Source organism: Paenibacillus sonchi, from assembly GCF_016772475.1.
Classification (GTDB): domain Bacteria; phylum Bacillota; class Bacilli; order Paenibacillales; family Paenibacillaceae; genus Paenibacillus_AQ; species Paenibacillus_AQ sonchi.
In genome coordinates this window covers 1,209,501-1,440,186 of record NZ_CP068595.1, presented here as the reverse complement: position 1 = coordinate 1,440,186, position 230,686 = coordinate 1,209,501, and the positions used below count along the sequence as shown (strand labels likewise).

The 230,686-nt window shown below is 49.2% G+C and carries 180 protein-coding genes, 18 pseudogenes and 2 riboswitches (2 of these 200 only partly in view); of the genes and pseudogenes, 172 read left to right on the top strand and 26 right to left on the bottom strand.

Annotated elements, in window-relative coordinates; translation table 11 throughout:
- From JI735_RS06640 to JI735_RS06610, 7 genes and pseudogenes are all read left to right on the top strand, one after another.
- Positions 1 to 1,251, top strand: partial view of a formate--tetrahydrofolate ligase gene (locus JI735_RS06640; protein WP_039838449.1) — the 3' portion only. The gene continues 390 nt to the left of window position 1, outside the view; only the last 1,251 of its 1,641 coding nucleotides appear in the window; its start codon lies beyond the left edge, outside the window; its stop codon occupies positions 1,249 to 1,251.
- A gap of 325 nt (positions 1,252 to 1,576) precedes the next feature.
- The gene (locus JI735_RS06635) at positions 1,577 to 2,941 is read left to right on the top strand and encodes an FAD-dependent oxidoreductase (RefSeq protein ID WP_039838450.1); all 1,365 of its coding nucleotides are present in this window, start codon (positions 1,577 to 1,579) and stop codon (positions 2,939 to 2,941) included.
- A 265-nt stretch (positions 2,942 to 3,206) separates the two neighbouring features.
- On the top strand, positions 3,207 to 4,034 hold the full coding sequence (locus JI735_RS06630) for a formate/nitrite transporter family protein (RefSeq protein WP_039838451.1): 828 nt from the start codon (positions 3,207 to 3,209) through the stop codon (positions 4,032 to 4,034).
- Between the two features lie 278 nt (positions 4,035 to 4,312).
- Positions 4,313 to 6,418, top strand: coding sequence for a molybdopterin-containing oxidoreductase family protein (locus tag JI735_RS06625; protein ID WP_083886912.1), 2,106 nt, complete (start codon positions 4,313 to 4,315; stop codon positions 6,416 to 6,418).
- 118 nt (positions 6,419 to 6,536) lie between these two features.
- A pseudogene (locus JI735_RS06620) lies at positions 6,537 to 7,747 on the top strand (MFS transporter).
- 77 nt (positions 7,748 to 7,824) lie between these two features.
- On the top strand, positions 7,825 to 8,355 hold the full coding sequence (locus JI735_RS06615) for a GNAT family N-acetyltransferase (RefSeq protein ID WP_039838453.1): 531 nt from the start codon (positions 7,825 to 7,827) through the stop codon (positions 8,353 to 8,355).
- Positions 8,336 to 8,980 (top strand): MOSC domain-containing protein, encoded by a 645-nt coding sequence (locus JI735_RS06610; protein WP_039838454.1) that lies wholly within the window; start codon positions 8,336 to 8,338, stop codon positions 8,978 to 8,980. The genes JI735_RS06615 and JI735_RS06610 overlap by 20 nt, the downstream gene beginning before the upstream one ends.
- Before the next feature lie 981 nt (positions 8,981 to 9,961).
- Here the strand turns inward: JI735_RS06610 and JI735_RS06605 are convergent.
- Together JI735_RS06605 and JI735_RS06600 are read right to left on the bottom strand one after the other, a co-directional pair.
- Positions 9,962 to 10,510, bottom strand: coding sequence for a GNAT family N-acetyltransferase (locus tag JI735_RS06605; RefSeq protein ID WP_039838456.1), 549 nt, complete (start codon positions 10,508 to 10,510; stop codon positions 9,962 to 9,964).
- A gap of 28 nt (positions 10,511 to 10,538) precedes the next feature.
- A complete protein-coding gene (locus tag JI735_RS06600) occupies positions 10,539 to 10,784 on the bottom strand; it encodes a DUF2164 domain-containing protein (RefSeq protein ID WP_039838457.1) in 246 nt (81 codons plus the stop codon).
- Between the two features lie 229 nt (positions 10,785 to 11,013).
- Between JI735_RS06600 and JI735_RS06595 the strand changes: the two are divergent.
- A pseudogene (locus JI735_RS06595) lies at positions 11,014 to 12,713 on the top strand (glutamine--tRNA ligase/YqeY domain fusion protein).
- Positions 12,714 to 12,975: 262 nt separating this feature from the next.
- On the opposite strand, the gene JI735_RS06590 reads toward JI735_RS06595, so the two are convergent.
- On the bottom strand, positions 12,976 to 14,208 hold the full coding sequence (locus JI735_RS06590; protein WP_039838459.1) for an MFS transporter: 1,233 nt from the start codon (positions 14,206 to 14,208) through the stop codon (positions 12,976 to 12,978).
- A gap of 995 nt (positions 14,209 to 15,203) precedes the next feature.
- Here JI735_RS06590 and mobA point away from each other — a divergent pair.
- The 4 genes from mobA to JI735_RS06570 all read left to right on the top strand — a co-directional run bounded on the left by mobA (position 15,204) and on the right by JI735_RS06570 (position 19,496).
- Positions 15,204 to 15,869: a molybdenum cofactor guanylyltransferase gene (gene mobA, locus JI735_RS06585; RefSeq protein ID WP_039838460.1), complete on the top strand. Its 666-nt coding sequence runs from the start codon at positions 15,204 to 15,206 to the stop codon at positions 15,867 to 15,869.
- Positions 15,870 to 15,961: 92 nt separating this feature from the next.
- A complete protein-coding gene (locus JI735_RS06580; protein ID WP_039838461.1) occupies positions 15,962 to 17,827 on the top strand; it encodes an ABC transporter ATP-binding protein in 1,866 nt (621 codons plus the stop codon).
- The gene (locus tag JI735_RS06575; protein ID WP_039838462.1) at positions 17,757 to 18,434 is read left to right on the top strand and encodes a response regulator transcription factor; all 678 of its coding nucleotides are present in this window, start codon (positions 17,757 to 17,759) and stop codon (positions 18,432 to 18,434) included. Before JI735_RS06580 ends, JI735_RS06575 begins: the two co-directional genes overlap by 71 nt.
- Complete coding sequence (locus JI735_RS06570) at positions 18,435 to 19,496, top strand: sensor histidine kinase (protein WP_039838463.1); 1,062 nt, start codon at positions 18,435 to 18,437, stop codon at positions 19,494 to 19,496.
- Here JI735_RS06570 and JI735_RS06565 read toward each other — a convergent pair.
- The 3 genes from JI735_RS06565 to JI735_RS06555 form a co-directional block, all read right to left on the bottom strand.
- Positions 19,493 to 20,236 carry an SDR family oxidoreductase gene (locus JI735_RS06565; RefSeq protein ID WP_039838464.1) on the bottom strand — a complete coding sequence of 248 codons (744 nt, stop codon included), beginning with the start codon at positions 20,234 to 20,236 and terminating at the stop codon, positions 19,493 to 19,495. The two genes, JI735_RS06570 and JI735_RS06565, sit on opposite strands and share 4 nt — an antisense overlap.
- 33 nt (positions 20,237 to 20,269) lie before the next feature.
- A complete protein-coding gene (locus JI735_RS06560; RefSeq protein ID WP_039838465.1) occupies positions 20,270 to 20,875 on the bottom strand; it encodes a TetR/AcrR family transcriptional regulator in 606 nt (201 codons plus the stop codon).
- 209 nt (positions 20,876 to 21,084) lie between these two features.
- Positions 21,085 to 22,725: an aminotransferase-like domain-containing protein gene (locus JI735_RS06555; RefSeq protein ID WP_233476280.1), complete on the bottom strand. Its 1,641-nt coding sequence runs from the start codon at positions 22,723 to 22,725 to the stop codon at positions 21,085 to 21,087.
- 249 nt (positions 22,726 to 22,974) lie between these two features.
- Between JI735_RS06555 and JI735_RS06550 the strand changes: the two genes are divergently transcribed.
- The 4 genes and pseudogenes from JI735_RS06550 to JI735_RS06535 all read left to right on the top strand — a co-directional run bounded on the left by JI735_RS06550 (position 22,975) and on the right by JI735_RS06535 (position 27,017).
- The gene (locus JI735_RS06550) at positions 22,975 to 23,592 is read left to right on the top strand and encodes a LysE/ArgO family amino acid transporter (RefSeq protein ID WP_039838469.1); all 618 of its coding nucleotides are present in this window, start codon (positions 22,975 to 22,977) and stop codon (positions 23,590 to 23,592) included.
- A 175-nt stretch (positions 23,593 to 23,767) separates the two neighbouring features.
- Positions 23,768 to 25,162, top strand: coding sequence for a helix-turn-helix domain-containing protein (locus JI735_RS06545; protein WP_233476279.1), 1,395 nt, complete (start codon positions 23,768 to 23,770; stop codon positions 25,160 to 25,162).
- Positions 25,163 to 25,566: 404 nt separating this feature from the next.
- Positions 25,567 to 25,632, top strand: a pseudogene (locus JI735_RS06540) (hypothetical protein); the annotation flags it as partial.
- Positions 25,633 to 25,718: 86 nt separating this feature from the next.
- Positions 25,719 to 27,017: a helix-turn-helix domain-containing protein gene (locus JI735_RS06535; RefSeq protein ID WP_051052218.1), complete on the top strand. Its 1,299-nt coding sequence runs from the start codon at positions 25,719 to 25,721 to the stop codon at positions 27,015 to 27,017.
- Between the two features lie 323 nt (positions 27,018 to 27,340).
- Here the strand turns inward: JI735_RS06535 and moaA are convergent, their stop codons facing one another.
- On the bottom strand, positions 27,341 to 28,342 hold the full coding sequence (moaA, locus tag JI735_RS06530) for a GTP 3',8-cyclase MoaA (protein ID WP_039838472.1): 1,002 nt from the start codon (positions 28,340 to 28,342) through the stop codon (positions 27,341 to 27,343).
- A 390-nt stretch (positions 28,343 to 28,732) separates the two neighbouring features.
- Here moaA and JI735_RS06525 point away from each other — a divergent pair, with 390 nt between their 5' ends.
- The gene (locus JI735_RS06525; protein ID WP_039838475.1) at positions 28,733 to 29,428 is read left to right on the top strand and encodes a TorD/DmsD family molecular chaperone; all 696 of its coding nucleotides are present in this window, start codon (positions 28,733 to 28,735) and stop codon (positions 29,426 to 29,428) included.
- A gap of 194 nt (positions 29,429 to 29,622) precedes the next feature.
- On the opposite strand, the gene JI735_RS35385 is transcribed toward JI735_RS06525, so the two are convergent.
- The 4 genes from JI735_RS35385 to JI735_RS06510 all read right to left on the bottom strand — a co-directional run bounded on the left by JI735_RS35385 (position 29,623) and on the right by JI735_RS06510 (position 34,103).
- Complete coding sequence (locus JI735_RS35385; RefSeq protein ID WP_233476278.1) at positions 29,623 to 29,745, bottom strand: putative holin-like toxin; 123 nt, start codon at positions 29,743 to 29,745, stop codon at positions 29,623 to 29,625.
- A 135-nt stretch (positions 29,746 to 29,880) separates the two neighbouring features.
- Positions 29,881 to 33,078 carry an efflux RND transporter permease subunit gene (locus JI735_RS06520; protein WP_039838477.1) on the bottom strand — a complete coding sequence of 1,066 codons (3,198 nt, stop codon included), beginning with the start codon at positions 33,076 to 33,078 and terminating at the stop codon, positions 29,881 to 29,883.
- 96 nt (positions 33,079 to 33,174) lie between these two features.
- The gene (locus JI735_RS06515) at positions 33,175 to 33,468 is read right to left on the bottom strand and encodes a hypothetical protein (protein ID WP_202677206.1); all 294 of its coding nucleotides are present in this window, start codon (positions 33,466 to 33,468) and stop codon (positions 33,175 to 33,177) included.
- 14 nt (positions 33,469 to 33,482) lie between these two features.
- Entirely contained in the window at positions 33,483 to 34,103 is a 621-nt protein-coding gene (locus JI735_RS06510) for a TetR/AcrR family transcriptional regulator (RefSeq protein ID WP_202677205.1), read from the bottom strand.
- A 236-nt stretch (positions 34,104 to 34,339) separates the two neighbouring features.
- Here JI735_RS06510 and cls point away from each other — a divergent pair.
- The 94 genes and pseudogenes from cls to JI735_RS06050 all read left to right on the top strand — a co-directional run bounded on the left by cls (position 34,340) and on the right by JI735_RS06050 (position 136,958).
- Positions 34,340 to 35,847, top strand: a pseudogene (gene cls / locus JI735_RS06505) (cardiolipin synthase).
- 284 nt (positions 35,848 to 36,131) lie between these two features.
- The gene (locus tag JI735_RS06500) at positions 36,132 to 37,853 is read left to right on the top strand and encodes a sensor histidine kinase (protein ID WP_039838479.1); all 1,722 of its coding nucleotides are present in this window, start codon (positions 36,132 to 36,134) and stop codon (positions 37,851 to 37,853) included.
- A complete protein-coding gene (locus tag JI735_RS06495; RefSeq protein WP_202677204.1) occupies positions 37,834 to 39,126 on the top strand; it encodes a response regulator in 1,293 nt (430 codons plus the stop codon). Before JI735_RS06500 ends, JI735_RS06495 begins: the two co-directional genes overlap by 20 nt.
- The gene (locus JI735_RS06490; RefSeq protein ID WP_202677203.1) at positions 39,093 to 39,377 is read left to right on the top strand and encodes a helix-turn-helix domain-containing protein; all 285 of its coding nucleotides are present in this window, start codon (positions 39,093 to 39,095) and stop codon (positions 39,375 to 39,377) included. Before JI735_RS06495 ends, JI735_RS06490 begins: the two co-directional genes overlap by 34 nt.
- Before the next feature lie 103 nt (positions 39,378 to 39,480).
- Positions 39,481 to 40,749, top strand: coding sequence for an ABC transporter substrate-binding protein (locus tag JI735_RS06485; RefSeq protein ID WP_202677202.1), 1,269 nt, complete (start codon positions 39,481 to 39,483; stop codon positions 40,747 to 40,749).
- Between the two features lie 99 nt (positions 40,750 to 40,848).
- A complete protein-coding gene (locus tag JI735_RS06480; RefSeq protein ID WP_051052225.1) occupies positions 40,849 to 41,778 on the top strand; it encodes a carbohydrate ABC transporter permease in 930 nt (309 codons plus the stop codon).
- Complete coding sequence (locus JI735_RS06475) at positions 41,778 to 42,608, top strand: carbohydrate ABC transporter permease (RefSeq protein WP_039838485.1); 831 nt, start codon at positions 41,778 to 41,780, stop codon at positions 42,606 to 42,608. Before JI735_RS06480 ends, JI735_RS06475 begins: the two co-directional genes overlap by 1 nt.
- A gap of 31 nt (positions 42,609 to 42,639) precedes the next feature.
- Positions 42,640 to 44,342, top strand: a pseudogene (locus JI735_RS06470) (glycoside hydrolase family 13 protein).
- A 324-nt stretch (positions 44,343 to 44,666) separates the two neighbouring features.
- Positions 44,667 to 45,794, top strand: a complete 1,128-nt coding sequence (gene fni / locus JI735_RS06465) for a type 2 isopentenyl-diphosphate Delta-isomerase (protein ID WP_202677201.1) — start codon at positions 44,667 to 44,669, stop codon at positions 45,792 to 45,794.
- 42 nt (positions 45,795 to 45,836) lie between these two features.
- Positions 45,837 to 46,307: a GNAT family N-acetyltransferase gene (locus JI735_RS06460; RefSeq protein WP_233476277.1), complete on the top strand. Its 471-nt coding sequence runs from the start codon at positions 45,837 to 45,839 to the stop codon at positions 46,305 to 46,307.
- Between the two features lie 249 nt (positions 46,308 to 46,556).
- Complete coding sequence (gene ychF / locus JI735_RS06455) at positions 46,557 to 47,657, top strand: redox-regulated ATPase YchF (RefSeq protein WP_020426792.1); 1,101 nt, start codon at positions 46,557 to 46,559, stop codon at positions 47,655 to 47,657.
- 863 nt (positions 47,658 to 48,520) lie between these two features.
- Positions 48,521 to 49,588, top strand: coding sequence for a peptide chain release factor 1 (prfA, locus tag JI735_RS06450; RefSeq protein ID WP_020426793.1), 1,068 nt, complete (start codon positions 48,521 to 48,523; stop codon positions 49,586 to 49,588).
- Positions 49,589 to 49,613: 25 nt separating this feature from the next.
- Positions 49,614 to 50,506 (top strand): annotated as a pseudogene (gene prmC, locus JI735_RS06445) (peptide chain release factor N(5)-glutamine methyltransferase).
- A gap of 101 nt (positions 50,507 to 50,607) precedes the next feature.
- Entirely contained in the window at positions 50,608 to 50,808 is a 201-nt protein-coding gene (locus tag JI735_RS06440) for a hypothetical protein (protein WP_157771415.1), read from the top strand.
- Between the two features lie 460 nt (positions 50,809 to 51,268).
- On the top strand, positions 51,269 to 52,453 hold the full coding sequence (locus JI735_RS06435) for an FtsW/RodA/SpoVE family cell cycle protein (protein WP_039836390.1): 1,185 nt from the start codon (positions 51,269 to 51,271) through the stop codon (positions 52,451 to 52,453).
- 231 nt (positions 52,454 to 52,684) lie between these two features.
- Positions 52,685 to 53,850: pseudogene (locus JI735_RS06430) on the top strand (FtsW/RodA/SpoVE family cell cycle protein).
- Positions 53,851 to 53,942: 92 nt separating this feature from the next.
- Entirely contained in the window at positions 53,943 to 54,698 is a 756-nt protein-coding gene (gene spoIIR / locus JI735_RS06425; RefSeq protein WP_202677200.1) for a stage II sporulation protein R, read from the top strand.
- A gap of 149 nt (positions 54,699 to 54,847) precedes the next feature.
- Positions 54,848 to 56,064: pseudogene (locus JI735_RS06420) on the top strand (L-threonylcarbamoyladenylate synthase).
- A gap of 80 nt (positions 56,065 to 56,144) precedes the next feature.
- Positions 56,145 to 56,710 (top strand): annotated as a pseudogene (locus JI735_RS06415) (manganese efflux pump MntP).
- Between the two features lie 56 nt (positions 56,711 to 56,766).
- Positions 56,767 to 57,354, top strand: coding sequence for a low molecular weight protein arginine phosphatase (locus tag JI735_RS06410; RefSeq protein ID WP_039834225.1), 588 nt, complete (start codon positions 56,767 to 56,769; stop codon positions 57,352 to 57,354).
- A 51-nt stretch (positions 57,355 to 57,405) separates the two neighbouring features.
- Positions 57,406 to 57,488: riboswitch (ZMP/ZTP riboswitch) on the top strand.
- A gap of 191 nt (positions 57,489 to 57,679) precedes the next feature.
- Positions 57,680 to 58,333: a TIGR01440 family protein gene (locus tag JI735_RS06405; protein WP_202677199.1), complete on the top strand. Its 654-nt coding sequence runs from the start codon at positions 57,680 to 57,682 to the stop codon at positions 58,331 to 58,333.
- Between the two features lie 89 nt (positions 58,334 to 58,422).
- Positions 58,423 to 59,673 (top strand): serine hydroxymethyltransferase, encoded by a 1,251-nt coding sequence (locus JI735_RS06400; RefSeq protein WP_039785575.1) that lies wholly within the window; start codon positions 58,423 to 58,425, stop codon positions 59,671 to 59,673.
- A gap of 745 nt (positions 59,674 to 60,418) precedes the next feature.
- The gene (upp, locus tag JI735_RS06395) at positions 60,419 to 61,048 is read left to right on the top strand and encodes a uracil phosphoribosyltransferase (RefSeq protein ID WP_020426095.1); all 630 of its coding nucleotides are present in this window, start codon (positions 60,419 to 60,421) and stop codon (positions 61,046 to 61,048) included.
- 81 nt (positions 61,049 to 61,129) lie between these two features.
- Positions 61,130 to 62,284: a non-hydrolyzing UDP-N-acetylglucosamine 2-epimerase gene (gene wecB, locus JI735_RS06390; RefSeq protein WP_039832272.1), complete on the top strand. Its 1,155-nt coding sequence runs from the start codon at positions 61,130 to 61,132 to the stop codon at positions 62,282 to 62,284.
- A gap of 194 nt (positions 62,285 to 62,478) precedes the next feature.
- On the top strand, positions 62,479 to 62,733 hold the full coding sequence (locus JI735_RS06385) for an AtpZ/AtpI family protein (protein WP_039832270.1): 255 nt from the start codon (positions 62,479 to 62,481) through the stop codon (positions 62,731 to 62,733).
- The gene (locus JI735_RS06380; RefSeq protein ID WP_039832269.1) at positions 62,726 to 63,103 is read left to right on the top strand and encodes an ATP synthase subunit I; all 378 of its coding nucleotides are present in this window, start codon (positions 62,726 to 62,728) and stop codon (positions 63,101 to 63,103) included. The genes JI735_RS06385 and JI735_RS06380 overlap by 8 nt, the downstream gene beginning before the upstream one ends.
- 30 nt (positions 63,104 to 63,133) lie before the next feature.
- On the top strand, positions 63,134 to 63,970 hold the full coding sequence (gene atpB, locus JI735_RS06375) for a F0F1 ATP synthase subunit A (protein ID WP_039832268.1): 837 nt from the start codon (positions 63,134 to 63,136) through the stop codon (positions 63,968 to 63,970).
- Between the two features lie 102 nt (positions 63,971 to 64,072).
- A complete protein-coding gene (gene atpE / locus JI735_RS06370; RefSeq protein WP_025709067.1) occupies positions 64,073 to 64,297 on the top strand; it encodes a F0F1 ATP synthase subunit C in 225 nt (74 codons plus the stop codon).
- 99 nt (positions 64,298 to 64,396) lie between these two features.
- Positions 64,397 to 64,885, top strand: coding sequence for a F0F1 ATP synthase subunit B (atpF, locus tag JI735_RS06365; protein WP_020426089.1), 489 nt, complete (start codon positions 64,397 to 64,399; stop codon positions 64,883 to 64,885).
- Entirely contained in the window at positions 64,882 to 65,433 is a 552-nt protein-coding gene (locus tag JI735_RS06360) for a F0F1 ATP synthase subunit delta (RefSeq protein WP_039832267.1), read from the top strand. The genes atpF and JI735_RS06360 overlap by 4 nt, the downstream gene beginning before the upstream one ends.
- An 11-nt stretch (positions 65,434 to 65,444) precedes the next feature.
- Positions 65,445 to 66,956, top strand: coding sequence for a F0F1 ATP synthase subunit alpha (gene atpA, locus JI735_RS06355; RefSeq protein WP_039832266.1), 1,512 nt, complete (start codon positions 65,445 to 65,447; stop codon positions 66,954 to 66,956).
- Positions 66,957 to 67,150: 194 nt separating this feature from the next.
- Positions 67,151 to 68,026 (top strand): ATP synthase F1 subunit gamma, encoded by an 876-nt coding sequence (gene atpG / locus JI735_RS06350; RefSeq protein ID WP_039832265.1) that lies wholly within the window; start codon positions 67,151 to 67,153, stop codon positions 68,024 to 68,026.
- 62 nt (positions 68,027 to 68,088) lie between these two features.
- Positions 68,089 to 69,486 (top strand): F0F1 ATP synthase subunit beta, encoded by a 1,398-nt coding sequence (atpD, locus tag JI735_RS06345; RefSeq protein WP_020426085.1) that lies wholly within the window; start codon positions 68,089 to 68,091, stop codon positions 69,484 to 69,486.
- A gap of 65 nt (positions 69,487 to 69,551) precedes the next feature.
- Entirely contained in the window at positions 69,552 to 69,968 is a 417-nt protein-coding gene (locus tag JI735_RS06340; RefSeq protein ID WP_020426084.1) for a F0F1 ATP synthase subunit epsilon, read from the top strand.
- Between the two features lie 223 nt (positions 69,969 to 70,191).
- Positions 70,192 to 70,449, top strand: a complete 258-nt coding sequence (locus tag JI735_RS06335; RefSeq protein ID WP_020426083.1) for a DUF1146 family protein — start codon at positions 70,192 to 70,194, stop codon at positions 70,447 to 70,449.
- A gap of 203 nt (positions 70,450 to 70,652) precedes the next feature.
- Positions 70,653 to 72,035 carry a UDP-N-acetylglucosamine 1-carboxyvinyltransferase gene (gene murA / locus JI735_RS06330; protein ID WP_039832264.1) on the top strand — a complete coding sequence of 461 codons (1,383 nt, stop codon included), beginning with the start codon at positions 70,653 to 70,655 and terminating at the stop codon, positions 72,033 to 72,035.
- A 251-nt stretch (positions 72,036 to 72,286) separates the two neighbouring features.
- Entirely contained in the window at positions 72,287 to 73,468 is a 1,182-nt protein-coding gene (gene spoIID, locus JI735_RS06325) for a stage II sporulation protein D (protein WP_202677198.1), read from the top strand.
- A gap of 61 nt (positions 73,469 to 73,529) precedes the next feature.
- Positions 73,530 to 74,273 carry a M23 family metallopeptidase gene (locus tag JI735_RS06320; RefSeq protein WP_039832711.1) on the top strand — a complete coding sequence of 248 codons (744 nt, stop codon included), beginning with the start codon at positions 73,530 to 73,532 and terminating at the stop codon, positions 74,271 to 74,273.
- 188 nt (positions 74,274 to 74,461) lie between these two features.
- Positions 74,462 to 74,748, top strand: a pseudogene (spoIIID, locus tag JI735_RS06315) (sporulation transcriptional regulator SpoIIID).
- A gap of 266 nt (positions 74,749 to 75,014) precedes the next feature.
- Positions 75,015 to 76,012 (top strand): annotated as a pseudogene (mreB, locus tag JI735_RS06310) (rod shape-determining protein MreB).
- Positions 76,013 to 76,062: 50 nt separating this feature from the next.
- Positions 76,063 to 76,938 (top strand): flagellar hook-basal body protein, encoded by an 876-nt coding sequence (locus JI735_RS06305; protein WP_039832710.1) that lies wholly within the window; start codon positions 76,063 to 76,065, stop codon positions 76,936 to 76,938.
- Positions 76,939 to 76,955: 17 nt separating this feature from the next.
- Complete coding sequence (locus JI735_RS06300; RefSeq protein ID WP_039832709.1) at positions 76,956 to 77,771, top strand: flagellar hook-basal body protein; 816 nt, start codon at positions 76,956 to 76,958, stop codon at positions 77,769 to 77,771.
- An 8-nt stretch (positions 77,772 to 77,779) separates the two neighbouring features.
- Positions 77,780 to 78,022, top strand: coding sequence for a DNA-directed RNA polymerase subunit beta (locus JI735_RS06295; RefSeq protein WP_020428476.1), 243 nt, complete (start codon positions 77,780 to 77,782; stop codon positions 78,020 to 78,022).
- A gap of 289 nt (positions 78,023 to 78,311) precedes the next feature.
- The gene (gene fabZ, locus JI735_RS06290; protein WP_039788279.1) at positions 78,312 to 78,734 is read left to right on the top strand and encodes a 3-hydroxyacyl-ACP dehydratase FabZ; all 423 of its coding nucleotides are present in this window, start codon (positions 78,312 to 78,314) and stop codon (positions 78,732 to 78,734) included.
- A gap of 48 nt (positions 78,735 to 78,782) precedes the next feature.
- Entirely contained in the window at positions 78,783 to 80,501 is a 1,719-nt protein-coding gene (locus JI735_RS06285) for a phospho-sugar mutase (protein WP_039832708.1), read from the top strand.
- A gap of 116 nt (positions 80,502 to 80,617) precedes the next feature.
- A complete protein-coding gene (locus JI735_RS06280) occupies positions 80,618 to 82,654 on the top strand; it encodes a DUF5693 family protein (RefSeq protein ID WP_039832707.1) in 2,037 nt (678 codons plus the stop codon).
- Positions 82,630 to 83,796, top strand: coding sequence for a polysaccharide pyruvyl transferase CsaB (gene csaB, locus JI735_RS06275; RefSeq protein ID WP_039832706.1), 1,167 nt, complete (start codon positions 82,630 to 82,632; stop codon positions 83,794 to 83,796). Before JI735_RS06280 ends, csaB begins: the two co-directional genes overlap by 25 nt.
- A 7-nt stretch (positions 83,797 to 83,803) precedes the next feature.
- Positions 83,804 to 84,559 (top strand): WecB/TagA/CpsF family glycosyltransferase, encoded by a 756-nt coding sequence (locus JI735_RS06270; RefSeq protein ID WP_039832714.1) that lies wholly within the window; start codon positions 83,804 to 83,806, stop codon positions 84,557 to 84,559.
- Between the two features lie 116 nt (positions 84,560 to 84,675).
- The gene (locus JI735_RS06265; RefSeq protein ID WP_039832705.1) at positions 84,676 to 85,803 is read left to right on the top strand and encodes a glycosyltransferase family 4 protein; all 1,128 of its coding nucleotides are present in this window, start codon (positions 84,676 to 84,678) and stop codon (positions 85,801 to 85,803) included.
- A 162-nt stretch (positions 85,804 to 85,965) separates the two neighbouring features.
- Positions 85,966 to 89,877, top strand: a complete 3,912-nt coding sequence (locus JI735_RS06260) for an S-layer homology domain-containing protein (RefSeq protein WP_039832704.1) — start codon at positions 85,966 to 85,968, stop codon at positions 89,875 to 89,877.
- Between the two features lie 153 nt (positions 89,878 to 90,030).
- Positions 90,031 to 90,372, top strand: coding sequence for a hypothetical protein (locus JI735_RS06255; RefSeq protein WP_020428484.1), 342 nt, complete (start codon positions 90,031 to 90,033; stop codon positions 90,370 to 90,372).
- 511 nt (positions 90,373 to 90,883) lie between these two features.
- Entirely contained in the window at positions 90,884 to 93,643 is a 2,760-nt protein-coding gene (locus JI735_RS06250; protein ID WP_051051420.1) for an S-layer homology domain-containing protein, read from the top strand.
- Between the two features lie 91 nt (positions 93,644 to 93,734).
- Positions 93,735 to 94,289: a hypothetical protein gene (locus tag JI735_RS06245; RefSeq protein WP_039832703.1), complete on the top strand. Its 555-nt coding sequence runs from the start codon at positions 93,735 to 93,737 to the stop codon at positions 94,287 to 94,289.
- A 176-nt stretch (positions 94,290 to 94,465) separates the two neighbouring features.
- A complete protein-coding gene (locus tag JI735_RS06240; RefSeq protein WP_039832702.1) occupies positions 94,466 to 94,732 on the top strand; it encodes an alpha/beta-type small acid-soluble spore protein in 267 nt (88 codons plus the stop codon).
- 262 nt (positions 94,733 to 94,994) lie between these two features.
- The gene (gene metK / locus JI735_RS06235; protein WP_025704049.1) at positions 94,995 to 96,197 is read left to right on the top strand and encodes a methionine adenosyltransferase; all 1,203 of its coding nucleotides are present in this window, start codon (positions 94,995 to 94,997) and stop codon (positions 96,195 to 96,197) included.
- 222 nt (positions 96,198 to 96,419) lie between these two features.
- The gene (locus tag JI735_RS06230; RefSeq protein WP_202677197.1) at positions 96,420 to 97,001 is read left to right on the top strand and encodes an Ig-like domain-containing domain; all 582 of its coding nucleotides are present in this window, start codon (positions 96,420 to 96,422) and stop codon (positions 96,999 to 97,001) included.
- Positions 97,002 to 97,050: 49 nt separating this feature from the next.
- The gene (locus JI735_RS06225) at positions 97,051 to 97,326 is read left to right on the top strand and encodes a hypothetical protein (RefSeq protein ID WP_233476276.1); all 276 of its coding nucleotides are present in this window, start codon (positions 97,051 to 97,053) and stop codon (positions 97,324 to 97,326) included.
- Positions 97,323 to 100,445, top strand: coding sequence for a SwmB domain-containing protein (locus JI735_RS06220; RefSeq protein ID WP_202677195.1), 3,123 nt, complete (start codon positions 97,323 to 97,325; stop codon positions 100,443 to 100,445). Before JI735_RS06225 ends, JI735_RS06220 begins: the two co-directional genes overlap by 4 nt.
- Positions 100,446 to 100,659: 214 nt before the next feature.
- On the top strand, positions 100,660 to 103,389 hold the full coding sequence (locus tag JI735_RS06215) for a stalk domain-containing protein (RefSeq protein ID WP_202677194.1): 2,730 nt from the start codon (positions 100,660 to 100,662) through the stop codon (positions 103,387 to 103,389).
- 58 nt (positions 103,390 to 103,447) lie between these two features.
- The gene (locus JI735_RS06210) at positions 103,448 to 104,605 is read left to right on the top strand and encodes a sensor histidine kinase (RefSeq protein ID WP_025703624.1); all 1,158 of its coding nucleotides are present in this window, start codon (positions 103,448 to 103,450) and stop codon (positions 104,603 to 104,605) included.
- Between the two features lie 4 nt (positions 104,606 to 104,609).
- Entirely contained in the window at positions 104,610 to 105,332 is a 723-nt protein-coding gene (locus JI735_RS06205; RefSeq protein ID WP_020428493.1) for a response regulator, read from the top strand.
- A 228-nt stretch (positions 105,333 to 105,560) separates the two neighbouring features.
- A complete protein-coding gene (locus JI735_RS06200) occupies positions 105,561 to 105,992 on the top strand; it encodes a glycosyltransferase family A protein (protein WP_051051500.1) in 432 nt (143 codons plus the stop codon).
- 548 nt (positions 105,993 to 106,540) lie between these two features.
- A pseudogene (locus tag JI735_RS37720) lies at positions 106,541 to 108,561 on the top strand (DEAD/DEAH box helicase).
- Between the two features lie 20 nt (positions 108,562 to 108,581).
- Positions 108,582 to 109,436 (top strand): ComFC family protein, encoded by an 855-nt coding sequence (locus JI735_RS06190; protein ID WP_157771231.1) that lies wholly within the window; start codon positions 108,582 to 108,584, stop codon positions 109,434 to 109,436.
- 169 nt (positions 109,437 to 109,605) lie between these two features.
- Positions 109,606 to 110,013, top strand: coding sequence for a TIGR03826 family flagellar region protein (locus tag JI735_RS06185; RefSeq protein ID WP_039832692.1), 408 nt, complete (start codon positions 109,606 to 109,608; stop codon positions 110,011 to 110,013).
- A 106-nt stretch (positions 110,014 to 110,119) separates the two neighbouring features.
- Positions 110,120 to 110,407: a flagellar biosynthesis anti-sigma factor FlgM gene (flgM, locus tag JI735_RS06180; protein WP_020432287.1), complete on the top strand. Its 288-nt coding sequence runs from the start codon at positions 110,120 to 110,122 to the stop codon at positions 110,405 to 110,407.
- A gap of 12 nt (positions 110,408 to 110,419) precedes the next feature.
- A complete protein-coding gene (locus tag JI735_RS06175; protein WP_020432289.1) occupies positions 110,420 to 110,920 on the top strand; it encodes a flagellar protein FlgN in 501 nt (166 codons plus the stop codon).
- 17 nt (positions 110,921 to 110,937) lie between these two features.
- A complete protein-coding gene (gene flgK / locus JI735_RS06170) occupies positions 110,938 to 112,518 on the top strand; it encodes a flagellar hook-associated protein FlgK (protein ID WP_039832688.1) in 1,581 nt (526 codons plus the stop codon).
- A 21-nt stretch (positions 112,519 to 112,539) separates the two neighbouring features.
- Positions 112,540 to 113,447, top strand: a pseudogene (gene flgL, locus JI735_RS06165) (flagellar hook-associated protein FlgL).
- 86 nt (positions 113,448 to 113,533) lie between these two features.
- Positions 113,534 to 113,983 (top strand): flagellar assembly protein FliW, encoded by a 450-nt coding sequence (locus JI735_RS06160; protein ID WP_051051414.1) that lies wholly within the window; start codon positions 113,534 to 113,536, stop codon positions 113,981 to 113,983.
- Entirely contained in the window at positions 113,983 to 114,225 is a 243-nt protein-coding gene (gene csrA / locus JI735_RS06155; protein WP_039832686.1) for a carbon storage regulator CsrA, read from the top strand. The genes JI735_RS06160 and csrA overlap by 1 nt, the downstream gene beginning before the upstream one ends.
- A 197-nt stretch (positions 114,226 to 114,422) precedes the next feature.
- Positions 114,423 to 115,193 carry a flagellin N-terminal helical domain-containing protein gene (locus JI735_RS06150; protein ID WP_039832685.1) on the top strand — a complete coding sequence of 257 codons (771 nt, stop codon included), beginning with the start codon at positions 114,423 to 114,425 and terminating at the stop codon, positions 115,191 to 115,193.
- A 156-nt stretch (positions 115,194 to 115,349) separates the two neighbouring features.
- Positions 115,350 to 115,709, top strand: a complete 360-nt coding sequence (locus tag JI735_RS06145; protein WP_267919181.1) for a flagellar protein FlaG — start codon at positions 115,350 to 115,352, stop codon at positions 115,707 to 115,709.
- Positions 115,710 to 115,724: 15 nt separating this feature from the next.
- Positions 115,725 to 117,173: a flagellar filament capping protein FliD gene (fliD, locus tag JI735_RS06140; RefSeq protein WP_039832684.1), complete on the top strand. Its 1,449-nt coding sequence runs from the start codon at positions 115,725 to 115,727 to the stop codon at positions 117,171 to 117,173.
- Positions 117,174 to 117,193: 20 nt separating this feature from the next.
- Positions 117,194 to 117,583: a flagellar export chaperone FliS gene (gene fliS, locus JI735_RS06135; RefSeq protein WP_039832683.1), complete on the top strand. Its 390-nt coding sequence runs from the start codon at positions 117,194 to 117,196 to the stop codon at positions 117,581 to 117,583.
- A complete protein-coding gene (locus JI735_RS06130) occupies positions 117,580 to 117,918 on the top strand; it encodes a hypothetical protein (protein WP_039832682.1) in 339 nt (112 codons plus the stop codon). Before fliS ends, JI735_RS06130 begins: the two co-directional genes overlap by 4 nt.
- A gap of 42 nt (positions 117,919 to 117,960) precedes the next feature.
- Positions 117,961 to 118,320, top strand: a complete 360-nt coding sequence (locus tag JI735_RS35380) for a glycosyltransferase family 2 protein (RefSeq protein WP_233476275.1) — start codon at positions 117,961 to 117,963, stop codon at positions 118,318 to 118,320.
- Complete coding sequence (locus JI735_RS06125; RefSeq protein ID WP_233476274.1) at positions 118,317 to 119,909, top strand: tetratricopeptide repeat-containing glycosyltransferase; 1,593 nt, start codon at positions 118,317 to 118,319, stop codon at positions 119,907 to 119,909. The genes JI735_RS35380 and JI735_RS06125 overlap by 4 nt, the downstream gene beginning before the upstream one ends.
- Before the next feature lie 305 nt (positions 119,910 to 120,214).
- Positions 120,215 to 121,168 carry a hypothetical protein gene (locus JI735_RS35375; protein ID WP_233476273.1) on the top strand — a complete coding sequence of 318 codons (954 nt, stop codon included), beginning with the start codon at positions 120,215 to 120,217 and terminating at the stop codon, positions 121,166 to 121,168.
- A gap of 639 nt (positions 121,169 to 121,807) precedes the next feature.
- A complete protein-coding gene (locus JI735_RS06115; protein WP_202677187.1) occupies positions 121,808 to 122,647 on the top strand; it encodes a LicD family protein in 840 nt (279 codons plus the stop codon).
- 22 nt (positions 122,648 to 122,669) lie between these two features.
- Positions 122,670 to 123,044: pseudogene (locus JI735_RS37715) on the top strand (adenylyltransferase/cytidyltransferase family protein); the annotation flags it as partial.
- Positions 123,033 to 124,022 (top strand): Gfo/Idh/MocA family protein, encoded by a 990-nt coding sequence (locus JI735_RS06110; protein ID WP_411830113.1) that lies wholly within the window; start codon positions 123,033 to 123,035, stop codon positions 124,020 to 124,022. The pseudogene JI735_RS37715 and the gene JI735_RS06110, both read left to right, overlap by 12 nt.
- Before the next feature lie 48 nt (positions 124,023 to 124,070).
- Positions 124,071 to 125,075, top strand: coding sequence for a polysaccharide biosynthesis protein (locus JI735_RS06105; RefSeq protein WP_039832472.1), 1,005 nt, complete (start codon positions 124,071 to 124,073; stop codon positions 125,073 to 125,075).
- Entirely contained in the window at positions 125,072 to 125,923 is an 852-nt protein-coding gene (locus tag JI735_RS06100) for an SDR family oxidoreductase (protein ID WP_039832473.1), read from the top strand. The genes JI735_RS06105 and JI735_RS06100 overlap by 4 nt, the downstream gene beginning before the upstream one ends.
- Positions 125,924 to 125,937: 14 nt before the next feature.
- Positions 125,938 to 127,062, top strand: coding sequence for a non-hydrolyzing UDP-N-acetylglucosamine 2-epimerase (gene wecB, locus JI735_RS06095; RefSeq protein ID WP_039832474.1), 1,125 nt, complete (start codon positions 125,938 to 125,940; stop codon positions 127,060 to 127,062).
- Positions 127,063 to 127,110: 48 nt separating this feature from the next.
- Complete coding sequence (locus JI735_RS06090) at positions 127,111 to 128,289, top strand: glycosyltransferase (protein WP_202677186.1); 1,179 nt, start codon at positions 127,111 to 127,113, stop codon at positions 128,287 to 128,289.
- 67 nt (positions 128,290 to 128,356) lie between these two features.
- On the top strand, positions 128,357 to 129,580 hold the full coding sequence (locus JI735_RS06085) for a glycosyltransferase (RefSeq protein WP_202677184.1): 1,224 nt from the start codon (positions 128,357 to 128,359) through the stop codon (positions 129,578 to 129,580).
- A 22-nt stretch (positions 129,581 to 129,602) separates the two neighbouring features.
- Positions 129,603 to 130,946 (top strand): glycosyltransferase, encoded by a 1,344-nt coding sequence (locus tag JI735_RS06080; protein WP_202677182.1) that lies wholly within the window; start codon positions 129,603 to 129,605, stop codon positions 130,944 to 130,946.
- A 49-nt stretch (positions 130,947 to 130,995) separates the two neighbouring features.
- Complete coding sequence (locus tag JI735_RS06075) at positions 130,996 to 132,561, top strand: glycosyltransferase family 2 protein (protein WP_202677181.1); 1,566 nt, start codon at positions 130,996 to 130,998, stop codon at positions 132,559 to 132,561.
- Positions 132,562 to 132,775: 214 nt separating this feature from the next.
- Positions 132,776 to 133,141, top strand: a complete 366-nt coding sequence (locus tag JI735_RS06070) for a hypothetical protein (protein WP_202677180.1) — start codon at positions 132,776 to 132,778, stop codon at positions 133,139 to 133,141.
- Positions 133,078 to 133,875: an FkbM family methyltransferase gene (locus JI735_RS06065; RefSeq protein WP_202677178.1), complete on the top strand. Its 798-nt coding sequence runs from the start codon at positions 133,078 to 133,080 to the stop codon at positions 133,873 to 133,875. The genes JI735_RS06070 and JI735_RS06065 overlap by 64 nt, the downstream gene beginning before the upstream one ends.
- Positions 133,850 to 135,370, top strand: coding sequence for a hypothetical protein (locus JI735_RS06060; RefSeq protein ID WP_233476272.1), 1,521 nt, complete (start codon positions 133,850 to 133,852; stop codon positions 135,368 to 135,370). Before JI735_RS06065 ends, JI735_RS06060 begins: the two co-directional genes overlap by 26 nt.
- A gap of 77 nt (positions 135,371 to 135,447) precedes the next feature.
- Entirely contained in the window at positions 135,448 to 136,509 is a 1,062-nt protein-coding gene (locus tag JI735_RS06055) for a tetratricopeptide repeat-containing glycosyltransferase family 2 protein (RefSeq protein ID WP_051051503.1), read from the top strand.
- Positions 136,510 to 136,760: 251 nt separating this feature from the next.
- Complete coding sequence (locus JI735_RS06050; RefSeq protein WP_019915069.1) at positions 136,761 to 136,958, top strand: cold shock domain-containing protein; 198 nt, start codon at positions 136,761 to 136,763, stop codon at positions 136,956 to 136,958.
- Positions 136,959 to 137,269: 311 nt separating this feature from the next.
- Here JI735_RS06050 and JI735_RS06045 read toward each other — a convergent pair whose 3' ends face one another.
- Both JI735_RS06045 and JI735_RS06040 read right to left on the bottom strand, forming a co-directional pair.
- Positions 137,270 to 137,407: a hypothetical protein gene (locus JI735_RS06045; RefSeq protein WP_202677176.1), complete on the bottom strand. Its 138-nt coding sequence runs from the start codon at positions 137,405 to 137,407 to the stop codon at positions 137,270 to 137,272.
- 87 nt (positions 137,408 to 137,494) lie between these two features.
- Positions 137,495 to 138,367 (bottom strand): hypothetical protein, encoded by an 873-nt coding sequence (locus tag JI735_RS06040; RefSeq protein ID WP_039833023.1) that lies wholly within the window; start codon positions 138,365 to 138,367, stop codon positions 137,495 to 137,497.
- Between the two features lie 278 nt (positions 138,368 to 138,645).
- Here JI735_RS06040 and JI735_RS06035 point away from each other — a divergent pair, with 278 nt between their 5' ends.
- From JI735_RS06035 to argH, 12 genes and pseudogenes are all read left to right on the top strand, one after another.
- Complete coding sequence (locus JI735_RS06035) at positions 138,646 to 140,085, top strand: S-layer homology domain-containing protein (RefSeq protein ID WP_202677175.1); 1,440 nt, start codon at positions 138,646 to 138,648, stop codon at positions 140,083 to 140,085.
- A 353-nt stretch (positions 140,086 to 140,438) separates the two neighbouring features.
- Positions 140,439 to 140,990 (top strand): ribosome hibernation-promoting factor, HPF/YfiA family, encoded by a 552-nt coding sequence (hpf, locus tag JI735_RS06030; RefSeq protein WP_020431975.1) that lies wholly within the window; start codon positions 140,439 to 140,441, stop codon positions 140,988 to 140,990.
- A gap of 319 nt (positions 140,991 to 141,309) precedes the next feature.
- Positions 141,310 to 143,817 carry a preprotein translocase subunit SecA gene (gene secA / locus JI735_RS06025; protein WP_039832700.1) on the top strand — a complete coding sequence of 836 codons (2,508 nt, stop codon included), beginning with the start codon at positions 141,310 to 141,312 and terminating at the stop codon, positions 143,815 to 143,817.
- Positions 143,818 to 144,274: 457 nt separating this feature from the next.
- A protein-coding gene (gene prfB, locus JI735_RS06020; protein WP_099091760.1) for a peptide chain release factor 2 occupies positions 144,275 to 145,388 on the top strand; the annotation gives its coding sequence in 2 pieces (ribosomal slippage) (positions 144,275 to 144,346 and positions 144,348 to 145,388; 1,113 coding nt in all).
- A 104-nt stretch (positions 145,389 to 145,492) separates the two neighbouring features.
- The gene (locus tag JI735_RS06015) at positions 145,493 to 146,386 is read left to right on the top strand and encodes a YitT family protein (protein ID WP_039834813.1); all 894 of its coding nucleotides are present in this window, start codon (positions 145,493 to 145,495) and stop codon (positions 146,384 to 146,386) included.
- 149 nt (positions 146,387 to 146,535) lie between these two features.
- Entirely contained in the window at positions 146,536 to 147,591 is a 1,056-nt protein-coding gene (gene argC, locus JI735_RS06010) for an N-acetyl-gamma-glutamyl-phosphate reductase (RefSeq protein WP_039834814.1), read from the top strand.
- A gap of 21 nt (positions 147,592 to 147,612) precedes the next feature.
- Positions 147,613 to 148,845: a bifunctional glutamate N-acetyltransferase/amino-acid acetyltransferase ArgJ gene (gene argJ / locus JI735_RS06005; RefSeq protein WP_039834815.1), complete on the top strand. Its 1,233-nt coding sequence runs from the start codon at positions 147,613 to 147,615 to the stop codon at positions 148,843 to 148,845.
- 41 nt (positions 148,846 to 148,886) lie between these two features.
- A pseudogene (argB, locus tag JI735_RS06000) lies at positions 148,887 to 149,704 on the top strand (acetylglutamate kinase).
- A 267-nt stretch (positions 149,705 to 149,971) separates the two neighbouring features.
- Positions 149,972 to 151,258 (top strand): aspartate aminotransferase family protein, encoded by a 1,287-nt coding sequence (locus JI735_RS05995; protein WP_233476271.1) that lies wholly within the window; start codon positions 149,972 to 149,974, stop codon positions 151,256 to 151,258.
- Positions 151,255 to 152,223 carry an ornithine carbamoyltransferase gene (gene argF, locus JI735_RS05990; protein WP_039834821.1) on the top strand — a complete coding sequence of 323 codons (969 nt, stop codon included), beginning with the start codon at positions 151,255 to 151,257 and terminating at the stop codon, positions 152,221 to 152,223. Before JI735_RS05995 ends, argF begins: the two co-directional genes overlap by 4 nt.
- A 353-nt stretch (positions 152,224 to 152,576) precedes the next feature.
- On the top strand, positions 152,577 to 153,812 hold the full coding sequence (locus tag JI735_RS05985; protein WP_039834822.1) for an argininosuccinate synthase: 1,236 nt from the start codon (positions 152,577 to 152,579) through the stop codon (positions 153,810 to 153,812).
- Positions 153,813 to 153,892: 80 nt separating this feature from the next.
- Positions 153,893 to 155,308 (top strand): argininosuccinate lyase, encoded by a 1,416-nt coding sequence (gene argH / locus JI735_RS05980; protein WP_039834823.1) that lies wholly within the window; start codon positions 153,893 to 153,895, stop codon positions 155,306 to 155,308.
- A gap of 646 nt (positions 155,309 to 155,954) precedes the next feature.
- Here the strand turns inward: argH and JI735_RS05970 are convergent.
- The gene (locus JI735_RS05970; protein WP_039834824.1) at positions 155,955 to 156,740 is read right to left on the bottom strand and encodes an alpha/beta hydrolase; all 786 of its coding nucleotides are present in this window, start codon (positions 156,738 to 156,740) and stop codon (positions 155,955 to 155,957) included.
- 532 nt (positions 156,741 to 157,272) lie between these two features.
- On the opposite strand from JI735_RS05970, the gene JI735_RS05965 reads away from it, so the two are divergent.
- Positions 157,273 to 157,866: a DL-endopeptidase inhibitor IseA family protein gene (locus JI735_RS05965; RefSeq protein ID WP_039834825.1), complete on the top strand. Its 594-nt coding sequence runs from the start codon at positions 157,273 to 157,275 to the stop codon at positions 157,864 to 157,866.
- A gap of 149 nt (positions 157,867 to 158,015) precedes the next feature.
- Here JI735_RS05965 and JI735_RS05960 read toward each other — a convergent pair whose 3' ends face one another.
- Both JI735_RS05960 and JI735_RS05955 read right to left on the bottom strand, forming a co-directional pair.
- Entirely contained in the window at positions 158,016 to 158,423 is a 408-nt protein-coding gene (locus JI735_RS05960) for a CBS domain-containing protein (RefSeq protein ID WP_157771342.1), read from the bottom strand.
- 120 nt (positions 158,424 to 158,543) lie between these two features.
- Positions 158,544 to 160,070, bottom strand: coding sequence for a VanW family protein (locus JI735_RS05955; RefSeq protein WP_202677170.1), 1,527 nt, complete (start codon positions 160,068 to 160,070; stop codon positions 158,544 to 158,546).
- A gap of 330 nt (positions 160,071 to 160,400) precedes the next feature.
- On the opposite strand from JI735_RS05955, the gene ftsE reads away from it, so the two are divergent.
- The 5 genes from ftsE (at position 160,401) to JI735_RS05930 (ending at position 166,527) form a co-directional block, all read left to right on the top strand.
- Positions 160,401 to 161,087, top strand: coding sequence for a cell division ATP-binding protein FtsE (ftsE, locus tag JI735_RS05950; RefSeq protein ID WP_039834830.1), 687 nt, complete (start codon positions 160,401 to 160,403; stop codon positions 161,085 to 161,087).
- Positions 161,077 to 161,991, top strand: a complete 915-nt coding sequence (gene ftsX, locus JI735_RS05945) for a permease-like cell division protein FtsX (protein ID WP_039834828.1) — start codon at positions 161,077 to 161,079, stop codon at positions 161,989 to 161,991. The genes ftsE and ftsX overlap by 11 nt, the downstream gene beginning before the upstream one ends.
- Before the next feature lie 56 nt (positions 161,992 to 162,047).
- On the top strand, positions 162,048 to 163,367 hold the full coding sequence (locus tag JI735_RS05940) for a murein hydrolase activator EnvC family protein (RefSeq protein WP_202677162.1): 1,320 nt from the start codon (positions 162,048 to 162,050) through the stop codon (positions 163,365 to 163,367).
- A gap of 209 nt (positions 163,368 to 163,576) precedes the next feature.
- Positions 163,577 to 165,046, top strand: coding sequence for a S41 family peptidase (locus JI735_RS05935; RefSeq protein ID WP_020426068.1), 1,470 nt, complete (start codon positions 163,577 to 163,579; stop codon positions 165,044 to 165,046).
- A gap of 161 nt (positions 165,047 to 165,207) precedes the next feature.
- Positions 165,208 to 166,527 carry a PDZ domain-containing protein gene (locus tag JI735_RS05930; RefSeq protein WP_411830112.1) on the top strand — a complete coding sequence of 440 codons (1,320 nt, stop codon included), beginning with the start codon at positions 165,208 to 165,210 and terminating at the stop codon, positions 166,525 to 166,527.
- A 954-nt stretch (positions 166,528 to 167,481) separates the two neighbouring features.
- Here the strand turns inward: JI735_RS05930 and JI735_RS05925 are convergent.
- Both JI735_RS05925 and JI735_RS05920 read right to left on the bottom strand, forming a co-directional pair.
- The gene (locus JI735_RS05925) at positions 167,482 to 168,144 is read right to left on the bottom strand and encodes a response regulator transcription factor (protein ID WP_039834754.1); all 663 of its coding nucleotides are present in this window, start codon (positions 168,142 to 168,144) and stop codon (positions 167,482 to 167,484) included.
- Positions 168,145 to 168,305: 161 nt separating this feature from the next.
- On the bottom strand, positions 168,306 to 169,469 hold the full coding sequence (locus JI735_RS05920; RefSeq protein WP_051051697.1) for a sensor histidine kinase: 1,164 nt from the start codon (positions 169,467 to 169,469) through the stop codon (positions 168,306 to 168,308).
- Between the two features lie 168 nt (positions 169,470 to 169,637).
- Here JI735_RS05920 and JI735_RS05915 point away from each other — a divergent pair, with 168 nt between their 5' ends.
- The 6 genes from JI735_RS05915 to JI735_RS05895 all read left to right on the top strand — a co-directional run bounded on the left by JI735_RS05915 (position 169,638) and on the right by JI735_RS05895 (position 177,425).
- Positions 169,638 to 170,573, top strand: coding sequence for an ABC transporter ATP-binding protein (locus tag JI735_RS05915; protein WP_039834753.1), 936 nt, complete (start codon positions 169,638 to 169,640; stop codon positions 170,571 to 170,573).
- 15 nt (positions 170,574 to 170,588) lie between these two features.
- Positions 170,589 to 171,752, top strand: a complete 1,164-nt coding sequence (locus JI735_RS05910) for an ABC transporter permease (protein ID WP_202677160.1) — start codon at positions 170,589 to 170,591, stop codon at positions 171,750 to 171,752.
- Positions 171,745 to 172,329, top strand: coding sequence for a hypothetical protein (locus tag JI735_RS35370; protein ID WP_233476270.1), 585 nt, complete (start codon positions 171,745 to 171,747; stop codon positions 172,327 to 172,329). The genes JI735_RS05910 and JI735_RS35370 overlap by 8 nt, the downstream gene beginning before the upstream one ends.
- Positions 172,330 to 172,343: 14 nt before the next feature.
- Complete coding sequence (locus JI735_RS35365; RefSeq protein WP_233476269.1) at positions 172,344 to 172,904, top strand: ABC transporter permease; 561 nt, start codon at positions 172,344 to 172,346, stop codon at positions 172,902 to 172,904.
- 430 nt (positions 172,905 to 173,334) lie between these two features.
- Entirely contained in the window at positions 173,335 to 176,337 is a 3,003-nt protein-coding gene (locus tag JI735_RS05900; RefSeq protein ID WP_039834749.1) for an efflux RND transporter permease subunit, read from the top strand.
- Between the two features lie 461 nt (positions 176,338 to 176,798).
- Positions 176,799 to 177,425, top strand: a complete 627-nt coding sequence (locus JI735_RS05895; protein ID WP_157771335.1) for a helix-turn-helix domain-containing protein — start codon at positions 176,799 to 176,801, stop codon at positions 177,423 to 177,425.
- 126 nt (positions 177,426 to 177,551) lie between these two features.
- Here the strand turns inward: JI735_RS05895 and gcvPB are convergent, their stop codons facing one another.
- From gcvPB to gcvT, 3 genes are read right to left on the bottom strand one after another with little or no spacing between them, the layout of a single operon-like run.
- A complete protein-coding gene (gene gcvPB / locus JI735_RS05890) occupies positions 177,552 to 179,012 on the bottom strand; it encodes an aminomethyl-transferring glycine dehydrogenase subunit GcvPB (RefSeq protein WP_039834747.1) in 1,461 nt (486 codons plus the stop codon).
- Positions 179,009 to 180,361 carry an aminomethyl-transferring glycine dehydrogenase subunit GcvPA gene (gcvPA, locus tag JI735_RS05885; protein ID WP_202677158.1) on the bottom strand — a complete coding sequence of 451 codons (1,353 nt, stop codon included), beginning with the start codon at positions 180,359 to 180,361 and terminating at the stop codon, positions 179,009 to 179,011. The genes gcvPB and gcvPA overlap by 4 nt, the downstream gene beginning before the upstream one ends.
- Positions 180,358 to 181,482 carry a glycine cleavage system aminomethyltransferase GcvT gene (gene gcvT, locus JI735_RS05880; RefSeq protein WP_039834744.1) on the bottom strand — a complete coding sequence of 375 codons (1,125 nt, stop codon included), beginning with the start codon at positions 181,480 to 181,482 and terminating at the stop codon, positions 180,358 to 180,360. The genes gcvPA and gcvT overlap by 4 nt, the downstream gene beginning before the upstream one ends.
- Before the next feature lie 184 nt (positions 181,483 to 181,666).
- Positions 181,667 to 181,763: riboswitch (glycine riboswitch) on the bottom strand.
- A gap of 185 nt (positions 181,764 to 181,948) precedes the next feature.
- On the opposite strand from gcvT, the gene gcvH reads away from it, so the two are divergent.
- Positions 181,949 to 182,341, top strand: a complete 393-nt coding sequence (gcvH, locus tag JI735_RS05875) for a glycine cleavage system protein GcvH (RefSeq protein WP_020426454.1) — start codon at positions 181,949 to 181,951, stop codon at positions 182,339 to 182,341.
- A 154-nt stretch (positions 182,342 to 182,495) separates the two neighbouring features.
- On the opposite strand, the pseudogene JI735_RS35360 reads toward gcvH, so the two are convergent.
- Positions 182,496 to 183,364 (bottom strand): annotated as a pseudogene (locus JI735_RS35360) (flagellar motor protein MotB).
- Positions 183,361 to 184,146 (bottom strand): flagellar motor protein, encoded by a 786-nt coding sequence (locus JI735_RS05860; protein WP_039834742.1) that lies wholly within the window; start codon positions 184,144 to 184,146, stop codon positions 183,361 to 183,363. Before JI735_RS05860 ends, JI735_RS35360 begins: the two are co-directional and overlap by 4 nt.
- Before the next feature lie 180 nt (positions 184,147 to 184,326).
- Here JI735_RS05860 and uvrB point away from each other — a divergent pair, with 180 nt between their 5' ends.
- Together uvrB and uvrA are read left to right on the top strand one after the other, a co-directional pair.
- A complete protein-coding gene (gene uvrB, locus JI735_RS05855; RefSeq protein ID WP_202677154.1) occupies positions 184,327 to 186,318 on the top strand; it encodes an excinuclease ABC subunit UvrB in 1,992 nt (663 codons plus the stop codon).
- Between the two features lie 407 nt (positions 186,319 to 186,725).
- A pseudogene (gene uvrA / locus JI735_RS05850) lies at positions 186,726 to 189,598 on the top strand (excinuclease ABC subunit UvrA).
- Positions 189,599 to 189,700: 102 nt separating this feature from the next.
- Here the strand turns inward: uvrA and JI735_RS05845 are convergent.
- Both JI735_RS05845 and JI735_RS05840 read right to left on the bottom strand, forming a co-directional pair.
- On the bottom strand, positions 189,701 to 189,937 hold the full coding sequence (locus JI735_RS05845; protein ID WP_039834738.1) for a DUF3977 family protein: 237 nt from the start codon (positions 189,935 to 189,937) through the stop codon (positions 189,701 to 189,703).
- 31 nt (positions 189,938 to 189,968) lie between these two features.
- Positions 189,969 to 191,597 (bottom strand): nitrite/sulfite reductase, encoded by a 1,629-nt coding sequence (locus JI735_RS05840; protein ID WP_202677153.1) that lies wholly within the window; start codon positions 191,595 to 191,597, stop codon positions 189,969 to 189,971.
- A gap of 404 nt (positions 191,598 to 192,001) precedes the next feature.
- Between JI735_RS05840 and JI735_RS05835 the strand changes: the two genes are divergently transcribed.
- From JI735_RS05835 to galU, 6 genes and pseudogenes are all read left to right on the top strand, one after another.
- A complete protein-coding gene (locus JI735_RS05835; protein WP_020426461.1) occupies positions 192,002 to 192,211 on the top strand; it encodes a hypothetical protein in 210 nt (69 codons plus the stop codon).
- A gap of 193 nt (positions 192,212 to 192,404) precedes the next feature.
- Entirely contained in the window at positions 192,405 to 193,568 is a 1,164-nt protein-coding gene (locus JI735_RS05830; protein ID WP_233476268.1) for a S1C family serine protease, read from the top strand.
- 52 nt (positions 193,569 to 193,620) lie between these two features.
- Positions 193,621 to 195,507 carry a stalk domain-containing protein gene (locus JI735_RS05825; RefSeq protein WP_202677151.1) on the top strand — a complete coding sequence of 629 codons (1,887 nt, stop codon included), beginning with the start codon at positions 193,621 to 193,623 and terminating at the stop codon, positions 195,505 to 195,507.
- Between the two features lie 368 nt (positions 195,508 to 195,875).
- Complete coding sequence (locus JI735_RS05820) at positions 195,876 to 196,547, top strand: PDDEXK family nuclease (protein ID WP_233476267.1); 672 nt, start codon at positions 195,876 to 195,878, stop codon at positions 196,545 to 196,547.
- Between the two features lie 370 nt (positions 196,548 to 196,917).
- A pseudogene (locus tag JI735_RS05815) lies at positions 196,918 to 199,472 on the top strand (DUF3656 domain-containing U32 family peptidase).
- Positions 199,473 to 199,945: 473 nt separating this feature from the next.
- Entirely contained in the window at positions 199,946 to 200,833 is an 888-nt protein-coding gene (gene galU / locus JI735_RS05810) for a UTP--glucose-1-phosphate uridylyltransferase GalU (RefSeq protein ID WP_039833595.1), read from the top strand.
- Between the two features lie 215 nt (positions 200,834 to 201,048).
- Here the strand turns inward: galU and JI735_RS05805 are convergent, their stop codons facing one another.
- Positions 201,049 to 203,796: an O-antigen ligase family protein gene (locus tag JI735_RS05805; RefSeq protein ID WP_039833596.1), complete on the bottom strand. Its 2,748-nt coding sequence runs from the start codon at positions 203,794 to 203,796 to the stop codon at positions 201,049 to 201,051.
- A 173-nt stretch (positions 203,797 to 203,969) separates the two neighbouring features.
- On the opposite strand from JI735_RS05805, the gene JI735_RS05800 reads away from it, so the two are divergent.
- The 28 genes from JI735_RS05800 to pcrA all read left to right on the top strand — a co-directional run.
- A complete protein-coding gene (locus JI735_RS05800) occupies positions 203,970 to 205,265 on the top strand; it encodes a glycosyltransferase (protein WP_039833614.1) in 1,296 nt (431 codons plus the stop codon).
- Complete coding sequence (locus JI735_RS05795; protein ID WP_039833597.1) at positions 205,262 to 206,338, top strand: mannose-1-phosphate guanylyltransferase; 1,077 nt, start codon at positions 205,262 to 205,264, stop codon at positions 206,336 to 206,338. Before JI735_RS05800 ends, JI735_RS05795 begins: the two co-directional genes overlap by 4 nt.
- Before the next feature lie 43 nt (positions 206,339 to 206,381).
- On the top strand, positions 206,382 to 207,359 hold the full coding sequence (gene gmd / locus JI735_RS05790) for a GDP-mannose 4,6-dehydratase (protein WP_039833598.1): 978 nt from the start codon (positions 206,382 to 206,384) through the stop codon (positions 207,357 to 207,359).
- Entirely contained in the window at positions 207,349 to 207,483 is a 135-nt protein-coding gene (locus JI735_RS37710) for an NAD-dependent epimerase/dehydratase family protein (RefSeq protein ID WP_411830056.1), read from the top strand. The genes gmd and JI735_RS37710 overlap by 11 nt, the downstream gene beginning before the upstream one ends.
- On the top strand, positions 207,477 to 208,280 hold the full coding sequence (locus JI735_RS05780; protein WP_267919272.1) for a GDP-mannose 4,6-dehydratase: 804 nt from the start codon (positions 207,477 to 207,479) through the stop codon (positions 208,278 to 208,280). The genes JI735_RS37710 and JI735_RS05780 overlap by 7 nt, the downstream gene beginning before the upstream one ends.
- A gap of 69 nt (positions 208,281 to 208,349) precedes the next feature.
- Positions 208,350 to 209,093 (top strand): ABC transporter permease, encoded by a 744-nt coding sequence (locus tag JI735_RS05775; RefSeq protein WP_051051565.1) that lies wholly within the window; start codon positions 208,350 to 208,352, stop codon positions 209,091 to 209,093.
- On the top strand, positions 209,093 to 210,310 hold the full coding sequence (locus JI735_RS05770; protein ID WP_039833600.1) for an ABC transporter ATP-binding protein: 1,218 nt from the start codon (positions 209,093 to 209,095) through the stop codon (positions 210,308 to 210,310). Before JI735_RS05775 ends, JI735_RS05770 begins: the two co-directional genes overlap by 1 nt.
- A 5-nt stretch (positions 210,311 to 210,315) precedes the next feature.
- Positions 210,316 to 210,528, top strand: coding sequence for a hypothetical protein (locus JI735_RS05765; RefSeq protein WP_202677145.1), 213 nt, complete (start codon positions 210,316 to 210,318; stop codon positions 210,526 to 210,528).
- A 106-nt stretch (positions 210,529 to 210,634) separates the two neighbouring features.
- Positions 210,635 to 211,768 (top strand): methyltransferase domain-containing protein, encoded by a 1,134-nt coding sequence (locus JI735_RS05760; RefSeq protein WP_202677144.1) that lies wholly within the window; start codon positions 210,635 to 210,637, stop codon positions 211,766 to 211,768.
- The gene (locus JI735_RS05755; protein ID WP_233476266.1) at positions 211,759 to 212,043 is read left to right on the top strand and encodes a hypothetical protein; all 285 of its coding nucleotides are present in this window, start codon (positions 211,759 to 211,761) and stop codon (positions 212,041 to 212,043) included. The genes JI735_RS05760 and JI735_RS05755 overlap by 10 nt, the downstream gene beginning before the upstream one ends.
- 26 nt (positions 212,044 to 212,069) lie before the next feature.
- Entirely contained in the window at positions 212,070 to 212,915 is an 846-nt protein-coding gene (locus tag JI735_RS05750) for a glycosyltransferase family 4 protein (protein WP_202677142.1), read from the top strand.
- A complete protein-coding gene (locus JI735_RS05745; protein ID WP_039833602.1) occupies positions 212,912 to 213,955 on the top strand; it encodes a glycosyltransferase family 4 protein in 1,044 nt (347 codons plus the stop codon). The genes JI735_RS05750 and JI735_RS05745 overlap by 4 nt, the downstream gene beginning before the upstream one ends.
- A complete protein-coding gene (locus tag JI735_RS05740) occupies positions 213,952 to 215,277 on the top strand; it encodes a glycosyltransferase family 4 protein (protein WP_039833604.1) in 1,326 nt (441 codons plus the stop codon). Before JI735_RS05745 ends, JI735_RS05740 begins: the two co-directional genes overlap by 4 nt.
- 56 nt (positions 215,278 to 215,333) lie before the next feature.
- The gene (locus JI735_RS05735; RefSeq protein ID WP_039833617.1) at positions 215,334 to 216,227 is read left to right on the top strand and encodes a decaprenyl-phosphate phosphoribosyltransferase; all 894 of its coding nucleotides are present in this window, start codon (positions 215,334 to 215,336) and stop codon (positions 216,225 to 216,227) included.
- A gap of 15 nt (positions 216,228 to 216,242) precedes the next feature.
- Entirely contained in the window at positions 216,243 to 218,078 is a 1,836-nt protein-coding gene (locus JI735_RS05730) for a hypothetical protein (RefSeq protein WP_039833606.1), read from the top strand.
- A gap of 38 nt (positions 218,079 to 218,116) precedes the next feature.
- On the top strand, positions 218,117 to 218,536 hold the full coding sequence (locus JI735_RS05725) for a divergent PAP2 family protein (protein WP_039833607.1): 420 nt from the start codon (positions 218,117 to 218,119) through the stop codon (positions 218,534 to 218,536).
- A 21-nt stretch (positions 218,537 to 218,557) separates the two neighbouring features.
- Positions 218,558 to 218,908 (top strand): EamA family transporter, encoded by a 351-nt coding sequence (locus JI735_RS05720; protein WP_233476265.1) that lies wholly within the window; start codon positions 218,558 to 218,560, stop codon positions 218,906 to 218,908.
- Positions 218,901 to 219,227 carry an EamA family transporter gene (locus tag JI735_RS05715; protein WP_325175613.1) on the top strand — a complete coding sequence of 109 codons (327 nt, stop codon included), beginning with the start codon at positions 218,901 to 218,903 and terminating at the stop codon, positions 219,225 to 219,227. The genes JI735_RS05720 and JI735_RS05715 overlap by 8 nt, the downstream gene beginning before the upstream one ends.
- Positions 219,228 to 219,268: 41 nt before the next feature.
- Positions 219,269 to 220,012, top strand: coding sequence for a sugar phosphate nucleotidyltransferase (locus tag JI735_RS05710; RefSeq protein ID WP_039833608.1), 744 nt, complete (start codon positions 219,269 to 219,271; stop codon positions 220,010 to 220,012).
- A 20-nt stretch (positions 220,013 to 220,032) separates the two neighbouring features.
- Positions 220,033 to 220,581 carry a dTDP-4-dehydrorhamnose 3,5-epimerase gene (gene rfbC / locus JI735_RS05705; protein WP_039833610.1) on the top strand — a complete coding sequence of 183 codons (549 nt, stop codon included), beginning with the start codon at positions 220,033 to 220,035 and terminating at the stop codon, positions 220,579 to 220,581.
- 179 nt (positions 220,582 to 220,760) lie between these two features.
- Positions 220,761 to 221,783: a dTDP-glucose 4,6-dehydratase gene (rfbB, locus tag JI735_RS05700; RefSeq protein ID WP_039833611.1), complete on the top strand. Its 1,023-nt coding sequence runs from the start codon at positions 220,761 to 220,763 to the stop codon at positions 221,781 to 221,783.
- Positions 221,784 to 221,791: 8 nt separating this feature from the next.
- Entirely contained in the window at positions 221,792 to 222,652 is an 861-nt protein-coding gene (rfbD, locus tag JI735_RS05695; protein WP_039833621.1) for a dTDP-4-dehydrorhamnose reductase, read from the top strand.
- 280 nt (positions 222,653 to 222,932) lie between these two features.
- Entirely contained in the window at positions 222,933 to 224,012 is a 1,080-nt protein-coding gene (locus JI735_RS05690) for a glycosyltransferase family 2 protein (protein WP_202677140.1), read from the top strand.
- 228 nt (positions 224,013 to 224,240) lie between these two features.
- Entirely contained in the window at positions 224,241 to 225,140 is a 900-nt protein-coding gene (locus tag JI735_RS05685) for a glycosyltransferase family 2 protein (protein ID WP_051051570.1), read from the top strand.
- Positions 225,137 to 226,537: an undecaprenyl-phosphate glucose phosphotransferase gene (locus tag JI735_RS05680; RefSeq protein WP_039833654.1), complete on the top strand. Its 1,401-nt coding sequence runs from the start codon at positions 225,137 to 225,139 to the stop codon at positions 226,535 to 226,537. The genes JI735_RS05685 and JI735_RS05680 overlap by 4 nt, the downstream gene beginning before the upstream one ends.
- A gap of 118 nt (positions 226,538 to 226,655) precedes the next feature.
- Positions 226,656 to 227,522 carry a phosphatidylinositol-specific phospholipase C/glycerophosphodiester phosphodiesterase family protein gene (locus tag JI735_RS05675; RefSeq protein WP_039833655.1) on the top strand — a complete coding sequence of 289 codons (867 nt, stop codon included), beginning with the start codon at positions 226,656 to 226,658 and terminating at the stop codon, positions 227,520 to 227,522.
- Positions 227,523 to 227,712: 190 nt separating this feature from the next.
- On the top strand, positions 227,713 to 228,420 hold the full coding sequence (gene pcrB / locus JI735_RS05670; RefSeq protein ID WP_039833657.1) for a heptaprenylglyceryl phosphate synthase: 708 nt from the start codon (positions 227,713 to 227,715) through the stop codon (positions 228,418 to 228,420).
- Between the two features lie 31 nt (positions 228,421 to 228,451).
- Positions 228,452 to 230,686, top strand: the 5' portion of a protein-coding gene (pcrA, locus tag JI735_RS05665) for a DNA helicase PcrA (RefSeq protein WP_202677139.1). Its footprint extends 111 nt past the window's final position; only the first 2,235 of its 2,346 coding nucleotides appear in the window; the start codon lies at positions 228,452 to 228,454; its stop codon lies off the right edge, out of view.

Below are 230,686 nucleotides of genomic sequence, written 5' to 3'. Positions count from 1 at the left end.
ATGATCGACAATCATCTTTTTCAGGGCAACCTTCTCGGACTGGACCCTCAGCGCATTGTCTGGAAACGCGTAATGGATATGAATGACCGCAGCCTGCGCAGTATTGTGACGGGTCTAGGCGATGGCAACGGTACGGTGCGGGAGAGCGGTTTCCAGATTACAACCGCCTCCGAGATTATGGCTGTGCTATGCCTGTGCGACGGTCTTGCCGATCTCAAAAAACGCCTAAGCCGCATGCTGGTCGGATATGACCAGTCGGGCCAGCCGGTCACGGCAAAGGATATCGGGGCAGTGGAAGCCATGACTGCGCTGCTGAAGGAAGCTGTGAAGCCCAATCTGGTGCAGACACTGGAGGGGACACCGGTAATTGTGCATGGCGGGCCTTTTGCTAATATCGCCCATGGCTGCAGCAGTGTAATCGGTACCCGTTATGCGCTGAAGCTGGGTGATGTGGTGGTGACGGAAGCAGGCTTCGGGGCGGATCTCGGCGCAGAGAAGTTCATGGATATCAAATGCCGTCAAGCCGGGCTTACTCCCGCCGCTGCCGTGCTGGTGGTGACGGTGAAATCGCTGAAATACAACGGCGGTGTGCGTAAAGATGAGCTGCATCAGACGAACCAGGCCGCCCTGCTCTCCGGCATTTCCAACATGGAGCGCCATATTGAGAATTTGGCCAAATTCGGCGTTCCGGTACTGGTGGCGCTTAATCACTTCGAAGGAGATGCCCCCTCGGAGATTAACGATGTCCTGGAGGCCTGCCGCCGTCTCGGCGTACCCGCAGCCGTTTCCAAGGTATGGGCGGAAGGTGGCGCCGGAGGGTTAGAGCTTGCCATGGAGCTGAAGAAGCTCTTGGAGCAGGGAGAAGGCCAACCCGCGGCATTTGCTCCCTTGTATGAGGACAATCTGGACATCCCGGCCAAAATCAAAAAAATCGTTACCGAAATTTACCGTGGTGCTGAGGTGGCCTTCTCGCCGGCAGCGAAGCGCAGCCTGGGCATGATTGAGAAGCTTGGCCTCCACCAGCTTCAGGTCTGCATGGCTAAGACTCCATACTCCTTCTCAGACCAGCCAAGACTGCTGGGAGCCCCCGAGGGCTTCACTATGGGTGTCCGCGATATTACGCTGTCGCTGGGCGCAGGCTTCGCTGTAGTCATCACCGGCAATATCGTTACAATGCCTGGACTCCCGGCCCAACCAGCGGCAGAAGGTATTCAGGTGGACCTGGACGGTGTCATTAACGGTTTAGAGTAACTAGGGTTATATAAATTCACAGGCTTAAGCCCCCGTATTTCTGCGACTGATGCAGAGGTAAGGGGGCTTTGCTGCGTCTGCGTTGAAGGTTCCCTGCTCCTTCCTGCTGTACAGCAGACATAATGTACCCGTTCCGGGGAAAACTAATACAGCTGCAGGATGGACCTGGAGGACTAAAATCCGCAAAAGTTGTGAACGTTGTGAGAAAAATCACAAAAAGGCTTGTAATGTGAGAAAAATCACAATATAATCAACTCATAAAGTGAAATAAATCACAACTATAGAGAAAATAAATGAATGCCCAAATTTGGAGGAGGAAGAAGCCATGAAAGTAGCAGTCATTGGATGTACCCATGCCGGAACCGCCGCAATTGTTAACACCGCCCAGCTCTATCCTGAAGCCGAGATTACAGTATATGAACGCAATGATAATATTTCTTTCCTGTCGTGCGGGATTGCGCTTTATGTAGGGGGAGTAATCAAGGACCCGCAGGGTCTGTTCTATTCCTCGCCGGAAAAGCTGGCTGAACTCGGCGTCAAGACGAACATGCGCCATGAAGTTATCCGGATCGATACGGACCGCAAAACCCTGCGTGCCCGCAATCTGGCGACAGGCCAGGAATTCGATGACTCCTATGACAAGCTGATCATGACCACCGGCTCATGGCCAATTGTTCCGAAGCTGGAAGGCATGGAGCTTGACGGTATCCTCCTGTCGAAGAATTACAGCCATTCCAACACCATCATCGAAAGAGCACAGCAGGTGGACAGAATCACTGTTGTCGGCGCCGGATATATCGGAGTCGAGCTGGTAGAAGCTTTTCAAATGAACGGCAAGCAGGTTACGCTGATCGATGGCGAGGATCGTATCCTGAGCAAATACCTGGATGAAGAATTTACTGCACCTATTCAAAAATCACTGGAGGATCACGGAATCACTCTGGCGCTTGGCGAGAAGGTCAGCTCGTTTGCAGGAGAGAACGGCAAAGTGACCAAGGTCATTACCAGCAAAGGCGAGCATGAGACAGACCTGGTTATCCTCTGCATCGGATTCCGTCCGAATACCGAGCTGTTAAAAGGCAAAGTGGATATGCTTCCTAACGGTGCAATTATTGTCAACGACTACATGCAGACCAGCCTTCCGGACATCTATGCTGCGGGTGACAGCTGCGCAATTCACTATAATCCGACCGGCAAAAATGCTTACATCCCCCTGGCAACCAACGCAGTGCGCATGGGTACGCTGGTAGCCCGGAATCTGGTGTCGCCGACCATTGCCTACATGGGCACACAGGGCACTTCGGGGATCAAAATTTATGAAGACAATATCGCCGGAACCGGGCTGACGGAAGATGCGGCCAAAGCGGAAGGCATGGATATTGAAAGTGTCCTGCTGACCGACAACTACCGTCCTGAATTTATGCCAACCTTTGAGCAGGTGCAGTTAAAGGTGGTATATGACCGCCCGACCCGCCGCATCCTCGGCGCTCAGATTATGTCCAAAATGGATCTGACGCAGTCGATCAATACCGTGTCGGTATGCATACAGAATAAAATGACAGTAGACCAGCTGGCATTTATCGATTTCTTCTTCCAGCCGCATTACAACAAACCATGGAATTTCCTGAATACCGCAGGTCTTCAGGCCTTGCCCGCAACAGTTCCCCATAAAGAAACTGTATCGGTCTAACCCTGCAGCCATCCCCATAACCGGAGCCGAATGAAGGCTCCGGTTTTTTGGTGCGCCCCGGCACAAATGTATTTTTTTGGCGGACTGGCCGCTTCCACTTGAATAAAAACATTCCGCATTGGATACTTTTGTGGTAAATTTGACATGTCAGTGAAAAGTTTCACTTAGTTTTTACATAAGTGATTTTTATCACGTAATTGTCTTAGTTGACACGCTACAATGGCATAAAGGAACAAATTTTAAGTATTAAAAGGGGATAGGAATCATGGCTTATAACAAACCGCAGGGGATTGCCGAAGTCACGGTGGAGAACGGAATTAAGAAGGCACACAATCCGCTCAGCACTGTACTTATTCTTGGCTTCTTGGGGGGAGCGTTTATCGCGCTCGGATTTTTGCTGGACATTCGCGTTATTGCAGGCGCACCGAAGGAATGGGGCTCCATTGCGAATTTTATCGGGGCTTCCGTGTTCCCGGTAGGTCTGATCATGGTGCTGCTGGCCGGAGGGGAACTGCTGACAGGCAATATGATGGCGGTGCCGCTGGCATTTATGTCCAAGAAGATTTCATTCTGGGAAATGCTTAAGAATCTGGTGCTGATTACCATCAGTAACTTCGCAGGCGCCTTGTTCGTCGCATATTTCTTCGGCCACATTGTCGGCCTCACCGCAGACGGCGTGTATCTGGACAAACTGGTGGATATGGCCGGACACAAGATCGATGCCACCTTTTTGCAGGCGTTTGTATCCGGTATCGGTTGTAACTGGCTCGTTGCTCTGGCCGTATGGCTCTCTTACGGAGCGGATAACTTCAGCGGTAAAATCCTCGGAATCTGGTTTCCGACCATGGCCTTTGTGGCCATCGGCTTCCAGCACGTTGTAGCCAACATGTTCCTTATCCCTGCTGCCATATTTGAAGGACATTTCACCTGGTCCCAGTACTTCAGCAATTTTGTCCCGGTTTGGCTCGGGAACCTCACAGGCGGTGCAATCTTCGTCGCATTCGCTTACTGGATGGCGTACCTGCGCAAAGCGCCGGCGGCTGTTCAACCGGTGGAAGGCATTTCTGCTGCCGGTGTAAAAAAACACGCATAACCTGCTGGCCTGCCCAGGTCTGGCGGCCCATCAGCACTCTCTGGAAATCTCCGGGGGGTGTTTTTATTTGTTGTTCCGGTCTACAACAAAATTCGCCGTGCATATCCGACTCGGGGGAACGAAATCGGGCTCACGGCGAATTCATAGGGAGTGTTTCATATGCTCTATTACCCAGGCATACTTGGAACGAATCAGTTTGTTCCCGCCTATTTTCTTTACGTGGAGCAAATGCGGTTATAGAATATACATATTCAAGCAACAAAGGAGGACTGCAGCCCATGAGTTACAGCGGAGATGGGGTTTTTCCGGCGGTATGCCCGCTGGATTGCCCCGACACATGCGGACTTCTAGTGCATAAGCAGAATGGCAAAATCATTAAGGTGGAGGGCAACCCCGAGCATCCGGTGACCAAAGGGGCGATCTGCAACAAGGTGCGGCATATGGCCGAACGGGTGCATCATCCCGAGCGGCTGCTGCAGCCCCTTCGCCGTACAGGGCCGAAGGGAAGCGGTTCTTTCACGCCGATCAGTTGGGAAGAGGCCATAGGCGAAATTGTCGGGCGTTTTAAGGAGCTGTCGGCGGATTACGGGCCGGAGAGCATCCTTCCCTACAGCTTCTACGGAAATATGGGGGTGCTCAGCGTTGACGGGATGGACCGGCGGTTTTTTAATGCGCTTGGTGCAAGCCGTTTGGAGCAGAGCATCTGCAACGCTGCCGGCAGCGCAGGCTGGAAATATACAATGGGCTTCAACGGCGGGACCAGCCCTGAGGATACGGTGAACGCCGACCTGATCATCGTCTGGGGCGGCAATATTGTCAGCACGAGCATGCATCAGGTTGTCTATGCCGAGCAGGCCCGCAAACGGGGGGCGAAGGTGGTTGTAATCGATGTGCACCGCAACCGCACGGCCCAGTGGGCGGACTGGTTCCTGCCGCTCTACCCCGGCACGGATACAGCGCTCGCGCTCGGGCTGATGCATATTCTGTTCCGTGACGGAATGACGGATGACGCTTTTCTTGAACGTTATACAACCGGCCATGAGGCATTACGCGGCCATGTGCTCGCCTACCCGCCCGAGCGGGTCGCGGAGATCACAGGCATTGCGGCAGCGGATATCGAGAAGCTGGCCAAGCTGTATGGGGAGGCCAAGGTTTCGCATATCCACATCGGCAACGGCCTCCAGCATCACGATAACGGCGGCATGAATGTGCGCACGATCGCCTGTCTTCCGGCACTTACCGGTGCATGGCTGAAGACCGGCGGCGGGGCGATCAAGGGGAACGGCGGCTATAGCTCCACGAATGACCGGGCGCTGACCCGTCCTGACCTGCGCCCGAACCGCCGGACACGCACGATCAATATGAACCGGATCGGTGAAGCGCTGGAGCTGAAGGAGCAGCCGGTGATGGGGATGTTCGTCTACTGCAGCAATCCTGTGGTGGTAGCGCCCGATGCGGAGCGGGTACGCAAGGGATTTGCCCGTGAGGATTTGTTCACGGTTGTGCATGATCTGTTCATGACCGACACGGCTCTCTATGCCGACATCGTGCTGCCGGCAACATCCACGTTTGAGAATGTGGATCTGTATACTTCCTACTGGCATCACTATATTCAGCTTCAGGAGCCTGTGCTGGATGCGCCCGGGGAATGCAAGAGCAATGTGGAGGTCTTCTCGCTGCTTGGCCAGGCGATGGGCTTTGATGCGGAGGCGTTCAGCGAGTCCCCATATGATATGATCCGTCAGGCGCTGGATTATCCGCGCAACCCTTATCTGAACGGGGTAACGCTGGAGCGGCTGACAGCCGAGCGGTTCGTGAAGCTCGATATGTCGCCGCAAGCGGATTATCTGGACAACCTGCCGACGCCCTCCGGCAAAATCGAGCTGTATTCAAAGGCTATGGAGCTGGCAGGACTGCCGCCACTGCCAACATACACTCCGCTGAAGGAAGGCTATGACGGTCAGCAGCGGCCGCAGCCGGGAACGGCGTACCCGCTGATGTTCGTTTCACCGCCGAACCATAATTTCCTGAATTCCACCTTCTCCAATGTGGAGAAGCACCAGCGGATGGAGAAGCGGCCGACACTGCAGATTCATCCCGAAGATGCTGCGGTGAGGGGAATCGGGGAAGGCGACGGGCTTACCGTATATAACGGCAGAGGCAGTATCGAGTTGTGGGCGATGGTAACGGACAAGATGCTGCCTGGCACTGTCATCAGTCAAGGTCTGTGGTGGGAAGGCAAAGGACATAAACAGAGAGTCAATGTGCTGACGCCGGACCGGCTGGCCGATATGGGAAACGGGGCGACTTTTTTCTCAACTACTGTAGAAGTGAAGCGTAGGGGAGAAGCACAGTCCAACGGAGAATCTGTTGGGTTTAAATGATGTGTTTTATTTGAGTGACGCGATAAAGCGTCAATTCATATGCTTGCCCTTGACCCTGTTTTAGGCTGATACTGGATGAATTAATGACTCATAGTTTACAGGGGATGAAAGACAAGATATGAAGTTTTTGCAAGCCTATCCTAAGGAAATCAAAGTATTTCTGATTGCCAGCTTGATTAACGCAACCGGCAGCGCGCTGATGTGGCCGCTCGTGACCATGTACGTATTCGATGAGCTGGGACGGAGTATGAAGGATGCCGGCCTCGTCCTGTTAATTCAGGCTCTGGGGGGATTGCCGGCCAGCTGCTGGGCGGTTCACTGTATCACAAGGTCGGTGTCAACCGGCTGATTGTAGGGGCCTTGGCCCTAACGGCCTTGTCCTTGTTCTCCATTCCGGCGGCAAGCAGCAACTGGCATTTATTTATCGTTTTAATGGGATTGTTTGGATTGTTCAATTCGCTGTCGCTGCCGGCGATCCAGGCATTTGTCGGATTCCGGTTTGCCGAGCAGCGTGCGGAGCTGTTTAACATCATCTATGTTTGCAATAATATAGGGGTAGCACTGGGAACTTCGCTGAGCGGATTTTTGGGCAATTATATGCTGAGCTTTGTGCTGAACGGTGTGACTTCGGCTGTGTTTGCCGTCTTTTTCTTTTTTTATCTGCGCAAAGTAGGGACAGCCTCACCTCACGAACAGACCCGGAAAAAGCAGCCGCAGCCCGCACAATCCGGCTGGAGGCTTATGGGCCAGATAAGGATCTATCTATTCATGTCTGTTGGTTCCATGTTTCTGCTGATCGGCAATTCTATCTGGAATACCGGCGTGTCGCCGTTTATTATCTCCGAAGGCTGGCCTAAGCAGACTTACGGGTTTCTGTGGACGCTGAACGGGATTCTGATCTTTGCCGCGCAGCCGCTGGTCAGTCTGATCAAACGCTGGTTTGCAGCAACCTCAACGGCGCAAATGACGGCCAGTGCCATGTTTTATTTGAGCGGTTATGCGGTGATTCTGCTCATGCCAAGCTATGCCGGCCTGTTTCTGGCGATGCTGCTGGCGACGCTGGGGGAGATGCTGATCTCCCCGGCAATGCCGTCATTTATTTCGGACCATGCAGACCGCAATGCGCCGTTCTATCTGGGGCTGAGCGGCGGCATCGGCGCAGTCGGCAGAGTGGTCGGGCCTTATCTGATGGGTGTCCAATTCGACAATGGAGGTCTTGCGCCGACGGGGTGGCTGGCTTGCGGGATGGCTGTGCTGTCGGTGGGGTTCTTTGGATTACATGCATACATGAACCGCACCGCCCGTACACTGGGACGAAATGCGGCATAAAATTGCAGCGGGAGGCATGCTGTTAAGGCAGCTGCGGTCTTCCGCGTGATTTGAGTAAGGCAAGGAGTGTAGAAGCAATGCCACAACTGAACTGGGATGCCTTAACGATCCGGCCCTCGGAAATCAGGGATGCCCGGGAGCTGATCGTACTTGATAATATGATCTGGACTGAGGATACATCACCCGGTCCGTTAATGTGGCGCTCACGGGAAGATTATCTAATGCATGCCCCTCCCGGTTCTCAGCTGGTCGCTCTGAAGGATGGTGAACTGTGCGGGTATGTCGGCTTTGGCTGTCCCAGCGGGATGGAGAGCAACCGTCATGTGTGTGAGGTCAACATCGCGGTTCACCCGAAGTTTCAGCGAATGGGCATCGGCGGACAGCTGATCGAAGCGATCAAAAGCCATGCGGCGGAGAACCGTATCCGCAAACTGCGGCTGCGTGTGCTGTCCTGCAACGGACCTGCGCTTGCATTCTACCGCAAATGCGGCTTTGTGGAAGAGGGCCGTCTGCGTGAGGAGTTTTTTCTTGGCGGGCGCTACGTAGATGAGGTATTTATGAGCTGCATGCTGACAGGAGGGAAAGAGGATGGAAGTCATCTCGCTTAATGTAGGCAAACCCAAGACCGTCGATTACCGGGGCAAGCCGCTGGAGACAGGCATCTACAAAATGCCGGCACCCGGTAAGGTGCAGCTTCATCTGGAAGGGTTCGACGGGGACGGTCAAGCGGACCTTGTGAACCACGGTGGCGCCGACAAGGCAGTGTGTGTATATCCCATTGAGCATTATCCCTTTTGGGAGCAATGGCTGGGCAAAAAACTGGAGTATTCAGCCTTCGGCGAGAATATCACAGCCAGCGGCCTGCTGGAGACGGAAGTGTGCATCGGAGATGTGTACGAGGTCGGCACAACACTGCTGCAGGTCAGCCAGCCGCGTTTTCCATGCTATAAGCTGGCGCAAAAACACGGCCCCGCCGATATGCCGGCCCAGGTGCTGAAAACCGGGTACAGCGGTTTCTATTTCCGTGTACTGCGCGAGGGTCAGATTGCCGCTGGCGACCCAATCATCAAGCAGGAAAGCGGCAAGGGAAGCTTTCCCATCAAGCAGGTGCTCTATCTGATGGAGCACGGACGCAAGGACCAGACGGGCTTGGCGGAGCTGGCCGCGCTTGAGACCTTGTCTGCCGACACCCGGGTGAAGTTTCAGGGTTGGCTGGATACGGCGGGGAGATAAGGGGTTCGGAGGGCTCGGACCTCCTGAGAGAATGGGTACCATTAGAAAGGGGCTCCCGGAAGAGTCGGGACCTCCCGGGTTAGCAAGGACTTCCCGAGTTAGCAAGGACCCCTGGGCTAGCAAGGACTTCCTGAGTTAGCAAGGACCTCCTGGGCTAGCAAGGGCCTCCCGAAACTTACAGGTAGGTATATCATACCTTTTTATAAGCGGCTATTGATGCCGAAAATGAACCGGAGCAGTGTTGGTGGTTCGTGGAATCATAGTAAATTGAATGCTGTGTGCAGTGAGAGTGCTGTTTGAGTGCAGGGGTAGTTTGGAATGCTATATGAGTGCTGTGTGAAGTGTGAGTGCTGCTGTGAGATACTGTCTGCCGCCGCTGAAGTTGCTTGCGCCAGGTCCCTTAAGATGGTAAGTGGATTTTCTACCACTAATTTGCCGATATTCGTGCCACAACAGAGATTTAGTGGGAATTTCTCCACTTAATTTCGGCAAATCCAGTGCTGGAAGGCCGATGGGTTCAGATTAGTGGTACTTTTTCCACTTAATGCTGGTGGAAGAGCTTAGAAACTTGGATTAGTGGTACTTTTTCCACTTAGTGTCTGGATTCATCTCGGCACACGGCCCCGTTCAAGGTAATTTCAAGTCTCCGTGGGGTACCTGCTGTTAAATAGTGCCAACTGCTGCTGGAGCTGCACGACGCGCAGAAGGATTCCATCTATATGTTAATTTGTGGTTAGGTAAGCAAAGCCCCGGAGGAATCATTCCTCCGGGGTTTTGACCGCTACAATTGGTTTCGGCAAGTGTGCTGCCTTGCATCTCAATGAGCTTGTACATACTGAAAGTGCGCTGCCTTCCGCCTTAACGGGCTTGCACTTTCTATAATGAAATCCGTTATGCTGCCGCGGCAAGCCCGCAGCCTGTACCTTCTCTGTATCAGTCTCCAGGCAGCAGCCTATTCTGCCCTCAGCGCCTATTAGCCAATTAGCCCAGGAGCTTCCACTCACTGCGCAGCAGCCCGTAGACAGCGTGATTCACGTAGCCGGACGGGAGCTTTTCTGCCTGACGGATCACACCTTCGAACACGAAGCCCAGGCGTTCAGGTATCGCCCGGCTCGTCCGGTTGCCGGTAGCGCAGCGGATCTCAACACGGTTCAGATCCATTTCAAGCAGTGCGTAGTCCACGAAGACCCGGCAGGCGCTGGTCATGTAGCCTTTACCCTCATAGCCTTCACCGAGCCAGTAACCTATGCCTACTGAGCGGTTGTGCCAGTCAATCTCGTGGTATCCGATGATGCCGGCCAGTTCTTCCCGGACCCATAGTCCGGCAGAGAAGCCGCCGTTTTCGCTGCCTTGTTTGACCGAATTTTTGATAAAAGTCTCCAAATGAGCCTGCTCCGTAACACCGTCCACCCAAGGCAGCCACTGTCTGAGCCGGGCGCGCGAGCGCTCCACCAGCGCAAACATAGGGCGTGCGTGCTCAGGCATTAACAGCTTCAGCTTAAGCTCTTCGTCAATGACATAATGAAACATGAGGCTGCCCCCCTCTGCGGTTCAAGGATTAACGTTTCTTCCATTCCAATGCGTAAATGTCGTCCTCCAGTGATTGCATCCGTTGGCCTACCAGCGTGCGGCAGTCGCCCAGCGCTCCGTTATAAATCACCGGTCCGAGCTCCTGCAGGAAAAATTCCAGCAGGTTGTCCGCCGCCAGATGGCCGATGCTCTCTCCCCGTTCGGCTTCGAAGTAGGCCCGGATATTCTCAGTAATAATCTCCCGCTGCTCTTTGGGCAGCTTGATTGGCTTCATGAATAAGTCCCCCCGTATAGCAATTATACAGATACATACACTATAATCCCCATGCTACTCCATAGCCGGGAAATAAGTCAAAACACCATGAACGAACCGGCCTGTGAACCTGGATTTTCGCGCCGTTTCTCTTGACTTTTATTGAACATTCCCCGCTTAACGGGTATATTAGTAGGAAACATGTTCATACAAGGAAGTAGTAATATTACAGAATGAAAGGTTGATAACTGTGGAGAACCGTGGAACACCCTCCAATTTCATCAAGAATGTCATTACCGAAGATCTGAGCTCGGGAAAAGTAAAGGAAGTGGTTACCCGCTTTCCACCGGAGCCTAACGGTTATTTACATATCGGTCATGCCAAAGCGATCTGGATTAACTTCACCCTGGCAGATGAATTCGGCGGCAAGACACACCTCAGATTCGACGATACCAATCCGCTCAAAGAGGATACGGAATATGTAAACTCTATACAGGAGGATGTAAAGTGGCTCGGCTATGAATGGGATGAGCTGCGGTTTGCTTCGGATTATTTTGGGGAAATGTACGAACGGGCAGAGCTGCTGATTCAAAAAGGAAAAGCGTACGTCGATGACCTGACGGCTGACCAAATCCGTGAACATCGCGGTACGCTGACCGAGCCGGGGTGAACAGCCCGTACCGGGAGCGCACCATCGAAGAGAATCTGGATCTGTTCCGCCGGATGCGTGCAGGAGAATTCAAGGATGGCGAAAAGGTGCTGCGCGCCAAAATCGACATGTCCTCCCCGAACATCAACCTGCGTGATCCGGTCATTTACCGGATTTCCCATTCCCATCATCATAATACGGGCGATGCTTGGTGCATCTATCCGATGTATGCTTTTGCTCATCCGCTTGAGGATGCCATTGAACACGTGACGCACTCGCTCTGTTCCCTGGAGTTCGAGGATCAGCGTCCGTTCTACGACTGGGTGGTAGCCGAATGTGAAATGCCGGCTTCGCCGCATCAATATGAATTCGGGCGCCTCAATCTCGCCCAGACGGTCACCAGCAAACGCAAGCTGAAGCTGCTCGTGGATGAAGGCCATGTCGATGGCTGGGATGATCCGCGCATGCCGACGATCTCCGGGCTTCGCCGCCGTGGATATACACCGGAAGCGATTCGCAGCTTCGTGCATGAGACGGGCATTTCCAAAAGCCAGGGGCTGGTGGACCTGCAGATGCTGGAGCATTTTATCCGTGAGGACCTTAAGCTGACGGTTCCCCGGACAATGTCGGTGCTGCGGCCGCTGAAGGTGGTCATCACCAACTATCCGGAAGGCCAGACTGAATGGTTCGAAATTGAGAATAATGTGGAGAATGAAGCGATGGGCACCCGCCAGATTCCATTTTCCCGGGAAATCTATATTGAACGCGACGACTTCATGGAGAACCCGCCGAACAAATATTTCCGTCTGTTCCCCGGCAATGAGGTGCGTCTGAAGAATGCCTATTTCATCAAGTGTACGGATTTCATCAAGGACGAGAACGGCGAGGTTGTGGAGCTTCATTGCACCTATGATCCGGAGACCAAAAGCGGCAGCGGCTTCACCGGCCGCAAGGTTAAGGGGACACTGCACTGGGTGGATGCCGGGCAGGCCGTACCGGCGGAATTCCGTCTCTATGAGCCGCTGATTTCCGCTGAGGAAGCTGACCAGGAGGCTGAGGTCGAAGGCATGGAGCCTGCCGCCGATAAGCCCGAGCCTAGCTTTCTGGACCAGTTGAATCCGAAATCAATCGAGATTCTGCATGGTTTTGTGGAACCGGGACTGAAGGACAGCGTGCCGCAGGACAAGTTCCAGTTCTTCCGCCATGGATACTTCAACGTGGACAGCAGATACTCCACACCGGGGCATCCGGTGTTCAATCTCATTGTTTCGCTAAAAAGCTCATTCCAGCCTGCCAAATAAGGCTGAAGCTTCTGAATGCAACCAGGGGCTGTCCGAAGTCATCGTATGACGGGGCAGCCTCTTTGCGCGGGACGAACCTCAAAGGTAAAAATACCTTTGAATGGGCTGCCGAGGCCGCCGGGCCTCTTTTATCAGCGGCACCAGCCGCAGATGTATCTGCCGGTGCACGCGGCATTGGACCCGAAGCAGCGATTCTCCACTCATGGGAGAATCGCTGCTTTGCACTTTACTATAGGCTTTTCTTTATAGGGTGCTTCGAGCATCAACGGTTCAGCTCAATTTCATTCCAGTCTTCTTCCAGATGCCCGTCCTGAGGGTGATAGCCGCCACGGTTGGCCAGCAGCCGCATGGCGGCGAACCCCAGAGTTCCGATCAGCGATAGAAAGACACCGGACTGGTACATGTTCTGCGCGCCGAGATACTGGTACAGCCAGCCGCCGAGAACGCCGCCCATAATCCCTGAAATCCCGCTCCAGGTCAGGGTATACAGCGCTTGTCCCGAGGAACGGTAAGGCTTTGGAACCAGCAGCATAGTCAGCCGGGTGCCGACATAGAAGAACCCGCCGAACGTAACGCAATGCAGAATTTGAATAAAAGCCACCTGCAGCGGAGTTGTCGCATCGGCCATCAGCCACCAGCGCAAGACAAATAGCGCGCTGACCAGTGCGAGCCAGCCGAGCAGCACCGGAATGCTGCGTTTCAGGTAACGGTCGCACAGGATAAGAACAGCCACCTCCAGAATCGAGGAGAGAAACACCGCCAGACCGATCATGGTCTTGCTGCCCCCAAGCTCTGTAATGTACAGGGAGACGAAGGTATTGTTCATTGTATTGGGAATCGAAACCAGAATCCCGAAAAAAATAAAGCTCAGAAAAAACGGATGATAAAAGATCTGGCGGAAGCCCTTGAATGGCAGCGGCGCAATGCCGATGGAATGGTCAAGCCTGGGCAGGGCAATCAGCGAGATCATGGCTGCGCAGAGCAGCGCGGCAAAAAGATAGGAAAGCACCGATACACCGGCCCACTCAATCACAGGTCCGGCCAGGATGGCGGTAAAAGCCCAGCCCAGCGATCCCCACAGCCGGAAAGAGCTGAAGCGGTGCCTGGTACCGTCAATGTAGCTCAGGATCATGGTGTTGCTCTCGGCAAACAGCGGACCCTGAAAGAAATAAAAAAACAATATGGAGACATAGATCATTTCATATGTATTTGCCTGGAATACGACCTGGGATAATACCAGCGTGCCTGTGAGCATCAGCAGGACAATCCGCCGGATATTCTGATACCGGTCGGTCCAGATGCCCCAGAAGGGATTGGCAATAATGGACACAAGCGCCCCAACCGACATTAAGCTTCCGATCTCCAGCTTGTTCATTCCCACTTCCTGCAGATAAAGGGGAAAGAAGCTGGAGAAGAGAACGACTGTTCCATACAAGAAGAAGTTGAACCACTTCAATGAGGTGAAGGAAAACTGCTTATCAAGGTTCTCCCGCAAAATTGGGCACTCCTTTCCTGCTATGTGCCTTGCATGTATTCATGGCAGCATTAAAGCGGCTGCTTCTATCACTGTAACACTTGTTGAAAAGGGATACAAACCAACTTTTGATTACATTTCCAGCTGCCCAATGATTTCTGCTGCGGGCATGGCGTTTTCCTGCCTGAATGGGGTCTGTCCGGTAAGCGGGTTATATCCGAAGAAGCTGCCCTTACCTTGCTACACAATCAGCGCTAAAAGCTAAAAGACAGCAGCGCAGGGATTCCCCTCCATGGGAGAATCGCTGCGCTGCTGCTTATGACGGGCTGCGGATTAATTCATTATTCCGTTATCTTGCCCAAAACCTCCAATTTGAATTTCCATTATGAAATCGTAAATCTCTCAAAGTCCGCATAGCCTTGATCTTCATCCGGCGTCAGGGACAGGGCAAATAAGCCAACCTTGGCTTCAACCCATTGTCTGTTTTGTTACATAGGAAATTACGATGACCGCCTTTTGTGGATAAAATAGGCATGAGGTTGGGGAGCAGCAGGTGCGAATACAGCGAATTCACTCAAACGGGTGGAAACCAGCCGGATTCGATAGCTTTTATCCAACGAACGCTTGCGAAGAAGCAGGTGAGCAGTTCTAGTTGGAAAAAGGGAGCTTATTTCTCCCAAAAATCAACAATTGCGAGGTTTAGGTGGAAAAAGGAAACTTAATTGGGCCATATTACTTAGTCAGGGGTGAAATGAGCTGAATTAGTTAACCTTTTTCCACTTAACCTGCGGACAACAGGGTGTCTGGGCAAATTAGTTAACCTTTTTCCACTTGGATTTGTCCAAGGATTCAAAAAAGGCTTCTTCAGGCAACGCTAAACTGAAATCTATCCAGTCAAGGAGGGCATAGCCGGTTAGTTCTTGTTCTGCTGCAAAGGTCCGCGGTTGTTCTCCCGCTGTGAAGTCTGATACGATAACTTCAGAATGCTGTAAATATGAGAGCCTGGAGGGGAGAAGATGCCTCAGTTTTCGGGGATTTTGCTGTCGGGGGGATATTCCAGACGTATGGGGCGCGATAAGGCGCTGCTCGATCTCGGCGGCAGACCGGTCATTGCCCGCCTGGCGGATGAGCTGTCCAAGGTGGCTGCAGGCCCGGTCATAGCCTGCGGGGAGCAGGAGCGGGAGGAATACCGGTTTTTGGGGCTGACCCAGGTGCCGGACCTTTATCCGGGCTGCGGCCCGCTGGCCGGGCTTCATGCGGCGCTGCTCCAATCGCCCACGGAATGGAGCGTAGTGGCTGCCTGTGATCTGCCGTTTGCTTCGGCGGAATTTATGCGGTATATGATGAGTTCGGCTGCGGAGCCCGGCCGGGATCTGGTGCGCAATTATAGCGGGGGCAGCCTGCAGATAGACGCTGCGGTTCCAGAGTCCATCACCGGCCGTGTCCAGCCCCTGCTGGGGCTCTACCATAAACGGGTGCTGCCGGTTCTGGAAGAAGCGCTGCACGGGCGGCGGTTCAGAGTCATGGAATGCCTGGACGCTCTGGAGGTGCTCTATATTCCGGAAGCAGGCTTCACGGCCAGTCCGTCAGAGCCGTCACCTTTATACAACATGAACACACCGGCGGATTATGCAGCGGCCCTGAAGCTGGTTTCCACACCGGCGGATGATTCCTCTGTTTAATTCCAGTTTACATTGCCGGGTTACAGTAGATTTAAGGCGGAAGGGGACCACAGACGTCCTTGAAATTGATCCGCTGGAAAAGGGGAACATCCATGAATAATAAACAATCTGACAAGAAGCAGGGGGCGTCCTTGAAGTCTTTTTTGAAGCTCCTGCACAGTACCAAGCCTTCCTATGGGCTATTGGCGTTTGCTGTTGCGCTTAGTATGATATCGACCCTGGTGGGTCTTGTGATTCCCATGTTCACCAAGAATCTGGTCGACGGCTTCTCCCTGGCTTCGGTCAGCAAGCTGCAGATTGCCGGGATTGCCGGTGCTTTTATTGCCCAGACGATTGCCGGAGGAATCTCGATCTACCTGCTGAATTATGTCGGACAGAAGACTGTAGCGGGACTGCGGGACCGGTTGTGGCGTAAATTTCTCGTACTGCCGGTAGCTTACTACAACGACAACCGCACCGGAGAGAGTGTCAGCCGGATGACGAACGACACAGGGATTATCAAAACCCTGATTTCAGAACATTTAGCCAGCCTGTTCACCGGGGTGATCTCCATCGTCGGCTCGATTGCCGTGCTGCTCTATCTGAACTGGCAAATGACGCTGGTGCTGTTCACCGTACTCCCGTTGTCCGCGCTGATTCTGGTGCCGCTGGGCCGGCAGATGTACAAAATCTCCAAGGGTACGCAGGACGAAACCGCATCCTTCACCGCTACGCTCAGCGGCGTCTTGTCCGAGATCCGGCTGGTGAAATCCTCCGGCGCAGAACAGAAGGAATATGAAGCCGGACGCACCGGAATCATGAACCTGTTATCCTTCGGCATCCGTGAGGGCAAAATCAGCGCCATGATCAGTCCGCTGGTCTCCTTCGTATTCATGATGCTGCTGGTGGTCGTCATCGGCTACGGCGGAATGCAGGTGTCTTCCGGCGCGCTGACGGCTGGGGAACTGGTCGCGTTCATCCTGTATTTGATTCAGATCGTGATGCCGCTGACCCAGCTGACCCAGTTCTTCACCCAGATTCAAAAGGCCAAAGGCGCTTCCGAACGGATCATAGAGACCCTTGCGGCCGATGAGGAAATCTACGAGGGAGTGGAGGAAGCCAAGGGTGCGGAAGAGCCTATTGTGATCGATGATTTAAGCTTTGGCTACACAACAGGCGACCCGGTGCTCAGCAGAGTAAGCTTCTCCATGCTGCCGGGACAGGTAACGGCGATTGTCGGACCGAGCGGCGGCGGCAAAACGACGCTTTTCTCGCTGCTGGAACGGTTCTATGAACCACAGAGCGGGGTGATTAAGCTGGGAGCGAAGCCGGTATCTACCTTCTCTCTGCGTTCCTGGCGCAAGCTGATCGGCTATGTTTCCCAGGAAAGCCCGCTGCTCTCCGGCACGATTGCCGACAATCTCGCTTATGGCCTGAACCGGGAGGTTGGCGTGGAGGAACTGCGCCGTGCTGCGGCGATGGCTTATGCCGACGGCTTCATCAGCGAGCTTCCGCACGGCTATGATACCGATGTCGGTGAACGCGGAGTGAAGCTGTCCGGCGGACAGCGCCAGCGGATCGCCATTGCCCGGGCGCTGCTGCGTGATCCGAAGATTCTAATGCTCGACGAAGCGACCGCAAGCCTTGACAGCCAGTCGGAGGCAGTGGTGCAGAAAGCCCTGTCCAACCTGATGAAGGGACGGACGACGATTGTCATTGCGCACCGGCTGGCGACAGTTGTAAATGCGGATCAGATTATCTTTATGGAGAAGGGCCGGATTACCGGCAGGGGAACACATGAAGAACTGCTGCGGGAGCATGAGCTGTACCGGGAGTTTGCCGAACAGCAGCTGCAATTGAATTCACCGGTGCTTTCCGGCGGAGGTGAAGAGAAGGGGGAGGCGAAGAATGGCCAGAATCCTGGTAGTGGACGACGATCCGCACATCCGCGAATTGGTGGAAGTCTTTTTGAGAGCTGAAGGCATGGAGGAAGTATTTGGTGCTTCGGATGGCATCGAGGCGCTGCGGCTGCTTGAGGATAATGGAGTCGACCTTGCAGTCATTGATGTCATGATGCCGAATATGGATGGCTGGGAGCTGTGCAAGGAACTGCGCCGGAGCTATGATATTCCGATTCTGATGCTGACGGCCAAAGGCGAAACCTCGCAGATCGTCAAAGGCTTCGAGCTGGGCACCGACGATTATCTGGTCAAGCCGTTCGAGCCTCCGGTGCTGATCGCCAGGGTCAAAGCCCTGCTGAAGCGGTACCAGATTTCTGCTGCACAGAGCGTCAATGTCGGCGGTTTGCGCATGAACCGCAAAACCTATGAGGTGACCGCAGACCAGGGAAGCATTACGCTGCCGCTGAAGGAGTTCGAGCTGCTGTTCAAGCTGGCCAGCTATCCGGGGCAAACGCTGACCCGCGACCGGCTGATTGAAGAGGTCTGGGGATATGATTTTGAAGGAAATGAACGTACGCTGGATGTGCATGTGGGACGTTTGCGTGACCGTTTTCCCCAGGAGGACTATGGTTTTGCCATCCGTACGGTCCGGGGTCTGGGCTACCGCCTGGAGGTGGGTAAATAGATGGGCAGAAGCAGAGCCGGAGAGATTGTGAAAAGGGTCATGGGGATAACCATAGTCATTGCAGGCTTCTATCTTTCCTGGAACGGCGGGTATTTCGGGCTAAAGCTGCTCGAGAAACATTTTAACTGGTCCCTTACGCCCTATAAGTCCCAATTGCTGACGATGATGCTGCAGTTTCTCATTCTGTTCCTGCTGGCCGGGATCGCGGGGCTGATCGGACATATGAGAGGAGGTGAACGGGCCTTCTATATCCCCATCATTACAGCGATGCGGCAAATCTCCAAGGGGAACTTCAAGGTCGAGCTGGAGAACGACCGGCGCTACGGGCAATTTGGCAGTATCGTCGAAGGCATCAACGAAATGGCCAGCGAGCTGAGCCGGATGGAAACGATGCGCCAGGACTTTATCTCCAACGTCTCGCATGAGATTCAGTCCCCGCTCACCTCGATTCGCGGCTTCGCCCGCGCCCTGAGGGATGAAGGGCTGAGTGCGGAGAGCAGGGCTCATTATCTCGATATTATTGAGGCAGAGGGCAGCCGCCTCTCCGGCCTCAGCGACAATCTGCTGAAGCTGTCGGCGCTGGAGGCGGAGAGCTTTCCGTTCGAGCGCACAGCCTACCGGCTGGATAAGCAGCTCCAGGAGATGATTCTGGCCTGTGAGCCGCAGTGGCTGGGCAAGAATATCGACGTCGAGGCTGAACTGGAGGAGGTAACTGTCCAAGCGGTAAAAGACCTGCTGAGTCAGGTATGGACCAACCTGCTGCATAACAGCATCAAATTCACTCCCCAGGGCGGGATGATTACGGTCCGTCTGCGGACCCTGGATAACCGGGTGGAAGCCGAAATCAAGGATAACGGCATCGGGATTGCCGAGGACGACCTGCCCCGCATCTTCGAGCGTTTCTATAAGGTGGACAAAGCCAGAAGTACCAGCGGAGGCGGCAGCGGGCTTGGCTTGTCGCTGGTCAAAAAAATCGTGGACATCCATGAAGGCAGCATAACCATCACAAGCCGCCCCGGGGAAGGGACGGCTTGTGTAGTGGTTTTGCCTATGCAGCCTTAGATAAATCCGCCATTCACGCGCAGTGTCTGGCCGGTGATCCATCCCGATTGTTCTGCAGCGAGGAAGCTGACCACTCCGGCAATATCCTCCGGCTGGCCCAGGCGCCCGAAGGCATTGGTCTTCTTCAGCCCCTCAAGCTGAGCTTCGGACTTGCCCTCCAGGAACAGGTCGGTAGCAACAGGACCGGGAGCAACCGCGTTGATGGTGATGCCTTTGCAGCCGAACTCCTTGGCGAGCTGGCGGGTGAACTGCTCCACGGCACCTTTGGTACCGGCATAAATACTGTAAGCCGGGAACATCTGCCCATTGACCGAAGTAGAGAAGTTAATGATGCGCCCACCCTGTTCCAGGTGAAAGAAGGCCTGCTGGCAGGAGAAGTAGGTTCCTTTGACGTTAATCGCAACCTGCTTGTCGAACTGTTCTTCGGTGGCTTCTCCAATCAGGCTGTTGACCATAATTCCCGCGTTGTTGACTACAATATCGATTTTTCCGAACAATGCCTTGGTATCCTTGTACAGCTGCTCAATCTGTGCAGGCTTGCTGATGTCGGCCTGAAGCGCAGCAGCGCTTCCTCCTTGGGATCGAATGCCCTGGACCACCTCTTCCGCCTGTTTCGGGCTGCTTGAATAGTTAATGACTACCGAAGCTCCCTCTTGCGCTAATCTCTCCGCGACACTCCGACCAATACCCCTCGATGACCCGGTAACTATGGCAACCTTACCTTGCAGGGATTGACTCATTTGATATACCTCCTGAAATGTTATGGATTTTTACTATTGATTTGAAGCGGCAAGCCCCTGTTCCAGAAGCAGCCAGAGCTGATCGAACTCCTGCTGGATGCTGGCGCTCTGCCATTCGTGGGCATGAGCCGGATGATGAAATCTTGAGGTCGCATGAAAAAGCGAACGGGCAAGCGACCTGGTCTCTGCACTCTGTGCAATCCGCTTCTGTTGAATTCCTCTGTCAATCAGAATGCCCATCTGCTCCATAATCCGCTGGATATGCACCTCAATCAACTCAGCAGCTTCCATGGTAACGTCCGTGTACATCTTGAACATTTCACGATCCTGTTCGGCATAGTGACGCTTCAGCTCAATCAGCCGGGCAATATATACCTTTAGCTGCGCCAGAGCGTTGTCTGCCGGGGCCTTCACAATCTGTTCCAGCGGGACAACGATCTGCTCTTCCAGCCAGCGCTCCGTTACCGCCTCCCTCAGAGCGGCTTTGCTGGGAAAATGGCGGTAAAGCGTGCCATGGCTGACACCCAGGAGCTTGGCCACATCGGTTACCGAGGTCTTGTCAGGCCCGAATCGGCGCAGTGTCTGCTCGGCGGCATCCATAATTTCTGTTTTACTCAAAAAGGAGCTTGATTTGCTCACGGGTTCGACCTCCTCTGTGTACACAGCATATCACTAGAACAACCAAATGACAAATATTATTTTTTGTCATTTGATTATGAGGAGATTACATAATGCTCAAGAACGATGACCAGAAATCCCTGAAGGATATTCTGTTGGATAGCTGGGGAAAAGGAAACTTAATTGGGGGATATAATAACACATATAGTGAATTTAGTCGGCAGCCCGGTTCAGGAACCGGGCCGCTGGAGCTTGCGGATCAGTCCGGCCAATATGGGGAGGCCGGTTTCCAGTTCGGCAGGCGAGGCGTAGACGTAGGACAGCCGCAGATGGCGGCTGTCGCCCCGGTCGTACAGATCGCCTGTGTTCAGCAGCAGCCCGGCCTTATGGGCCGCGCGGAATAGCGTCCGCAGCGGCACCGGCTTGTCCAGGGCCAGCCAGATGTAGAAGCCGCCTGCCGGAACGTTCCATGCAGCCAGTCCGGCAAAATGGCGCTGCAGCAGCGCAAGCGCAGCATCCCGCCGCTGCCGCAGTCTGGCCCGCAGGCGCTGCAGATGCTCTTCATGATACCCGCCCTCCAGCCAACGGGCGGCTGCAAGCTGCGAGAGCGAGCTTGCCCCGTAGTCGGTCTGCATCTTAATGTCGGCCAGCCGCCGCACGACAGGCTCCGGGCCAACGATCCAGCCGATACGCAGCCCCGGACTGGCGGATTTCGACAGTGTGCCGAGATGCAGCACTCTGCCTTCGCGGTCGAGCGCCTTCAGCGGGAGGGGAGGCGGCGTGTCGAGCCAGAGCTCCTGATAGGCTCCATCCTCCAGGATGGGCAGGCCAAGCTCACCGGTCACATCCATAAGCTTTTGCCGCCGCTGGGCGTCCATCAGAATTCCCGTCGGATTATGGAACGACGGGATGCTGTACAGCATAGCCGCCTTGGTCCGGCGGGCTTCCCGGGCCAGCCGGTCCGTCAGCAGCCCATGCTCATCCATGGGCAGGCCGCTGAACTTCACTCCGGCGGATTGGAAGGCATGAATGGAATAGAGATAGGAGGGCTTTTCCAGCAGAATGGTAGAGCCGCGCGGCAAAAGGCCAACCGCTATCAGCTGCAGGCCCTGGAGCGCTCCAGAGGTAATCAGAATGGAGTCCGGATCAGCCTGTACGCCGTTCTTCGCCAGCTCGGAGCTTACTGCTCTCCGCAGTCCCGGGCTGCCGAGGGGCTCTTCATAGGAGAGCGGTGGCAGCGTCTGCCTGGAGAGCTCGGCCAGCACACGGGTCATGGCCTCACCGGGCAGCAGCCCGGGCGACGGCTCTCCTGTCCCTAGACGGATCAGCCCCTGCTCATATTCCAGGCGGTTGATGTCCTGCACCGTAGGCAGGTTGGGATAGTGGACGCCCTCTTCGACATAAGAATTCCAGCTTCCGGCAGGCTGGACCGGCAATATATCCATCCCTGCGCCGTTACCGGATGTATCCACCCGGTCACCATACGAACCCGCTCGGCCACCGGACGTAGCCGTTTCGTCACCGTATGAGGCCGCTCGGCTATCGGACGCAGCCGTCCCGTCTCGGTACGAAACCGTCCCGCCTGCTGCGGCGGCCCGTAAATCGGCCACCCGGGTCCCGCCGCCCCGCCTGCCCTCGATGAGCCCCATCGCCGACAGTTCTCCCAGCGCAGTTACCACTGTGCTGCGGTTCACACCCAGCTGGCGGCACAGCTGGCGCTGAGGGGCTAGCCGCATTCCCGGCGGCCAAGCGCCACTTCTGATTTTGTCCATAAAATAATTGGAAATTTGCCTGTGCAGCGGCAGCGCTGATGCCGGGTCCGGTGTCCATGATCTGCCCGGTACCTGTTCCTTTTGATGTCGGTTGGTCAAAATGCCAACTCCTTTATGAAGGTCTTTTGTTAAGAACAGCGAGGCCGGATCTGGCAGGAGTTCTTTTATCTGGAGTATACCACCTTTGGCCTGTGCTCATTAGTTTGGTTGGGTGGCAATTGGAGAATTTGGCTGGTTACGAGCTCTGCCGTTGCGGTGTAAGATCAGTCATGCGGCGATAGCGTTCAAATCTGGTCCCGCTGTTCACCAAATTCAATCGTCCGCAAGCATACTGAGAGGAGCAGACGAATGCTGGAAGCTATTGTGCATGGAATCTTATTGGCCTTTGGGCTTATTTTGCCGCTGGGCGTACAGAATATATTTGTTTTTAACCAAGGGGCGCTTCAGCCCCGGTTCCGCAGAGTGGTGCCTGTAGTTCTTACGGCGGCTGTATGTGATACGCTGCTGATTGCTGCGGCTGTCGGTGGAATTTCGCTCGTGCTGCTCTCCGTGGAATGGGTAACGCCCATCGTGTACGGTGCGGGAATCCTATTTCTGTGCATCATGGGCTGGAAAATATGGAACGCAGCACCGGGAGAGGGGGACGGGGAGGCGCGGGTACTCTCGCTAAAAGGCCAGGTAGGCTATGCCCTTTCTGTGTCTCTGCTGAACCCGCATGCGCTGCTGGATACAGTGGGTGTCATCGGCACTAATTCTCTGCAGTATACCGGTGATGAACGCTGGGCGTTTGCGGCTGCGGCGGCGGGGATCTCCTGGATGTGGTTTTTGAGCCTTGCGGCAGCCGGCCGGGTGCTGGGCAGATTGGATTCCTCCGGCAGGGTGATCCGGCTGCTGAACACAGTTTCAGCGCTGCTGATTTGGGGCATTGCGTTGTACATGGGAGTACAGCTCTGGCGGTCATTTTGACGTGTATCTCCTTGTTTCATAAGGAAATGGCAACCCTATTGCCTAAATTTTAAAATAATTTGCCGTGTTCACTTTTTAGACTAATCTAGTATATTGACCATTGGAATATTATCACATAGGATTACAGTTATACAGGCAACAACCTATTTTCTGGGATTCAAAAGGAGGTGATTCCTTGGAGTCTACAGCCACGATTCGAGATCAGCTAGCGGATTATTTATCTGAACAGGGCATGTCCATTAATCAGTTCGCAGACAGATGCGGCATTAATTCCGGGACACTCAGCCGGATTGTGAAAGGCAATCAGCCGATAGCCATGAGTCACCTGGAGTTATTGACCAAGGGTATGGGGAAGGGGGAAGATCACTTTTTCAGCTTGTATGTAGATGAGTGCTTCTATTATTCGGCACCCACCTGGCGGCGGCTGCGGCCGTTTATGATCCGCTGTGCCGAGCTTGGGCGCATGGATTGTATCGAACGCATGGTGCAAATTCTGCTTGATAATCTGAACAATGTGCCTACGCTGTTTGAGGTGGCTGAAGGATTATTCAAGCAAGGGCAGTGGCAGGCGGCAGCATTGTTATACGAGAATGTGAGCGCCAGCGAGAAATACCAGTATTCCGAACGTCTAGCCATGTGTCAGTACCGCTTGTTCCGCATTGCGCTTGGTGACGACCAGAGCGAGAACCTGCGGGCGGCGACGCTGTTCGAACCTTATGTGCCCCGGTTGGATGAGGCGGATCAGTTGGATGCTTTGAGGCACCTACTGCATGTCTACTGTTCACTGCATCAGTGGTGCGAGGTCGCTAAACTGGCCCAGGAGATGCTTCAACTTGCTTCGATTCTCTACGAAATGAAGGATAATTTTAATCGCACAAACAGTAATGATAAAACACCAGAAAAGCCCATTTATTTCTATATTCTATACGCGCATCTGCTTCGCTCAAGCGCATATGTAGAACTGGGAGACTACAAGAAGGCCTTGGACCTTATTCCGCTTTATACAAATGGAAATTGGATACGAGAAGATAACGAAGAAGTGCAGCGAATCTTAGCTCAATTCCAGGACTGGGGAAAAGCAAATACTTATCTGTACCGCCTATTGGATGGACAGATTGAAGTATTGGATGATTATGTTGAATACATCTCAATACATAAAGGTGAGATTTTCACTGCTATATATTATATTATTAAATCGGCGAACAAATATAATTGGAATATCGACCAGATTCTTGTCCGTTTTTCTGATTACATTCCTTATCGAATCCACCATTCCGAGTTTGGCGAATACAACCAACAAATTATGACTGATCAATATGCCAGATTTCTCGCCGAATTGGCGGCCTATTACTTACATAATAAACGAAGAGAAGGCATTCGTTTTATACTACATAGTTTGGAGTGTTCCTCCAAAATTAACAACGATGATATTGTAATTAATTGTGTCGATTTATTCGAACAATATCGATATTTGGCATCACTAGAAGAAAAGGAACGATACAAAACTAAGATTAGAGAGGTGCGTGTTGAGAATGAGAAAAAAGCTCATAATATGGTTAGCCTCATTTAGTTTTGCTTTTTTAATAGCTATACCCGTATTAAGTATTGAACATAACACACTCCAGACAATGCAATTGATTCAACCCATGGTACATGGAGTAGGTGGAGGCTGATTATTTATAGCTTCTTTAGACGTATAGTATGGACTAATCTATAGAGCCACAAGGCGTTCCTGTAAAACAGGCACGTCTTTTTTATTTCATTCCTTTACTACGGTAAATTATTAGGGCGCTGTAACCATGATAACACTTCACAATTTTACATAATTATCTAAAATATTGCATGAGGAGACGAAAACTGATATGAATATGCTGTATTCATTAGAATTCGTATTGATTGGGCAAGACGTAAACTTCATCAGATGCAAATGCAGTATGGTGGTTTCAGCCACCCAAGGTACTCAGACAATCGGTAGAACTGGACAAGTTGCTGAACAATTACAGTAATATTCATATGAATCAGAGACGCGCACCCGCTTAAGTGGAATTTTTCACTATGTAAAAAATAGGCTTTCAAATAAAGGATATAGTGTCCTGATTATAAGTACGAATAAAGGTGGTATGGACTTGGAGCATACAGTCACAATTCGCGATGAACTATGGGCGTACTTAGCACAAGAGGATCTGTCAATTAACAGATTTGCTGCTCTCAGCGGTATTCATTCCGGAACACTGAGCCGGATCATGAAAGGCCGGCAGGCGATGGCTATGAGCCACTTGGAACGAATCACCCAGACTATGGGACTGGCAGAGGACTTTTTTTACAGTAAATATGTAAATGAATGTCTGTATGATTCAGCACCAACTTGGCGGCGGCTACGGCCTTTTATTCTGCGTTCTGCACAGCTTGAACGTCTGGATTGCATTGAGCAACTGATCCATGGTCTGCTGGACAATCTGGTCTATGCGCCACTGTTGTTTGATCTGGCGGAAGAACTCTTCCAGCAGGATAAGCATCAGGCTGCTGCAATTATATATGAGAATGTGGCTGCCAGTGAAAAGTATCAGCATTCGGAGCGGCTGGCGCTTTGCCAATATCGTTTGTTTGTCATGGCTTTGGGGGATGACCCTCAGCAGAACTTGATAGAGGCTACTCTATTTGAAAACTATGTGAATCGACTCGACGAGGCCCATCAGTTGGATGCATTAAAACAATTACTGCATGTATACTATTCTTTGCATCATTGGGAGAAGGCAGAGGAACTGGCCCAAGAATTATATCGTCTAGCCACTATTCAATACCAATTTCGCAGTCGGTCAGATCACAGAGATACGAGTCACGAAGTTTTAAAGAGACCGGTATATTATTATATTTTATACGCACAACTTATGCGCTCATGCACTTATGAGGAACGAGGAGATCACAAGACTGCTTTGAAGTTAGTTCCACTTTACACAGATGGGAGTTGGATACAGGAGAAAGGAGAGGAAGTTAACCAAATTGTAGCCCAATTTAAAGAGTGGGGGACGGCTAATACTTATTTAAATCGCTTGATGGATGGACAACAGGAAGCATTGGAGGAGTATGTGGAATTTGTTTCGACAAGAGAGAAAGAGATTTTTGCAGCTTTGTTCAGAATCGTGCAGACGGCCAACCGCTATCATTGGGATGTTGACCACATTCTGCAACGTTTTTCTGCATACATACCTTACCGGAGGCACTTCATACGGGATAAGCAGATCAATGATGATCACCACGCCCGGTTCCGCAGCGAACTGGCTACCTATTATTTAGCCCGCAGGCGCTTTGGGGCCAAAGAAATCGCCATGCGCAGCGTGGATCTTTCTGCTGAAGTCGATCATGACCGCAACGTGATTAAAGGTACGATATCGGTGGATTTTGAGATCAATATAGCAAGCACCTAGGGGACTGGACTTAATGCCAAGTAAGCTGAAGGCAGCTTAATGCGGACAGGAGAAGCGTTATTTTGCAAAAACAGGTCACTTTTATGGCTATGCGGACTCAGAATCCGTTAATTGGTTTATCGTGGGTGGTTTTGGGCTGTATTTCTTGAAATAAGGTTTTCTGAGTCCGGAATGTGCGGGGGCAAGCAATCTATGGTGTTAGGTACGCACAAGTGAGCAACCCGGATAATCGTGTTACATCAAAATAAACGGCAGCGCGATCCGATAAGGATGGCCCTGCCGTTTATTTAAAAATATAAGGATTTATAGGTTTTCGTGACCGCCTAACCCCCGATTTGCGACATGCGCCGCACGGTCGGGGTATGACTCTGCGCTTTACGCTCCAGGGCGAGCGCCATTTCGTGGTTATGCGGCTTGTTGCCCAAGGCTTGGCGGAATAAGGCCTGCACGGCTGCGGGATCGCTGGTCAGAGGACGTACATTGTATTCATCCGCCCAGTAGAGGCAGGCCTTGATGTGCCCGTCTGCCGTTAGGCGCAGCCGGTTGCAATTGTCGCAGAAATGCTCGCTTACGGGATGGATCAGCCCGAAGGTTCCGCGCGCACCGACCACCCGCCGGTTCTGAGAAGGGCCGTTGCCGGATGGCATGTCCGCTTCTTCCGTGGCCCAGCCTGCTTCATGGCAGGCTTCAACTACGGTTTCGAGCGGCAGATACGTCTGGCGCCAGGCATCGCTTGCGCTGCCAATGGGCATATATTCAATGAACCGCACATTCAGCGGGCTGTTCAGGGTCAGCGAGATGAAGTCCTTGATCTCATCATCGTTGATGCCCTTCATGAGCACAACATTGAGCTTGATCGGGGAGAGGCCCGCCGCCTCAGCGGCTTCAATTCCCTTCAGCACTTTGGCGACTTCCCCGCCGCGGGTGATCATGGCAAAACGGTCCTGGCGCAGGGAATCGAGGCTGATGTTCACCCGTGACAGGCCCGCCTGCTTGAGCAGGGCGGCTTTGGCGGGAAGCATCAGGCCGTTGGTGGTAAGGGAGATGTCCTCAATACCCGGGATGGCGGCAATCATGGAGACAAGCTTGTCCAAATCCTTGCGTACCAGGGGCTCTCCTCCGGTCAGACGGATTTTGCTCAGCCCCAGAGGGGCGAGCGCCTCCACAACAGCGGTAATTTCTTCATAGCTCATAATCTCGTCCTGGGGCTGGAATTGCATTCCTTCCGCAGGCATACAATAAATGCAGCGCAGGTTGCAGCGGTCTGTAACCGATATGCGCATGTAATCATGCAGTCGTCCAAAAGGGTCCGTCAAGGGTTCCATGTTGTGCTCCCTTCAGCATGTATTTATTTTAAATTTTAAAGATTGTTGACAGCCGCGTCAATGCGATAGTTGTGGCAGTGTGCACGTAACGAGATGGAAAGGGGGTGAACACAGGCTGTAAAGGATAGAAACAAGACAACCTAAATAATATGTGATGAAACCGAAATGGCAAAGGCCAATTTTGACAGAAGTGCGACAATTTCGGGGAATGGTCATAGAATGCTCACCGAAAGCGCTTCACATTTCCGATATAATCTAGGTGCGGAAGTATTATCAGTTTATATTCCACTCACTTTTGCGAAGAGCACAGCTTTGATTAGACCGGATAACGCCCGCCTTGCAAGAGACAAGCGATAAGCGCCCGGCAAACCAATAGGGAGGATTTGCAAAATGACTATACCTACTGTTCCATCGCTCGTCGTGCCGGAGGCATTCAGCCGTTGGTTGGATAGCCGGGGATTAATATATCAATTATTAGTGGATTTTTATGGGCGCAAGCCTAGTCTGTCGCTGGTCGCCCAGTGGATTCGCAACCGCCAGCTTGGTGTCGCAGCGGAGATGACGGAAGGCGGACGTGAGCTGAAACGGTACCTTTGCAGCCAGGAGCCTTCAGCGCTCCCGCAGATCTGCGAGCGGGAGAACCGTGAATACATGCGCCTGATGAATGAGCGTGCAGCCAGCACTATTGTGGCACGTGAAGCAGCCGAGCTGGGCCGTGAGGAAGAATTCTGCAACGTGCTCTCCGATGTGTATGCTTCGGCGGGAATTGTCTTCAAGAAATGCGGCGGTGAAGCCGATGATCATATTTCCATAGAGCTGGAATTCATGGCAGTAATGCATGAGCGGATGCTGTACAACAGCTTCTCCATCCGCAGTGCGATGGAACTGCTGGAGATTCAGGAGCGTTTCCTGGAAGAGCATCTGCTGAAATGGACACCGCAGTTCTGCGAGCGGCTGAATGCCGCAACGGATAGTCCGCTCTATCTTGGACTCAGCCATATGCTGGAGGAATTCCTGCCGCAGGATCTGCAGATGCTGCGCGCCTGGAAGACTTCGCTGGAGAGCAGCGCGGCTACAATGGCCTAAAGGGAGCTGGGCTGGGAATTATCTAGCGTGAGCGATTGAAATACAGGATCAGCATGTTATAATAGAGCCAGAACAAGCGTAAAATAAAGAGAACCGTGCGCTAACACGGTTCTCCGGTGCAATAGCCGCTTTTAAGGGCGGTGGCTTTCGGAAAAATAGTCAAGAGATAGACCGTTTCCTTTGGACAGGGCGGTCTATTTCTTTTTGAGGTAGTTAAGCAGTGCTATGATGAACATGCCGAACATGAACATCAGGGACAACGCCTGATAGACCTCCATGGCCTCACCTCCCTTCAGGGAGCTTAGCCGACCGCCCATATAAGCCTTTCCATTGCTTGTGTGATTATACCATGAATATTCATAGGTAGGATATAACATTTCTCCAAAAACAAGGCACCCTTCCACATAAGGAAGAGCACCTTGTTTTTTATTATTTCAATTGGTCATCAAGCCTTATTCATACACTTTTTTGCTGCGGAATTTCATCAGGAACTCATACACTACCGGCACAACAACCAGGGTCAGCAGGGTGGAACTGACCAGACCGCCGATTACTGTTACACCGAGGCCCTTGGAGATGATGCCGGCGCTGTTTTCGAGGCCGGATACGAGCGGCAGCAATGCGCCGATGGTCGCCAGTGCGGTCATCAGGATCGGACGCAAGCGGGTGGCTCCGGCTTCAAGCAAGGCTTGGCGTGTAGACATCCCTTCTTTTTCCTTGTGGATTACACGGTCGATCAAGACAATGGCATTGGTGACGACGATCCCGATCAGCATCAGTGCGCCCATGAGCGCCGAGACGTTGAGGGTTTCTCCGGCCAGCAGCAGGGCAACCAGTGCACCGATAACGGTGAACGGCAGGGAGAACAGGATCGCGAACGGGGCCAGACCGCCGCCGAAGGTAACTACAAGCACGAAGTACACGATGGCAATGGCAGCCGCCATGGCAATTCCAAGCTGTCCGAACGTATCGTTAATCTGCTCGGTTACACCGCCGAAGGTGACGGTTACGCCATCCGGCAGATCGAGCGCGTCGATTTTTTCCTTGACGCTGTTCGAAGCACTGTTCACGTCACTCGAGATAATCTCAGCGGTGACATCAACCTTCATTTTACCATCTTCGCGGGTAATGGAGTCCGGCGAAGTCCCGTTCTCAATCTTGGCTACCTCGCCAATCGGCACCGTAATGCCCAGCGGGGAGGTCAGCGTAGCCTTTTCCATTTCCTGAATGCTGTTGTACGTGTCCTTGTCAGTTTCAATGTAGACATTATAGTTTTTACCGTCCATCGCCACCTCAGTCAGCACTGGACGGGTACCGGCAGGACTAAGCTTCATGGCAATTTGTCCGGCGGTAAGGCCGAGGGAACTAAGCTTCGCCTGATCGGCAACGATGGTGTATTGATCGTAGGCTTCGGAGAGGCTGGTCTTTCCATCCTTGAAGTTGCCGGTGTCCGCCTGCACAATGCCGGCAATTTCGTCGGCTACCGGCTTAAGCTGATCCAGACTGTCGCCAAAAATGTTCACGGTCAGCGTATTGCCGCCAAGACCTCCGCCTGACATGCCGGACATATCGCCCCAGACCCCATCCGGTACCTCTTTGGTCAGACCTTCAATCAGGTTTTCTTTGACGGTATCAAAATCCGGAGTATCACTGTCATAGGTCACATAGAACAGCCCGGAATTGCCGGAGCCCATACCGAACGGACCGCTGCCGCCGATGGAATACTGCATGTTATCCAAATGCTTTTGAGCCAGAATGTATTTCTCGGCTTTCAGGCCTTGCTCCTTCACATCTTCCAGCGTTTGTCCGGCTTTTGGAGAGAAGGTGAGCATTACGTTTTTCTCTTCCTGGGAAGGCATGAAGCTCACACCGATCGGTTTGATCAGGAACAAGCTGCCCACCAGCAGAAGCACGGCTACCCCGAAGGTAATCAGCTTATGGGAGAGGGACCAGTCCAGAATTTTCTGATAGCCGGCAGCCATTCTGCCAGGCTTTTCGCTGTGGCTGTTCTTGCCTTTCTTCAGGCCGTTGCGGAACAGCGTGTGAGCGAGTGCGGGCACCAGGGTAATAGCTACTATCAGTGAAGCCAGCAGAGCGAATACCATCGTGAGGGCAAAAGGCAGGAACAGCTCGCCCACCATACCGCTGACAAAAGCGAGCGGCAGGAACACAGCGATGGTAACGATTGTGGAGGACATGATCGGCACGAACATTTCACGTGTTGCCGCGCTGATCAGCTCCCGGCCCCGCAGCTTCTCACCGGATAGACTCAGGCGCCGGTAGATGTTCTCAATGACGACAATCGAGTCATCGACGACACGCCCAATGGCGACGGTCATTGCTCCCAGGGTCATCATATTCAGGGTAATGTCCATCTGGCGCAGGCAGAGAACTGCAATCAGCAGCGACAATGGAATAGAGATGATGGAAATAATCGTAGAGCGGATATTCCGCAGGAAGAGCAGAATGATCAGCACGGCGAACAGGGCGCCAAAGGCAGCCTTGGACAGCATGGTGTTTACGGAATCTTCAATCGGCTTTCCTTGGTCCAGCAGAACCGTAAGGTCCATCGATTTGTATTGCTTCTTCAGTTCATCCGTCTTGTCCTTGACGCCGTTAACCACATCTACTGTGTTGGCATCATTGGCTTTTACGATCTGAATCCCGATGGATTCCTTGCCGTTGGTGCGGGAAATGGACTCCGATTTCCCTGTAACCTCGATATTGGCCAGCTCTCCCAGCTTGACGGTCGGCAGTCCGGTCATAGCTGCTCCGCCGGCTGCATTGCCAGCGGCATTACCGGTTGCGTCCGTTGCTCCGGCTCCGCCGGCTGCACCTGTACCTGCAGGTGTGCCTGCACTTGCCGGGGCTCCGCCAGCTGCACCCGCACCTGCTGCGCCGGAGGGCACAACAGGGATGCTGAGGTTTTTCAGATCATCAACGGTCGTGACATTGCCATCCACTACAACGGCTTTCTGCGACTCCTCCATTGTGAAGAGTCCAAGCGGCACGCGCAGGGAAGAGCCTTGGACGATTCCTTTAATGGTATCCTCGGTCAGCCCGTACTGTTTCAGCTTATCCTGGTTGAACTTCAGCGTGACTTCTTTGACATATTGTCCGGCAATCTGCACGGAGGCTACACCTTCGATATCTTCCAGAGCCGGACGGATATCATTCTCGGCGATGCGGGTCAGGCTCTCCAGATCGGAGGAACTGTTGTCGGACAAACTGAGTGAAATCACCGGCAGGGAGCTCAGGCTGAACCGTGAAATCTGCGGTTTCTGCACATTATCCGGCAGAGCAACTTCATTCAGCGCCTCGCGCACGGCTGCCGTAGCATTATCCAGATTTGTGCCATAATCAAATTCAATGGTGATGCTTGAGGCGTTTTCGAGCGAGTTCGAGGTCAATGTCTTCACGCCGTCCACATTGCGGAGCTTCTGCTCCAGCGGCTTGCTGACATCGTTCACCACGCCCTCAGGTGCAGCCCCCGGGTAAATGGTTGTGATACTGAGATAAGGGATGCTGATATTAGGCAGTGTTTCCTGCTTCATGGTCAGGCCGCTGTACAGACCGGCGAACACAATAATAATGGTCAGAAGCCAAATCGCGAATTTGTTTCTGAGCGAAAAGTTAATGAGGCTTTTCATAAGTTACGTTTCTGCTCCTCTCGGGCCTTCCGTAGGGAACGCCTCCAGTATAAAATCTGCATGTACTGCCTATCCGTCTTTCTCTCTCTGCTGCCGCTATATGCCGGGTTCATGAAAACCGCATACACCCTGCATGTGAAACGAACATAGTTTCTTCAGATCCTCCAGCTGCGGATGAACCGCAGGATAGCTCTGGAGGTTGCCAATCATCCCCAGGATAATCGCCTTGCGCGGATGAGGCATGAGAATTTCGCTTTCCAGAATGGCTATCGATTCCAGGGCATCCTCTGTACTGTGCGGGTCTGCCCCGGAGCCGGCATGCAACCGTTCCTTCATTTCTTTGAGGAGCTGCAAAGGATTACGGTGGCTGCCGGCTTCATAATTCTCCATCCAGCTCTCCAGGGCTATGGAGGAGAACAGGGGGCCGGCCGGCCGGCGTGCAGACCTGCTACCACGATGTCCAATACATCCACCAGATGGTTGGCAAGACGCGGAATGGAAACGAAAGACTCGTGGTTGAACAGCAAAAAAATATAGGAATGAATCATTCCATGCCCGAGCAGGAACAATTCTCCTGTATAAGGCAGGACCTCCTTTCCATATAGGGTTTCCAGCTTATTCTGGCTCCACTTCAGCAATGGACCATTAATCTTGCGCAGCCAATCGGGCGCATCTGTCATTCCTTTTCCGGCCAGCTCCTGAAATTGCCGCTGGAAAAACTCGCGCAGCTCGTACACATGGTGAAGCAGAATCTCAATCTGGTTGCGCAGCTTCTCGCGCGGCGTTCTTGAGCTGTTCTGTTCTTCCTGCTGCAAGGGATCGCGGATCATGCGAAAGCAATATATATAAATGCTGCGCTCCAGCTCCTCCTTGGATTTGAATACCAGATAGAGACTGCCCTTGGATATCCCGCATAACTCGGCAATCTCCTGCATGGAAGTGGAGGACGAGCCTTTCACAGCGAATAGCTGCATGGCTGTTTTGATAATTTGCTCCTTTTTATTCGTAGTTTTATCAGCTGCCAAAGAAAGCGACTCCTCTCTGACCCGGGAGTTCTGTAATTGACTCCTTAGTCGAACCGATTATAGTATAGAACGGGAGCCATTTCAAATGTAGCTACGTTGAAGGCGGCCAAGAGGTTACATTATTGTTGAAATTACTGTTTTGCAGCGGATACTGGCTAGGAAGAAATAGATTCTTCATGTAATATATAAATGTGTCATTTTCGTGATGAAAGGCAGAAAGAGAAGGTAGGTTATCTATGAGAAGAGGATTGCAAGCTATAGTCATTATTGCAGCTTTATTGGCATTTTATTACTTTGGCTTCGGCTTGTTGGGCAGCACCGTCGGGACCATTGTCAGTGTTTTCTCTACATTGACTGTCATTTCCATTGGCCTCGGTATTTTTATGGAGAACCGTAATCCCTCCACTACGATGTCATGGATTCTGCTGCTGGCCTTGATTCCGGTGGTGGGACTCATTCTTTATTTCCTGTTCGGACAAAATGTGTTCAAACGGCGCAAATATGATAAAAAAGCTCAACGTGACCAGATGGCCTATGAGCGGATTGAGAATGATGCCTTGCGCATGCATCAGGACTGGTCGATCTTTGACACCACCCGGCAGAAGCTGCTGGGCTTGTCGCAGAGGCTGGCACGAACCCCGATTTCATTCAATTCCGAGACGCGCATCCTGACCAATGGTGAGGAAACGTTCGGCACACTGCTGCTGGAGCTGCGTCAGGCGCAGCACCATATCCATATGGAATATTATATTTTTCGGGCCGATCATATCGGGACCCGCATTCAGCAGATTCTGATTGAAAAAGCCCGTGCGGGCGTTGCCGTCAGATTTATGTATGACGCGGTAGGAAGCATTCAGCTGTCCCGCGCCTTTCTGAAGGAATTAAGCGATGCCGGAGTTCAGGTGGCGGCCTACGGCAATTCCACTTCTTTTTCTCCAGCCGGGTCAACTACCGCAACCACCGCAAAATCGTCGTGATTGACGGAGATGTCGGCTTCATGGGCGGGCTGAATGTTGGTGATGAATATCTCAGCCGCAGCAAGACCTACGGATTCTGGCGCGATACCCATATGCTGCTCCGGGGTGAAGCGGTGCGGACGATGCAGATTATTTTCCTGCAGGACTGGATGCACACGACAGGCGAAAAAATTCTCGAGCAGGACTATCTCTCCCCGCAGCTGCGGTTCACGAATGGCGACGGGGCAGTACAGATTATCGCCAGCGGGCCGGATAACGAGCGCCGTGCGCTGAAAAATATTTTCTTCTCAATGATCACCTCGGCGGAAAAGTCGGTATGGATCGCCACTCCATACTTTATCCCGGATGAAGATATCTTAACGGCGCTGCGGGTAGCCGCGATGTCCGGGCTGGATGTGCGGCTGCTGTTCCCGGCCAAACCGGATAAATGGCTTCCTTTTCTGGCCTCACACTCCTATTTCCCGGCGCTGCTGGAATCCGGTGTGAAGATCTATGAGTATGAGAAGGGCTTCATTCACTCCAAGCTGCTGATCACCGATGGTGAAATTGCAACCATAGGCACAGCGAACATGGACATGCGCAGCTTCCATTTGAACTTTGAGGTCAATGCGCTGCTGCTGCAGACGGAAAGTGTCTCCCGGATTGTGGCCGACTTTGAGCGCGACCTGCTGTCAACCCGCCAGATTGTGCATGAGACGTTTATGAACAAACGGCTGCTGGAGCGGGTGCTGGAATCGGCGGCAAGGCTGATGTCTCCACTGCTGTAGTAAGACCTGAGCTGTGAGGGGCATACGGCTGCCAATCGTGCATCTCCAGATGCGCGCCCGCTATTAGAAAAGACCGTCAGACCCTGCTGGGTGCAGGTGTCTAGCGGTCTTTTGCATTGGTGAGGAAGATATGGCTTGTGTTGAAATCATTACCTCTTGGATCAAATTTCTTGTAACCGATTCGATCTTTTAGGATGTATACTCTAAAGAAAATTTAATCTGTCCTGAAAAGCGAGGCGAAGCCCATTTATAAGAAAAGCCTGTTTGTTAAGCTGCTGGTCTGGATGCTGCTTGTTACGACGATTCCCTTTATTTTGTCTAATATTATTTCCTACAGGTCGAGCTACCAGTCTCTTCAGAATCAAGCCATTGATTTAAACCGCGGTACGCTGCTGATCGGTATGGAGAATATGAAAAAGTATCTGCAGGAGTTAAATCTGTTATCGGTGTCATGGTATTCCGAAGAGGGCATGGATGCCTTCAGCAGGAAAAATACGGATGTTTACGAGCGCTTTACCTTTATCCAGAGAAATCTGTCCGAATTATACAGCCGGCGCCATGAAATCAAAATCGTCAACTTCTACGGGGCAGATGCCGAGCAGCAATACGAGACGGATGATTCCATTTCATATGATGCTCTGGGCACCGTTCTCCCGTCCGCAGATACGCGCCAGTGGGACAGGTTGCCCGGCTATGAAGTCCGGCAGCTTGGGGGCGAGCGGCTTCTGGCTGTCCATAAAAAGCTGATTGATTATCCCAAACCCGCTTTGCTGGGACTGCTGTCCATTTATGTTTCTTTGGATGAAATTGAAAGTTTAAACCAGCTGCTGTTCGATCCTTCTCTCGAAACCATGTTTATGTATATCAATACAGACAACCAGCTGCTGTATACCTCATCGGCTTCACTGCCTAGTCAAACGTTGACCGGCGAGAACATTGCCGCGGATAACAATACAGCCAAGCAGGGCTATTGGTTCGGAGAATGGGAAGGAAAACAAGGTGTATATGTATATGCAAGCGATCATTATCTGAATCTTCCCCTGACGATCATCAAATTTATTCCATCAACCGCCATGAACGAGTCGGCCAGACAGACGTTGAGCCGGCCGATTGCGATTCAGCTGGTCGCCCTGGCCTGCATCGTGATATTAGCCTTTGTTCTTTCCTATTCCACCATCGTGCCGATAAAGCGTCTTGTGCGGAGTATTTCCTATGTGGAGCTCGGGATTTTTGATATTGCCCCCACCGGCACCCGCCAGGATGAGCTTGGCATTTTGGAGCGCCGGTTTGAACTGATGGTTCATAATTTGAAACGGTTAATTATCAACGAGTATCATCAGAAGCTGGAAGTTTCGACGGCGAGGATTAAAATGCTTCAGGCGCAAATCAATCCCCATTTTCTATATAATGCGCTGCAGTCCATTTCAACAGAGGCGATGCGGCATCAAGCGGAGGAGGTCAGCGACCGGATTACCGAGCTTGGGTTTATTTTGAGGTACAGCATGGATATGACCAAAGAGACCGTCCCGCTTGAGCAGGAGCTGAACCATATCGGGCATTATCTCTCCCTTCAGGAGAACCGGTTCAGAAAAAAGCTCACTTACCAGATTTCCTGCGACCCGGCCGCTCTTTCCGCCATTGTACCGAAAATGATTCTTCAGCCGATTGTAGAAAACAGCATTATTCATGGAATTGAAGACGGCACGGGCAAGGGGAGAATTGAAGTTGACATTACAAGGGACCCCAGGCTGGTGATAAGCATCAGTGATAATGGAAAAGGAATGAAGCCTGAGGAAATCGAATCGATGAAAGCGCGTTACGCCAAGCATAAGGTGCTGGAGCAGGATGAAGGCGGCATCGGCTTGATGAATGTTTTGCAGCGGCTGTGGCTTCAATTCGGCGAAGATTTCCAGTGGGATCTAACAAGCCTCCCGTACGAGAAAACGCAAATTCGGCTCATGATTCACTTAAAGGAGGAAGAAGGGCATGAAAGTATTGATTGTTGACGACGAGGAACATGTGAGAGAAGGGATCGAGTTTTCCATTACATGGGAAAAATTCGGCGTTAAAGAAAGGCTTTTGGCGGACAATGGGGTCGAGGCTCTTGATCTGATCAGGCTTCATCACCCGGCGGTTGTCTTCTGCGATATGAAAATGCCCGTAATGAACGGAATTGAGCTGCTTGAGAAAATTAGGGAAGAAAAATTTAATACTCAGGTCATTGTGATAAGTGGATACAGTGATTTCGAATTTACCCGGGCTGCGATCAAGGCCAATGGAATCGATTATATTCTCAAGCCCATTCGAAGAAAAGAATTGGAGGAAGCGATGCAAAGGGCAGTTGATGCCTGGAATAAACTGGAGGACGGGAAACAGGCGGAAGCCCGGCTTGGGGCTATTGCCCGGAAAGCGGATGCTTTGCTTGAAGAGGAAAAGCTTGTGATGTTGGCAAAAGGCGACCGTTCCTCTATAAACGTTGTCAAAAAAATGTTCGGAAGAATCGGGCTGCCGGAATCTTCCTTGAACATCGTGATGATTTTGCCAAAAAACAGGCTGGATATCGTAAGCAATCGTTTTATGATGGACGATCAACTGTTTTTCTTCGCCATAAACAATATTGTTTTGGATGCGATGGGTAAAGACAGGCCGTACTATCTGTGCAGATTGGACGAGTACCAGTGGATGCTTGTTACAGCAGTCCAAGGGAAGGATTTGGCTTTTTACCTGAACCGGGTGAGACGGGCATGGAAAGACACTCTCGGTCTGGAGGTACTGGCCGGTGAATGCAAACAGCTTTATGCGCTGGAGAATATCTCCGAGGGTGTGGGAGAGGCCAGAAAAGAACTGCTAAACAGCAATGTGTTCTCCGGCAGACCGGAGGCTCCGGATGATGCAGGAGCAGAAGAGGCCGGAATGAAGAACTATTTGCTTTTGCTGAAGAATGCCATTGAAACGGGGAACAAGCATCTGGTCTCCGAGATCGTGAGCTCATATGCGGACAGTTTATGCGCGGCGGGAGTGCTGCCATTGAAAGAACTGCAGCTGTGCTCGATGGAGGCGAATTTAATGCTTGGACGATTGATCGCCAAACAGAAGGAAACGCTCCCGATTCTCTATTTGCCTTTGTGGATCAGCGATCTCAATGAATGGAAAAAGATGCTCGTTCAGCAATTATGGATTTTGATGGAAAGCATGAGCAAACAGCCTTCCCCGGTTATGGAGGAATTGAAGAAATCCGCGACTATTTGCATGCGCATTTTGAGGAAGAGATTTCGTTAACCGTACTATCGGAGAAGTTTCATTTCAGCCCCCAATATATATCTAAGAAGTTCAAGGAGACCTGTCATTCCACCATTATTACCTATGTGACGGAGCTTCGGATCGGGAAAGCCAAAACGCTGCTCCGCAATACCCAGCTAAGCGTTTCGGAGATCGCCAGTCAGGTTGGCTATGCGGACGAAAATTATTTCAGCAAAGCTTTTAAAAAGCAGGTGGGCCTTTCTCCGCTTCTGTACCGGAAGAGCGATTAAAATATTACCTGCAGAGGCGAAGATTTTCCCTCCAAGCCGGAATTGAAAGCGGTTAATATTAAGCTGTTCAAACAAACCATTACTGCTTAAGGGGGAATACAGAATGAAAAAATGGTTATCAAGCCTCGCAATTATAACTCTAACCGGCACGCTGCTGGTTGGATGCGGCAATAATGCCTCGGAGAGCACCTCCACCGGGGAAGGCGAAAAAAACGACAAGATCACCTTGAAGCTGCTGCAGAACAAGCCGGAAATTGCGGATAAGCTGAAGCAGATGCTGGCCGATTACAACAAGTTGAATCCGAACGTTACCATTGAGCCTGAGGTTACTGCCGATGTGCCTACGCGGCTTAAAACCATGTTTGCTTCGGGCGATGAGCCCGACATCTTTACAATGAAGGGCTATGCGGACATGAAGAACTGGCAGGAAAAACTAGCCGATCTATCGGGCGAGCCGTGGATAGAGGATGTCCTGCCGGCTGCTCAGCCGGGCATGACCATTGACGGTAAAAAATACGGCTTCCCGCTCGCTATTGAAGGCTATGGATTTGTCTATAACAAGGAGCTGTTCGCGAAAGCGGGAATCGACAAGGTACCAACCACACTGACCGGGCTTAAAGAAGTGAACGAGAAGCTGAAGGCTGCAGGCATTACTTCGTATGCCGAGGCCTACCGGGAGAACTGGCCGCTCGGGCAGCACTTGCTCAGTCTTCCTTTCTCCTATGAACCCGACCCGGAAGGTTTTGCCAAGAAGCTGAACGAGGGAACGGCCCAAGTCAAAGACAGTCCATTTATGAAAGGATTCTTTGATGTTCTCGACATGACTGTTAACTACGGAAAAGGCCAGGATTCGCTTGGAATCAGCTATGATGCCGAGGTGGCGAGCTTTGCATCCGGCAAATCGGCCATGATGCAGCAGGGCGTATGGGTTCTCCAGCCGGTGATGAAGATCAATCCGAACATCCAGATGGGTATGTTCGCTATCCCGCTTACGGATAACCCGGAGGAAACCAAATTGCCTGTAAGCGTACCGAACTACTATGTCGTGAACAAAAACTCCAAGCACCTGGATGAAGTCAAGAAGTTTCTGGCATGGGTGCACGATAACGGACAAAAATATCTGGTGGAATCATTCCAGTTCACTCCGGCCTTCACCAGCATGAAAGCTAGTGCAGACCTGGGGCCTCTGGCTGAGGATATGGGCAAGTATGTAACAGAGAACAAGACGCTGCCTTGGGCGTTCGCCCTGTGGCCTAACGGGGGCATCCGGGAGCAATTTGTGAAGCCGCTGCAGCAGTATATCGCAGGTCAAATGACCAAAGAAGAGGCGCTTGAGGATTTGCAGAAATCCTGGACCGCTGCAGTAGATTAATAACGGCGTTTTTATACAGGAGGACAGCCACTGCGCGGAAACTGTTGTTATGGTTGCAGTGGCTTTCTTTTTCAAATCCATCACGAAAGAAGGGCGAACATGAAGCAAGTTCTTACCGGCAAGCTGCCGGGAGTCGCAGTGCGGCCAGCGATGAAGCAAACGAGTCTCCGCAAGCATTTGATCTACTTTGCATTTGTGTCCCCGGCGCTTTTGCTGTTCACACTCATCATTGTGTTTCCTTTTTTCAGAGCGATTCTTTTCTCGTTTCAGGATTGGGACGGGATCAGCAGCAATATCGAATGGGCCGGATGGGATAATTACATCACCCTTTTCCATGATAAAGCTTTCCTGAAATCGTTTCTCTTTACGCTGAAGTATGTAGCGGTCGGTACGATATTAGTTAATATTGCGGGTTTTTTCCTCGCCTTTGCCCTGAATTTCGCTCTGAAAAGCAAAAATATACTAAGAACGGTCTATTTCATGCCCCATGTCATCGGACCGCTGATTATCGGATTTATCTGGCAGTTTATCTTCACCCAGGTATTCCCGAATCTGGCCGATCTGACAGGCTGGGGAATATTCGAGAAGAGCTGGCTGGCCATGCCGAACTACGCCTTCTGGGCGCTGATTATCGTTAACGTATGGTACACCGCCGGATATTTGATGGTCATTTACATTGCGGCTCTCCAAGGGGTTTCACCCGATCTGCTGGAAGCGGCCGAGATTGACGGAGCCAACTCCTGGCAGAGACTCTGGTTCATGGTTCTTCCGCTGGTCCGGCCCGCGATCACGATTTGCCTGTTCCTGGCGATCACCAACGGCTTTAAGGTATTCGATCTGAACTTTGCACTCACGAAGGGCGGACCGTTTGGATCGACGGAGTCGCTTGCGCTGCAAATTTATCAGGATGCCTTCTCCAACAATCAATACACACTGGCTTCGACCAAAGCGATCGTATTTTTCGTCGTACTCGCTTCCATCACGCTTATCCAGGTATTTGTGATGAAACGCAAGGAGGTTGAAATGTAATGAAAGAGCGCTATAATGCCGGAAAATTTCTGCTTGAAATCGCCATGGCCGTTTTGGCCTTACTCTTTCTCGCCCCTCTGTATCTTGTGTTCATCAATGCGTTTAAGCGGTATGACGAGGTGTTAAGCTCCACGGCGTCCCTTCCCGAGTCTTTCGGGCTGAGCAATTTCATAACCGTATGGCAGCAGATTCATTTTCCAACCGCTTTTCTGAACTCCCTTATGATAACGGTCATCAGCGTGCTCGGCATTTTGCTGGTCAGCTCGGCTGCCGCCTATCAAATCGTCCGCCGTCCGGGCAAGCTCAGCAATATTATTTTTCTGACGATTCTGGCATCCATGGTCATCCCTTTTCAAACGATGATGATCCCTTTGCTGCAGGTCGCCAAAGATTTTCATTTAATCAACTCCTTGTACGGAATCATTATCATGTATCTCGGCTTCGGTATCCCGCTGGCGCTGTTCCTTTATCACGGCTTTATCAAGGGGATTCCCATTGAACTGGAAGAAGCGGCTACCATTGACGGCTGCAATACCTTCGGTGTATATTTCCGCATTCTCCTTCCTCTGCTTGCGCCGATTACGACCACGATTGCCATCCTGCACTCGTTGTGGATTTGGAACGATTTTCTCCTGCCGTATATTGTGCTGGGCCAGAAATCCAATCAGACGATTCCGCTCGCTTCCTATGTTTATTTCGGGGAGTATATGAACGAATGGCATTTGGCGCTGGCCGCATTGACTATGGCGGTCATTCCCGTCATCGCGTTCTTTTTACTGATGCAGAGATATATTATTCAAGGTATAACCGCAGGGGCTGTTAAAGGCTAGGCTGCGAATATTTAAAAGGGGTGTAGCCTGTATGAAGCACAGCTGGTGGAAGGAAGCCGTTATCTATCAGATTTATCCGCGAAGCTTTATGGACAGCGACGGGGACGGGGTCGGCGACCTGCAAGGCATTATCATGAAGCTTGATTATTTAAAAGAGCTGGGCATTGACGTGATCTGGCTGAGCCCGGTTTACCAATCTCCAAATGATGATAACGGTTATGATATTAGCAATTACCGGGAGATCATGAACGAATTCGGTACGATGGAAACGTTTGACCGCCTGCTCCTTGAAGCTCACAAGCGGAAAATCAAGATCATGATGGATCTGGTCGTCAATCATTCTTCGGATGAGCATCCATGGTTTGTAGAGGCCCGGTCCTCCAAAGACAGTCCGTACCGCAATTACTACATTTGGCGTCCGGCCAGGGAGGACGGTCATCTGCCGAACAACTGGGGCTCCCATTTTGGCGGCTCTGTATGGGAATATGAAGAAACAACCGGTGAGTATTTCCTGCACCTTTATTCGAAGAAACAACCGGATTTCAACTGGGAGAATCCCAGCCTTCGAAGGGAAGTATACGACATTATGACCTTCTGGCTGGATAAGGGTGTTGACGGCTTCCGGATGGATGTCATCAATATGATTTCGAAAGCAGAAGGTCTTCCGGACGGAGAAGTCTATGAAGGGTATGCATTCGGGGACGGTAATCCTTATTACAGCAACGGTCCGAAAATCCATGAGTACCTGCAGGAAATGAACCGGGAGGTTCTGTCAAAATACGATCTGATCACGGTTGGGGAGATGCCGAAAGTAGGCGTGGAGCAGGCCAAGCTGTATACAGGCTCGGACCGCGGTGAGTTAAACATGATTTTTCATTTCGAGCATGTTACTGTAGGCAACGGACAGTTCGGACGCTGGTCACCTGTGGAATGGAAGCTGACGGAACTAAAGAGGATCTTTAGCCGGTGGCAGTACGGCCTGAAGGAAGACGGCTGGAACAGCCTATACTGGAGTAATCACGACCAACCTCGCGCTGTTTCAAGGTTTGGCGACGATAGCAGCGAATACCGTGTGCTTTCCGCCAAAATGCTGGCCACCTGCTTGCATATGCTTCAGGGCACCCCTTATATATACCAGGGGAAGAGCTAGGGATGACCAATGTGGGATTCGCATCTGTATCCGATTACCGGGATATTCAGACAGTGAACGCTTACCGGGATTATGTGGAAGCAGGAACGCTGACGCATGAACAGATGATGGACGCCATCCATCAGCGCAGCCGGGATAACGGACGAACGCCCATGCAATGGTCGGATGCCGGGAATGCCGGATTCACAAGCGGAGTCCCGTGGATCGCCGTGAATCCGAACTATAAGGACATCAACGCAGAGCGTGCCATGAGCGATCCGGATTCCGTCTTTCACTACTACAAGAAGCTGATCCGGCTTCGCAAGGAGCATAAGATTATCGTCTATGGAGTCTTCGATATTCTCTTAGAGGAAGACGAACACATTTTTGCTTTTACGAGATCGCTCGGAACGGAAAGGCTGCTGGTGCTCTGCAATTTCTCGCGTGAGACCCTGCCAGTCAAGCTTCCTGAAGAATTTCAGGGTTCTGATAAGGATCTGCTTATCGGCAATTATCAGGTCCATTCCGCGACTGACCGTCCGGAGGATAGCGGCAGCCTGCAGCTTTTGCCTTATGAGGCCCGTGTTTACCGGGTTACCGTTTAACAAGAAATAGGACGTGAACCGAATCTTGGCCGCTGTGAGCGATCCTCCGTTTAGGCTAATGAATACAGCTGCTATTCTAATCCAATTTCGCCTGTTTCACAAAAGAGATCCGGTCCCCCGGAGAACCGCGCCCGGCGGAAATCGCCGCTTACGCGGTTCTATTTTTGTCTGCGCAAATATGCCGTGATAAGCAGCCGTAATGACATAACCGGGATGCGGATATGCTATAATGAAGCGTGCCGGCAGGCAATCAATACAATTTCAACTTAGCAGACTAGATAAGGTATCGGTATACATAGATCATTAGGAACGGGGGATGACAGCATGGGCCAGATACCGCAGGATGAGTCACCGCATAAAATATCAAAAACAACGGGCATCGCACCGCAAACGGCAAAACCTGCCGGGCATCAGTCCCTGCTGCCTTCATCCACGACGGGAGAACGCAAGATTGAGCATGTGAGGCTGTGCTTGAACGAGGAGGTCGGGGCCAGCGGCATTACAGCTGGCTTTGAGCATTACCGCTTCCGCCATAATGCGCTCCCCGAGCTGAATTACGATGACATTTCCCTGCGGACAGTCTTCCTGGGGCGTGAGCTGCGCACACCGCTGCTGATTAGCTCCATGACCGGCGGCAGTGCTGCTACCGGTGCTATTAATGCCAGGCTGGCGGAGGCCGCCGAGCGCCGGGGCTGGGCGCTCGGGGTAGGCTCTATCCGGGCGGCAGTCGAGCGGTCCGAGCTGGCGGCGACTTTCCGGGTCCGCGATAAGGCCCCGGGCATTCCTGTCATTGCCAATATCGGAGCGGTCCAGTTGTCTTACGGCTTTGGCGTGGAAGAATGCCGCCGGGCTGTAGAGATCGCGGGTGCGGATTGGCTGGTTCTGCATTTGAACGGGATTCAGGAGGTGTTTCAGCCCGAAGGAAATACCGGGTTTGCTGACTTGTTAACCCGGATCGAGCGCGTGTGCAGAGAGCTGGAAATTCCCGTCGGCGTCAAAGAGGTCGGCTGGGGCATTGATGGAGAAACGGCAATAAGGCTGTACGGTGCCGGGGTCGCCTTTGTCGATGTGGCGGGCGCTGGCGGCACCTCCTGGAGCCAAGTCGAGAAATTCCGCAGCGGCGATCCGGTCCGGCGGGCTGCGGCCGAGGCCTTCGCGGATTGGGGAATTCCCACCGCGGAGTGCATTGCAGAGGTGCGGGCGGCCTCGAAGCACGGTGCGCTGATCGGCAGCGGCGGGCTGCGGCACGGTGTGGATGCTGCGAAGGCACTGGCGCTCGGCGCGGATCTGGCCGGCTTCGGCCGGAATCTGCTGGGTCCGGCTGTAGCATCCGAGGACGCGCTGGATCAGGCGCTGGCCCAGGTGGAGCTGGAGCTGCGGACCGCGATGTTCGGCATCGGCGCCCCGGATCTGGCGGCACTCCGCGGGACTCACCGCCTGATTAGATGTTGACATGATTAGAGAATAATAAGGAATAAGGAAGGGCACAAAACCATGATTAGACTGGTCCAGATGGACGAAACCACATTTCAATTTTTTTTAAGCCAGTCCACCCGTGATTATGCGGAGGACAAAATCAAAGCCGGTTCCTGGGATGTCGAGACGGCTATGCAGCTGTCCCAAGATGAGATGACCCGATTTTTGCCTGAGGGGCTCAACACGGAAGGGGCTTATCTCTATTCTATAGTAGAGACGGAGTCCGATACTCAAGCCGGATATATCTGGTTCAACGTAAGCGAGGGACGCAACGGGCGTGAAGCTTTTATTTATGATTTTTATGTTTTTGAAGCGTTCCAGGGAAAAGGGTACGGCAAACAGACGCTGCTTGCGCTGGATGAGGAAGCCCGTAAGCTGAAGATAACCAGAATCGGCCTGCATGTATTCGGCCAGAACAACCGTGCTTTTGAGCTTTACAAAAAAGCGGGTTTTGCCGTCACCGATATCACCATGTCGAAGGATCTATAACCTGGAGAAAAGCGTAGAATTGAACGCTATCAAGTCTCCTTCTATTCTCGCTGAGAGAGAAGACGCCCCTTTGCAGGGGACGGCGGAGCCGCTGCAGGCTGCATCACGGGGCGGACTACAGCCCTTTATCTGACACATCCGCCGGACATCCGCTGTTGCTGGCGGTTTTGTTCTAATATATAATGGTTGAGATCAAGCCTGGAAATTATGCGGTGATCAATCCAACCGAAAATAGGAGTTGTCATATAAATGGCTTTGAAAGCAGGTATCGTAGGACTTCCCAACGTGGGGAAATCCACATTATTCAATGCAATTACGCAGGCGGGAGCAGAATCCGCCAACTATCCTTTTTGCACAATTGACCCGAACGTGGGTGTCGTGGAAGTACCGGATGAGCGCTTGGATAAGCTGACAGAGCTGGTGCAGCCGAACAAGACGGTTCCGACTGCCTTTGAATTCGTGGATATTGCCGGTCTGGTACGCGGGGCGAGCAAGGGTGAAGGCCTGGGCAACAAGTTCCTGGCGCATATCCGTGAAGTGGATGCGATTGTTCATGTGGTGCGCTGCTTCGTGGATGAGAACGTGACCCATGTCGATGGCAAAGTAAACCCGGTCAGTGACATTCAGACGATTAACCTGGAGCTGATTCTGGCCGATCTGGAGAGCCTGGAGAAGCGCATCGAACGCTCCCGCAAAAACATCAAGGGCGGCGACAAGAAATACGTCCAGGAAGTAGAAGTGCTTGAGCGCATCAAGGAAGCTCTGTACGAAGACAAACCTGCGCGCAGTGTAGAATTGACCGATGATGAACGTCTGATTGTGCGCGATCTTCATCTGCTGACCCTGAAGCCGGTGCTGTATGCGGCTAACGTAGGAGAAGATGAAGTGGCTGCTGCCGACGAGAACCCTTACGTTCAGCAGGTCCGTGAATTTGCTATTGCCGAGAATGCCGAAGTGGTGCCGATCAGCGCCAAGGTGGAAGCGGAGATTGCCGAACTGGAAGGCGAAGACAAAGCGATGTTCCTGGAAGAGCTGGGCCTGCAGGAATCCGGTCTGAACCGCCTGATCAAGGCCGCTTATAAGCTGCTGGGTCTCTACACTTACTTCACTGCAGGTGTGCAGGAGGTTCGCGCCTGGACCATCCGCAAGGGAACCAAAGCACCAGGTGCGGCCGGTGTCATTCATACGGACTTCGAACGCGGCTTCATTCGCGCGGAGGTCGTAGCTTATGACGATCTGCTGGCAGCCGGATCAATGAACGGTGCCAAGGAACGCGGACAGCTGCGTCTGGAAGGTAAGGAATATCTGGTGCAGGACGGCGATGTCATGCATTTCCGTTTCAACGTATAGGCCGTAACTGTCTAATCAAGGAATAACAGAAGTCATCTGCTTGTAGAAAACCTCTGCAACCGGATGACTTTTTTATCGTTTCGGAAATTATGATTACATTCCATTATGGATAAGATATTTATAAAATTGGGGATACGGATTTTTTGTTCAACTCGTCTCAAGAACGAATGTGGATTGAAACAACGGCAGAAATGCCGTTGTTCAGGAGCAGGAGGGTTGGTTGTGCGGAAATAACGGCAGAAATGCCGTTGTTCAGGAGCAGGAGGGTTGGTTGTGTGGAAATAACGGCAGAAATGCTGTTGTTGAGTAGGAGAAGGGTGAGTTGTGCGGAAATAACGGCAGAAATGCTGTTGTTGAAGTAACAAATGGTGGTTTGTTGAAACTATATAATGTGAAAAATAGCGGATGATGAAAACCGGATGATAAGTAAACAAAGAGGCTCGCTGCAGGTTGAAATGAGAGGTAAAAGTACCTTTGAATTGTGCGGAAGCAGGTGAAATGGGTTGAGAGGCGGTATAACTAACTAAGTCCGTTAGGCCTAACTTTAATGAGCAGCCTTATCACCCGCCAGGGTGATTTTGTCCTAATTATAACAAATAAAACTTTTGCTCCCGACTTCCATATTTATTTCCGGTCGAACTCCCGTGTTATGAATAACTTTTCTGCCGGATCACATCATAAGGAGTGGAGTTTCACCGGCACTAAAAATATACAGAGCTGTGCACAGGGTACTGTAGCCAATCGGCGGTTTCGGTGGTATAATATAAAGTCGTATATCTATTTTTATTGTACCAACAATTTAAAGTATTAATTTACAGTTTCCCATATTGAATCTGAAATTGAATCAGGAGAGGTGAATTCCCTTGTTGGACCGATTGCAATCCCTGGCGGACCGCTATGAGAAACTCAGTGAACTGCTTTGTGACCCGGATGTTGCAAGCGACAGTAAGAAACTGAGGGACTATTCCAAAGAACAATCCGATTTGCAGCCCGCCTTCGAGGCGTATGCCGAATATAAAAATGTAATGGAAGAGCTTGAAGCCGCTAAAATGATGCAGGGCGAAAAGCTTGATGATGAAATGAAAGAAATGGTCAAGATGGAGATTGAAGACCTGTCCTCGCGCCAGACTGCGCTGGAGGAGAAAATCCGTCTCCTGCTGCTGCCGAAGGACCCTAATGACGACAAAAACGTGATCGTGGAAATCCGCGGTGCAGCCGGTGGGGATGAGGCGGCATTGTTCGCATCAGATCTGTACCGGATGTACACCCGCTATGCGGATGCCCAGGGCTGGCGAGTAGAGCTGATGGATGTCAATACGAATGACCTCGGCGGCTTCAAAGAGGTTATCTTCATGATCAACGGACGTGGCGCGTACAGCAAAATGAAATTCGAAAGCGGCGCACACCGCGTGCAGCGTATCCCGACCACAGAATCCGGAGGGCGTATTCACACCTCAACTTCTACCGTATCAGTCATGCCGGAAGCGGAAGAGTTCGAAATTGAAATTCTTGATAAAGATATCCGCGTAGATACCTTCTGCTCCAGCGGAGCGGGCGGACAGTCGGTTAATACGACCAAATCCGCAGTTCGCGTGACTCACGTGCCTACCGGCATCGTGGCTACGTGTCAGGACGGTAAGTCTCAGAACTCTAACAAAGAGAAAGCCCTGCAGGTGCTCCGTGCCCGGATCTCGGATATGAAGCGCCAGGAAGAAGAAGCGAAATATGCCGGAGAACGCAAGAGCAAGGTCGGCACGGGTGACCGCAGTGAGCGTATCCGCACCTATAACTTCCCGCAGAGCCGTGTGACGGACCATCGTATCGGCCTTACGCTGCACCGTCTTGATCAGGTCATGAACGGTGATATTACGGAAATTATTTCGGCCTTGTCGATTGCAGAGCAGGCGGAATTGATGGAAAAAGGAGAATAATGCTTTGAATCACGACTCTTATGTCATGCCTGACGTGCAAAGCATCCGGGAAGCCTTTGCGGAGGCTTCTTCTTTTTTGGACAAATCCGGGTGCAATGAGCCGCAGCGCAGCAGCCAGCTTCTGCTGGAGCATGTGCTGGGTTTGTCCGGGGCGGCCTATTATATGGCGTTGGCTGATCCTTTTCCGCCAGAAGCGCGGCCGGCTTGGGAGGCCGGGGTTACCCGCCGGGCAGCCGGTGAGCCGGTGCAGTATATCATCGGCGAGCAGGAATTCTACGGGCGGGTGTTTGAGGTAACGCCCGATGTACTGATTCCCCGGCCCGAGACGGAGCTGCTCGTCGAGGCGATTCTGAAGTACGGCGCGGAGCTGTGGCCGGACGTTTTGGTTGCTGCGCCGGGTGGAGCGGCGCGTCCGCTGACCGCCGTCGACATCGGCGCCGGCAGCGGAGCGATCTCCGTCACGCTGGCGGCGGAAGCGCCGGCGTGGCGGGTCTGCGCCGGCGACATCTCGCCCGGCGCGCTGGCCGTGGCCGGGCGCAATGCGCAGCGGCACGGCACGGCAGTGGACCTGCGGCTCGGCGACCTGCTCGAGCCGTTTGCGGGGATGGAGACGGATATTCTCGTCTCCAACCCGCCGTATATTCCCGGCGGGGATATCGCCGGGCTGCAGCGCGAAGTGCGCGACCATGAGCCGCGCACCGCGCTGGATGGCGGCGATGACGGGCTGGACCCGTACCGCCGCATGATGGAGCAGCTGCCGCTGCTTCCGGCCCCCCGCGGCTGGTCGGCTTCGAACTCGGCCAAGGTCAGGCCGGGCAGGTAGCCGAGCTGCTGGGGGCAGCAGGCCATTGGAGCGAGATCGTCACCATTGACGATCTCGCGGGGATTCCCCGCCATGTGTTGGGCATAGCCCGCTAGGGAGGCGGCCAAGTGCTGTTAATTGCTGGCGGTGATTGCCCGTTAAGCGCGGTCAGTTAGCGCCGACAGAGACTGCCCGGACATAGTCGTGCAAGCTGGGTATGCCAGACAAACCGGGTACACCAGACAAGCCGGGTACGCCGGGTAAGCCAGGTAGGGACAAGCCGGGTACGCCGCACAAGCTGGGTACACCAGACAAACTGGGTACACCGGGCAATCATGGTACGTCGGACAAGCCAGGCAACCCAGGCAAGCCGGACAACAAGGTGAACCGGACAAAGCGGCTGGCATTTCTTGTCTGAACGAAATTCGGGCATGAGCTGCTGTTCGGGGCACGAACTTCTGAAGCTGGAGTGGAATATCTCCACCTATCCTGCAGGAGTCCGGCCCAAATTGATAGTTAATGGGAATTTCTCCACTTATTTCGAAAGAAATCAAGGCTAGTTACTCAAAACAGCCGGATTAGTTCTACTTTTTCCCACTAATGGCGATGTGAAGCCCTGTAACCGCTGATTTAGTTCTACTTTTTCCACTTATAACTATGAAATACGCATAAGTAAGGGATGCGAGTTACCTGCTACCTGCTGGATAAGCTGCGTGCTATTATGAAAATAGCGGCATGAGTAGGCATCCGCGTGTAGGAGCAGAACTGTTTTCGTATGAAATTGTATTTTTGCTGCCCCTTCCTTTACAATGGAATCGACGGGACTTCAGCGTAGACAAGAAATTCGGAAGACCCAGTACAGAGTAAGGAGACAGAATATGCTTCAGAAGATTAAAAAGATCGACGGCGTCATCGTAATCATTTTACTGCTGCTGATGGTCGTCAGTATTTTTTCCATATACAGCGTCACGCATGGCCGGGATAAGCTGGATGGGGCGCATCTGCGGATGATCAAGTTCTATGTGCTGGGCATCATCGCTTTTTTCGGATTGACCTTTGTGGATTACCGGCTGCTCGTGAAGTACGCGCTGTACATTTATGTTACGGGAATTGGAATTCTGGTGCTGGTGAGCTTTATCGGCAAGGAGCAGAACGGAGCCCAGGGCTGGATTAAATTCGGAGGTTTCAGTCTGCAGCCGGCGGAGCTGTTCAAGCTGATCCTGATCCTGTTCCTGGCGGCCGTACTGGTGCGCAAGCACAAAAACAAGCTGCAGTTCTGGCAGGACGTAGTTCCTTTGGGGCTGCTTACCCTGCTGCCGTTCCTGATTGTCATCAGCCAAAATGACCTGGGTAACGCCCTTTCTTATATTGTAATCCTGGTCGGATTGCTGTGGATCGGCAATATCAAATTTACCCATGCGCTGATTGGACTGCTGGTCATAGGCGGTGTTGCAGCAGGGGGGATTATCAGCTACATCCACTACCACGATGAAATCAAAGGTTTCCTTACGGACATCGGCCGTTCACACTGGGTGGAGCGGTTTGATCCATGGCTGGTCCCTGACGAAGCGACGGCGAAGGCGAGCTACCATACCAAAAATGCCAAGCTGGCTATCGCTTCGGGTGGGATGAGCGGTGAAGGATACATGGAAGGCAGCTCCGTGCAGACGGACCGGGTGCCTTACACCTATTCGGATTCCATCTTTGTACAGATCGCTGAGGAGTTTGGGTTTGTAGGCTCGGCGCTGGTACTGCTGCTCTACTTTATACTGATTCACCGGATGATTCTGATTGCATTGGAGAGCAAGGATAGGGGAGGGCCTTTCCTGATCGTCGGAATTGTCGCCATGATGCTCTATCAGATATTTGAAAATATCGGCGCATTCATCGGCCTGATGCCGCTTACCGGGATTACGCTGCCGTTCATCAGCTATGGGGGAACCTCGCTTATGATTAATATGGCCAGTATCGGCCTGGTTATGAGTGTGCGCCTGCACGGACAGGAAGTGGAAGAGGAACTGCCGAGTCCATCAGTCTACACCTCCCCGGCCAAGCAGGGATAGCCTGAATACAGTTAACCCGAAACCGCTGCAGCTCATCTAATGATGGGCCGGCGGTTTTTTTGTTGTGCAGCAGGTATCTTTAGCCCAGGGATTTTGTGGACAGATGTAAAAAAATTGTATTTACCCTGCGCCTTGCTTTAAAATGGAAATCAACGGCTTCGCTCTAAATATTCGCTTTAAATGTATGGTAGCGGGCAAGCCTAAATCCGGACATAGTTAGGGGTCTGTTCCATGCTGCAAAGGTTCAAAAAGATAGATGGTGTCATCGTTGTTGTGCTGCTTATGTTGATGGTCATCAGTATTTTATCGATATACAGCGTGACGCACGGGCGGAAAGACGATGGATTACACATCCAGATGATTAAGTGGTACGGGTGGGCTTCGTTGCCTTTTTTGGACTATCCCTGTTTGATTACCGGCTTCTGGTCAAATATGCACATTATATTTATATAATGGGTGTGGGGATACTGGTGGTGGTCAGCTTTGTGGGCAAAGTGAAAAACGGGGCAAAGGGATGGCTCGAAGTCGGAGGGTTAAGCCTGCAGCCGGCGGAGCTGTTTAAGCTGATCCTGATTCTTGCACTCGCTGCACTGCTGGTCCGCAAAAACAAGGATGAGCTTCTGTTCTGGCGTGATGTCGTGCCGCTCAGTCTGGTGGCGCTGCTGCCGTTTGCGGTCGTCATTATCCAGAACGATCTGGGCAACGCGCTGAGCTACATGGTCATTCTGGTCGGGCTGCTGTGGATTGGCCGGATGAAATGGTCCCATGCCCTGATCGGTCTGATTATTTTTGGCGGTTCGATATTCGGTTTTATTTACAGCTATATCCACTATCATGAGCAGATGACCAGCTTTCTCAGCGAGACCATCGGCCGCAAGCATTTTGTGGCCCGTTTTGACCCCTGGCTGGTCCCGGAGCTGGCCAGCAGCGACGACAGCTATCAGACGCGGAATGCCAAAATAGCCATTGCCTCGGGCGGGCTCAGCGGAGAAGGATATATGCAGGGCGGCTCGGTCCAGTCCGGTAAAATACCGGTGCTGTATACGGATGCGATATTTGCACAAATTGCCGAAGAGTTCGGCTTCGTAGGGGCGGCATTGCTCCTGTTGCTGTTTTTTATTCTGATTCACCGGATGATTATGATCGCTCTGGAATGCCGGGAACGTGCAGGACCTTTTCTGATTATTGGAATTGTGGCGATGCTGCTGTACCAGATCTTTGAGAATATCGGGGCGTATATCGGCCTGATGCCTCTGACAGGAATTACGCTTCCCTTCATTAGCTATGGCGGGACTTCTATTGTGATTAATATGGCCAGTATGGGAATTGCTATGAGTGTGCTGCTGTATGGACAGGATGTGGAGGAAGATTTGCCTGCGCCGGCAGTATATTTTTGAAGGCAATAAATTAATAGATTAATAGGTTTGCAGTCTCTCCTCCCTGGGCATACTAGGGGCATAAGAGTTTTGCGGGAGAGGGGCTGCTGAAAATGGAATGGAGCAAGACAGGAAGACAGGATTCCTTACGGGTAACTTTTAAGTATACTGCCATATTAATTTGTTTTTTTATGATCCTCATGATGGCCTGGGAAGGGCAAAAAACCGATGCCGCCGTAGCGGAGGCGACGATTCCGCAGGATTCGATACGGCTGCGCATTCTGGCAAACTCGGATGCGGCTGGTGATCAGCGGGTCAAACGCCAGATCCGCGACAGTATAGTCGAACAGATGAACCAATGGGTGGCTTTGCTGGAAGATCCGCAGAGTCTGGAGCAAGCCCGGACGCTAATCCGGGGCCATTTGCCGGAGCTGAATGCACTGGTGGCCCGGGAGCTTGAGGAGCGGGGTATCGACTACGGTTATAAAGTAGAGCTGGGCGTTGTTCCGTTCCCGACCAAAATGTACGGGGGCACCGTCTATCCGGCTGGAGAATATGAAGCGGTGCGGGTCACGCTGGGCGCAGGCCGGGGGCAGAACTGGTGGTGTGTGCTCTTCCCGCCGCTCTGCTTCATTGATGCAGGCTCGGGAGATGCGGCGGCGCCTGCCGCGGCTAAGGCCAAGACCGTCTCGGCTGCTGCAGCCGGAGAAGGGGCCAAAGTGAAGGCGGCGGGGGATGGAGCGGTTACAGCTCCCGATACTGGCGCGGCCGATGCGGCAGGCGGGGAACCGGAAGGGCCGAAAGTACGCTTTTTCTTCTGGGAGCTGCTGGAGAACATCTGGAGCTGGATCAGCGGATTATTCAGCTGAGCTTCTATGAATCTATAACGGCCTATGTTACGATATAATGTGAATTGAAGCGGATTTCCTGCGGCGCCACCTGGTGGGGCCGCTTTTGCTGAGAATATAACGTTTCAACTTGTATATATAACACCTTATTTAGAAAGCTTGTGATGATAATGAAAGAACCCCAAGATTCCTCATTCGCGGTCCAGCGCCGCAGCGGCCAAATCGGTTCCACCCGGTACTGGAAGCTGTCAGCGGCAGGAGAACCTGGCGTGGACCCTGCACTCTATCCGCAGAGCGAAGGTGACCGGCAAGCCATTGCAGAGGCAGCGGCTCTATTGCGGGAAGGAAGCACTGTCGCGTTCCCGACGGAGACGGTGTACGGGCTGGGGGCGGATGCCCGCAGCACGGCTGCGGTAGAGGCGGTTTTTGCCGCCAAGGGCCGGCCTTCGGACAATCCGCTGATTGTGCATATTGCCCGGCGGAGTGATCTGGACAGGCTGGTGACGGAGGTGCATCCTTCTGCGGCGGTGTTGATCGGCGCTTTTTGGCCGGGCCCGTTAACCGTAGTGCTGCCCGTCCGTCCCGGCGTATTATCGCCGCTGGTAACGGCGGGGCTGGACACGGTTGGCGTGCGGATGCCGGACCATCAGCTCGCGCTGGCGCTGATCCGCGCGGCAGACTGCCCGGTGGCCGCGCCCAGCGCCAACCGCTCCGGGCGGCCCAGTCCTACGCTGGCCGCCCATGTGCTGGAAGACCTCGCCGGATATATCGGCGGGGTGCTTGACGGCGGCGCGGCCGGGGTCGGTCTGGAGTCGACCGTCGTGCAGGTGCAGCCTGACGGGACGGCCGCGGTGCTCCGCCCCGGCGGCATCACCGCCGAGCAGCTCGCGGCGGTGCTCGGTCCCGGAGCCGTCGCTGCGGCTCCGGCTGCTGCGGAAGCGCCTGCGGCGGCTTCCGCCCAGTCCCCCGGCGCGGCGCAGGCCGCCGGGACAGCAGCCCGGCGCCGCGCGCGCCGGGCATGAAGTACACGCACTACGCCCCGCGCGGAGCGCTTGGCGTAGTGCGCGGGGCTTCCGCGCGGCGCGTGGCGGAAGCCGCCGCGGGCCTGCTGCAGGCGGCGCAGCGCGCCGGCGAGATCACGGGCCTGCTCCTCTTCGAGGAGCATCAGGCCCTGTATCCCGCCGGGGCGGCCGCCTGCGTCGTTTCCCTCGGCTCGCTGGCCTCGCCGGAGGAAGGGGCGCGCTCCCTGTATGCCGCGCTGCGGCGCTTCGATGAAGCGGGAGCGACCTATATTCTGGCCGAGGCCTGCCCGGATACCGGCCTCGGCGCCGCAATTATGAACCGGCTGATGAAAGCCGCCGGGGGCACCGTCATCGACGCAGGCTGACCCGCCCAGTCATGAATCCCTTCTTGTCCGCATATGGTTGTGGTACAAGACTTTCGGACTCTGGGGGTATGGGCATGGACATGGGGGGAGTATATGCTGGCTGGGGCCAGATTGTAACGATTGCCATTATGGCAATCGCACTGGGGATGGATGCTTTTTCACTCGGTGTGGGCATCGGGATGAAGGGCATCCGTCTTTTGCATGTGCTGCAGCTCAGTCTTCTCATTGCTTTTTTTCATGTGCTGATGCCGCTGCTTGGCTTGTTTACAGGGAGCTATGTCGGGCATTTGCTCGGACAAGTTACTACTTTTGCCGCCGGAGGACTGCTTGTGCTGCTGGGTGGACATATGGTGTTCAACTCCTTCCGGACGGATCATTCCCGCCGTGAACCCGTCAATCACCGCACATTCTGGGGATGCTCCTGATTTCGCTCAGTGTGAGTGTAGATTCATTTTCCGTAGGGGTTTCCTTGGGGATGTTTGTGAATAGCATAACACTAACCGTGCTTGCTTTTGGAGCCTGCGGGGGTCTGATGTCCATCTCGGGCCTGCTGCTGGGCCGGAGGGTCAGCCGTGGATTAGGAGATTACGGTGAGGCACTGGGCGGAGGGATTCTGCTTGCGTTTGGCTTAATGTTCATCTTCTGATACAATAACATGCACAACAAAAAAATTTGGTTTATTTTTTCATGGAGGTGGAAAGTATGCTGCATATTTTATTCGTCTGCACAGGGAATACATGCCGTAGTCCTATGGCTGAGGGGCTTCTCCGGAAACTTGCGAAGGAGCGGGGAATTGACGTGGAAGTGCGGTCTGCAGGCGTTTCCGCCATTTCCGGTACTTCCATGTCCAGACATGCCGCGGCGATTCTGCGGGACGAAGGAATTCATGATCAAATCCTGTCCACGCAGCTAAATGCAGAGACCGTAGCCTGGGCGGATCTGGTGCTGACCCTCACAGGGGGGCACAAACGCCACTTGCTGCAATATTTTCCTGATGCCGTTGCGAAGACTTATACCCTAAAAGAATATGTCTACGATGAAGAAACCGTGAACGCAGATATCCGTGAGCTGGATAGCCTTTATGCCGATGCCGAGCTTAGCCTTGCACTAGGTGGAGAGCCGAAATCGGCTGATCTGCAGCGGATCATAGAAATCCGTCAACGGATTCCAAGCTTTGATATCTCCGATCCCTTCGGAGGCCCGAGGGAAGATTATGAGCTGGCCGCTGCCGAGATACGAACAGCACTGCACAGTCTTCTGGATAAGCTGGAGTCCTTGCGCCGGTTATAAAGTATGGTTGATTTTTCGCGGCCATTCCTTTAAGATGAAATAAATATTACCCGGTTCCGGTGTAACTGGCGACAAGTGTGGATCAAACCACGATGGAGCACTGGAATAAACGGCCGGTCGCCTGGGCAAAAGAGCACATCCGCAGCCACCTGCGGACTGCTCTTTTTTGTTTAAAATACAGCATACTGGTAGGCTTAGTTTTTTAATGTAATATAAGGATGTATATGTTTCGCTTTATGAATCATCCTTATATTTCTCGCTGAAACGGTACGCCCCTAAAAGGGACAGCAAAGCCGTTTCTACTTGCTTGAGGGAGGCTTAAGTGATGGATCAAGTCATGAAGCAGGACTCACGGGTGAATCCGGCAGCCAGCAATGCAGCCGGGGATGCCGGTCAACCGGCAGGGGCGGAGCTGTCTTTAACGGCTGCAACCGCTGCTGTGGTAAGGGAGCTGTCAGACGCCGGGAAGCTGGGGCCCGGCAAGATTCTTGTTGTGGGCGCAAGCACAAGTGAAGTGGCCGGGGTCCGTATTGGTACCGGCGGCGCGCTTGAGGTGGCGCAGCAGCTCTTGGAGGGTGTTGTTCAGGTTGCTGCGGAGAAGGGTTTTCATCCGGTATACCAGTGCTGCGAGCATTTGAACCGTTCGCTGGTGATGGAACGCTCACTGCTGGGGAAGCTAGGACTGAGGGAAGTGTCGGCGGTGCCGATTCCGGGAGCCGGTGGTTCAATGGCTGCCGCTGCGTACCGCTCGATGGCTGATCCTGTGCTGGCGGAAACCGTGGAGGCCGATGCCGGTATCGATATCGGCGAGACGCTGATCGGCATGCATTTGCGCCGGGTAGCCGTCCCTTTTCGGCCAAGCCTGCGCTACATTGGTTCGGCCCGGGTGAATGCAGCCTGGAGCAGACCTCCGCTCATCGGCGGGGAACGCGCGGTATACCGTAATCCGGAGACCAGCGGATCACGCAGCTGCGATTAAGGACACAAAGTTGGTTGACGGAATGCTGTGATTATAGTTTATCTTCACACAGGCAACATAAACTAAAGAGCACTAGGGAGGAAATAAGAATCATGGAACAATTGCGTAAGAGTGACCCGGCAGTACTGGAAGCGATGGGACTGGAGCTGAGCCGTCAGCGTGCCAATATTGAGCTTATTGCCTCGGAGAATATCGTCAGCGAAGCTGTAATGGAAGCGATGGGTTCAGTGCTCACGAACAAGTATGCCGAAGGGTATCCCGGCAAACGGTATTATGGCGGTTGTGAAGATGTGGATATTGTGGAGAATCTGGCCCGTGACCGCGCCAAGCAGCTCTTCGGTGCCGATCATGCCAATGTGCAGCCGCACTCCGGTGCCCAGGCCAATATGGCGGTTTATCTTGCCGCGCTGAATCCTGGCGACACTGTCCTCGGAATGAACCTGGCGCATGGCGGCCATCTGACGCACGGCAGCCCGGTGAATGCTTCCGGATTGCTGTATAATTTTGTGGCTTATGGCGTGCAGGAGGATACGTTCCTGATTGATTATGATGAAGTGCGCAAGGCAGCCTTCAAACACCGTCCTAAGCTGATCGTAGCCGGAGCAAGCGCGTATCCGCGAACAATTGATTTTGAAGCCCTCGGTTCGATTGCGAACGATGTAGGCGCGTTGTTCATGGTGGATATGGCCCATATCGCCGGACTGGTCGCTGCAGGCCTTCATCCGAGCCCTGTGCCGCATGCCCATTTTGTTACTACAACCACACACAAGACGCTGCGCGGCCCCCGCGGAGGTATGATTCTCTGCAGACAGCCATGGGCGGCGGCGATTGACAAGGCCGTATTCCCCGGCTCGCAGGGCGGACCGCTGATGCACGTGATTGCGTCCAAAGCCGTTTCCTTTGGTGAAGCTCTTCAGCCTTCATTCAGAACCTATGCCGAAAATGTAGTGAAGAACGCCAAGGTGCTGGCAGAAACACTGATCGGTGAAGGAGTCAACATTGTATCCGGCGGTACAGACAACCATTTGATGCTGCTTGATACCCGTAATTTGAATATTACAGGCAAGGATGCGGAGAAGGTTCTTGATTCAATCGGCATTACGGTGAACAAGAATGCTATTCCGTTTGATCCAACGAGCCCGTTTGTAACGAGCGGTATCCGCATCGGTACACCTGCAGTCACTTCGCGTGGAATGAACGAGCAGGCGATGGTAACCATCGGCCGCATTATCGCCAGTGTATTGAAGAACCCTAAAGATGAAGGCAAACTCGCCGAGGCTGCCCGTGAAGTAGCCGCACTTACTGAGCAGTATCCGATCTATCCGGGCCTGCAATACTAAACTGGCGCAGCTAGGGCCAGCATTCGCAGCCTGTTGTTACACAAGCCTCCGCAAACACCGGAACCCCGGCGCTGCGGAGGCTTTTTGCTGTCTGTATAAGTTGAACTTTAGTTTTACAATGCGGGGTACTTGCGGATAAACGGACTAGATCTCTAACTCGCGCTTACGGCTATTTTAGTTAACCTTTCTCCACTAAATCTGCACCTTTTTTTCACTTGGAGTTGCCGTGGGGTCCATAGAGGGGGAGTTTGGGGTTGCTGTGTGAGCAATTCACCTGAAAGAGGGAGCCGGATTAAGTGTGCTTTTCCCGCTATCGGTTGAGGCACTGGCAGGAATGTATGTTCCTTTTTTTCATGTAGCTTGCCGCTTGACTCAAGGAGGAATGAGTTACGGGGGACTTGTTGCATAATGTTCACATTTAAAACCATAAATTTGTCGAAAATTCTCGTGAAATATTTATGAAAGTTCATGAAAATTTCAACAATAATAGTGAAAGAAATGTGAAAAGTATTAAATGAGCAAAATGGCACAAACTAAGCCGCGTTAATCATTGAATTAAGGGATAAAGATCTGGACCCTTCGCAGATTCAACCTGGGCAGCAGATGGATTTGCGTCTGCAGAACCAGTCCTTCGTAGGTGAAATACACCCCGGGTGATGATATAATAGACAGGATTTAGCCATGGGAGAAGCAAAAGCGCTTTCTGCGGCTATAAATAAGACTTACAATTACCGGAGGGACAAGAATGGGAAAATTGGTGATTTGCGATCATCCTTTGATTCAGCACAAATTAACATTTATTCGCGACGTGCGGACGAATACGAAAGAGTTCAGAGAGCATGTTGATGAAGTCGCTACACTTATGGCATATGAGATTACGCGGGATATCCCGCTGGAGACTATCACCGTGCAGACACCGGTAGCAGAGACACAGAGCAAAGTGATTTCCGGAAGAATGCTGGGTCTGATTCCGATTCTGCGTGCGGGACTGGGGATGCTTGAAGGCGTGCTGAAGCTGCTTCCTGCAGCCAAGGTAGGGCATGTCGGATTGTTCCGTGATCCGGAAACCCTTCAGCCGGTCGAATATTATATCAAGCTCCCTACGGATGTCCAGGAACGCGAATTGATTGTGATTGACCCGATGCTGGCTACAGGCGGCTCTGCCATTGCTGCGATCACCTCGCTGAAGAACCGCGGGTGCACCCAGATCAAGATGATGAACCTGATTGCCGCTCCGGAAGGCGTTGCCGCTGTACAAGCTGCCCACCCGGATGTAGATATCTATGTTGCCGCGCTGGATGATCATCTGAATGAGCACGGATATATTGTGCCCGGGCTTGGAGATGCCGGTGACCGGTTGTATGGAACCAAATGAACTTCAATCAAGTAGTAGTACTATAGAACAAACAAAACAGACCAAACAATAATGAGGATTTGTGAAGAGAGGGTAGGGGTTATGTCCAAAATTAAAGTGATGACGATTTTTGGTGTGCGCCCCGAGGCGATCAAAATGGCGCCTTTGGTCCTGGAGCTTGCCAAGCATCCCGAGCATATTGAATCCGTTGTTTGCGTAACAGCGCAGCACCGTGAACTGCTGGATCAGGTGCTTGAGGTATTCAAGATTACTCCTGATTATGATCTGGATGTAATGAAAGACCGCCAGACGCTGAATGAAATTACGATCCGGGTGCTGGAAGGACTGGAGCCGGTGCTTCGGGAAGCGAAGCCGAACCTGGTGCTTGTGCATGGGGATACACTTACCACTTTCCTCGCCAGCTACGCTTCTTTCCTGCAGCAAATTCAAGTAGGCCATGTAGAAGCAGGACTCAGGACCTGGAACAAGCTGTCTCCGTACCCCGAGGAAATGAACCGTCAATTGACGGGGGTTCTTGCCGATCTGCATTTTTCTCCGACTGACTGGTCAGCGGGTAATTTGAGACACGAGAACAAAAAAGAATCAAGTATTTATATCACAGGCAACACCGTAACCGATGTGTTTCAATATACCGTACAGCCGGACTACCGGCATCCTGTACTGGATTTTGCTTCAGGAAAACGACTTATTTTAATGACGGCGCACCGCAGGGAATCTCAAGGCGAACCGCACCGTCATATTTTCCGTGCTGTCAAAAGAATCGCTGATGAATTTGAAGATGTAGCTATAGTCTATCCTGTGCATCCGAGTCCGGCAGTTAAGGAACCGGCGCATGAGATACTTGGCGGACACCCGAGAATCAAGCTGATTGATCCGCTGGATGTCGTTGACCTGCATAATTTTTATCCGCATACCCACCTGATATTGACCGATTCCGGCGGCCTGCAGGAGGAAGCTCCCTCCTTTGGAGTTCCCGTGCTTGTGCTGCGTGATACAACCGAGCGCCCGGAAGGGATCGAAGCCGGAACGCTGGAGCTTGTGGGCACGGACGAGGAGAAGGTGTATCAACGGACACATGCTTTATTGACTGATCAAGAGCTGTATCAGTCCATGAGCCGGGCCGCCAACCCGTATGGAGACGGCAAAGCCTCCGAAAGAATTGTCAATGCGATTTTGCACCATTTCGGTGTAATTCAAGACCGTCCGGAAGAGTTTCACAGAATGTTCACAAAATGAACAAAGTAGCTTGAAATCGATATTCTGAATGCACCAAAATCAACATACAGTAAAACTGTACGGTTTATATGGTTTTGGAATCTTATGCTGTGATTATTTTCATACTTTCATCCGAAAAAGCCATGATTTGCGCTGGATTGACAAACTCTTGTAACATTCAGTAAAATGAATGGGACTTCTAAGGATGTGTTGAAATGAAGGGGCCTAATAAGCCTGCAGAACCGCATAAACAGACGGGTCACGCGCTCAAAGCCGTGAGTCTTGTCAGCGCTGTCGGGGTTAATTTGGCCGCCTTTACATTAGGCGGTTATTTCTTGGGAGCATGGCTGGATGATCAATGGAACAGCTCCGGACTCGGGGTGGCACTCGGTGTCATCATAGGTGTGTTGTGCGGGATCGCAGGTGTCATCTTCATTATTAAAGCTGTCATGGAGGAAAGTGATGGATGATCTGTCTCGATACCGCAAGGTATTGGCATTGGCAACACTTTGCTTCGTGGTTCTATGCGTTCTGGCTGCGGTCGTATTCCCGGATTTCCGGAGTATAGCCTTTGGCATGGCGCTTGGCGGAGCTATTGGATGCATTAATGTGACCTACCTGGGCTACAAAGTCCGGCAAGTGGCAGATACCATGGCGGGTGAAGGCAAGAGGCGTGTAAGCCTGGGGTATCTGACTCGTGCTGCGCTTAGTCTCTTGGGAGTAATGGTAGCCTTTAAAACACCGCAGGTTTTTAATATGATTGCGGTGGCTGGCAGTTTGCTCTTGGCTCCAATTCTTCTTATTATAATAGGAATTGGGTTTTCGCGTAGAGAAAGTTAAAGGCTACAATGGAGAAAGGGGTGAGAAAAAATGCATAAATCACCAATTATTATGCTGGGCGGTTTACATATCGACCTTTCAATCGTGCTGATGCTATTAGTGACCTGTACCATTGTTTTTGTGCTCGCGCTTTTGGCAACGCGTAACTTATCGGTCGAGAATCCCGGCAAACTGCAAAACTTCCTGGAATGGGCAATTGAATTCGTTCAAGGCCTGATTTCAAGTACCATGGATCTCAAAAAAGGCAAACCGTTCCTTTCTCTCGGTATGGCGCTGATCATGTTTTTGTTTGTCGGCAACCTCCTCGGGCTTCCGTTAGGGATTGTCACGGATTATCACGATGCAGAGCATGCCAAGGTGTTCGGGAAGGAAATCGTTTCGGTAACCAAAGAACTGGACAAACTGCATGCTGAAGCGGGAACGGTAAATACCGGCTCTCACGAAGAGGCTGAGGTAGGAGTAGCGTGGTGGAAATCTCCAACAGCAGACCCTGCGGTAGCAATGGGACTTGCAGTTATGATTTTCCTGATGACCCATTTCGTGGGTATGACGCGCAACACCAAAAACTATTTCAAACACTATTTTGAACCTTACCCATTCTTCTTCCCGATCAATTTGATTGAGCAGGTATCTAAGCTGCTGACACACGGGATGCGTCTTTTCGGTAATATCTTTGCCGGCGAGGTGCTGATATCCGTTATCCTCAAATTGGCTGCGCTTGGTGTAGGGGGCTGGATCGCTTCTGTACTTGGTCTGATTGTATGGCAAGGATTCAGTATATTCATCGGTACCATCCAGGCTTTTATCTTCGTTATGCTGACCATGGTGTATTTCTCACAAATGCTTGAAACCCATGACGAGCACTAAACGCTGGAAATGTAAGAAACAAGATTTATGCCAAGGCGGAAATACATTTCGAGTCTGGCTGATAATACACACTAAAACATATCTTTGAGGAGGATTTACACAATGGGAGTTATGGCTTATTTGGCAGCTGCAATTGCAGTAGGTTTGGGAGCGCTTGGCGCCGGTATTGGTAACGGTCTGATTGTAAGTAAAACAGTTGAAGGTATCGCACGCCAGCCGGAAGCTAAATCCACACTGCAAACTACAATGTTCATCGGGGTCGCTCTGGTAGAAGCCCTGCCGATCATCGGTGTAGTACTTGCGTTCATGTTCTATGTTGGAGCCTAATTAATTACACATGTTTGGCGGGGAAGGCCACAGCCCTCCGCGCCTTCTTTTTAGAAAAGACCTAAGATATGAACGTGCAACAGAAAGGAGTGTCTAACATTGTCTTTTGTATGGGAATCTTCCGTGCTGGCAATTATTGCCTTCGGGATTTTATACTTTTTGCTGAACAAGTACGCTTTCGGACCGTTGTTCTCTGTTATGGAGAAACGCCGCGAACTCGTACTGCAGCAGATGAATGAAGCTGCTCAGACCCGCGAACAGGCAGTTTCTTATGTTGAAGAGCAGAAACAGGCGCTTCAAACTGCCCGCAAAGAAGCCCTTGAGATTATTGAACAGTCCAGACAAACCAGCAGCAAGCAAACCGAACAGCTGATTGATCAGGCTAAGGTCGAGGCTTCACGCATTAAAGAAGAGGCAGTCCGCGATATCCAGAACGAGAAGAACAAAGCGGTTGAAGAACTGCGCGGCGAGCTTGGAGCGGCATCGGTCAAGATTGCGTCCAAATTGCTGCAGAAGGAAGTCAGCTCCGATCCTGAGCAGGAAGCGCTTGTTGACCAGTACCTCAAAGAGGTTGGAGGCCGGTCATGAGTCAGGATACGATAGTCGCCAAAAGATATGCGAAGGCATTGTTCGAGGTTGCTTTTGAAGAACGGCAGATCATGGAAGTTGAAGAGGATCTGAAAAGCCTGGTTGCTGCGCTGAATTCGGATGCAGAGCTGCAGAGATTTATCAGCTCTCCGCGGATTACCGGTGAAAACAAGCTTGCCGTACTGAAAAAAGCGTTGGAAGGCAAGCTGTCGGGGGCGGTTATCAACACTCTGGAAATCCTGATGAAGCGCGGCAGAATGGATATTCTTCCGGATCTGCTGGACAGCTATATCAAGATTGAAGGGGATAGTCTTGGTCTGGCAGATGCGACCGTCTATTCAACCTATTCGCTCAGCAGCAGCGAGCAAACGCAGGTTGCCGAAGAATTCGGCCGTTTGTCAGGCCGGAATATCCGTATCACAAATGTGGTTGATAAGAGCCTGCTTGGCGGACTTAAGGTCATAATTGGCGATACGCTCTATGACGGCAGCCTGTCCGGCAAACTTACGCGTCTTGAGAAATCTTTTAATGATAAGCATAGAAGATAGGGGTGAGGATATTGAGCATTAGACCTGAAGAGATCAGCAGTTTGATCAAAAGTCAAATTGAGCAATATAAAGCCGATATCGAAGTGGCCGAAATCGGCACCGTCATTCAAGTCGGCGACGGTATCGCCCGTGTCTACGGTCTGGAAAACGCGATGGCAGGGGAACTGCTGGAGTTCTCCAACGGAGTAGTGGGCATGGCGCTCAACCTGGAAGAAAGCAACGTCGGTGTTGTTATCCTGGGTGAGTACACGGAGATTCGTGAAGGCGATCAAGTAAAACGTACAGGACAGATTATGCAGGTTCCCGTGGGTGAAGCTATGCTCGGCCGCGTAGTGAACGCGCTGGGTCAGCCGCTGGACGGCAAAGGCCCGATTGCAACAACTGAATTCCGTCCGGTAGAAAATAATGCACCGGGTGTTATCGACCGTAAATCGGTGCATGAACCGATGCAGACAGGTCTTAAAGCCATCGACGCGATGGTGCCAATCGGCCGCGGACAACGCGAGCTGATCATCGGTGACCGTCAAACCGGTAAAACAGCTATCGCGATTGATGCGATTATCAACCAAAAAGGCAATGGCATGAAGTGTATCTATGTTGCCATCGGCCAAAAGCAGTCCACAGTAGCACAGGTTGTTGAAACCCTTCGCCGCCATGGCGCGCTGGAATATACAATCGTTGTAACCGCTTCGGCCTCCGAGCCGTCCCCGCTGCTGTATATTGCTCCATACGCAGGCTGCGCAATGGGCGAATACTTCATGTACAAAGGCGAACACGTCCTTGTCATCTACGATGACCTTTCGAAGCAGGCTTCCGCTTACCGCGAATTGTCCCTGCTGCTCCGCCGTCCACCGGGCCGTGAAGCATTCCCTGGTGACGTATTCTATCTGCACTCCCGTCTGCTGGAACGTGCAGCTAAGCTTAGCGATGCGCTTGGTGGTGGTTCATTAACCGCGCTGCCGTTCATCGAAACACAGGCTTCTGACGTATCGGCTTACATTCCTACGAACGTAATCTCGATTACGGACGGTCAAATCTTCCTGGAATCCGACCTGTTCAACTCCGGTCAACGTCCGGCGATCAACGTGGGTATCTCTGTATCCCGTGTCGGCGGTTCGGCGCAGATCAAAGCGATGAAGAAGGTTGCCGGCTCACTCCGTCTGGATTTGGCCCAATACCGCGAGCTTCAGGCATTCTCCCAGTTCGGTTCCGATCTGGATAAGTCTACACAAGCCCGTCTGAACCGTGGTGCGCGTATGATGGAGATCCTGAAACAGGGCGTGAACCAGCCGCTATCGGTTGAGCATCAGGTAATCAGCTTGTATACAGCTGTCAAAGGCCACTTGGACGATATTCCTGTCAAAGACGTAAAACGGTTTGAGAAGGAATTCCTGGCTTATATGGACAGCAATGCTGCAGCAGTTGCCAAGTCTATCACCGATACCAAGGATTTGACTGCTGATAACGAAGCTGCTCTTAAGGAAGCTATTGAGAAGTTCAAAAGAGGCTTCGCAACTAGCTAAGCCCTGCGGCAACTCTACTACTGCTTTAAAGCGAGCTTTGGCCTAGCCAAAGCTCTGGAATATGCTTACGAAGTTAGCTTTATCATCGTCAAAGCTCAGATTATGCTTACGAAGTTAGCTTTATTATTGTCAAAGCTCAGATTATGCTTACGAAGTTAGCTTTGACTTCGTCAAAGCTCTAAGGTGGTGAAATCATGGCAAGAAGCATGCGTGATATTAAACGTCAAATCAAGAGCGTTCAGAACACCAGACAGATCACTAAAGCCATGGAGATGGTTGCCGCCTCCAAGCTGCGCAAAGCCCAGGAGAAGGCAGAAGCGGCCCGTCCGTATTCAGAGAAGCTGAAAGAGGTCGTAGCCAGCATTGCTGCCGGTTCTCAGGATGCTACGCATCCGATGCTGGTCAGCCGTCCCGTGAAGAAAACCGCATATCTGATTGTAACCTCCGACAGAGGTCTCGCAGGCGGATACAACGCTAATATTCTCCGTAAAGTGACAATGCTGCTCGCTGAGCGCCATAAGTCCAAGGACGAATATGCGCTGTTCGTTATCGGCCGCAAAGGCCGTGACTTTCTGCGCCGCCGTGAATATCCGATTGTGGAGGAAGTTACTGAGCTCTCCGATACACCGAAGTTTGCAGACATCAAGTCGATTGCCTACTCGGCGGTACAGCAGTTCGAAACAGGCGTCTACGACGAACTGTATCTCTGCTATAACCGTTTCGTGAATGCAATCAGCCAAGTGCCTACGGTAGACCGCTTGCTGCCTATGGAACCTATGGAGAATCAGGAGAAAAAGGCAGAAGGCTTGCATGCAACGTACGAATATGAGCCTTCAGCAGAAGGTGTACTTGAAGTGCTGCTTCCCAAGTACGCAGAAACACTGATTTACAGCGCTATTCTGGATGGCAAGGCCAGTGAGCTGGGTGCGAAAATGACAGCGATGGGCAGTGCAACGAAGAACGCGTCCAAAATGATCGGGAACCTTACCCTTACGTATAACCGTGCCCGTCAGGCGGCCATTACGCAGGAAATTACCGAGATCGTGGCCGGAGCGAACGCGCAGTCTTAGGATATAAGCGAAGCCATGTCTTCGGCTTTAATGCAACAGCTTTCGAGGAGGGAAATATTAAGATGAACAAAGGACGCGTTGTAAGCATTATGGGTCCGGTTGTCGATATTGAATTTGAACGCGGCCAGTTGCCCGAGATTTTCAACGCTATCAAGATTGTAACCAGCCTGGCAAACGGCAGCACCAGTGAGCTTACCCTGGAGGTTTCCAATCACCTGGGTGACAATCTGGTGCGTTGTATCGCCATGTCTTCCACAGACGGTCTGGTTCGCGGCTTGGAAGCACTTGACCAGGGCGGGCCGATCTCGGTTCCGGTTGGCGATGCAACTCTTGGACGTGTATTCAACGTGCTGGGCAATCCGATTGATAACGGTGCTGAAGTTGTTGCGGACAGAAACCCGATTCACCGCCTGGCTCCGACATTTGATGAATTGTCGACACAAGCGGAGATTCTGGAAACCGGGATCAAGGTTATCGACCTTCTCGCCCCATACGCCAAAGGCGGTAAAATCGGCCTTTTCGGCGGCGCCGGTGTAGGTAAAACCGTAACGATTCAGGAACTGATCAACAACATCGCACAGGAACATGGCGGGATCTCCGTATTCGCAGGCGTTGGCGAACGGACCCGTGAAGGTAATGACCTCTATCATGAAATGACCGATTCCGGCGTTATCAAGAAAACGGCCATGGTATTTGGACAAATGAATGAGCCGCCGGGCGCACGCCTTCGTGTAGCCCTGACCGGACTGACCATGGCGGAGTATTTCCGCGATGTGGAAGGCCGCGACACGCTGCTCTTTATCGATAACATATTCCGCTTTACCCAAGCGGGTTCCGAAGTATCCGCACTGCTTGGCCGCATGCCTTCTGCCGTAGGTTACCAGCCTACACTGGCAACCGAAATGGGCCAGCTGCAAGAGCGTATCACTTCCACCAAAAAAGGTTCGGTTACCTCGATCCAGGCTATTTACGTGCCGGCGGATGACTACACTGACCCTGCTCCGGCAACGGCATTTGCCCACTTGGATGCAACTACCAACCTGGAGCGTAAAATCTCCGAAAAAGGTATCTTCCCTGCCGTTGACCCGCTGGCTTCCAGCTCACGTATCCTCGCTCCGGAAATTGTCGGTGAAGAGCACTACAACGTGGCACAGGGCGTTAAGCAGCTGCTGCAGCGTTATACCGAGCTTCAGGACATTATTGCCATCCTGGGTATGGATGAGCTCAGTGAAGAAGATAAGGTCATTGTAGCCCGTGCCCGTAAGGTTGAACGTTTCCTGTCGCAGCCTTTCCACGTGGCCGAACAATTCACCGGCTTCAAGGGCAAATACGTGCCAATCAAAGAAACCGTGCGCAGCTTCAAAGAGATTCTGGAAGGCAAGCATGATGATCTTCCGGAAGCAGCGTTCCTGTTTGTCGGAACGATCGAAGAAGCGGTTGAAAAAGCAAAATCGATGTAACCCTGAACTATGGATAATGCTTTCGATGCGAGCTTTATTTCGTAAAGCTCTGAGGAGGAATGAAAGTGAATACCTTTCTGTTGGAAATTGTCACGCCGGAGCATCTCGTTTACTCCAAGCAGGTTAACAGCCTGACGGTAAAGGGAGCCGATGGCGATCTGGGTATTTTGCCGGGACACATTCCGCTTGTGACTCCACTTCAGGTTGCTCCGATGTTCATTAAAGCGGATGGTGCTACAGTCACTATCGCTGTTCATGGCGGGTTCGTGGAAGTGCATAAAGACAAGGTGACAGTCTTGGCCGAAAGTGCCGAGCTGCCTACGGAAATCGATGTTGAACGCGCCGAAGCGGCGAAGGAACGGGCACAGCGCCGCCTTCAGTCCCGCAGCAAACAGGATGAAATTGACCACCGCCGAGCGGAGCTGGCGCTTCAGCGCGCCGTTACACGGATCAAAGTGTCCACCGGAAAAGGACAACAATAATAGCTGTACGGTCAAGCCTGGGGCTTGGCCGTTTTTTTCAGATATAAGGATAAAGGAAGGAACAGGGGTTCCATTTCTGCTTGAAAAAGTAAATAATACGCTAACATCCATCCTCACATGGTCTGAAATGTTTAAAAGTTTGTAAAAGTACTGGATTCTTTTCCCCTGCGCAAGTATGATATAAGAGTCGATTTCCGAGTAACTTAATACACGGGGGGCTAACATGGATTCAAGATTCTATGATGAGTTGTCAAGCTCGATCGGCACCAGCGGTTTAGTTTCAATGATCGTCTCTTTATTTTGTGTTGCAATATCTTGGTGGGCACTTCAGAACCTTAAGCTCGATCTGGTCATAAGATATCCCAAGAGCCCTCAGGGAAGACTGCTGCATCTGTTGCTGGCGATTGTACTAGGCCACTTCGTGGCGGGGTTCCTGCTGGATTATCTGGGCTGGAGCGGGCAGATCCGCAACATGTTTTAAGAAAGTCCGCTTTGGTTATATCAGTCTTAGGCCCTAAGCGGTAAAAAACGTGTCGAATAATACGGTTTTATTATGTCAACACTGATGTTTAAGGAGCGTGCCCGCACCTCGGGCGCAGGTCAGGCAATGTTAGAAATGCATTATACCCTGAGCATTAATATCAGAAATAATTTCAGAAATAATGGACGCGGAGGGAAACCGTAATGAGCAAATTTATCGTCCGCGGTGGCAACAGATTGACCGGGAGCGTGAAAGTTAGCGGCGCAAAAAATTCCGTACTACCGATCATAGCCGCCTCTCTATTGGCAGAAGAAGGAGTCAGCGTCATTGTGGACGCACCTCCGCTAGACGATGTAATGACCATCAGCAAAGTGCTGGAATCTCTGGGTGCGGGTGTTACATACCAGAACGATGTGATTGAGGTTGATGCCAGAAACATTACTTCCTATGAGGCACCATATGAATGGGTGCGTAAAATGCGGGCTTCTTTTTTGGTGATGGGCCCTCTTCTGTCCCGACTGGGTCATACGCGCATTTCTTTACCTGGCGGCTGCGCCATCGGAACAAGACCGATTGACCAGCATCTGAAGGGGTTTGAAGCGCTTGGCGCCGAAATTAGCCTGGGTCAGGGATACATTGAAGCGAAATCAAACGGACGGCTGCGTGGAGCCAAGGTATATCTGGATGTGGCCAGCGTAGGCGCGACCGAAAACATAATGATGGCGGCAGCACTCGCCGAAGGCGTAACAGTCATTGAGAATGCGGCAAAAGAACCGGAAATTGTCGACCTGGCCAATTACCTGAATGGTATGGGCGGGGTCGTGCGCGGCGCAGGGACCGGAGTGATACGCATTGAAGGCGTGGAACGCCTGCATGGCGTGAAGCACCATGTCATCCCGGACCGGATTGAAGCAGGCACCTATATGGCGGCTGCGGCGATAACAGGCGGGGATGTCTATGTGGAAGGCGCGATTGCGGACCACCTCGGCCCGGTTATCGCCAAGATGGAAGAAATGGGTGTTACGATTATTCCGGATGAGAATGGTGTCCGTGTAATAAGCGACAAACCGCTCAAGGCGGTGGATTTGAAGACATTGCCTTATCCGGGCTTCCCTACAGACATGCAATCCCAGATGATGGCGTTATTGCTTCGTTCTGAAGGAACCAGCGTAGTAACGGAGACGGTATTTGAGAACCGTTTCATGCATGTGGATGAATTCCACAATATGAATGCGGAGATCAAGATTGAAGGCCGTTCCGCTATCGTAACCGGCAATGCTGCACTGGTTGGCGCCAAAGTATGCGCAACAGATCTGCGTGCAGGCGCAGCGCTGATTTTGGCAGGCCTTGTTGCTGAAGGCACGACAGAAGTCAGCGGGACCCATCATATTGACCGCGGATACGTGAACTTGGCGGAGAAGCTGTCGGGACTTGGTGCGGACATATGGCGGATTTCCATGGAAGAATCCGGTGCAGCTGCTCCGGCAGTGAAGGAAGAGGTTCTGAAACCGGAAACCGCCCGCAGCGAATCTTTCAAAAGCGAAGAGGTTAAGCCCCGCTTTCAGGTTCAGCCCACCTGGGTCTAACAACAAAACACTAGGAACGGTCTTGCCGCTGCTGCGGTAAGGCCTTTTTAGCTTGTTCAGGTCATTTCGAACGGTGCTCTGAGCACCCCGGCGAATTCAGGTGGAACGCGGCTGCGTATTCCGATTCAATAAAACTCCTGTCGGCCGGATAAATAAAAGCGGACTCTCTTTCTCTCAGATTGGCGTTCTAGCAGTTGCCCGAAATTCATATCTATAAGAATCAACGGTGACTGAGGGAAGGAGACATAGAGATGAAAGATTTCCGCTACCTGCTGCGGCACAGAATAAAACAGCTGCGGCGCAGAATAGAACGGCCGCGCCGCTTCTCGTCCGTGCGGCGCGCGAAGCCCCGGATCAGGCGGCTCGCCCCCGCCGCCTGGCTTGCAGCGCCCCTGCTGGCGGGGCTGCTGCTGCCGCTGGCGGTTGTCCCGCTGCGCGGGGGACAACCGGCGCCACCGGCCGTGCCGCAGGCCACGGCCTCCCCGGCGCCGCCGGCACCGGCTGCGAAGGAAGCCCCGCAGCCGAAGGTCTCCGTCTATTTGTCGCACAGCGGACAAATTGAGACATTGCCGCTGGAGGAATACGTCAGCGGGGTGGTTGCGGCCGAGATGCCGCCGGGCTTTGAGCTGGAAGCGCTCAAAGCGCAAGCCGTCGCGGCGCGCACCTTCATTGTGCGCCGCCTGCAGGCCGGCGACCACAGCGGCGTGCCCGTTCCGGGCGCGGATGTGACGGATACGGTAAGCCATCAGGCTTACGTCTCCAAGGCTGCGCTGGAACGGAAGTGGACGCGCGGCGGCAGGAGCGCCGAGCTGGCCAAGATCCGCCGCGCGGTCCTGGAGACGCGCGGGGTGGTTATGACTTACCAGGGACAGCCGATCACGGCATCCTTCTTCGCCTCCAGCGGAGGCTATACCGAAAATTCGGAGGATTACTGGAATGCGGCTGTACCTTACCTGCGCAGTGTGGCAAGTCCATGGGATCAGGACATTACGCCGAATCTCGCAGTGACATATACATTCTCAAATGCTGAGCTGATACAGAAGCTGGGGATTGCTGCCGCAGCACTTCCGGCTTCCAGAGATCTTGCAGCTTCTGGACCAGCGAAGCCCGTTTCCTCATCATCGGCCTCTGGGCTGCCTGCAGAAGTATTGTCCCTGACAGCCGGACACCGGGTGCAGAAAATATCGATCGGCGGTACGGTGTTCACCGGAAGGGAGGTGCGCGAGAAGCTGGGGCTGCGTTCCAGCCAGTTCACCTGGAAGCGGAAGGAGAACAAGGTTCTGATTACAACCTATGGAAACGGCCATGGGGTCGGCATGAGCCAGTGGGGGGCGAACGGCATGGCCAGGCAGGGGAGCACTGCTACGCAAATTCTCAAACACTATTACAGCGGCATCTCTTTTAACCAAGTCTCAACTCTCCTGAAAAAATAACTTGCAAGATACGTATAAAAGCGAAGCGCCCGGTAACACTGGTTACTGAGGTGATAAACATATGAATGAACAAGACAAAAACAAGACAAACCATGATGAATCTCTCAAAAACAAGCAGGGAGATTCAGGCGCCAAGCCTTCTTCATGGAACAGAATGTTATCAAAACGCTGGGTATTCCCGGCAGTCTACACGGCGGCAGCGGCAATTATACTAACCTTGGTGTGGGTCTATCAGGACGCAGGCCAGAAGCCGCTGAAATCGGACACCGCAGCTGTCGTTTCCCAGGAAGCCGCAGGTACAGGGACTGAAGCAGGATCAGCCAAAGATGACCCGGCAGCACTCGAAGTGGTTGCTTCGGCCGAAAGCATGGTCTGGCCGGTAGCCAGTCCGGCTGATGTAGAAGTGGTTAAGCCATTCTACGACGAGAATGGAACTGAAGAGAATCATGTGGCCGCCATGGTGCAGTATAATGACACCTTCGTGCCTAACGCAGGTATCGACATTGCCCGTGAAGACAATCAGCCTTTTGATGTCAAAGCAGCACTCAGTGGTGAAGTTACGCGGGTTGAAGATGTTCCGGTATTCGGTAAGGTTGTCGAGATCACAAGCGCAGGCAATGTGAAGACCGTCTATCAAAGCCTCGGTGACACCAAGGTGAAGCAGGGCGATGAAGTGAAGCAAGGGGACATGCTGGCAACCGCTGGCCGCAGTGAAATCGAGAAGAATCTTGGCAACCATGTGCACTTCGAAGTGTACGAGGATGGCAAGCTGGTCAACCCTTCCGATTTGCTGCCTCAGCGGTAAGCCGGGGAATGGAGCAGGAGGCTGCCGAGCCTCCTGCTTTTCGCTCATTCCATCGTCCGTATGGGCATTTTTAGGTTGTCCAGGAAATAAAATGAGCCTTCAGAAGCTTGTCACGTCCTGAAAGCGCGAATATATAGGCCCGCCTCTCATATAATGTACCAAACTATCCACAGTTGGGAGGCGGGAGCGTGCACGATTACATCAAGGAACGGACGATTAAAATCGGACGCTGCATCGTGGAAACCAGGCATACGGTCCGGACCATAGCCAAGGAATTTGGCGTTTCGAAGAGCACGGTGCATAAAGATTTAACGGAGCGGTTGCCCGAGATCAACCCTGATCTGGCCGATCAGGTGAAGCACATTCTCGAATATCACAAATCCATTCGTCATCTTCGGGGGGAGAAGCCACAAAAATTAAATATAAAAAAACAACAGGAAAAAAACGCGAGGTTGCCGTAGCCTCAAAGCCATAAGATTGTCGGAATTTAAGCAATAATTCAGGTTTATTTTATTGTATCAATCCCCTAAAGTATGGTATTTTTAAATTTGGGACTAACTAACTATTACGCTCATTTATGAGGTAACGGCTGCGCCGTCATCAAAGAAGTATATGCTTCCGATGCAGCGCTACTACGTACCGCTTTCAGGTATCCGTTCCAGTGAGAAAATAGAAGGTTAAAGTATATGTGAACTTATACTTTCTTTTATTTTAAAATAACACTTTGGGGGCTCTTTCATTATGCTTAGCAAGGATATCGGAATCGATCTCGGCACGGCCAATGTGCTCATACATGTCAAGGGAAGGGGAGTCGTTCTGGATGAACCCTCCGTGGTCACGCTCGAAAGTGATACGAAGAAGGTCCTTGCTGTAGGCGAACAGGCACGCCGGATGGTAGGCCGCACACCGGGAAATATTATGACGATCCGTCCTCTTAGGGATGGTGTCATTGCTGATTTTGCGATTACGGAAATGATGCTGAAATCTTTTATTGACCGCGTAGGCGGCCGTTCCTGGTACGCAAGGCCCCGTATTTTGATCTGCGCCCCCACAAATATTACTTCAGTTGAGCAGAAATCAATTCGGGAAGCAGCCGAACGCAGCGGGGCCAAGGAAGTTTTTATGGAAGAAGAGCCCAAAGCGGCAGCGATAGGCGCGGGTATGGACATTTATCAGCCAAGTGGAAATATGGTCGTCGATATTGGCGGCGGAACGACGGATGTAGCCGTGCTGTCCATGGGCGACGTCGTTACCGCCTCCTCGATCAAAATTGCGGGGACAAGTTCGACGAGGCCATTTTAAAATATATTAAACAGAAGTACAAGCTATTGATCGGCGAGCGTACGGCTGAGGATATTAAGTTGAACATCGGATCGGTTCGTCCGGGCGGCATGAAGTCCGAAATGGATATCCGCGGCCGCGATATGGTAAGTGGGCTTCCCCAGACGCTGACTATTTCTTCGGGTGAGGTAAAAGAAGCGCTGTGGGACCCGGTTTCCTCCATTGTGGCTGCGGCCAAATCGGTGCTGGAGCGCACACCGCCGGAGCTGTCTGCGGACATTATCGACCGGGGTGTTGTATTGACCGGCGGAGGGGCACTGCTTAACGGATTGGACGAGCTGCTCTCTGAGGAGCTGCACGTTCCGGTGTGGGTAGCCGAGGATCCGATGCATTGTGTGGTTAAAGGAACCGGAATAATGCTTGATCATTTGGATAAGAACGTTAAGAAAAAATTCTAGGCTGCCGATAATATAAGTTAACAGCTCAATCAGGAAGGGGATTAACCCTCATGCTTAGAGGATTATATACGGCGGCTGCCGGAATGGTGACGCAGCAGCGCAGACATGATACAGCAACGCAGAACATTGCCAATCTGAATACAACGGGGTATAAGCAGGTGGACAGTGTCAGCCATGCTTTTCCCGAGGTGCTCATTTCTGCAATGAGCGGCGGCACAATAAAGCCTGTAGGCCGAATGAATACAGGGGTATTTGCCGAACAGTCCGTTTCCCAATATCTGCAGGGAGATCTCATTGAAAGCGGCAAGCCGGCGGATTTTGCATTATCCACCGATCTGCAGGTAGCGGACCCGGCGACGGGTGCCAATATTAATTTTGACGGCTCAGGCAAGTATATTACTCCTGATGGCGAGGTCATCTACCGGCCGCAGGCTTTTTTTACGGTTCAGGATAATGACGGTAATCAATTGTATACCCGCAACGGCAGCTTCACAGTAAACGCGGCGGGAGAAGTGCTCAGCGCAGGCGGATTCAAGGTGGTTGACAGCAACGGCAACCCGCTTATCTTGACAGGTTCGCAGGACAATCTTAAAGTAGACGGACAGGGTAACCTGTTGAATCCTGCAACAGGACTTCCTTCAGGAACCCGATTAGGCATCAGTGTGGTCACAAGACCCCAGGAGCTGGTTCGTGACGGTAACGGTGTCTTCCACGCCGACGATGTGGAGAACGCGGATATCCGTTTTGCCAATGGGACGGACAATCTGCAGGTGCGGCAGGGCTATCTGGAAAATTCCAATGTTGATGCAACCAAGGTGACCGTGGATATGAATGCGGCTTACCGGGCGTATGAAGCGAATCAGAAGGTTGTCCAGTTTTATGACAGCAGCTTGCAGAAGGCTGTAAACGAAGTCGGCAGAATCTAGGACAGGAGGAGTAACGTATGAACAACTCAACGATAGGCGCAGCCGTCTCTATGTCCAGTCTCCAGCAGCGTCTGGATATTATAGCCGACAATGTTGCCAATATGAATACCGATGGCTACAAGAGCAAGCAAGGCTCCTTTGAGGATGTGCTGACCCGTGTTCAGCAGCAGTCCAAGGATTATGATCAGCCGGGCCGCAGCACACCGCTCGGTTTTAATATCGGCTTTGGGGTCCGTGTTCCTACGGTGACAACCAACTGGGAGGAAGGCCCCCTCAAGGAGACGGGAAATCCGACAGACTTGGCCATTCAAGGCAACGGGTTGTTTGGCGTCCAGGTGAACGGGGCTACTGCGTATACACGCCAAGGGGATTTTCACTTTGTTCCCGATAGTGCGAACCCGGATAGAATGATGCTGGTGGACAACACAGGGAATCCTGTGCTGAACACGCAAGGCAACCCTTTGACCGTTCCCGCAGACGTAAGTGCCGCCATTGATGAGAACGGACAGGTATGGACGAAAACGGCTGAGAATGCGCCTGCCCGGGTAGCTGGCACCATCATGATCGTGGAGCCCCTCAGCAAGAGTGCGCTGCAGGCGGTGGACGGGAATTTCTTTGTGCTTGCTGACGGAGTCACGGCTCAGCAGGCGTTCAAGGGAGCAGGGGAGCCTTCCACTATAGGCGTCCGGGCCGGATACCTGGAACAATCGAATGTGGATTTAAGCAAGGAAATCGCAGAAATGATGCAAATTCAACGCACTTATCAGCTTGCCGCCCGGGCACTCACCTCAAGTGATCAGATGCTCGGCCTGGCTAATAACATGCGCGGGTAGGTGAAGGAATGGCTCGTCAGAACAACAGTAAGCCGGAAGCAACACATGAAGCGGAACAGCATCAGCCCGTACGGCGGCGCGGAATTTCCAAATGGACGATCGTTCAGTGGTTTCTAATTCCTGTGCTGCTGGTGGCAGCACTGTGCGGTGGCATGGTTGCCGGGTATGTCGTTCTGGGCAAAAAAGAATTCAGCGATGTGCTTCAGTGGAGCACATGGAAGCATGTGTATGATCTGGTGTTTGCGCCATAACTGTTCATATTAGAACTCCCTTGTTGTACAAGGGAGTTTTCTTTTTTATACTGGAAAATGTATAATGATGGAGGCCCCTGAGAGCAAAAAGGGCCCTCTCCGCCATGTTGCCTTATTCGGTGGAGAAAGCCCCTTATCTCAACCTCCACTGCTGCAGGTGGTGAAGGATATTATAGTTTTTGCCGAAGCTGTCCATATTTATGCAGGCAGGCCGGAAATAAAACTAAAACGCTGCAGCGGCAGACAGATTACCAGGGTGCGGTTAATATGCGAAGGGAGCTTTGTATCCATGTTGAATATCAATGAAATCCAAGAAATAATCCCCCATCGGCCTCCATTTCTGCTGGTGGACAAAATTACCGAAATAGAAATGGGCAAGCGGGCCGTCGGCATCAAGAATGTAACGGTGAATGAACCGTTTTTTGTCGGCCATTTTCCGGGATTTCCGGTAATGCCGGGTGTTCTCATCACCGAGGCGCTGGCTCAGGTTGGCGCTGTTGCCATACTGGGAGTTGAAGCCAACAAGGGGAAGATCGGTTTTTTGGCAGGCTTAGACGGCTTCCGTTTCCGTGGCCAGGTGGTTCCGGGGGACACGCTTGTGCTTGAAGTGGAAATTACCCGCCTAAAGGGCAGCATTGGCAAAGGGCAGGCTACCGCGAAGGTGGAGGGCAAAGTGGTCGCTTCCGGGGAAATTATGTTCGCACTCAGCTAGAACCTGTTATAAAATCATATATTATAGATGGAGAAGGAGAGATTTGATATGACTCAATTAAGCCCAAAAGCCGCAGAAACACTGTCACGCTGGCTGCAGGACCCATCGGTTGACGAGAACACGAAGGCAGAACTGAATCTGCTTGCGAATGAGCCGCAGGAACTGGAAGAACGTTTCTACAGAGATCTGGAGTTCGGCACAGGCGGCTTGCGCGGGGTTATAGGAGCAGGCAGTAACCGGATTAACCGGTATACAGTGGGCAGAGCGACTCAAGGCTTTGCGAATTATATCCTTGAACAGCATACTGGTGAAGGCAGACCTTCCGTTGTCATTGCGCATGACTCCCGCCGCTTTTCTCCGGAGTTCACCCTTGAGGCTGCACTGGTATTGGCCGGAAACGGGATTGAGGCTCATCTGTTCCCTTCCTTGCGCTCCACGCCGCAGCTGTCTTTTACAGTCCGTCATCTGAAGGCTACCGGGGGTGTAGTCATTACTGCAAGCCATAATCCTCCGGAGTACAACGGCTACAAGGTGTACAATGCTGAAGGCGGACAGCTTGTTCCGCATGAGGCTGAAAAAGTCATCTCCTACATCTTGGAGGTGGATTCCTTTAATGGCGTAAAACGCATGTCTCAGGAAGAGGCAGAAGCTGGAGGGCTCCTGCATTGGCTGGGAGAGCCGGAAGATGAAGCTTTCACGGATACAGTAGCGGCTGTCAGCGTTGCCCGTGATGAAATTACATCTACACTGGGACGTGATTTCAAAATTGTTTATACACCGCTACACGGGACAGGCAATCTTCCCGTCCGCAGCGTTTTGAGCAAAATCGGCTTTACTCAGGTGCATGTGGTTCCGGAGCAAGAGTTGCCTGATTCGGAGTTTTCTACCGTAAAATCGCCAAATCCTGAAGAGCGGGAAGCCTTCACCCTGGCAATCAAGCTGGGAGAGGAGCTGGGCGCCGATCTGCTGATCGGTACGGACCCGGATGCAGACCGTATGGGTGCTGTAGTGCGCGACAATGAAGGCAAGTTCGTTGTTCTCTCCGGCAATCAGTCCGGAGCACTGATGATTCATTACTACTTGAGCCGCCTGCAGGAGCAAGGCAAGCTGCCAAGCAATGGTGCTGTCGTAAAAACCATTGTCACCAGTGAAATGGGTGCAGCTGTCGCTGAGCATTATGGTGCTACCGTATTCAACACGCTTACAGGATTCAAATATATCGGTGAAAAAATGACCCAGTTCCAGCAGTCTGGTGAATACACCTACCTGTTCGGCTACGAAGAGAGCTACGGCTACCTCGCCGGGAATTATGCCCGTGACAAGGATGCCGTGCTGGCCTCCATGCTGATTGCTGAAGCTGGAGCCTATTACAAAGCCCAAGGGAAAACGCTGTACGACGTGCTTCAGGAGCTGTATGAGCAGTTCGGCTATTTCCTGGAAAGCCTGGAATCACGCACATTGAAGGGCAAGGACGGTGTGGCGCAGATTCAGGGGATTATGAATGACTGGCGGAGCAATCCTCCACAGGAGATTGCCGGTGCAGCAGTAAGCGAGGTTCTGGATTATTCGCTGGGGCTGAACGGACTTCCTAAGGAAAACGTGCTGAAATATTTGCTGTCTGACGGTTCCTGGTTCTGCTTGCGCCCGTCGGGCACCGAGCCGAAGATCAAGGTGTATTTTGCAGTGCGCGGAGAATCGCTGCAGAACGCCAAGGACAAGGTTGCCGCGCTCACGCAGCAGGTTATGTCACGCGTTGACGGGAAATAAATAATAGAAGATACAGAATTTAAGCGAAACGGATACTGCTCCTCTATGGACGCGCATCCGTTTCTGCTTGAAATTAGCCTTGAGAAGGCTTTACGTGAAAGAGGAGGTACTTTGGAGTGCAGCAGAAATGGCAACGTTGGAACATCGCTTCAAGGAAGTGGTTATGGATAGTTGTGGTGATTGGTGTGCTTGCCGCATTGCCAGTCGTCTATGACCGTCTGCAGACGGAGAAATCTTCCAAAACGGTTGAATTTGTTTTTGATTACCGTGACCTGGTGGAAGCGGCCAGCTACCGGGCGAATCCGCAGGATTATATTTCAGAGCAGCTTGACCTCTTAAAATCTGCCGGCGTAGGCAGCATGGCTATTTATGAAAACACGCTGGAGGATTACCGCAAGGCCCGCCGGCTGATGATATGGGGAGCGGCTGATATTGCCAACCTGACGGATACCGTGATTCCGGAGAATGAGAACTATACATATGTCCTCTTTACCAGTCCGGAGAATAGTGAAGCCCTCGCGCCGATTATCCGTGATACTTTCAGCAGCCTGGATATAGCGACCGAAAACTGGAGTTTCCGCGGGCAACAGGGGCTTATTGTCAAAACTCCGCTGGAGGATGCCACACTGAAGCCGATGCAGCCGGACCCGTTCACCCTGGAAATGCTGCATAGCAAAGGGTTTAACATTGTACCCCGTCTTGTAGATTCCCTGCCTTACAATGAGGCCGCCGTTACCAAGCTGCTGGACCGCTATCAGGAGCTTGGAGTCAAACGTCTGCTTTTTGAAGGCGAGTCGGTTAAAGGATTTAATGATGATGCTGATTTGAACAGCATTACAGCTTTTGCCGGTCTTCTTAAGGAACGCGGAATCGGGATTGCCGCCATTGAGAATATCAAAGCACAGCAGAAAGGATTCAATAAATTAGCTTATCTGCTGGATTACAACGTGACCCGGCTGTACTCGCTCAGTGAAGGTGATTCCGCCCTTCCTCCGGAAACGATAGCGGACCGCTTTGCACTGGCAACGAAAGACCGCAACATCCGCATGATCTATCTCAACACGATTCCGTCGCGGGACACTTCAAAGGCGCAGATTAAGGATACTCTGGAAAATCTGATCACCAGCCTTAGCGAGCCTGGGGGTGCGGTAGAGAAAATCGAGAGCAACGGCTTTACCTTGGGGCAAGCGACCGCGTTTGATGTTGTGGACTCTTCATTCCAGCGTTATTTTAAATTAATTGCAGTCATCGGTGCTGTAGCCATGGTGGCCCTTCTGGTTTCCTACTTCATTCCATGGCTTACGCTGCCTGCCTGGGTGCTTGGTCTGGTAGGAAGCGCCGGACTGATGCTGATTAAGCCGCAGCTGTTCGAGCAGGCCCTGGCACTTGCAGTAGCCATCAGCGCACCGGCAGTGGCAATGATACTGGCGGTACGCAAAATAAATGAGAAGGGTCCTCCGCTCCGGGCGAACTCCTTGACCTATGCGGTTATGACTCCGCAGCGCCGCCTGGCTCACAGTCTCGTGCTTTACGTCAAAACAGCGCTGATTTCGCTGAGTGCGGTGCCGTTTGTGATTGCACTCCTGAACAATATCACCTACAGTCTGGTCCTTAACCAGTTCCGTGGTGTCAGTCTGCTGCACTTGGCGCCTATTGCACTGATTGCTGTATACGTACTGCTCTATCGTGGTGAGTTTGTCCTTAACAAAACAGGCAAGCTTCTACGGACACCCATTACGCTGGCTTGGGTCATTGCAGCCGGTGTTCTGGGGATTGTCGGGATGTATTATTTGAGCCGGACGGGCAACAGCGGCAGTGTGAGTGCACCGGAAAAAATTCTTCGCACCTTTTTGGAAGATACAGCGGGGGTCCGGCCGCGCAACAAAGAATTCCTGCTGGCTCATCCGCTATTTATACTGGGGGCCTTTATGGCCTATAAATACCGGAATGCCGCATTTATTATGATCATCGCTGTGATCGGGCAGCTTTCCATGGTTGATACCTTCGCCCATATTCACTCTCCGGTTCTGATCTCGCTGGTCCGTGGTCTGCTGGGACTGGGTCTTGGTCTGATTATCGGGCTGATTGCGGTAGGAATATGGCAGCTTGCAGAGGGGTGTTGGAGACGATGGTCGCCGCTTCTCAAAAAATAATCATCTCCGGCTATTACGGTTTCCGGAACAGCGGAGATGAGGCGGTGCTGCAGTCCATTCTAAATGCGCTGCAGAAGCATTCGCTGGCAACGGGAACAGTCATTGAGCCTGTTGTGCTGTCAATAGATCCGGAATGGACGACAGCGACCTATGGAGTGAAGGCTGTACACCGTATGAAACTTAGCGAAGTGCGCAGCGCAATTTCGGAAAGTGCCGGTTTGATCAGCGGGGGCGGCAGTCTGCTGCAGGATGTGACCGGGAGCAAATCCATCCCATATTACCTGGGCATCATCAAGCTGGCTCAATGGATGGGCAAGCCTACCTTTATCTATGCCCAAGGTATTGGTCCGGTTAACCGCAAGCTTTTTCATCCCTTAATTAAAGCGGTTTTCCGCAAATGCAGCTATATCTCTGTAAGAGATGAGCAGTCGCGCGACCTGCTGCAATCCATGGGGCTGGGCGGGAACAAGATTGATGTCGTTCCCGACCCGGTCATGGGATTAAGCCTTCCCGAGGATGGACAGGGAAGCAGCACAGAAGCAGGCGGCGAATCATCTCCTCAGAAGACTCCGTTATCCCGGCCTGTTCTTCCGGTTGTAGGGGTTTCGGTCCGCTTTTGGGAGCAATCCCGGGAGGAACTGGATGCTGTCGCCGATGGTCTGCTGCAAGCAAGCGCCCGAACTCCGCTTCATGTGCGTTTTCTGCCTTTTCACCATCCTTCTGACCATGAACCTTCACGTTATATCATGGAGAAGCTGGAAAAGGGGATGTCGCAGAACGGTGGAATAATCAGCATATGTGAGGATGCTGAGCATCCGCAGCAGATGCTGCGGGAGGTAGGAAGATGTGACGTCTTGATCGGAATGCGGCTGCACAGCCTGATTTATGCCGCAGGAAGACGGGTGCCGCTTATCGGTATCTCCTATGATCCGAAGATTGATCATTTTCTGGAGCGGGTGGGCTGCCGGCCTATCGGGGATACGACCTCTCTGGACGGCGGCAAGCTTGCTGCCGGAGTGCTTCAGCTTTTGGAGTCAGGGGATGAATGGAAGCGTGAGCGTGAGCCGTTAATTGCTTCTTTAGTCCAGGAGGCCGAAGCGCCAGCCCGGCAAATTATTGAATATTTCCGCCGTAAAGGGTGATAGATACGTGAAAGCAGAAAGTGTGATCCCCACGGTGCCGATTTTCGGCATCCGGGTATCCAGAGTCGATATGAAAGCTACGGTTTCCTATTTGACCGAAGCCGTCCAAAGGCGTGAACCGCATCAGGTCATTACAGCCAATCCGATCATGGTGATGACCGCCCTGGATAATCCGGCTTATATGGAGATTATGAAATCGGCCGAACTGGTGGTTCCTGACGGAACAGGGGTTGTATGGGCTGCCGAGTATTGCCAACAGCCAGTTGCTGAACGTGTTGCTGGTTTTGATTTGTTACATGAATTGCTTCGCCAGGGCGAAAGCTATAATTGGAGGGTATATTTGCTGGGGTCTACACCTGAGGTGATTCGCGAGACCGCCTCCCGGTTACAATCTCAGTATGCCGGTATCATTATAGCGGGATATCATGACGGCTTTTTCGGGCCGGAAGCGGACGAGGAAATTGTGAGTGAAATTATCGAAGCTCAGCCTGACCTCCTTTTTGTCGCCAGAGGAGCCGATAGTCAGGAGCCTTGGATCGCCAAATACAAATCCCGGCTGAACATACCGGTAATGATGGGTGTCGGCGGGAGCTTTGATGTCATCTCGGGCAAGAGCCGCAGGGCCCCAAAAGCCTTCCAGAAACTCCGCGCAGAGTGGTTATACCGCCTTCTAAAGGAGCCTACCCGCTACAAAAGAATGCTTGCGTTGCCGAAATTCGCAGTAAAAGTGCTGCGTGAGAAAGATAAAGTGACAAAAGGATAGCAAAACGACGATATTTACCGTAAAAATCCGTGCAACAGCCTAAAAACGGAATTGGAATTTGTTTTACGTTCAGCGTATAATTCAATGCGGTAGAGAAATGGGGGTTGACTGATCAAATGTTAATCATATACATCGCCGGATTCGTCGTGTGCATGGGACTTGCACTGCTTTTGACACCGCTCGTGAAGAAATTCGCGGTTAAGATTGGTGCCACAGATGTGCCGAATGCCCGTAAAGTGCATACTAAGATTATGCCCCGCCTTGGCGGATTAGGTATTTTTCTGGCGTTTGTGTTGGGCCTGCTTGCCGTATTGCCGATCATTCCTTATGATTTTACTCCGCGGGAGGTAAGTTTCATCAAAGCGCTGCTCTCTGGCGGCGGACTGATCGTTCTTATCGGTGCACTGGATGACCGGTTTGAACTTTCGGCGAAGGTGAAGCTGCTGGGCCAGATTGCCGCAGCGTGCATCGTTGTTTTCGGATTCGGGATTACCGTTGATTTTGTAAACATTCCATTTAATGATACGTATTCCTCATTAGAAAGCTGGATTGCCATTCCGCTGACGATCTTCTGGATTGTCGGGGTTACGAACGCCGTTAACCTGATTGACGGGTTGGACGGGCTTGCTGCCGGAGTATCCGGCATTGCGATTGCTACGATTGCTGTCATGGCATTTTTGATGGGCAATACCATGGTTGCCTTGCTTTGCCTGCTCCTGCTTGGCAGTATCCTGGGTTTCCTGTTCTTCAACTTCCATCCCGCCAAAATTTTCATGGGTGATACAGGTTCGCTGTTCTTGGGCTTCTGCCTTGCGCTGCTTGCGCTGCTCGGCTTTAAGCAGATTGCGGTAGTCTCCTTTATCACACCACTCTTAATTATCGGGGTTCCGCTGTCGGATACGTTTTTTGCCATCGTCCGCCGGAAGCTGCAGAAGAAACCAATCTTTGCTCCGGACAAAGGTCATCTGCATCACTGCTTGCGCGAGCTTGGCTTTAGTCACCGCCAGACGGTATTAATTATATACGGTATTGCCGGTTTCTTTGGAATCTTGGCTGTAATTCAGACGTCAGCTTCTCTCTATGAAGCCAACTGGGTGACCTTCGTCGTCATTTGCGTCATGCTCTTCTTCCTGCAGATCGGCGCAGAGATTACCGGTGTCATCAGCAAGACCAAACGTCCGTTGATTGATTTCCTGCTTAGAATGCGGGTGAAGGCTAATCCGGAACGCGGCTCCAAATCATAAAGTGCATCTATTTGCGTCATGCAATTATCTTCCTTATCTGACAAAGCTCACCCTACAAAAGGGTGAGCTTTTTTGTGATATTTCTAAAAAATCCCGCCGCATTGACCGATAAAGAACAAAGTGAGGGATAACGAGAACATAACTCAAAGGAGAGATATACACATGTTACGCTTTAAGAGACCATTCGTTTGGCTGCTGCTGGCGGCTCTAATCGTTTCCATGTTCCCAGGCAAATACACGCCGCAGGCCGCGGCGGCAACCGCGTCTACGACCTATTTCAGTCCGGATGATCTCACGCTGCGGAATACGGCGGCACTTCAAATGGATGTCAAGGATTCTATTACAAGAAGTACCGTGTATAAGACAAGTGCCCCCAACTTTTCCATTTCAGGTACTTACGCACAGGTAACAGCCTCCACAATGAAGGTTACTGTACAACAGATGACGCAGAGTGGGGACAAATGGGTGACAGATGATACACATTCCACTACGGGTGCAGTAACTACCGACACTACTAACCCGGATAACCGGTTTGTTGCAAGCGGACTCACCTTGTTCACAGGATTTAATAAAATCACCTTCTCAGGGATGCAGGGGACATTGCAGCGCTCTGAATCGTTTTATGTTCTGTATGATAAGGTTCCTTATGTCACTTCGCTGCAAGTGCTTGGAGGAGGCCCTGCTGCCATTAACTTAAATGAAGGTACAAAGGTTGTTGTACCGAATCAGCAGATTACGCTCCAGGGTAAAGTGACGAATGCTACTAAAGTCAGCGTATCGCTCAACGGTGGTTCCGCGATGCAAACCTCTCTCCTTGAGGACGGCACCTTTTTTACGCCGGCATTAACATTGAAGTCCGGAGAGAACACGCTGGACATCGTTGTGCAGAATGCAGCGGACTCTATATCAATCAAACGCTCGGTTTATTATTTTGACACCAACAAGCCTTTTACCGATCTGAAAATTGTTCACGGTAATAAAGCGTACAATATACTTGATAATGTCCCTACGCTTACGGCAACAGACACCACTGCTACTATTATGGGGCAAGTGCTTTTGCCATATAATGCTAGTACCAAGTCCTTCAATGATGACCATGAAGTGAAGATTAACGATACAGTGGTTTCAGTGAATGTGCTTCAGTCTTATGATGTTGCAGCTGATGGTACCGTCTCTGAGGTTCCGGGTACTACACCACAGAATGAGACTGTAATTCCGGCTCCGGATGGCGTAACCCCTCAATACCGGCTGATTGCCTTCAAGACAACGGCACCATTCACCCTCACAGCGGGATCATCCAGCGTAACCGTCGGAATTAAATACGGAACGTACAGTACGTCTGTAAAAGAAAACTACAAATTTTTATCAGGTGAAAATGTTATAACCGAAATGTACTATTTGTCTGGATATAATGGTGAAGCTATTGCCAGTACCGGACTTTCCAAGCTGGCTTTGAACGGTGCTCAGGTTGAGAAATCAGATTTCTACATTCTGGTTAAGTCGAGTGCTATACCAACCAAAGACTTACTGGCTTCATATCTGCCATTAGGCGCTTCACTTAAACTGGAAAAACAGACTAATGTATCAGGGCTGGCGGGGAATGAGGTTGTATATAAAATATTTGGATTCTCCAATGGACAACAGAAAGTGAAATTTCAATATTTAGATTCGCAATCCTTCTATAATGCGGACATTTCCTATGTTTCGAAGAATTATATCTATGTTGCCAACTTAAATGATGGACAAACCTATACGTTTAGCTCGGCTAATAGTTCTAATATTTTGAAAGTCTCAGGTGAATATATCGGATTTGAGAAACTCAGTAATGCTCAATTTTTTGTGAACGGAATTTCAAACGATAAACTGAAGTCGACAGAGGTTAGCAATCTTGATTTTAATCCGATGAATAAATCGATTTTCTCCTTTGATTTGACCATATCAGCTTCCGGGCCACTGGTATACGGAGAAAACAAACTTGTCTTCACCGGAACCTCCATGGACAATGCAAGCAACAAAAGAGAAATACGCAAAGAACTGAAATTCTATATTGTAGATACCAATGTATCCAACCTGTCGCAATTCCATCCCAAGCTGTCCAAAGGCAGAGCAGCGTTCTCTCACACAGACATTAAGGATTACACCGACAAAGAGCTTAATGATATCCTTGGATTAACTGCGGAATTCACGTTCAAGGACGACAAGTTTGTTACAAGCCAGACCAGCTATGACTTGGTTCTTAGAGGCGGAGCTGCAAACAAGCTTAATCTATATCAGGGATCAGAGCTGTTTCTTTCATTAGATAACGCAGTACTGGGTGATACTTCAATCCAAAAGGCAACACAAAAATTTGACTATAAAGGAAAGACTTACTACTATGATTTTGTAGGCAGCAGCAAAGATTTTATCCTGCGGATTTTGGATATTCCGGCTGAAACTGCAGGCAGTATTGTTTATAATCTGGAGCTTATCAATGAAACTGGCGCACGCACGAATCAGCGCATGGAAGTAGTACGTGAAGTTTCTCCATACCGGATATTATCTCCAGTTGCCACTGTAGGGAAACAAATCGTTGTTAATAAGAATTTTGTCCGTTTCGATATTGAGGCTGAAGGTGCCACTAAAGTAGTAATCGACAAATTTGATGCTGTGAAACGCACTGACTTGCCGAACCGGTTCACGTTGGATTATGTAGGACTAAAACCGGATAAAGCTACTTCAATCAAAATTAAAATTGTGCGGGCTAATTCAACCTTAAATGATACTGTCACTGTTTATTATGCAAGTGCTGTTCAGATAGACACGCAATTTATGGCAGAGAAAGTTGCTGCTAAATATACTGTGTTTAACAAAGGGCTTGAGCTCACGTTCCCGAAAGGGACATTGATGAAGGGCTTTACTACCTCTGGTGCAGCGAAGTACTATCCTGACACCAAGCTGCTGTTCGGTATTGCCGATCCTGTAGATGGGGTCGTCGAACGTAAAAATGATTATGGCAATACAATTAATGTGGATGCTGATGCCCGTACACCTGGCGGCCTCGGTACACTGCTGATTCCTTCAGATTTAGTGTTGCGGTTTAACTCGACAGTAGAAACCAATAATTTCTCCCGCGTTTCGGATATTTATTGGCTTAGCGGCGGACTTGGTGAAAAAGGACCCCAAGGCAGTGCTCTTTATAAACCAGCCACTAATGGTATTGCTCCTTACTCAATAGAAGGAAACTTTACGCAAATTGAAGCCGAACGAAAAATTGTTCCTTCCCAGCGGGGAAAACTCACATTGACTTTTAATTCAAGCATTGTGGATGAAGTGGGGTCGACAATCACAGTGTTCCGTTATACCGATTCGGGACAGTGGGAGAACATTGGCGGTGAGGTGGATACGAAGAAACATACGATCTCAGTACCTTTTGATCAGTTTGGGTATTATACAGTAATGAAGCTGCGTCGTGGATACACGGATATCACTAACCACCCATGGGCAAGAAACATTCTTAACGGCCTGTACTCCAAAGGTATTATGGAAAATCTGAGATTTGACCAATTTGGAGCGGATGATACAACGACACGCGGTGAATTTGCCACTTTGCTGGTGAAAGGGCTGAATATTCCTTTGAACTATAATAATAATCAGCAGACCTTCTTTGATATCGTGCCTGAGGCGGTGTCTACAACTTGGGATTTCAAACATATCGAGACTGCGGCTAGAGCAGGGATTGTCACCGGCTTAAGTGACGGGTTCTTCGGTCCGGACCAGCCGCTCACAAGAGAGCAGGGTGCTGTCATGATTGCCAGAGCCTTGAAGCTGAAAATGGCTACTAATGATGCCAAACTGCAGGCTACCCTCGCCAAATCATTTGTGGATACGGGAAGCATGGATTTCTATTCGAAACCAGCGATTGACGCGGTGTCCAAAGCCAAAATCATGGAGGGCAGCGCAGTAACCATTACAGGTCAAACCAAACCGGTATATAATTTTAATCCAAAGGGTAAAATGACTAGAGCGGAAGCCGGAAAGATTGCTGTAGCACTTTTAAAGAAGAGTACAAGCATCTTCCCAAAAACCTTTAATTAAGCTAATCAAAAGAACAACAGGTCCGCGAAAGCTGTACGCGGGCCTGTTGTTTGTAATTAATTTACAAAGTCTTCGACATAAACTTTGTAATCTGCACCATTTTACGTTACAATAACTTAGAAAATAATATTTTCTGAAAGGTGAAAGCCATCGATGAAACCGATTTTATCAAAAGCACAGCTGGATTACATGAAAGCAAAGAATTCGTTTGAGAATAGAGCAAAGGTAATGGAGAAGGAGATTGCTGCAAAACGGGCACTTCAGGAGATCACGCAGGAGGTTATGGAAGAGCTTGTACAGGTTACCGGGTTCCATGATGCATACAATGATCTTGTAACTGCAGAGAATGCTTTAATTGAATGGTCGCATACCACGATCAAACATGAGAAGACCTACCGGGAGAACCGCGGTGCAATAGACGCCATGTACGAGAATGTAAATTCAAGTCCTGAGAAACGCCAGGAGCTGATTCAACTATCCATGAAGATACGTTAGACTTTAGATAAAGGCGCCGGAAACGGCGCCTTTTGTTTTGTCCTGAAGAACTATTAGGTAAGATGGTTTGAAAATGGATGATTATGTTTATTTACTTAACAAATATTGCTTAATGACGTTTGGAAAGTCTGTATGCTATACTGTTTCCCGTAGCCACCCATCATTAACAATAGTTAGTAGAACATACATATTGTCTCTTCTAATTGGGACGGGGTTCAGTCGCAACATAATTTTAAATTTTTTTTTGAACAAAGCGCAACTTTCTAGAAACTCCTGCGTTTAAGATGTAGAGTCACTTGCATAAGGCATTGTTAATCATCATGATATTGAATTACAACGCCAAATGGAAAAATTAGCTTTACGTGACTTGAGGCACATTGTATAATACTTAGGTAGAATTAGGAATCTAGTATTGCTATGCCTTGAAGCTGCTTACAAGTTTCTGTGATACCCGTCACAGACATTATTTATACTTAATATGCTCAACTCGGGAAAGGGGGTGCATCGGCTAATGAGTGACATGAGCTACCCAACTAAAGAAGAATCTCAGTTCATGAACGTCCAAGGAGGAGAAAAAAAGGTTATGAAGAAAATTTTATCCGTAGCATTATCTACAGCAATGGCATTCTCGATGTTTGCCTCTGTAGCGTTTGGTGAAACTGCAACAACTCCACAAGCAAAATTTGATGCTTTGGCAGCAAAAGGTATCCTTAACGGCTACCCAGATGGTCAAGCACATCTTGAAAAAGATCTGACTCGCGCTGAATTCGCTAAGATCGTTACTAAATTGTTCGGTCTTACTGAAGTAACCGGCAAATTGTCTTACAAAGACAAAGGTTATACTGCCAAGAACTGGGCAGTGCCTTACATCGAAGCTGTAACTGCAGCTGGTTATATGCAAGGTCAAGATACTGTTAGAGGTATCTTCAACTACAACGGTAAAGTAACAGTTCAAGAAGTAGCGGCTGTATTGTTCCGCGCTCTGAAACTGGAACAACCTGCTACAACTGATAACTCCGCATCCGCATGGGCTAAAGGCTATGCTCAAGCAGTTATCAACGCTGGTCTGGTTGCTCAAACAACCAACTTCAAAGGTAACGCTACTCGCTCTTTGGTAGTTGAAACAGCTTATGCAGTTGATCAAAAGACTGTAGCTCCTACTCTGACTGTAGCTTCTGCTGAAGCAGTAAGCCCAACCAAAGTAGTTGTAACATTCTCTGATAAAACAACTGCAAACGTTGATCTGACAACTGCTCTGGTAGCAGGCGTTGAAACTCCAGTAACTTTCAAACACCTGGAAAAAGAGTACACTGTGAAAGTAACACTGCAAGCGCCTAAGGTTGTTAGTGTTACAGCTCCAAACTCCAAACAGGTAGTTGTGAAGTTCAACCGTGCTATCGACAAAGATACTTTGGTTGAGACTAATACTCTGATCGAAGGTGTAGTTAAATTAACTGAAGTTGGCAAAACAGTTGATGTAGCTAAAGATGCTAAGGTTGTTATCAGCGATGATGCAACTCAAGCTACAATTTCCCTGGATGGAAATACTTTCCTTAAAGGTAACTATACTGTAGTAATCAACGACACAATTAAAACAACTGCTGGTGAAGCGATTCCTGCTTACACTAATTTGTTGCCTGTAGCTGATGTCGTTGCACCAACAGTGGTTTCCGTATCTGCTGTTGCAAAAACAACTACGAATAAAGTATATGTTAAACTGAGCGAGCCAGTTAAAACTGCTGGATTGATTGCTTATGTTAACGGTGCGTCTGCAAGTGTTTCCCGTGATACTTACCAGCCACTGGATGAAGTAACACTGACTACTGGCACGTTGAACAGCGGAACTTCGTATGATGTGTCCCTGACTAACCTTTCGGATTACGCTGGCAACCTGGCTACACCTAACCCAGTTAAAACAACTGTTACGGTAACTTCTGATGTTCAAGCACCTGTAGTTCAAAAAGTGACTGCAATTGGTGACAAAACAGTTGAAGTAGTATTCAACAAAGCAGTGGATTACAACTCTTTGGTAGGTAATGTTCGTCTGTTGGATGCAAACGGTGAAAGCAAAGGCGTATTCACAATTAACACTACGAGCGACACCAAAACTTTCAAACTGACTAGCCCTCTTGGCTCATTGCCATCCACTGGTACATTCTCCGGTAGCATCGTATTCGGTGCAACTGTTCGTGATACCATTGGCAATAACCTGGGTACAGCAGTAACTCAACCTATTACCTTCAATAAAGACACTGTAGCTCCAACAGTAACTGGCGTTACTTACAAGAGCGGAAGCGGTCTGGTAGTTAAGTTCTCTGAAGAAGTGAAAGCTGTAGCTGGCGTGACTGGCCTTACACTGATTAAAGATTCTACTGGTGTTGGTGTTACTCTGAATTCTACTCCAGTTGCAACTTCTAAAGATGGTAAATCTTTGACATTTGCAACCCCTGCTGGTGTTGTGGGTGCACATACACTGCGTCTGCCAGAAGGCTTGGTAATTGATGCGAGCTTTGCTAAAAATAAACTTGCTGCTACATCGGTTGCGGTAACAGGAAGCAGTACTTCTTCCGATTCCGACAGACCAAAAGTAACCAGCATTGTTTATGGAACGCCTACTACTAATGATTACATCGTTGAAGTAACTGTAAGTGACAATTCAGGGGTTTCTGTTGCATCTTTGATGGATGTCAACAGCTACACAATGGATAGCAAGGCACTTCCTACAGGAACTTACATCACCTTGAATACTGCTGCCGATAATGCAACTACTAGAATCGCGTATCTGCATATTCCAAAATCATCAATCAGTGAAACTAAGGACTATAAGTTCTTGGCTAACGGTGTAGCTGATACTGCTGGTAACGGTGCTGAAGCTCACAATGAAGTAGCAATCAAACTGTATGATACTGTAGCTCCTAAGCTGTCTTCTGCTGCTGTATCGTCTACAGATTCTGCTGTCCTGATCGTAACCTTCTCCGAGAATGTTAAAGACATTCAAAAAGATGATCTGCAATTCCGTATCAATGATAAGCTGGTATCTCCTCTTACCTTTGATAAGGTTGGTAACAGTACTGATAAATGGTACGTTACATTCAATAAAAAGGATATTGATGCTTCCGCATCTGTTGGTGCTCAAGACCTTAACGCTAACAACATCAACACAATTACTGTTAAGGTTAAAGAAAATGATCCTTCCACTGGATACGTACAAAGCATCACTGACAACGAAGGAAACAAAGTTACTACTGGAACTGAAGTATCCGGTAAATAATACTGTTCCTCGTGTATTACCGAAGCAAAGAATAGCCTCTTCGGAGGCTATTCTTTTTTTAATCATTTTCCATCCCTGAAGGAGGAAAGCAATGAAACCAGCAATGAAAGTATCGATGGCGGTTGTCTTGTTGGGTGGAGCCGTATGGGCAGGATCAGTGATGAATCTTACCGCAGAAGGCGCAAGTGTAGGGAATCAGCCGGGTACCGCCGATGATCCGGTTGTCACCAAGAGCTATGTGGATCAACAGATTCAGAAAGCATTAGGAGGCGGAACAACTGCAACGAACCCTCCTGCAGCCACTGCCACAGCATCTCCGGCACCAACGGCCACTTCATCATCAAGTCCACAGACTTCTGCACCTGCCAACAGCAACGAAGCTGTGATTGTAGATGTCAAACCAGGACAGACTTTATTTGGATCTGCCGGTGCTGAATTTATTGTACGTGCAGGCAAAGCCGTGATTTTTTCGGAAGCGGCCAATGGTGTAGCTGATTTGACCGATGGCAAGGATCTGGCCAATGGACAAGCTGCTCCCATGAATCATCTATTATCTTTTCCTCGCGATGGGCGGGGGATCAAAGTGCAAGATGGCCAGACCTTAGGACTTGTCGTAATGGTTCGTGGTGGATATACATTAAAATAATTTTTCATCTTATGATTCGACATGACCTGCTTCTATAATAATGTTGCCTGTTTAAGCAAAAATCATACCTGAGCGGCACTCATTACCACTGCTAACAAAGATTGATACGACTGAATGCAGCAATGCCGGCACACAATACTCCTGTATTCTTAAAATCTTCAGGAGGTGCAATAGACATGGCACGTAATAATCGCACTGTGGTACCGGAAAGCCGGGCAATGCTGAAACAAATGCAGTATGAGATTGCTTCTGAGTTTGGTTTATATGGTGCTTCTTATGGCGGAGGGGCTGATACTGAATTTGCTTCTGAGCTTGGGGTGACAGGCAGCTCGATAGGGTATGGTACTCCATATCTGGGACATCTCACTTCCCGGGACAATGGATCTGTTGGGGGAGAAATTACCAAGAGGCTTGTGAAGCAGGCAGAACAGTCTCTTTTTTAATAAGAATGGGTTGAATTGACACCATCCGGTAAATAAGATAATATGACTTTTGTGGAAAGCCATAAACCTTTTCCAATCGGAAAAGGTTCATTTTTTGAACTTATCTGACAATATCAACTATGATTATTGAGTCTGGGGAATAGATAAATTCAAGTTGGAAGCGGATCTGCCGGTTCTATATATTACACAATTCATCTGATCCGGCAGCCGTTGAAGCATCCCCTTATACAGTGTCAGACTAACAATATGGGAGGTTGTTGTATTGTCTATTAAAGGACGTCATTTGTTTACTTCAGAGTCCGTAACGGAAGGGCATCCCGATAAAATCTGCGATCAGATATCCGATGCAGTCCTTGATGCATTTTTGGCTAATGATCCCAATGCCCGTGTAGCCTGCGAAGTAGCTGTTGCCACCGGTCTGGTGTTGGTTATTGGGGAAATCAGCACCAAGTCGGAGTATGTAGATATCCCGGCAATTGTGCGCAATACCCTCAAGGAGATTGGTTACACCCGCGCAAAATATGGTTTTGACTACAATACCTGTGCAGTGTTGACCTCGCTGAATGAGCAATCGGCGGATATCGCACAAGGTGTAAACGCTGCATTGGAAAATCGTGACCCTGCCCAAGTTGCCGAGGAAACGGCGAATATCGGTGCGGGTGACCAAGGGCTGATGTTTGGTTTTGCGACAAATGAAACGCCTGAATTAATGCCGCTGCCGATTGCCTTGTCTCACCGTATTGCCCGCCGCCTCTCTGAGGTGCGCAAGGATGGAACGCTCAATTATCTTCGTCCGGACGGCAAAACCCAGGTCACAATTGAATATGATAATGAAAGACCGGTGCGCGTGGATACGATAGTTGTCTCTACCCAGCATGCCGAAGAAATCTCGCTTGAACAAATTCAGGCGGATATTAAGGAATATGTTATTTTGCCGGTGGTCCCGTCGGAACTGCTTGACGAGAACACTAAATATTTCATTAACCCTACTGGCCGTTTCGTCATTGGCGGTCCGCAAGGAGACGCCGGTCTAACCGGGCGCAAAATAATTGTCGATACCTATGGCGGGTATGCCCGTCACGGAGGCGGGGCTTTTTCAGGGAAAGATCCGACCAAAGTCGACCGTTCCGCAGCTTATGCAGCCCGTTATGTGGCTAAGAATCTGGTAGCTGCAGGGCTTGCTGACAAATGCGAGATTCAATTGGCGTATGCGATTGGTGTAGCTAACCCTGTCTCGATTAATGTAGATACATACGGAACAGGCAAAATCAGTGAAGAAAAGCTGGCTGAGCTGATCAGCAGCAATTTTGATCTGCGGCCAGCCGGTATTATCTCAATGCTGGATCTGCGCAAACCACTCTATAGACAAACCGCCGCTTATGGTCATTTTGGACGGACGGATGTTGATCTTCCTTGGGAGCGCGTGGATAAAGCAGAAATGCTGAGGGGTCAGGCTGGATTATAAGCTATTGTAGGTTTTTATATTCCTTATTATATGCAAGCCCGCAGGACAGCGCTTCGATCATTGGAGCCAGCTGCTGCGGGTTTTTTTGCGTACCTGAAAATTCACTGATTTCTATTTGCCTTGTTTCACCTGGGACGTCTTCTAAACTTTGGAAGCCTTTTAACCGAAATAAAAGAATATATGTAAAAACGAAAGTTTGGCTTGAGAGGAGTCTATCACCACATGAAAAGGAAAATTACCATATGGGCAGCACTCATTCTGGCAGGGGATTTGCTCTTGGGGACTGTCTCCCCATCACTTGGACTTGGGACACCGGCAGTTTATGCTGCGGGCGAATTTGGAATGTCGGCAACTTCGCCGGCTGCAGGAGAAAAAAATATCAGCTTAGGTTCCTCGATCAAATTGAGTTTTGACCGTGTGGTAAACCCGCAGAGCGGGGAGATCACAATAACTCAGGCAGGGAACCCCTTTGTCACTGTATCTGTTGGCACTCTGGGTTTGGTCGGCAGCTCTAATTACTATGAAATCAGATGGGGGGCTGACAAGCCGTTAGAGCCTAACAAGAGCTATACCGTATCGATCCCTAAGGGATTGTTCAAAGACGGGTCTGGAGCTGAGTCATCAGCGGCTTCATGGGAGTTTACCACTTCTCCGGAAACAAGCCAGGGAGTATCGATAACGGAGTTCTCGCCGGTGAACAACTCGCGGCCGGATTCTGCGGCCCTGAAATCAGTTAAGCTTCAAGCTGGGCAAAAAATTGCAAAAAGGTGGAGGGTCCGCCAAACTTATCTCTTCAGCAGATAACACGCTTGTTCAGGAGTTCAAATTCAGGGACGGAGAACCTAATGTTAATGTGCAGACCGATGGGACTACCACTACTGTAAGTATGACATTGGCCAGTAAGCTGAACCCAGGGAGTACATATTATGTATTAATTGATAACTATGCGTTAAAAGATGATGAGAATCGGACATTTTCCGGGGTTTCCAGCGGCAGCATGTGGAGCTTCACAGCCAAAAGCACCGGAGCAGTCGCCAACGTTTCTCCTACCGGGGGTTCTACTGGAGTAAATCCTGCTAGTGATCTTCAGCTAGGTTTTGACCGTCCGATGATGCCGAATGCGGGGTGATCTCGCTGACACCGGTTAACGCTACGGGGGGAGCCAGATATTTTAACGTCAATTCTACAGCGGTTACCGGAGGCGGTACGCCGACAATTACAGTAGATGCGGCCTCAGAAGCGAATACCCTGCTGGAAAAAACTATGTATACCGTTACTGTGCCGCAGGGAGCCTTTCATGACCAGGATGGAAATTTGTTCCCGGCGTCAGGTCCGCTTACATGGAGTTATACAACAAGTGAAGTCAAGGGGTTTGGCATCGAGACCCTTTCTCCGGCAGACCGCAGCGAATCAGTAAGTCTAAATCCGCCGATCAAAATTACCTTTAACCGGAATGTTGTTCTTAATAATGCGGTGGCCGGTCCGGTAATCCTGTATAAAGGCGATGGAACGAAGCTGGAATCAACCCTCTCAGTGGGTTCCTCAGCCAAAGAGTTCATCGTAACTCCCGCTGCAGCGTTAGATAATAATACGACGTACTACTTGGATATTGCGAATGGCGCCTTTGTGGATGCCAATAACAGCCAAGTGATCTACAGTGGACTAAGCGGCAAAAATGCCTGGAGCTTCCAGACCTATTCTCTGGACAAGACTGCTCCCGTGCTCAAGTCGGCCCTGGTGGATAATAACCGCACGATCCGTCTGAATTATGACGAGGCGCTGAAAACGGAGGCAGCGCTGCTGCCCTCCAGCTTTGCAGTTACTGTTAATGATGAGAAGCGCGCTATTGACAGTATTTCTATTCAGGGAGCCAGTATTTATATCAAATTGAGTACAGGGGTTACTGTTGGCCAGATTATCAAAGTCAGCTATTCAGGCGGACTGCGCCCCATTCAGGATTTGAGCGGGAATAATGCCAGTACCTTCTCGCAGTATCAGGTAACGAATGGAGTCCAGTCCGCACTGACTACTATAAAGGACGGGACGCTTACCGGGAAAACCGTATTGCTGAATTTTAATGATACCCTGCAAGCGGTCAATCCTAATGCCTACAGCCAGTTCAGCGTCTATGCGGATGGTTATTCTCTTGGGGTCAACGCTATATCGTCGAGTGGCGCAAAGCTGAATTTAAGTTTAGATAACGCTGCAACGAACACCCAGGTAATCCGTGTAGCCTACTCTGCGGGCTCTTATCCCGTAGTGGATACGAATGGGCAGAGTGTAGCAAATTTTAGCGATTTTTATATCCGCAACAGTGCTGATAATGTGCCACCGGTGTTTCAGAGTGCGGCCGGTTCCGGCAACAAAATTGTACTGACGTATAACGAGGGAATATCCTCAGGCAGTCTTCCAATGAACAGCCAATTCTCCGTTCTGGTTGGCAGTAAACCTAACTACGTTACGGCAGTAGCCGCAGGCGGCACTCAAGTCACCTTGACGCTCCAGAGTGCGCTGGCGGTTAATCAGCCGACTACAGTTTCATATGTACCGGGGACTTCGGGGATCGCCGATCTTAACGGTAACCGCGCTCCCTATTTGAATCAGCAGTCCGTGAACATTTCGGGAACCACAGTTTCAGATATCAGTTCAGCAACAATAACGGGCGACGAACTGCTGGTGACATTCAGCAAAACCATGCAAGCTTCTTCAGGGCTGAACGCCAATCAATTTGGAGTCAGATTTGACGGCAGCACGGTTGGTATACAATCCTACTACATCTCGGGCAGTACGCTTAAATTGATGTTATCCAGTGTTGTGAAGAGCGGTCAAACGGTTGATTTATCCTACATGTCAGGTTCAGGGACGATCTCGGATCAAAACGGGAATCTCTTAACTCCCTTCACCGCGCTGTCGGTGCAGAATATGACGGGGGTGGCAGGGAATTCCTCAACAGCTGGCCGTCCATCATATCTGGGAACGCTGGCAGCGAGTGAGTTCGGAAAAGAATATCCTCTGCTCAAAACGGATTCCGCTACAGCAGCAGATGACCGTTCAGTATACAGCCAATCCGTAAAAAGATATAACCTGACCGCTGAACGCCTGGCTGCCGGTTATGATTATGTATACAAACAAGGTACCTCTGCATTAGCATTTGAGGTGCCTTCAACCGATCTGTCAGCTTATGTGAGTGTGCCGCTCAAGCCGCTGCTGGATGCAGTCAACCGTGACAGTAAAGCTGCTTTTCTTCTGCGACATGGCGACCATTTATACCGTCTTGCGCTGAATGATGTGAATATGAACAGCCTTGCCGCGACTTTGATTGCGGACAGCAATAACATTTCGCTTGTGCTGCGGCTGGAAAAAGTCCCTGCGGGAACCTTTACACCGTTCGAGCAGAAGCTTCAGTCACAGGGGCTTCAGACCGTCACTGGACTCATGGATATCCGCTTGAGCGCTGCGGTGAGCAGCAATTATGCCAACACTACCGCACTGAGCGTACCAGCAGAATATGCGGTCCGTACGACAGCTACGCTGAATAGTGATCAGGCTTCGGCGGCCCGGCTGGATCTTGCCTACTATGATGCCGCTTATCTCCCTAGCAAGCTGAGTTCGGCTGGCAGTTATACAGTGATTACAGCCAGTACTGTAGGCAACCAGGTCGTGGGCACATTTCTCTCGACCCGGAGCTTTACAGATATGAATAGCCATTGGAGCAAATCTATTGTATCCCAGCTTGCCGCCAAGAATATAATCGACAGCAGCTATGGCAGTACCTTCAAGCCCGAGCAAAAGATTACCCGTGCAGAGTTTGCGGTCATGCTGAGCCGTGGGCTGGGGCTGCTTGGCAGCCGTGAGACGGCCCAGCGGTTTAGAGATGTGCAGCCTTCCACACAAACCGGTGATTATATTGGTGCAGCTGCCAAAGCGGGGATCATTACCGGAAACACGGATGCGACATTCCGTCCCAATGATAATATCACCCGCGAGCAGCTGGCGATTATGATTATCCGGGCTATGGAGTACACCGGACACCCAATAACCCTAAATGGAACTTCTGCTACCGCATTGGCTGCATTTAAGGACCGCTCCAAGATTCAGAACCAGGCTGCCGAATTTGTGGCGAAGGCTGTGCAGCAAGGGATTATTCTGGGGATGACAACCACTGAATTCCAGCCCCAGGGGAATGCCACACGTGCCCAAGCTGCAGTTATGCTGCAGCGGATGCTTACCATGGCCGGATATTTATAAAAAATCATGTTGTACTGAGGCTCCGTGGATACGGGGCCTTTTTGCATGCCGGGAACTGTTTCAGTCAGCTGCCAAATTGAACCCAGTCTAGCAATATTCGCAACTTTTCCTCTCAAAATCAGTCTATTAAAGGTATAGCAGGAAACTAGGAACACGTTTCCAGCCTTTGAAAGACGCATATATTTGAAAATAGAGATGGGAGAGTTACGTTGAAATGAATGAAGTTTTCATGGGGAAGAAAAACAAAGAGCAGTTACGGGGAATGAAAAAGCTGCCGGCTAAAAAGTGGGTTGCTGCCTCATTAGCCGGCGTGTTGTGGATCATGCCTGTCCTGGGCAGTGAGGGGCTGCCGCAATGGGCTTCGGGACCGGCCTCTGTTGCCCAAGCAGCCTCCTCCCTGAACGTAACCAAGCTGGGTGAAGAGGTTATTACCTCAGGGGCTATTATGATGAAGTATAAATTCACTACGGTCCGTTCCGGAAAAACGGCGACCGGTCTGGCAGATGTGATCCGCGTAGATCTAAATAATCCTTACGTATCCCTAGATGTAATGACCGGCAAAGGCGGCAAATTAACTACACGGCAAAGCACCGGCGGCATGGCTGCGGAGACCGGAGCGGTAGCTGCGGTAAACGGCGACTATTTCAATACAGGCGGTGAAGGCGCCCCAATCGGGGGACAGGTATCCGGCGGGGTTGTAGTATCTACACCTTCGCAGCTTAACGGAATGTATGCCTTTGCTGTGACCAAGGACCGCAAGCCCGTAATCGACCAGTATTCGTTCGAGGGGCTGCTTACTGCTGAGGACGGAGCGCAGTTTCCGCTGGCAGGCATCAATAAGGGTGCATACAGCCCCGAGGACGGCAGCTCAACGTATAGTCATGCCAATGCGGCTTACATCTATACAGATGCCTGGACCGCGCTGGAGCGTCCTAAGAACAGCTCTACTACCCCTACAGAAGTGCTTGTAGAGAATGATATCATTACCCAGATTTCAGCAGATAAGGCCTTGTCCATGGCTGTTCCCAAAGGAGCCTACATCTTGCGGACACACGGGCTTGGGGCACAGTTTGTGAAAAATCACCTCGCTGTAGGGCAAAAGCTCAGCAGTGCCTACACCCTGAAGTCCAAATCCACGCAGCAGGAGCTTGATCCGGCCAGCCTGCAGATGATGATCGGAGGGCATACCATTCTGGTGAACGATGGAAAGGCGACATCTTTTTCCCGTTCGACTTCCAGTATCGGCGGCTTCCGTGCCCGTACAGCACTGGGTTATTCGCAGAGTGGACAGTATGTGTACGTGGTCGCAGTGGAGGATAATGCCAACAGCGCCGGCATGTCGCTGACTGAGCTGCAAAACTTCATGGCGAACATCGGTGTCTGGAAAGGAATGAATCTGGACGGAGGAGGCTCTACAACGATGGTAGACCGCCCGCTTGCTGAAACCTCTGCCACACTTACCTTCAATACTGAATACGGCACAGAACAGCGCAGTATCGTCAATGGCCTGGGTGTCTATACCTCGGCTCCCAAGGGGGAAGTGAAAGGAATCAAGATTAGCGGCAGCACAGTACTGCTGATCGGGCAAAAGGCAACGTACTCTTTAAAAGGTTATGACACTTACTACAATCCAATTGATGTAGCAGCAGGCAACCCTTCCTGGACTGCAAGCAACGGCAGCGTAACTGTAAATGGCGGGGAAGCCACTGCAGTCAAAGCCGGTACAGCGACCATAAAGGCTGCCAGCGGCGCAGCCAGTGCCTCGACCGAGGTAACGGTACTGGGTGGTGAGAATTTATCCAGCCTGACGGTGGGGACAGCTACAGCGCCGCTCACCCCCGGAGCATCAGTATCAGTGCCGGTGACAGCCTTGGCAGAAAATGGAGCCTCGCTTACCGTTCCGCCGGCATCCTTGAAATGGGAGCTTGTTGGCTTTAAGGGCAGTGTGCAGGACGGCAAATTGACGGTTGATTCGGTAGACCCTGGAGTGACGACAGGTTATGCTATCGCCCGTTATGACGGATTCAGCACTGCAGTTGTACTATCAGCAGCAGCGTCCACCCCATGGGAGAATTTCGAAAACGTAAGCTATCCTATTGCATTTACATCCAATGTTAACGGTGTGACCGGAACAGCTGGAGTGGTGGCCGGCAGCGCAGAGAAGGCTGGCTCCAAAGTGCTGTCACTCAGCTATGATATGACAGCCGGCAGCGGTAAGATGTACGCTTATGCCCAACTTAATGGAACCAGCGGCAAAAACATTCCTGCTGCGGCAACCTCCATGTCGCTTGATGTGATGGGGGATATGAGTCTTAACTGGCTTCGGGCTGAGGTGGTAGATGGAAGCGGAAAAATATCCTATATCGATCTGGCCAAAGTAATCGATTGGAACGGCTGGAAGAGCCTCAGTATTGATCTGTCAGGCTCCGGCATCAAATTCCCGGCAGCGCTGAAGCGCCTGTATGTGGTCAATGTGGAAGAAGGCCAGGATGAGCGGGCCAAGACAGGTACGGTTGCTTTTGACAATATATCGTTCGTAATGCCTTCGCTCTCCAGTGAAGCCGGACTTCCGAAGGGAACCGCTGCAATGAGCATCGGCTCCAAGTCCATAACGGTCAACGGTGCAAAGAAGGCGATCGATGTGGCTCCAATTGTCAAAGATGCAAGCACTTATGTGCCGATTAAAGTCGTTTTGGATGCCTTTGGCGGCAGTGCGGCATGGGATAAAAACACCAAGAAAATTATGGTGCTCCGTGGCGCCAAGGCGCTTGACCTGACGGTTAACAAAAAGGAATTTGTACTGAATGGTAAACGCCAAACTGCTGAAGTAGCGCCTTTAATCCTACAGGGCAGGACTTTAGTACCGCTAAGATTAGTTTCGGAACAGCTGGGATTAACCGTAAAATGGGAACAGAAAACGAAGACCGTAACTATCGAATCGTGATATGGTAATATTGAAGGAAAGCCTTTAATACGATCCGATAGAAATGGGGCAAGCATCCGTGGAATTTCAAGCCGATGCGATAGATCGCGTCATTAAGAATACCATCGACGTGATGGAGAGCAGCAAGTATCAGATATTTGAAATATTGCAGGTTGCACGGGATGAGCTTGTTGCACTCACCAAAGAACTGCAGCGGGTTATGGAAGAAACGGATGAAACATTGCAAAAGGTAGATAAGCTGGAGCTTCAGTACCACCGCTCCCGGATCCGGCTGACGGAGGTCAGCCGGGATTTTGTCCGCTACTCCGAGAAGGATATCCGGGTCGCTTATGAGAAAGCAACAGAACTTCAGCTTGAGCTCATGATGACTAGGGAGCGGGAGGTCTATCTTCGGAGCAGGCGCGATGAACTGCAGATGCGTGTCCGCAGTGTCGAAAATTCGGTAGAGCGTGCTGAATCCATCGGTTCGCAAATGAGCGTTGTTTTGGAATATCTGTCCGGAGAACTAGGACAAGTGACTAGAATTGTCGAATCTGCGAAAAACAGACAGATGATCGGACTAAAAATAATCCTGGCTCAGGAAGAGGAACGGAAGAGAATTGCCCGGGAAATTCATGACGGTCCTGCTCAAATGCTGGCGAATCTAGTCCTAAGGACGGAAATTGTAGAAAGAATGCTGGTAAAGCAGGAATTTGGGTTGGTACAGGACGAAGTACTAGACTTGAAAGGGCAGGTAAGGTACAGCCTGGAGGAAATGCGGAAGGTGATCTTTAATCTGCGCCCGATGGCGCTCGACGATTTAGGACTAATTCCGACACTTCGAAAATACGTGCATGATTACGAGGAAAAGACGAAAATCCGAACCTCTTTTGAAACAAGGGGTAAGGAGCACAGGCTGTCATCCGCCATGGAGGCAGCGGTATACCGTCTGGTGCAGGAGGCGTTGTCGAATGCGGCCAAGCATGCTTTTCCAAGTTACGTATTGGTGGAAATCACCTATCAGGCACAGCTGATCAAGATTGTTGTGAAGGATAACGGGTTAGGTTTCAATGTGAAAAAAACCAGTGAACAGGCAAACCGCGAAAGCTTTGGGCTGGTCGGCATGCGGGAACGCGTGGAACTGCTCGAAGGAAGAATGGAGATCCTGTCAGCCGAGAATCAAGGCACAACAATCGTAATTCACATTCCGACGAATGTGGAAAAAGGAAAGGAGTAATGTGATGGAAAACCAGAGTATTGGCAAGTCGCCCATCAAAGTTCTTTTGGCCGACGATCATCAGTTGTTTCGTGAAGGGCTTAAGCGGATTTTAAATATGGAGGAAGATATTGAGGTTATTGGGGAATGCGGTGACGGGATCCAGGTGCTTGAATTCTGCAATGAGAACAAACCGGATATCGTACTGATGGACATCAACATGCCGATTGAAAATGGTGTGGAAGCCACGCAAAAGCTGCGGGAAATGTTCCCTGATGTCAAAGTGATCATTTTATCGATTCATGATGATGAGAGCTATGTGTTTGAAACACTGCGCAAGGGGGCCAATGGATACCTGCTGAAGGATATGGAGGCAGAATCGCTGATCAATGCTATCCGTTCTGTCTGTGAAGGACATGCCTTCATTCATCCGAAGGTCACCGGGAAGCTGATTAACCAGCTGCGCCGCATGACGTACCTCAATGAGACAGGAGCTATTGCAGAAACTGCAGTTAAAGAGGCTGGTGTCAAATTTGTCGCTGGCGACAACAATCCCCTGACCCGGCGTGAAGCGGAAGTACTGCGGCTGATGGCGGAGGGCAAGAGCAATAAGATGATTGGGGAATACCTCTTTATCAGCGAAAAAACCGTCAAAAACCATGTTAGCAGCATCCTGCAAAAAATGGAGGTTGACGATCGTACGCAGGCTGTCATTAATTCGATTAAATATGGGTGGGTCACCCTCTAATCCGCCGCTGGTTTTTGAATATTACATATAATGATTGCAGCTGCCCTGCTGCAGTCAGAGTATTGTTGTTGTACCTGTAAGGATGAAAGGCAGCCCCCTGTATACGTACAGGCTGAATGGATGAAACCGTATATTGTGAGGCAGGAAGGCAGGCGCGGGTCTGCTCTGGGCAGTCACCGACCTTTTATCATCGGCATATAGTGTCGGTATAAGAGGAGGTGTATCTCCATGGTAGCCCAGTTAATATGGATTGCGGCCATCTATGCTATTGCGGTATTACTGGTTCATATTCTGCACAAAGGGGAGCGGGGCCAGTCTGGCAAACGGCTTCATTACATTCTGATCACCCGTAATCATGAATATGTGGTGGAGTGGTATATCCGGGCGCTGACCTTCCATGCTTTGCTGAGCGGAAAGAGGCTTCGGGTAACCTTAATGGATGACGGGTCAAGTGATGCGACGATGGATGTAGCCTTACGGCTTGCCCTGGGCGGTTCGGCACTGGAATTTGCCCCGGCTGTTCCTATCGGCTTTTTGGAATCAGACCGCAAGCTTCAGCCAGGCATCATAGTGGATTTAAGAGAGCCGGGGCAAGCTGTTCCTCTGCCTTTTCTGCAAAAGCCGTGGAGCAAGGGATGCAGATCAAAGCGAGGCGAATAATCATATCATATGCAAGCAATGCAAGAAACGGGTGAAGCACACTCTCCAAATTTGGGGGAGTGTGCTTTTTTGTTATTTTGGGGAAATGTACATTTCAAAAAAAAGTAAGAAGCTAAGAAATCTAGCACAAATAAGCCTGGGTTCTCCTGGCTGCCGTTAATCATCAAAAATCTTGCATGGTATACAACAATGTATGTCTTAAGCAGTCCAAAATGGCGAAGATCTTGTACGTTATACAACACTCTGTGTCCTGAGTGCGCCAAATTAACAAAAAATCCTGCAGATTGTACAACAATATGTTGCCTAAGCACACCAAATTGACACAGATCTTGCATATTGTACAACATATGCGGGCGTGTAGGCATAATCCCTTATCTACCCATTAGTGTGATTGTATTCTTATTTATGGTTCAGCAGGAAGTTCAAGAGCTGAGTTGTGGAGCGGAATCTTCAGGAAGATGATGCAACTTAAGTTTGGTATTCGATGCTGGTTTCGCCCAAGCTGATTCAAAGAAATTAGGATAGCAAAATTTTAGGAGGCGGAGCGATTGCAGGCAGCAGTATACGCAGTAGAGCTTAACGGGGACTGGGAGATTCGGGTTTCACTCGAAATGGATGTAGACAGATTATGGTGGAGCGGGACGGGAGAAGAACGGGAGGGCTGGAATACCAGGACCGCGGACAAACTGGTAATTCTCTCTTCCGCGCTTCCCCTGGGTTGGGCCGTGAAGCTGAGAGAGAGCTGGAGTTCAACCCGAGCCGGGCGGCAATGGCAGGTAGAAGACTGGGGAAAATATATGACAGAGGTTCTTAAGGGAGAGATTGCCGGGGAACGGGCTGCAGGCGGAGGCTGGTGCGAGGAGAGATTATATCAAGAAGTTACTGTCTGTACATTGGTTAATACAGCGAAGGTTATCGCTGTACAACATGGGAAGGCGTATATGGAAGCAGAAAAGTACAGACCGGCGATAGACGCTGAAGTTGGCGGAAGACACCTGGATCTTGGAGCTGCGGCAGAACTATTGGTGAAAGTGCTGGAGGGCCGCTCCCTGCTGGAGCCTGAAGTGGAAGCACTCCTTGCGGAACGGCTTCCCGGACTGGCTGGACAGTGGCGTGCAGCAGCTCAGCTTGCCCAGCTGCAGGGGCGGCTGAGATTGGAGGCCGCTGTGGGTAAAGCGCCTGCGCTTCGCAGCGCAGGCGGTGGCCGGCTTCCTGCCCTCGCCGGCCGCTTCTTGCACGCTGCGGCGCTCCGCCTGCCGCAGCTGCGCCTGCCCCGGCGCGGCGCTGCCGCCCGCCGCGCGGAGCTGCGCTGCCTGCGCTGCGGCAGCGCTGCCACGGGCCGCACGGCCTGCGCCGCGTGCGGCCTTGCGGGCTGCGCCTATTGCGAGGCCTGCCTCGCACTCGGGCGCAGCCGGGCTTGCGCGCTGCTGCTGCGCAGCGCGGCCTCCCCGGCCGTGCGGTGCACGGCCGGGGGTTCCCCACCGTGGCGGCACGCCGGTGGGGGCTAAGCGCGGCGCAGGCGGGAGCCGCCGGCGCTGCGCTGGGGTTCCTGGCGGAGCCGCGGCAGCGCTCCGCCGCATTCAGCCCAGAGCGGTTCCTGCTCTGGGCCGTCACGGGAGCGGGGAAAACGGAGATCACGTTCCCGCTCCTGGAGGCGGTGCTCGCCGCCGGAGGCCGCGCACTCGTCGCAACGCCGCGGCGCGACGTCGTGCTGGAGCTGGCGCCGCGGCTCGCAGGGGCATTCCCGGCGGAGACACTCGCCGTCCTGTATGGCGGCAGCGCAGACCGCTGGACCCCTGGCCAGCTGACCCTGGCCACCACTCATCAGCTGCTGCGCTTCCACCAGAGCTTTGACCTTGTCATCATCGACGAGCTTGACGCCTATCCTTATCATAACGACCCCATGCTGGCATTTGCGGCGGAGCATGCCTGCAAACCGGGCGGATCATTCATCTACCTGTCGGCTACACCGCCGGAAGAGCTGCAGCGTTTGGCCCGTTCCGGCAAGCTGCCGCATGCCAGGGTGCCTGTCCGCTTCCACGGGCATCCATTGCCGGTGCCGCAGCATTTGGAAGTGCCTCCGCTCCAGATATCTTTGAAGCGCGGGGCATTGCCCGCAAAGCTGCTGCAGGCACTTCGCAAATCCTTCGCCCGTGAGGCACAAATCTTTCTCTTTGTGTCGCGGATAGCCCACATTGAAAGATTGCTGGCCCTTCTCCACCAGAGCTTTCCCGGAGCGGCCATGGAGGGCACCTCCTCACAGGACCCGGCAAGAACGGAGAAGGTTGCGGCTTTCCGCAGCCGCTCAATCTCGCTTCTCGTCACCACCACCATACTTGAAAGGGGAGTTACCGTCCCCCGCAGTGATGTGTTGATTATGGATGCGGACAGCAGCCTCTTTGACGAAGCTTCACTGGTGCAGATGGCCGGAAGGGCTGGACGCTCCAAAGAAGATCCGGCCGGAACCGTTATTTTTCTTTCTCCGCAATGGACGAAATCACAACGGGGCGCGGTTGCGCAGATCCGGACTATGAATACGATTGCCCGAAGACAGGGGTACTTAGAATAGGAAGGAAGAAGATGAACTTAATGAGTAGATGGTTGAAGATAACCCACTCTTTGCTGGCTTCGTCCGTTTCGGACTGCCTCATCTGCGGTAAAAAAAGTGGAATTTCCTCAGAGCTTCCGGGAGTCTGCAAGAGCTGTCAAACTTCAATCCCCTGGATTCGCCATCCGCGATGCCCCAAATGCGGCCGCCATGTAGGCTGTCCCGATTGCAGCCGCAGCAGCGACCCGGTTCCGATTGTCTGCAACCGCAGTGCTGTGGCCTACACCAGCGGGATGCGTGAAGTGCTGGGACAGTATAAATATCGCGGGAATGAACGTCTGGCGCCCGTATTGGGATTGATGCTGGATCAGGCCTATTCCATCCTTCAATCAGAACGGGGGCAGATGCCGCGTGATGGAGGTTCTAAGCAACTACATCCATTAATTCCTGCGTTCAAAAGCAAACGCAACCGCTTATGGCAAGCCGATCTGCTGGTTCCGGTTCCCGTCAGTGATTCCCGGTTTGCTGAACGAGGATTCAATCAGGCGGAGCGGCTTGCGGACTTTTTGTCCCGGTGCAGAGGGGTTCCGCAGCTGCCGCTGCTGGTCCGCACCCATCATACCGGCAAACAGAGCTTTAAAAGCCGGGCCGAACGGCTGGCGGATATGAAGCATGCTTTTGCAGTCAATCCGGACCCGGCAGTTGGCTCACAGTTTGCCCATTGGCTTGAATCATCCGGACAAGGGAGAGGGGCACTGCCTTTGCAGATCATTATTGTTGATGATATCTATACAACAGGAAGCACGATCCGTGCCTGTGCGGAAACCATAACATTATTGGCCGCCAGCTTAGGCTGTACTGCGGAAATCTACAGCTTGACCTGGGCCCGATCTTAAATCAAGAATATTCTCCATAGGTATTTAGTATATTTTTGTAAAACTGATATAAACATAACGTATATATAACCGATACTAATCATAGACGAAGCCTCAGCAATCATGTAATCTAGGAGCATAAGATATTTATACGCAGCACAAAATGTATGGAAGGGAGCCGCTGCTGAAAATGAATCTGGATAATTGCCCGCGGTGCGGCCGGTTATACGTCAAAAACATCATGGAGCTGTGCCAGCCTTGTGTTAAGGATTTGGAGCATCAATATGAAATCTGTGTAAATTATTTGCGTGAAAACAGAGGCACCAATATTCAGGAACTGTCCGATGCAACGGAGATTCCGATTAAGGAAATCACCCGTTTTATCCGTGAAGGCCGGATTTCTATAGCGAATGCGCCGAATATGATGTACCCTTGTGAAGTCTGCGGAACCTTGATCCGGGAAGGTCACATGTGCGACAGCTGCCGCAGCCGGTTGCGTAAAGATCTTTCGAATGCAGCCAAAGAAATTGCTCCAGCAGAGGCCGAGAAAAAGCCTGGAGAAGGCGCATACCGGGCCGTTGACAAGCTCCGCGAATAATTAAATCTGTAAAAAAACGCTTGCAGCTATAAAAAATGTTTCAAAGATGGCCGATAAACTTAGTAAAGATTATCGGCTTTTTTATACCAGAAGGAAGGTGGAAGTTATGAAAATTAACGAGACCGGACGTATTAATGCGATTAACCCGTATCAACGCAACGCAGAAACGCAAAGACAGGAACAACTGAAGAAAAGCACACGCAAGGATGAGGTTTCGATCTCTGATGAAGCGATAAAGCTGCTGCAGGCACAGAAGAGCGGGGAAGTTGACGCTGAACGCGCCAGCAGAATAGAAAGCTTGAAACAACAAGTTTCCGCAGGTACCTACCAAGTTGACGCAGCCAAGCTCGCAGCCTCACTCGCCCCCTACTTTAAGCAATCCTCCGAGAATTAGGTGAATCCATCCATGACATTGACAACCTTGCTGGAAGTACTCGAGCGGCTGGACGAAGCACATTTGCAAATGCTGGATCTGGCCGCTGTTAAGAAAGACGCTATTAAGACAAATCAAGTAGATTATCTTATTCAACTTCTTAATAAAGAGTCTAAGCACATGAAGCTGATCGAGCAGTTGGAGGAAGAACGTATGCAAGCGGCATATGCTTTTTTGCAGGGAGTGGGGATACGTTCCAACCTGAATTTGAACCTGACTGAATTGTCCAGGCTTGTATTTGACCCTGAAGAGAAACAGCAGTTATTCCATATGCAGCGTAAGCTGTCCGGCACATTGCAGCGGCTGAAGGAAGCTAATACGCTGAATCAACAGCTTCTTGAACAGGCGCTCTCCTATATAGACTTTTCTATTGAAAGCATGTCTTATTATTCTGAGACAGAAGCTACTTATCATCACCCGGCGGGAAAAACAGCTGGAGTGCAACGCTCCGGACTTTTTGATTCTCGGGCCTAATTTTGGAGGAGTAAAAAATGACCTCAACATTCCATAGTATAGAAACCGCCAAGCGAAGCCTGAACACCCAGACGGCTGCACTAAACACGGCAGGACATAACATTGCTAATGTCAATACAGAAGGATATTCAAGACAAGTCGTGAAGATGCAAGCCTCTCTTCCTATGGAAGCCTATGGTTTCTTGCGCTCTACAGCAGCCGGACAAATGGGCACTGGGGTCGATTTCACGTCGATTGAACGGGTGAGACAGAGTTTTCTGGATGACCAATACCGCAATGAAAGCTCAAATTCAGGAAGCTGGGATGTCAGATTCGACACCTTGAAGAAGCTCGAATCTATTGTGAATGAACCCTCAGATACCGGTATCCGCAAGGTTCTGGATAATTTCTGGAATGCCTGGTCTGACCTGAGTCAGGATCCCGAGAATATTACCAACCGCAAAATCGTCAAAGAAACAACAAAGGCGCTTACAGATGCTATGAATCAAGTCAGCACGCAATTGGATGCTTTGACCACTGACCTGACCAGCAATATTTCTCTAAAAACTACAGAGATCAACTCGCTATTACAGACAGTAGCAGATCTTAATAACAACATTACTAAGCTGGAAGGCCTGGGGGATAATCCTAACGATCTCCGGGACCAACGTGACTTGGCCATCGACAAGCTCTCCAAGCTGGCCAATGTTCAGGTTACCCAGCTCAGTGACGGTTACCAAGTGACTTTGAGCGGTCAATTGGTTGTGACTGGTGATCAGGTAACCGCAGTAACGGCGGATGGACTAAAGGCGGCATACGACGGAGGGACACTTACCGGCGGAGAAGTCTATGGTATGTTTATGTCCCGGGATAAATACGTAACCGATTATAAGAATCAGATGAACCAACTTGCCAATACACTTGCTAATGGCGACATCGAAATTACTTTGCCTGCCGGAACAGTTTTACCGGAAGGAACTGTCCTGAATACCGGAGCCAATGGCACACCTGTTACATATTCGAATGCGAATAATAACCGGACCATAACAGCGGACACCAAAGTAACCGTCAAAGGAATTAATGGATTGCTGCAATTGGGTTACACTGTTAGCGGCGCAACACCGGAGAAAGGGCTAGCACTCTTCACTACCAAGGATAGCGGAGCAATTACAGCGGGCAATATTACGCTCAATCCGTTAATTGCAGCTGACCCTAACAAAATCTCCACTTCTATGCGTGTCACCGGAGTTGGCACCACTAACGAGAAGGTTGTTATCGGAAATAACGATATGGCCCTGATTATGGCAGGGCTAAAGACAGCCAAATTTGATTTTGGATCTGCCTTGTCCACGCCAGGAACCATGGATGATTATTTCGCCTCTATAGTAGGACAACTAGGTGTTCAGACGCAGGAAGCGGAACGCCAGGCGAAAAATGCAGAACAGCTGACAGAGCAAGTGGAATTGAACAGAGCTTCGGTTAGTGGTGTATCACTGGATGAGGAAATGACTGATCTGATTAAATTTCAGCATGCTTACAGTGCAGCTTCCAGATTTATGACCACATTTGACGAGCTTCTAAATAAACTAATTAACGGAACAGGCCGGGTAGGTCTCTAATCTGAGGAAGGAGGGGAATTCATGTCTATTCGCGTAACCCAAGGGATGATGAGCATGCAGACGCTCAGCAACCTGAACAGAAATAACAGTGTTAGAAGTGACTTGGCCGATCAGGCCTCCACCGGACGTAAGATCAATAAACCCTCTGATAACCCGGTGGGTGTGACCTATTCACTGCGTTATAGAGCAGAACTAGCTTCAAATGAGCAGTTTCAGACAAATGCTGATGCTGCTGTTAGCTGGCTAGATTTCACCGACAGCACAATGCAGCAGGCCACAGATGTAATGAAACGTCTAAAGGAACTGACTGTTCAGGCTTCAAGTTCAACCGTCCCGAAGTCCGGGTTGGATGCAATCAAACTGGAAGTGGAACAACTTAAAGATCAATTAGGCAATATTGGAAATGCCCAAATTAGAGGGAAATATATTTTTAACGGACAAAATTTTGACAAACCTCCATATGAGTTATCAGGCACGGTTACCAACTTCGCTCAGATTGATACGGATTCTGGCGCAGTGAAATACGCGATTGGAGATCAGTCGACATTTCAGGTGAACACACCGGGCAGCGAATTTTTTGGGCATCTACAGACAGTGATAATATTTATAAGGTAATGGACGATCTGATTTCAGCACTAGGTAGTGAAAACTACACAGGTATTGCAGCGCAAGCTGGCAAAATTGAATCCAGGTCTACTAAAATGCAAGCAGCACTATCTGAAGTAGGAGCCCGTACTAACCGTGTTGAACTGGTGCAGGGCCGTTTGAATGAACGGGAATTGAATCTGACGACGCTGCAGGCTAAGATTGAGGATGCGGATATTGCTGAAGTAATGATTAAATCTACAACAGCACAGACTATTTATGAAGCTGCTCTAAAGTCCTCTGCTTCGATATTACAGCCCTCGTTGATGGATTTTATGAGATAAGCCTTGATTCTTTGAAATCGAAATGAGAAGCTATGGACACGAAGTCCATAGCTTCTTTTGCTAGTATTCCTAGGAGGATGAGACAAATGACCCAAGATCGTGTACCTCAAGAGATCACTTTAGAAACCAATACACCGGCATATTTCTTTTCTAAAGGCTTGCCCGGCTTCGAACAGTTAAAAGAATTTTCACTGAAGGAACACAACGATATATTTAGTTTGCTGAGTGCAGCAGACCAACCGGAGGTAACCTTCATTACAGTTAATCCATTTGATTTTGTTCCGGATTATGAATTTATTCTGCCGGAGGATACCATTTACGAGCTAGGAGTGAAGGATGAGAAACAAGTTTCTGTACGCTGTATAGTCACCTGGCACAGTGATCGTTCGAAGGTATCGGTCAATCTGCTGGCTCCACTCATTTTTAACACAGTAGACCGTAAAGGCAAACAAATTGTGCTTCAGAACACTACGTACACAACCAAACATCCCTTATGGACAGATTCCCCAAAGACTGATGAAGGCGGTGATTCCTGATGCTGGTACTAAGCCGGAAAAAAGGTGAATCCATTGTGATTCAGAATGATATTGTGGTTACCGTCCTTGCTGTTGAGGGAGATGTCGTAAAGATTGGAATTTCAGCACCAAAGGATATTGATATCTATCGTAAAGAGATATTTGATTCCATTCAGCAGAATAATCAGAGTGCCGTAATGGATCTGGAGTCTGTACAGAAGGCGATAATGAGTATAAGTTACGGGGATAACAAAAAAGGGTGAGCCTTATGACCCAAATATTTGGGCGTAGTTTCAAAGAAAAATACCGAATTCAAGAAAAAATATGAAGTCTACTATTAACAATATCAAGTAGAAGGTCGATATATAATTTAGAGCGGTAATTCTTCAGGGCGGCCGACCTGTGAAGACGCTAACCACATGGATGTGGGAACAATATAATTTCAGGGAGGAAATATCAAATGATTATCAACCACAATATTCCGGCTTTAAACACACACCGCAACATGGGTCTGAACACTAATGCAACTAGCAAAAACATGGAGAAATTGTCTTCCGGTCTGCGCATCAACCGTGCAGCTGACGATGCAGCTGGTTTGTCCATCTCCGAATCGATGCGCGGTCAAATCCGTGGTTTGGAACAGGCACAACGCAATGCTCAAGATGGTATCTCGTTCGTACAAACTGCTGAAGGTGCAATGAACGAAGTATCCTCCATGCTGACTCGTATGAAGGAACTGAATGTTCAAAAAGCAAGCGGAACCTACAGCACAAGTGATAAAGCCAACATTGACAAAGAGTTGGATCAACTGGGTGATCAAATCGACGAAATCATGACGAAAACTACCTTTAACGGTATCAGCATCACAGCTGGCGCAGATATTACTGTTAATGATAAAGCAACTAGTACAATTTCGATTGGTTCAATCACAGTTACTGGGATTACTGGTTTGAGTTCAACTACATCTCTTGCTAATGTAGAAGTAGCAATCAAGAACGTTTCTTCCGAGCGTGCTAAACTGGGGGCAGTTCAAAACCGCTTGGAATATACGTCGAATAACATTGGTACTACTGTAGAGAACTTGTCTGCTGCAGAATCCCGTATTCGTGATACGGATATGGCTAAGGAAATGGTTGCTCTGTCCAAGAACAACATCTTGCTGCAAGCTTCGCAATCTATGTTGGCACAAGCAAACTCCGCTCCACAAGGTATCCTGTCTGTACTTCGTTAATCTTCATAGTTTTTTGGGAAGAGGCCTTGAATTTCAAGGCCTCTTTTCTTTTTCTTATACTCTCCGACTACATATTCACTTCTTATAATCCGATATATAAAGTAACGAACTTGAATTACTAGATGGATGCTCAATACATGTGGGGAGGTATATTCTTTGAGCAACAAAATCGTACCCAGCAATACTCCTGCTGCAGTACAGGGAGTTGTGTTTCCAACGAAGGGCAGCAGTGAAAATGATACCTCATTAAAAAGCAGTGAACTGGCTTTAGAGACAGCAAGTTTGCCTGTTGAAAGAGATCAACTGATTCAACAGTTAGAGAAGGCAATTCGAGCGGTGCAAGGACCGGAGAAAACATTTAAAATATCTATTCATGAACAGACACATGCCATAATGGTTAAGGTGTTTGATAAGCAAACAGGTGATTTAATACGGGAAATCCCACCAGAGAAGTTACTAGATGTAGCTGCAAATATGATGGAGTTAAGCGGACTAATTGTGGACGAAAAGGCATAAAATCAGGAGGTTAATATGAGAATTGGCGGACTGGCATCAGGTATGGATATTGATTCAATGGTAAAAAAATTAATGACGGCAGCCAGAGTTCCTTTGGATAAGCTGAATCAGCAAAAACAACAGTTGGAGTGGAAAAGAGAAGGTTACCGTACAATAAGTACGACCTTGGTTGGTTTTAACGACAAGCTCACTACCTTTGGTAGAACCGATTCTATTAACTCTAAAAAAGCTACTGTTACAGGAGCTTCCAACGTAACTGCTACAGCTACCGGAGCGGCAGCCAACTCAGTTTTGAATATTAAGGTTTCCAATCTGGCAACGGCTTCTTCCGTTGTATCCACAAACGGGGTAGCTAATGCAACGAAAATATCCGAGGTTTACTCTAATGGAGCGGGTAGTATTACCATTGGTACAGCAACAATTAATTTTTCGGCTGATGAAACCATTGATTCACTTGTCAAGAAAATCAATAACGATAAAAATACGGGAGTTACTGCGGTGTATGACACTGCCTCTGGTAAAATGTCTTTTACCAATAGGGAGACAGGGGAAAAGAATATAACATTATCAGGTGATTTGCTAACTAGTCTTGGAATGACTACGGTCAACAAAGGGATGGACGCTGTTGTTGAGATTAATGGGTTAACCACAAAGCAGTCATCCAATAACTTCACGATCAATGGTGTGAACATTTCCTTGAAGGGCGCTACACCTGCTGGAGAAACATCTCAGATCCAAGTGTCCCAGGACGTAGATAAGATGGTCGAAACGGTTAAATCCTTTGTGGAATCGTATAACGCGACAATAGCCACTCTGAACCAAAAAACATCTGAGGAACGTTTCAGGAAATTTTTGCCGTTAAGCGCGGAACAAAAGGGAGATATGAAAGAGGATGAGATCAAACTCTGGGAGACCAAAGCAAAAAGTGGTATGCTCAGAAATGACTCGATTATTGACAAATCACTCAGTGATATGAGATCGGCTATGATAACGGATGTTGTACTTCCAGATGGGTCCAAAATTAATATGACACAAATAGGTATTACAACAGGGAAATACAGTGAAAATGGAAAACTAGTTCTGGACGAAACAAAGTTACGTGCTGCTCTGGATGCTGATCCTGAGAAAGTCTCTGCTCTATTTGGACAAACCGACTATTCAACTAAAACAGATTTTACTCCTAAAGATGGTCTGTTTAACCGTCTGAAAAAAATCGATAATGTTGCTCTAGCGTCTATGTATGAAAAAGCAGGGACTTCGCAGGTGAGTAGTGATTTAACCACTGCTTTTATGGTATCCAGTCAAATGGGCGATCAATTAAGGGATTTTGAAACGAAAATTGCAGATTTAAATAAAAGGCTTACTATGAAGGAAACTCAGTATTATAAACAGTTTACTGCCATGGAAACCGCTATGAACAAGTATAACAGCACTTCCTCAAGTTTGACGAGTATGTTATCTTAATCCAACAAGGAGGAGTTTCTTTGATTACTTCACCCTATCAAAAATATCAACAGACTCAATTACAGACAGCATCTCCGGCGCAACTTCTGTTGATGCTTTATGATGGTGCCATTCGATTTATTCGCATGGGAACCTCCGGTATTGACGAGAAAAATTACGAAAAAGCTAATACGAATTTATGTAAAGCCCAGGCAGTAATTAATGAGCTAATAGCAGCGCTAAACCATGATTATCCCGTTTCCAAAAGTTTGTATCAAGTCTATGAATATATGATTTTTCAATTAATTCAGTCAAATCTCAAGAAAGATAAGAAACCCGCCACTGAGGTGCTTGAGTATCTGATGGAATTACGTGAAGCATGGTATGAAGCCAGTAAATCAATGAATTCAACTGCGGAACAAGCTCAATGAGTACGCTGGAGAAGTATATCAATGAGTTGGAATTGCTGACTGCAGAGATCGTTCGCTCAATAGATCAAATAGGGTATGAACAACTTGCTGCCTTCTCTGAACAAAGAGAGCAGCTTGTTTTTTCAATTGAATCTCAAAAGGGGTTGCTTACAACTGAATATAAGCTCCGGTTGCGGAAATTAAGTGAATTTGATAAGATAATTCTTTCCAAGATGGAGTACTATAGACAGAATGCCAGCGACTGGTTGGAAAAACAAGGGGCCATTAAAGTTCAAAAAAATGCATATACCTCACAGTACGCAGCAAATAGTTTGTTTTTTGACCAAAAGAATTAACTTAAAGGGCTGATTATTTTTATGACGCAACTTAGTGTTTGTATGATCGTGAAGGATGAAGAAGCTCTTTTGTCACGCTGTTTGGAAAGTGTGAAAGGAATTGCTGACGAGATTATTATCGTTGATACCGGATCAACTGATAGAACCAAACAGATTGCGGAAAACTACGGTGCAAAGATCTATGATTACGTATGGTCCAATGATTTTGCTGCTGCCCGAAATGAATCGCTTCGTCATGCTGCTGGAAAGTGGATTTTAGTACTTGATGCGGATGAATATTTGGGTTCAAATGATCATTCGAAATGGATCGAATTTCTCCAGAAGGAGAAGCCGCAGGCCCATCTTGCCTATACACTGCCAGTCATTAATTTTACCGGGAAAAAGATTATCAGGAGGAAATGACGACAGCTCCAGTAACACGTCTGTTTCCAAACTTTAAAGGAATACACTTTGAACGTCCTATTCACGAACAATTAACAAGGGGCGGTAAAGAGAAGTTATTGCATAAAAAAATTTCTCTTGAGATTTATCATACAGGGTATCAGCTTCAACGCGTAACAGAAAAGAGCAAGCATGAACGGAACATGTCGATCTTTAATGAAATGAAGAAGGCTAACAAACTGAGCGCCTACGATTGGTTTACACTTGGTAACCAATATCGCTTTGGAAAGGAGGATGAGGAGGCGCTTCAATGTTATGAACGCGCAGCAAAAGGTGCAACGGCTAAAGAGGCATGGTACTCGCATTGTTTGATGGGACTTATAAGCTTGTACTTTAAGAATGGTCGTTTGGACTCCTCATGGCGCTGGACTGAAAAAGAATTATATAAATATAAGGATTTTTCAGAATATCATACCATTAAGGGAATTCATTTTGAGACCTTGGGTTTTTTTGACGATGCAATAGCATCTTACTTACAGGCAATTAACACCGCAGAACAAAGAGCAAAAAGAAATCAAGAGATTTGGCTTGTTGATCCGATGTACAGTTTCGAGACACCGGTGCAGCAGCTCGTAGATATTTATTTTCGTTTAAATGATAATCAGCAGGCTATATATTGGTTGTCCAAGCTCTTGAATAAAAATAACAGAAATCCAAAAGTGTTATTAAAATTGGTGGAATGGCTGTGTCAGAATGAAGAACCTGCTGCAATAATAGGATTTCTAGATAAAATATATGATGTGAGAAATGAAGCAGAATGTAATCTTTTATTTAAAATATCGCTGGTATTAGGTCAGGCTGAGTTGGTTAATTATTACGAAAAATACCTGACTAAGTTGGATAATATTAATATTCTGGATCAGTTTCGCTACGCAATTTTAACAGATAAACAAGAAGAATGGATGTCCCTTTCAATTCCTGAAGTGAATAATGACGTGGATTGGAAACTTCAGATTTGGGTTCAGATGGTTGTGGGTGCTCTTAAGTGGAATTCCCTTCAAAGACTTCATGAAATCACGCGAATCTTGGATCATGATGATATCACTCAGTTGACTTCAATTGTGGAGAAGCTGTTTTTTGAAAATTCATCTGTGGAAGAAGGATTATTAAAACATTATTCCAGTTCATTGTTTTTAGTTAGCAAACAGCTATTCCTAATAAAAGAGTTTGAGAAATTTGATCAATTTATTCAGCTTTGCAAATTACCTGGTATAATCAACCAACTGGCGAATTATTTTTACACCTTAAACCTAACCGACATGGCCATGAATTACTATAGTATATTATTGTCCCAGAAGGAGCTGGATTTTAATAGTCTAGTAAATCTTGGGTTATATCATGCAAATCAAGGCTACTACTCTGATGCCGTTGAGTTCCTTAATGAAGCGATAGATAAGCAGCCTAAAGCCAAACATCTATATTACTCATTAATACAGCATGCAACTAGGGAACAAAAGCAATACTTTATAGATAAGTTTAACTTGCAATTCCCCGAGTATGGTGGTATTTCATTTGTTCATAACTTTTTAAATAATGCAAAAAAAGCTTAATATAATATTGCTCTAAGACGTATCCAGTGGATGCGTCTTTTTTGATAGGATAACAAACATAAATGGGATCTGCTAGGAGCCATGGAAGGAGGAAGAGCTAGAAATGGCACCTTGGTGAGAAAAAAGAGCTAGCGGACAAAAGACTGCTGTTAGCCAGTAGTATGGAGTTCGAAACCCTTGGATTTCAATCCACATATTTCCTCAACAACCCTTAAGTGTATTGTAAATTTCTGTCGAGAAACAGACTGTTTGTTCGCCTTTATTTAGTGTAAGCTTGATGCATGTATATTAAAGGAGTGGACGAATTGAAGAAGAAGATAGCAGGGTTCTTGGTTTTATGTACGCTTTTGTTTGTGCTTATACCAGGAGCAACAAAAGCAGCAGAACAACCTGTAGGGTTATTGGATGGAGTAACGATGTTAACTGGTTCTAGCATTTCTAATATACTTGGAAACACCACAAAAGTGACCGATAATGACAATACAACTGTGTTTGACATGGTCACTCAAAGATCAGATTCAAGTGTTGTAGACGTACTTGCCTACGTATTTCAAAATGCTCTAACGGTAAGAGGTTATAAAGTTCATGTAACTAATTATGATGCGGGGCCAGTATATATTAAATTTTATAACAGTTCCGGTTCATTGATTTCTCAAATTAATTTGAGCCCTAATGTAGGTGATGATCAAATTCATTACCTACCTAGTCCAATTGAAGGCGTTAAAAAATTTGAGTTATTCCAGCAGGGGAGTACTACATATCATGTTGCTGAGGTGAATTTATACAGTGCGATTCCAGAGCCATCACCAACCGTAACACCGGATGTTACACCAACAATAGAACCAACAGCAACTGCAACGGTAGAACCTACTGCTACACCAGAACCAACTATTGAGCCAACAGCGACACCAACACCAACACCAACACCAACACCAACACCAACACCAACACCAACACCAACACCAACACCAACACCAACACCAACTGTAACCCCGTCTCCGACTCCAGAGCAGCCAACAGGTGACCGAGCGATCTTGGTCGTAACGATGAACACCGGCCTTGAAAAAGAATTTGACCTGAGCATGGATGAAGTGAATTCCTTTATCAACTGGTATGAGAATAAGCAAGCCGGTACAGGGAAGGCATCGTATGCCATTGATAAGCACGACAATAACAAAGGACCATTTACCAGCAGAAAAGACTATGTGATTTTTGATAAGATCCTTACCTTCAGCGTAGACGAATATTCTGCGAAATAGTATTTACACGTTGTTCCAGTAACGAGCACTATACCCTACCAGCAATGGTGGGGTTTTTAATTTTGAGGAGTGAATTATTTGAGTATTATATACAAAGTCCTGGGGAGTGATACAGTGTTCCTCGTCGTAGTCCTGTTACAGTCTAAGGGATGCGTCTGGTTCCGACTGAAGGACGACCCAGAAGGGCGTATAATGGATTAAGGTAGCATAGTAGGATATCCCCAGACTCTATTCAAGATAGCAGGAGTCCAGTTCATCCGGGAGGGATTTGAGTTTAGAGCATATATAAAATAACCCGCCAGGCATGTGCCTGACTTGGTTATTTTTTTCTATTCTACTGTGTGTACTCATTTACTTCAGAGGAGTAGACTCAATTCCAAGTAAGCAACCTTATTCACCTGTTAGGGTGATTTTGTTACTTGGGTAAATGGAAGCAATTACTACATTACTAAATATGCATGGTCTTAATGTTCAACACAAAAAGACCGATAATATAGATAAGAAAATTAAAAAAAATGTAGCGATTAATCATAAATATGAGGGTTTTGTATTTTTATGTCGAATTTATATAATGAAACGATAATCGAAAATAAGGTCTGGATGATAATATGATGTCTAAATAGAAGGGGAGGTAAAACTATGGTGATGGAGTATAGAGCAATGCCTCCTGAAGATCTAAGGCAGATGCAACTGATACAGCTTGAAATGCTTCTGGAAGTCGATCGCATCTGTAAGAAGCGTGACATACGATATTGTATCATAGCGGGCACCACACTAGGAGCAGTGCGTCATAAAGGGTATATTCCTTGGGATGATGATGCTGATGTAGCTATGCTCCGTCCTGAGTATGAAAAGTTTTGTAAAGCTTGTGAGGAGGAATTGGACCAGACACGCTTTTACTTGCAAACTCATGCCAACACACCCGGGTATCGCTGGGGTTACGGCAAGATCCGACGTGTTGGAACAGAGTTTGTAAGAAAAGGACAAGAACATATGCCTTATAGAACGGGAGTTTTTATTGATATATTTCCATTAGATAATGTGCCAGATAATCTTATTGTTCGTCGAATTCATAATCTTGCATGTACTGTAATTCGAAAAATGCTGTGGTCTGAAGTTGGAGCGAAATCGGACTCAAAGCTAATGATGCGTGGTATATACCGAGGCCTTTCACTTTTCTCGAGAGACTTCGTATTTTCGCTGTATGATAAATTAATGCGGCAGAGTAATAAGAAACCTACGCAGCTTGTCCGAATCTTAACCTTTCCTACTCCGAATAATGGATACTATGGTTATTACAAAAAATGGTATGTTGAATTAGCGGATATAGAATTTGAAGGTCATTACTTTCCGGCTGCAAAGGATTACGATGGCTATTTGACTTTTAAGTTTGGGAAATATCTTGAATTTCCTCCATTGGAACAGCGTCAAGGACATGCTTCTACACATTATCGGCTTCTGCAGCCTGATGATGAGTAATTCAGAGATTGGAGTGTGACGAATGAAGAAAGTAATTACCTATGGATCTTTTGATTTGTTTCATGAGGGTCACTATAGATTATTGCAACGTGCCAAAGAGCTTGGGGACTATCTTATTGTTGGAGTAACAACTCAGCAATATGACGAATATCGGGGGAAGATGAATGTTATAAATTCTCTTATGGAGAGAATTGAAAATATCAAACAAACAGGCTTTGCTGATGAGATTGTAATAGAGGATCATGAAGGGCAAAAGGTTGAGGATATTCAAAAATATGGAGTGGATATTTTCACTGTCGGTTCGGATTGGTATGGAAAATTTGATTTCTTGCAGCAATATTGTGAAGTTGTTTATTTAGAGCGCACCAAGGGGATCTCCAGCACCATGATTAGACAGCAGAATTATAGTATTATCAGGCTCGGTGTCATTGGGAGTGGAAGGATTGCTGTGCGTTTTGCACCAGAAGTTAAATATGTAAGTGGAACCAATCTTGAAGGGGTTTACAATCCTCGAATAGAGAGTGCTAGAAAGTATGCAGAACAGTTCGAGTTGAAATTTTATACGGATGATCTTGATACATTTTTCGATAAGGTTGATGCTGTATATATTGCTTCTCCGCACAACACACATTATGAGTATATTCGAAAAGCACTGGAACAGGGAAAGCATGTCTTATGTGAGAAACCGATGGTCCTGCAGACTGCCCAGGCTGAAGAGCTCTATCATTTGGCTAAAGATAAAGATCTTGTCTTGTTAGAAGCAATTAAAACGGCTTACGCTCCAGGCTTTCTCAAGCTTTTGGCTATTGCAAAAAGCGGCAGGATTGGCCGCATCCGGGATGTGGAGGCTAGCTTTACCAAGCTGGTATCCGGAGATCTCCGGGAATTAAGTAGAGAAGAAAATGGCGGCAGTGTTACTGAACTTGCAAGCTATCCCCTCATGGCTATAGTGAAGCTATTAGGCACTGATTATAAGAATGTAAGATTTGAAACCTTTGTTGATGGTAACAACGTTGATTTGTACACAAAGATTTACCTGAATTATGAGAATGCAGTTTCTACCGCCAAGATAGGGTTAGGGGTTAAATCAGAGGGGCAATTGCTGATTTCTGGGACCCAGGGCTATATATACGTGGAAGCACCTTGGTGGAAAACACAGTATTTCGAAGTGAGGCATGAACAACCTGAACATAATGAAAAGTTCTTCTCGAAGTTTGCGGCTGAAGGATTACGATATGAATTAAGTGATTTTATTTCGATGATTTATGGCAATGAGAAGAAAGGGTTTAAATTGACCCCTAAAGAGTCTATTGTGATCACAGGGATTATTGAGTCGTTTTTGAATAATGAAAAAACACTTACTATGAAATATTAATTTATGAATGAAATTGAAAAGTGATTTTTGAAGAAGGAGCGTGTGCATTTGTTTAAAGATAAGACTTTAATGATTACTGGTGGAACAGGGTCTTTTGGCAATGCAGTATTGAAACGTTTTTTAGATACAGGCATTAAAGAAATTCGTATTTTCTCCAGAGATGAGAAGAAACAGGATGATATGAGACGTAAATATAAAAGCAATAAACTTAAATTTTATATTGGAGATGTTCGTGATTTGCACAGTGTTCAAAATGCGATGTATGGCGTTGACTACGTATTTAACGCAGCAGCTCTAAAACAAGTGCCATCATGCGAATTTTTTCCAATGGAGGCTGTCAAAACTAACGTGATTGGCGCAGAAAATGTCCTTACAGCAGCAATAGCAGAAGGGGTTAAAAAAGTAATTTGCTTGTCTACGGATAAAGCCGCGTATCCAATAAACGCTATGGGAATAAGTAAATCTATGATGGAGCGAGTATTTGTTGCTAAATCACGCACTACTGATAGAACAGTGATAAGTGGAACAAGATACGGAAACGTTATGGGTTCAAGAGGTTCAGTCATTCCTTTATTTATAGAGCAGATTAAACAGAATAAGCCGCTTACTATCACTGATCCTAATATGACACGATTCATCATGAGTTTAGAAGAAGCAGTAGAACTGGTTTTGTTTGCTTTTGAGAATGCACAACCGGGGGATATAATGGTGCAAAAAGCCCCGGCCTCAACAATTGGTGTTCTAGCACAAGCTTTAAAGGAAATCTTCAACTCCAATGCTGAAATTCAATATATTGGGATTAGGCATGGAGAAAAGACATATGAAACCTTGCTTACACAAGAGGAATGTCTGCATGCAAGAGACTTGGGGAATTACTATCAAGTTCCTGCAGATAATCGTGATTTAAATTATGCTCAATATTTTGAAGTTGGAAAGACGGAGAAATCGCCTCTTACAGAGTTTAATTCTAATAATACCACCGTTTTAAATGTAGCGCAGGTAAAAGAGAAGTTATTACAACTCGATTACGTTCAAAGTGAGCTGAGAATATGAGGATTTTAGTGCTTGGTGCCGGTGGGATGGCAGGTCATATTGCTACCATATCTTTACTTGAAAAAGGGCATGAAGTTATAGGGTTTGCCAAAAATAACCTTTCCTACTGTGATACTCTTTTAGGTGATGCTTTAAATAAGGAAACTTTGAAGGCTGTGATTAGCAGCGATTTATTTGATGCGGTGATTAACTGTATAGGTGTATTGAATAAAGAGGTCGATGAGCATCTTTCTAATGGCATTTTTCTGAACAGCTATCTTCCGCATTTTGTAGCAGATATCTTGAAAGAAACAAAAACAAAGTTTGTTCATTTAAGCACAGACTGTGTATTCTCCGGCAGAATTGGAGGGTACCTTGAGGATAGCTTCAAGGATTCGGATTCGTTCTATGGTAGATCTAAATCCTTAGGAGAAATCAACGATTCTAAAAACCTTACAATTAGAACATCTATCATTGGACCGGATATCAAAGAGAATGGCACTGGGCTGTTAAATTGGTTTCTAAAACAAAAAGATCCTGTGAATGGATTTGCTTCAGCTATTTGGACAGGGGTTTCAACTATAACTTTAGCACAAGCTATTGAACATGCATTGGTGCATAATTTGAGTGGGCTTTATCATCTTGTTAACAATGAGACTATTAGTAAGTATAAGCTATTGCAGCTTTTTAACCGATATTTAAAGAAGGAACAGATTGATATTATTGAAAGTGATTCACTACAAGTTGATAAGTCTTTAATAAATACTAGAACGGATTTCAATTTCAGGGTACCATCATATGAACAAATGATCAAAGGAACAAAGGAGTGGATTGATGCTCATAAAGAGCTCTATCCACATTATTTTTAAGTGGGGGATATTGATTGAATAAATTAAAACTAATGACGATTGTAGGGACACGACCAGAAATGATACGTTTGTCTGAAATCATCAAAAAAGCTGATCAATATTTCGAACATGTATTTGTGCATACGGGTCAAAATTATGATTATCATTTGAATGAAATATTCTATACTGACCTGAAACTTCGTACTCCCGATTACTACCTCAATGTGGTAGGTGAGCATTTAGGGCAGACTATGGGAAGTATCATTTCCAAGTCATATGAGTTAATGAGAGATATTAAACCTGATGCCTTATTAATCCTTGGTGATACTAATTCTGCGCTTTCGGCAATTTCTGCGAAAAGGCTGAAAGTCCCAATCTTCCATATGGAAGCAGGCAATCGCTGCTTTGACGAGAACCTCCCGGAAGAAACTAACCGTCGTATTGTGGATCATATTGCAGATATCAGTCTTCCATATACTGAGCATGCTAGACGTTATTTGTTGGCAGAAGGAGTACGCAAAGAACATATTTATGTTACAGGTTCACCACTGGCTGAAGTGATTTTTGCTCACAGAGCTGAGATAGAAAGTAGTAGGATTTTAGAAAAACTATCGCTTGAGAAGGGCAAGTATATCTTACTCTCTGCTCATCGGGAAGAGAACGTGGATATCGAAGAGAATTTTTTTAGCTTAATGAACGCTGTAAATGCCTTAGCAGAGAAGTACCAGATGACAGTGATTTACTCCATGCATCCGCGCAGTGCACGGTTAATAGAACAACGAGAGTTTCAATTTCATCCTCTTGTTCAGAAGCTTGCTCCATTTTCCTTTACGGATTATAGTTCACTACAACAAAATGCATTTTGTGTTGTTTCTGATAGTGGAACTTTGCCTGAGGAAAGTGCTATGTGCAATTTTCCCGCAGTTAGTATTAGAACCTCTACAGAACGACCTGAAGCACTCGATAAAGGTTGCTTTGTTATTGGAGGGATTACGAAGGAGCAATTGCTGCAATCTGTAGAGATTGCTGTTGGGATGGGGGAAGATGATGATTTTGGCTCGATAGTTCCCGACTATTCTGAAATGAAAGTTTCCTCAACTGTAATTCGTATTATACAGAGTTATACCAGAATTATTGATAAGAAGGTTTGGGGGAAGTAGGTAAATTTTGGGATTCCGGATGTTGTTTCCTTTAGTTGGAGGAATTTTATGAATATACTTCAAATTAATAATTGTGATCTAGTAGGGCGAAGATTCAATGGCCATGATTTGCAAGTATCACTGAACGAACAAGGTCATAATGCATATCAAATAGTTCTGGAAAAATCAGGGAAAGAGTCGACGACTATACCATTACTAAGTAATAGTGAATTGTTTGTTAGGAGTCGTTTGAAAAATCTTGAATATCTGTTAAGTATGAATAGTTTGATTTATCCATTCGGAAAACTGTTAAGTGAGCATTCTATATTTCAAAAGGCAGACATTGCTCACTACCATTTAATTCACAATCATTTTTTATCAATTCTTGATTTTCCTCAACTTACTAGCAATAAACCATCGGTTTGGACCGTTCATGATCCATGGATAATTACTGGACACTGCATTCATCCGTGTGAATGTTCAGGGTGGATGAATGGTTGTCATAATTGCCCCAAGGTTGAGGATCCCACTTTTCCTATGCAGGTTGATAAAGCCTCACAAATGTGGAATATAAAAAAAGATGTCTATCAAAACCTTAAAGTTGATATTGTAGTTGCTTCTGATTTTATGGAGAAATATATAACTGAGAGTCCGTTAACATCTCATTTTAATAGAGTACACAAAATTCCATTTGGTATTAAAGTAGAACAATTTCAGTTATCGGATAAATGGGAAGTCAGAAGCAGTTGGAGCATCCCTGAGAGTAACTTTGTAATATCGTTTCGGGCGGAGCCAAATGAAGTTAAAGGACTTAAGTTTATAATTGAAATGTTGGACGAACTGGATGGGAGTTTACCAGTGACAATACTGACTCTTGGGCATGAACCTTTACCTGCTTATTTGATTGGAAAGTTTCAAGTTATTGAACTGGGCTGGGAGAATGATCAAGAGCTGTTATGTGATTTTTATGCTGCTTCTGATGTTTTCCTTATGCCCTCACTTGCTGAATCCTTTGGATTAATGGCTGTTGAAGCTATGGCAGCAGGATGTCCAGTGATTGTATTTGATAATACAGTGTTAGTGGAGATAACCCATGCACCTGAATGTGGGATTGCGGTTCCTTATAAAAATGCTGATGCGTTAAAATTCGAGGTGTGCCGTCTTATGCACAGCCCTGATGAATGTAAATGGCGGGGGAAAAAGGGAAGGAACTTGCGAACAAGTTGTATCGATATGAGGATTACTTGAATAGACATGTCTCTCTCTATGAAGAAATTTTAAATCGATAAAGTGATTAACCAAATGGAGGATTTTTATGAGTGAACCATTGGTTTCAATTATTATCCCTGTATATAACGGGGGAAATTATCTAAGAGAAGCAATTGATAGTGCTCTTGCACAAACGTACCCAAACATAGAGATAATAGTAGTGAATGATGGTTCGTGTGATAATGGAGTAACTGAGGAAATTGCTTTATCATATGGTGAGAAAATTCGTTATTATGTTAAAGAAAATGGTGGGGTTGCCACTGCACTTAATGTGGCCATTCAAAAGATGAAGGGGATGTACTTTTCTTGGCTATCCCACGATGATATGTATTATCCAAATAAGATTAAAAGGCAAATGCAGGCGTTGCAGGAACATGGTGATCTAACGGCCATTGTCCACAGTGATTATGATTTACTAAATGCTAACAACCAGGAGATTACACATGTTTTTCAAAGTAAAATGTACCCAATGGAGCAAATGGAGAATTCGGTTTTTCCTGTGCTACAAGGGGTAATTCATGGCTGTAGTCTTCTTATACACAAAAGTCATTTTGAACGAGTTGGGATTTTTGAGGAAAGTTTAAAAACTACACAGGATTATGATCTTTGGTTTCGAATGATGCGATATCAGAGAACACTTTATATTAATGAACCATTACTAATAGCCAGAATTCACAATACACAGGGAAGTAAAACAGTGATTTCCCATCAATTTGAACAATGTCAACTGCATATTAGATTCTTAGATTCATTAACCGAAGATGAAATGGAGTCTATGTATGGTAGTGCAAATAACTTTTTTTATAGAATGAGTAAATTTTTCGGAAAACAATTGATGGAAGAAGCGTATCTTTACGCAATGAATAAATATAATGATTCTACTATTCCTCACGATATTGAGGAGAGTGTAACAAATTTTAAAAATTATATATCTAATATTTCTCATGGGAAAGCTACTAAAACGTGCATTTTCTGTGTGGGTGAATATGGAATTGAGTTATACCAAGAGTTAAAGAATAAGCGTATTCAAATAGATTGGTTTTCGGACAATAACTCTCAGAGATGGGCGGAAGGCTATGGTGGAGTTCCTTGTATACCTCCCGAACAACTCAAAGGGGAGAAAGATAATACCTTAGTAATCGTGGCAAATCGAGCTCCTGAAATAATTGTTGAACAATTAAAAAAACTCGATTTTCCTTACCTAACTACTAAACAAGAGATTGATAGGGGGCTTTTCTACCTGCCACCTTTAAGTAAGATTTTTAAATGAAGTGATGGGAAGGAGGATTTTTATGAGTGAACCATTGGTTTCAATTATTATCCCTGTATATAACGGGGGAAATTATCTAAGAGAAGCAATTGATAGTGCTCTTGCACAAACGTACCCAAACATAGAGATAATAGTAGTGAATGATGGCTCGTGTGATAATGGAGTAACTGAGGAAATTGCTTTATCATATGGTGAGAAAATTCGTTATTATGTTAAAGAAAATGGTGGGGTTGCCACTGCACTTAATGTGGCCATTCAAAAGATGAAGGGGATGTACTTTTCTTGGCTATCCCACGATGATATGTATTATCCAAATAAGATTAAAAGGCAAATGCAGGCGTTGCAGGAACATGGTGATCTAACGGCCATTGTCCACAGTGATTATGATTTACTAAATGCTAACAACCAGGAGATTACACATGTTTTTCAAAGTGAAATGTACCCAATGGAGCAAATGGAGAATTCGGTTTTTCCTGTGCTACAAGGGGTAATTCATGGCTGTAGTCTTCTTATACACAAAAGTCATTTTGAACGAGTTGGGATTTTTGAGGAAAGTTTAAAAACTACACAGGATTATGATCTTTGGTTTCGAATGATGCGATATCAGAGAACACTTTATATTAATGAACCGCTTATATTAATCCGACTGCACAAAGAACAGGGGACACATACTTCAAGTAATTTGGATTATTATAAATCTGAGCAGAGTCAGTTGCGGGTTGGATTTATAAATGCACTAACAGAAGAAGAATTAGTATCTATGTACGGAAGTGCATATAATTTTTATCATAAGATGTTTTGTTTTTTTAAAGGAGGCAATATGACCAAAGCCTATCAATTTGCTAATCACAAATTTCAAAGTTCTAGTATTCCTGATGATCTTACGGAAAAACTTTTGTATCTGAAGGGGTTCATAAAGGAGCTCACCAATGGGCAGACGAGGAAAATAAGCATTTTTTGTGCGGGGGAATACGGAATTCGACTCTACGAAGAGCTACGAAGTAAGCTCATTACAGTAGATTCATTTTCTGATAATAACCCTGGGAAGTGGGGATATCTCTTTGATAATATAACCTGTATCTCTCCTGAAGAACTTGAAAAAGAGAAAGATAACACACTTATAATTGTAGCAACCCGAATTCCAACGGAAATTGTGAAACAATTGAAATCTGCGGGGTTTCCTTATGTTACTACTAAGCAGGAGATTGACAAAGTTTTATTTAATGTACCCCCAGTTAAATGGGTGAACTCTTTAAATGATATAGAGGGTATAGATTATTCATCTAATGATGTTATGTTACTGATAAATAAATTCAACCAAACTGTTTTTGATATTTGTAACTATTATGAAGGTAGAAGCTCTTAAAGTTATTTATTATATTTTTTTGTGAAAATATTTTTTTAAGGGGGCAGTGATGAAGGAGGGATCTTTATATTATGGAGAAAAACCTTTGGTTACTATCGTTGTGCCAGTATATAACTCTGAAAAATATTTGAGAATATGTTTAGATTCGCTTGTAAGTCAGTCGTTAGACAACATTGAAATCATAGCTGTTGATGATGGATCTGTTGATGAATCGTTAGCTATTTTAGAAGATTATAAGAAAAAATTCCCTGGGAAGGTTATTATTTACACAATTCCGCATGTACATGGTGCTGGCGCACCAAGAAACTTTGCAATCGAGAAAGCACGGGCTGATTATATTGGATTTTGTGACGCTGACGATGTAATGGATGTCCATTCTATGGAATTGCTTTATTGTAAAGCTAAGGAAAAAGATTATGACATTGTTTGCGCTCCTGCGTTTCACGTGAATGGGGATAAAAGGGTTTTATACGGACAATTAAAAGAACCAATTTCAACCGAGACACTTATTTTGAATGGTCAAGTGTACTTATGGAATAAAATAATTCACAAGAGATTACTAAATAAAGTCGGAAGAATGCCGGAAAATGTCAGTTTAGAAGATTTGGGATATTCACTTGTCTTACATTCTTATGCTAGAAAAATTGGATACATTGAATATCCTGTTTACTATTATATGAAAAGATTTGGTTCTGATAGTAACAATGTATTTACATTGCGAAATTTAGATACAATTCAAGCAAGACAATATGCACTTGATAAGTGTAATCCAGAGTACAAAGAATATGTTGCTGCTTACGTTGCTCGTCATATTAACAGCGATTTTAGAAAAAGATGGATTTTTACCGATAGATTCATTGAGCAATTAAAAGATATATGGGTAGAACTAAAAGATAACAAAATTCTGAAAAGTGATGAGTATCTTTATAGAAGATTAGAGAAGTTTGCCGAAATCTCCAATGTGCCAATACCCCGTAATATTTTTATAGGAGGTATCGGAGTGGAATTATCTGACGGATTTATTAGGAGTTGTAAGGAGAATGCATTTTATGATAGTTGTACTATAACTATTTTAAATGAAAAAAATTGTGATATAAACGAACTGGAGATTTTGAAAGAAGCTTATGAGAATAATGATTTTGATTTTTTGAATGGATATTTTGCTTTGAAGTTTATTTTGAAAGAAGGAGGTATCTATTTAGATAGACGAATTATTATTGATAGACCCTTTAATTATGTTCGTTACTGCAGGGCCTTCTTCGCCCTATTGGACGAAGAAACCTACTCTGATTGGGTATTTGGTGGTATTTCCGAAAATGAGGCTATGAGTGAAATCTTAGAAACATACAAAAATGCAGATCGATTTAAGTATTCTTTGGATTTTCTGAGGAATAAGATTAAAGACACTGTAGAGAGATATGAAGTCCCGAAAAGTGAAGTGAACAATCTTATTGATTATCCCATTACTGTTTTTTCCCCAGATGTTATGGTTTGTGATATAACGACCCCAACATCTTTGAAACCGGAGCCGCATGTATGTACTCACGATTTTACAAGTGAACTGGGGGAGAGGGGTATTCGGTTATCAAGAAAACAACTCTGTCATCTTTATTAAATATTTCAGGGGCTAATGATGAATTGAACGAAGTGAAGAAAGAAAATGCAATGTTACGTATCAGACTTAGAGAACTAGAGTATTCCAAAGAGAAATAAAAAAGACCTAAAACAATCTCTAAGATTTCCTATCCAATGTGTGATAGCTAAAGATCACTAGTAGAATAATCGTAGATGTCAGTAATATAAAGTGACGATAGGTGGTTGAGATTCTAATGATAAATGAAAACGTATTGAAAATGGTCTTTCCAAATGCTAATAAAATTTATGAAAGTCTAATGGACAAAGAATCTAAAAAACTGTTTGCATTAAGATTGCTCTTTAATCTAACATCAGATTGGAAGTATATTAAGGAACTTATATCAATAATTCCTGATTTTTCATCTTTAAATATTCATCCACATATCGAATTGGCAACTAAATGCCAGGAGCATGTCTTCAAACAGAAAAACCTTATCATTTATGGAGCAGGAGGATGGGGCAAATATCTGCACTCCATTTTATCAATTGGCATTAAATGGAGTTTTTTTGTGATAAAAACCCAATCAAACAAAAGGAGAACTATTGTGGTCTCCCCGTAATATCTCCAGAGCAATTAATAACAAATCATAAAGATGACATTGTTGTAATTGCTACTTTACAATACAACAATGAAATATATAGTGAACTAATCGAATTAGGCTTCAGTAAAGAAAATATTCTCTTTTTCAATAGTGATCCGTACTCCTTGACACATTTTTTAAATGAAAAGCAGTATTTTGAAGAATCTATAGTAGCACCAAATGAAAATGAGGTTTTTGTAGATGCCGGATGTTTTGATTTCGGCAACTCGCTCGTATTTAAAAAATGGTCTAATAATAGCTATGAAAAAATTTATGCATTTGAACCTGATCCATTAAACTACAAAAAATGTAAAGAAGTTATTCTTGAAAAAGGCGTTAAAAACGTTGAGATGATTAATGCCGGTTTATGGAGTGAAAACACAACTCTTCACTTTAATGCTGATGGAAGTGGTGGTTCGTCTATCGAAATGGATGGAACCAGTAATGTTAATGTGGTTAGTTTGGATAGTGTTTTAAATGGTCAAAGGGCTTCATTTATAAAAATGGATATTGAAGGTGCTGAACTTGAAGCTTTAAAAGGAGCAAAAGATACTATTTTAAAATATCGCCCGAGGTTGGCGATTTGTATCTATCATAAACCAGAGGATATTATAGAAATTCCTCTTTATCTGCAAAGCTTGATTCCTGATTATAAATTTTATATCAGGCATTATAGTAACTATACGATTGAAACTGTTTTGTATGCTATATAGCAAAAAACATTTAAGGTGGGATCATTTTGTTTTTGAACAGAAAAAAAGAATTTCAAAGTTAATTGATACCATTTCACAGATGCAGGAGCTATTGGCCAAATTAAGTAATCCTTCTAATGCAGTCTCTGATTGTCTGGCAGCAACAGAAGCTATTTTATTTCAAGTATCTCAAGAGAATCCTACTCCTAAAAAAACTATAGATCTGCTTCAGAGTATTCATTCCTCTTTTACAGCTCTTAAAGGTTTAGCATATATAGAAAAAAGCTCAATTATCCCCATAGACAAACAGCTATCGGCTCTTAAAATATCTTTTGAAGAAGAAATTCAAGTCAAGCTGAATGTTGTGTTTTTCCCCTATAAAGCTTCTATGTGGGATAGTTTGGAGACTATTTATAAAACTGCTGCAAAAGATGAGGATTGTGTGGCTCATGTTGTTCCTATTCCATATTATAAGTTGTCAAAAGACGAGGCTATACCTACTTATGAAGGTGAACTCTTTCCCACGGATATCCCAATAACACATTACAATGACTATATTTTGGAGGAAGAACAACCGGATATCGTGTTTTTACACAATATTTATGATGAGTATAATACTCTTACACGTGTGCATGAGCAGTTCTTCACTTCGAATCTAAGGAATTATACAGAGATGCTTGTTTATGTTCCTTATCATATTTCGTCATTTGTTGCACCAAAAGCAGATACGCATAGCTTGGCTTATGACATTCCGACGGTGGAAAATGTAGACAAGATTGTATTGGTTGGGGACTATCTAAAAAAGGCAGCTATTCATGATGGAATTCCATCTGAGAAGCTCCTTGTTCTTGGTTCACCAAAGTTGGATGCTATAGTTAATGCTATGGGGAAGGACATTCCATTGCCTAATGGGTGGGCCGAAAGGGTAGAAGGCAAAACAGTATACCTAATCAATACTGGTTGTATGTTTTTCGCAGGTATACCTTTTGAGGCGTTGGAAAGATTGGTAGACTTTTTAAGTATTCCTAAGATTGACGATCAAAGTGTTGTTATTTGGCGTCCTCATCCACTCACAAAAATTTCTATAATGAAATATGCCCCCTATCTTTTGGATTATTATGTGAATTTAACTGAAAAATATATAAAGGGAAAAGATAAACTTTACAGCGGGGTTATTCTGGATGAAGCTGAAGATTATATACCTGCTCTAAAGGTAGCCGACGTATTGATATCTTCTGATGGCTCATTGCTTCGCTCATACTTACTAACAGGGAAAAAAGTGTTGTTTTGGGATGAGAAGGAGCCAAAAGGCTCACTCCTTCCTCCTGATGTTTTCTATTATGCTTTCGATCGATCTGAACCGTGGTATGAACTGGTAAAAAAATTCCCTACCGGGTATGACCCTTTGGCTAAGAATCGTATTAATATTGCGGCTAATGTATATGCAAATGCCGACGGAACGTCAGGTGAAAAAGTTTTCGCCTCTATTAAAGAGTGTTTGTTTCAAAGAGAATAAATCATTTGAATCATTAGTCATATGGTAGAAATTATAGTGCCTACTCGTAACTTAATAATATCTCTTGAGGAGGATAAATGAATATATCCCTAGTCATGATCGTAAAAAACGAAGAACAAACCTTAAGACGCTGTCTGGACAGCGTCTTTACTCTTGTGGACGAAATTATTATTGTAGATACGGGATCCACAGACAATACCAAACAAATAGCTTCTGACTATCATGCCAAGATATTCGAATACGAGTGGACCAACGACTTCGCGGCTGCCCGCAATTTTGCTTTGGAGCAGACGACCAGCGAGTGGAGCCTGGTACTGGACGCTGATGAATACATTTCTAACGACTGTGCAGATGAAATTTATAGCTTTATTACTCATTCTCCTGCCATAGGCCAAATAAAAAGAATAGATAAATTTATGTCGAAAGATGGAGTGAGCTTTGAGCAAAGCTACATCTCACGTCTTTTCCCATCCAGTTGCCGATATTCCGGGAAAATTCATGAACAGATAGTATCTGACCTGCCCAGAGTGAGAGTGGATGTAGAGATTCAGCATGATGGTTACTTTGAAAAAAAGAAGTCAGACAGAAATATTCCAATACTCTTACAGGTAATTGAGGAGAATCCTCAAGACCCATATTACTACTATCAAATTGCCAAGGAATATCGTGGAATAGACGAACATGATAAAACGTATGCTTCATTGAAACAGGCATATAGTAAAATCACCCATAAAGAAGGATATGCTCCGAGTCTTATCGTTAATTTTTTGTATGCGATCATTGCTTCAGGTCATTTGGATGAGGGACTGGCCATAGTTGAAGCGGAGCAGGATTTTCTCAGTGAGTCTGCGGATTTTTATTTTGTCTCTGCTCTTTTTCTTCTGGAGCTCATCCTTAGCGATCCTGATCAATATAGTGATCTGATTCCGTATATCGAACGTTTTTACTTAAGGGCGCTTGAGATTGGTGAAACGGAACAAGAGGGAAGTGTCATAGGGACAGGTAGCTTCGCTGCCCACCATAATTTAGGTGTATATTACGAGGTGATTGGTGATACAGATAAAGCAAAGCAGCAATATTTATATGCAAAAGGCTTCGATTACGCTCCTTCTATTGAAAGATTAAAATTATTTGATTGAAATTCTATGGATTAATATTTTTATGTTTCATAAGCAATCCTTCTGGTTAAACACTCTTAAACGACAACCCACACGGTCTTTTGATAAGGTCTTTTGTAGAATAATGTTGAAAAAAATAAGTTAATATTTAGGTGGTAATTTATTGAAAGTAAACATTTTCTTTTCCAATTGACAATGGAGAAGCAGCGGTGGTATAGTCGAGTTGTGAGCAAGACTCACGTTCATCTGATGACGAAGGGAATGTTTAATCAATGGAAGGTAAAGTAAAATGGTTTAACGCAGAAAAAGGTTATGGTTTCATCGAAACTGCCGACGGTGGCGACGTATTCGTACACTTCTCCGCGATTCAAACTGATGGTTTCAAAACATTGGATGAAGGCCAATCCGTAGAGTTCGACATCGTTGAAGGTGCACGCGGACCACAAGCAGCTAACGTCATCAAATTATAATCATCCGGCGCAGCCGACCTACATATATGGTAGATGGTTAGCAATTGAGACAACGCTAGCATAGATCCTGGAGATTTTCTCCAGGGTCTTTTTTATGGCTTTTTTACAAAAAGTCAACTCAAATGTGGCCAATTTAAACTAAAATTAGTCATTGTGTAAAATTATTTTACGGGAAAACGTTAAAAAGTCCTAATATTTGGGTAATGAAACGTTGGGCGTTCTATTTTGCCTCGGCGTACTTTCTTTTTGCTTAGTCGTATGGCTTTTGAAGGGGATAGGTGCTCTGGAGTGATGCAGCATGCCTATGCCCATCAAACACTCAGGAAGAATAAGAACAGAATGACAAAGAAATAGCGTGGAATAATGACAGGAATACTGGAGGCGAGCATGCTGTTCGGGTCTGTGGACAGTGTCTCTGCACCCCGGTGCCCAAGGATATTCAGGGACACTGGGCGCAGAGACAACAGTTGCAGGGGTGGCTGAATAAGACTTTTGGCAAGGATGTATTTAATTTTCCGCTTGTCGTTTCTCCCATCTCATGATTTAACGATGCCGAGGGTTTTATAGAATCCATGCATATTTTGAAGATAAGCATCATCCTTCAGAGATGAATCAGCCAAAATACTTTGCATGCTCTCCAAAAATGCCGCAGCAGAGCTGGTGTCTGCAGTGTCGAACCGGTTCTGAATATGTGTATTGTTTAGTAGTTGATCATTCTGCGCAGTTTGTTCCTTGAATGTATCTGTCCACTCCGGATGCTGGGGAACCTTTTTCACGAAATCAAGAAGTATATCCAGTCCATTGCCTCCGAGGGAAATGTCGTTCTTAAATCGGCTGTACGTTTCCGGGTCAGTTTGTTTCATTAATTCGGAAGGATTTATATAATCCTCGGGAGCACCTACCGGACGGCTTGACGGCAATTTATAACTGATGTCACCTGTTACCGGATCGGTAGACCGGGTAGAAGCGACAGCTGCAATTGTATTCATTGTCTTTAGGAACTTGTCCGCCTGCTCACCTTCCATATAATTTTTTGCAATATATTTGGACTGTGAAAGTCCCATTTCGAGCAGTGCTTTCCGTTTCTCCTCGTCATTTACGTTTCCATCTACGATAAAGTTGGATTCTATAATGCCGTATACAGCATCAACAACTTCTGCCGGCTCTCCTTCCAGGGCGTGGGTCAGAGCTTCGTTGATTTCTGCTGTTCCATAATATTTTGCTGGATGTGACTGAATGGCATCAGCTGCCAGCTGCCGGCCTGTTTCACTGATTTCGACCTGGTCATAGGTAATGACACCGGACGAATCGGCTTTGTGCCACTGAGCACCGGATTTTTGGGCTGCTGTATCAAGCCGCGGAGTACTGTTAGTAAGGGTCTGGTACGGGATTTGAGGCGTAATTCTCATAAGGTTATACCTCCTGAATATTTTTGGACGAATAAGAAGAGAGTACAGATTCTGTAACCCTATAGATATATATCGGCAATGGAACAAACTGGATTAAGAGGTATATGTTTTATGGGAATTGTCTGATCTTTAGGAAGATTCATTGTTTATTTTTTGTATTTTTATAATTTTTTTCATGAATCGCAACTTTTTCACATTATCCGGGTAAAAGAATACGTTGAGCTTTTTGTCTTGCCTCGACGCACAATACACTTTACTCTAGGAGGATGAACAGCAAAATGAAAAAGAAGTGGCGTGGTCTTGTGACCGGACTGCTGGGGATCAGCATGCTGTTAGGTTCACTCGGCAGTGTATCAGCCGCGCCGGTACCCAAGGATATTCAAGGGCACTGGGCACAAAAGCAATTGCAGGACTGGCTGAATAAAGGTTATCTGGGAGGGTACCAGGACGGTACGGTCAAACCCAATAAAGCCATTACACGTGCAGAGTATGTGGCTTTGGTTAACCGCCTGTTCGGTTATACCGATACGGCAACAATCAGCTTCAAGGACCTCAAGAAATCGAACTGGTATTACAGTGAAGTTGCCAAAGCGGTAAAAGCCGGATACATCGGCGGGTATGAGAACAATACCTTCCGTCCCAACGCTTCGCTTACACGGCAAGAGGCTGCTGTTATTGCGGCCAAGATTTTGAAGCTGAACACTAAGGCGTCTACAGCCAAGTTTAAGGACAGCAGCCAGTTTGCGGCCTGGAGCCGTGGGGCTATTGCGGCAGCCGCCGACAAGAAAGTCATCAAAGGTTATCCGGATGGGACTTTCGGTCCCAAGAGGGCATTAACGCGGGCAGAGGCCGTTGGCATTATCAGTAATTCGGTGGCTCAAAAGCCTGCGACTCCTGGGGTAACCCCAGCTCCAACTCCTACTCCTAAGCCAACAACTTCACCGGCTCCGACAACTAGCCCAACACCGGCACCAACCAAGGCTCCGGGTGGAGGATCTGGTGGCGGTTCCGGCGGCGGCGGCGGTGGCGGTGTCACTACACCGACAGTAACCAACGCTGCGTATGGACATGTTGGCTCTGTGACTGCAGACGTCTACTTGACGCCTAATGTAACGGGTGCTGTGTATTACGTAGTTGCGCCATATGCCATCAACGTAAATGCTCCGAGTGCGCAGCAGGTGAAGAATGGACAAATTGCTGCCGGAACGGCAGGCATTCATCATGGAACCAAAGCGACTACAGCAGGCACTACCGTGTCCTTCACGGTGTATGGACTAAAGGCTGATACGGAATACGCTACTTATGTCACGGTTGCAGACAGCTACGGCAACTGGTCTTCTGTAGCCACTGTCCGGTTGAAAACCGCACCGGCTGGTGCGAATGCCATTGTTGTGGCACAGCCAGGGAATATCGGTACTGTGACGGCTGATGTGTATGTCAAATACGGCACAGCAGGCGGAACAGCTCAAGAGGTCAGATATGTTGTGCTGAAGGATAATGCGGCAGCCCCTACAGCCACTCAAGTGGCAGAAGGCAAGGATAGTGCCGGGACACTGCTGTCCTCTGCATTAAAAGGCACCATTTCCGCGAAGCCTGGTGTAGGTCACACTCATACACTAAGCGGCCTTACAGCGGCTACCGGCTACAAGGTTTACTTGGTTAGCGGACATGGCACTACATGGTCCTCTGTTGAAGTCATACGGATTCATACGAAATAATTTTCTAATTATGCTTGGAGAGAAGACTTGAAGCCCAACACTTTTTGGCAGTAAAGTTAAATAGCTTGAACTTATGTCCGGAAGGGGCTGCTTGCAGCTCTTTCCGGATTTTTTTAAATATAAGAATTTATATGTTTCACGCTATAAATTATCCTTCTATTTCTCGCTGAAACGGGTACCGTCCTAATAAGGACGGCGTAGCCGTTTCTACTTGCGGGCAGAAACATCCGTTTCTTCTGCTCCGGTATACAGTTACACCTTTTGTTAGGTGAATGTAAAGGCTGTCATGATTTGTTTTTTACTTAGCCCTGACAATTTGGTATAATGGCTATGTAAACAAAGGAGGAGTGCCCATGCAATTCAGCATTCGAGGTCAACAAATTGAAGTGACCGACGCTTTGAGAGATTATGTTGATAAGAAGCTCAGCAGACTTGAGAAGTATTTCGATGCACCCCCTACCTCAGAAGGATATGTGACGCTTGGCGTCGTTCGCGGCCTTCATACGGTGGAAGTAACAATCCCGCTGGCAGGTGTAACGCTTCGTGCGGAAGACCGCAGCGACGATATGTACGCATCCATCGATGCCGTGGTGGACAAGCTGGAACGCCAAATCCGCAAGCACAAGACCAAGCTTAATCGTAAATTCCGCCAGGAAGGAAGCCTGAAAACACTCTTTGTGGAAGGCGCACCAAGCAGCGTTGCTGTGGAGGAACAGGATTACGATGATTTGGAGGTTGTGCGGAACAAGCGCTTCACCTTGAAGCCGATGGACGTAGAAGAAGCGATCCTGCAAATGAACATGGTTGGACATAATTTCTTCGTGTTTTCCAACATCGACACTTCTGAAGTCAGCGTTGTTTACAAACGCAATGACGGCAAATATGGTCTGATTGAACAAGACTAGGTCTGGTGCATGAAGCCCGGCCGGGACTTGGGATAGGCGGTTTGCTTCAAACTCACGCAGAAAATTAACCGAGCCCCTATTCGCCTTAAGCGAATAGGGCTCTTGTTCGTATATATATGATGTGAGTATGACAATTTAGCGGCACTTTGGCTGAAGAGGGCTCACTTGAAAAATAAGGTTGGAGCTGCTTGTATTGCGGCTTGTCTTACAAACTGTTACAATTTATGAAGCAGCGGAATCGAAATCTTATATGGCCCTTTCAATATTTAGTGAGGATGGGCTCGGTTCCACCATCTGTGTTGCATGAAAGGGGTTAACCATGCTAGGACTTGTAAAAAAAATATTCGGCGACACCAACGAACGTGATGTCAAACGTCTGATGAAGACGGTCGATGTAATTAATGGGTTGGAGCCCGATTTTGTATCGCTTTCCGATGAAGAATTGAGAGCCAAGACTGCTGAATTCCGTGCCCGGATTGAGAAGGGCGAAACCTTGGAAGAACTTCTTCCCGAGGCATTTGCAACCGTACGCGAAGCTTCCAAACGGACGCTGGGCATGCGGCATTTTGACGTTCAATTGGTTGGAGGCATGGCGCTGCATGAAGGCCGGATCTCCGAGATGAAGACAGGTGAAGGCAAGACGCTGGTAGGTACTCTGCCAGTCTACCTGAACGCATTGCTTGGCAAAGGTGTGCATGTCGTAACGGTCAATGACTATCTGGCTCAGCGCGACAGCGCGCAGATGGGACAAATCTATAACTTCCTGGGCATGACGGTTGGGGTGAACCTGAACGGCATGGACCATGCTGATAAACAAGAAGCTTATGCCTGCGATATTACGTATGGCACTAATAATGAATTCGGTTTTGACTACCTGCGCGACAACATGGTGCTCTATAAGGAGCAAATGGTTCAGCGTCCGCTCTATTTCTGTATTATTGATGAAGTTGACTCTATTCTGATTGATGAAGCGCGGACTCCTCTTATTATCTCCGGGCAAGCCGAGAAATCCACGGAGCTGTACTATGCAGCAGACCGTTTCGTGAAGAGACTTACTGCTGAAGAAGATTATACGGTTGATATTAAGGTGAAATCCGTAGCTTTGACTGAAAAGGGTGTGGCTACGGCAGAACGCGCTTTTGGCGTTGAAAATCTGTACGATCACAGCAATGTAACCCTGAATCATCACATTGTTCAAGCGCTCAAGGCGAACGTCATTATGCGCCGCGACGTTGACTATGTAGTGAATGAGGACGAGGTTGTTATTGTCGATGAATTTACCGGACGGTTGATGGCTGGGCGCCGCTACAGTGATGGATTGCACCAGGCGATCGAAGCCAAGGAAGAAATTCAGGTGCAGAATGAGAGCATGACCCTGGCCACGATTACATTCCAGAACTACTTCCGGATGTACCGCAAGCTGGGCGGCATGACGGGTACCGCGAAGACCGAAGAAGAAGAGTTCAAGAAGATCTATGGTCTGGAAGTCCTGCAGGTGCCAACCAATAAGCCGAACCAGCGTGTGGATATGCCGGACGTTGTGTACAAAAGCGAAAACGGCAAGTTTAACGCGGTTGTAGAGGAAATTGTGGAGCGCCACAAAAAGAATCAGCCTGTACTGGTAGGTACGGTATCCATTGAAAATTCGGAACGTGTATCCGAGATGCTGAAACGCAAAGGTGTCAGACACCAGGTGCTGAATGCGAAGCATCATGCGGCGGAAGCGGAGATTATCTCGCATGCCGGCCAGCCGGGAACAGTAACCATTGCTACGAATATGGCGGGACGCGGTACGGATATCGTATTGGGTGAAGGTGTGACGGATCTGGGCGGTCTGCATATTATTGGTACAGAACGCCATGAATCGCGCCGGATTGATAACCAGCTGCGCGGACGCGCGGGACGTCAAGGCGACCCGGGTTCCACCCAGTTCTACCTGTCGCTCGGCGACGAACTGATGAAGCGTTTTGGTGCAGATAACGTGCTGAACATGATGGACCGTCTTGGTTTTGAAGAGGATCAGCCCATTGAGAGCCGCATGATTACGCGCGCTGTAGAATCCGCCCAAAAACGTGTCGAAGGCAACAACTTCGACATCCGTAAAGTCGTCCTTCAATATGATGACGTCATGAATCAGCAGCGTGAGATTATCTACAAGCAGCGCCGCGAGATTCTGGAGTCTGACAATATTAAAGATATTGTGGTTGAAATGATCAAGCCGGTTATTGACCGTATCGTTAATGCCCATTGCAGTGACGATATTCCGGAGAACTGGGAGCTGCAGGAGGTTGCTGATTATGTGAACAGCAAGCTTTTGGAGGAAGGCCAGTTGACCCGCGACGATCTGTGGGGCAAGGAAGTTGAGGAGCTCATCGAATACATCTTTAACCTTGTGCTGGAGAAATACGCAGCCCGTGAAGAACGCCTTGGCTCTGAGCTGGTGCGTGAATTCGAGAAGGTTATCGTGCTCCGCTCCGTAGACAGCAAATGGATGGATCATATTGATGCGATGGATCAGCTTCGTCAAGGGATTCACCTGCGTGCGTATGGCGGTACTGACCCGCTTCGCGAATATCAATTTGAAGGCTTTGAAATGTTCAATGCCATGACTGCCACCATTCAGGAAGAAGTTGCGACCTATATTATGAAGGCGCACATTGAAACCAACCAGGAACGTCAATCCGTAGTGGAAGAGAACAAAATCACCACGAATGGCGAGCCTGCCGAGAAGCAGCCGGTACATGTTCAGGCTGCGATTGGCCGCAACGATCCTTGCCCTTGCGGCAGCGGCAAGAAGTACAAGAACTGCCACGGCCAGAACGCTTGAGCGCAGCAGGCCGGTTGAGTTTAGGGATTTTGCACTTTGGGACTTGTTCCAGAGTCCGAAGGTTATAATGACAATAAAAAGCGGCTGGGCCCGGGGACTCCCGTTTGCGGCCCGGCCGCTTTTTTGGGCTTTGGGAGTTATATTGATTCCTGAGCGAAGCGGAAGATGTAGTTCTTGAAACCTGGATTCAGGTGGAAGTAACGGAGGGGAAGTTTGGAACTGGAGGAGCGAACGCGTCCGCCTTTATGGTTGAATTTCTACCGCGGCCAGCGGCTTAGATCAGGAAATTCAATCATAACAGCGGCCGGAAGTCCAAACATTCCCCGCAGTTACGGCCATCACCGAAAACGAGTGTTGGAAGAACATCCTCGTGCAGGCGTACCAATCAATATATGTTCAATGTCCAATAAGCCGCCCCGGCGCAATCATTTTATTTTGAAAGGTGAAGTGACTCCACATGATCGATGCTAATGTTAAGCAGGACCTGCGTGAAATAGGCAAGAAACTAACTGACCTTAGGGGGTCTCTTTGACTTAGATCTCAAGCAGGAAATGATCGCGAACTTCGAAGAAAAGATGGCAGCACCCGGGTTCTGGGATGATCCCGAAAAAGCGCAAGGTGTAATTGCCGAGATGAATGCGGTGAAATCATCCGTGGATCAGTACGAGAAGCTGCAGCAGGAATATGACGATGCAGCGATGATGGTGGAGCTGGCGGATGAGGAAGGCGATGCGGAGCTGGCGGCAGAGGTTGCCGAGACCATCCGCAGCGTAGGCGGCAAGGTCGATGAATTCGAGCTGCAGCTGCTGCTCAACCAGCCGTATGACAAGCTCAATGCGATTCTGGAGCTGCATCCCGGGGCTGGCGGAACGGAGTCCCAGGACTGGGGGCAAATGCTGCTCCGCATGTACACCCGCTGGGCGGAAAAACGCGGCTTCAAGGTAGAAGTCCTGGATTATTTACCGGGGGACGAAGCCGGGATCAAGAGTGTTACTCTGCTGATCAAAGGCTACAATGTCTATGGCTATCTGAAGGCGGAAAAAGGAGTGCACCGGCTGGTGCGTATCTCCCCGTTTGATGCATCAGGCCGACGGCATACTTCCTTCGTATCCTGCGATGTGGTGCCTGAGATTACGGATGATGTCGAGGTGGAAATCCGTACGGAGGACCTGAAGATTGATACGTACCGTGCCAGCGGCGCGGGCGGTCAGCATATTAATACAACGGACTCTGCGGTGCGTATCACTCACCTGCCTACCGGCGTGGTGGTCACCTGCCAGAATGAGCGGTCGCAAATCAAGAACCGGGAACAGGCGATGAAGATGCTGCGTTCCAAGCTGTATGAGCGCAAGCTGCAGGAGCAGCAGCAGCAGCTTGATGAAATCCGAGGAGAGCAATCGGATATTGCCTGGGGCAGCCAGATCCGCTCCTATGTATTCCATCCCTATAGTATGGTAAAGGATCACCGTACTTCCGTGGAAACCGGAAATGTCGGGGCAGTGATGGACGGCGATCTGGACGCTTTTATCGATGGATATTTGCGCAGCCAGATTAAGACGGAAGCTGAATAAGGGCATCATGATAATTCCTACGCGTCTTCGGAGGTGTAGGAATTTTTTTGAGAAGATTAGGAAGTCTATGCTTCAAGTATAATGTTAAGGAGAAAACAACCGGCATGCAAAAAATGAATTCACGCAATAAACCCCCGTTAATTCCACTCAATGGGCCCTTGCGCCATACGGTGGATATTCTGCTGATTCTGCTGGGCTCGCTGATTACGGCTCTGGCTTTCAATCTGTTTTTCCTGCCGAGCAGAATCGCTTCCGGAGGGGTGTCCGGCTTGTCCGTACTCGCGGAGGCCTGGCTGGGGGCTGAACCGGCGTTCACCCAGTGGGCGCTGAATATTCCGCTCTTTATCCTGGGGGTGATATTCCTCGGCAAGCAATATGGCCTCCGTTCGCTGCTGGGCAGCTTTGTGCTGCCGCTGTTTATCTTTCTGACGAAGGATGGGCCGGTTCCAACCACGAATCCGCTGCTTGCCTCCATTTACGGAGGGATTGGTGTGGGGCTTGGGCTTGGACTGGTATTCCGCGGGCGCGGGTCTACGGGGGGACTATCCATTTTGGCGCAGATCATTCAGAAGATTACGGGGTTCAGCTTCTCGCTGTCTGTGGTGCTGCTGGATGGTACGGTGATTACGCTGGCTGCTTTTGTACTGGGCATGGAACAAGCGATGTATGCCTTGATCGGCTTGTTTGTAACAGGCAAGGTGATCAACGCGCTGGAGGTGGGCTTCAGCACAACCAAGGTGGCGTATATTATTTCCGACCAGACGGAAGAGATTTCACAGGCAATCTTGAACGATTTGGACCGTGGGTTGACCAAGCTGAATGCGCAAGGCGGGTATACCGGCGATAGCCGTACGGTGCTTATGGTGGTAGTAGGGCAAAATGAGATCACCCGGCTGAAAGCATTAGTGCGTTCTGTGGATCCGGGGGCGTTTGTGATTATCACGGAGGCGCATGAGGTGCTGGGTGAAGGGTTCAAAAGAGAGGTGCAGTCTCCTTAGGGGGCTGCTTCTTTTTTTGGGCGAAATGCTTCGGGGATCTGTGCAGAATAAACTTGACGTTACATGTTGTATTTATATTAATTCAGTCGTATAATAATACATATTTCCAAGAGCGGTATTCATTAATTTATGAAAAGCAGGAAGCGGGGATGACTGTGACTGATAAGCTGAGAGCGGCAATTGTGGGATCAACGGGATATGGGGGCGTGGAGCTGATCAGGCTGCTGCAGGGCCACCCTGATATAGAGATTACTTCAGTGATTTCTTCTTCAAGCGCCGGTGCGCCTATTGAGGAGGGTTTTCCGCATTTAACGGGGATTGTGCAGCGCAATCTGGATGGAGTGGACGCGGCGGAGATCGCCGGGAGGGCAGATGTGGTGTTCACTGCAACGCCTTCGGGGGTAAGTGCCAAGCTGGTGCCGCAGCTGCTGGAGGCAGGACTGAAGGTGGTTGATCTGTCCGGTGACTTTCGGCTGAAGGACGGCGCGGAGTATGAGCAGTGGTATAAGCATCCGGCTCCGCCTGAAGCGTATCTGCAGCAGGCTGTATACGGATTATGCGAGGTGTTCGGGGAGCGTGCGGCTGGAGTGGATTTTGTCTCGAATCCGGGCTGTTATCCGACAGCTACGCTGCTGGGCCTGGTTCCGGCGCTGCAGGCTGGCTGGATTAAACCTGACAGCATTATAATTGATGCCAAATCGGGTGTATCCGGCGCAGGGAGGGGAACTAGTCTAACGGTCCATTTTGCCGAGATCAACGAGAATTTCAAAGCCTACAAGGTCAACAAGCATCAGCACATTCCCGAGATTGAGCAGACCCTGACGAAGATCGCCGGAGAAAAGGTGACGGTGACGTTCACTACGCATCTGGTGCCGATGACCCGGGGAATTATGAGCACGATGTATGCCGGGATGAGCGGCGGGTACAGCGAGCAGGATTTTGTGGACTTATACCGTAAGTATTATGCAGGACGCCCTTATGTGCGGGTTCGTGATGCGGGTGTGCTTCCAGCCACCAAAGAGGTCAGCGGCTCCAATTATTGTGATATCGGTTTTGCCGCGGATGCCCGTACAGGACGGGTAACGGTTGTATCCGTCATTGACAATATTGTTAAAGGCGCAGCCGGGCAAGCGATTCAGAACCTGAATTTGATGATGGGATGGGAGGAAACCCGCGGTCTTGGTTACACACCTGTGTATCCTTAAGCTTCAGCGGTCAACAATATCATGAGTGAGAAACAGGTTTTTACCGTCGTTGAGGGCGGAAGTGTCACAACCCCTAGGGGGTTTACGGCTGGCGGACTGCACTGCGGACTCAAAAAAACAGAGCGCAACGACCTGGCGGCAATTCTCTGTGAGGTGCCTGCGATAGCGGCTGCGGTCTATACAACGAATGTATTCCAGGCTGCGCCGCTGAAGGTGACGCGGGAGAGTCTGGCGAACGGGACGCTGCAGGCGGTCATCGTGAACAGCGGGAATGCCAATGCCTGTACCGGCGAACAGGGCGAAGCCGATGCTTATGAAATGCGTGCTGCCGCTGCCCGCGGGCTTGGGGTGAATGAATTGGACGTCGCGGTTGCTTCTACCGGTGTAATCGGCGAACTGCTGAAGATGGACCGTGTGCGCAGCGGCATTGCCGGACTGCCGGAGAAGCTGGATGGAGGAGCCGCCGGGGCGGAAGAGTTCTGCCAGGCTATTTTAACAACAGATCTGGTCAAAAAAGAATGCTGCGTCACAGTAAAGGTCGGTGAAGCGGAAGTTACCATCGCCGGAGCTGCCAAAGGTTCGGGGATGATTCATCCCAATATGGCGACTATGCTGGGCTTCATGACCACGGATGCTGTGATTGACGGCGAGGATCTGCTCAGTCTGCTGCGTACTGCGACCAACACTACTTTTAATATGATTACGGTAGACGGAGATACAAGCACCAATGACATGCTGGTGACGATGGCTAGCGGGCTGGCCGGGAATGAAAAGCTGACGCGGCTGCATGCGGACTGGGATGCTTTTGCCGCTGCGTTCACACATGTCTGCAAGAGTCTGGCTATGGCGATTGCCCGTGACGGCGAAGGAGCGACGAAGCTGATTGAAGTGCAGATTGACGGTGCAGTGCATGATGAGGCTGCGGCGGCGATTGCCAAGACAGTGGTCGGCTCCAGTCTTGTGAAATCTGCGATTTTTGGTGCGGATGCCAACTGGGGCAGAATTATTGCGGCGGTAGGGCGCGCAGGAGTGCCGGTATCCCCGGAACGGGTAGATATCTCACTTGGCGGAATCGAGGTGCTGAGGCAGTCGCGTCCGGTAGCTTTTGATGAGGAGCAGGCTCTGCATTATTTGCAAAAAAGCGATACCGTGCGGATTACCGTAGCTTTAGCTGACGGAGAAGGCAAGGCTACCGCCTGGGGCTGCGATCTGACGTATGATTATGTGCGCATTAATGCCGCATACCGTACCTGATTCACGGCTGGGGCTGAGCTTACTGGGAGGGTACCGATACTATGACTTTTGAACCTGTTGAGAATCATAAGGCTGGCGGACTGTTCGTTATGAAATGTGGCGGCAGTACGCTGGCGGCGCTTCCGGATTCATTTTTTGACGATTTGCGGGAGCTGCAGCTGAGCGGTGCCCGGCCTGTTATTGTGCATGGCGGCGGACCGGCGATTTCCGGCAATCTGGAGAAGCTTGGCATTGAGAGCAGCTTTGTGAACGGCTTGCGGGTGACGACCGAGGAAGTGCTGGATGTGGTGGAAATGACGCTGGCGGGGAGCATCAACAAGGCGATTGTCCGAAGGATTCAAGGCAGTGGAGGGCAGGCGCTCGGCTTATCCGGTGTGGATGGGCGGCTGATTACGGCCCGGCTGGTTGCCAATAGCGGTGAGGTGGGGCTGGTCGGTGAAGTGACTGAGGTCAATGCAGAAATTGTGGCGGGTGTTCTGGCGATGGGCTATATCCCTGTGATTGCGCCGATCGGCATAGATGCCGGGGGCCAGCGCTACAATATTAATGCGGATACGGCGGCGGGTGCGGTGGCTTCTTTTATCGGGTCGCCCCAAATGATTGTGGTCACGGATGTGCCGGGCATTATGCGCACCCTGGACGGACGCAAAACCGTGCTTCCGTCTGTGACGGTAGGGCAGATCGAAGACTTAATCAAAAATGGCGAAATTTACGGCGGGATGATTCCAAAAGTACGTGCCGCGATCGATTGTATCCAGGGCAGTGTGTCCGAAGTCGTCATTGTTGACGGCAAGGAGCCCCGGGTGCTTAGCCGGGTGCTGCAGGGGAAAAACTGGGAACACGGATTATTGGTTCGTAACTAATAAGATGAACTAAAAAATTCATAAGAGGGTAGAAGTGCGGAGGGGAAGTTTGGAACTGGAAGAGCGAATGCGTCCGCCTTTGTCACCGGATTTCAACCGTGGCAGGCGGTTCAATCAAGAAATCTGGGGACAACAGCGGCTGGAAGTCCAAACATTCCCCGTAGTTACGACCATACGCCACAATGTAAAACTAAAGTTCAACTTATAAAATAACAAGCGCTGACGGGAATACCGGAAGCAGCATGGTGGGAGAGTGACTAAGAATGAGTGAGCTTACGCAAGCGGACAAAGATTCTTTGACAGGGGCACCGCAGGACCGTTCAGTAGAAACAGGGGTTCAGGAGGCTGCTCCTGCCAAGCTGAGTGCGGTATTCCCGTCCTACGCCAGATACGACATCAGTCTGGTTAAGGGCAAGGGCAGCTGGGTGTGGGATGATCAGGGCAACAAGTACCTGGACTTTATGTGCGGCCTGGCCGTAACGAGTCTGGGACACGCACCGGAGAAGGTTGGCGCGAAGCTGAAGGCGCAGATTGATACGCTGTGGCATGTCTCGAACCTGTTCCACATTCCTGGACAGGACCGGGTGGCTGCGCTGCTTACAGCGAACAGCTGTGCAGATCAGGTGTTCTTTTGCAATAGCGGGGCGGAAGCGAATGAAGCGGCGATCAAGCTGGCGCGCCGTTATCACCAGAAGGTGAAGGGAACGGGCCGCTATGAAGTGATTACGTTCGAGCAGTCCTTCCATGGACGTACTCTGGCCACACTGACGGCTACCGGACAGCAAAAGGTAAAAGAAGGCTTCCTGCCGCTTCCGGCAGGCTTCAAGACTGTGCCGCTGCACGATCTCCCGGCGCTGAAGGCTGCAATCTCCGGGAACACCGCAGCAATTATGCTGGAGATGGTCCTCGCCGAAGGCGGCGTGCTGGAGGTGCGGCAGGAATTCCTGGCTGCGGTGGTTGAGCTGTGCAAAGAGCACGGGCTGCTGCTGATCGTGGATGAAGTGCAGACCGGCATGGGACGTACGGGCAAGCTGTTTGCGCATCAGCATTACGGCATTGAGCCGGATATTTTCACCTTGGCCAAGGGGGTGGCCAGCGGCTTCCCGGCAGGCGTTATGCTGGGCAAGGGATACCTGCGTGAGGCGTTCAGTCCAGGCAGCCATGCGTCCACCTTCGGCGGAACGCCGCTGGCCGCAGCCGTAATGGAAGCGACGATCGAAACGATGCTGGAAGATAATCTGGCGCAGCGTGCTGCCGACATGGGAGGATACCTGAAGGGACTGCTCGGAGACAAGCTGGCGGATACGCCGTTTGTGAAGGAGATCCGCGGCAAAGGCCTGCTCATTGGCATCGAGTGCGCGGCACCGGTAGGAGATATTGTATTGGCCGGACAAAAGCGCGGGCTGCTGTTCGTGCAGGCCGGACCCAACGTCATTCGGCTGCTGCCTAACCTGTATGTAAGCGCCGATGAGATCCACCAGGCGGTGGACATCCTTTCGGAACTCATTCATACTTATGCTAACAATGAAAAGTGGGAGGCAGGTTCATGAGCCAGGAAGTGAAAAGCGGTGCACAACAAATCGCGCAGCAGCTCAAAGGCCGTGATTTGCTGGAGCTGAACGACTACAGCCCGGAGGAAATCACGTATTTGATTGATTTGGCGATTGAGCTGAAGCGGAAGCAAAAGAGCGGGGAGGTCTATCAGCCGCTGAAGGGCAAGACGATTGGGCTTATTTTTGAAAAATCCTCGACCCGCACACGCGTGTCGTTTGAAGTGGGCATGTACCAGCTCGGCGGGCATGCGCTGTTCCTGAGCAAAAATGACATTCAGCTCGGACGCGGCGAAACCGTCGGCGATACGGCGCAGGTCATGTCCCGTTATCTGGACGGCATTATGATCCGCACCTTCGGCCATGACAAAGTAGAGGATCTGGCCCGTTATGCTTCGGTGCCCGTCATCAACGGACTGAGTGATCTGGCCCATCCGTGCCAGGTGCTGGCTGATTACCAGACCGTCTACGAGCATAAAGGCAAGCTGAAGGGCCTGAAGCTGGCCTACATCGGCGATGGCAACAACATGGCGCATTCCCTGCTGATCGGCGGTGCCAAGCTGGGTGTGCATGTCTCGGTTGCCGGACCGGAGGGCTATGAGCCCGATGCGGCTGTCGTTGCGGAGGCGCGTGAGATTGCCAAGGAAACCGGAGCGGTAATCGTGGTTACCCGCAGCCCGCAGGAAGCCGTACAGGACGCTGATGTAATCTACACAGATGTCTGGGCGAGCATGGGCTTTGAAGCCGAGCAGCTCGCGCGTGAGGCCGCGTTCAAGGATTATCAGGTCAACGAAGAGCTGGTCAAAGGCGCAAAGAGCGACTACCTGTTCCTGCACTGCCTGCCGGCTCACCGTGAGGAAGAGGTCAGCACCGGCGTGATCGACGGCCCGAATTCGGTCATCTTCGACCAGGCCGAGAACCGCCTGCATGCGCAGAAAGCGCTGATGGCGGCATTGATGGGCTAAGGACCGTATTCACGGGCTAAGCTATAGCTAAGAGTATTCAGCGATCTGGAGTAAATCAGGATTGGTCATGCAAATCAGGCAAGGCTCTTGCTTGGTCTTATATTATATAAAACATTATATAAGATGAACTGTAATAAATAATGGGGCAAGAAGGAACGAAGGAGAAGTTTGGAACTGTAGGAGCGACAGCGTCCGCCTTTGTCTCCGGATGTTATCCGCAAAGCGGTATAATCAGAAACATCTGGAGACAACAGCGGCCGGAAGTCCAAACATTCTCTGTAGTGACGTCCAAAGGCCGATTATAGGTTAGCAGTTGATCTTATACCCCCCACATGAAAGGAAGTCGCACCCCCATGCCAAAAGAAAAAATCGTACTCGCCTACTCCGGCGGGCTAGATACCTCGGTCATCCTGAAATGGCTGAAAGAAACCTATGATGCGGAGATTATTGCTTTTACAGCTGATATCGGCCAGAAGGAAGAGCTGGACGGTCTGGAGGAAAAAGCCCTCGCAACCGGCGCATCGAAGGTCTACATCGATGACCTCCGCGACGAATTCGCGAGCGACTTCATCTACCCGATGTTCCAGTCGGGCGCTTTGTATGAAGGCCAATACCTGCTCGGCACAAGCATCGCCCGTCCGCTGATTGCAAAGCGTATGGTGGACATCGCCATCGCGGAAGGCGCGACGGCTATTGCCCACGGGGCAACCGGCAAAGGGAATGACCAGGTGCGCTTCGAACTGAATGCGGCGGCCTTGTCGCCAAGCATCAAGGTGATTGCGCCTTGGCGGCTCGAAGAGTTCCGCAGCCAGTTCCCCGGCCGGGCGGAAATGATCGCCTATGCGGAAGCGAACGGCATTCCGGTTCAGGCCTCGGCGGCCAAACCGTATTCCATGGACCGCAACCTGCTGCACATCAGCTACGAGAGCGGCGTGCTGGAAGATCCGTGGTTCGATCCAAGCGCACCGGAGAACAAGGGAATGTTCCTTCTCAGCAACGCGCCGGAGGATGCCCCGGATCAGCCGGAATACCTGGAGCTGGAATTCCTTAAGGGAGATTGTGTCGCACTGAATGGCGAGCCGCTATCTCCACTGCAGGTCATGGAGAAGCTGAACGAGCTGGGCGGCAAGCATGGCATTGGACGCGTGGATATGGTGGAGAACCGTTTTGTCGGCATGAAGAGCCGCGGCGTGTACGAAACGCCAGGCGGAACCATCCTGTTCACCGCCCACCGCAAAATGGAGTCCATCACGATGGACCGCGAAGTGATGAACCTGCGCGACAGCCTGATTACCCGCTACAGCACACTTGTGTACAACGGCTTCTGGTTCGCGCCTGAACGCCTTGCGCTGCAGGCGCTGGTGAAGGAAAGCCAGAAGAACGTTACCGGTACCGTGCGCGTCAAGCTGTACAAAGGCAACATTATCGGAGCCGGCGTAAAGTCTCCGGTCAGCCTGTACAATCCGGAAATTGCTACTATGGAAGCAGATCCGACCCAGGCCTATGATCAAGGGGATGCTACAGGCTTTATCCGCCTGAATGCCCTGCGTCTGAAGGTTTCGGCGGGCGTAGCAGAATCGAACAAATAACATAACCAGACCGCTGAAGGCCGTTCCTCCCGTCAGGACAGGGGCGGCCCTTCTAGCGTCAATAAAGGAGGATACAACAGGTGAGCAAGCTGTGGGGCGGACGTTTTACCAAAGGAACGAACAAACTCGTGGAGGAATATACGGCTTCCATCGGATTCGATAAAGTACTTGCTGAAGAGGATGTGCAGGGCAGTTTGGCTCATGTCACCATGCTGGGCAAATGCGGCATCCTGCCGCAGGAAGATGTAGAGACGATCAAGAATGGACTGAACAAGGTGCTCGGCAAGGTCCGTGCGGGGGAGATTGTTTTTTCCGTGGCAGATGAAGATATTCATATGAATATCGAAAAGAATCTGATCGAGGAGATTGGCCCGGTCGGCGGCAAGCTGCACACCGGGCGCAGCCGCAACGACCAGGTGGCTACGGACATGCACCTGTACTTGCGCAATCGGGTGGTCGAACTGGTAGCTCTGCTGCAAGAGCTGCAGGAAGCGCTGATCGGCCAAGCCAAAGACAACGTGGATACGATCGTTCCGGGCTACACGCATCTGCAGCGTGCCCAGCCGATCCTGTTCGCTCATCACCTGCTGGCTTACGTGTCCATGTTCCGCCGCGATGCGGAGCGTCTGACGGACAGCTACAAGCGGATCAATGTGCTGCCGCTGGGAGCAGGGGCGCTTGCGGGGACCACCTTCCCGATTGACCGTCATTTCGTAGCGGAACAGCTCGGGTTCGACGGTGTCTATGAGAATAGTCTGGATGCAGTCAGCGACCGGGATTTCATCGTCGAATTTCTGGCCAACGCGGCACTGGTGATGACCCACCTCTCCCGGCTGAGTGAAGAACTGGTGCTGTGGAGCAGCACGGAGTTCAGCTTCGTGGAGCTGGACGATGCCTTCTGCACAGGCAGCAGCATTATGCCGCAGAAGAAGAACCCGGATGTGCCGGAGCTGGTGCGGGGCAAAACGGGCCGTGTCTACGGCAACCTGATCGGCCTGCTGACGGTGCTCAAGTCCCTGCCGCTGGCATACAACAAAGACATGCAGGAAGACAAGGAAGGCATGTTCGACACCGTAGCCACCCTTACAGGGGCACTCCAGCTGTTCGCGCCAATGATCTCTACGATGAAGGTGAACAAGAGCCGGATGCGTGAGGCTGTCAATACGGACTTCTCCAATGCGACAGATATCGCTGACTTCCTGGTAGGCAAAGGTCTGCCTTTCCGCCAGGCGCATGAGGTCATCGGCAAGACGGTGCTGTACTGCATTAACGAAGGCAAATTCCTGCTGGATCTGACGCTGGAGGAGTTCAAGCAGTTCTCCCCGCTGTTTGACGAGCAGATCTACGCTGTGCTGCAGCCGGAGGCTGTGGTGAACGCCCGCAACGTCTATGGCGGTACGGCTACGGTGCAAGTGAAGGCAGCGATTGAGCGGGCAGAGGCAGCCTTGAACGAGGCCAGTGAGTGGATTGCGCAGCACGTAAATACTATCCGGTAAAATAGGCCGATTGGCTATAATAGACTGCTGATCAGATTGCTGGATAGATTCTGAATAGATTGCTGGATATACGGCTGGATAGATTGCCGAAATGAACAAAAAACTGTCTTTCACCGCATCACCGGATGTGGGAGGACAGTTTTTTTATGATATAGAAAGTCTGTCCGGAGACTACGGCGGAACTGCCGTTGTCGGAAACCCGGGAGTGGAAAAAGGAAACTTAAAATCCTCAGAAATCAACATTTCCGAGGAATAAGTGGAATAAGGGAACTTCATTCTGCAATATTCCCATATCCGGAGCGAAATATGCTGAAATAGTGATACTTTTTCCACTTAACCAGTCGAGTTGCTTGATGCTCAAGCCAATTAATGATACTTTTTCCATCTAACCAGCTAACGAAGCGCCAAGAAGACAGGTACTCTCCTTACATAAACTGCTTGGCACCAAAGGTACCTTTGAATTCTGCGTAGGCGGGCAATTTGAGGAAATGAGAGGTTCCACAACAAGCTAAGTTCTACAGGACTTAGCTTGTCGTGCGCCACCTTAGCTAGCTGCGCGTCCACCTTAACTTGTTGTGCATTCACCTTAGCTAGCTGCGCGTCCACCTTAGACTTGCGGTGCGTACACCTCAGGCTAAACCTGCCCTTATTTTTCTAGCGGCAGCCAGGCCAGCACATCACGTATTTTGGTATCCCAATAACCCCATTCATGTTCGCCCGGACCTTCCTCGTAGGTTAAGGACAGCGATGTCTTGGCACAGGCCTTGCGGAAGGTTTGGTTGTCCTCATAGAGGAAATCTTCCGTTCCGCAGCACTGGTAGAGCAGCGGTTTAGGCCCCTTGGCCCGGTCGGCCTCTTTTAGCAGCCACAGCAGATCATCCGGAGTGTCTTTTATGCTATGTTTGCCAAAAATCCGTTCGTACTCAGGACTCTTCTTAGTTGGGTCCTCCCAGTTCAAGGAATGGTGTACCATATCGAGCGCTCCCGACAGACTTGCCGCCGCCGCAAAAGTGTCAGGCTTGCGCAGTCCCAGCTTGAACGCCCCATAGCCGCCCATCGACAGCCCGGCCACAAAGGTATCCTCGCGTTTGGGGGACAGGGGGAAGAATGAACGGGCCAGCGCAGGCAGCTCTTCACTGATAAAGGTCCAATACCGGCCTCCCTCGGCCATATCCGTATAAAAGCCCCGGTGCACCTGCGGCATCACCACCGCAATCCCCATTTGTGCGACATAGCGCTCAATAGAAGTGCGGCGGAGCCAGATCGAGTCGTCATCCGACAGGCCATGCAGCAAATAGAGTGTCGGGTGCAGTTCTCCTTTAGTAACATTGCTCATGCCAATCTGGGTGGTGGTCTGCTGCGGCAGAATTACCGTCATGGAGGTGCTCAGTCCCAGTACATCCGAATAAAATTTGCATTCGATCAAAGCCATTTTATTCTCTCCTTTCTATTCAGCCCAATAATAGCACAGCACAAAATAGATATATATTGTAGAAGTCTCTCGAATTACCTCGAAAGGATTCTACAGTCTGGTATCAAAGAATTTTAGTGTAACTAAATCCACTACATTACGGAAGGATATTGCAAGAAAAGCAAACAATAGAGCGCGATCTAAGCTAAGCGTAATGTCAACAAACAATGAAATGATCATCACGGTTGCAAGCAGAAGCATTAAAAAGTCATTGTATCGTGAAGATATCTGATGTGTTTTATTTTGGATGCTTTGCCAACGCTCATCATTCTTATATTCTACTTGTTTTTTTGCTTTGTAGACATATAAATATAATGTAGCAGCCCCCACAGAATGTCCGTCATATTTTTTTCGCGATTTGTGGGGAGGCGGAGCTTTATTATTTTTTTCTGCCGTAATCCTGTTTTGACCCTGTAGAGAATTGGGTATTTTAGCTTAAAAGCTGCAGTAAGGTATAGAGTACTTATCGCACAATTATAAGGAGGAAATGATAATGAACAAAAAAATGCTGCTCAGCTCACTCGCTCTTTCACTGGGTCTGGTATCGGCGGGGAGCGGAGCGTTCGCGGCTTCGCCAGCTTTTGGAGTTGAAGGTGTAAAGGCGGTAGCGGTATCCGCACCGGGCAAGGAAGGTCCGGCAACGATTAACAATCTAACGGTGAAAAGTGTGATCCCGCTCCTGGTTCACGCCAAGAAGCTGTATACATATACCAGTCGCGGCGGCGTGACGTTCCAACCGGAAACGTTTCAATATAAAGGGACGGAGTACCGTTATCTCTCCAGTGATATTGGGAGCAGGCAGCAGCTGATGAATTACGTCAAACGCGCCTACACGCACAATGCCGCTGCGTTTTATGTGCAGACACAGTTTTTGGAGCAGAACGGAAGAATGGCGCAAGTGAACACCGATATAGGCAACTCAATGCAGTATGATAAGGCGACAGCACGTATGGTTTCGAAGACTGCAACCGCTGCTGTTTTTGAGTTAAGTGTGCCGGATCAAGGGACGAACCAAAGCGTAGTGGTGAAGCTGAAGAAAGTGAGCGGATATTGGAGAATTGACATGTCTCCGGATACGTTATTCTAATAGCGGGGCTGAGGCTGGCAGGAGGAATGGAGAAGCGGAAGAGCAGCAGCCGGGTCCGGGCAGACTGAGTGGATGGAAGGGCAAAGGGGAGACGGTGAGGAAGGCAAAAGGGGGTGTACAAAGCTTCACTGGGTACGCACTTGGGGGAGTTAATGCTGCTCCCGTGTCAGGTCAGAAACATACACCACACCGGCAAAAACTCCTTCCTCCGTAACGATAATGCAGTCGTTCCTCATCGCTTCAGGACGTTCCAAGGCTGATCTCAGAACGTGTTCCGGCGGGGTAGAGATGTCAACAGCCAGCGGTTTGCGGTTCATGAGCCTGGTTACGGATTCCCGGTAGAACAGCTCCATACCCGAACGTCCGGTAACCTTGAGAAAAAAGCGTTCACACATCAAGAGACCAACCGGCGTATGGTCTGGATTGCAGACAACGAGGCATTTGGCTTCGGGGTGCTGGAACATCACTCGGAGGGTTTCACGGCAGGTATAGGCAGCGGGGACGGCTGGGGCGCTGCGGAGCAAGGCGGATAATGGATTGGAAGCAATTAAGCTCATAGCAGTTCATCCTTTCTATTCCAAATCTGCCTCAAGGATACCACTCCATCGTAAAGGGCATATGTTACCGAGGTAAGCGCAATGTAAAGCAGGGGAGGAAAGCCCCTGCCCAGTTAATCTTTATGGCAAAAAGGCGGCAGGACTATGATTGTCCTGACCGCCTTTTTGATGAGATGCAGGGTAGAGCATACTGACTGGAAGCCGCCAGGCGCATTGGCTGCAATCACCCCGCACCCCATCCTCCACCAGAGGCTGCTTGCGGGAATCGGGCTGGATCGACTTGCCCATGCCGCCCTGGTTGATGGCGATGATGCGTTTTTGCGCGTAATAGGTGTCCCGGGAGAGCAGCTTCTTCTCTACGGCTTTGCCGTCAACGAGCCGGGTGATGTAAGTTTCAACGATATAGCCGGTTTTTCCGTTCTGGATCACCCGTGTGCCTCCGCGCGGGAGCGAAGGGTCACTCACATATTTGTCGGCGGGTGCAAGCAGCTCCACTGTCCGGGACTGGACCAGGAAGGTGACATTCTTCGGGAACGTGCCGAACAGCTTCACGGTTAAGGTGCGGCCTTGGACGGCGGCATGGATAATCAGAGATTTGCCGGTGTTGTTGCGGAAGCGGAAGTTGATGTTGCCTTCAGAGAAGGTAGCATCCTGTCCTTTGGGCAGATAATTAACCGGCAGGGAATGGTTGCGCCGCTCCACGATTTCGAGCCCTGAACGCAGGGCGGCGTTATACAGCGTGCTGGATACCTGGCAGATCCCTCCGCCTACCCCAGGCTGCAGCCTGCCGTTGACGATCACCGGTGCTTCCCGGAAGCCGGTGTCAGCCTGGGCCTTCTGGATGGCCTTGCCGTAATCGAAGACTGCACCCGGAGGCAGAAGGGTGCCGTTGACGGCTGCGGCGGCCGCCTGGACATTGAAGGTGCGGCCGGGGCCGCTTGCCCCGAGGGAGGTGCTGAACTGTGAAATTTTTCGCTCAATGCCCTGCTCCTTCAGGATTTTCAGCGTGACCTCCGGCTGCCGGATGCTGAGCGGAACTTCAAGCATGATCTGTTTGCCCTTAAGGCTGTCGGCATTGTGGAGGGTAAGAGGGACTACCGCCTGCAGGGCAAGCTCCAACGCACGCCAGTCTACCTCATAGGTGGTCTTCTCAGGCGTGTATACCACACGGTCATCTGCGGTGATGCGCCGTACAGCGTCAACGGGGACGCCAAAGGTTTCTTTTTCCCAGTCTGGACTCAGACTTTTCTGCAGCTGTGTCAGATCCAGATGTGCCCTGAGCTCCCAGCTGCGGGGAAAACTCCAGCGCGCGCGCACCCGTTCCAGCAGTCCGCCTTCGGTGAGCGTATTCAGTCCCTGCAGAAATTCCTCTGCCTCATACGTCATGCCTGCCTGCCGCAGCGTAACCGTGAGCTTGGTGTTAGGCTCTGCCTTCAGCACCAAAGGAACCGCCTCGAGCGCCTGCAGTCTGGTGGCTAGTCCCGCACGTACGTCGGCTATTTCCATACCCCCGACGTCCCAGCCGGCGACAAGGGTTTTTGGGGGGAGTGTCTGCTGGCTGCCATATAAATGAAGTCCTCCGGCTACAAGGGAGCCGGCCAGAATCAGGCTGATCAGGGCAATGAGGGCGGCATGGATTTTTTTCATGAAAGATCTCCTTCAGTTGGGCGGATTTGCGCGGACGGGGCGCTGGCCAGGAATACTAGACTTAATGAATGGCTTTTGCAGCCGATATAAATAGATAGAACCGGTAGCAGCCCGGTTGTTTCTGAATTTGCAGAATGCAGATCTAGTGGCGGTACCGGGTTTTTTTTCGGTTTTTAAGATGCTTTTTATGTATATGTGCGATATCGGTAAAACTTTCGGGTACTCAAGCAGTTACGGATTTGTTACAATAGATACGCCTGCGGTATTCATGCAGTTTATGGAAACTTCCGCGGTTTGCTGCGGAATATGTCAGAATCGGGAAGTGATGAAGTGATTGAAATGCAGGATGTGTGGAAGACCTATTCGAACGGAACCCATGCGCTCCAGGGCGTATCCGTCAAGATTGACCGCAATGAATTCGTCTATGTCGTCGGACCGTCCGGCGCCGGTAAATCAACGTTCATGAAATTAATTTATAGAGAAGAAATGCCAACCAAAGGACAAATTTCGGTAGGCGGGTTCAATATAGGCAAGCTGAAGCCGCGCAAAATTCCCTATGTCCGCCGCAATATCGGGGTGATCTTCCAGGATTTCCGCCTGCTGCCGAAGCTCACGGCCTATGAGAATGTTGCGTTTGCGATGGAGGTCATCGAGGCTCCGAAGAAAGTGATCAAGAAACGTGTTCCTGAAGTGCTCGAATTAGTGGGCCTGCGCAGCAAGGCGAACCGTGAGCCCTCTCAGCTGTCCGGCGGGGAGCAGCAGCGGATTGCAATCGCCCGGGCAATTGTCAACAACCCTTCTGTCATCATTGCGGACGAGCCTACCGGCAACCTGGACCCTGAAACCTCGTGGGGAATCATGCAGCTGCTGGACGAAATTAATTTTCGCGGGACAACCATTGTGATGGCGACTCACAACAGGGATATCGTCAACAAAATGCGCAAGCGGGTCCTGGCTATCGAGAACGGAAATATCGTCAGAGACCAAGTGAGAGGGGAATATGGTTATGAGTTTTAAAACCTTCTTGCGGCATGTGCGGGAAGGCTTCAAAAACGTATTCCGCAACGGCTGGATGTCGGTGGCTTCCATCACTTCCATTGTCGTCTCCCTATTCGTGCTTGGTGTCTTTATATTGCTTGTGCTTAATGTCAACGCTATCGCCGACAAAGCGGACAGCCAGGTGCAGATCAACGTGCATCTGACACTGAATACCGACCAGAAGATGCGTGAAACGCTGGAGAATGAGATCGGCAGCATGCCGGAGGTCAGCAAGGTGGAGTTCGTCTCCAAGGAGCAGGGGCTGAAGGAATTCCGCGAGGATATGGGGCCGGATGCCGCCGAGCTGCTCGAAGGCTTTGATGAAGATAATAACCCGCTGCCGGATAAGCTGCTCGTGGAAGTCATTCAGCCTACGACGGTTCCGTTTGTGGCGGAGAAGATAGAAGCGCTTAACAAGACTCATGAAGAGAAGCCGATTTACAAAGTGAATTATGGCAAAGGCTCGGTGGAAACGCTCTTCAAGGTAACGAAGGCAGTACGCAACATCGGATTTATTTTTGTAGCGGGACTGGCACTCATGTCGATGTTTCTGATCTCCAATACGATCCGGGTGACGATCCTTGCCCGCCGCAAGGAGATTGGCATTATGAAGCTGGTGGGTGCGACGAATTATTTTATCCGCTGGCCCTTCTTTATTGAAGGAGCGCTGATCGGGCTGATCGGCTCACTGGTTACCTCGGGGGCGCTTTATGCAGGCTACAGCAGTCTCGTGTCCTCTGTCCAGGGAGACCCGATGCTGGGGCTGCAGCTGATTCCTTTCCAGGATATCTGGGTTCTGCTCTGCGGGCTGCTTGTCGGCCTGGGAGTGCTGATCGGTATATGGGGAAGTACCGTATCGATCCGCAAGTTCCTCAAAGTGTAGACTATGATCCGATTGCAGGATGACCATCTTACAAGACAAAGGACGGGGAGTGCGAGTTGAAGAAGATTGCCGCCGGGCTGGCTGCTGTGCTGCTGGCTGTCACACTATTCCAACCCTCTGACGGATATGCCAAAAAAACTACGGTCGCAGAAATCGACAAGCAGCTGAAACAGCTGCAGCAGGAGGTTCAGGCTGCCAAAGCTGCACAGGACAAGGCCGCTTCACGGAACCAGGAAGCCAAGCATTATTTGAACAAAACGAATCTTAATCTTCAGTACGTGCTGGATCAGATTGATCAGGTCAAAGGCCAAATGACGGATATTTCCGGCAAAATCGCCAGTACGGAGAAATCGCTGAACATTACGGCCACCGAACTCGATGAAGCGGAAGCGCGTGTGGCTTCCCGTGAGAAGCTGCTGGAGTCCCGGGTCCGCCTGATGTATACTGACGGTGCGGTTTCCTATTTGGATGTACTGCTCTCATCCACCAGTTTTTCCGATTTCCTGGACCGGGCGGATTCCCTCAAGATGATTGTCGACCAGGATCAGGACCTGCTCGTGCAGCACAAGCTGGACAAGCAGACGGTTATTACCAAGAAGCAGGAGCTTGAAGGGCAATACGCCCAGGCCAAGCAGCTGTATACGGATCTGGAGTCCCAGCGGAGCACGCTAAAAGAGAAGGAGGCGGAGAAGCAGGAGCTGATCGCCTACTACGATAAGGAAATCCAGGAGACGGATGGCCTCACGGAAGAGCAGGATGCCAAGCTGGTGCAGCTGGCCAGCCAACGCTCTGCGCTGGAGAATAAGAAGGACCAGATCAAAGCTGAAGAAGCCGCACGCAAAGCAGCGGCAGCCAAAGCTGAAGCGGCGCGCAGAGCGGCAGCCGCTGCTGCGGCGGCCAAAGCCCGGGCTGCCAGCAGCAGTTCAAACTCCAGCTCCGGCTCGGACAGCAGCTCAGGCTACTCTGAATATGCGGGCGGAAATGGGCCATTTCTGCTTCCTGTGGGCTCGGCACGGATTTCTTCCCCATACGGGCTGCGGACCCATCCGGTGACCGGTGAGGTAGGCAAGATGCATACAGGTACGGACTTTGCTGTTCCGCAAGGGACAAGCATTCATGCTGCCGATTCCGGTACGGTCATTGTCGCTGAATGGTGGAGCGGCTATGGATATACGGTAGTGATTGACCATGGCGGCGGGGTATGGACACTCTACGGCCATATCCGCGAGGGCGGCATCAAGGTTAGTGTGGGCGAACGGGTATCCCGCGGTCAGACCATTGCTGAATCGGGTGCAACCGGCCGCGTCACCGGCCCGCATCTGCACTTTGAAGTGCGGATCGACGGCAAACCGGTTGATCCGATGCCTTACCTGTGAGGCTCGGGACGATCATAGAATGGATTTGGAAAAATAACGGTACAGCTTGAACTTGAAACCGGCAGTTTTTTATTGTGGATCAGTTGAGGTTTAGCATATTATAAATATTAATTTGATTTCCGGCATATACTGGAAGAGATACCGTTCTTCGCAGAACGGGCGTGTCCTTGGCTTTATGCCATGGGACAAGAAGGGACGGTGGGAACATCATGTTGAAGAAAAGCACAGCGGCTTTTATGATTGTCGCTGCCTTGCTGTGCGGAAGCCTGCTGACCTTGGGCGTCACCGGCTATGCGGATATATTCGGACGGGCTGCGGGTGAAAGTGCGGCGGCAGCGGTTGTACCGCCTGGTGGCTTGCAGGAGAAGGAGTCACAGAAGCTCGGAACCGCGCTGAGCCTGATAGAGGGCTATTACTACGAAAAGGTAGACCGGACGAAGCTGATCGACGGTGCCGTCAACGGAATGATGGAAGCACTGGGCGATCCTTATTCAAATTATATGGGCAAGGAAACCGCTGAGAAATTTGAGGAGAGTATTGAAGGCTCTTTCTCGGGAATCGGGGCTGAGGTCTCCTCGGAGAACGGCAAGGTAGTTATCGTCTCCCCAATCAAAGGCTCGCCGGCCGAAAAGGCAGGGCTCAAGGCTAAAGACGTGATTCTGTCGGTGAACGGGGAAACGCTCGAAGGCATGGAGCTGAATGATGCCGTTGCCAAGATCCGCGGACCGAAGGGGAGCAAGGCTACACTCAAGATTCAGCGCACCGGAGCGGCGGAACCGCTTGAATACGTGCTCACCCGCGATGATGTGAAGCTGGAAACCGTCTATGCCAAGCTCGAAAAGGATGGCGTAGGTGTTATCGAGGTTACCCAGTTCTCCATGAATACCGCTGAGCGTTTCAAGGAAGAGCTCGGCAAGCTGGAGAAGCAGGGCATGAAGGGACTCGTCATTGATGTCCGCAACGATCCGGGCGGCGTACTGCCGGTGGTGATTGATATGGCGGAACAGTTCGTACCGGCGGGCAAGACCATTGTGCAGGTGGAGGAAAAGGGCAAGAAGCCGGAAGTCAGCCCTTCTAAAGGTTCAAGCAAAAAATATCCGGTCGTTGTACTGATGAACAAAGGCAGCGCAAGCGCCTCGGAAATCCTGGCCGGTGCCCTGCAGCAATCTGCGGGAGCCAAGCTGATCGGAGAAAATTCCTTCGGCAAAGGCACGGTCCAGACGAGCTTTGACAAGCAGCTCGGCGACGGCAGCCTGCTGAAGATTACGATTGCCAAATGGCTGACGCCAAATGGCACATGGATTCACGGCAAGGGCATTAAGCCGGATATTGCGGTGGCCCAGCCGGATTATTTCTCGGTGGCGCCGATTAACAAAAGCGTATCCCTGCAATACAACATGAACAACGCGGATGTCAAAAGCGCACAGACCATGCTGGACGGTCTGGGCTACAAACCGGGCCGCAAGGACGGGTATTTCGATACCGCGACGAAAGATGCGGTGAAGAAATTCCAGAGTGCATCCAAGCTGAAGGCGACAGGCATCGTTGATGCCAAGACCGCCGAAGCGCTGGAGCTGGCGCTAATCAAAGCCATTCAGAACCCGGTCAACGACAATCAGCTCAATAGGGGAATTGCCGAGGTACAGAAGGAAATTCAGGCGTCGTTGTCGAAAAAGTAAGAAGGCTGAGTTCAGCCTTCTTTTTTCTAGAAATATTAGAATTTATAGGGTTCCCGCTATAAGATGACTTTTCTATTTCCCGCTGTAACGGTACCTGAAGGCGAACGCTGCATTACTGCAGATCAACACTACCCGGACTTAAAAGGAGTGTGACGAACGGTTTGAATGGAATGCCGGAACTGCTTACTAGCTGGGGCACAGCAGTCGTACATCTGCTGATTCAGCCCTATTACTATATTGCTATTTTGTTTATTGCTCTCTACTACCGCAGGCAGGTGGCGCTGGAACGGAAATTCATTCATGTGAAGCTGCACAGCTGGGGCCGCGAGACCTGGCGTACGGTATGGAGCGGCCTGGTCGCGGGCTTGGTCGTTTCTCTGGCAGCTGTAGCTCTGGGGATATCCCTGACCGGTACGGCGGTGGCCATCATTTGGGCTGTCAGCCTGGTGCTCATGCTGTTTCGTGTGCGCTATTTGTGTTTTGCTTACTCCATTGGAGTGCTTGGCATCCTGCAATTTATTCTTTCGTTCTTTCCGGACACGCTGCAGAGCGGGCTGGCCGGAACCATCGCCACCGCGCTGCGGGAGATGGATATTCCCGCCCTGCTGGTGCTGGCCGCCCTGCTGCATCTGGCCGAGGCGCTGCTGGCGCGCTGGCAGGGCGCAAGGCTGGCTGCGCCGCTCTTTCTCAAAGGCAAGCGCGGCAAGGTGGTCGGCGGCTATCAGCTGGAGGCGTTCTGGCCGCTGCCGCTGTTCCTGCTGATTCCTTCGGGCGCAGGAATCGGCGATCTGCCCTGGCACCCGCTGCTGGGCGGCGGGCTGGGCCTGGTGTCCCTGCCGGTCATCATCGGCTTCAGCGAGATGACCCAAGGCCTCCTGCCCGGGCGGAAGAGCGCCCGCACAGCAGGACGGCTGCTGCTGTACAGCACCGTCCTGCTGGCTCTAAGCGGGCTTGCCGCCTGGTGGAGCCCGCTGACCGTGCTCGCGGCGCTCGCCGCGGTGCTGCTGCACGAAGCACTGGGCTGGTACAGCGCTCTGGAGGAGCGCAGTCTAAGCCCTATCTTCGTGCATCCTCCAGCCGGCCGCAAGGTGCTGGCCGTGCTGCCGGACAGCCCCGCGCAGGAGCTGGGCATCCTGCCGGGCGAAATCCTGCTGAAGGTCAACGGGGTCCTGTTGACCGATGCCGCGCAGCTGCATGAGGCGCTGCGCATGAACCCCGCGTTCTGCAAGCTGGAGGTGCAGAACCGCGCAGGCGAGAGCAAATACCTCCAGCGCGCGATCTATGACGGCGACCACCATCAGCTCGGCATCATTCTGGTGCCGGAGCCGGACGGATGGGTCACCGCAGAGGCCAAGTCTTCCAGTATCTTCAGCATTATCGCGATGAAGACCGGGGCGAGCCGCCGGAGTCTTCCATCCGGCGGACTGGGACGGGCCAAGGGTACGGCTGCGGACGCCAAGAAGGAATCAGCCGGAGTCTAGCGTGGGCCGATTTTTACGGCTCTGAATACTGGACAGAGCTCCAGCAATTGTTATGCACGCCTACCCATCCGGGAAATGGGCAGTTATAAAGGGCAGTAATAATTCAAAAGCCTGTGTTCTCCTGGTATTCAGGGAGCACAGGCTTTTTTTACAGTACAGGAATTATAGAATACCAAAAATTGCAGATGACTTGAAAGTTGCCGGCGATACAGGCGGCGCACTCGGGTTCATCTGCAGCATGAAGCGGACGAGAAGCCTGCATGTTGTACAATAATGTGCACTCCAAGCACTTCAACTGGTAACTCTCCTGCACTATGTACAATAAAGTGCGCACCAAGCACTTCAACTGGTAACTCTCCTGCACTATGTACAATAAAGTGCGCCTCAAGCACTTCAATTGGTAGTTCTCCTGCACAATATACAACATTATGCACGCCTAGCACGCCAAATGGGCAAAAATCTTGCAACTCATACAACAATGAGCAGTCTAAGTGCGTCGGCTTGAAAATTCTCTTGCAAATTGTACAACAATCCAGGCTGTGTAGGCTCCGATTGTCTATTCACCAGTTATATAGATTGATCTGAAAAAATTTATGAACAGAGCCAGTCATCCTTAGCGGGAAAAAGGTTCACTCATCGGGCTCATTCAGCTTATGGAGTAGCCTATGTTGGAAAAAGTATCACTAATTCGCCTGAAAACGGTCGTATGGGACGAATTGGCATGAATTAGGTGTACAAAATACAACTAAAGCCTGCCGTAGCCGGGATTTCAGCAAATTAGTTTTACTTTTTCCACTTAGCTTTAGTTCCTGATGAGCCTACTCACATTCCTCAAGCTTTCAAGCTCTCCTGTTCAACTCATATAGGGGGATTCCTTACAAAAGTTGTACTTTAGATTCTCATATTGGGGTTGGCCGCAACTGCGGGAAGCAGCCAGGCTCGCCGCGGCAAACCTCAATTCCCGTGTTCCCGCTGATTCTTCCAGTAGAAGATGGCGATTTGTGTACGGTCGCGCAGGCCGAGCTTGCTGAGGATATCGGTGATGTAATTTTTGACCGTACCTTCACTTAAAAAGAGTCCGGCAGCGATTTCCTTGTTGGTATGGCCTTCCGCGATTAAGGACACCACAGCCAGCTCGGCTTTGGTCAGCCCGTATGCCTCCAATGTCTTGGGCATCGCCTCTTTCGGAGGCGCGGCCGGCTGCAGAAAACCGGCCAGCTTGCGGGCGATGTCGGGATGGATGAGCAGATTGCCTTCATGAACCGTTTTGATCCCCTGGATAATCCGGTCCGGCGGAATATTCTTCAGCAGATACCCGCTCGCCCCATTCCGCAGCGCTTCGATAATGTATTCGTCATCGTCGAAGGTCGTCAGCATCAGCACAGAGATACCGGGGTAGGCTTCCTTGATGAATTTGGTACCCTCGACACCGTCGCAGTTCGGCATCCGGATATCCATCAGCACCACATCGGCGTGAGGCAGCTGCTTCAGCAGGGCCAGAGCTTCACGGCCATCGCCAGCGGAGCCCGCTACCTCAATCTCCGGGTCGAGTGCTACCAGTACCTTAAGGCTTTCGCGGATAAATGAATCGTCGTCAACGATAACTACTTTAATCATATGAGGCAGGTCTCCTTTAGCTGTAGAAGTTGAATTTTAGATCTCTTGGTGTATACAACTTATAGAATTAGGTATATAAATTGAACTTGAGTTTTTTCGATTTTGGGATGGGTCGTGACTACAGAGAATGTTAGGACTTCCAGCCGCTGTTGTCTAAGGTTTTACAGTGGAAGTTTGTCGGGCTGACTGTGCAGGGCAACCCTGGTAATGACAGCAAACTCCGGCTCTAGCTGGAGCTCCAGCGTTCCGCCGACCAAATGAACCCGCTCGGCCATTCCCTGCAGCCCCATCCCACCTTTGCCCCTGAGTCTCAGCAGAGGGTTTTCTTCCGGGCGCAGGCCGTTATTGCCTACCTCCATGGCCACCTCTTGCTCGCTGAACGAGACTTTGATCCATACTGCGGTCGCCCGGCCATGGCGGATAGCATTGGTAAGAGCCTCCTGGGCGTTTTTGTAGAGGGTGACCCGAACGCTGGGATATAGGGGGTACGGCATCCCGTACACCTGGTAGGAGGTTTCAATGCCGGTATCCCGGCCAAGCTCCTCCAGCAGCCGGTCCAGCGCATAAGCCCCTTCGAGCTGTGAGCCATAGTTGATCCGCCGTACCGCTGCACGCATATCGTCCATACTGGCCGCCAGCTGGTCCCGGATCTGAGTCATCATTTCCATCCCTGTCTCCGGGGAATGCGGCAGCGTGTGAATGGCGGCCTCAGTCATCATTTTAACCCGGATCAGGCGGTGGCCGATATCGTCATGCAGCTGACGGGCAATCCGTATCCTTTCCTCAGCTTGAGCGGCCGATTCGATCTGGGCGGTGAATTGGAGCAGGCTGCTGCGGGCTTCTTCCAGCTCAAAATGCTTTTTGCGCAGCTCGTCATAGAGGAACAGTGTGTCAACTCTCCCGCGCCCCGAGCGCATAAGCAGCTTGTTCAGAGCTGCGGAGAGCAAAAAGGTAAGGTTTATAACCACCCAGACCCGGGGCTCTGAGCCGCTTAACGCCACATTTAGCGCCGCTGCATGAATAACGAAGAAGACAAGCACCACAAGCCTGTTCTCCAGTCTGGAGTAATTCAACAGTGCCGAAACAGCCGGAAAAATCATCAGATCTCCATAATGCCGGCACAGCCAGGCCGTATAGAGCAGCTCAATGGCGCAGGCCAGCGCACGGAGAGGACCCGGCAGCCGCCCGCCAAGAGCGGCAACCAGCAGCAGCAAAAGGAAATGGAAAGTAAACAGCTCATAATCCGCATAGTCATAGAGATAGATAGCCATCAGGGCGGGGATGATCATAAGCGCATAGCGCAGGACGTTCATTTCTCTGTTCAAATGGAGGTCATCCTTTATAAGGTTGTTATGCTTATCTTAGCATAAGAACCTGCTGATTCAGGAGATGACTTAAGTCACCTCCAATTCATGACCTTTCGTACCTTCGGGAGCCTCCATCTTACGCTACAATAAATCCATAGAAGCACATAGGAACAGGAGAGATGAAAGATGGCATTTGCAGTCCTAAGCGATGTGGTGAAACGGTATGATCAAAAACTAACGGTAGATCACGTGAATTTCAGCATTCAGGAAGGAGAGATCTTCGGCCTGCTCGGCCCAAACGGTGCGGGGAAAAGCACTACCATCAGCATGATCTGCGGTTTGCTGAAGGCTGACGGCGGCGATATCGTGATTGACGGACTGTCGGTCCTGAGCAAACCGCTTGAGGTCAAAAAGCGCATCGGTCTTGTTCCCCAGGAGCTGGCTTTATATGAAAATATGACCGCAACAGAAAATGTGAGCTTTTTCGGCAAGCTGTACGGCCTGCGCGGCAAGCTGCTGAAGGAACGGGTTGAGGAGGCGCTGGCCTTCACCGGACTTAGTGACCGTGCAAAGGACAAACCGTCCACCTTCTCCGGCGGGATGAAAAGAAGGCTGAACATCGCCTGTGCGATCATGCACCGTCCAAAGCTGATTATTATGGATGAGCCGACCGTGGGCATTGATCCCCAATCGCGCAATCACATTCTGGAATCGGTAAAGGCACTGAACAAGCTGGGCTCAACAGTCATCTATACGAGCCACTATATGGAGGAGGTAGCGGCTATATGCGACCGGGTAGCGATTATGGACAAAGGCCACATCATTGCCTGCGGAACCGAACGCGAGCTGCGGGAGCGGGTAGCCCATGAAGAAAGGATTGTTGTGAAGGCCTCTCATATTACGCCGGCCTTGATCCAGGAGCTGGGCAAGCATCCGCGGATAAACCGCGTCGAACTGAACGGAGATACAGTAGAGCTGTATTTACCTTCCTCGCAAAGTGAGCTGCAGGACATTTTATTTATTTTCGCCAAGCATGAAGGGGTTATTGCTTCCCTGAATATTGAAGAGCCGGACCTGGAAACCCTGTTTCTCAGCCTAACCGGGCGGACCTTGCGGGACTAGAGGAGGAGGGCTGAAATGAACATTTGGACGATTATGACATACGAGCTGCGCAGATTGTTCCGCTCACGCTCGATGCTGCTGAATATGTTTTTGCTGCCGCTGGTGCTGATCTTTCTTCTGGGCGCCTCGCTGTCCGGGGTGGTCGGTGTCAAAAGCGCAACCAAGATAGAACCTGTACGGGTGGCAGTAGTTAATCCCACAGGTGAAGGGCAGTCGGCTATGATTGCCGCCTTTCTGAAGCTGCCTGACATTCAGAAGGTTATTGTTCCACAGGATGCAGAGAGCCGCCAGGCAGCGGAAAGTGGACTGCGTACCGGCAAATACGGCTATGCGGTTATTGTTCCAGACGGCTTCGACAGCGAGGTGCAGCAGGGCGGTAAGGCACAGCTCGAATTTATTCTCGGCAAGAACCACACGGATAATTTGACGGCGGGAACCGCTTTTGACAATTTTCTAAGCACGGTAAATTATAAACAGGCAGCGGCAGCGGCTCTTGGACCACAGGCGCTGGCGGTTGCCGCCCCCTCTTCAGGGGACCGCGAAGCCGTCAAGCTGGGCGATCTTAACAACGGGGGCAGAACCTATACGGCTTCCCAATTCTATGCGGCCTCCATGCTGCTGATGTTTCTGCTCTATAGCGGAATGACAGTCACGAACTCTCTTTTCAGCGAAAAGGATAACCATACCCTCCACCGGATCAATTCAATGCCGGTCAAAGCCTCAGAGCTGTTCATCGGCAAAATGCTCGGTGTAGGCATCGTATCCATTATTCAGTGCACGGCGATTATTCTGCTCAGCGATTGGCTGTTCGGTGTTTACTGGGGCAACCGGCCGGGACTGCTGCTGCTGTTCTGCCTGCTGATGATTATCGCCTCCATGACGATGTCCATTGTGGTCTCCATCTTCAGTAAAACGGCGGCGGGCGCAAGAAGCATCATTAGTGTAATTACGGTAGGTATGACCTTTATCAGCGGGGGAATGGCTCCTCTTCCGGATTCCTGGGTAAATACCTTGGGCGCTTTCACCATTAACCACTGGGTGCTGCAGGCGATCATTCGTATGATGCTGCATTCGGGACTGCCACAGCTTACGCCGAATCTGCTCATGATATCGGTTATCTGTCTGGTGATGCTCTGCGGAGCGATTTTCTCATATTGGAAGGTGGGCTACCATGAATAAAATACTGGCGATTGCCTGGAATATGGTCAAGCGGACGATCGCGTCCCGCAAAGGCATGCTTACGTATATTTTGCTGCCGAGCATTGTCATCGCCGCCATTATTTCCGTTACCGGAGGGATGGAGGGCGACAAGCCAACTGTATTGTACAACAATATGGACACTGGTGCAGCGGGGCGGCATCTGCTGGCTGAACTTGAGAACACCGGAGATTACAAGCTGATTGCCCGCAGCGATGAAGCGGCACTGAAAGAAGGCATTATTCAGCAGGAAGGCGAAGCGGGAATATCGATTCCGGCGGAGTATACCGCCCAGCTTGCCCATGGACAGCAGCCTGAGCTGAGCGTATACGAGCTTAGAGCGTCAGAAACCTCGATTTTGGTCAAAATGAAAGTGAACACCATTGCGGGTGAAATGCTGGACACTGCCCGGACCGTAAACGCCGTTAACGGAGGAGCGGGCGATGCAGAGGCTAAGCTTGGTGCAATCCTGAAGCAGGCGGAGCAGCATAACGTGGGAAGTACGCGTACGGATTATGATCTGTACCCCGGCAAACGCTTGGCGTCATTACTGGGCTGACACTCATGTTCCTCATGGGGCTGGTAACAAGCACCGTCTCCCTGATTATGGATGACCGCAAGGGGCGGACCATGATGCGAATGTTCAGCGCCCCGGTCCGTTCTTATGAAATTGCGCTGGGTAATTTTTTGGGCAGCTGTATGGTGGGAATCCTCCAGATTGCCGTTGTGCTGACGCTCGGAAAATGGGTGCTGCGCTATGATTATGAGGTTCCGACGTACCTGTACTTCCTTGTTCTGGCAGCCTTTATGCTGGTATCGATGGGGATAGCCAGCACCGTGGCGGGGCTGGTCCGCAATCCCGGCAATGCAGGTATGCTGAATGCCCTTATTCTTACACCGACCTGCATGCTGGGCGGCTGCTTCTGGCCAATCTCGGTGATGCCGGACTATATGCAAAAAGCGGCCAACTTCGTGCCGCAGAAATGGGCCATTCAAGCGGTCGATATCGCTGCTGCCGGTGGAAGCTGGAATGAGCTATGGCTGCCCTTTGCCGTCCTGGGGCTCATGGCCGCGGTTCTGCTGGCGATTGGCTCGGCTATTCTCCGTCCGAATGAGGCGGGGATCAGCGCTTAGACTTGCAGCCCCTGTCATCAAAGGGATAGAATCATATGAAATAGTAAGATGTAAGTTGCAACAGATGGAATGCCATTACCTCGAAGATGGTCGAAGGCCCCTTTGACTTCAATAAGGAAACGCCGATGGTGCCGCTGCGTGAGGTATTTTATCTGGAGTAAGGTTATTTCTGCTAAGTGAACCCCTTTTAGGCTTGCTTATTTAGTCCCTCTTCTAAGGAAGAAGGGCTTTTTTGTGCTGTGTGAATTTAACGCTGCATCAGACTGCTCTATCTCTGGAAGGAGAAGTCCCCGGTCTGGAGAACGAGAGCGAAACCCATCGCCGGGCGGTTTTGGAGATGGCCTTCAGGCCCTACACTTAGCTAAGTGAGCTATACATAAGAATCAGACATACAAAACCTATGTTTCATGAATGGAAGGGGAAAAGAGAAATGGCATGGTTAACAAAGTGGTCGTTCGGCAACAAGGGGGCCGTGGGGCTGTTGGTTGTCATGGCGCTTGTGGTGGGGGTCCTTAGCTATACCTCGCTGCCAATGGAGTTTATGCCGGAGGCCGATAATCCTCAGGTTACAGTTACGGTGCTCGGCCCGGGCCAGGATGCGCATTCCATGGAGGCGAATGTGACGAAGCCGATTGAGGCGGCTACCTCAGCCGTGAAAGGCAAAACCGAGCAGATGTCCACTTCCGGAGACGGCTATGCGAAGGTGGATATTTATTTTGACGGCAAAACCGATATGAAGGATGCGGCACAGGAGGTGGAGAAGGCGGTCGGCGCGCTGCATTTCCCCGAAGGGGTTATGGACCCGTTCATTGTGCAGCTGAACACCTCGATGATTCCAATCTCCCAGCTCACGGTATCCTTCGATGAAGGGATCACCAAGGATAATCTGAAGCTTGCCGAAGAGACCATTCTTCCCGAGCTGCAGAAAATCGATGGAGTAGCGAATGTGGCCCTGTACGGCAAAACGGCTCCGCAAGTCAACGTGAAGCTTAATCCGCAGGCGATGGCTGCAAAAGGCATAGCAACAGCCCAGGTGCTGGGACTGCTGCAGGGACGAAGCGTATCGGCTTCGATTGGAGAGCAGACCATCGGCGGGCAGACGGGGAATGTGAATGTGGTTTCCTCGATTGACAGCATCGATACGCTGAAAAAGCTGCCGGTCGCACCCGGCGTTACCTTGCAGGATATCGCTGCTGTGGAAGCGGTGACGGATCAGGAGAGCGTCAGCCGTTCGAACGGCAAGGATGTATTGTTCGCTGTTATTACGAAGGAAGCCAATGCCAATGCAGTCGATGTAGGCGACAAGGTGCGTGACGTTGCAAAAGACCTGACTGCGTCGGTCAAAAATGCAGAGGTCGCCGTCATCTTCAGCACCTCGGATATGGTCGTCACCTCCGTCAACAGTATGATGCGTGAAGTGCTGCTCGGCGCTTTGTTTGCAACCATTGTCATTCTTGTCTTCCTGCGCAATGTGCGCGCCACCCTAATCACCGCGGTATCGATTCCGCTGTCGCTGGCAGTTACACTTTATTTGCTGGACGTGTCCGGCATTACCTTGAATATTGTTACGCTAGGCGGTGTGGCCGTCGCCGTCGGGCGGCTGGTCGATGACAGCATTGTCGTCATTGAGAACATCCACCGCAGGATGCAGAAGGAGCCCTTCTCCATTCACATGATTATCAGTGCTACCCGTGAGGTCGCAAGGGCAATCACTACATCGACAATAGCTACGGTTGCTGTATTTCTGCCGATGGGTCTGCTGAATGGAAGCCTGCAGGCGTTCCTGCTTCCGTTTGCGCTGACGGTAACTTACTCGCTGCTGACTTCACTGGTAGTGGCGCTGACTGTGGTTCCGCTGCTAAGCTCCCGGCTCCTGCGCAGCTCTTCCCTGAAGGAGCATGAGCCGTCCAGACGGTTTGGCCATTTTCTGGAATGGAACCTGCGCCATAAATGGATTACGCTGACGCTGGGCCTGGTGCTGCTGGTCGGCTCCGTTGCCGCCTATGTTACCATGCCCAAAGGGGCGCTGGATGCTTCGGATGCCAGCAATGTTACCGTACAATTGGTCTACCCCAATGACGTTCCGGTGAAAGAAGTGCTGGAAAAAGGCAAACAGCTGGAAGCCGAACTCATGAAACAGCCGCAGGCCGAAACCGTAATTATGATGACCGGAAACAGTGCCGACTCGGCACAATGGGGGAGTGTGACCTCGCTGACCCAGGTGGATTATACCGTGATGATGAAAAAGGATGCCGATGCGCAGGTGTTCCTGGACCAGGTTCGCGGGTGGCAGAAATCCTATGCGGGTGCAACGCTGACCGCCAATGAGTCCAGTATGATGGGCGGAGGCTCGACCAGTGAATACGTAGATATCGTTGGAGATGACCTGAAGTCTATTAATTCAGTGGCCCAAGCCGTAGCTGCCAAAGTAAAAACGGTAGACGGTGTACAAAAGGTTACCAGCAACATGGAGGATACCAAGCCGGTGTTTGCTTTCAAGGTGAACCCGGTTAAAGCCAATGCGCAGGAAATTTCCATGCAGCTGGCAGCGATGCTGAATCCGGTTCCGCTGGGGCAAATAGAACTGGACGGCTCGCCTGCCGGAGTGGTATTGGAGCCTGTGCTGCAGCCGAAGGGGCAGAACGATCTGGAGAATATCACGATTATGACTGCCGGGGGTCCCCAGCCGCTCTCAACATTGGCTGCCCTTGAGGTCACCGACCAGCCAGCCATGCTCTACCATAAAGACGGCAAGCCTTATGTACGCATTACCGCCGAAGTTGATCCGAAGAAAGTGTCGGCCATCGGTGCAGATATCCAAAAACAAACAGACCGCATTACCCTGCCCGCAGGGGTAACACTGTTCGCAGGCGGAGCCTCGGCAGACCAGGCCGGAGACTTCAATGACCTCGGCATGACAGCGTTGATCTCCATCGGTCTCGTCTATCTGATCATGGTTCTGACCTTCAAAACACTGCGTGCACCGCTGGCGATTATGTTCTCCCTGCCGCTTGCGGCTATCGGAGCAGTGGTTGCATTGATCATTTCCGGTGTAACTCCCGACTTCACGGCCTTGTTCGGAGCCTTGATGCTGATCGGTATCGTTGTTACCAATGCGATTGTGCTGATCGACCGCATCAAACAGAATGAAGAGCATATGAGCGTACGTGAGTCGATTATCGAGGCCGCCGGAACCCGGCTGCGTCCGATACTGATGACGGCCATCGCGACCATCTGCGCCATGCTGCCGCTATTGTTCGGACATTCCGAGCAGGGCAGCATTGTCTCCCAGAGCCTTGCGATTGTAGTCATCGGCGGTTTGACCGCAGCTACACTGCTGACACTGGTGGTTGTGCCCGCCATCTATGAGCTGCTGTATTTCCGTAAGTCCGCTAAGGAACGGACGCAAGAGAAGACTCCGGCTGCGGCTTAGGCAGTTCGTGCAGCAAAGCTAACTTAATCATCCTGACAAGAGCAGTGCGGAGATCTCCGCACTGCTCTTAGTCGGATGAAAGATATTTTTTCAACTCTTATTCGTAAGATTAGCCCACTGTCAATTGTCCGGTAAATATCCTATGATATATTTAATATTTTAGAAGGTTACAATTTGTGTGTAGAGATAAGGGAATAGCTGTAACAAATGCAGATGAATTATAAGTAGTGAATTTGTTCACAAGGATTCCGGATCAGGTAAAGAAAAAGGGGGTGTTTGTATTGACAACCTTCAATTCCGGGATGAAAATGTGGTGTTCGGTGAAGGACCTTCCAGCAGCTCAAGCTGCATCCTTTCGTCAAACGAATGCTTCAGATCTACATAGTCCGCCCCAGTCCTCACAGGTTTTCTCTGTAAAAGAAAAAAGCAAAGCAATCTATAGCGAGGCCATGGTGGCATCCATGAGAGCTGAGATGGTGAACATCAGCCGGTTCATTCCGATTCCTTATGTTGTATTTCTGACCGATGAAGAGGGGCGGATTCTCGACCTGATCTGCTCTTCGGGGAGTCTTCAGGAGAACATGGACCGTGCCGGGCTGAGGGAAGGCATTAATCTCTCCAAGCGGTATTCGGGCTTAAATGCAGTTTCGCTGGCTATGGAGATGAACCGTATAGGAGTGGTGCGGGGAAAGGAGCATACGGACGCTGTGTTCCAGAACTGGAATTGTGTCTGTGCACCGCTCATTCTGGACGGCGGCACGCAGGGTTATGTGGATATTTCTTTTGATGCGGGCCAGCATATTGAATTTGCGATTCCCTTCGTACAGCAATTGGCGGAGAATGTTGCATATAAACGGATGGTTAACAATGCGGGTCTGCAGAAATTCAGACGGGAGAAGGTGCTGGACAACTACAAGCTGACGGGGAGAGAGAAGGAAGTCGCTTCGCTGTGGTTCTCCGACAAAAGTGCGCTGCATATCTCCAACACGCTGGGCATCAGCGAGGGCTCCGTACGCAATGTCGTAAAGAGCATTTATATTAAAATGAATGTAAATGACCGTTCCCAATTCGCCAAGAAGCTTTTGTAAATGAAAAAAAGGCTAATCCGCAAAAAAGCCGGGAATGACTTCGGGATTAGCCGCTGTGAGTGATATTGCGCTGCCGTTCTTAGAGAAGGACGGCGTATCCGCGCTGCTTATTGCACTGCCAAAAGCTTAGCCGCAGGAGCAGTTCAGCACCGGCTTGCGTGCAGCCTGTGTCTCGTCAAGACGGCTGATCTCCGTGGTATGCGGAGCATTAATAACGATTTCCGGTGTTTCCTGGGCTTCCTTCACGATCTGAATCATTGTTTCAATGAAGCCGTCGAGTGTTTCCTTGCTTTCGGTTTCAGTAGGCTCAATCATCAAGCACTCTTCTACCGTTAGCGGGAAGTATACGGTAGGCGGATGGTAGCCGAAGTCCAGCAGCCGTTTGGCGACATCCAGTGTGCGCACACCGTACTGCTTAAGGTTTCTGCCGGACATGACAAATTCATGCTTGCAGATACCCGGATACGGGATTTCAAAATACGGTGCGAGCCGGTGCATCATATAATTAGCGTTCAGCACAGCGTTCTCGGATACCTCGCGCAGTCCATCCGGTCCGTAGGTGCGGATATAAGCGTAGGCACGGACCAGGATGCCGAAGTTGCCGTAAAAGGCTTTGACGCGCCCGATGGATTCCGGGCCGCCGTAGTTCAGCGAGTAGCTGCTGTCTTCGTTTTGGGCCACTGTCGGCTGCGGCAGGAACGGAATAAGCTTCGCCTTTACGCCTACCGGTCCGGCTCCCGGGCCGCCGCCGCCGTGCGGGGTGCTCATGGTTTTATGCAGATTCAAATGCACGACGTCAAAGCCCATGTCGCCGGGGCGGGTAATGCCCATAATTGCATTGGAGTTCGCTCCATCGTAATAGAGCAGGCCGCCGGCTTCGTGTACAATCCGGGCGATCTCCACGATTTGCGTCTCGAACAAGCCGAGGGTGCTCGGGTTGGTCAGCATCAGGGCCGCCGTGTCGCTGCCGACAGCTGCTTTCAGAGCCGCCAGATCGACCATCCCTTTATCGTTGGAAGGGATCGTTACCGTCTCCAGTCCGGCCGCAGAAGCGCTGGCCGGGTTCGTGCCGTGCGAGGAATCCGGCACGATGACCTTGGAGCGGGTTTCGCCGCGGCTCTCATGGTAGGCGCGGATCATCATCAGTCCGGTCCATTCACCATGGGCCCCGGCGGCTGGCTGCAGGGACACGGCATCCATGCCGGTCAGGGCCGCCAGATCCTTTTGCAGCGTATGCATCAGTTCGAGTGCACCCTGAATGCTCTCCTCCGGCTGGTACGGGTGAATCTTGGCCAGGCCGGGGAAGCGGGCGACATCCTCATTAATCTTCGGATTGTATTTCATCGTGCAGGAGCCGAGCGGATAAAAGCCGTTGTCGACGCCGAAGTTGCGGCGGGAAAGCGCGGTGTAGTGGCGGATGACATCCACCTCCGATACCTCCGGCAAGACTGCCGGCTCGCTGCGCAGCAGCCCTGCCGGAATCAGCGCATCGATGCTTTCTTCCTGCGGAACATCGCACTGCGGCAGGGAATAGGCCGAGCGGCCGGGACGGCTAAGCTCGAAGATCAGACTTTGCTCCGGTTTCATATACAGCCCTCCAGTGCGCCTCTAAATTGGTCAATTTCCGTTTTGCTTCGTTTCTCGGTCACGGCAACCAGCATATGTCCGGCCAGCTCAGGATAATCCCGGCCCAGATCATAGCCGCCAAGGTAGCCTTGCTCCAGCAGCTTGGCATTGATCCCGCTGACGCTTGCGCCTTCCGGCAGCTTCAGGACAAATTCATTGAAGAACGGTGCGGTAAACGCCAGGGCAGCACCGGCCAGCTCCCCGAGCTTGCCGGCTGCGTAATGGCTCTTGCGGATGTTCAGCTCCCCAACCTCGCGCATGCCCTCTTTGCCCATTACGGACAGATAGACGGAAGCGCACAGCGCAAGCAGCGCCTGGTTGGAGCAGATGTTGGAGGTCGCTTTTTCGCGGCGGATATGCTGCTCGCGGGCCTGCAGCGTCAGCACGAAGCCGCGCTTGCCGTTCCGGTCAACGGTCTGGCCGACAATCCGGCCCGGCATGCGGCGCATGAGCGGCTCGGCTACGGCAAAGAAGCCGCAGGTTGGTCCGCCGAGTGAAGCCGGAATGCCAAGCGGCTGCGCGTCACCGACTACGATGTCGGCGCCAAGCTTGCCCGGCGATTCGAGGATGCCGAGAGCCAGCGGGTTGGCGCTGACCACGAGCAGGCCTTTGACGGCATGGATCAGCGGCTCAATGGCGCCCAGGTCTTCTATCGCGCCGAAGAAGTTCGGCGACTGCACGAGCACGGCAGCTGTGTCGCCGTCAATTGCGGCGGCGAGTTTCGCCCCATCCGTCACTCCGTCTTTGTAGTCTATTTCTACAACATCCAGGCCCCAAGCCCCTGCAGAGGTGCGCAGCACCTGGCGGGCTTCCGGATGTACGGTCCGGGAGACGACCAGCTTTTTGCGTTTTGTCGCACCGGCGGCAAGCACAGCGGCCTCCGAGAAGGCGGTCGCGCCATCGTACATACTGGCATTGGCGACCTTCATGCCGGTCAGCTCACAGATATAGGACTGGAATTCAAAGACCGCCTGCAGCTCGCCCTGGCTGATCTCCGGCTGATAAGGCGTGTATGCCGTATAGAATTCCGAGCGGGAAATGACATGATTAATGACAACGGGGATATGGTGGTCATACAGCCCGGCGCCGAGGAAGCTGGCGTGGGTGTCGAAGCTGGCGTTTTTGTCGGACAACTCTTTCATATGGCGCAGCAAGGTGTATTCATCCAGCGCCTCTGACATCGGCATCGTTCCCTGATAGCGGACGGATTGCGGGATATCGGCGAACAGCTCCTCCACGGACTGAATCCCGACAGCTTCCATCATCTCCTTGCGGTCTTGTTCAGTCATCGGCAGATAACGGTGCTTCATTGCGGCTTCACTCCTTGGCTCTTTTTATAAAATGGCGTTTTGACCACGGCCGCCTTAAGCTGCTTGCCGCGGATCTCCACATAAACCTCTGTTCCGGTTTCTGTATAGGCGGCATCCAACAGGGCAAGGCCCAGATTGCGTTTCAGTGTCGGGGACTGTGTGCCTGTGGTAACCTCCCCGATCTTGACACCATCCGCATAGACCGGATAATGGGAGCGCGGAATGCCGCGGTCGATCATTTCGAGGCCTACGAGGCGGCGGGGCAGTCCGGATTCCTTCTGCTTCAGCAGCGCGTCTCTGCCGATGAAACCGGCTTTGTCCAACTTCACGAAGAACTGGACTCCGGCTTCCAGCGGTGTAATATCCGCCGACAGCTCCTGGCCGTACAGCGGCAGCTTTGCTTCAAAACGCAGCGTATCGCGTGCGCCAAGCCCGGCGGGAGTCAGGCCGTGCGGGGCGCCTGCGGCAAGCAGGCCGTTCCACAGCACAGCCGCTGTGTCCAGCGGGGCGTACAGCTCGAATCCGTCCTCCCCGGTATATCCGGTGCGGGAGAGCAGGACCTCTACGCCGCAGACTACGGCGCGCTCAATGAAATGGAAGGGGGCAAGCTCTGCGATGGGAGCTGAGGTCACTTCGGCCAGGATCGTCTCGGCCAGAGGGCCCTGCAGCGCGAGCAGCAGCGTCTCATCCGAGACATTTGTCAGCGTCACTCCGCTGAATTCAGCGGTAAGATGCTCCTGCAGCCACTGGAAATCCTTATCGATATTGGAGGCGTTGACGACCAGCATGTATCGCTCTTCGCCGAGGCGGTAGACCAGGAGATCATCGACGACTCCGCCGGTTGGGTAGAGCATCAGCGTATACTGCGCACCGCCATCCTGAAGACGGCTGACATCGTTGGTGGTCATCAGCTGCAGGAAGGCTTCAGAGCCGCTGCCGCTGACCATGAATTCACCCATATGCGATACATCGAACAGTCCGGCCTGCTGGCGGACGGCCTCATGCTCCTTCACGATTCCCGTGAACTGCACCGGCAGCTCCCAGCCGCCGAAATCAATACATCTGGACTCCGCGTAGGCGGAGTAGAGATCGTAAAAAGGCGTTCTTTTCAAAGCTTCCATCTGCTCACTCCCTTGTCTGATTACATGCGAAAAAGGACAGGCAAAGGACAAATATGCATAACCCGCATATAAGTCCTTCGCTCTGTCCTTGGTACCTGAGAGTTACCCTGCCGCCCGGCGTGCAGGTTTCCCCGTTGGTGATCCGGACCCTGCGAGGCAGAGTCCCGATAGCTCTCCAGAGATGCGTCCGGCAAAGGTCCTTTTGCCTGAGAGATTCACCCTCCCGGGCTTACTCCTTCGGCGCTGTCTTCCTGTGAGACAGTCTCTCCCTATGCCATCATTCGCAAACCGTATTGTTTTCTACTGACTCCATTAAACCGGGTATACAACTCCGCTGTCAACAAAAAAACGTCAAAAAGATGACAAATTTTATTTTCCTGTTAGTTATATTGACATTGAGCGGCGCGATAACTTAGTCTATAACTAATTTTACAAACTCCAAATTTGGAAAAGAGGCGGCTTAAGAATGAGTGAAGTGCTAGACAACCTGCTGTACAGCGAAGAGCACGAATGGGCGCAGCAGGGTGAAGGGCGCGTAGTGCGTATCGGGATAACGGATCATGCCCAGCATCTGCTTGGCGATATCGTATTTGTGGAATTTCCTGAGGTTGGGGCGGCTATCTCTGCGGGCGACAGCGTGGGCAGCATTGAATCCGTCAAGACGGTGTCGGAGCTTTACTCCCCGGTATCGGGAACTGTGACCAAAATCAATGACACACTGGAAGCCAGCCCGGAATTGATTAACGATCAGCCGTACAGCGGCGGATGGATTTTTGAGCTGGAAATCAGCGGGGAGTTTGCGGAAGCGGCGTCCGGGCTGCTTGATGCGGCAGCTTACCGCGAATTAATCGGGGAATAAATACCCGGAAGACAGCGGTTTTCCGGCTCACCAAAAAGGCAGACCTTTCTCATCACATTAAGTGTAACTAATGTGTGAGGTCTGTCTTTTTGTGATATTTTAATGTGGAATACCGGGAGGAGAAGTCCTGCTGCTCTCTGAGTTGACAGGTGAGCTACTCTTCTTCCTGAAGCTGCCGCAGGACTGTAATCTCAACGCGGCGGTTTTTCTGCCGGCCTTCCGGGGTGGAGTTGCTGACAGCAGGACGGGTATCCGCATACCCGGCATACTGAAACTTACCGGGACTGAGCCCCTCATTATCTAAAAAGAAGCGCAGCACCGAAAGGGCGCGGGCACCGGACAATTCCCAGTTGTCATTATAACGTGAGCCTGCCGATACTGGGGTATCATCCGTATGGCCTTCGATGCTGATCGTGGCTCCAATCCCGCGGAACAGGCCTGACAGCTGCCGCAGCGCGGGAAACGCCGGCGCCTTGAGCTCGGCTCTGCCGGCATCGAACAGATAGCGGTCGCTGAGCGTAATTGCGATACCCTGAGGCTTGTCCGCCACAAAGATCTGGCCGCCCAGGTTATTGTCTTCAACATATTTGGTGATGACGCCCATCAGCGCAGCAAGCTTCGCTTCCTGGTCGCGGAAGGCTTGTTCACGCGCCGAAGGCGGTGTGCCTTCTGGAGGGGGGCTGGCTGCCGGGCTGCCGCCTGCATTCTGCTGCTCCTGATTCATACCGGATTCAGCATCGTCTCCGGGTTCACTCTTCTGCCCGTTGCCTGTTCCTTCGGACGTTATTCCTTTTTGACCATCCAGTACGCCGTTCCCCCCTCCAGCACCGGATTTCCGCTTTTAAAGGTGTCCGATAAGGCACCGGTCACAATATTGAATTTCTGAGTGTCCAGACTGCTCATCGCATACAAAATTACGAAAAAAATCAGCAGCAGCGTAATAAGATCCGCATAGGTGATCATCCAGCGGTCGCGGCTTTCCCGGCCTCCCGCGCGGGGTTTTCTCCGGTTTCTTTGTCTCATGACAGGCCTCGTGTATTGCCGGTGCTGCGTTCTCCGGCGGACCTGTTCAGGAATGAACGAAGCTTTTTGCGCACAAGCTGGGGATGGTCCCCGTTCTGCAGGGCAAGAATGCCTACCATAAGCATCTCCATCGAACCCAGCTCGCTTTGGCTGCGGGATTTGATTTTGGAGGCAATGGGTAAAAATATTAGATTAGCACTGGCTACACCATACAGCGTTGCCGTAAAGGCAACTGCGATCGATGCTCCCAAATTGGAGGGATCGGTAAGATTGCTGAGTACGCGAATCAGCCCCATGACCGTGCCGATGATGCCCATGGTGGGCGCATAACCGCCTGCGGCTTCAAAAATTTTGGCATAGCCTTCGTATTTCAGCTCCTTGGCGTCCATCTCCAGCTCCAGAATCTGCCGGACCTGTTCGGGGTCTGTACCGTCAACAATGAGCATAAGACCCTCGCTGGTAAAGGGGTCGGGATGCTCTTCGGCTCGCTTCTCCAGAGCCAGTACACCGCTGCGTCTTGTCACGGCTGCCATGGAGATCAGCTCTTCGGCTTGTTCTTCCGTAGTGTCCGCATGTCTGCCAAAAGCCAGCCGCAGCGCCGCAGGCACGGAACGCAGTCTGGAGGCCGGGAAGCTGACCATTACGGCGGCAAGCGTACCTCCGAATACAATAAGCGCTGCATTCAGCTGGAGCAGCCCGGACAGGCTTCCGCCTTCCCAAAAAAAGCCGCCGACCAGCGCAGCCAGACCGGCCAGCAGGCCGATAATTGAAGTGATATCCATTAGTTCAAGCTCCTTAAATTTCTATATATTATGGTTTGCATGAATCTGGGCAACACTGTATAATAAACGGGAACAAGTATTCTTATCTTCCATATATTTCAGAGCAGTATGGAGAGAGAATCATCGGGCCACAATTATAATATATTCATATATTTTAGACGATAGAGGGGAGACGGGCAAATGAGTGATATTGTCGTCAGTACGCAGACTTTTCAATTGGAGTCTGAGTATACACCCCAGGGCGATCAGCCTCATGCCATACAAGAATTAGTAGACGGCATCCGGCAGGGCAAGAAGCACCAGACGCTGCTGGGAGCGACCGGTACAGGGAAGACCTTTACCATCGCACAAATGATTTCCAAGCTGAACCGGCCTACGCTGGTTATTGCACACAACAAGACGCTGGCTGCCCAGCTGGCGAGTGAGTTCAAGGAGTTTTTTCCAAGCAATTCGGTAGACTACTTCGTCAGTTACTATGATTACTACCAGCCAGAGGCGTACATTCCCTCCTCCGACACCTACATCGAGAAAGATTCCAGCATCAATGAAGAAATAGATAAGCTGCGTCACTCCGCGACCAGTTCCTTGTTCGAACGGCGTGACGTTATTATTGTCGCCAGCGTCTCCTGCATTTACGGCCTCGGCTCGCCGAAGGAATATGGAAGCCTGCTGCTGTCGCTGCGGGTGGGGATGGAGAAGCCTCGGAACCAGATACTGAGCCGGCTCGTGGATATCCAGTATCAGCGCAACGACATTAACTTTGTGCGGGGCACATTTCGTGTGCGCGGTGATGTGGTAGAGATTTTCCCGGCCTCGCAGGGCGAGCATGCTATCCGTGTAGAGCTGTTCGGTGATGAGATCGAGCGCATTACCGAAATTGACGTGTTGACCGGAGAGTTGATCGGGGAACGCGACCATGTGGCGATTTTCCCGGCCTCCCACTTTGTTACCCAAGAGGAAACGATGCGCGTGGCTCTTGTCAATATTGAGCGGGAACTGGAAGAACGGCTGGCCGTACTCCGGGACGCCGGCAAGCTGCTGGAGGCCCAGCGGCTGGAGCAGCGCACCCGTTACGACATCGAGATGATGAAGGAAGTCGGCTTTTGTTCAGGTATCGAGAACTATTCCGGACCGCTTACCTTCCGTGAGCCTGGAGCAACACCATATACACTGCTGGATTATTTCCCAGATGACATGCTGATTGTAATCGACGAATCCCATGTGACCTTGCCGCAGATCCGGGCGATGTACAACGGCGACCGGGCACGCAAGACTGTTCTCGTTGAGCATGGCTTCCGCCTGCCGTCCGCGCTCGACAACCGGCCGCTGCAGTTTGAGGAATTCGAAGACAAGGTGAATCAGATCGTATATGTGTCAGCCACACCCGGCCCATATGAATTGGAGCACTGCGATACTATGGTTGAGCAGATCATCCGTCCTACCGGTCTTTTGGACCCGATTATCGAGGTGCGCCCGACTGAGGGGCAGATTGATGATCTGATCAGCGAAATCCGTGAACGGGTGGAGCGTGACGAGCGTGTGCTGGTTACAACTCTGACGAAGAAAATGTCCGAGGACCTGACCGATTATTTCAAGGAAATCGGCATCAAGGTGCGCTACATGCATTCCGACATCAAGACGCTGGAGCGCATGGCGATTCTGCGCGATCTCCGGCTGGGCACCTTCCATGTTCTTGTGGGGATCAACCTCTTGCGGGAAGGGCTTGATTTGCCCGAGGTATCCCTGGTTGCGATTCTCGATGCCGACAAGGAGGGCTTCCTCCGCTCGGAGCGTTCGCTGATTCAGACCATCGGCCGTGCGGCCCGCAACTCCAGCGGCCGGGTAATTATGTATGGTGACCATATCACGGAATCCATGGAAAAGGCTATGACCGAAACCCAGCGCCGCCGGGAAACGCAGATTGCCTACAACGAGAAGCATGGCATCACCCCAACAACGATCAACAAGAAAGTGCGCGATATCATCGAGGCGACGAAGGTCGCCGAGTCCAAAGCAGAGTATCTCACCGGCGTGGGAGGCAAGATGAGCAAGAAGGACCGCCAAAGCCTGATGCAGCGTCTGGAGGCTGAGATGAAGGATGCTGCCAAGAACCTGCAATTCGAGCGCGCCGCCGAGCTGCGCGATGCACTTCTGGAGCTGCGGGCCGAGTAATACTCCCCCAGCCACACTCTTGGTTGATCCGCAAGTACAGGACGGCGCTGTCCAGGCCGTTCTTTTTAAATAAATGTCGCCCTTGCGCATCCCGAAGGGACAGCCTGCACTTAAAGCACTTTGCGCATCCCGAAGGGACAGCCCGCAGTTGAGGCACTTTGCGCATCCCGAAGGGACAGCGGTTTTCCCTGGAGCGCCCACATTTCAGCGGTCCCGTAGGGACAAGCGCTCCTTTCGTCACACTAGCTAGGTCCATTCTCTCCAGCTCTCTCGCCAGCAGCCTTGCGGGTGTCCAGAGGGTGCAACCCTTGGGGCCCTCCCTTGGCTAAGGGAGGGTTTGGGAGGGATCGAAAATTTTTTCAGGAAAATATTTATTTAATTTAAAAGGTTTTTAGGAGGTTATACCGTTGGCGAACGAAAATATTGTAATTAAAGGTGCGCGAGCGCACAATCTTAAGAACATTGACGTAACGATTCCGCGTGACCGCTTCGTCGTGCTGACGGGACTTAGCGGCTCCGGCAAATCGTCGCTGGCGTTCGATACGATCTACGCTGAAGGACAGCGCCGTTATGTAGAGTCCCTGTCGGCCTATGCCAGGCAGTTCCTTGGGCAGATGGAGAAGCCGGATGTCGACTCCATTGACGGGTTGTCTCCGGCAATATCCATTGACCAGAAGACAACAAGCCGCAACCCGCGTTCGACCGTGGGCACGGTAACGGAAATTTATGACTATCTGCGGCTGCTGTTCGCCCGGATCGGGCATCCGCACTGCCCGGATCATGGCATCGAGATTACGTCCCAGACCGTTGAGCAGATGGTGGACCGGATCATGCAGTATCCTGAGAAAACCCGGCTGCAGATTCTGGCGCCGGTGATCTCCGGCCGCAAGGGTGAACACAAGGGACTGTTCAGTGATATCTCGAAGCAGGGCTTTGTCCGTGTGCGTGTGGATGGCGAGCTGCGTGAAGTCACTGAGGATATCGTGCTGGAGAAGAACAAGAAGCATACCATTGAGGTTGTAGTTGACCGGATCGTGATCAAGGATGACGTGCAGACGCGGCTGACCGACTCTCTGGAGACCGCGCTCAAGCTTTCCGGCGGGCAAATTCTGGTCGACATCATCGGCCAGGAGGAACTGCTGTTCAGCTCAAGCTTTGCCTGCCCGGTTTGCGGGTTCAGCATCGAAGAGCTTGCACCGCGCATGTTCTCGTTCAACAGCCCCTTTGGAGCCTGCCCGGAATGCGATGGACTTGGGATGAAGATGGTTGTCGATCCAGACCTTTTAATTCCAGATCAGGGGAAAAGCATTGAAGAGGGCGCTTTTCTGGCCTGGACAGGCAGCACATCGAACTACTATCCGCAATTCCTGAAATCCGTATGCGAGCATTTCGGAATTCCGCAGAACGTTCCCGTGAGCAGTCTGTCACCGGATCATATGAACAAGCTGCTGAACGGTACAGGCAGCGAGAAGATCCGCTTCCGGTATGAAAATGACTTCGGCCAGCGGAAGGATGCGCTTGTTGCCTTTGAGGGGATTATCCCCAACCTGGAGCGGCGCTACCGTGAGACAGCCTCCGATGGCATCCGCGAATTCATCGAAGGCTTCATGAGCGCCAAGCCTTGCCATGTGTGCAAAGGCAAAAGATTGAAGAAGGAAATTCTCGCCGTAACGGTCAATGACCGTAATATTGCCGATGTGACTGATCTGTCCATTGGGGATTGCCTCCAATTCTTTGACAATATTGCTCTGAGTGAGAAGGAAACGGCCATTGCCCACCTGATCCTCAAGGAAATCAGCAGCCGTCTGGGCTTCCTGGTCAACGTGGGACTGAATTATCTGACGCTTAGCCGTGCGGCCGGCTCGCTCTCCGGCGGTGAGGCACAGCGGATCAGGCTGGCGACCCAAATTGGCTCCAGCCTGATGGGCGTGCTGTATATTCTCGATGAACCAAGCATTGGTCTGCATCAGCGGGATAATGACAGGCTGATCTCAACACTTGGGCATATGCGCGATCTGGGCAACACTCTGATTGTAGTCGAACATGATGAAGATACGATGATGGCGGCCGACTATATCATTGATATTGGTCCGGGTGCAGGGATTCACGGCGGGCAGGTCATGGCCCAGGGCACCCCGAAGGAGATCATGAATGACCCGAATTCCCTGACCGGGGAGTACCTGAGCGGACGCAAGTTTATTCCGGTTACCTCCAAACGGCGTGTTACAGATGACCGCTGGATCGAAATCCGCGGCGCCAAGGAGAACAACCTGAAGAATGTGAATGTCAAAATTCCGCTCGGTGTCTTTACAGCAGTAACCGGAGTTTCGGGTTCTGGCAAATCATCGCTCGTGAATGAGATTCTCTACAAGAGTCTGGCCCGGCAGCTGAACAAAGCGGTCAAGGTCCGTCCGGGGCAGCACAAGGAAATCCGCGGTCTGGAAAATCTGGACAAAGTCATTGATATCGACCAGTCGCCAATCGGCCGGACTCCGCGTTCCAATCCGGCCACCTATACCGGTGTATTCGATGATATCCGCGACCTTTTTCCAAGACCAACGAAGCCAAGGTGCGCGGCTTCCAGAAAGGCCGCTTCAGCTTCAATGTCAAAGGCGGACGCTGTGAAGCTTGCCGGGGGGATGGCATTATCAAGATTGAAATGCACTTCCTGCCGGATGTCTATGTTCCCTGCGAGGTCTGCAAAGGCAAACGCTATAACCGCGAAACACTGGAAGTGAAGTATAAAGGGAAAAGCATCTCCGATGTGCTGGAGATGACCGTAGAAGATGCTACTGAATTCTTTAAGAATATTCCGAAGATTCACCGCAAGATGCAGACTCTGCTGGACGTTGGATTAGGTTACATCAATATCGGCCAGCCGGGAACAACCCTGTCAGGCGGCGAGGCGCAGCGCGTGAAGCTGGCTTCCGAGCTGTACCGCCGCAGTACCGGCAAGACGCTGTACATTCTGGATGAGCCGACAACGGGGCTGCATGTGGATGACATCGGGCGGCTGCTTGAGGTGCTGCATCGTCTGGTGGACTCCGGTGAATCTGTACTCGTCATTGAGCATAATCTCGATGTGATCAAAACTGCCGACTATCTCATCGACATGGGACCGGAAGGCGGTAGCGGCGGAGGTACAGTGATTGCTACGGGGACACCGGAGAAGATTATCGAGGTGGAGGAATCCTATACCGGGAAATACCTGAAGCCCGTACTGATCCGCGATACAGAGCGGACCAAAGCCCTGGAGCTGCAGACTTCGGACATGGTATAGCGGATAGCATATGGCTGCAGCGACAGCACTGTTTCTGTCCTGCAATCGAAGCATAGGAAGGGCCGTAGCAATACACTACGGCCCTTTTACATAGCAGCTTTCTTAATAACTGCTGATCCCAATGATAATTTTGAAGGCATTGCGTGTTTTTCTGGAACGCTTGAAGCCTTCTCTACTATCGATAATCCATACGGTTTGTCTTATCCATACTCTTATATACAAGGAATGGAATTTGAGAGGAGGCACAATTCCCTTTTCTTCAGTCTCTGTGCCATCACTCCATTCGGTTTCTGTCCGCAGCATCCATCGGTTGCCTATACCGAACTCGATATATTTCAAATGACAGTACCCCTTGGATATTGTAGTTGTATCACTCAGTCTCTAGAATGGCAGTAAGCTGTTCTTGAAATGCCGGTATACCTACCCGGTTTGTGAACGCATAGAAATTCTCCTGCTCCTGCCGCTGCTCAGTGTAGAAGGAGATGAGCTGCTCCAGAACCGGGCCTACCCGGTCTCCTTTTACCCGGCCCTTCAGCGGACGGGTGAATTCGGCCGCAGGACCGCGGTCTCCGCAGCCAAGCGTCCCGCCTATTGCGATATCGAATGCATCGGTCATGCCTTCCGGTGTTTTGATCAGCGTACCTTGCAGACCGATATCGGCAACCTGCTTTTGCCCGCAGGCGTTGGGACAGCCAACGAAATGAATGCGCAGCTTCTCATCCAGATGGATATGCTCATCCAGATATGCAGCAACACTGACCGCACGCTGCTTGGTCTCCACGAGAGCCAGGTTGCAGAATTCATTGCCGGTGCAGGCGACGGTGCGGCTGATAAAGTTTTTGGCGGTTGGCGACAGCCGCTGCAGCACCGGGGCATCCAGTAGAGCTTCAAGCTTATCATCCGGTACCCCGCTGATAATCATGTTCTGGGTCATGGTGGTGCGGAGTTTACCTTCGCCGTACTGATCGGCCAGCCCGGCCAACTCCTCCAGCTCATCGCTGTTCAAGCGGCCGACTGGAACGTTCAGGCCTACGTAGCTGAGACCTTCCTGGACCTGGGGATGCACACCGTCAAAATAAGCGGCCTGCCACCCAACCGTCTGATCTTCTCCGCGGGATGGGAGCTCGCCTACGGCTTCAATCAGCTTCGCTTTGAATTTCTCGGCACCCCAGTCGGCGACGAGGAATTTCAGACGGGCATGGTGGCGTTTCTCCCGGTAGCCGTAATCACGGAACAGGGTAACCACCCCGGCAGCTACCTTAAGCGCTTCTTCCGGCTTCACGAAGACATCCAGCTTTTGCGCCAGATGCGGTTTGGCCGAGAGTCCGCCGCCCACCATCAGATGGAACCCTTGGGTTAGAGCGCCATCAATGACTTTTACCGCAGGTGTAAAAGCCAAATCGTTAATTTCCGCCTGCGCATTATTGAACTTGTTGGCTGATACAGAAATTTTGAATTTGCGCGGCAGGTTGGAGAAATCACGGTTCAGCATGAAAAAATCATTCAACTGCTCGACAATACCCGTGGTATCAAACAGTTCATCCTTATCAATCCCTGCCAGCGGGTTGCCGACAATGGTCCGTGGACAGTCGCCGCACGCTTCGAAGGAATAGAGACCTGCGGCTTCAAGCCGCTTGAAAATATCCGGCAGATGCTCAACCGTCAGCCAATGGAACTGGATAGCCTGCCGTGTAGTTACATCAATTAGATTCCGGCCGTACCGTCTGGCGATTTCCGCCAATGTTCTGGCCTGGTCTGAGGTCATAATGCCTGTATTAATACGCACACGCATCATGAAATGTCCTTCACGCGGCTTTTGCTGGTATACACCGGCCCATTTGAACAGATCCAGGTCATCGGCCGGAATGGAGCTGTAGCCCTCCAAGGCATATTTTTCAATAATGGTGCGGATCACATCCAGCCCGTCCTTCTGCAGTTTGACGAATTCGAACTTGTTAAGTTTCTCGGGAGCAGCACTCCATAACGGTTCGTAAGCCATATCCAACATCCTTTCTGTATACGCTCATAAGCCCGATGGTAACACAGGTGCGAGTCACAGGCAGTGAGGGTTGTGGCAAAGGGTATAACGATTGTTTATGAATAAATAAGGACTTGCTGATAGTTCGAACAGGCATAAGCAGAGCATGTCCATCATAAGATTCAAAGAAGGATATTTTCGTTAAATAATGATATAAGCAAGCTCTTTGACAAAGGATGCACACATGCAAAATGAAGATCCCCAACTGCTGTTGTGCAGCATAGTTTCACCCCGGAAAATATTTTTGTGACAAATACATAATTTTTTAAGCATTTTCTATTGCGTCACTCAAATGGTAGCGATAACATAGAAGGAGATATGGAATAGATGAACTTGCTTGACAATACTCTCGGGGAGGTAATGCCATGCTGCTTGCTGAAGCTGCCGTGCAAGAGCCGTCTAAATTTCATACCTTCGATGTGTTTATGATTTTGTTCACCATTCTGATCTTTATTGGAGTGATCCGCTTGCTGCGGGCACCCCAGAAGAACAAATTCGCTATTGCTTTTGGAGTCGTGAGCCTATTGGTATTCGTGGTTTCGGACTATGCGATGGTGATGAACTGGTTAAGCTAGAAAGGGTTAAAATCACCCCTGGTACAGGCAAAAGAGACAATTGCAGAGTCGGAAATTCCCAAAAGACACCTTTACCGCCGCTGGCGTGGCTGAAGGCGTCTTTTTATCATTGTGCAGGAGTGCACTTAAGCATTTTTTAGAGTTTTGTAGACAGGGAGAGGGCCGGTGAAAGCTTGATGAAGTGGGGAAAAGGATGTATAAAAAGCGCCATGGCATGCTCCTGTGCGGGGTGCTGCTATTCGGGGCGGGAGGCGGTACACCTTCAGCGTTTGCAGCGGCATTCCCGGACAGCAGTCCGGCTGCGGGTGAAGTTAAGAGCTTCGTTGACGGGGATTTTGGACAAGTGGCCGCTCCGGCAGCCATCAGCAAAAAGAATACAGCGGTCACAGCCGATGCTGTGCCGCAGATCATTAAGGCGGTGTCCCCCTCGGTGGTGGGCATCATCGGCAAATATACGGGTGACCCCGGCAGTGGACCGGATGACCGGTACAATTTGACCCATGGCTCCGGCATTATAGTCAAAGCGGACGGCTGGATTATAACCAATGCCCATGTCATCAAAGGGCTGAAGAATGCGGTCGTGGTAACATCAGACGCTAAAAGCTACAACATCACCGCCTCCTATCTGGATGAGGTCAGTGATCTGGCTTTGGTCAGAATCAATGCCAAATCCCTGAAGCCTGCCAGGTTTGCTAATGCAACGGATAAGATTCAAGTGGGGGAAAAGGTGATTGCGATTGGGACACCTATCTCTTTCTCCTTGCGGAACTCGGCTACAGTAGGCGTGGTGAGCGGACTGAACCGTGCGGTGGATGCCGCCTACAGGCTGATCCAGAGCGATACAGCGATTAATCCCGGCAACAGCGGCGGTCCGCTGGTCAGCATGAAGGGGGAGGTCCTGGGGGTGAACAGCCTGAAATACGCTGCGGTTGGCGTGGAAAATATGGGCTTCTCCATTCCGGCGGATACGGTTCGGTACATCATGAATCAGCTGTTCCAATACGGAGAGGTGAAACGCCCCAGTCTGGGCCTGGAGCTGGAGGAGAGCTGGTCTGCGATTGTCGGGCTGCCTGCGCAGGACCCGCTGACCGTAACGAAGGTCGTGTCTGCGGAAGCGGAAAAGGCGGGGATTGCCGCAGGCGACGTGCTGTATGCGATTGACGGTCACCGGGTTGCTTCGTTGGTGGATATCAACGAATGGTTCAAAGGCTACAAGCCGGGTGCGGCAGTGAAGCTGCTGATGCAGCATGACGGGGATATTGTGACCCGCAAGCTGGTGCTCGGTCAAGGTGACCCGCTGATCGGCGGAGGGGAGGCGGAGGGAGATGGAGATGCTGAGGCACATACAGAGGAATAACAGATCCCCGGTGGAGGCACAGACCACTGTAAGCAGAATGTTGCGTCGCGGGTTGTGCACATTACTGGCAGTGCTGCTGTTGCTGGCATGGCTGCCCATCCGGGAAGTACAGGCAGCGGAGCAGAAGCTGCTGCAGCTGAGCCTCAAAGCCGGGAGCACAGCTGCAACCGTTAACGGTGAGAAGGCTGTGATTCAAAAGCCCATAGAGGATAACGGAGTGGTGCTCGTCCCGCTGGGAGTATTCAAAAAAGCCTTCGGCAGCACAGTCTCCCTTGAAGGGGACGATGTGGTGAAAGTGATGTACGGACCCCATACCGGGGCGATGACCATTGGCAGCACAACCGCCTGGAAGGATGGAGTCAAGGTCACACTGCCTGTTCCGCCGCGTATCGTAGATGGAACACTGCTGGTGCCGCTGCGTTTTGTGGCCGGAGTGCTGGGAGCGCGCATATCTCCCGCCAGCGGCGGAGGGCTACTTGTGACACTTACTTCATCAGCGAGTGAAGAAGACGCGCCGGAAACCGGCGGCATTGACAGCGATGTCGGCAAAACCCGGATAGGCAACAGTTACTATCGCTGGAGCCTGAATTATCCGCCGGGTCTTGTGGTCGGTGACAGTGGCGGCAATGAAAGTGTAGCCACCTTTACGAGTGCGGAGAATAAGTATTACCTGGAGGTTCATGCCTCACCGCTCGAAAAAGCTGCAGATCCGGAAGAACTGCTGGACAGGCTGGTCCGTGAGGCGCAAGAAGGCGGGGAGACTGTGCTGGACCGGGGGGCTTTTCCGGATGCGGCAGTGCCCTACGCGCGTATTGTCAGTAAGGACACCAGCGGTGCTTTATGGGAAGGAAGGCAGTATTATAACGGCGGAAGATTGTTTGAAATCTATCTGACCGATGATACGGCAGCCAATTACAAGGATCTGAACAAATATGCTTCACTGCTGAACTCATTCCAACCTTCATTCAACGCCGAAGATAGAAGCATCCGCGATCTTTCAACGGTCAAAAACGGATTGCGCGAAGGCTACAACGACGATTATGGCTTATCGCTACAGGTGCCTGCGGATTGGAGTATGGATGACCAGCACCTCAACTACGAGAGCACAAAAGGAAGCTATCTGCGGGTAAAGGTCACTTCCGCCCCGTCAGGGTCTACACTGGAGAGCTGGAGCAAAGATCTGGATTCGCAGATAAAAGACACCTATGTGGCCGACGCCTATGCCATACAGGACGCTGTGAAGGCGGAAGTTTCCGGTGAACCGGCGCTCGTGAAAGAAACGAGGTTGAATCCAGGCAGCGGCTGGAGCACCAAATACCAGATCCTGCTGCAAAAGTCCGGGTACCGCTATTACGTGGAATATCTGGCTGCGGCGGGGCAGGACGAGGACAAGGCGAGGTTCAAGACAATCTTAGGCTCCATAGATATTGATTTTGACCGGATCAAAGAGAATTTCGGCAGACTGGAGACGGAGGATTACCCGGCGCTCCGCAGCCAGGCTGTAACCAAAAGCTCCAAAACCTACGGCTACAGCATCGATATTCCACGGCTGTGGATACCGTATCAGGATGTTTTTGAGACCCAGACCGTGGAGTACCGCTTCACCGGCGGGCGTTTCCTGATCAATGCAAGCCCGGAGGGTTCAGTGGACTATGCCGTAGGTTTGCTGCAGAGCTATTACAAGAACAGCAAAAACGACCCTAAAGGCCCGCAGCTCATCAAGGAAGAGGAAACCACCTTTGCCGGAGTTCCCGCTACCCTGCTGACTGTCCGCCAGACTAAAGGCGGCATCCCTGTGCAAACGCAGCAAGTGGTTTTTGGCAACAATGATCTGGTCTATACCCTCACCGTATCCCTGAACGACGCCAACGCGACTTCCGTACAGCAGGCCGATCTGGATAAGACGCTGAAGTCGTTCCGGCTTGCGGGAGGCGAGTAGGGGGATAGTTAAGGATAGTCATGATCACAGAGGGTGATACAACATTGGGGGGAGTTAGGATTCGAGTCATTACTCTAGCTTGTGATCCTGCCATAATCACAGTGCTTGTGTGAAGGTGAACTTTAGAATCCCCTCTGTGAATCGGTGAATCCTTGTGGTGACAAGCTATTCTCTGCGGGTCATGTCGGCTAATTCCTTTCATAAGCCGCGCTTCATAAGCCCGCTTCATAAGCCCGCTTCATAAACCCGCTTCATAAACCATTGCTGCCCCTCTCTGTGCAGAGGTATAATAGGGTCAGACGAAGAACGTCCCTTGCCATTTTGGCAGTTAGGGGCGTTCTTTTTTTATCTTTAAGGGGGAGATGTTAATGGGTGGAAATTTTGAGAAGGAGCATGAAGCGCTAGTAGAACGCCATTTAAGCGCACGAACAGGTGAACGGCGGGGAAGGCTGGCCAGGGGGCACCAATATGCGGAGAAATTACTGCTGCAAAATGTATGGTGGCCGTTGTTCGGGAACTTGGATCATCTGCATCCAGAGTATGAGGTGTACGATTGGAACCGAAAATCACAATTTCTCGATCTTGCATTCCTTCCGCCTTACGGGAAATTTGGACTGGAATGTGACGGCTATCAGAGTCATGTTAAAGACATGGACAGAGAGAAGTTCAGTTATTCTTTGAACCGGGATACATTTCTTGCAGGCATGGGATGGAGAATTATCCATTTTTCATTCGACGATGTACAAAAGCGTCCAGAAGTTTGCCGCATGCTGCTGCAAATGGTCATCGGACCTACATTAATCAGAAACGCATCCGGGTCTTCAACCTCTCCACAGGAACGAGAAGTACTAAGAATGGCTTGGTGCACAGGGAAGGGGATTCGTCCCAAAGATATCATGATCCAATATCATGTGAACTTTCGGACGGCTCGGAAATGGCTGCAAGGGCTGGCCGATAAAGGGATGCTGCGCCCGGTGCTTAAAAATACGTATATTTGTTACTATGAGCCGGTGGAGGGTTTTCCAGAGGTGTGGTCGTAGAGTACTCTTATAAAATATTGCATGATTTACAACTTTGACTGTTAAATTAGGTTGTCTTTGATAGATTGTTGCATGAAATACAAGATAATATCCCGTTACCTACAACGAAGCTGGATAAATGCTGTCTTTTATACAACAATCCTTATTCTATGGTCCGGAATCTGCGGGAATACTGTATTTTGTACAACACTTATAACCGCCTCCTAAACATCATGCGGCAAAATGTCCCCAATTCGGAGTCCGGCTGATTTCTCCCGGTAATCTATATAAATCTTGGCAAATCCATGGCGCACGGATGTGATATTTGATACAATTAATAAGTTAAAAAGCTGTAAATGACCCGCCGGCAAGGCGGTTTGGGAGGATATAAATGAACGAGAAAGAAATACGCAGAGAAGACGTGGAGCTGCTGGCTCCGGCAGGTGACTGGGACTGCATGCGTGCGGCGGTGGCGAACGGGGCGGACGCTGTCTTTTTTGGCGTAGAGAAGTTTAATGCACGGGCGAGAGCGAACAATTTCCGCATGGACGAGCTGCCGGAGATTATGGCGTTTCTGCACAGCTATGGTGTGAAGGGGTTTCTGACCTTTAATATACTGGTGTTTGAAAATGAACTGGCAGAGGCTAAAGAGCTAATCGATGCCTGCGTGGATGCAGGTGTAGATGCAGTCATTGTACAGGATTTGGGGCTGGTTAAACTGATCCGCGAGATTTCACCGGACTTCCCGATCCACGGTTCCACCCAAATGACGATTACTTCACCGGAGGCGGTGGAGTTCACGAAGCCTTGGGGGCTGGAGCGCGTAGTGCTTGGCCGCGAAAATAACCTGAAGCAGATCCGTACGATCGGAGAGCAGGCACGCCTGCCGATGGAGGTTTTTGTGCATGGCGCGTTGTGTGTTTCCTATTCGGGCCAGTGTCTGACCTCGGAAATGTGGGGCGGGCGCTCCGCCAACCGGGGGAATGTGCGCAGGCCTGCCGTCTGCCGTATGACCTGATGGTGGATGGTGAAGTCAAGCCGATGGGCGATGTCGCCTATCTGCTGTCACCTAAGGATCTGGCGGCGATTGATCTGATGCCGGAGCTGATCGAGGCAGGGGTAACCTCCTTCAAAATTGAAGGCCGCCTCAAAAGCCCGGAATATGTAGCGAACGTGGTCAGTAAGTACCGTAAGGCGATTGACCGGTATTTTGACGGGAATTGGTCCCCGGCGCCCAAGGAAGACATCCGCGAGCTGCAGCAGAGCTTCTCCCGCGGCTTCACGCACGGGTTCCTCGAAGGGACGAATAATAAAAAGCTGGTTGACGGCACGTTCCCGAAAAGCCGGGGGGTCTATCTGGGGACCGTCGAACAGATTTTGCGCGATGGTGTCGTATGCCGTATTCATGCCCCGCTGAAGCGCGGGGACGGCATTGTATTTGATGCCGGCGATCCGACGAAGAAGGAAGAAGGCGGCCGCGTCTACGATCTGCGCCGCAAAGGCGTGAAGCTCGAGGGCGAGGCCGGAGAAGACTGGATTATCGACATTGTGCCCGGCCGCAATGACGTAGACCTGCGCCGCCTGCATGTCGGCGACCGCATCTGGAAAACCAATGACCCGGCGCTCGACAAGGCGCTGCGCCAGTCTTATGAAACGGAGAAGCCCTACCGGGTTTTCCCGGTTCGCGTGAAGGCGCAGGGCCGCGTCGGTGAGCCGCTGGCCACCTGGTGGACCGACGTTCAGAAGAACGTCACGGTCCGCGTGAATTCGGAGCTGCTGCTGGAAGCCGCGCAGAAGCGCCCGATGGATGCCGCCCTGCTGGAAGAGCAATTCGGCCGCCTGGGCGGAACCGTATTCCAGCTGGAGGCATTAGAGTCGCATCTGGAAGGCGACGTGATTGTGCCTATGCGCGAGCTGAACAGCATCCGCCGCCAGGCGGTGGAGCTGCTTGCGGGCGAGCGCCCGAAACCTCCCGTATACGTGAAACGGGAGGTAGAGGTCTACGGCGGCGCCTCCCGCAGGGGCGCCGCAGGAAGCACCATCCCGGTTATGAGGGATGGTGCGGGTGCACGCAGCGGTGAAGCGGAGCTTACCGCGCTGTGCCGCAGCGTGCCGCAGGTGCAGGCTGCCCTCGAAGCCGGCGTAACGAACATTTACGCCGATTTCGAATTCATCAAGCAGTTCCCGGCAGCGGTGGACGCTGTACGGGCTGCGGGGGCCAGCATTGCGCTGGCCACGCCGCGCATTCATATGCCCGGCGAGAACGGCTACCATGCCAACATCCTGCGCCTGCAGCCGGATGCTGTCCTGGTGCGCAATACAGGTGCGCTCTATTACTACCTGAAGCGCCGCATGGAGCAGCCGGATGCCGTGCATCCGCGCCTGATCGGCGACTTCTCCCTGAATATGGCGAACCACCGGGCAGTGGATCTGTTCCTGGAGGCGGGCTGTGACAGAATTACACCGTCCTATGACCTGAACATCCAGCAGATGGTCGATCTGCTGGAACACAGCGACACCTCGCGTATAGAGGTCGTGATTCATCAGCATCTGCCGATGTTCCACACAGAGCACTGCGTCTACTGTACCTTCATGAGTGAAGGCACAGACTATACGAACTGCGGACGCCCCTGCGAGGAGCAGCGTGCTTCCCTGCAGGACCGTATCGGCATGGCTCATCCTGTACGTGTTGACGAGGGCTGCCGCAACACCGTCTACAACGCGGTTGAACAATCCGGTGCAGAATACTTGAATAATTTCCGTGAGCTGGGCGTGAACTCATTTCGAGTTGAGTTTCTGGAAGAAACCCCGGAGCAGGTCGCAGAGGTCATCAGCCTTTACAGCCGTGCGCTGCGCGGGGAGATTTCCGGCACACAGGTATGGAAAAGCCTGAAAGCCACCAACCAGCTCGGAGTGACTCGCGGACAATTGGTAAATGCAAAGTAAGCTGGAGGCGGTTCGATTGTCAGAAGAACTTGCGGCAGACAAAACGCCATGATCCCGCTTTTGCCCGGTTGGATGCGGACCGAATTGGTTCTGGAGAGCCCGACTGAATACGTTACGTTTATGGGGATAAGCTGTATCTGTGTTTCGTAGCCAGCGAATCCAATCAGAACTACCCATGTAACAGTAATTGGTGTTCAAGTATCACTGCAATCACAATCGGTAGCCAAATTAGAAATCTGCCTAGGTTCTGTTGTTATGGCTCTCTGTAACTTAAGTAAATTATCCAAGCCAGTGTGACTGAAGAGATTATAAACAAGCTCTCAGTTCACTGGCTTTTTTTCGTAATCTAGGCCTGCTTTCTCCAATAACCACACTGCCAAAATCAAACCAGAACTGCTATAATTAAAGCAAATATGCCATTTTCCTTTAGCGCTAGAATGAAAATGAGAGAAGATTATTGAAGGAGTCCTGTCATGAAGATCCGTAAGGCAATTATTCCCGCGGCTGGTCTTGGTACCCGCTTTCTGCCCGCAACCAAAGCAATGCCCAAAGAAATGCTCCCGATAGTAGACAAGCCTACCATCCAATATATTGTTGAGGAGGCCGTTGCTTCCGGCATTGAGGATATCATCATTGTAACGGGGAAAGGCAAACGGGCGATTGAAGACCATTTCGACAATTCGTTCGAGCTGGAATTCAATCTGGCGGAGAAGCAGAAATGGGAGCTCCTGGAGTCTGTACGCAAATCCTCCGAAATGGCTGACATTCACTACATCCGCCAAAAGGAACCAAGAGGTCTGGGACACGCCATCTGGTGTGCCCGCAAATTTATTGGCAATGAGCCGTTTGCCGTATTGCTCGGGGATGACATTGTCCAAGCGGATAAGCCTTGTCTGAAACAGATGATTGAGGTTTACGAACAATACAAATCCTCAATTGTTGGCGTTCAGCCTGTGCCTTGGGAGGACGTTTCCCGATACGGTCTGGTAGATGGTACGGAACTGGCTGAGCGGGTATATAAGGCCAACCGACTGGTTGAAAAGCCAAAGAGAGAAGAAGCGCCGTCTAACCTCGCGATCCTGGGGCGGTATATTCTGACTCCGCGTATTTTTGACATGCTGGAGGAGCAGCAGGTGGGGGTTGGCGGGGAAATCCAGCTGACCGACGCCATCTCCCGCTTAAGTGAAGTGGAGCGCATTATTGCTTATGATTTCGAAGGCAAACGCCATGACGTCGGCGAGAAAATGGGTTTTATCCAGACGACCATCCATTATGCCCTCCAGCATGAGGAACTCAAGGAAGGCCTGCTTGACTACCTCAAAGAGGTGATAAACAGCGAAGCATTGAAAGCGGCGAGGTAAGAGGCCGGCAGCTTTCAAACTAGAGAATTCATCTTCAGCTAATTATTATTCGGGTCCAAAAAGAGCGCCGCACTGAACTCAGTCAGTGGGACGCTCTTCTGGTTTTAATCCAGCCATGAATCGGCAGTTTTTAAGTTTAATACATTCCTCTTATCTCTCGCAAAACGGTGCCATCCTTCTCAGAGGACGACACCGTTTTTTTCATCCTGCCTTGATTAGTACTGTGTATTCACAATAGCATCTATCTGAGCGGCTTCCGCAGGATCTGCGGCAATCAGCTTGTCATAAACTGCCTGATCCTGAGCAGTACCAGCCTTTTTCAAGGCTGCCAGGTACCAGCGGGCCATCTCACGGTTAGTGGCGTCATTATAATCTTCGCTCAGCCCAAGCTTTAAGGTCTCTGAAGCGGCAGGAATCTGACCGGACATCAGCTGGATTCTGCCTGCGTTCAGCGCAATTGCCGGAGGAATGGCAAGCGATTGGACTTGTAAGTCAGCCTGCACCTGATTATAAGCGCTAAGACCGACATTTAGGTAAGTTGTTTTACCGGTGGCATCCTGCTGGGTGAAGGCCTGCTGAGCCAGCTCATACGAGCGGGCAATGAGCGAGCTGTACCAGTTTGTATCCCAGAGCGTTCCACTGTTTACGACATCCGTATAAGCATCGCCAAGTCCAAGCTTTAGGGTTGCTGCCGCTTCCTCATTTTGTCCTGCCATCTGCTGCATTTTACCGGCATTCAGGGCAATCGTTGGCGTTACCGAGAACGCCCGGCCCTGCAGCTGCTCTGGAGGCAGAGTTTTCAAATGTTCTACACCATCAGTTACATGTTTATAGGCATCCAGACCAATGGTCAGGTATTCCTGCTTTTTGGCTTCATCTTTTTCGGCATTTGCCGCACGTGCTAACGCCTGGGAGCGGCTGATCAAAGATTCGTACCATTCAATATCCCAGTTGAACTTATCTGCGTTATCCCGATAGACGGCGAAGGCGAGATCGTTTTGCCCCTTCAAATCATACGAGGAAGCGAGTAGAGTCAGCAGAATCTTATTATTAGGTTCGTCCTTGAGCGCACGGTTCAGCACGCTGAACGCTTCGTTCAAGTACTGCTCATCTTTAGTTTGATTAAAAACCTGATGATCCATAGAGGCGAGATATGCCGCTGCTTCCGGATGGTAAGGGCGATCTTTTAGAGTTGCTATCAAAGGTGCCTTGAGCTCCTCATAGGACTGGCTGACACCGATCAACCGCTTTGCTTTCATTACAGAATTGCTTGAGCCGATTGCACTGACCGACAGGAAGAACATGAAAATTATACCGATAGCGAGGACTGCAAGGTAACCGTAACGTATACCTGGCTTATTCCAGTTCCGGCGCAGCGGTTTGCTGTCCATGGCGGCGCCCATTCCGGCAAGGCCGATAAACACCAGAATTCCCATAAAGGCATAACTGAGATTGAAGTCCAGTATGCTGTGAACAAGAATCGACAAAGCAATGATATAGAAAATGAATCCATTATCAAATTCATTTTTGTCCCGTTTAAGGTATCCACGAATGTATTTATAGAAAATGTAGCCGATAAAGCCCATGAAGACAACAAATCCGACAATTCCGACTTCGATCAAATATTGCAGGAAGAAGTTATGCGCCTGGCGGCTTGTATACGGGTAGTCCTGGTAATGCTCATAGAGCGAAGCCCAGCCTCCACCCCCGGCGCCAATAATGGGATAATCCTTCACGACTTTCATAGCATCTTTATAGAAAGTAATACGTTCCAGTACACTGTGCTGCTTGAAGTTGATGTTCTCCAGCCGTGTCTCCATGTTAGCGGGGAGAATGGTACGTGCACTTGTCCCGATCAGCAGAAATGCGACTACGGCGACCAGTACAACCGACAGGAGCGGCAGCCACAGACCAGCAAGCCTGTGCGATTCCCAGCCCTCCAGTTTATTTTGCAGCCAAGGTTCCACAAAACGCTGGATGATCCACCCGCACGCGGCAACAATCGCGGAGGCGCCAAGCAGATAAGCCCAGCCTTTAAGAGCAGCAGAAGAGCTAAAGGCCGTGCTCAGTTCAGTCCCAAGATTGGTCACCGGGCTTGCAATCGCCAGCGAGGCAATCCCGGCAATACCCAGATGGAGAATCCAGAGAATCTGCTTCACAGGCTTCAGAGACAGCAGGAGCAGAATAAAGACTACGGGCAGCATAACTAATCCCCCGCGGGACAAGGTCAGCAGCAAGGAAACAATGATCGGTACGAGCATGAATCCGTGAGTCAGCGTCCCGTACCATTTTTTGGAGCGAACCAGTGCAAAGACAGCTACGAACAGAAAAGCCATCAGGAAAGCTGCGTATGTATTCGCATATTGAAAAATCGAAGTCAGCCGCAAACCGTTGGAGTCGGTCATAACCGCATCCAAATATTTACCGCCTTGCACCGTGTCTGAGAACCAGCCAACCAGCCCGCCGGCGAATTTCCAGGCCCCCAGCCAGTTCAGCAACCCAAAGCCCACGATAAAATAGGCAATGGCCAATACGGCATTTTGAATGACAACATTTAGTTGCTTTTGCTTCAGCAAATATAACGCTATAATGAATACTGCAATATACATACTCTGAATAAAGAGAATGTTCATCGCCATATAATGCGAAGCAGCGCCAAATAGCGACAGAGCATACGTTATTGGCAGCAGCAGTGAAGCCACAGCCAGCAAGTCACGCTGCTCCTCCAGCTTGAACTTTTTATAGTACAAGCCGATCCAGACCAGCAGCAGCAGGCCGCTGAGCAGAGAGGCCACATAAATCGGCTTTTCATAGTCGATCTGCTGCCCATTAAACAATCCAACCTGAAATGGGGTCCACACCAAAAATACAATAAAAGCAACAACCAACGCCCACACCGGGCTGGATATCTTTTCAACATTTCTCGACTGCACAGCATTTTTACCGTATACTGGTTTCGACACGTTTTAATCTCCTTTTCCTGTAGGTACGTCAATATTCTAGCATATTGCTTTATACCAGGGCTACTTTATTCAGATTCTATGGTTTATGACATCTCTATGTAAATGGTTTACTTTACCTAGAAACATTATGGAGGCTTCTTTAATGGAATTCAATAGAAGTTTGGATGTTGGATATGACTGGCATTAAATCGTTTTTGTACAAAAGGCTTTACAAGTTTGCGGTGAAATTGAAGCCGATTGCGGTACGATTGTTTCCTTTTGAGACAAGGCAGCGAATAAAACAAAGCTTGTTGAAAACTGCTTTTCCAATTGAGAAGGAAGGCAGGCTATCTTCCATACAAGATAGACTATCAGGTGTGAATCTGGTGGGATACTCCAGAGCTGAAATGGGTATTGGAGAGTCTTGCAGAATTGCTGCCAAGAGCATGGATGCAGTCCATATACCTTTTGGAATTATAAACTTTATTGGAACTAATTCTGCAAGTATGAATGATAACACTTGGGTTAATAAGGAAATCTCTGAGCCGAGATACAATTTGAATATATTTCATATTAATGCTGAGCAGATGATTGAAATATACGCCCATTATGGGAATTCAATATTTAAAGATCGTTATAATATTGGTTTTTGGCATTGGGAGCTTCCTGATTTCCCTGATGAGTGGAAGGAGAGCTTTAACTTAGTGGATGAAATCTGGGCACCCTCAACTTTTGTTGTGGATTCTATTGCTCAGAAAAGCCCGGTTCCTGTCGTTAAAATTCCGCATAGCATTGAAGTTAATATCACTGAGAAGAGAGACCGTGGCTATTTTAATTTACCTGAAGAAGCTTTCTTATTTCTAACGATGTATGACTTGAAAAGCTTTCAGGCAAGAAAGAATCCTCAAGCTTCCATTAAAGCGTTTCAGCGGGCCTTTGACCCTGAGGATACCTCAGTAGGCTTGGTTATAAAAGTGAATAGCGCTAAGCAAGGTTTAAAGGAACTCGACGAACTGTACCAGATTATTGGCGGGTATACAAATATCTATCTGGTAGATAGGACGTTATCGAGAAATGATACGAACGCATTGATATCGGTTATAGACAGCTATGTGTCGCTTCATCGAAGCGAAGGCTTTGGGCTTGGATTGGCAGAGGCGATGTATCTAGGTAAGCCAGTCATAGGAACCAACTGGTCTTCCAATATCGATTTCATGGACTTCAACAATTCCTGTCTGGTTGATTACACATTGGTACAACTGGACGAGGATCATGGGCCGTACAAATCTTATCAATATTGGGCAGACCCCAATGTAGAACATGCGAGTATGTATATGCGTACACTTTATGACGACAACAACTTTTATAAGCGGATTTCGTCTAATGGTGAAGAACATATAAAGAAGTATTATTCACCTCAAGCCGTGGGTGAGATCATTAACCGGAGATTGGAATATATCTCGATGTGGAAATTTGGAGGATTGAAATGACAATTACTTGTGTAATCATGGCAGGTGGCAAAGGGGAACGTTTCTGGCCAAAAAGCCGGACAAACCTTCCTAAGCAATTTTTGAATATTTCCGGAAACAAATCGATGATTCAGCAATCGATAGCCAGACTTGAAAAGCTCATTGATATCAGTCAGATTTTTATTGTTACCAATGAACTTTATGCTGAACTAATTAAGGCTCAGATTCCACACTTGCCGCATGAGAATATCATTATTGAACCAGTGGGAAGAAATACCGCACCTTGTATTGGTTTAGCATCCATCATTATTGAAGATCGTTTCCCTGATAGTACAATGATTGTAATCCCTTCCGATCATATTATTGAAAACGAAGAAGGATTCGTAAAAATATTGAAAACTGCGGTCGAAGTTGCACAGGACAACAGCAACCTAGTCACTTTAGGAATTCAGCCGACTTACCCAGAAACAGGATATGGATATATCGAAAGCAGCAACCAGAGTCAGTTAATTAATGAGCTATCCGTTCATAAAGTGAATAAATTCGTTGAAAAGCCAGATTTGGCAACGGCTCAGTCTTACCTGGAATCGGGTAATTTTTACTGGAACAGTGGGATCTTCGTTTGGAAAATTAAGACCATTAGAGGCTACATACAAGAATTGATGCCTGAAATGCATGATATATTGGAAACTATGAAGACAGTACTAAGATCTGAAGATCGCGATGCAATTATCCGTTCGGAATTCCTGAAGATGCCGGATCAATCCATCGATTACGGAATTATGGAGAAGGTAAGTAATATTTATGTGATTCCTTGTGTATTTGGTTGGGATGATGTGGGTAGTTGGACAGCTCTAGAAAGAATTAGTGAGTTGGATGAGAACGGGAATGTGATAAAGGGCAACATTCTTAACCTGGATACCAAACATTGCATCATTGAAAGTAATGGAAAACTGATTGCAACCTTAGGCATTGAAAACCTGATTATAGTTGATACTGAGGATGTTACCTTGATTTGCACCAAAGACAAGGCTCAAGAAGTTAAGTTATTGCTTAAAGAACTGCGTATGCAGAAGCTTGAACAATATTTATAGGTTTATTATTTATTTTATATAACCAAAAAGGGGAACTAAGAAAATGACAAAACGTGCACTTATTACAGGAATTACAGGACAAGACGGTTCATACCTGGCAGAGCTTTTGCTTTCTAAGGGCTATAAAGTATTCGGTTTACGCCGCAGAACCAGTATGCCAATCATGGAAAACATTGAACATCTGAAAAATGATATAGAGTTTATTGATGGTGATCTTCTTGATTTGGGTTCTTTAATTAATGCTGTTCGTATCTCTGATCCGGATGAGGTATATAATCTGGCAGCTCAATCTTTTGTTGCTACATCATGGATTCAACCTGTTGCAACAGGACAAGCTACTGGTATCGGAGTAACCAATATGCTGGAAGCTGTTCGTTTGACCAAACCGGAGGCAAGATTCTACCAAGCTTCGAGCAGCGAAATGTTTGGCAAGGTAGTAGAAACTCCGCAAAAAGAAACTACGCCATTTTATCCCCGCAGTCCTTACGGAGTTGCAAAAGTATACGGTCATTGGATCACTGTGAATTACAGAGAAAGCTACAATATGTTTGCTTGCTCGGGTATCTTGTTTAATCACGAATCCCCACGCCGTGGTATTGAATTTGTAACCCGTAAAGTTACCGATGCAGTTGCCAGAATCAAACTTGGGCTTCAGAATGAATTGCGTATGGGCAACCTGGATGCTAAAAGAGACTGGGGGTTTGCCGGAGATTACGTAAAAGCAATGTGGCTGATGCTGCAACAGGATAAAGCAGATGATTACGTTATCTCTACTGGTGAAACTCATACCATCGAGGAACTGGTTGAGATTGCATTTAGCCATGTAGGACTTAACTGGAGAGACTATGTTGTAGTCGATCAAAAGTTCGTTAGACCGGCTGAAGTGGATCTGCTTCTGGGAGACTGCACTAAAGCTAAGGAAGAATTGGGTTGGGAGCTAGAAGTTGGCTTTGAGCAATTGGTGAAAATGATGGTGGATAGTGATCTGGAGAAACATAAAACCAGATTGAATGTCGAATGATATGAAGGTATTAGTCACTGGTTCAACTGGCTTTGTCGGTGAATATATGATGGATTTCTTAATCAATAATAATGTTGAAGTTCTGGGTTCTTCAAGAAATCCGGGGATAGTACTAATATTGTAACTATGGATATATTAAATACTAACGAAGTTGATAAGGTGATTAAAGATTATAAACCAACACATATAATTCATCTTGCTGGGCAGAGTAATGTGAAACTTGCATGGGAAAATCCACAAGTAACAATTTTGAATAATACAATTGGAACCCTTAATATTTTGAATGCAATTAAAAATTATTCACCATATACTACACTTCTTAGTATCGGTTCTTCAGAGGAATATGGCAGTTCCTCTGAAGTACTGGAGTATATTGACGAGAGTCATGTAACCCATCCTAAAAATCCTTATGGTGTTAGTAAACTATCAGCCTGTCAACTTGTACAACAATTTGTAGGAGCATATCAGATTCAGGCTATTCATGTTAGGCCGTTCAATCATATTGGACCAAAGCAATCAGAAGGATTTGTAACACAAGACTTCGCAAAACAAATAGTAGAAATTGAAAAAGGTAGGATTGATTCACCCATTAAAGTAGGAAATTTAAGTTCAGTTAGGGACTTTACTGATGTTAGTGATATTGTGAGTGCCTACTATAAGCTGCTACTGAACGGACGTATTGGTGAGATTTATAACGTGTGTTCTGGTATAGGAGTGTCAATTCAAGAGCTATTAAATGAATTTGTAGCATTGTCAGAATCTTTTATAGAAGTTAAAGTCGACCCATCCAAATTCAGACCAATTGAACATAAATTCATAGTTGGTTCTAATAAAAAGATAATAAATGATACCGGATGGAATCCTAAAATGGAATTAGGACAATCATTGCTCCAAATTTTAGACTACTATCGTAAATTGTAATTTGTTACATCAATAGGGGTGAGGGAAATTTTTAAGTCGCTTTGGAATTATAAAAATTTTATTTTGGGAATGGTTAAGAGGGATTTTAAATCCAGATATCTAAACTCTGTCTTGGGTTCAGTGTGGTCTGTTATACAACCACTTGCTATAATACTTGTATACACTTTGATATTCTCCCAAATAATGGGTGCGCGTCTGCCTGGAGAAAATAATACTTTAGCGTATAGTATCTATTTGTGCGCTGGTCTACTTCCTTGGAATTATTTCAATGAAACACTTCTACGGCTTCAAAGTGTTTTTTTAGATCAAGGGTCTTTGCTAAAGAAGGTTAGTTTTCCAAGAACTTCTCTACCTATTTTTATTGTCATTTCAGTGACTATAAACTTTGTGATAATCTCTACACTATACATTATATTTCTATTATTCATTGGCAGACTTCCTGGATGGGAAATATTTAACGTAGTTCCACTCTTATTTATACAACAATTATTTGCTTTGGGACTAGGCCTTATTGTAGGTACCTTGAATGTGTTCTTTAGAGATGTTGGTCATTTTTTAGGGATTGTATTACAATTTTGGTCTTGGTTGACTCCTATTGTGTATGCCAAATCAATTGTACCTGAAAGTATGCAAGGAATTTATAAATGGAACCCGATGGTCCCTATTACTGAAGGTTTTCATTCTATATTTTTATATAACAAGGCACCTAATTACTCCAGTCTTTTACCTGTTATTCTGATATCGATAGCCCTTTTATTGATCGCATATTACACATTTAAAAAACTGGACAAGGAAATGGTGGATGAATTGTGATGGAAATTATTAGTGTAGACAATCTCTTCAAAACATATAAAAGATATCCTAATAAATGGGCTAGAGTAAAAGAATGGATTACTGGAAAAGAGGCACATAAACCTTTAGAAGTGCTAAAAAATATTAATTTTAAAGTGAACAAAGGTGAATCAGTTGGTTTTATTGGCCATAATGGTGCTGGGAAAAGTACTCTGTTAAAGATTCTTACGGGTACAACCTACCCTACAAGTGGAAGTATAACAGTTAAAGGAAAGATTGCAGCCTTGCTAGAACTAGGCGTCGGATTTCACCCCGATTTCACTGGAACTCAAAATATATACATGCTAGGACAAATTATGGGGTTGAATAATTCGGAAATAGATAAATTGTTGCCAGACATTATTGATTTTGCTGAGATTGGCGATTATCTCGATGATCCTGTTAGGACCTATTCAAGTGGAATGGCTGTAAGGTTAGCATTCTCTACTGCTACGGCGGTTAGACCAGATATTCTTATTGTTGATGAAGCTCTATCAGTTGGAGACAGCTATTTCCAACACAAGTGCTTCAGTAGAATCAGAAAGTATAGGGAAGAGGGGACTTCCTTACTATTTGTATCACATGATCCTTCAGCTGTGAAAAATTTATGTGACAGAGCCATACTTTTAGATCAAGGAATGGCAATTAAGGATGGTCATCCAGATGAAATTCTTGACTACTATAATGCAATTATCGCAAAGCGAGAGGCTGAAAATGAAATTAATCAAAGTATCGGTCATAACAAAAAGTTAATAACTAGATCGGGGAATAAGGATATAAGTATCTCTGCAGTTAAAATACTATCAGCAGATAAACAAGTATCTGCTGTTCAGGTTGGAGATGAAATAACGTTAAGAGTTGAAATGATTTGTAACAAAGAGGTTAATAAACCAACAGTTGGTTTTAAAATTAGAGATCGTCTCGGAAACGATATATTTGGTACTAATACTTATTACTTGAATGAAGAGTCAATAAACTGTGATAAAAATGACAAGATTACAGTGGAGTTTTATCTTAAAGCGAATATTGGTCCAGGGACTTATAATATTACAGTAGCAGTACATGATCAGAGTGATCACTTAACAAAAAATTACGATTGGTATGATCATGCAGCAACGTTTCAGGTTATTTCAGGGAAAGAAAATTACTTTAACGGTGTTAGCTATCTTGAGACAACCGTGAACTTTTGTAAAGGATGATTAATATGTCTAAGAAAGATTTGACTTTTGAAGATGTTTTATCAAGAATTAATAACAATTTCAATATTGCTAAGAGCACTAGGGAGGTAAATAATGCATCAAATGATTATCATCAGTTACAGCTGCAATTAACTACTGAGATTGAACAAGTCAATCGAAGATGGGATGTTGACCCGGAATTCAAAATTACAAGTCACAGGGGAGTATCGGTAAGATAATTGTCTCAGGAAAAAAGTAATTCGAAAAATCCTGAGATGGTATATTAATCCCCTATTCACTAAACAAAAAAATTATAATGCTAGTGTAACTAGGGCACTAAATATCATGAAGGAAAATTCAAATCATACTAAGAATATATTGGATGAACTTTCAAGAGATAAAGCTTTATTAGCAGATAAATTTGATAACTTAAATGAACAAATTAAGCAGTTGATAAATGATAAAAAACAATTGACTATGGAAAATGCTACTTTAGTTCAGTCTATTAAAGAATTGACAGAACAACAAAATAGAAAAAATTTGGGTTTGACCCAAAATATTGAGGATTTTACAAAAAAACTCTCCCTTGCTTTCGATCATATAGGCGCTTTAAAAGAGCAGCTATCTATAGAACACAATTATCAACAAGAAGTTAAAAATGTTATAGATGAGAAATTTGAGAGTATTAATGAACTTATTAGTTTTGTTAAAAGAAAAGTGAAAAAAATTGATTCTGGTGCAAAAATCTTTAAAGAAAAAAATAAAGTAAATGAAAGTTCTATTGAAATTAATGCTCCCATAGATCAAGAAGTTAAGTACGAAATGGATTATGTGCTGTTCGAAAATAAATTTAGAGGGTCAAGAAACACGATTAAAGAACGTCAAAAGCAATATCTTCAATATATTCTTCCTACAGATAGAGTATTGGATATAGGATGTGGTAGGGGAGAGTTTATTGAACTTCTTACAGAAAGCGGAGTGACAGTAGAAGGTATAGACCTTAACGAGGATATGGTAGAATACTGTCAGGATAGAGGGTTTAATGTAAAATACGCTGATGCAATTGAGTATTTAATTAATGCATCTCCACAGTCCTATGATTGTATCTCAATGTGCCAAGTTATAGAACATTTAACGTTTGAACAATACACATATTTGTTGTCCCTCATATTGAATGCTCTAAAACCAGGAGGCCGAGTAATTATAGAGACCATAAATGCTCAAAGTGTGTATGCCATGAGTAACTGGTTCTATATAGATCCAACACACACAAAACCTGTGCATCCTGAAACGCTAGATTTTGTAATTAAGGAAACAGGTTTCAATAAAACAGAGAGAAAGAACGTTAGCCCAGTAGAACATATTAATGTTCCTCAGATTAATAATATAGAAAACTCGGAGGAAATTAATAGAGCAATTGGGGATTTGTACGGAATGCTTTATGGGTATCAAGACTACGCTATTATTGCTTGGAGATAGGAAAGATATTAATAGAAAATGGTGGTTTATTCTTAATGGAATTTATTATTTTACATCAAACTATTAGTGATGGCGATGCTATAGGACATGACATACAAGAAATGTATAAAATTATTAAATCTAAAGGAATTAATGTTTGGGTTTTTTGTGAAAACTTCCTATCGACCGAGGATATTTTTAATCTGGATTATGAGATATTAAAGAAAAAAATCAAGGAAAAGTCAACGGTGCTTATATATCATCATAGTATATACTGGAAGATGGGGAAGAAATAATCAATCAATCTAGTTGCAGACTGATTATGAAGTACCATAATATTACCCCACCTTATTTCTTTGAAAACTATAGTGAGAATTACACAAGGCTAACCACTTTGGGTAGAGAACAGACAAAAAGGTTAGTGAGGAATCCAAGATTTTCCTTTTTAAGTGATTCTGAATATAATAATAAAGAGCTAATTGATTTAGGGGTTGATACTGAGAAAACTTCAATATTAGCACCTTTTCACAAAATAGAAATTTTAGCTTCCTTGATAAAGGAGCAAGAAGAAATAGTTTCGTTATTGAAGAATAATGGATGTATAAATGTACTATTTGTTGGGAGAGTAGCACCTAATAAAGGACATTTGAATATTTGTCATGTAGTGGATTCATATAGAAAATTCTATGATGAAAATATTAAGTTTTGGATTATTGGTGGTTATGATCAAGAAGTAAATCTTTATAATCAAGAAATAGAAAATTTAATTCAAACAAATCAATTAGTAAATAATATTATTTTCACAAATAAAATATCCGCCGAAACATTAAAGTCTTTTTTTGTCGGTTGTGATATTTTTCTTTGTTTAAGTGAACACGAAGGATTTGGAGTTCCTCTTATAGAAGCTCAATTTTTCGAGAAGCCTATCGTTGCTCTAAATCGTGCTGCAGTAAAAGAAACAATAGGTAAGAATCAAATTGCCATAGACCAGTTTAATTCCGATTATCTTGCCTCAGTAATTCATACTATTGGAAATGACCAAGAGATCTACGATTACCTTGTATTACAGGGGAGTAATAATTTTAAATCGAGATTTTCTTTGAAAGTTTTGAAGAAGAGATTTGAAGAATATATTGATAATTATGTACGTATTGGAGAATATATATGAAAATTGCAATTGCTACTGTGCAAATCCCTTTCATTAAGGGAGGAGCTGAGTATTTAGCCTCTAATTTGTTGAAAGAATTAACAGAACGTGGATACGAAGCAGATATAATAACCATGCCATTTAAGTGGTATCCAGCTTCAAGTATTATGGATAGCATTCTATCTGCAAGAATGATAGATCTAACCGAGGTAAATGGTGTGAAAATTGACAAGCTTATTGCTTTGAAATTTCCAATGTACTATGTCCAACATGAACATAAAGTAACTTGGATGTTGCATCAGCATCGTCAAGCTTATGAATTGTGGGGAACTGAGTATGGGGATTTGGATAAGATGGAGGACGGACCTAGGGTAAGAGATATTATTGTGAAAAATGACTGCAAATTTCTTGCTGAAAGCAAAGGTTTGTATACAATTTCAAATACAGTTACCGATCGTTTGAAAAAGTATAATGGTTTAAATTCTATTCCATTGTATCATCCTCCTTCAAATCATAAAGAATTTTATTGTGATAATTTTGAAGATTATATATTTTATCCAGGAAGAATTACTGAAATAAAAAGGCAACATATTTTAATTGAATCTCTTAAATACTGTAGTGAAAACATTAAGGTTGTACTGGCTGGATCAATTGATGAAAGTTATAGGCCTAAAGTACAAAGTATTATAAAAGAAAATGGACTTGAGAATAGAGTTATTTTTGCAGGCTTTATAACAGAAGAAGAGAAGAGAAGATATTATTCTAACGCACTAGCGATCTATAACGGGCCTTACCAAGAAGATTATGGTTACGTTACGCTCGAGGCTTTTTTCGCATTAAAGCCAGTTCTCACTCACTATGACTCAGGTGGACCATTGGAATTTGTGAAAAACGAACATACTGGATACATTACAGACGACCATCCAGAAAAATTAGCAGAGAAAATTGATTTACTATATAACAATAAAAACAAAGCTAGAGAACTGGGTCTGAATGGGAATAGATTATTGGAAGATCTAAAAGTAGATTGGAATTATGTTATAGAAAGGTTAATAACATGAGAATAGCCTATTTCAGTCCTTTTAATCCTTTGAAGAGTGGGATCTCGGATTATTCTGAGTACTTGGTAGAAGCACTATCTGAGAAGGCAATTGTCGATATATGGGTCTCGGGTTTTGTACCGCTTGGTATTAAATCTAAACATGAAATATATGATTATGTAAATCATCCTGATTTTTTGGAAAATTTAACCAATTATGATGCTGTGATTTACAATATAGGTAATAATCCATATTATCATTCCCATATATATGATGTTTTTTTGAAATATAATGGATACGTAATCTTACACGATTTGGTTCTATATTATTTAATAACTGGGTATTTTTTAGAGATGTTGAACAGTCCGAAACTGCTGGTCGAAGAGGCGAATTATAACGGTGATACTAATGATGCTAAGCTTATGGAGTCTATATTAGGTGGGGAGTTGCCTCCTTTACAGTTTAAATCACCCGATAGATTACCGTTGAATAAGAGAGTGATAGAGCATGCTAAAGGTATTTTAGTTCATTCAGAATACGCCAAGAACGAGATTGTTAAAGTTTTTAGTCGAGCTAATTGTTGGGTTATTCCACAAATTGGACCTTCAGATAATGAAGAACTCTTAGCTAGCGAAGCAACTCATCTTAGGGGGAAATATGGAATTAGAGATAATGACTTAATTATTTCCTCATTTGGTTTTGTTGCTGAATCCAAAAGGATTCAACAAGTACTTCATGCACTTTCTCAAATCGATACTAAAAATATTAAATATTTGTTAGTCGGAGAAGGGGACTACGTTGATAAACTTATTAAAAAATACAAACTTGAGTCAGTTGTTATACAAACAGGATATACTTCGATTGAAGAATTTGATAATTTGATAAAGTTATCAGATATCGTTGTTAATTTAAGATATCCCTATATGGGAGAAACATCCGCGAGTATGATTCGTGCTTTACTGTTTGGAAAGCCGACAATAGTAACAGATATTGGTTGGTTTTCTGAATTACCAGATGACGCAATTATTAAGATTTGTTACAAGGATGAGGAGGCCGAAATACTAAAGCTAAAACAACATCTAAAGCTATTAATTGAAAATGGAGGAATTCGAAAAACCTATTCGTTGAAAGCCACACAATACGCAAAGGACTATTTAAACCGAAGTGAGATTACCAATAGTATTTTAAATGGGATTCTGCAAACTGAAGATATTGACGTTGATAGTCTATTTAAGCTCAATTACTGTGATAATGTGTCACAAAAACTTATTGAAATTGGACTAGTTAATACAGATCAATTACAAATAAAACGTGTTGCTATTAATCTGTTTGATATCCTTTAGAATAAAAGTCCAAATTAGATTAAATGTAATGAGAGGGGTTTATTTTGAAAGAATCAATGTTAAACACAAATGTAGTACAACGAAATAATATATTACTGATTTTTTTAGAACAAATGAGATGGAAACAATGGACTAAAAATTTCCTGGTGTTCGCAGCACTGATTTTTAGTATCAATAAAATTGATGGCTCAATTGTTATTAATTCCTTTCTAGGCTTTATATGTTTTTGTCTTGTGTCCAGTTGTGTTTATATACTTAATGATTATTTAGATCTTGAATCAGATAAACTACATCCACGAAAAAAATTCCGTCCAATGGCATCAGGTCAGTTAAATCCTCGACTAACTATAATTATTGCTTTTATAATTTTGGTTATTTGTGGAACATTGGCTTTCTACCTCGATTTTCTTTTTGGAATTGTTATTTTGGGATACTTTATCTTAAATGTAGCCTATTCTTTGAAATTAAAGCATATGGTTATTTTAGATGTAATGACAATAGCGACAGGTTTTGTTCTGAGAGCAATTGGTGGGGCCTTGGTAATAAAGGTTTATCTTACGCCTTGGTTTTTAATTTGTATAATGCTGCTCGCCTTATTTTTGGCTGTGAATAAGAGAAGGCATGAACTTTTGTTATTAGATAGTGATAGTTCACATCACCGAAAAGTACTCCAAAGTTATTCCTTGCCTTTAATTGATCAAATGAATAATATAGTTACCTCTGCCACAATAGTTAGTTATGCACTATTTACATTTACAGCAGGAAGAACTGTTCATCTAATGTGGACAATCCCTTTGGTTATATATGGTATATTTAGATATTTGTATCTTATATACGTGAAAAATGAAGGCGGGGCACCTGATAAACTTCTATTTACTGATAAACCCATATTAATAACTGTTGTGTTGTATGCCATTCTAACAATTGTTGTGTTAAGTGTATTTGAGTGAATAGGAGTAGATTAGATGAATCGCATTTTAGATAGAAGTAAAGGTAAATTAACTCTTGTTCTATTCTCTCTTTTTTCATTTGTGTTAATATTCATCGCTCTATCACATCCCCCTACAATAACAGGAGATGGTCGCGAGTATTTGGGGATGACAATATCCTTTAAAAATCATCTTTCTTTTGAACTAACACAAGCCGACATACACGAAAGAAATGTCATTGAACAGATGAATAATATTAAATTTCCGGATGGTAGCGAGTATATTGGATATTATGAAAGCTTAAAAGGTAAATTTTTTTCATACCATTTCTGGATGTATTCACTTGTTAATGTAATTCCATTTTATATTTTGTCAGTTTTGAAATTAAATGTCCTCAATAGTTTTCAAGTAACCAACACTATTTTATTCCTGTTACTAACTTTTAAAATAATAAAAAGTGGAATCTTTAAAACAAAAAGCGTAAAGTTTTTTGTTTTAACAATATCGTTGTTCAGTCCAATTGTTCTCTATTTAAACTGGTCCAATCCTGAAGTGTATAGTTACGTACTGACATTTCTTGGATTTATTTATTACAAAGAAAACAAGATTAAAACTTCAATGCTTAGTTTTTCACTTGCTGCTTTGCAGAATCCTGCGTTATCTATATTGGCGATTTACTTATTAGTAAAAGAATTTATTGTGAAACGGAAGACGATATTCCGAGATAAAAAAGAAATTAAAAGTTATCTCCTTTTAGGAATTATATCTAGCATTAATATTATTCCTTATATTTTTTACTACTGGTATTTTCATAAGTTTAATTTAATTACTTATGCAGGTTTTTCGTCCTTTGAGTTTTTTAGCATTGATAAAATTTGGAGTTTATTCTTTGATTTGAATTTCGGAATAATTGTATACTTCCCTGTAGTGCTTCTAATGTTTATATATTTATGTTTTAAAAAGGATGAAAATGCACTTCAAATAGCAATACTGTTGCTACTAATATCCATTATTAATTCTACGCAATTGAATTGGAATTCTGGCATGATGTATATTAATCGGTATTCAGTTTGGTACCTTCCCATCATATTATTCGCTTGTTATACGTTTATAAATTCATTAAATAAAAATATGTTACGCTCAATTGCGATAGTGTATTTATTGACTACGGGGCTTGTTACTAGTTATTGTTTGCGGGAATATGATTTTAGAAACTATATGGAATTTAGCCCGCTAGCAAAAATAGTTATTAGCAATATTCCAGAAATTTATAATCCCAATCCAGAAATATTTGTTGAGAGAGTTCAGGGTTTTGAAGGACTTGAACAGAGTAGTTTTCCTATGAAAGTGCTGAATTCTGAAGGTGAGGTAAGAAAAGAAATAGTAAGAGATGAATCATCCGGATTGATGGGATACATTAATGGAAAGACGAAATTGTCATTTGATAATGACTTATACTCTCTTCATGCCTTTAAGAAAAATCAGGATATTTTCCTTAATGATATTGAAGCAAGTTTTGGAGAGGGATGGAATGACTTAGAAAATGGGAGTTCTGATAAGAAATTTAGATGGATTGGTCCCAAGGCGAATTTATTATTAATTGGACAAGATTCTGAGCGTAAGTTTAGTTTTAAAATTCAAAGTTATAACAAGGCCCGAAACGTAACAATTATTCTTAACAAAAAGAAGCTATATAATGGTGATGTTCCAGAAGATCGAAAAATAGAAATCGCATTAATGGGTAACTTTAGTGCTGAAAATAATAATCTTGAAATCATCTCAAACAATGGTTCTGACAAACCAAGTCAATTAAATGGCTCACCTGATAATCGTGATCTTAGTTTTAGTATATCAGAGTTCAATTTGGAATAGGATATTAAAAAGATTCAATGGACAAATGGGGGGATTAAATGTTATTTCTAGTTCCATTTATAGGGTGGTTATGCTCTGGTATAATAAAATATTGCGTTAATACGATTAGACATGGAGCAAATGCAAAGCATATGGTTGGGAATGGGGGCTTTCCCAGTACACACACAACTGTAGCCGTTTCTACAACAGCTGCTATTGGATTTAGTAGTGGTGTGAATACAGAAATGTTCGCTCTGGGAGTAGCCTTTTCTTTTATTGTTATATTAGATGCTACTGGAATACGTAGGGCACTTGGCGATCATGCTAGAAATCTCAACGAAATTAATACTTCAACTGGATCTCAATTGAATAGGAAACACAGAGAATCTCAAGGACATACAAGGTTAGAAGTCTTAGGTGGGATTTTTGTTGGGATTGTGGTTGGATGGATTGCATCTGTATTACTAAATAATATTTAGCTAATCTCTATTTTTATTGGAGTGAGAAATATTAAACTATCAACATTTAAAACGAATAAAATTGGGATTTTACTGATGCTGGCCTCTGCTATTTTCACATCTGTTGGACAAGCAACTTGGAAAGTTTCTAATGGTGAAAATTTTCTTTATTTGTTTATTGGACTAATAAGTTACTTTATTGGTGCTGTCTTGATGATAATAGCATTTAAACATGGTAGCCTTTCAATACTGCATCCATTGCTAAGTACTGGCTATATTTTCTCAATATTTATAGGATTTTTCTGGTTAAATGAAATGATTGATTTTAAAACTATAGTTGGTATTCTTTTTGTTTCAGCAGGAGCAATAATAATAGGTGCGGAAAATGATTAACATACTTTTGGTGCTGTCGATGACATTAATCGGATCTTTTGGAGGATATTTTTTTAAATTGTCAACAACCCAATCTATAGGGCTGCATAAAACTTTTATAGTTAATCTATTAATTGGCGGTTTCTTATATTTGATTGGTGCATATTTAAATGTACTTTTGTTAAAAAGAGTGCCTTATACAATTGGTTATCCGTTGACTTCGATAACATATATCTGGACTATGATTCTATCTAAGTGGCTTCTTAAAGAAAATATAACATCCAAAAAAATTATTGGTGTCTGTTTAATAATCTTTGGAGCCTTAATACTCGCTAATTAGTTTGATTTAATTTCTGATTCTTTAGGATGGAGGTTTTTCGGGTGAAAGGCATAATCCTAGCCGGAGGCACAGGCTCCCGTCTGTATCCTCTGACCAAAGTAACCAATAAGCACCTGTTGCCCGTTGGCAAGTATCCGATGATTTTTCACGCTATCTATAAGCTCAAACAGGCTGGAATAGAAGATATTCTGGTTGTTACCGGGAAAGAGCACATGGGCGATGTGGTGAACTTGCTGGGAAGTGGAAGCACGATGAATGTTTCGTTTACGTATAAAGTTCAAGATGCAGCTGGTGGCATTGCCCAGGCCTTGGGACTGGCAGAACAGTTTGTGGGTTCTGATCAAAGCGTAGTGATCCTTGGCGATAATGTATTTGATGAGGACATCACACAATATGTGAAAAATTTTGAATCGCAGGTTGAGGGTGCTAAGATTTTGATCCAGAAAGTCTCTGACCCGCAGCGTTTTGGTGTGCCTGAACTGCAGGATGATAAGATTATTTCCATCGAGGAGAAACCTCAAAATCCTAAGAGCAGTTTTGCGGTAACCGGCATATATATGTTTGATAGCAGTGTCTTTGAAATCATTAAGACTCTCACTCCGTCTCATCGTGGCGAACTTGAAATAACAGATGTGAATAACGCGTATATTAAAAGGAGTCAATTGACGTATGATGTTCTAAACGGCTGGTGGACAGATGCTGGTACACATGCTTCGCTAGCTAGAGCTAACGAATTGGCTAAGGATATCATATTTAATGAAATGTTTGGGAAATTGAAACAGTAGAACAGGGGAGGAGCTCCAGAATGAATGTCACTCCTTTAAAACTCCAAGGCGCAAGCCTTCTCGAACCGGTGGTCCATGGCGACAACCGGGGTTTTTTTATGGAAAGCTACAATGAAGACATCATGCACAAGCTTGGTGTGAACTATCAGTTTATCCAAGACAATCAATCCCTGTCGGCAGAGGTTGGCGTACTGCGTGGTCTTCACTACCAATTGAATCCTAAAGCACAAACGAAGTTAATTCGTGTGTTGTCTGGAGTAATTTACGATGTGATTGTGGATATCCGCCGCAGCTCCCCTACATTTGGACAGTGGGTTGGTGTTATTCTCAGTGAACATAATAAACGCCAACTGCTTGTGCCAAAGGGTTTTGCCCATGGCTTCTGCACGCTTGTGCCGAACACCCAAGTGTTATACAAAGTGGACGAATATTATTCCCCTGAGAATGACCGCGGCATATTATGGAGTGATCCGGCGCTTGGCATTGATTGGCCGACGTCTGCTCCGGTGTTGTCGGATAAAGACCAGCGTCATCCGCTGTTGAAGGATGCTGAACTAAACTTTGGGTAATAGCAGTTACCAGAACGTATAGTTTTAATCAATGGAGATTACGCGGTATAACAAATGCAATTCGTATCTTTAAATGTGAAAATGTAATTGAGCATTTCATTTATTTGGTTGTCTCAAGACACTTGCTCATTTATTTTAATGCACAATTTCATTTCAATGAACAAAAGGTGGGTTAACACATGAAACTGCTCGTTACCGGCGGGGCCGGATTTATCGGCAGCAATTTTGTAATTTACATGCTGCAGCAACATCCGGAGTACAAAATCATCAATGTAGATGCACTTACTTACGCAGGCAATCTGGAAAATTTGAAGTCGATTGAGAATCATCCGAATTATACGTTTGCCAAGGCTGATATCACGGATGTACAGGCGATGGATGCGCTGTTCAGCCAGGGCGTTGATGTTGTGGTCAATTTTGCGGCGGAGTCGCATGTGGACCGGAGTATTTTGGAGCCCGATGTGTTTGTGAAGACGAATGTGCTGGGGACGCAAGTGCTTTTGGATGCGGCCAAAAAATATAACGTGACCAAGTTTGTTCAGGTCTCCACAGATGAGGTGTATGGAACGCTTGGCGCGACTGGCCTGTTTACGGAAGAAACGCCGCTTACTCCGAACAGTCCGTATTCCGCCAGCAAGGCGGGCGGGGATTTGCTGGTGCGTGCTTATCATGAGACCTTTGGTCTGCCGGTGAATATCACCCGCTGCTCCAATAACTACGGTCCCTACCAGTTCCCTGAGAAGCTGATTCCGCTGATGATCTCGCGGGCGTTGGCGGATCAGGCGCTGCCGGTGTATGGCGATGGAATGAACATCCGTGACTGGCTGTATGTTGAGGATCACTGCAGTGCGATTGATCTGGTTATTCATGAAGGTGTGAACGGCGAGGTGTACAACATTGGCGGGAACAACGAGCGCACGAATGTTCATATTGTAAAGACGGTGCTGCAGGAACTGGGCAAACCGGACTCGCTGATCACCTATGTTCAGGACCGTCCCGGGCATGACCGCCGCTATGGCATTGATCCAACCAAAATCACGAGAGAGCTGGGCTGGAAGCCTAAGCATACTTTTGAAACGGGGATTAAGGAAACGATCCAGTGGTATCTGGATAACCAGGAATGGTGGACCCGCATACAATCTGGTGAGTACCAGAAATATGCTGAGCTCCAGTACGGCAGCCGTCTGGGGGATTCGCTGTAATGCCAAAGATGAAGGTGCTTGTTACCGGCTCAGCCGGGCAGTTGGGTCAGGATTTGGTGCTTTTGCTTCAAGCGCAGGGTCATGAGGTTCTGGGCTGCGACCGCCAGGAGATGGATATTACCGATCTGGATCAATGTGTGGGAATCATTGGTGGATTCGCACCGGATGCTGTCATTCACTGTGCCGCTCATACTGCGGTAGATGTTGCTGAGACAGACATAGATGCGGCGTATCTGATCAATGCCACCGGCAGCCGGAATGTGGCGCTTGCTGCTGAGAAGGCGGGGGCGAAGCTGGTGTACATCAGTACAGATTATGTTTTTGACGGCATGGGCACTCAGCCATACCATGAATATGATAATACCGATCCGCAGAGCATCTACGGCAAATCGAAGCGGGCTGGAGAAGTCTTGGTACAGTCTTTATCCTCCAAGTTCTTCATCGTTCGTACTTCCTGGGTGTATGGCAAATATGGCAATAACTTTGTAAAAACCATGCTGAAGCTGGGGCAGGAGAAGCCGCTGCTGCAGGTGGTGGACGACCAAAAGGGCTCACCGACATACACTGTTGATTTGGCCAACTTTCTGCTTGAGCTGATACAGACCGAGAAGTATGGCGTCTACCATGCCTCGAACACGGAGTTCTGCACCTGGTATGAATTCACGCAAGCGATCTTTGCTGAAGCTGAAGACATTCTGGGGTTAAAGTTTACAGCCAAGCTGGAGCCATGTGCAACGGAGCAGTTTCCTCGTCCGGCGCCACGGCCCCGTTACTCGGTGTTGGAACACTTGTCCATCCGGACGAACGGATTTCAGGACCTCCGGCCATGGCGTGAAGGACTGAGGGATTTTTTGCTTGAGCTAAAATAATTTATATCACTAATTTCGGAGACTCCTGAACCGCGGCTTGCGGGTTGGGAGTCTTTTTGTGAAAATATACTTTTGCGTTACGGATTATTGCCGTTTCTTTGATGAAGGGGACGGCGTTTCATGAGCGGGCGACTAGGCTCCCTGTGGAGTGTCGGTGAGTGAATGGGTTCCTGTTACAAGTCCACATAGCCGCCCATTCTTGTTTTCGGTATAATGGAGTGTAGCTGTTCAGTCTTCGGACCGCCCAGTACCTCATAAAAACCAGAACTCGAGGTCACTTATGAACAACAAATTCAATAGCAACATCAGTAATAAAATCAACAACAAAACAGTAAGCGTACACATTGTTACTTATAACAGCGCAGATGACATTACGGATTGTCTGACCGCAGTGTGTGCCCAGGACTATCCCGTCCAGCAGATCGTTGTGGCAGACAATGCCTCGGCAGACGGCTGCGCGGGCAGGGTAAGAGCGTTCAGCGATACACTCGCCGCGCAAGCCCATTCAGCACAGCAACTGGAAGGCGGGGCGGAGGATGGCTTGAAGTCGAAGGTACATGTTCCTTCACTGATTCTTTTGGAAAACCCCATCAACACCGGCTTCGCCCCCGCTCACAATCAGGCTATTGCGGCTACGGATACAGATTATGTGCTGGTCCTTAACCCGGATCTGACGCTGGAACCTGATTATATCTCCCGCCTGATTGCGAGGATGGAAGCCAACCCCCGGATTGGCAGTGCCACAGGTAAGCTTTTGTTAAAAGCGGACCACTCCCTCGTAGACAGTACAGGACTGCGGATGAACCGGGCGCGGCGTGCCTTTGACCGTGGAGCCGGAGAGCCTGCTGCGCAGTGGCCGGAATCAGGAATTGTATTCGGGGTGTCAGGTGCAGCTGCGATGTATTCCCGCCGGATGATTGAGGATATCAGCGTGAATGGCGAGTTTTTTGATGCGGATTTTTTTGCATATAAGGAAGATGTGGATGTGGCCTGGCGGGCAGAGCTATTCGGCTGGCTGGCCTACTACGATGCAGAGGCGGTCGGCTACCATGAGCGGGGCTGGAAAACGTCGGGCCGCGACAGCAAGCCGATGTTCATCCGTAGAATTTCCTATATTAACCGTTATAAAATGATCTATAAAAACGAGCCTGCACGCACGTTGTTTTCGACTTTTCTCTCTTCTCTGCCCTACGAGGCCGCAGCGCACGGATATATGCTTTTAAAAGAACCCAAGTTAATTAAAGCCTGGGGCTCATTTTGGGCACAGAGACGGAATCTAAAGAAAAAACGGAAGTATATTCAGGCGAAGGTTAAGAGCCTCAGAACAGGTAGAACCAGCCAAGGTAACAAGGCAGTGTAAAGATAACTTTAGTAGTGAAGGTTGGCAGTTACGTAAACAGCAGTAACAATCAGGAAATAGTTTCTTAACAAATCACTCTGCAAAAACCTCCCAAACAGGCGACGCCTATCAAGGAGGTTTTTGTGTTATAATAATTGTCGGTAGATTACTATATTTGTCAGGAGCGTATTTGCAGTGAGTGTAGATGTCAGTATTATTGTGCTTAATTACAACACATGCCGCCTGACGATGGATTGTCTGAGGTCGGTGTATGATTCGGAAACTAATTTTGTCTATGAAATTATTCTGATAGATAATAACTCGCGGGATGACTCGGTTGAGCGGATCAGCCGGGAATTTCCCGGTGTGATGCTGATTGCGAACTCTGAGAATGTCGGGTATGCCCGTGCCAATAATCAGGGGATGGAGGTTGCTTCAGGCCGGTATGTGCTGCTGCTGAATTCGGATACGGTCGTGCGGAAGGACACGCTGCAGACGATGATCTCCTTTATGGACAGCCGGCCGGACATTGGAGCTTCGGGCTGTAAGGTGATTTTGCCGGATGGTTCGCTGGATAAGGCCTGCAAGCGGGGATTCCCTACGCCTTCTGCTTCTTTCTATTATGCTTTCGGTTTCAGCAAGCTGTTCCCGGACCGGCCGAGATTCAACGGCTATCAGTTAGGTTACCTTGATCCTGATCAGGATTATCCTGTAGATTGTCTGGTCGGAGCGTTTATGCTGCTGCGGCGGGAGACGATTGAGCAGGTGGGCGGATTGGATGAGGACTTTTTTATGTACGGTGAGGATTTGGACTGGTGCTTCCGGATTAAGGAGGCCGGCTGGGGAATCTATTATTATCCGCAGACGTCCATCATACATTTGAAGGGCGGCAGTGCGCGGCGCAGGCCGTTCAAGATCGTCTATGAGTTTCATCGGGCGATGATTTTATTTCACCGCAAGCATTATAGCAAGCGGTACAACAGTATGATAAATGGAGCGGTCTATACCGGAGTGGGCGTGAAGTTCGTGCTCTCACTGGTGCGCAATGCTCTCATCCGTCCCCGGACCGCACCGTCCCCGGCGCAGACGCTTACAGGTACCGCAGAAGCGGGTTCAAGAACGGAATCGAATGCTGAGGTGAGATTATGATTCGCCGTAACCAGAGGTTTTTAACACAGCTCTACATGGTTGCCGATTTTTTAGTGATACAACTATCCTTTCTGGCAGCTTGGTGGCTTAAATTCCGAAGCGGTCTACTGGAATCCTATAATACGCTGCCTATAGAGTCTTATGCTTATTGGAGCTTTGTCTACGGGGCGATCTCCGTATTAATTGGGATTGTACTGTCATTGTACCTGCCAAAGCGCAAGAAGCGTTTCGTCGATGAGTTCCTTAAGATTTTCCAGGTCCATATCATGGCTGTTTTTATGCTGCTTGGCTTAATGTTTTTCCTGAAGGAAATTGACGTATCCCGGCAATACCTTGCGATCTATATGGGTTTTAACGTCCTTTCTATTATGCTGTACCGCTATGTGCTGAAGAAAATGCTGAAATCGCTGCGCGAAAAAGGCCTTAACCGCCAGTTTGTCCTGATTCTAGGTGCCGGTACGTTGGGTAAAAGATTTTACAACAACCTGGTGCAGTACCCGGAGCTGGGATATGAAACCATTGGCTTTCTGGATGATTTTCATACATGGGATGACATTGAAGAACAGCGCTACAAGCCGATCCTGGGGACCGTGGATGAACTGCCGGGGATGCTGGAAATGCTGCCGGTGGACGAGGTGATCCTGGCCCTTCCGCTGGATGCCCATTCCAAGTATCCGGCGATTATCGCCGCCTGTGAGAAGGCCGGGGTGCGGACGCTGATTATTCCTGATTTCTTCGATTATTTGCCGGCCCGGCCTTACTTTGATAATTTTGCCGGCATGCCGATGATCAATGTCCGTGACATTCCGCTGGATATGACTGGCAACAAGCTGGCCAAGCGCGCTTTTGATATTCTTTTTTCACTGTTCGCCATTATCATTTTGTCGCCTGTGATGCTGCTTGTGGCGCTGGGTGTGCGTCTGACTTCCCCGGGTCCGGTCATTTTCAAGCAGGAGCGGGTGGGGCTGAACCGGCGCAATTTCATGATGTATAAGTTCCGCTCTATGAAGATGCAGCAGGAAGGGGTGGAAGATACGGGCTGGAGTACTCCGGTCGATCCTCGGCGGACCAAGTTCGGTACCTTTATCCGCAGGACCAGTCTGGATGAGCTGCCGCAATTTTTCAACGTGCTGTTTGGCCAGATGAGTGTAGTCGGCCCCCGCCCGGAACGTCCCTACTTTGTGGAGCAGTTCCGCGGTGAAATTCCGAAATATATGGTCAAGCATCATGTACGTCCGGGAATTACCGGCTGGGCACAGAGCAACGGGCTCCGTGGCGACACCTCTATTGAAGAGCGGATCAAGCATGATATTTTCTATATCGAGAACTGGTCGCTGCTGTTCGATATCCGGATTATTTTCAAAACCATCCGCAACGGATTCAAAAATGCTTACTGAACTTATAGTTGTTTCCTAATAATCTTAACTGCCGAAACGGTTGCCTTCCTTGAATCCGGGAATGACACAGCCGTTTCTTTTTGTTTCTACTCCAAGTGTTGGAAAGGAAACCGCATCTATGAAAAACACAAAAATTATTTCTACAGTCGTCATGATTTTCGCTTTGATCTCTCTGCTGGTGATCACACTGGATGGCCGGGATAAAGAGCCGGCAGCCGGCTTTCTGTCCCACCGGATCGTTGCCCACGCTATGGGAGGCGTCAATGGGCATGCGTATACGAATACTCTGGAAGCTTTTGTGGCTAATTATGAGCAGGGAACCCGTGTGTTTGAGGCCGATTTAATGCTTACGAGCGATGGTCAGCTGGTTGCCCGCCACGAGTGGTCCAAAAATATGAGCAGGCTGCTGGGACAGCAAACGGTGCTGCCTGCCGCCAAGCAAGGCACTGTGCTGGAATATGCCCAGTTTATGGACAGTCCTATCCTGGATATCTATTCTCCGCTGGATATTGACAAAATCCTTGATCTCATGCAGGCATATCCGGATGCCTATATCGTTACAGATACGAAAGAGATGAACCCGGAACGGGTAACACAGCAGTTTAGGCTGCTGACCGAGGCTGCGGAGCGCCGTGATCCGGCTTTGCTGGAACGGGTGGTTCCGCAGATTTACAATCAGGACATGCTGGGTGTAGTCAATAAAGTCCATGTTTTTCCAGAAGTGCTGTATACCCTCTACCAATCGCAGGACAGCGATGAGCAGGTAATCGATTTTGCAAAAGAGAGCGGTGTGGATATCACCATGCCGTCCGACCGGGCCACCAAGAGCTTTGTGCAAAAGCTGAAAAAGGCCGGAGTCCGCGTCTATGTGAATACGGTTAATGAGGAGAATGAAATCGTGGAGCTCTCGCGCCTTGGTGTGGACGGCTTCTATACAGACTTTGTTTCTGAAGATGATCTAAGCACGTTCAAGGGGCTTCGTTAAGATGCAAAAAAAGGCGAAAAAATGTTCGTGTTTTTCCGTTCTTTAAATTGACACCCCCTCTGTGCTGACATAGACTAGAGATACAGCTTTTGCGGCAGCGGAAGTGTTTTTGGCATGAAATATTAGCCTGGGCCAACAGGTGCTTGAACCTAAGTCGGTTGAATAATGAGGATGGACGAAGATGATAGAAATGCGGCAAAAGATACAGCCATGGAGGCATGTATTTAAGCTGGACCCGGACCGTGAGCTGGGGGACCGTGAGCTGGAGGCGGTCTGCCTGTCGGGGACGGATGCGATACTGGTCGGAGGCTCCACCGGAGTAACCTATGAAAATACGGTTGCTTTGTTAGCCAGATTGCGTCAGTATGAGCTGCCCTGTGCCCTGGAAATCTCGGATTTAGAGGCGGTAGTGCCGGGTTTTGATCTGTATATGATTCCAATGGTGCTGAACAGCCCGGATACCGACTGGATATTGGGCCATCACCGCCGGGCGATTGAACGCTACGGAAGTCTGATTCCGTGGGAGCAGCTGCTAACCGAAGGCTACATCGTACTGAACGGCGATTCTTCCGTAGCCCGCCTAACAGGAGCTGACAGCTCGCTGAGCGGGGAAGGGGCAGCGGCTTACGCACAAATTGCGGACAAGCTGATGAGTCTGCCGGTGGTTTATCTGGAGTATAGCGGTGTATTCGGCGACATGGATACGGTGCGCACAGTAAGAGAGACTGTGGAGCATAGCCAGCTTTTTTATGGCGGGGGGATTACAGGCGTGGCTGAAGCCGGGCAGGCTGCTGCGCTGTGTGATACTGTAGTGGTCGGCAATGTGATCTACCAGAATTTGCAGCAGGCGCTGCTTACCGTACAGGCGGTGAAGCAGACACCACAGATTGAATTTTAATTCGTGATATTTAGAAAGGAGCATGTCACACATGCAACTTGTTAACATACAGGATGCCGTAAGCCGGCTTAATCCTCCACAGCGTCAGGCTGTAGAAACCACTGAAGGCCCTTTGCTCATTATGGCCGGAGCGGGCAGCGGCAAGACACGCGTGCTTACCCACCGCATTGCCTGGCTGATTGCGAACCGCAAAGCGCCGCCGTGGGCGATTCTGGCAATTACCTTCACCAACAAGGCTGCCAGGGAAATGCAGGACCGTGTCTCCAGGCTGGTAGGGCCGGAGGGGCGGGATATTTGGGTATCCACCTTCCACTCGATGAGTGTGCGGATTCTGCGCAAGGATATCGAGCGGATTGGCTTCACCTCCAACTTCTCTATCCTGGATTCCACGGACCAGTTGTCTGTTATCCGTAACTGCATGAAGGATCTGAACATCGATACGAAGAAGTTCGAACCCAAGGCTGTCCAGGCCATGATTAGTGCCGCGAAGAATGAACTGATCACACCTGCGCAATATGAGCAGAAAATCGGCGATTATCTGGAGGGCCTCGTGGCCAAAGTGTATACGATGTACCAGAAGCGGCTGAAGAGCAACAACTCGCTGGACTTTGATGATCTGATTATGAAGACGATCGAATTGTTCAAGGAAGTCCCGGAGGTGCTGGATTTCTACCAGAAGAAATTCAAATACATCCATGTCGATGAGTATCAGGATACGAACAGGGCGCAGTATATGCTCTGCCGGATGCTGGCGGACAGCCATCACCGCATTTGCGTGGTCGGCGACAGCGACCAGTCGATCTACCGCTGGCGCGGGGCGGATATCACGAACATTCTGAATTTCGAAGAGGATTATCCCGAAGCGAAGACGATTCTGCTGGAGCAGAACTACCGCTCAACCTCCAATATTCTGAATGCGGCCAACGGCGTGATCGCGCTGAACACCGGACGCAAGCCGAAGAAGCTGTGGACGGATTCAGCGGAAGGGGCGAAGATCAAGGTATTCCGCGGCGACTCTGAGCATGACGAGGGTTATTTTGTAACTGGAGAAATCAGCAAAAATGTGAAGCAAGGGCAGTCATACCAGAACCATGCCATCCTGTACCGTACCAACGCCCAGTCGCGTGTAATAGAAGAAATCCTGATCAAATCGGATATTCCTTACCAGATTGTCGGCGGGATCAAGTTCTATGACCGCAAAGAAATTAAGGATCTGCTGGCGTATCTGCGTCTTTTGTCTAATCCCGATGACGATATCAGCCTGACGCGGATTATCAACGTGCCCAAGCGGGGGCTGGGGGATACGACGGTGGGCAAGCTGGCTGCAGCCGCTGCTTCACAGGGGGTGTCTATCTTCCGGGCGCTGCAGACGGTGGATGATCTGGGTTTTGCGGGACGGACGCGCAATACACTCGTAGAGTTCTACGATATGATCGAGGCACTGCACCGGATGGTGGAATTCCTGTCCGTGACGGAGCTGACGGAGAAGATTCTGGAGCTGTCCCAGTACCGGCTGGAGCTGCAGAATGAGAATACCCTCGAATCCCGCTCCCGTCTTGAAAATATTGACGAATTCCTGTCGGTAACGATGGAATTTGAGAAAAACAATGAGGACAAGTCGCTGGTGTCCTTCCTGACCGATCTGGCGCTGATCGCAGACATCGACAGCGTGAACGATGATGAGGAGCGCAGCGATGCGGTGGTGCTGATGACCATGCACAGCGCCAAGGGGCTGGAGTTCCCGACCGTCTTCATTATCGGGATGGAGGAGGGCGTCTTCCCGCACAGCCGGGCCTTCCAGGACAATGATGAATTGGAAGAAGAGCGGCGGCTGGCGTATGTAGGGATCACCCGTGCGGAGAAGCAGCTGTTCCTCAGCTGTGCACGGATGCGCACGCTGTTCGGGCGGACGACGGCGAATCCGCCGTCGCGCTTCCTGGAGGAGATTCCGGAGGAGCTGAAGGAAGATACCGGCGGAGCCCCGGACCGCTTCCGCCGCGGCGCGGAGGTAGGCGGTGCCTATGGCGGCCGCGGCTTCGGCGGCGGCAGCCGGGGGAACTTCGGCAGCCGCAGCAGCGCTGCCGGGAATGCGCCGGCAGGCGGCGGGAACGCCGGCTTCGGCGGCAGCACAGCGTCCGCGGCGGCCGGCGCGGGCCGCGTGACCGTGGCCACCGGAGGCGCGCAGCGCGCTCCGGGAGCGGCGGCGCCGGGCGACTTCAAGGCCGGCGACAAGGTCTCCCACGGCAAATGGGGCACCGGCACCATT

Excerpts from the sequence above, each read along its gene's own strand:
- JI735_RS06635 (WP_039838450.1), top strand. The coding sequence starts at position 1,577 with ATGAAAGTAGCAGTCATTGGATGTACCCATGCCGGAACCGCCGCAATT.
- JI735_RS06630 (WP_039838451.1), top strand. The coding sequence starts at position 3,207 with ATGGCTTATAACAAACCGCAGGGGATTGCCGAAGTCACGGTGGAGAAC.
- JI735_RS06625 (WP_083886912.1), top strand. The coding sequence starts at position 4,313 with ATGAGTTACAGCGGAGATGGGGTTTTTCCGGCGGTATGCCCGCTGGAT.
- JI735_RS06615 (WP_039838453.1), top strand. The coding sequence starts at position 7,825 with ATGCCACAACTGAACTGGGATGCCTTAACGATCCGGCCCTCGGAAATC.
- JI735_RS06610 (WP_039838454.1), top strand. The coding sequence starts at position 8,336 with ATGGAAGTCATCTCGCTTAATGTAGGCAAACCCAAGACCGTCGATTAC.
- JI735_RS06605 (WP_039838456.1), bottom strand. The coding sequence starts at position 10,510 with ATGTTTCATTATGTCATTGACGAAGAGCTTAAGCTGAAGCTGTTAATG.
- JI735_RS06600 (WP_039838457.1), bottom strand. The coding sequence starts at position 10,784 with ATGAAGCCAATCAAGCTGCCCAAAGAGCAGCGGGAGATTATTACTGAG.
- mobA (WP_039838460.1), top strand. The coding sequence starts at position 15,204 with ATGCCTCAGTTTTCGGGGATTTTGCTGTCGGGGGGATATTCCAGACGT.
- JI735_RS06580 (WP_039838461.1), top strand. The coding sequence starts at position 15,962 with ATGAATAATAAACAATCTGACAAGAAGCAGGGGGCGTCCTTGAAGTCT.
- JI735_RS06575 (WP_039838462.1), top strand. The coding sequence starts at position 17,757 with ATGGCCAGAATCCTGGTAGTGGACGACGATCCGCACATCCGCGAATTG.
- JI735_RS06570 (WP_039838463.1), top strand. The coding sequence starts at position 18,435 with ATGGGCAGAAGCAGAGCCGGAGAGATTGTGAAAAGGGTCATGGGGATA.
- JI735_RS06565 (WP_039838464.1), bottom strand. The coding sequence starts at position 20,236 with ATGAGTCAATCCCTGCAAGGTAAGGTTGCCATAGTTACCGGGTCATCG.
- JI735_RS06550 (WP_039838469.1), top strand. The coding sequence starts at position 22,975 with ATGCTGGAAGCTATTGTGCATGGAATCTTATTGGCCTTTGGGCTTATT.
- moaA (WP_039838472.1), bottom strand. The coding sequence starts at position 28,342 with ATGGAACCCTTGACGGACCCTTTTGGACGACTGCATGATTACATGCGC.
- JI735_RS06525 (WP_039838475.1), top strand. The coding sequence starts at position 28,733 with ATGACTATACCTACTGTTCCATCGCTCGTCGTGCCGGAGGCATTCAGC.
- JI735_RS35385 (WP_233476278.1), bottom strand. The coding sequence starts at position 29,745 with ATGGGCGGTCGGCTAAGCTCCCTGAAGGGAGGTGAGGCCATGGAGGTC.
- JI735_RS06520 (WP_039838477.1), bottom strand. The coding sequence starts at position 33,078 with ATGAAAAGCCTCATTAACTTTTCGCTCAGAAACAAATTCGCGATTTGG.
- JI735_RS06515 (WP_202677206.1), bottom strand. The coding sequence starts at position 33,468 with ATGGAGAATTATGAAGCCGGCAGCCACCGTAATCCTTTGCAGCTCCTC.
- JI735_RS06500 (WP_039838479.1), top strand. The coding sequence starts at position 36,132 with ATGCTGCTTGTTACGACGATTCCCTTTATTTTGTCTAATATTATTTCC.
- JI735_RS06495 (WP_202677204.1), top strand. The coding sequence starts at position 37,834 with ATGAAAGTATTGATTGTTGACGACGAGGAACATGTGAGAGAAGGGATC.
- JI735_RS06485 (WP_202677202.1), top strand. The coding sequence starts at position 39,481 with ATGAAAAAATGGTTATCAAGCCTCGCAATTATAACTCTAACCGGCACG.
- JI735_RS06480 (WP_051052225.1), top strand. The coding sequence starts at position 40,849 with ATGAAGCAAGTTCTTACCGGCAAGCTGCCGGGAGTCGCAGTGCGGCCA.
- JI735_RS06475 (WP_039838485.1), top strand. The coding sequence starts at position 41,778 with ATGAAAGAGCGCTATAATGCCGGAAAATTTCTGCTTGAAATCGCCATG.
- fni (WP_202677201.1), top strand. The coding sequence starts at position 44,667 with ATGGGCCAGATACCGCAGGATGAGTCACCGCATAAAATATCAAAAACA.
- JI735_RS06460 (WP_233476277.1), top strand. The coding sequence starts at position 45,837 with ATGATTAGACTGGTCCAGATGGACGAAACCACATTTCAATTTTTTTTA.
- ychF (WP_020426792.1), top strand. The coding sequence starts at position 46,557 with ATGGCTTTGAAAGCAGGTATCGTAGGACTTCCCAACGTGGGGAAATCC.
- JI735_RS06440 (WP_157771415.1), top strand. The coding sequence starts at position 50,608 with ATGCCAGACAAACCGGGTACACCAGACAAGCCGGGTACGCCGGGTAAG.
- JI735_RS06435 (WP_039836390.1), top strand. The coding sequence starts at position 51,269 with ATGCTTCAGAAGATTAAAAAGATCGACGGCGTCATCGTAATCATTTTA.
- spoIIR (WP_202677200.1), top strand. The coding sequence starts at position 53,943 with ATGGAATGGAGCAAGACAGGAAGACAGGATTCCTTACGGGTAACTTTT.
- JI735_RS06410 (WP_039834225.1), top strand. The coding sequence starts at position 56,767 with ATGCTGCATATTTTATTCGTCTGCACAGGGAATACATGCCGTAGTCCT.
- JI735_RS06405 (WP_202677199.1), top strand. The coding sequence starts at position 57,680 with ATGGATCAAGTCATGAAGCAGGACTCACGGGTGAATCCGGCAGCCAGC.
- upp (WP_020426095.1), top strand. The coding sequence starts at position 60,419 with ATGGGAAAATTGGTGATTTGCGATCATCCTTTGATTCAGCACAAATTA.
- wecB (WP_039832272.1), top strand. The coding sequence starts at position 61,130 with ATGTCCAAAATTAAAGTGATGACGATTTTTGGTGTGCGCCCCGAGGCG.
- JI735_RS06385 (WP_039832270.1), top strand. The coding sequence starts at position 62,479 with ATGAAGGGGCCTAATAAGCCTGCAGAACCGCATAAACAGACGGGTCAC.
- JI735_RS06380 (WP_039832269.1), top strand. The coding sequence starts at position 62,726 with ATGGATGATCTGTCTCGATACCGCAAGGTATTGGCATTGGCAACACTT.
- atpB (WP_039832268.1), top strand. The coding sequence starts at position 63,134 with ATGCATAAATCACCAATTATTATGCTGGGCGGTTTACATATCGACCTT.
- atpE (WP_025709067.1), top strand. The coding sequence starts at position 64,073 with ATGGGAGTTATGGCTTATTTGGCAGCTGCAATTGCAGTAGGTTTGGGA.
- JI735_RS06360 (WP_039832267.1), top strand. The coding sequence starts at position 64,882 with ATGAGTCAGGATACGATAGTCGCCAAAAGATATGCGAAGGCATTGTTC.
- atpG (WP_039832265.1), top strand. The coding sequence starts at position 67,151 with ATGGCAAGAAGCATGCGTGATATTAAACGTCAAATCAAGAGCGTTCAG.
- atpD (WP_020426085.1), top strand. The coding sequence starts at position 68,089 with ATGAACAAAGGACGCGTTGTAAGCATTATGGGTCCGGTTGTCGATATT.
- JI735_RS06335 (WP_020426083.1), top strand. The coding sequence starts at position 70,192 with ATGGATTCAAGATTCTATGATGAGTTGTCAAGCTCGATCGGCACCAGC.
- murA (WP_039832264.1), top strand. The coding sequence starts at position 70,653 with ATGAGCAAATTTATCGTCCGCGGTGGCAACAGATTGACCGGGAGCGTG.
- spoIID (WP_202677198.1), top strand. The coding sequence starts at position 72,287 with ATGAAAGATTTCCGCTACCTGCTGCGGCACAGAATAAAACAGCTGCGG.
- JI735_RS06320 (WP_039832711.1), top strand. The coding sequence starts at position 73,530 with ATGAATGAACAAGACAAAAACAAGACAAACCATGATGAATCTCTCAAA.
- JI735_RS06305 (WP_039832710.1), top strand. The coding sequence starts at position 76,063 with ATGCTTAGAGGATTATATACGGCGGCTGCCGGAATGGTGACGCAGCAG.
- JI735_RS06300 (WP_039832709.1), top strand. The coding sequence starts at position 76,956 with ATGAACAACTCAACGATAGGCGCAGCCGTCTCTATGTCCAGTCTCCAG.
- JI735_RS06295 (WP_020428476.1), top strand. The coding sequence starts at position 77,780 with ATGGCTCGTCAGAACAACAGTAAGCCGGAAGCAACACATGAAGCGGAA.
- fabZ (WP_039788279.1), top strand. The coding sequence starts at position 78,312 with ATGTTGAATATCAATGAAATCCAAGAAATAATCCCCCATCGGCCTCCA.
- JI735_RS06285 (WP_039832708.1), top strand. The coding sequence starts at position 78,783 with ATGACTCAATTAAGCCCAAAAGCCGCAGAAACACTGTCACGCTGGCTG.
- csaB (WP_039832706.1), top strand. The coding sequence starts at position 82,630 with ATGGTCGCCGCTTCTCAAAAAATAATCATCTCCGGCTATTACGGTTTC.
- JI735_RS06265 (WP_039832705.1), top strand. The coding sequence starts at position 84,676 with ATGTTAATCATATACATCGCCGGATTCGTCGTGTGCATGGGACTTGCA.
- JI735_RS06260 (WP_039832704.1), top strand. The coding sequence starts at position 85,966 with ATGTTACGCTTTAAGAGACCATTCGTTTGGCTGCTGCTGGCGGCTCTA.
- JI735_RS06255 (WP_020428484.1), top strand. The coding sequence starts at position 90,031 with ATGAAACCGATTTTATCAAAAGCACAGCTGGATTACATGAAAGCAAAG.
- JI735_RS06250 (WP_051051420.1), top strand. The coding sequence starts at position 90,884 with ATGAGTGACATGAGCTACCCAACTAAAGAAGAATCTCAGTTCATGAAC.
- JI735_RS06245 (WP_039832703.1), top strand. The coding sequence starts at position 93,735 with ATGAAACCAGCAATGAAAGTATCGATGGCGGTTGTCTTGTTGGGTGGA.
- JI735_RS06240 (WP_039832702.1), top strand. The coding sequence starts at position 94,466 with ATGGCACGTAATAATCGCACTGTGGTACCGGAAAGCCGGGCAATGCTG.
- JI735_RS06230 (WP_202677197.1), top strand. The coding sequence starts at position 96,420 with ATGAAAAGGAAAATTACCATATGGGCAGCACTCATTCTGGCAGGGGAT.
- JI735_RS06215 (WP_202677194.1), top strand. The coding sequence starts at position 100,660 with ATGAATGAAGTTTTCATGGGGAAGAAAAACAAAGAGCAGTTACGGGGA.
- JI735_RS06205 (WP_020428493.1), top strand. The coding sequence starts at position 104,610 with ATGGAAAACCAGAGTATTGGCAAGTCGCCCATCAAAGTTCTTTTGGCC.
- JI735_RS06200 (WP_051051500.1), top strand. The coding sequence starts at position 105,561 with ATGGTAGCCCAGTTAATATGGATTGCGGCCATCTATGCTATTGCGGTA.
- JI735_RS06190 (WP_157771231.1), top strand. The coding sequence starts at position 108,582 with ATGAGTAGATGGTTGAAGATAACCCACTCTTTGCTGGCTTCGTCCGTT.
- JI735_RS06185 (WP_039832692.1), top strand. The coding sequence starts at position 109,606 with ATGAATCTGGATAATTGCCCGCGGTGCGGCCGGTTATACGTCAAAAAC.
- flgM (WP_020432287.1), top strand. The coding sequence starts at position 110,120 with ATGAAAATTAACGAGACCGGACGTATTAATGCGATTAACCCGTATCAA.
- JI735_RS06175 (WP_020432289.1), top strand. The coding sequence starts at position 110,420 with ATGACATTGACAACCTTGCTGGAAGTACTCGAGCGGCTGGACGAAGCA.
- flgK (WP_039832688.1), top strand. The coding sequence starts at position 110,938 with ATGACCTCAACATTCCATAGTATAGAAACCGCCAAGCGAAGCCTGAAC.
- JI735_RS06160 (WP_051051414.1), top strand. The coding sequence starts at position 113,534 with ATGACCCAAGATCGTGTACCTCAAGAGATCACTTTAGAAACCAATACA.
- csrA (WP_039832686.1), top strand. The coding sequence starts at position 113,983 with ATGCTGGTACTAAGCCGGAAAAAAGGTGAATCCATTGTGATTCAGAAT.
- JI735_RS06150 (WP_039832685.1), top strand. The coding sequence starts at position 114,423 with ATGATTATCAACCACAATATTCCGGCTTTAAACACACACCGCAACATG.
- fliD (WP_039832684.1), top strand. The coding sequence starts at position 115,725 with ATGAGAATTGGCGGACTGGCATCAGGTATGGATATTGATTCAATGGTA.
- JI735_RS06130 (WP_039832682.1), top strand. The coding sequence starts at position 117,580 with ATGAGTACGCTGGAGAAGTATATCAATGAGTTGGAATTGCTGACTGCA.
- JI735_RS35380 (WP_233476275.1), top strand. The coding sequence starts at position 117,961 with ATGATCGTGAAGGATGAAGAAGCTCTTTTGTCACGCTGTTTGGAAAGT.
- JI735_RS06125 (WP_233476274.1), top strand. The coding sequence starts at position 118,317 with ATGACGACAGCTCCAGTAACACGTCTGTTTCCAAACTTTAAAGGAATA.
- JI735_RS06115 (WP_202677187.1), top strand. The coding sequence starts at position 121,808 with ATGGTGATGGAGTATAGAGCAATGCCTCCTGAAGATCTAAGGCAGATG.
- JI735_RS06110 (WP_411830113.1), top strand. The coding sequence starts at position 123,033 with ATGATTAGACAGCAGAATTATAGTATTATCAGGCTCGGTGTCATTGGG.
- JI735_RS06100 (WP_039832473.1), top strand. The coding sequence starts at position 125,072 with ATGAGGATTTTAGTGCTTGGTGCCGGTGGGATGGCAGGTCATATTGCT.
- JI735_RS06090 (WP_202677186.1), top strand. The coding sequence starts at position 127,111 with ATGAATATACTTCAAATTAATAATTGTGATCTAGTAGGGCGAAGATTC.
- JI735_RS06085 (WP_202677184.1), top strand. The coding sequence starts at position 128,357 with ATGAGTGAACCATTGGTTTCAATTATTATCCCTGTATATAACGGGGGA.
- JI735_RS06080 (WP_202677182.1), top strand. The coding sequence starts at position 129,603 with ATGAGTGAACCATTGGTTTCAATTATTATCCCTGTATATAACGGGGGA.
- JI735_RS06075 (WP_202677181.1), top strand. The coding sequence starts at position 130,996 with ATGAAGGAGGGATCTTTATATTATGGAGAAAAACCTTTGGTTACTATC.
- JI735_RS06070 (WP_202677180.1), top strand. The coding sequence starts at position 132,776 with ATGATAAATGAAAACGTATTGAAAATGGTCTTTCCAAATGCTAATAAA.
- JI735_RS06065 (WP_202677178.1), top strand. The coding sequence starts at position 133,078 with ATGGAGTTTTTTTGTGATAAAAACCCAATCAAACAAAAGGAGAACTAT.
- JI735_RS06055 (WP_051051503.1), top strand. The coding sequence starts at position 135,448 with ATGAATATATCCCTAGTCATGATCGTAAAAAACGAAGAACAAACCTTA.
- JI735_RS06050 (WP_019915069.1), top strand. The coding sequence starts at position 136,761 with ATGGAAGGTAAAGTAAAATGGTTTAACGCAGAAAAAGGTTATGGTTTC.
- JI735_RS06040 (WP_039833023.1), bottom strand. The coding sequence starts at position 138,367 with ATGAGAATTACGCCTCAAATCCCGTACCAGACCCTTACTAACAGTACT.
- JI735_RS06035 (WP_202677175.1), top strand. The coding sequence starts at position 138,646 with ATGAAAAAGAAGTGGCGTGGTCTTGTGACCGGACTGCTGGGGATCAGC.
- hpf (WP_020431975.1), top strand. The coding sequence starts at position 140,439 with ATGCAATTCAGCATTCGAGGTCAACAAATTGAAGTGACCGACGCTTTG.
- secA (WP_039832700.1), top strand. The coding sequence starts at position 141,310 with ATGCTAGGACTTGTAAAAAAAATATTCGGCGACACCAACGAACGTGAT.
- JI735_RS06015 (WP_039834813.1), top strand. The coding sequence starts at position 145,493 with ATGCAAAAAATGAATTCACGCAATAAACCCCCGTTAATTCCACTCAAT.
- argC (WP_039834814.1), top strand. The coding sequence starts at position 146,536 with ATGACTGTGACTGATAAGCTGAGAGCGGCAATTGTGGGATCAACGGGA.
- argJ (WP_039834815.1), top strand. The coding sequence starts at position 147,613 with ATGAGTGAGAAACAGGTTTTTACCGTCGTTGAGGGCGGAAGTGTCACA.
- JI735_RS05995 (WP_233476271.1), top strand. The coding sequence starts at position 149,972 with ATGAGTGAGCTTACGCAAGCGGACAAAGATTCTTTGACAGGGGCACCG.
- argF (WP_039834821.1), top strand. The coding sequence starts at position 151,255 with ATGAGCCAGGAAGTGAAAAGCGGTGCACAACAAATCGCGCAGCAGCTC.
- JI735_RS05985 (WP_039834822.1), top strand. The coding sequence starts at position 152,577 with ATGCCAAAAGAAAAAATCGTACTCGCCTACTCCGGCGGGCTAGATACC.
- JI735_RS05970 (WP_039834824.1), bottom strand. The coding sequence starts at position 156,740 with ATGGCTTTGATCGAATGCAAATTTTATTCGGATGTACTGGGACTGAGC.
- JI735_RS05965 (WP_039834825.1), top strand. The coding sequence starts at position 157,273 with ATGAACAAAAAAATGCTGCTCAGCTCACTCGCTCTTTCACTGGGTCTG.
- JI735_RS05960 (WP_157771342.1), bottom strand. The coding sequence starts at position 158,423 with ATGAGCTTAATTGCTTCCAATCCATTATCCGCCTTGCTCCGCAGCGCC.
- JI735_RS05955 (WP_202677170.1), bottom strand. The coding sequence starts at position 160,070 with ATGAAAAAAATCCATGCCGCCCTCATTGCCCTGATCAGCCTGATTCTG.
- ftsX (WP_039834828.1), top strand. The coding sequence starts at position 161,077 with ATGAGTTTTAAAACCTTCTTGCGGCATGTGCGGGAAGGCTTCAAAAAC.
- JI735_RS05935 (WP_020426068.1), top strand. The coding sequence starts at position 163,577 with ATGTTGAAGAAAAGCACAGCGGCTTTTATGATTGTCGCTGCCTTGCTG.
- JI735_RS05925 (WP_039834754.1), bottom strand. The coding sequence starts at position 168,144 with ATGATTAAAGTAGTTATCGTTGACGACGATTCATTTATCCGCGAAAGC.
- JI735_RS05915 (WP_039834753.1), top strand. The coding sequence starts at position 169,638 with ATGGCATTTGCAGTCCTAAGCGATGTGGTGAAACGGTATGATCAAAAA.
- JI735_RS05910 (WP_202677160.1), top strand. The coding sequence starts at position 170,589 with ATGAACATTTGGACGATTATGACATACGAGCTGCGCAGATTGTTCCGC.
- JI735_RS35370 (WP_233476270.1), top strand. The coding sequence starts at position 171,745 with ATGAATAAAATACTGGCGATTGCCTGGAATATGGTCAAGCGGACGATC.
- JI735_RS35365 (WP_233476269.1), top strand. The coding sequence starts at position 172,344 with ATGGGGCTGGTAACAAGCACCGTCTCCCTGATTATGGATGACCGCAAG.
- JI735_RS05900 (WP_039834749.1), top strand. The coding sequence starts at position 173,335 with ATGGCATGGTTAACAAAGTGGTCGTTCGGCAACAAGGGGGCCGTGGGG.
- JI735_RS05895 (WP_157771335.1), top strand. The coding sequence starts at position 176,799 with ATGAGAGCTGAGATGGTGAACATCAGCCGGTTCATTCCGATTCCTTAT.
- gcvPB (WP_039834747.1), bottom strand. The coding sequence starts at position 179,012 with ATGAAACCGGAGCAAAGTCTGATCTTCGAGCTTAGCCGTCCCGGCCGC.
- gcvPA (WP_202677158.1), bottom strand. The coding sequence starts at position 180,361 with ATGAAGCACCGTTATCTGCCGATGACTGAACAAGACCGCAAGGAGATG.
- gcvT (WP_039834744.1), bottom strand. The coding sequence starts at position 181,482 with ATGGAAGCTTTGAAAAGAACGCCTTTTTACGATCTCTACTCCGCCTAC.
- gcvH (WP_020426454.1), top strand. The coding sequence starts at position 181,949 with ATGAGTGAAGTGCTAGACAACCTGCTGTACAGCGAAGAGCACGAATGG.
- JI735_RS05860 (WP_039834742.1), bottom strand. The coding sequence starts at position 184,146 with ATGGATATCACTTCAATTATCGGCCTGCTGGCCGGTCTGGCTGCGCTG.
- uvrB (WP_202677154.1), top strand. The coding sequence starts at position 184,327 with ATGAGTGATATTGTCGTCAGTACGCAGACTTTTCAATTGGAGTCTGAG.
- JI735_RS05840 (WP_202677153.1), bottom strand. The coding sequence starts at position 191,597 with ATGGCTTACGAACCGTTATGGAGTGCTGCTCCCGAGAAACTTAACAAG.
- JI735_RS05835 (WP_020426461.1), top strand. The coding sequence starts at position 192,002 with ATGCTGCTTGCTGAAGCTGCCGTGCAAGAGCCGTCTAAATTTCATACC.
- JI735_RS05830 (WP_233476268.1), top strand. The coding sequence starts at position 192,405 with ATGTATAAAAAGCGCCATGGCATGCTCCTGTGCGGGGTGCTGCTATTC.
- JI735_RS05820 (WP_233476267.1), top strand. The coding sequence starts at position 195,876 with ATGGGTGGAAATTTTGAGAAGGAGCATGAAGCGCTAGTAGAACGCCAT.
- galU (WP_039833595.1), top strand. The coding sequence starts at position 199,946 with ATGAAGATCCGTAAGGCAATTATTCCCGCGGCTGGTCTTGGTACCCGC.
- JI735_RS05800 (WP_039833614.1), top strand. The coding sequence starts at position 203,970 with ATGACTGGCATTAAATCGTTTTTGTACAAAAGGCTTTACAAGTTTGCG.
- JI735_RS05795 (WP_039833597.1), top strand. The coding sequence starts at position 205,262 with ATGACAATTACTTGTGTAATCATGGCAGGTGGCAAAGGGGAACGTTTC.
- gmd (WP_039833598.1), top strand. The coding sequence starts at position 206,382 with ATGACAAAACGTGCACTTATTACAGGAATTACAGGACAAGACGGTTCA.
- JI735_RS37710 (WP_411830056.1), top strand. The coding sequence starts at position 207,349 with ATGTCGAATGATATGAAGGTATTAGTCACTGGTTCAACTGGCTTTGTC.
- JI735_RS05775 (WP_051051565.1), top strand. The coding sequence starts at position 208,350 with ATGGTTAAGAGGGATTTTAAATCCAGATATCTAAACTCTGTCTTGGGT.
- JI735_RS05770 (WP_039833600.1), top strand. The coding sequence starts at position 209,093 with ATGGAAATTATTAGTGTAGACAATCTCTTCAAAACATATAAAAGATAT.
- JI735_RS05765 (WP_202677145.1), top strand. The coding sequence starts at position 210,316 with ATGTCTAAGAAAGATTTGACTTTTGAAGATGTTTTATCAAGAATTAAT.
- JI735_RS05760 (WP_202677144.1), top strand. The coding sequence starts at position 210,635 with ATGAAGGAAAATTCAAATCATACTAAGAATATATTGGATGAACTTTCA.
- JI735_RS05750 (WP_202677142.1), top strand. The coding sequence starts at position 212,070 with ATGAAGTACCATAATATTACCCCACCTTATTTCTTTGAAAACTATAGT.
- JI735_RS05745 (WP_039833602.1), top strand. The coding sequence starts at position 212,912 with ATGAAAATTGCAATTGCTACTGTGCAAATCCCTTTCATTAAGGGAGGA.
- JI735_RS05740 (WP_039833604.1), top strand. The coding sequence starts at position 213,952 with ATGAGAATAGCCTATTTCAGTCCTTTTAATCCTTTGAAGAGTGGGATC.
- JI735_RS05735 (WP_039833617.1), top strand. The coding sequence starts at position 215,334 with ATGTTAAACACAAATGTAGTACAACGAAATAATATATTACTGATTTTT.
- JI735_RS05730 (WP_039833606.1), top strand. The coding sequence starts at position 216,243 with ATGAATCGCATTTTAGATAGAAGTAAAGGTAAATTAACTCTTGTTCTA.
- JI735_RS05725 (WP_039833607.1), top strand. The coding sequence starts at position 218,117 with ATGTTATTTCTAGTTCCATTTATAGGGTGGTTATGCTCTGGTATAATA.
- JI735_RS05715 (WP_325175613.1), top strand. The coding sequence starts at position 218,901 with ATGATTAACATACTTTTGGTGCTGTCGATGACATTAATCGGATCTTTT.
- rfbC (WP_039833610.1), top strand. The coding sequence starts at position 220,033 with ATGAATGTCACTCCTTTAAAACTCCAAGGCGCAAGCCTTCTCGAACCG.
- rfbB (WP_039833611.1), top strand. The coding sequence starts at position 220,761 with ATGAAACTGCTCGTTACCGGCGGGGCCGGATTTATCGGCAGCAATTTT.
- rfbD (WP_039833621.1), top strand. The coding sequence starts at position 221,792 with ATGAAGGTGCTTGTTACCGGCTCAGCCGGGCAGTTGGGTCAGGATTTG.
- JI735_RS05690 (WP_202677140.1), top strand. The coding sequence starts at position 222,933 with ATGAACAACAAATTCAATAGCAACATCAGTAATAAAATCAACAACAAA.
- JI735_RS05685 (WP_051051570.1), top strand. The coding sequence starts at position 224,241 with ATGGATTGTCTGAGGTCGGTGTATGATTCGGAAACTAATTTTGTCTAT.
- JI735_RS05680 (WP_039833654.1), top strand. The coding sequence starts at position 225,137 with ATGATTCGCCGTAACCAGAGGTTTTTAACACAGCTCTACATGGTTGCC.
- JI735_RS05675 (WP_039833655.1), top strand. The coding sequence starts at position 226,656 with ATGAAAAACACAAAAATTATTTCTACAGTCGTCATGATTTTCGCTTTG.
- pcrB (WP_039833657.1), top strand. The coding sequence starts at position 227,713 with ATGCGGCAAAAGATACAGCCATGGAGGCATGTATTTAAGCTGGACCCG.